Raw genomic sequence first — 230686 nt, forward strand, 5'->3', positions numbered from 1 at the left:
TTCAGGGGTTTGTGATGTCACTGCTTGACCTAAGATCGCCATATCATGAGCTGACGAAAAATGATCAGGCATGGTAATACCGGGAGGGTTGGCAAAATGAGTATCCTTCATTCCCAATGCTTGTGCTTCTTGATTCATACGAGCAACAAATGCAGGTACGCTACCTGAGATACGTTCTGCCAGTGTTACTGCTGCATCATTGGCAGACATCACAATCAATCCAGCAAGAAGTTGGTCGATTGAGATTTGCTCACCTTGCTTTAGGTACATTTGGGATTCATCCCATTGCACGATCTGAACCACAGGGGTTGCAGTAATAATCTCTTCTTTTTTGATATGACCCGCTTTGAGTTCTTTCAACGCAATATAAGCGACCATCATTTTGGTCATGGATGCTGGCGCACGCTGTACATGACTATTATATTCAGCAATGGTTTGACCTGATTGCGTATCTAATATTGTCCAAGCTTCAGCTTCAACAGATTGCGGATTAATATTAAGTAAAGCGGCGTTAACAAACGTGGAGCAAACCAAGCCCGTTATTGCGATAAAAGAAGCAAGAATTTTCAACAGATTTACCTTTAAGCCAATCCTATGGCGAGAGTGCATAAACTTTGCGAATGCTATGCCTTTTTTGCACTCTTCGCTAGTCAGAATCGTAGACAATTGCGACTAAAATCGCCTGACTTTGTAAAAAAATGCTAATCTAATTGGTAATTTCTCACTGTCTATTTTCGAATATATATTTATGTTGCATTATCAGATTGAATTTGACGATTACCGTCAGCACCTCATCCATGTCACATTGCGCTTTCTGGCGAACCCTACCCAAGTTTTGTCACTTCCTACATGGATTCCTGGTAGCTATTTGATCCGTGAATTTTCTAAACATATCGAATCTGTGAAAGCCTATGATGAAGCGGGTCGTCAGCTGCAAATTAATAAGTTTGAAAAAAATAAATGGCGTTTATATAACACAGACCATGAACTGATTACTGTTGAATATGATGTTTACGCCTATGATCTTTCGGTACGTGGCGCGTATGTCGATCAAACCCGTTTATATGTCAATCCTGCTTGTGTCTGTCTAGGGTTACAAGACCAAGAAGAGTCAGCAATCGAAGTTGAAGTATTTTTACCTGAAGAATTAAAGCATTTTCAAATTGCCACAGGTTTAGAGTCAAGAAGTTTGGTGAAAGGGCGCTACACCTTAAAAGCCAACAATTATGCACAATTGATTGATGCACCATTTGAATTGGCAGAACAAACTCGTTTTAGTTTTGAAGCGAGTGGGATTCCACATGAATTTGTGATTTCTGGTCAGCATACAATCAATGCAGAGCGTATGAAACAAGATCTTGAAAAAATCTGTAGTACAGAAATTTCAATGTTTGGTTCAGCACCTTTTGAAAACTATACCTTTATGACCATGGCAACCGGCAATAGTTATGGTGGTTTAGAGCATCCGAATAGTACCAGTCTGATTTCGCCACGTGATGATCTTCCTAAAGCAAATGAACCTGTAGAGCCCTCAGCGGATTATCAACGCTTCCTTGGGTTGTGTAGCCATGAATATTTTCACTCGTGGTTGGTTAAATTTATCCGTCCTGAAAATTTTGCAAATTATGACTTGGATCAGGAAGGCTATACCTCACTGCTATGGATTTTTGAAGGTTTCACCTCTTATTATGATGATTTGATTCTGTATCGCAGTGGTGTGATTTCTCAAGCATCTTATTTAAAGTTGCTAAAAGGGCAAATTGATCGTTATCTACAGAATCCAGGACGTTTTATTCAATCTGTTTCAGAGTCTAGTTTTGATGCTTGGATTAAATTTTATCGTCAGGATGAAAACTCAAATAATGCTGGAACCAGTTATTACAATAAGGGGTGTTTGGTGGCACTCAGTTTAGATTTAGGTCTACGTTTACGTGGTTCTAGTCTGGATGCATTAATGCGCCGTTTGTATGAAAATACCCAAAAGGGTATGCAAGTCAATGAGCGTACGATTGTTGAATTGTGTAATGAACTGACGGGTGATAATTGGATCGAACAGATTAATCATTTGATTAATACCACAGATGAATTACCACTGGATCAATTGTTCCCTGAATTTGGTTTGAGCTATGGCTTGCAAAATGAAAAAGCACTTCCATTTGGTTTGAAAGTTGCTGAAAAAGCTGAGGGTGTCATCATTCAGCAAGCGCGTCGTGATGGTGTTGGCGCAAAAGCGGGTTTATCTGCCAATGATGTGATCATTGCGATTGATGGTTTAAAAGCGTCTGAAAAACTTTTAAGCCAATATGCAAAACATCAAGGTCAATTTACACTTTATGCATTCCGCCGTGATGAGTTTTTACAATTTGAGTTGCAAGGTGGTGAAGTTGCTTTGACTACGGTTGAGTTGACTGTATTAGATCAAGCTAAGGCTGATAAATGGTTAAAGGCTTAATTAAGTTGTGTACCAAGAAAAACCGATGTTAAAAAAACATCGGTTTTTTTACGCCTAAAATTTAACTTGATATGATCAATCAATTACCACGATATGTTGAATATCCATAGGGGCTAATCAGCAGTGGAATATGATAATGTTCAAGGCTTCCATCAATCACAAATACCACAGGAACTTCTGGAAAAAAAGCACGTTGGTTGTTCTGTTTAAACCACTCGCCTGTTTGAAAAGTAACCTTATATACACCCTTATCTAATGCTTTATTTTCAGGGTACAATGATAAAATTCGCCCATTACTGTCTGTGCTTCCTTCATTAATTTTTACCCATTTATCTTTTTGTTGCGCTTCAAGAATGACTTTAACATTGCTTGAAGGTAAGCCATTTTCAAGATTTAATACATGTACGCTTAATGGGTTTTGGGCAAAACAAATCCCAGAAAATAGGGTTGCCGAAACAGCTAAAATTAATTTTTTCATCATGTTTTTTACTAAGACTAAAATCTCTATGTTAAGGTCAAGTTGAAGCATTGCCGTTAAAAAAATGTAAAATTATATTAATCATCAATATCCCAAATATATTTTGTGTAGGGTTCGGTTTTGGCGACCGAAATCTGCAACAACAGTAAAATGAGGCAAATAAGCTAAAGTATCATCCATTTTTATATTTATGATTCCCAGTTAAAAGAAATCAACATATTTGTCATTAAACTTTCTGACTGTATATTTTAAAATCATCCAACAATAAGTTTATTCTAAATTCATAATACAAAAGGATAATGTCAATGAAAAAGCGTTTCTTAAGGCTCATCACAATCGCATGTGGTTTAGGCGTAGCTCCACTTGGATTTGCTGCAAATTGTTCAAGTACAATCAGCAATAATGCTGTGGCAAACTTAACTGTTCCAGCAGGTGCAACATGTACGTTAAATAGTACATCCGTTGAAGGGAACGTGAATGTACTCAATGGTGGAAGTTTGATTTTAAACAACTCTTCAGTGAGTGGAAATGTGCAAGCCAATACAGCCAAAGTATTAAAGTTGGTTAATTCTTCTGTTGAGGGGGATGTGCTTGCAGGTCAGGTTTCATCAACATTGAGCTTAAATAAATCAATGATTACAGGAAATTTACAATGTTCCACACTGACGAAACTACAAAGCAGTATGAGTAGTGTTGAAGGTAAAACTACAGGGAAGTGTCGTTAAAAATCAAAAATATCTGTAAAAAAGCACTCAATATAGAGTGCTTTTTTGACGCTTAAATTTTTTGAACAATGACTTAAGCTTCGATGGCTTGTACAGCAATTTTTTTCGCTGGATCAACTTTACGGCGTACCACTGGAACAGGTTCACCATAATATTGACGATCTGCAAAATAGCTAGAACGAACCATTGGTGCAGCCCAGATATTTCTGAAACCAAGCTTGTGACCATGTGCAGTATAACGTTCAAATTCTTCTGGTGTGACAAAACGGTCGATTGGTGCATGTTCTTTAGAAGGCTGCAAGTATTGACCGATTGTCACATAATCAACACCGTGTGCATGTAGATCATCTAACAGGGCAATCACTTCTTCTTCGGTTTCACCAATACCTACCATCAAACCACATTTTGTTGGCACGTCAGGGCAGTACTCTTTAAACATTTTTAACAAGTTTAAAGAATGTTGATAGTCTGAGCCTGGACGCATCGCTTTGTAGAGACGAGGTACTGTTTCAATGTTATGGTTAAATACATCTGGTGGACATTCAGTCATGATACGCAGTGCAATATCCATACGACCACGGAAATCTGGAACCAATATTTCTAATAGTGTTTTTGGACTGAGTTGACGTGCTTCTTGAATACAATCAACGAAATGTTGCGCACCACCATCTAAAAGATCATCACGGTCTACAGAGGTAATCACTGCATACTTTAAACCGAGATTGGCGATGGTTTCTGCCATATGACGAGGTTCATCTGGATCAAGTGCATTTGGACGACCATGTGCAACATCGCAGAACGGGCAGCGACGGGTACAAATATCACCCATGATCATAAAAGTTGCAGTACCACCACCGAAACATTCTGGAAGGTTAGGACAAGCCGCCTCTTCACACACAGTATGTAGTTTTTGTGCACGTAAAGTGGTTTTGATTCGTTGAACTTCATCAGGCGCAGCCATTTTGACACGAATCCAATCCGGCTTTCGTGGTGCTTCAACCGTCGGAATAACTTTTACAGGTATACGAGCAACTTTTTCCGCGCCACGTAATTTGACACCCTGTTCTGGTTTACGGTTCTCTGACATATTCAACTTTTCCACTGTTTTCTACGGGGGAGATTATGCTCATTATAGCGGAAATGCAAAAAGATAGGGCAAAAACACTATTCATATACTAAATGTCGTTATCACAGAATATATGCATGCGAAATACAGAAAATTGTTTTGGTTTAGGTCATAATATCGCATAAGACAAGATATAGACTGAATTTACTATAAGGAGCTTTGAATGCCACGTAAGAAAGAAGTCGTTAGTGGGAAATTTGTGAAATACGATGCGGTCGTACTTGGCTCTGGTCCTGCTGGTGAAGGCGCGGCAATGAAGCTTGCTAAATCGGGTAAGCGTGTTGCAATTGTAGATATTCGTGAGCAACTTGGTGGGAACTGTACCCATGTCGGCACCATCCCAAGTAAGGCTTTACGTCAGACAGTTTCAAGTATTATCCGTTACCAACGTGATCCAATGTTTAAAAAAGTAGGGGATTGGAAACAATTCACTATGAAGCAAGTTTTACGTAATGCGCATAAAGTGATTCAACAGCAAGTTGATACACATTCACGTTTTTATGACCGTAACCACATCGATGTATTTCACGGTCGCGCATATATCCAAGATAAAAACACGGTGATTATTTTTAGCGAAGATGGTGTTAAAGAAACTTTAGTTTTCAAACAGCTTGTGGTTGCCACAGGTAGCCGTCCTTATCACCCACAAGGTTTAGACTTTAATCATCCGCGTGTATTTGATTCAGATAAAATTTTAGATTTAGATTATCCAATTCATAAAATTATTATTTATGGTGCGGGTGTAATTGGTTGTGAATATGCATCTATCTTTATTGGTTTAGACCATAAAGTTGACTTGATCAATACACAGCATCAGTTGCTCAGTTATCTTGATGATGAAATTGCTGATGCATTGTCTTATCACTTACGTGAACAAGGCGTGTTGATGCGTCACAATGAGCAAATTGATCATTTAGAAACATTTGATGATCATGTAGTATTGTATTTGCAAAGCGGTAAAAAAATTAAAGCTGATGCCATTCTTTGGTGTAATGGTCGCTCAGGAAATACAGATGGTTTAGGTCTTGAAAATGTAGGTATTACACCAAATAGCCGTGGTCAACTTGCGGTAAATGACCAATATCAAACCGAAGTTGAAAATATCTATGCGGCAGGCGATGTTGTAGGTTGGCCATCACTTGCTTCTGCAGCATATGACCAAGGTCGTTGCGCTGGTTCAAATATGAGTGGCGAAGAAAATGTTAAACCAGTGAAAGATATTCCAACGGGGATTTACACTATTCCTGAAATTTCATTCTTTGGTAAAACTGAAAGCCAGTTAACTGCTGAAAAAATTCCATATGAAGTTGGACAAGCATCATTCCGTCATTTGGCACGTGCGCAAATTACCGGGGATACAGTCGGCGAGCTTAAACTGTTATTCCATCGTGACACCTTAGAATTATTGGGTGTGCATTGTTTCGGCAATAATGCGGCCGAAATTATCCATATTGGACAAGCAGTGATGCAAAGTGGAAACAATACCATTAAGTATTTTGTTGAAACGACATTTAACTATCCAACAATGGCAGAAGCCTATCGTGTTGCAACATTGAATGGTATGAATCGTCTGTTCTAAACAAATATTCAGAATTAAAAACCCGTAAGTCATCTTGCGGGTTTTTTTATGCCATATTTAAAAGATTTGATGTGTGAACTGCATAGTCTTAAATGGTTCAAAGGTTTATCATAGCGGCAGTTAAACTTGTGGATGACGCTATGAAAATTGTTGCAGATGAAAATCTAGCATTTACTGAATATTTCTTTTCAGAATTCGGAACCATTCATCAAGCAGCAGGACGCAATTTGACTCATCATGATGTGAATGATGCAGATGCGTTATTGGTACGCTCTATAACAAAAGTCAATGAACAGTTGATCCAAGATACAGCACTAAAATTTGTCGGTAGTGCAACCATAGGTACAGATCATCTAGATATTCCAGCATTAGAAAAGCATCAAATTGCATGGTCAAATGCAGCAGGTTGCAATGCACAAGCCGTTGCAGAATATGTGATTACAGCTTTATTGCATCTCAATCAGGATTTTCTAGATTTAGGGAAAAAGTTTACTTTAGGCATTATTGGTCTAGGCAATGTGGGAACACGATTAGCATATATGGCTCAGTTGTTGGGCTGGAATGTAATTGGCTATGATCCCTTGGTACAACGAGAAAATGTTCAGCAAGTTGAATTTGACGCTTTATTAAAGAAAGCCGATGCGATCAGCATACATGTGCCTTTAACCCAAACAGGGCCGTTTGCAACACATCATTTAATCAATGCTAATGCATTGGCGCTAATGCAGCCAGAAACCATTTTAATTAATTCAGCGCGTGGTGCTGTTGTTGAAGAAGCAGCATTAATGGCAGATATCTTAAAAACACGTCGTAAAGTGGTGTTGGATGTTTTTGAACATGAGCCTGAGATTTCACAACGTCTACTGGATTTAATTACAATCGTGACGCCACATATTGCAGGTTACAGTCTGGAAGGTAAAGCACGTGGTACTCAGATGATTTATGACGCATTTTGTAAAACATTTGCCTATACCGCACATAAGAAATTTGAATCACAATTACCAGCATGCGAACAATATTTTTATGGCAATAACATTAAACAAACGTTAAAAAAATACTTAGCTGAAATTTACAATATTCAGCGAGATGATGAAAATTTAAGAGATTGCTTAAAGGACGGCAAGGTGGATCAAAAAGCCTTTGATTACCTTCGTAAAACTTATCCTTTGCGCCGTGAATGGGCTGCTCATGGAGGGCCAAAAGCATGAGCATAGATTTTAAACCAACATGTGATATTCAGGCGCTTAAAGCACGAGCAAAACTCTATAGACAAATTCGCCAATTTTTTATTGAGCGTGATGTTTTAGAGGTTGAAACTCCGATCTTGTCTCAAGCGGGTGTAACTGATGTCCATCTGGCTTCTGTACAGGCTCAGCGTCATGTACATGGCAAAAAACAAACGCATTATTTACAAACTTCACCAGAGTTTGCCATGAAGCGTTTATTGGCGAGTGGTAGTGGTGCGATTTATCAAATTTGTAAAGTTTTTCGAGATGATGAACATGGGCGTAAGCACAATAGTGAATTTACCATGTTGGAATGGTATCGTCCGCAATTCAGCTTGAAAGATTTGATGCTAGAAGTCACTGATTTATTAAATGTGGTTTTGGCTGAACGTTTTGGTGAAGTTCGACCAACCGTACTCAGTTATAAACATGCATTTATCGATCGTTTGGACTTGAATCCACTGCAAGCAACATTGCAACAATTAAAAGATGCAGCACAGCGTGTGGGGCTCAATCTTGATTTGGGTGATGATCGTTTAGCCTATATTGATTTGTTATTTTCTCATATGGTTGAGCCAAGTTTAGGTTTTGATACGCCGGTATTTTTAACTGATTTCCCACCAGAATTGGCCTCGTTGGCAAAGACCAAACTGGATGAGGACGGTGAGTTAGTTGCTGCACGTTTTGAGCTCTATATTGAAGGGTTAGAACTTGCCAATGCCTATGATGAGTTAATTGATGCTGAGGTTTTGCGTAGTCGTTTTCAAGCAGATAATGCAGAGCGTGAAAAGCTGGGCTTATATGTGATGCCAATCGATGAGTATTTGCTCGCTGCTTTACCGAATATGTCGGAATGTGCGGGTATTGCTTTGGGAGTTGATCGTTTGTTAATGGTGGTGATGAACCAAATCAAGTTGGAAAGGGTGATTACATTTCCTGCGGATGTGTCTTGATATAAAGTTGTTTTGGACTATTGGCTGCTGGTATTTATGAATGCTATGGTTAACGAATGCTTGGATATTATTTAATAGAAAAAACTATGTATAAAACGCCTCTCATTGCTGAGAGGCATTTTTTTAAACCGTATGATGATGATGACCTAACTCATGCTTTAAATGAGCAATCGCTTCAATACGTTTTTGAATTAACATTTCACCAATATCAGGACCTTGAATATCCGAGGGCAAATCCGATGCTTTAATCGTCCGTACGGTTTTCATTGCATCTAATAGGTAATGTGCTTGGGGGTATTCGCGATTTTCTAAGCCTAAACGGCCTTTAGCATCACATTCACAAGCTTGTGCAAAAGCTTCAACGCGTTCAGGGCGACGCAACACATCTAAACGCTGTAACAAACGCCATAAAGTGCCTGCTTTTAAGCTAAAAGCCTGATGGCATTTTAAGTGTTCTTTACATACTGCTAGAGCAAGCTGTTTCGTTTGAGTAGGCACTCGTAAACGATCACATACATCTGTGACAGGCTGAATCCCGCGTTCTTCATGCATGATATGACGAGGTAATTCATCTTTTGGGGTTAAAGCTTTACCTAAATCATGTACTAGTACAGCAAAACGCACATCTAAAGAGTAATTGGCTTTACATGCTTGCTGTAAAGACATCAGTGTATGAATACCACAATCAATCTCAGGATGATATTCAGGTCGTTGTGGAACGCCAAACAGGGCATCTATTTCAGGAAAGAGCACTTTTAATGCACCACATTCACGTAAGACTTCAAAGTAAACATCTGCATGCTGTTCCATTAAAGCACGAGAGGTTTCTTTCCATACGCGTTCAGGTGTCAGTGCTTCTAATTCGCCAGATTCAACCAGTTTGCGCATCAATGTAAGTGTTTCATCGGCAATACGAAAACCATATTGTGCATAACGAGCAGCAAAACGAGCCACACGTAGTACACGTAAAGGATCTTCTGCAAAAGCGTCTGAAACGTGGCGTAAGATTTTATGTGCTAAATCATCTTGACCATGATAAGGATCATACACTTGACCTGCCTCATCCATCGCCATAGCATTTATGGTTAAGTCACGACGAATTAAATCCTCTTCCAATGTGACATCTGGATCGGTATAAAACTCAAATCCATGATAACCATGTCCCGATTTACGTTCAGTACGGGCGAGGGCGTATTCTTCTTTTGTTTTAGGATGTAAAAACACAGGGAAATCTTTCCCAACGGGTTGATAACCTTGGGCAAGAAGTTGTTCTGGCGTAGCGCCAACAACAACATAATCCTTTTCGTGATAGGGGTGACCGAGTAAATGATCTCTAACGGCACCGCCTACTAAATAAACTTGCATGAAAAAACCTCTATTCTTACTGCCATCATGCAACAGAATAGAGGTTTTCTCAAGTACAGAACTTGAGTGATTGACTAAAGTTCTGAGCTATTGATGTTAAATTGACAATAAGGCTTAGCCTTCAGCTTGTTGAATCTCAGCAACGGTTAAAGCTGTCATATTAACCAAACGACGTGTTGTCGCCGTAGGTGTTAAAATATGAACAGGTTTAGCAGCACCAAGCAAGATAGGACCAATGGTCACATTGTTGCCTGAAGTTGATTTTAATAAGTTGAATGAAATATTTGCCGCATCAAGATTTGGCATAATCAACAAATTCGCTGAACCTTTGAAGCGTGAATTTGGAAATGCAAAATGACGAATATTTTCATCAAGTGCAGCATCTGCGTGCATTTCACCATCTACTTCTAATTCAGGTGCGATTTCAGTCAAGATTTCAAATACTTTACGCATTTTTTGTGCACTTGGATCATTTTGATCTGAACCAAAGCTAGAGTGCGAAAGTAATGCAACTTTTGGCGTCATCCCGAAACGACGAACTTCTTCAGCAGCTAAAATAGTCATTTCAGCAAGCTGTTCAGCAGTAGGATTGGTATTTACATAAGTGTCTGCCATAAAGATATTACGATCTTCAAGCATTAATGCATTAAGCGTAAAGAAGTTGTTACGACCTTCTTTTAAACCAATCACATTTCTAACAAAGTCTAAATGAATATCATAACTTGCATAAGTACCACATAGCATACCATCGGCAAGACCGTGACGAACCAACATAGCTGCGATCAGGGTAGAACGCCGACGTGTTTCACGTTGTGCATACTCAGGCGTTACACCTTTACGTTGCATCAAGTTGTAATAGTCATCTGCAAACTTATCGTAATCAGGATTCTTTTCTTGATCCACGATGGTAATATTTACGCCGTGCTCAAGACGCAAACCTAATTTTTTGATATTTGCTTCAATGACTGCAGTACGACCGACCAAAATAGGTTGTGCTAAACCTTCATCTACTGCGATTTGGATCGCACGTAATACACGAAGATCTTCACCTTCAGCATATGCAATACGTTTAGGCGCTGTTTTCGCTTGTGCAAAAATTGGTTTCATCATCAATGCTGAATTATAAACAAATTCAGATAGACGTTGACGATAAGCAGAGAAATCCGCAATTGGGCGACTTGCAACACCTGAATCCATTGCAGCTTGTGCAACAGCAGGGGCAATTTCAAGAATTAAGCGTTGATCAAGAGGACGCGGAATTAAGTAATCACGACCAAATGATGCAGATTTTTCCCCATATGATGCAGCATCAGCTTCAACATGTGCCATACGAGCAATCGCATGTACACAGGCAATTTTCATTTCTTCATTAATCGTCGTAGCACCAACATCTAAGGCGCCACGGAAGATATAAGGGAAGCAAAGTGCATTGTTTACTTGGTTCGGATAATCTGAACGACCAGTTGCCATAATCACGTCTGGGCGTACTTCATGTGCATGTTCAGGTAAAATCTCTGGATCTGGGTTTGCCAGCGCAAAGATGATTGGATCAACTGCCATCACTTTAACCATTTCTTTGGTTAAAATACCTGCCGCAGAAAGACCAAGGAACATATCTGCACCCGCAATGACATCTGCAAGTTGAGTTCCTTCAATATCTTGTACATAACGTTTTTTAGACTCATCCAAGCCTTCACGTTTAGTGGTCAATAAACCACGTGAGTCAGCAACCACGATATTTTCTTTTTTAGCGCCAATTGCACACAGCAAGTCTAAACAAGAAAGCGCTGCAGCACCTGCACCCGAAGCAACAATCTTGATTTCATCAATTTTTTTGCCATTTAATTGTAAAGCATTGAGAAGAGCTGAGCCTACAATAATTGAGGTACCGTGTTGGTCATCATGAAACACAGGGATCTTCATGCGTTCACGAAGTTTTTGCTCAATATAAAAACATTCTGGTGCTTTAATATCTTCGAGGTTAATACCACCAAAAGTAGGTTCTAAAGCTGCAACGATATCAACAATTTTATCTGGATCATTTTCAGCAATTTCAATATCAAAAACGTCTACACCAGCAAACTTTTTAAATAATACGCCTTTACCTTCCATTACAGGCTTAGATGCTAATGGACCAATATTACCTAGACCTAAAACGGCTGTACCATTACTGACCACTGCAACCAAGTTACCACGAGCAGTATAAAGGGCTGCTTTTGAAGGGTCTTTTTCAATTTCTAAACAAGGCGCTGCTACACCTGGCGAGTAAGCAAGCGCAAGGTCATGTTGATTGACAAGTTGCTTACTTGGTGTAACGCTAATTTTTCCTGGTGTTGGAAATTCGTGATAGTAAAGGGCTTGCTGTTTTAAAGATTGATCATCCATCTGAATCTCGATTATTACATGTTCCAGCGAGGCTGGTGGTTTGACTTAATTTAATCGAATATAACATTTGTTGAGCGATACCGACAGTCAAAAAATAGTTATTTCAAACAAAGTAATAGATATAAAGTCTAAAAAAATTAACAAATCTTTATAAGTTTATGCTGTTCCAAATATTTTGTGCTGTCTGCCGATGACAATGCTTTAGAAAAATAAAAGCCTTGTAAAATGTAACAACCATGTTTTTCTAAAAATAACGCTTGTTCTTTTGTTTCAACACCTTCAGCCACCAAGGTAATACCAATTGCATTGCCCATTGCAATAATCGCATTGACGATGGCTTCATCTTTTTCTTGTCCGATTTTTGAAATAAAAGCTCGATCTATTTTTAAAATATCAAAAGGGTAACTGGTTAGATATGCTAAAGATGAATAACCAGTCCCAAAATCATCCAAAGAAATAGAAATATGGCGATCTTTTAATTGTTGTAAGAGAAAATTGACTTCTTCAGATTTATCAAATAGAGATGATTCAGTGAGTTCCAATTCAAGCATATCCCCCGAAATGTTATATTTTTTGAGGGCGTAATCAATATCTTTAACCAACTGACCACGGTAGATTTGTTGAGCAACAATATTAATCGATACTCTAAAATGATCAAAACCGAGCGATTGCCATTGCTGTATTTGTTGACAAGTTTCATGTAATACAATTAAGCCAATATCTGAAATGAGGCTAGTTTCTTCAGCAAGTGGAATGAAAATATCTGGCAAGATATAACCCAAACTTGGATGTTGCCAGCGCACTAATGCTTCGAAACCATAAATACGGTGGGTTTTAACACAAATTTTAGGTTGATAATGTACGGTTAGTTCTTTGTGTTTAATCGCTTTTCTCAACTCATTTTCTAAATTAATACCTTGGTTGAGTAGAGGTGTTTTTTTATTAGAATAAAAATATACAGTATTTCCACCTAAACGCTTTGCTTCATGTAATGCTGATTCTGCGTGGCCAATGAGACTATCGAGTTGTAAACCATGCTCTGGATATAATGCAACGCCAATTGAGATCGTAATGGTTTGTTCTTGTTCTTTAACATCAAAAGGTTGTTTAAATGCATCTAAAATATGTTGGGTATGTTGATGAATATTAATGTTATTACTACTTAAATTATAGATCACAGCAAAATCATCATTATTTAAATAGGCAATGAGAGAGGCATTTGGGCAACATAATCTTAACCTGTGAGCGACTTGTTTTAATAACTCATCACCTTCTTTATGACTCATAAATTCATTAAATAATTTAAAACGGTCGATGTTGATGCGTAAAACCGCAAAGTTTTTAAATGAATCAGAATAGTGAATTAAATAATTATGCAGTTGTTGTTTAAAATAAAAGCGATTTGGCAAATCGGTGAGAATGTCATAATGTTCTAAATACGAGAGTCGTTGTTCTTGTTTTTTTCGATCAGTTAAGTCAGTAATAATGCCCACATAATTGGAAAATTTATTTTTTTCATCATAAATTGCGTTGATATGTACCCAAAGTGCGAGTTTTTTCCCAGAGGTAAAATCAATTTGCAATTCAGATTCAAATTCTCCCTTTTGAATTAAACTTTGGGTAATCACATTATACATTTGCTGAGTACGTGGGTTATTATTGATCGTAATATCAAATAGATGATTTCCAACGATATTGTGTTGTTTGTAATCTAAGAGTTTTTCAAAATAAGGGTTTACTTCTAAGTAGCATAAATTATTATCTAAAATGAAAACACCTTCAGCCACTTGGGCTAAAACATTTGCTGCGAGTTTTAACTTTTCTTGGTCAGTCTTTTCTTTTTGAATGTCACGTTGGATACCCACCATTCTGAGCGGTTTGTTATTGATATTCTTAGAAACCACTTTGCCAATGTCTTGAATCCAACACCAGTGATTATCTCGTTTAACTCGGTAGATTGCTTCAAAACGCTCAGTTTTACCTTTGAGATGGTGCTTGAGAGTTGTTTTATAATTAGCAATATCATCAGGATGAACATATTCATCTACACTATTGTGTTTTAGATTGAGTTGTTTAAATTCGGCACCGCTTTTTGAGTCAGAGATCTCAAAAGTTCGTTTTTCAATATTCCAGACCCAAGAGTGAATACCGGCAGTTTCATGTGCAAAAGCTAAATTGGCCTGATGATTTTCTAAACGATCGTTCATCTGTTTAAAATCAAAAGTCCGTTCTTTAACTTTTTGTTCTAATAAATGATTATGTAGTTGCAATTCACTTTTCATGACCTGTGTTTTTAAGATTTCATTTTTAAGTTGTATTTCAAGGTCTGTATATTTTCCAAGCTGTTCTTGCGATTGCTTAAATAAAAACTTATTTTTGAGTTCTAATATTTCTGCATTAATATAAATTTTATGTGAGGCATAAGTACTAAAGAATAGTAAAGAAAACCAAATAATGAAAATGGTACTATAGATTTCGTTGGTATTTTGAGGGAAAAGCAGGGGGATTGTCAGTATTGGGATTACAGAGGGAACAAATAAGGCAATAAAATAACTAAATTTTTGGTTTAGAAAATTCATTGCCAAAACATATGAAAAACTTAATAAAAAACTGGATAAAAGAAATGAAAAAAATGGGTCAACCCGATTTGGCATCATCATAAATTCTAAATTGATGATATAAACGCCAATCCCAAATAAACTTCCTAAAATTAAACACGAAAACTGAAAAAAAAGATCAATATTTTTAAATTTTTGAATTTTATTTTGCTGTAAGAGATAGGTGGAGAAAAAACAGGCTGATAATACAAATAAGACAGTGACAATAAACCAACTGCTTAATAGCTCTGAAGACGTATCAAATAAGTAAATATAAAGTAAAGCGTCACAGATGCACGTAAAAAATACCCAAATAAAAAATATCCGGATATCTTTGGTTATCTTTCTGATGTTCGAAGAATTCACATCATATGAAAGAAGCTCTTCCTGAACATCATTCATTAGCGCTTGCACCTCTGCTATTTTTAGAATGTGTAGGTTTAACGGAGCAACTATTTAAAATTTGCTAATTAATAGTTTCTTTGGGATTAAAATACTGTGAAATCATCCAATTTGCAATTATTTTACATGACATACATCACTTTTTAAAGCTTTGATAATTCAAAATTGACAAAGCAACGACAGGGGCAGTTTCAGTTCTTAAAATACGTTCACCAATGCACCAATTTTTAAATCCAGATTGGTTTGCCTGATCAATTTCAGCTTCATTTAAACCGCCTTCAGGGCCGATCAAAAGGGCAATATTTGGACTAATTCCTTTGAGTACATCAGTCTGCTCTTTTTCAGGTGCAAGGACAAATCTAGTCTCGGGCAATTCAGTTTTTATCCACTCATTTAGGCTGATAGGCGCTAAAATCTCTGGAACAATATTCATACCACACTGTTCACAAGCTGCAATCGCTATACCTTGCCAATGATCTAACTTCTTTTGATCTCGATCATATTTTAAGCGCATTTCACAGCGTTCTGACGTCAGTAATTGAATTTGAAATACACCCAATTCAACAGCTTTTTGAATCGCATAATCCATACGATCTCCCTTACTCATTACTTGTCCGAGAAGCGCTGTAAAAGCAGGGGTACGATTGTTTGGATTAAACGAAATGACTTTAACAGCGGCCGATTTTTTGGCGACCTCTGTTAAAGTCACTTCATATTCGCCACCTTGTCCATTGAACAAGGTGGCTATTTCACCGACTTGTGCACGCAATACTTTGACCCAATGATGAAATACTGTTTCAGTGAGTTCAACCGTAGTTTCGACAGCTAAATCAGTTTCAATATAAAAGCGGGGCATGCAGTTTTACTCACAAGTGGATGATGCAATTTTGATTTAAGCTAAACCGAGATCAAGTACCAATTGGCGGTTTGGCTCAGTATGATTCATGCTATAGAAATGCAAACTTGGTGCACCTCCGGCAATAAGGCGTTCACACAGTTTGATTACAACTTCATGGCCAAAGGCTTTGATACTTTCAGAATCATCACCATAGGTCGCCAGTTGCTTACGAATCCAGCGTGGAATTTCTGCACCTGTACCATCTGCAAAGCGGATTAAATTGTTTGCATTGGTAATTGGCATAATGCCAGGCGCAACAGGAATATCGATTCCTTGCTTTTGGATACGCTCTACAAAATAGAAATAGGCATCTGGATTAAAGAAAAATTGAGTGATGGCTGCATTTGCACCTGCTTTGACTTTTTCAGCAAAGTGCTTGATGTCTGCATCAAAGTTGTCAGCTTGTGGGTGCATTTCAGGATATGCTGCAACTTCAATTTTAAAATGATCACCTGAGTATTCACGAATAAAACGGACCAAATCAGTCGCATAAGGAAGCTCACCTAGGCCGACTTGACCAGAAGGTAAGTCACCTCGAAGCGCAACAATACGATCAATTCCTTGAGCCTTATAGATATCAAGTAATTCAGCAATACGTACTTTATCATCACCAATACATGAAAGGTGAGGGGCAACAGGTGTGCCTTTACCATTAAAGTCAGCAATTGCGGCTAGTGTACGCTCACGAGTAGAACCACCAGCCCCATAAGTAATCGAGAAAAACTCTGGATTTAAAAGCTGTAATTCTTGATGAACAAGCTTAAGTTTTTCCGCCCCTGCATCAGTTTTGGTCGGGAAAAACTCAAACGAAATTGGAACACGTTTGGTCATGGTTAAATCCTTTTTTATTCATACTTTTTTAATTTGTTTTAGCCTCTCCTAAGTCCTTTCTTAAAAAGAGAGGACTTAGCTTTTAATTCATTAATCAGTAAATGAATATTGCTTCTCCCTTAGGGAGAAAGCTAGGGAGAGGGGATTAAAACTTAGTACTTATAAGCCTCAGATTTAAATGGACCTTCAACTGCAACGCCCAAGTAATCTGCTTGAACTTGAGTCAATTGCGTCAATACACCACCAAAACCAGCAACCATTGCTGCAGCAACTTCTTCATCTAACTTCTTAGGAATCAGTTCAACACGGATCTGTGCTGCTTTTTGATCTTCTGGAAGATCAGCAAATTTTTCTGCGAATAAGTGCATTTGACCTAATACTTGGTTTGCAAAAGAACCATCCATCACTCGCGAAGGGTGACCAGTTGCATTACCAAGGTTAACTAAACGACCTTCTGAAAGAAGAATCAGATAATCATTTTCATTTTCTGTACGATACACTTGGTGTACTTGAGGCTTAACTTCAACCCACTTATAACCACGTAAATAGTTAGTATCGATTTCAGTATCAAAGTGTCCGATATTACATACAACTGAACCAGCTTTTAATGTATCTAACATTGCAGAATCACATACGTGATAGTTACCCGTAGTCGTCACGATCAAGTCAGTATTTTGAAGAAGGTCTAGATTAATATCTTCTTTTTTACCTGTTTGTACACCATTTTTATATGGAGAAACAACTTCATAACCGTCCATACATGCTTGCATTGCACAGATTGGATCAATTTCAGTTACACGGACAATCATACCTTCTTGGCGAAGTGATTGAGCAGAACCTTTACCGACATCACCATAACCAATCACAAGCGCACGGCGACCAGATAACAACATATCTGTACCACGTTTGATTGCGTCATTTAATGAATGACGGCAACCATATTTATTGTCATTTTTAGATTTCGTGATCGAATCATTCACGTTAATTGCAGGAACTTTTAAAGTACCATCACGAAACATTTCGTTTAAGCGTTGAACACCTGTTGTGGTTTCTTCTGTAATACCGTGGATTTTAGCAATAAGTTCAGGGTATTTTTCATGAACAACAGCAGTTAAATCACCACCATCATCAAGAATCATGTTGGCATCCCAAGGCGTGCCATTAACATTAATTTGTTGTTCAAGACACCACATGTATTCTTCTTCAGTTTCACCTTTCCAGGCGAATACTGGAACACCAGATGCTGCAATTGCTGCTGCTGCATGGTCTTGAGTTGAGAAGATGTTACATGAAGTCCAACGTACTTCCGCGCCTAATTCAACCAGTGTTTCAATTAAAACAGCAGTTTGAATGGTCATATGAATACAACCAAGAATTTTTGCACCAGCAAGTGGTTTTGCTGCTGAATAGCGTTTACGTAAGCCCATCAATGCTGGCATTTCTGCTTCAGCTAGTTTGATTTCTTTACGACCGTAGTCAGCTAGGGAAATATCTGCAACTTTATAATCTGTAAATGAAGCATTAACCGCGTTCATCACGATCTCCTTTATATTAAAAAAATATTGATCATTCAGTTCGCGGATGCCGTTGTTGACCAGCACGAAAGTCTGACCGAATCGTCGAGCCTAGCGATTTCACATTTATGTGCCTGTGAAAAAGTCGCAGCATCCCTCGACTGGCGACTATTGTACCTAGATTTTAATAGAGTTCAAATGTAGTTGGTTAATATTCAACTAAAAGATAGAATTGTTTTTAAATAGAGAATCTATGCAAAAATAAGATCCGTATTTATTGATCTATAAACAAAAATAAAATCAAGATGATGCTTTTTAATGGTTGCTAAGTCACTGAGGCATGTATCTGGGATTGCAGTATTTTTAACGATCAAAAGTACTTTGCTTTTTCTGTGACGTGGTTTCGGTTTTGAAAAGTAAATATTGGGACAGTGAGTTTATGGATATTTTAAAAGTAATTGATCAGCATAGTTTTGCATTGAGGCAAGCCATTGAGCAGGCTTCTCTTGAACAGCGGAAAAGTTTAGTGAAAGCTATTTTTGCTTTTTATGAAAAATTACCAAACTTTCAATCTTCTATTGAACAAAATTATCAAATAAAAATTGATAAAAAACAATTGTTTCATGATATTGATCAAGAAAATTTAATTGATTATCAAAAGAGAATTCGACAATCAAATGATTCTGTAGATGAATATGCCGATGATTATGAGGAATTAGAGGCCATTGAAGTGATTTCTTTGGATGCGTTTTTCTTGATGGTATCAAATCAAAACAAAAGCCAGTATTTAGTGGCTTTGTTTAATGCTATGATTGAAGTACTGGATTATTATGAGAATTTTTCAGAAAACTCAATCTATTGGAATGAAGTTTTAGAAAAAGAAATTCTTTTGCAAGAACAAATTATCAAACAGATTGCTACAAATATTATTTTTGATGAATCCATTTATTGTGTGCATTATCAAACAATAGAATTTCCTGATTTAGATTAACTGATTTGGATGAAATAGAATGAAAAAAATCGTATTGATCACATCGATTCTGACAGCGACATCTGCTTTTGCTAATGACTCTACGGGCTATGTGGGAACAGGGGGAATTGAGTACCTTAAAAATAAAAATATTGCAATGCAACGTGAAGACTTATTCATTAGTAAAAAATTAATTAAGGTTGATTATCAATTTAAAAACCTCAGTAATCAAGATATTACTGAAACTGTTTTATTCCCTTTACCACGCGTTGATAATACTTTTGAATCCGATTTTGCCCATACTGAGGAATTATTAAAAAGTTTTAAAATTCAGGTTAATGGAAAAGCGGTTCAACCGACAATGCATGTGCAGACATTTATACAAAGAGATGAAAAGTCTAAAGCAATTGATGTCACTGAGTTATTTAAGCAATGTGGCTTTTCACAAACTGAAATGTTAAATCCTTGGAATCGCAAAACTGATGAATATGGGATATTTGAAAAGAAACTAAAAGGCTGTTCAAACCCTAAAGTAAAAAGTATTTTGCCTAAAAATCCAGACGAAGTCATCAACTGGTCTTCACAAGTGGTTTATAGCTGGAAGCAAACTTTTAAAGCCAATTCAATTACACAGGTCAAACATCAATATAAACCTTTAGTGGGTGGTTCGGTTGCACTATATCCAGATGAATATAATCAACAATTTTGTATGGACAGTAATTTTAAGAAAGGCTTGAAAAAAGCACAGTCGGAACATTCGCCTTTTAATGCACTGAGTTATATTTTGACTACTGGGGCAAATTGGGCAAAACCGATCGAAAATTTTAAATTGATCATTGAACGTGATCCGGGAGAGTTGGTATCGTTTTGCTGGAAAGGTAAAGTCAATAAAATTAGTCCGACACAGTTCCAAATGGTTGAGAAAAACTTTGTACCTAAACAAGATTTAGATGTAATTTTTGTGCATTTAGGTAATTAAATTAGTGAATCAAATTTAAGCTCATTCTATAGTCAACATGTCAAAAAACTTAGACACAAGAATATAGTTTCTTTTAATAAATATTTTTAATTAAATCAATTGCATGGAAAAATAAATTATTTGATTATAAAAAAGTTTGCAATGCCACACCTTACATTCAAAGTTTAAATAGCTTTGCGTAGGCGATGCCTCACTTTTCAGAGATCAAAAGATGACAAAAATCTTTTGTTTAACAGGGCTCTTGCGCTGCAAACAAAGCAGTGCTTTATTTTTGCTCATATACCCCCGCCCAACGGCGACATCCATGTCGCCCCACGGTAGGATCACCATCTAGGATTCAAAAGTAAAAATGAATTGATAACCAACAGTTCTAAAAGTTCATACAAAAATATAAGCTTTATTTATGATCAATGACTTGATAGCAATCATTTATATGAATAATTAGGTGGTTTGACTAATGTGGGCTGAAATTTATCAATTATACAGAAGTGTCTTCAGCTGACTTGGCTTTTTCAGCCCAAAAATCAGCTTTTTCTTCATCAACATCAACCCCCATCCCGTGTTCGTAAATACAAACAAGATCACGCATGGCTTGAACTTCACCCAGTTTTGCTGCTTGCTCAACCAATTCGACTGATTTCACCAGATCCTTTTCAACCACATCCCCACGGCGATAGAAATTGGATAACTCTAAAATCGCAGCAGGATGTTGATGTTTGACCGCTTGCTCTAACCAGCGGTGGGCATGTTCAAAATAAGCCTTGGCTTCTTTAGGATCTTCTTCAAGGATATCTTTTGCATAATAAGCATAGCCTTCACCTAACCAATACATGGCTTCAACATGGCCTAATTGTGCTGCTTTAAGAGCCCATTCTTCTGCAAGTTGATTGTTATCTTCATCTTCACTTTGCATATATATTTCAGCAAGTTCAAATTGTGCTGCTGGATTACCCATTGCAGCACGATTGAGTAGTTCTGAAGGGATTGAAAGTGGTTTAGACATAAAAATACCAACACTAAGCAATAAATTTGATAAAAAAAGCCAATCTAGAGATTGGCTTATGAGTATAACTGATTTTTTGAAACAGTTTAAATGAGTAGGATCACGCTGGTGACAAAGCTCATTCCCGCACAAAAGCAGGCAACAAATTTCACTTTTAAACTGTAATAGGTTAATAAGGCACCCACAAATAATGCTGAAAATGTCAGAATGCCAATCCAAAAACTGAGCATACTACTAAGCGGCCCTGATATTACGCAAATGATCAGTGAAATAAGCAGTAAAGTCCAACCTAAAATAGAAGCGAGTCGTGTTTGTTGAGCTGTTAACTCCTGTCCATACATCTGTTTTTGATGCTTTGACATTGCACTGGCAAGTGCAATAAAAGCCAAGCTAGACAAAGACCAAACCAGTAAGAAGAAAATCACGCTGAAATCTCCTTATTTGATGGTGCATTTCTAGATTTTTTGACAGGAAGTCCTTTGTGCTTTTTAACTTTATAAAATGACAAGAAAAATAAAATGGCGAGTACCCATGTCATTAAATCAAAAGAGGCAATCATCCATTGGTCATTGGCAATGCTGTTCCAAAATGCTTGACCACCCGTGGTAAAGTTGACAATAGGCAGTAGTGCAAAAGCAACACTAGCAAAAGCTAGAAGCTCAAGCCAAGCCTGACGGTGTGGACGAATCGCTGCATAAATTAACGTAGCTAACCATGCGATAAAGAAAGCACGAATTTCCCAATTTAAACGTGTTTCTATCTCAAATGGGATGAAACGATTGGCATAGAAATAACTTGCACATGCGATAGGTAGTCCAATCACAGCAGCAATATTCATCACTTCAACAAAACGATAACCAAATGATTTATAGCCTTGCTTTTGTTGTTGAGGTGCACGTTTGACACACCATAAAATAAGTCCAGTTGCAATCATTAAGGTACCTATTACGCCAGAGAAGAACAATAACCAGCGGAAGGTTAAATCAAGACCTCGAGCTTCATGCAATACAGTCACAACATTGTAAATTCCCATCGGGATAGATGCATTCTTTGTTTGAACAGTTTCATTGATGTCTTTACCAGTTACACCATCGAATTTCAAAATTGGGTAAACACCACGTTCTACCACACTTTTTGCATATAAAGCACGAAGTTCAATGGTGGCATTGGATGTATTTGGCGCAAGGATTTGAATAGAGGCAATTGGATTTTCTTTCCATTGTGCCTGAGCTGCTATAATAAGTGGTGTTAAGCTCGTAAGTGGTGCAGGATATCCTGCTTCTTGTTCATGTTGTTTGCCTCTTTCTCCTCGTGAGCGTTGTTCAGTGATGCCTCGAGCTTGGGATGTATTTGCAGATACTGAGCGATTTTCAACATTTCTATTGCGAGAATTATTTTGCTGAACTGCGCCTCCGCGCATTTCTTGAAAAAACTCTTGTCGATCTTTATAAACTTGGTTGATTCCCCAAGGCATAAACATAAACATCAGCAATAACAAACCACTGAATGTAATCATAATGTGAAAGGGTAGGGCAAAAACAGCTGTGGCATTGTGTGCATCTAACCAAGATCGTTGCCCTTTACCGGAACGGAAAATAAAGAAGTCTTTAAAAATTTTTTTATGGGTGATAATGCCACTAATAATTGCCACAAACATCAGCATAGTAGCCAAACCGACGATCCAACGGGCCCAAATACGATCAAATCCATACAATTCAAAGTGAAAGCGATAGAGAAATCCACCACCGCGCGTATCTCGAGCCTCAATGACTTGTCCAGTTGCACTGTCTAGGGTGATTCTTTCTCCACCACGACGTGCTTGTAGATCTTCACCTTTTTTGCGGATATTTAACTCAGTTGTGGTTTGTCTGGAGTTGGGTAATTGAATTGACCAACTACCTGCATCAGGATAATTTTTTTGTAAATAATTTAAAGCAACCTGCGTTTGCTGTACTTGAGAATCACTTGGAACAGATTGATGAATTTCAGGTTTCATCCAAGCAGTTATTTCAGACTGAAAGAAACTCAATGTTCCTGTCAAAAAAATTGCATAAAGTAACCAACCAAGAATTAAGCTTGCCCATGTATGTAACCATGACATGGATTGGCGTGGACCTTCAACTTTTGCATCTACGCGCATCTTAATTCCCCATCATTTTATAAATGACAAATAAAATGATACTTGGAACAAGTATGCCTAAGCTGGCTTTTAATGTCTTATTGACCATAAAAACCCAAATGAATGCGGCACAGTGAATACAGAAAGCAAGAAGTGTGGCGCTCATTGCAGCGGCAGCACGATAATCGGCAAATGTTTTTGCAATCACTATAGCGGACATGGATGCAAGCAGGTAACCACCAAGAATTGCCAGAGCAAAACGGTAGGCAATCATGACGCGATATTGTATGAGAGAGTGTGCGGATTTAGCTCGAGTTGATACAGTCGGAGTTGAAACAGATGCGTTTAGGACATCGAGTTCAGTCTGGCTATTCATAGGCAATCAAATAAGAAAGGTTAAAAATTAAGTAAATAATAACAATTATCATTTACTTTTTAAATACAAAAAATTAAATTCCACCAAAATAAAGCACTGGATTTAATTTAATTTTTATGTTCAAACTTTTATACAAGTTAATTCTGAAGATATGTGTGAGAATTTTATAAGCTTTTTATGGCTATAAAAATTTTTTCGTGAGTATATTTTTGTGCATGTGCTTTCGAACATAAAGCATACAGCGTATTCCGATATTTATTTATATCTTGTAGTGATATCGTGGAAAACAATAATATGGAAATTTAATCATGTTTATTCATGCTGAAGACGCAAAACAATTGGCAGCCAATTCTAACTTAAATATAGAGCTATATAAATTTCGTTTAGCTCAAATGATTGAAGAAAATGCCAAGCAGGGCAATACTGCTGTTTTTACAGTTTTACCTAAACATCTAGCTTTAGAGGATATTCGGGGGCTTTCTTCTGAGTTAACTCAGTTGGGATACCATGTTCGCTTTGAAGTAGATGAGTTTTTTTATAGTTTTAATGTGTTTTGGAATTAACTCAGCAATACAGGCAACATGTTGGAGCATGGCCTATATTGAAGAATTTGATCGCATTAATTGTTTATGAATCTACCTTTTGGTATTCATTGATGACTTCGAGTGCAGCACGAAATGCTTCTTGTGTCGCTGGGGCGCCACAGTAAGGTAGGCTGTGTAATAATACTTCCTGAATTTCTTCAACTGTCGCGCCATTATTTAATGCGCCACGAATATGACCTTTAAGTTCGGTTGGGCTTTTCTGCGCAACTAAAAATGCAATGGTAATCAAAGAGCGGTATTTACGTGGTAAAACACCCTCACGTTGCCAAGTTGAACCCCATGCATGCTCATTGATCCAGTCTTGCAAAGGTCTTGTAAAAGGAACAGTGTTATCTTGAGCGCGTTTTACAAAACTTTCTCCCATCACTTCTGTACGGACTTTTAAGCCATTTTCATAATCTTGTTGAGACATTGCTTTTTTCCTCAGCTGTTATATTTTTAACACTATACCGAAATAACAAAATAACCCATTGGCAATATGTCTATGTTAAAAAACAGCGATGGTGAATCGCTGTTTATGGTCAACGTTTTATATCCCCTTATCTCTTAAATGGCATTTGCCAAATAGATTTAAGTTGAGTGAAGATGAGGATTTTCTAATACCAATACCTGCTCTAATTTTTCATCAAAAATATCTGTGAGCATACTGTCATAACGCAGGGCATTATATTGGGTTAATTTTGTGGCTAAATCATCGCTGATTAAGCCACGAGTGACTGCATCCTGTATGCGCTCTTCAAATGTTAGCCCCTGATATTCACCTTTAGATTCCGCTTTTTTAAAGCTGTTCCAATCGTCTTCAACGGTTGAGAGTAGATTGAAGGTGGCTTCCATTCGGCCAAAAGCATCATTCGGATCAACAGTATAATAAACCTGCGTTTTTAAATAATCTCGGAATGGGTTATCTTGCATGAGCAGTTCTGCTGCTTCACTCTTTTGACGATCACTCGGTTTCTTGATCGGTCGACCAAATGGGAAACAAACAAATTTAACCAGACTTGATGCAATTTGAATCGGAAAATTATCAAATAAGCCATAAAATGCTTCTTGGGCATTATAAAGCGTTTCATCTAATGCAAGTTTGGCATGTACCTGTTCTTGCGTGGATCTTTGACCATTTTCATAAAATTTGAGTATGGCTGTCGCAATAAACATTTTGGAGTGAATGTCAGCTAATCGCCCTGAGAGCATTTCTTTACGTTTAATATCACCAGCTAATAGTCCAAGACACATATCTGCGGTTAGGGCAAAATCAGTACTGAAGCGATTGATGATTTTATAATAAGGTTGAGTAAAAGCATCTGATGAGTCAGGTCGTTGATTACTTGCCCCAAACCATCCATAAGTGAATGCACGAGCTCCACGGTTTAAAGTGTAGCCTAAATGTTGATATAACATGGTGTTAAATGTGTTTAAGGCAGAAGCTTTATCTGCAGCCTGTAACAATTGTAATTCCTCAAATAAATAAGGATGGCAACGCATTGAACCTTGACCAAAGATCATCAACGAACGGCTTAAGATATTTGCTCCTTCAACCGTTATCGAGATCGGAATAGCTTGATACATATTGGCAAGAAAGTTACGCGGACCTTGTTGAATACCACGACCACCTGTGATGTCCATACCATGATTGACGATTTTTCGCATCGTTTCAGTGGCGTAGTATTTTGCCATTGCGGTCATAACAGCGGGTTTGCCACCTTGATTTAAACCGCAAGTGACTAAATAGCGGAAAGCTTCAAGCATATAGGTATGGCTGACGATGTCACTGCTAACTTCTTGGACCCCTTCAAATTTACCGACTGATAATTTAAATTGTTGACGAATTTTAGCGAATGCACCTACAGATAAATACGTCATTTCACCTGCGGCTGTAGACAATGCAGGAAGGGAAATACCGCGTCCAACAGCCAGACATTCCATCAGCATACGCCAGCCATTCCCAGCATTTTTTGCGCCCCCAATAATCCAGTCAATCGGAATAAAGACGTCCTTACCTTCAACTGTGCCATTCATAAATGGAGAACCACCCGGATGGTGCCTAGGTCCAACTTCTACGCCTGCATGAGAGGCGGGTATAAGTGCACATGTAATACCATACTCAGTTTTAGTTTTATCTCCCAATAAGCCATCTGGGTCATACAGTTTGAAGGCCAGACCGACTACGGTTGCAACGGGTGCTAAGGTAATCCAGCGTTTTGAGAAATTCATAATTAAGCCAAGCACTTGTTGACCTTCGAACTCCCCATAACAAACTACCCCAGTGTCAGGAATCGCTCCAGCATCAGAACCCGCTTCAGGACTGGTTAGTCCAAAACAAGGAATTTCTTCACCCTTGGCTAAGCCGGGCAAATAACGATTTTTTTGTTCATCTGTACCATAATTCAGTAAAAGCTCACCCGGCCCTAATGAGTTAGGCACCATACAGGTTACGGCAGTGGTTAATGAGCGTGAAGCGATTTTGCTCATAATACGACTTTGTGCAAAAGAGCTAAATTCACGACCACCATAAGTTTTAGGGATGATAAGTCCAAAAAAGCCATTGTCTTTAATAAATTGCCATGTCTCTGCGTTCAGGTCTTTATTTTGATGAATTTCCCATTCATCTAGCAACTGACAGAGTTGTTCAACCTCATGATCTAAAAAAGATTGCTCTTCATTACTAAGCGTCGGGTAGGGGTAATTGTTAAATTTTTCCCAATCTGGCGCCCCCATAAATAATTCTTTTTCCCACCAACTGGTACCCGCATCCAATGCTTCACGTTCAGTGCTACTCATGCTTGGCATTGCATTGGCTAATGTTTTATAAGCTGGTTTAGTCAAAACTTGCATTCGCAGTGGCTCAATCAGTAAAACTAAACTGATAAGAATAAGCGGGAGACCAAGGATGAGAGACCATGGGCTGATCACTGCACTCAGAATCGCAATGACAATCGTGGTGATACTACCGATTGTCCGATCAAGTGCAAAAAAGAAAACGGCCCAGAGTGAGATGATTTGAATAAGTATTGCGATGAGTAATAGCATTAACATATTACCTCTACAGTTTTAATATTAATTTGGGGATAGGAAATACATCATTGAAGCTTATTTTTTCATTAATGATGTGATGAAAAATTAAACATGTAATTTATTAATAACGATTTTTTGACTTAATATTCAAGGTAAAAGTATTGTTATTTTGTGAGTATAAGTTAACCAAAGCATATTTATTGTCATATCGTGACCAGAGTATTGGGGAATAAATAAATTTTCCATTCATTTGCTCATTCACTTTTTAGACAGACTTGAATGATTTAAAATTTAAACAGTATCTAGCTGATTTTTTTTTGTGCTGTTCGGCTTGTTTTATGTCGCTGAAGCGCGTCGATGTGTTTTCAATGGTTTTTAATTGGTTGCTCTATTTGTAAGAATCAGCAAGATAAAATTTTTAATGTTTAAAACAATAAAGAAGAAGATGGTATGGATTTTTGTTGCTCTTAGTCGGAATGGCTATTTTTACAAAAAAGTGATTAATTTTTGTGCAAATGTTGATGTTAATGCAATATTTGTGATGTACCATTTTTTTACGAAATGTCGTTATCACAGATCTTACGTTGACTGTAATATCAGGAAGGCTGATACTCTTGGGGTTAAATTTAAGCAAGTCGGTTCGTAAGAGCTGGGTCACAAGCTCGGTTCTCAAAACACAATCTAAAGCAAGGGGCTATATATGGCTGGTGGAAAGTCAACAATCATTTACACACTGACTGACGAGGCGCCATTGTTGGCGACTTATTCGCTACTGCCGATCATTGAGACCTTTACTAAGCCAGCTGGCGTAGAGATTGTCAAAACTGATATTTCTGTAGCTGCTCGTGTTCTTGCAGAATTCGCGGAATACTTAAGCGATGAACAGAAAGTATCTGACAACCTTGCACAGCTAGGGCGTCTTACTCAAGATCCAGACACTAACATTATCAAACTCCCAAATATCAGTGCATCTGTTGCTCAGTTGAGCGCATGTATTAAGGAACTTCAGTCAAAGGGTTATGCAATCCCTGACTATCCTGAAAATCCAACAACTGAAGAAGAAAAAGCAATTAAGGTACGTTATAGCAAATGCCTTGGTTCAGCGGTGAATCCAGTGTTACGTGAAGGTAACTCTGACCGTCGCGCACCTGCTGCAGTGAAAAACTATGCCAAGAAACATCCACATTCAATGAACGAATGGAAACAGTGGTCACAAACACATGTTTCTCATATGGATGAGGGTGATTTCTACCACGGTGAAAAGTCAATGACACTTGACCGTGCGCGTAACGTCAAAATGGAACTTATCACCAAAAATGGTGAGAGCATTGTGCTGAAGTCAAAAGTTGCATTACTTGATGGCGAAATCATCGACTCAATGTTTATGAGCAAAAAAGCGCTTTGCGATTTCTATGAAAAAGAACTTGATGATTGCCGTGAAGCGGGCATTTTATTTTCGTTGCATGTAAAAGCAACGATGATGAAAGTTTCACACCCGATTGTATTCGGTCACTGTGTAAAAATTTACTATAAAGAAGCATTTGAAAAGCATGCCAAGTTATTTGACGAGTTAGGTATTAACGTCAATAACGGTATGGCTGGTCTTTATGAGAAGATTGCAACTTTACCAACATCATTGCGTGAAGAGATCATCGAAGATCTTCATGCTTGTCAAGAACACCGTCCTGCACTTGCAATGGTCGATTCAGCGAAAGGTATTACCAACTTCCATTCACCAAATGATGTGATTGTAGATGCATCTATGCCAGCGATGATTCGTGGCGGTGGTAAGATGTGGGGAGCTGATGGTAAGCAGTATGATTGTAAAGCTGTTATGCCAGAGTCAACATTCGCACGTATTTACCAAGAAATGATCAATTTCTGTAAGTGGAATGGCAATTTTGACCCACGTACTATGGGTACTGTGCCAAACGTTGGTTTGATGGCGCAAAAAGCTGAAGAATACGGCTCACATGACAAAACTTTTGAGATCACTGAAGCAGGTGTTGCAAACATCACAGATCTTGAGACTGGTGAAGTGTTGATGTCACAAAACGTTGAGGAAGGCGATATCTGGCGTATGTGTCAGGTGAAAGACGCACCGATTCGTGACTGGGTAAAACTTGCAGTAACGCGTGCGCGTAACTCAGGTATGCCTGCAATCTTCTGGCTTGACCCATACCGCCCGCATGAAAATGAATTGATCAAGAAAGTACAAAAATACTTGAAAGATCATGATACAGCGGGTCTTGATATCCAAATCATGTCACAAGTACGTGCAATGCGTTATACGCTTGAACGTGTTGCTCGTGGTTTAGATACAATTTCAGTGACAGGTAACATTTTACGTGATTACTTAACTGACTTGTTCCCAATCATGGAACTGGGTACTTCTGCGAAAATGTTATCTATCGTTCCGTTAATGGCGGGCGGTGGGATGTACGAAACAGGTGCGGGTGGTTCAGCGCCTAAACACGTACAACAGCTTGTAGAAGAAAACCACTTGCGTTGGGATTCTCTTGGTGAATTCTTGGCATTAGCAGTTTCTTTAGAAGAGTTAGGTATTAAAGAAGACAATGCGCGTGCTAAGTTGTTGGCGAAGACATTGGATCAAGCGACAGGTCAATTGTTAGATAATGATAAGTCTCCATCTCGCCGTACGGGTGAGCTAGACAACCGTGGTAGCCATTTCTACCTTGCGAAATTCTGGGCTGAAGCACTTGCTGCTCAAAATGACGATGCTGAATTAAAAGCCAAGTTTGAACCACTTGCAAAAGCTTTAGCTGAGAACGAAGACAAAATTCTTGCTGAACTTGCTGCTGTTCAAGGTAAGCCAGCGGATATCGGTGGGTACTATGCAGTTGATACGGCTAAAGTTGAAGCTGTAATGCGTCCAAGTGCTACGCTTAACGCTACACTTGCTAATGTTTAAGTTTTAAATGCTATAAACCAGCGATCTTGTTGGTGAGAAAAGCCGATGCATAAGCATCGGCTTTTTTATTGAGGGAATAAATCTTTGTTTAAGTAATTTATGTGCAAGTTTTGTATGAATCAATTTAAATGATGAGGGGGAGATTGGTTTTAATTGGTCTTGAGTTTTTTTAAATTATAAAAATAAAAATGCCCAATGAATTTCATTAGGCATTTTTATAATATGCGACAATCGATTAATGGCTTCGAATAACTAAATCCTATCGACCATTACGTCCACGACCACGTGGGGTTTTGGTATTTGGACGAGTGGTACCATTGGTCTTACGACGTGGTTTTTCACCATCTTCCATTTGCCAGATACGTTTAGTACCTGACTTTTTTGTTGAACCATCTTTATTCTTGCGAACAATTGGTTTTCCACCTGTACCACCAGGTTTCTTCACATAAGATCGTGAACGATAAGGTTCGTCCGCAGGAATATTTTGGAAGTCAGGATAAAGCAATGGTTCAATTTCTTTGGTTTCACCAGGCTGTAAACCCATTTGTACCAAGTCAATTGCACCAATTTTGGTACGGATTAAACGTAAAGTAGGGAAACCGACAGCTGAAGTCATACGACGTACTTGGCGGTTACGGCCTTCGCAAATCGAAATTTCAATCCAAGATGTTGGAATGTTCGCACGAAAGCGTACAGGTGGATCACGATCCCACAACCATCCAGGCTGTTCTATTTTATTCGCTTGAGCAGGTAAAGTCATACCATCTTTTAGCTCAACACCTTTGCGCAACTGTTCAAGGGCTTCTTCAGTCACATCACCATCAACTTGCACCACATAAGTTTTAAATTTCTTATTGGCAGGATTGGTAATGTACTGATTTAAACCACCATGATCAGTTAAAAAAACTAAACCTTCAGAGTCCATATCGAGACGACCCGCCAAACGCAAAGTCGAGTCATCTACGAAGTCTGACATCGTCATATGTGCTTCGTCTTTACGAAACTGGGAGAGGACGTCATAAGGTTTATTAAGAATGACAATTTTCACTTTAGACCACTAATAAATATCAATAAAATTTTTGAGTTTGATAAAGTTACCCGTTTGAAGAGAGTTGGGTAAAGATAAAGACTACGATATGTGCGCTACTATATCAGATTACGCTTTGTATTCTTCAACTTTATTTATTTACCAAGCTTGAGTTGTAAATACATTTTTCTTAGATGGGCGATCTTAAGATACGAGGTTTTTAGAGTAGGGTGGGAGGTTTTATCTTTTTGCAATTTACCATTGCATAAAATTAAGCTAAACAACTGGAAAAAACAGCGTCTATTGAAGTAAAACCATATAATAAAAAAGCTGTACCACCTTTGGATAGTACAGCTTTTTTGAATAGTGTAGATCTCAAATTTTAATCAGTGATCACAAGCTATTTATGACTTAACCATGTTATTTAGTGGTCATGTTTTAGATATTCTGGCTCTTTCGGTAATTTAAAACTACACAAGAAACAGATCACTAACATGAAAATCACATAGAAGAAGAAGGTGCTTTCAATACCGGCTGCTTTGAACTGTAGTGCTACAGATGGTGCAGAACCGCCAAAGATTGCATTCCCCACAGCATAAGAGAAACCAACACCCAATGCACGAACATGTGGCGGGAACATTTCTGCCTTAACCAATCCACTGATAGAGGTATAGAAGCTGAGTAACATCATCAGGAAAATAAGTAGCAGTGCAACCATCAATGGTGAGTAACTGAAATGTGGCATCCAGATCACCATAACTGGATAGATGAAAATTGCCATAGTTCCACTGAACGCAAGCATTGCAGCACGACGACCAATGCGGTCAGAAATAGCACCAAACACCGGTTGTGCAAGCATAAAGATAAATAGTGAAGCTGTCATAATGAATCCGACAGTCTTACTATCCACACCCATATTGGTGAGGTAGGTCTTTGAATATACTGTAATCACATAAAAGGTGAGGGAACCCGCAGAGGTATAACCTACGACCAATAAGAAGGTTTTCCAGTGATTTTTAAACAGTTCACTTAAGCTTCCTGATTCTTCTTTATCACTGTCTTCGCTAGATAATGTTTCTTCCAAACGACTACGTGCAAGTAGGGAGATAATTGCAGCAATACCACCAATGACAAAAGGAATACGCCAGCCGCCATCAAGCAATTGCTGCTCTGATAGGAATGCCAGCATAATAACACCGAGCAAACTTGCTAATAACTGACCACCTGACAAGGTGACATATTGGAAAGAAGCAAAAAAGCCTCGTTGACCCTTTAAGCCAAGTTCACTCATATAGGTTGCGACAGCACCATATTCACCACCTACAGATAAACCCTGTAGCAGGCGAACAAGTAAAAGTAGGAAAGGTGCTGCCATCCCAACTTGTTCATAGGTTGGGAGTGCGGCAAATAAGAAAGAGCTTACTGCCATAAGACAGATTGAAATGACCATTGATTTTTTGCGGCCATGTTTATCAGCAATTCGTCCGAAAACCCAGCTACCAATTGGTCGCATAAAGAAGCTGGCTGCAAAGACACCCCATACATAAATGGCTTGAGTACCGGAGTCCATATCTGGTGCAGTTAATGCTTTAGTGAAATATGCCGCAAATACAGCATAAATATAAAAATCAAACCATTCTACTAAGTTTCCTGAAGCTGCGCCGACGATACCGCGTATACGGCCTCGTTTCTCTTCTTTACTGTAAGTTTGATCCATTATTTACATCCATGAGTTAGGTTGAATCGTAATTAATTCAAAATTCATTGCGATTTAAAAAAACAGGAATAATGTTAAAGATTTTAAGACTAAATAATAATTGCAAAGATGGTTAATTTGATTGGAGGCTATAGGATAGACAGAAGGAATCAAAAAATGAATTTCGATTTATTCTTTCATTAAAATTCATGTGAAAACATATAGTAAAAGTGAAATATTTTTGTAATTAATTTTAAGTTGATGATGTTGTTTTTAATAATTTTATTTTTAAATTAAAAGCAATGGCAAAAAATACCAGTAATCAAAATAAATTTACGGGTTTTTGTTTGTGTTCTATTGTGGTGCGTATTTTAATACAATGAAATATATGAATATATTGTGGTTTTAAGGTGGCCAGTTTGGTCATTAATCTATTGTCAAAATGTTATAAATTTTTAAATTAAATAACGAATATCAAATCAAAAAATTGAAAATAAAGCTTATAGTGAAAAGGTATATTAGCTCTCACTTTTAAAGATCCGATTGGGTGGTTTTGTAGTTATTTTGGCGGCTGATATGTTGGATAGAGTGGCTATCATTTAAAAAAATAAGAATTAACTACTTGTGTTTACAGTGTGAAACATGGAGAAGATCCGACTCTTGGAAAATTTCTTTGTGTGGAAAAACATAGCTAATACTTTTATTTTTCAATATTCGAGGTGATTGAGAATATTGATTTATATAAAAAATGATGAATTAAATGACATTAAATAATGGAACAATGTGCTTTATTCAGTAGAGAAATGTTGTTATTCCTCGTATAAATCTCAAAAAATGTACAAATTAGACTAGACTGATATGCGTTAAGAATGGTTAGAAATATTGTCGATTTGGCAATTATTTTGGATTTGCCAACTATAATAAAAGGGAGAACATCAACAATGGGTTATCAGAAGATCGTAGTGCCTGCTGATGGTAGCAAAATTACTGTAAATGCGGACTTGTCACTGAATGTTCCAAATCATCCAATCATTCCTTTTATAGAAGGGGATGGTATTGGTGTTGATATTACACCAGCCATGAAAGCTGTTGTGGATGCAGCAATTCAAAAAGCATATGGTGGCAAACGTTCGATCGAATGGATGGAAGTTTACTGTGGTGAAAAGGCAGATAAAATCTACGGAACATATATGCCTGAAGAAACTTTTGAGGCGCTGCGGGAATTTGTTGTTTCGATTAAGGGGCCATTAACCACACCTGTGGGTGGCGGTATTCGTTCATTGAATGTGGCTTTACGCCAAGAGCTCGACCTCTATGTTTGTGTACGCCCTGTACGTTGGTTTGAAGGAGTGCCGTCACCTGTTCAACACCCTGAACTGACCGATATGGTGATTTTTCGGGAAAATTCCGAAGATATTTATGCGGGTATCGAATGGAAAGCAGATTCTCCTGAAGCGAAAAAAGTCATTAAATTTTTAAAAGAAGAAATGGGTGTAACTAAGATTCGTTTTGAAGATAATTGTGGGATTGGTATTAAACCGGTATCAAAAGAAGGTACTCAGCGTTTGGTGCGTAAGGCGATTCAGTTTGCGATTGATAATGATAAGCCAAGTGTAACTTTAGTGCATAAAGGCAACATTATGAAATATACCGAAGGTGCGTTCAAAGAATGGGGTTACGAACTGGCAATTGATCGTTTCGGTGGAGAGCTGATTGATGGTGGCCCGTGGGTAAAAATTAAAAATCCAAGAACGGGTAAAGAGATCATTATTAAAGATGTGATTGCAGATGCATTCCTACAGCAAATATTAATGCGTCCTTCTGAATACTCTGTGATTGCGACACTTAATTTAAATGGTGACTATATTTCTGATGCATTGGCAGCTGAAGTAGGTGGTATTGGTATTGCACCGGGTGCAAATATTGGTGGCGCAATTTCTGTATATGAAGCAACTCACGGTACAGCACCAAAATATGCAGGCCAAGATAAAGTCAATCCAGGCTCTATTATTCTTTCTGCGGAAATGATGCTTCGTGATATGGGGTGGATTGAAGCTGCTGATTTGATTATTCAGGGCGTATCGGGAGCGATTGCTGCGAAAACTGTCACCTATGACTTTGAGCGATTGATGCCAGGTGCAACTTTGCTTCGCTGTTCTGAATTCGGTCAAGCGATTATTGAAAATATGGATAGTTAATTAAAAGATAAACGCACTAAAGTCAGTATAATCAAAGGTCTGTCAAGTGCAGACCTTTTTGTTGTATTCAAACTACTTAATTATTCATACCAGTGACTTTTATTAAGTCATTGAGTATAAATTAAGCTTATGTTTTTTAATAATTTTTATAAAATTTTAGTTATCTATTCATTTTTTAGATTTTTGAATCCTAGATGGTGATCCTACTGTGTGGCTACATGGATGTCGCCGTTGGGAGGGGGTACAGGACGTACCCCTCGCCCATGAGCAAAAACAAAGCACTGCTTTGTTTGCAGCGCAAGGTTTGGCATCGCCTACGCAAAGGTATTTAAACTTTGAATGTAAGGTGTGGCAGTACAAGCTTTTTATAATTAAATAATTTGTTTGTCCATGCGATTGATTTAATTGAAAATATTGATTAAGGGGAATTATGTTCTTGTGTCTAAGCTTTTTTGACAGGTCGATTATATATTTCTTAAACTTTAGGCTGTGAGTAATTGCACCAATAACTGATTACTGTAGACTGTTTTTAGCGGTTGTTTGAAAAAATATTAATTATATTTATAGGGGTGGTTAATTGAATATAGAAAGAGATCCACAAACTTTAGTTGCTCCACTTGATCAATTAAATTTTTTACACGAAGCCAAGCAATATATTGATAAAAATCTCACCAGTACTCAAGCCTATTATCTAATGACTAGCAAGCCGCCAGTTTGGTTGAAGGCTGCGTTTAAGCTGAGGGATTTTTTAAGCCAGCGTTTAGGTGGTGTGCAACCTATTCAAGGCTTTGGTGAATCAACTAAACCACTTCAAGTAGGTAGGAAAGCAGATTTTTTTGATGTGATTAAAGTCTCCGATCGTGAGCTTTTTTTACAGTCAACCGATAAACATTTGAGTGTATTGCTGGTTTTACAAATCGAGGAATATGATGAACTTAGAAATGAACTGAAGGTGTGTACCAGTGTAGTCACCTATAATCTTTTCGGGAAAATTTATATGCTGCCTGTGTCTTTAGTTCATGGTTTTATTGTTCAGCAATCACTTAAAAACCTTCAAATTAAATCTTGAAACTGAAGGATTTGAACTATGACAAAATGCTGTAAAACTTGGCAAAAAAAGTCATATTTATACCTTAATTGTAAATGAAAAATCCTGTGAATAAGAAAACTCCTGTGTAAATAGCAATTTAAATCAATTATTGATATTTTGTTGAAACTTAAATGGAGTGTTGGTTGTGAAAAAAGTATTGTTGGTTATCTTAGCTTTAGGGATTTCGCATCATGTATTTGCTAAAGACGTACACAAATGTGTGGTAAAAGGTTCGGTAACTTACCAATCTAGACCTTGTGCAGGAACTGCTACTGTAAATCCACAGCAACAACTTCAACAAAAATTAACCCAACGAACTGCAAACCAAACTTCGATACAGCAACAAAAATCTCAGTCTGAAATGCATCAGTATTCTCAACAGCAACATCTGCAACGTCATTCAGGAAATGGAACTTCTAATGAGATTTCAGATACAGTTGAAGGTAAAAAGAAAAGTTTGGCTATAGCGCAAGAAGCTTATAAACAAACAAAGAATCGTTAATTATTTTTTAAATTGGCTTAGACCATTTTGTTTTATGGGCATCTGGTTTTTATTAAAGTTACATTTATTAAAGAAGTTTGCGGGATAAGCTCCATATAACAATAGTTTGATTGATGAAGAGTATTGCTGAAAGTGATTTATAAAGCTTCTAGGTCACAGGGTGGTGTGATTTTTACTTAAGTTTTTCGCTTTAAATATATAGGAGATTGTTGTCCTATGGCTAAAGGTGAGTAATGTATTGGATGGGATTATTCTGTTATATTAATCAGCCTAATTAAATTTATTGAAAGCCTTGAATTTATGTCACAGACAAGTTCGAAAAAATTTTATATCTTTGCGACATTAGCATTGTTATTTCCAGTATTTTTAGTGGGAATGGCTTTTCTTGCGGCTAAAAGTGATGCTGAAACCAAACGAGAATATGATCAAATTCGCCAAGAACATGCTGAAAAGATTGAGTTGCAAAAACAACAGCAAAAATTAGGGCAACAAAACTTATCGCAGCCTGAAACTAAGAATGCAGTGTCTTGATAAGCGATCTTTAATGAAAAATCACAAAGACTAAAGCTAAAAAAACCGCCAGATTTGGCGGTTTTTTATTAAAAATTATTTATTCTTGTCTTTCAATTGAGGGATCGCAGATCCTGTACCGACAGCCAATAAACCAGTATTGGTATAAATACCAAGTTTTGCACGGGTATCAGTGATATCAAGATTACGCATAGTCAATTGGCCGATACGGTCAGCAGGACTAAACATTGAATCACCTTTTTCCATGGTTAAACGCTCAGCTTCATAAGTGAGGTTCTCTGATTCAGTGTTCATAATCGTGTAGTCATTACCACGACGAAGTTCTAAAGTCACGGTGCCTGAGATTGCTTTAGCAACCCAGCGTTGTGCTGTTTCACGTAGCATCAATGCTTGTGAATCGAACCAACGCCCTTGGTACAATAAACGACCTAGACGTAAACCATTGATGCGATATTGTTCAATAGTGTCTTCATTATGAATACCGGTTACAAGACGTTCATAAGCAATATGAAGAAGCGCCATTCCCGGAGCTTCATAGATACCGCGAGATTTTGCTTCAATAATACGGTTTTCGATTTGGTCAGACATCCCAAGACCATGACGACCACCAATACGGTTGGCTTCAAGAATGAATTCAACAGGGTCTTCAATACGCTTGCCATTTAATGCAACTGGGAAACCTTCTTCAAACGTTACAGAAACTTCTTCAGCTTCAACTTTTACATCTTCTTTCCAGAATGCAACGCCCATGATTGGTTCAACGATTTTGATGCCTGCATTGAGATATTCAAGATCTTTTGCTTCGTGAGTTGCACCCAACATATTTGAATCTGTTGAATAAGCTTTCTCTTTCGACATTTTGTAATCAAAACCATTGTCGATCAAGAACTGTGACATTTCAGCGCGACCGCCTAATTCATCAATAAATTGCTGATCTAACCAAGGTTTGTAAATTTTAAGTGCTGGGTTGGTTAATAAACCATAACGATAGAAACGTTCAATATCGTTCCCTTTATAAGTTGAACCATCGCCCCAAATATTAACATCATCTTCTTTCATAGCTGTAACAAGCATTGTACCTGTTACTGCACGACCTAATGGTGTTGTGTTGAAATAAGGAACACCCCCAGTGCTGATATGGAATGCACCACATTGAATTGCAGCAATACCTTCCAATGCAAGTTGTAAGCGGCAGTCAACCAATCGGGCTTTTACAGCACCATAGTTTTCAGCTTTACGCGGAATTGCATCGTAGTCATCTTCATCAGGTTGACCTAAGTTTGCTGTATAAGCATAAGGTTCTGCGCCTTTTTGTTTCATCCACAATAAAGCTGCTGAAGTATCTAGACCACCAGAAAAGGCGATACCCACTTTTTTGCCTACTGGTACATTCTGCAAGATCGTTGCATTATCAGTCATTGCTCGTCCTAACTATTTCGAAAGAGGCACCACATATATGGGTGGCCAAAGAGAATTTTATAAACGCAGTATTATAACACCCTTCAATACAAATTTTGGGCTGTTGTCAGTGGAAATCATTTTTTTTTAATTTGAAAAATAGATTAATATAGCAAAAACGATGGTTTTACATTGAGTAAAAAACTGAAATGGAATCAAATAACAAAGATAAAAAAGTGTGACGAATACAGAAAAATCAAACTTCATCAACATTGCATAAAATTGTAGCATTTGCCTTGATTTTTGATTTAATAAACATGCTGTATTATGTGTTTACAAATCAAGGCAGCTATTTTGTTGGTGCTATATTAGAGAAATTAGTGTTAATTCTTATTCACTTCTCATGCGCAAATGGAGTGAAATCTGGAAGCTTGTGCAATCGTTTAGGCTCAATTTTCTTCCCTCTTTTTATGCTCAAAATATTTCCTGTTGGTACTTTGTTGCCACGGTTATGCTGTTTTTCTCAGTGTTTAAATCGGAAAACGCGCACCAAATAAAATAACCCAATATAAATTATGAAAGCTAATGTTTAAAAGCAAAATATTGGTGTGGTTAAAGCTGATCATTCAATCCGATAAACTGCTTTTCAATCGGCGTAAATACATGCTCACTTCGTGCAATCAGATAGAATCCAATATCTCGATATTGTTCAGGTGTTTCTCGATAATATTGAATATTAAATTTTTTAATCAGTGATTTTGCAATCATTGATATTCCCATACCCAATTGAGTGAAATTGACTAAGGCCTCATGATCATAAATATGGGTTAACTCGCCTTTGGTTAAATTATAGTCTGTGTAAATGTGATCTAAAGTGGTTGCGTAACAGCATTCTTCAGAAGCAAGTAAAATATTTTGATGATTGAGACAATCTTCAAGGTTGTCATGGTTGATGACATTTTTCCCAATAATCACAAGCTGGTCATCTGCTTTTTGAATATACTGAATATTTTTCTGCTTGGGATGACCTAAAACATAGGCGATATCTAGATTTCCAAGTAATATTTCATCTTCAATATAACCTGTCGCACCTGTTTTCATGGTGATCGAAAGTTCAGGGTAAGTTTCATATAGCTGGCTAAAAGAAGGGTAGAAACGCATTCCGCCTAAACTGGTGTTGGTACCAAAGCGTAAATTTTTTTCCTGCTGATAGATTTTATTTTCAGTTTCCTCCCATGTGAAAATCATTTTTTTATATTGCTGGTATAAATTCATGCCAGATTCAGTGAGCTCAACACCTTTAGGTTTTCGGATGAATAGTTGACGTTTATAGTGATTTTCAATCTTTTTTATTTTTGCAGTCATATTTGATTGTAAATAATTGAGTTTATTTGCTGCTGCTGTAATGCTTTTTAGTTCAGCAACAGTCACAAATGATTTGATATCACCCATATCGATATTCATTTCAATTCCTCAAAAATGCATTGAATAAGCGCTGACACTAAAGTATCCACTTTGGCATCAAAAAAAATGATGTGTACATTAAAACACAGCATTATTCATGATGTCATTTATTTTCTATACTCTAAGCACTTTCCATCTGTTGAGTACAGCAAATGAATCTTCGAGTGATTGGTGCAATTGTATTATTGTGTCTCGTCTGGGGATCTTTGTGGGGATTGGTCAAACATAGTTTGCAAATATTTCCGCCATTCTTATTTATTTCTACGCGTTTAATCTTAGCTGCGCTTACCCTTATGTTGGTTCAAGTACTGTTAAGAAAATCTGTTTTACCCGCAAAAGGTGAATGGCAAAAACTGATAATCTCAAGTTTGATGATTTGTATTGGTTTTTATGCAACACAAACCTTTGCCATGCAATTTGTTGATTCAGGATTGTCTGCAGTTTTAGTGTTTACTATGCCTATTTTTATTGGTGTATTGGCGCATTATATTTTAAATGAGCGTTTAAATAGCCAAAAAATGATTGGGTTGGTTCTTGGCACATTGGGCTTGGTTGCGATTCTTTGGCCACAATTAAATCATATTCATTTGAATTTATCGTTAATTGGTCAAGCTTTCTTAATCTTGTCTGGCTTCTTTTGGGCTTTAACCACAGTGTATATCAAACAGAATTTTGCAACTTATGACAAAATCAAATTGACCTTTTGGCAGTTGTTGATGGGTGGAGTGGTGATTTTGATCGGTGCTTTAATTTTTGAACCTGTAGATGTTAAAGTTTGGATGAATCCACTGAATGATTCAATCCTGTTCTATATTGCTGTAATTGGTACTGGTTTTGCCTTTGCCTTGTGGAATTGGATTGTGAGTCAGGTAGATACCTTTGTTGCGTCTATTTCAATCATGTGTATTCCTATTCTAAGTTTATTTTTTGGTTATGTGCTTTGGCATGAGCCGATTACAATCAACATTATTATCGGCGCGGCATTGATCTGTTCAGGAATTATTTCAAGTTCTTTAAACCTTAAAATCAAGAAAAAACCTGAAACCTTATTGAGTTGTGAGCATCGTTAAATCAATAAATGCGTATTGATGAATTAATTTATAGTTGATTAAATTTATATAATTTTTTAATTAAAGTGAAAAGCAAAATCAGTGAAAATTTATTGGTTTTGCTTTTTTTCTTTCTGCTTTTTCTTTCTATTTTTACTTGATATTTGTTTGTTTAAGGCGATGCCTTAACGCTTATTTTAACTGATTGTTAAATTGGTCTGACTAATTTTGGTTTTGAGGTATTTCCAAACCCGATAATAAACTTAAATCAGTGTTACTAAAAAGTGCATTAAGAATAGCATGCGACTAAAGTTGTAGAAAATTAGTTTAATTTAAAAAAATATAATATAAAACAAATGAGTTATTCGATTTGAAACCCTGAAATCTGAAGGATTGATTTGTGAATTGACTGAAATACTTGCAATATTGGTCATACCAAAATAATTAATTGAGTGTCAACTATTGATCTTTAAATCAGCAAAAATTAATATTAAGTGGCAGTTAGTGCAAAATTTTTTAATTTAAAACTAAATTGGTCATACCAATTATTGAGAAATAAATGGATGATTCAATGACATTCCACGTTCTAGCAAGCATTTCAAGGAGATGACAATGCTTCAACATTGGCAACAGATTTATGATCCGATGGGCAATATCTGGGTATCTAGTGCTATTGCGCTTATACCAATTATATTTTTCTTTTTAGCCCTTGCTGTATTCCGCATGAAAGGAAGTGTTGCGGGGACAATTACGGTTGTATTGGCTTTACTGGTTTCATTATTTGCTTATCAAATGCCAACGATGATGGCATTGGCATCATTGGTTTATGGTTTCCTTTATGGTTTATGGCCAATTGCATGGATCATTATCGGTGCAGTATTTCTATATAAAATTTCAGTAAAAACAGGGCAATTTGATATTATTCGTTCTTCGATCTTGTCGATTACTGAAGATCAACGTTTGCAAATGCTGTTTGTGGGATTTGCTTTTGGTACGTTCTTGGAAGGTGCTGCTGGTTTTGGTGCACCTGTCGCAATTACCGCTGCATTGTTGGTGGGACTTGGTTTTAAACCACTTTACGCAGCAGGTCTATGTTTAATTGTAAATACAGCACCTGTGGCATTTGGCGCAATGGGTATTCCAATTATTGTTGCTGGTCAGGTTTCTGGTGTGGAAACGATGGAAATCAGTCAGATGGTTGGTCGTCAATTACCATTTATGGTGCCAATTGTGCTGTTCTGGATCATGGCGATTATGGACGGTTGGCGTGGTGTGAAAGAAACTTGGCCTGCTGTCATTGTTGGTGGTGGCTCCTTCGCACTTGCACAATATTTGACTTCAAACTTTGTGGGGCCAGAATTACCAGATATTACTGCCTCAATTGCTTCTTTGGTTTCATTAACAATTTTATTGAAATATTGGCAGCCAAAGCATATTTTCCGTTTTGCAAATGAAGATGCCAGCATGGATGAGAATCTTGCTGCACAAAAACAACAGAAATATAGCCTTGCTCAAATAGCTAAAGCGTGGTCTCCATTTGCAATTTTAACTGTGATGGTCACGATATGGAGTGTAAAACCGTTTAAGGATTTATTTACCAAAGATGGTGCGCTACATGATTTAGTGATTTCAATCCAAGTGCCTTATTTGCATCAAATGATTCAAAAGATGCCACCTGTTGTTTCTGAAATGAAAGATTATGATGCAATTTATAAGTTTGATTGGTTCTCAGCCACAGGTACCGCAATTTTTATTGCAGCGATCATTACCATTATTTTCTTAAAAATGAAGCCAAAAGAAGCTGTTGTAACTTTTGGTGAAACGATTAATGAGTTAAAAATTCCAATTTATTCAATTGGTATGGTCTTGGCTTTCGCCTTTATTGCAAATTATTCAGGTATGTCTGCCACGCTTGCTTTGGCACTTGCACATACGGGTCAGGCATTTACATTCTTCTCTCCATTCTTAGGATGGTTGGGGGTATTCCTCACAGGTTCTGATACCTCTGCAAATGCTTTATTTGGCGCATTACAAGCCACGACTGCACAGCAAATTGGAGTTCCAGAAGTATTATTGGTGGCTGCAAATACCAGTGGTGGTGTGACAGGAAAAATGATTTCGCCTCAATCGATTGCAATAGCATGTGCGGCAGTGGGGCTTGTAGGTAAAGAATCTGATTTGTTCCGTTTTACGGTTAAACACAGTATAACGTTTACTATAATGATCGGTATTATCGTTACACTACAAGCTTATGTGTTCCCTTGGATGATTCCATGAGAATGAAGCATCGTTGAACCAACACAAAACTGAGGAAAGCAGATGAAAGTCTCTGACAAAGTGGTACAAAGCCTTCGTATGTTAATTGAAGAAAAAAACATGCAAGTCGGAGAACGTCTACCTGCTGAACGAAAATTGTGTGAACAACTCGGTGTATCCCGTTCCTCTTTAAGAGAAGCGATTTCACAACTGACCAGTACGGGTATGCTGGTCAGTAAAGTTGGAGCAGGGACGTATTTACAACAATTCCCTGTGAACTGGTCAAAATTTCAGATTGTTGAACCTTTAAGTAATTTGATTGATGAAGACCCTGCATATCGTTTTGATGTGCAAGAGGCTCGAACAATACTTGAGGGTGGTTCAGCTTGGTATGCTGCGCAACGTGCAACGCCTAAAGATCTAGCTCAGATTCGCGAATATTATGATCAGATTTCATATTTTCAGTCGATTGGCGATGATGAGCAGGCTTCTCTAGCAGATGCTAAATTCCATTTAGCGATTGCTGAAGCATCACACAATTTAGTATTGATTCAGATGATGCGGGGCGTTTTTGATCTGTTGCAATTTAACGTGCTACTGGGTAGACGTAAAGTGTATTCAGAAACACATCGTTTTGATCAATTGCATGATCAACATTTTAAAGTGATGGATGCAATTGAACGTCATGATCCAGATGCAGCAAGAGATGCAGTATGTGGACATATAGAATTTGTAGTACAGCAAGTACGTATGATTGATGAGGAAGAAGCCCGTCGTCAGCGTGCGAGTCGATTAAACAGGATATGAGCATGATTATTTCTTCTGCAAATGACTATCGTGAAGCCGCGCGACGTCGTTTACCACCATTTCTTTTTCATTACATTGATGGTGGTGCATATGCGGAATATACACTGAAACGAAATGTAGAAGATTTATCAAAAATTGCGTTAAGGCAACGTGTTTTAAATGACATGTCTCAGCTAAGTCTAGAAACAAAATTGTTTGATGAAACTTTATCAATGCCTGTTGCTTTATCTCCTGTTGGATTAACAGGTATGTATGCACGTCGTGGTGAGGTTCAAGCTGCTATAGCGGCAGATAAAAAGGGCATTCCTTTTACATTATCTACAGTGTCAGTATGTCCGATTGAAGAAGTTGCACCAGCAATTAACCGCCCAATGTGGTTTCAGTTATATGTGCTGCGTGATCGTGGCTTTATGAAAAATGCTTTAGAGCGAGCGAAAGCTGCAGGTTGCTCAACCTTGGTGTTTACTGTTGATATGCCTGTACCAGGGGCGCGTTACCGTGATGCACATTCTGGCATGAGTGGTTCAAATGCAGCGATGCGTCGTTATATGCAGTCATGTTTTCATCCACATTGGGCTTGGAATGTCGGTTTACTGGGTCGTCCACATGATTTAGGAAATATTTCAAAATACTTAGGAAAGCCGACTGGACTTGAAGATTATATTGGTTGGTTGGGCAATAACTTTGACCCGTCTATTTCATGGAAAGACCTTGAGTGGATTCGTGAATTTTGGGATGGCCCAATGGTAATTAAAGGAATTCTTGACCCTGAAGATGCCAAAGATGCAGTTCGTTTCGGTGCCGATGGTATTGTTGTATCAAATCATGGTGGTCGTCAGTTAGATGGCGTCTTGTCATCTGCGCGCGCACTTCCGCCAATTGCAGATGCCGTCAAAGGCGATATTAAAATCCTTGCTGACTCTGGTATTCGTAATGGTTTGGACGTTGTACGTATGCTCGCATTGGGTGCAGATACCTGCATGCTGGGACGTGCCTTTGTTTATGCATTAGGGGCAGCGGGTGGTGCAGGCGTTTCAAATCTGCTTGAGTTAATTGATAAAGAAATGCGTGTCGCAATGACTTTGACGGGCGCCAAAACAATTGCAGACATAAGCGCCGATTGTTTAGTGAAGTTAGACAAAGGATTGGATGAATGATGTATTTTTGATAATTCATCAAGATAAATGACATTTTTAAATTTGATAGGTGCAAATGTCATCTGAAAAGCTTTCAGGTAGAACGACCTTATAACATGTTGTTTTTGCAAAGCATCAAATGAAAAGATGTGATTTAACAAGTTTTGTGGATAAGCGAGGTTTAAGCTACTTTTCATCAAAACAGTAGCTTGAACTGATCATTAATCCCTCAATACAAATAATATTGAAAAAAATGCTGTCGGAATGAATGCCTTATTGACTGAGATTAAATAAGGGTTCATCAATAGGATAGGGAAAATGCAATCTAATATTGATTCACAACAAACCATTCAGCAATTAATCAACATCGTCGGTCAGCAACACGTTTTAACTCATGATAATGATACCCGCCTTTATCGTCAGGGTCGTCGTTATGGCTCAGGGCAAGTCTTGGCTGTTGTGGTTCCTGGAACTTTGTTTGAACAATGGCAAGTGTTACAAGCTGCTGTAAATGCAGACTGTATTGTGATTATGCAAGCTGCAAATACTGGCCTCACGGGTGGTTCAACACCTTTTGGTGATGATTACGACCGACCAGTTATTTTAATGAGTACACGTCGTTTGACTGGTATTCAAGTGATTAATCAAGGTCAGCAAGTGATTTGCCTACCTGGTGCAACCTTAGATCGTCTTGAAAAAGAGTTGGCACACTATAATCGTGAGCCGCATTCAGTAATTGGTTCATCTTGTATTGGTGCATCGGTTTTAGGTGGAATATGTAATAACTCTGGTGGGGCATTGGTTCGTCGAGGGCCTGCTTATACGGAGTTAGCGCTTTATGCACGGATAAATGAGTCTGGTGAATTAGAGTTGGTCAATCATTTGGGTGTGAATCTGGGTAAAACACCTGAAGAAATTTTGACAAAACTTGAAAATAAAAAATATCAACTCAATGATATTATTAATAATTCTAGTTGTTGTGCTTCTGACCATCGTTATGCGCATGATGTTAAACAGGTCGATGAAAATACGCCTGCACGCTTTAATGCTGATCCATCACGTTTATTTGAAGCTTCAGGTTCTGCGGGTAAAGTCTGTGTCTTTGCAGTGCGTTTAGACACCTTTGAAAAAATTCCAAGTCAGGTATTTTATGTGGGAACCAACTCACATGCCGATTTGACTGAAATCCGCCGTTTCTTATTGAAAGATTTGCCGAGATTGCCGATTGCTGGTGAATATATTCATCGTGTTGCATATGATATTGGTGCTGAATTTGGCAAAGATACCTTTATGTTTATCGAAAAATTTGGTACGGCAAAAGTACCTGCTGCATTTGCGTTAAAAGATAAGGTAGACGGATATCTTGAAAAAATTGGTCTTCGCAGTTTGTCTGATAAAGTTTTGCAGATGGTGACGAAGTTGTTGCCAAATCATTTGCCAAAACGAATGAATACATTTCGTGATTTATATGAACATCATTTGATGATTCGTATCGAAAATCAGGATGTTGAACAAGTTGAACTCTTTTTAAATGAGTATTTCCAACATAAAACATCAGGCCATTTTTTCCGTTGTACAGATGAAGAAGGCCGAAAGGCATTTTTACACCGTTTCGCAGTGGCAGGTGCTGCCATTCGTTATCGTGATACACATCGTTCGGAAGTTGAGGACATTGTTGCGCTGGATATTGCTTTACGTCGTAACGATCGTGAATGGGTCGAAACTTTACCTAAAGAGATGGATGATTTGATTACCCATAAATTGTATTACGGGCATTTCCTCTGTCATGTGTTTCATCAAGATTATATTGTCAAAAAAGGTGTCGATCCTTTGGCGATGGAACATCAAATGTGGCATTTGCTAGATAGTCGTGGTGCAGAATATCCAGCGGAGCACAATGTCGGGCATTTATATATTGCAAAGCCTACTTTAAAAAATCATTATCAAAAACTTGATCCAACCAATAGTTTTAATGTTGGGATTGGGCAGACCAGTAAATTAAAGTACTGGAAATGATGATGTTGAGCCGTTTTAATTTAACTTGCTCATGCTGATTGATCAAATCAGCAGTCTTTAAAAAAAGTAATAAATGAAGAACTGATTTATTTGATTAACATAGCCATGCTAAAAAACATGGCTATTTTTTATTTCGGTTCGCCAAATTTGGAAGAAATAAACCCAAGAACAAAAGCACTAATCAAGAAGGTAATACCAGCATAGAGTGCGGATTGTGTCGTAAACCATACTGCAATGGTTAAGATTGCAACGATAGCTGTGCAAATCCAAATCGCCAAACCAGAAGTTTCTAAAGAGTGTTGTTGAGATTGAGCATGGTTGCTTTGTTCAACTGTCGATTGGTTTTCTGTGGTGGTTAAATTGAGAATAGGGGGATGCAGATTGACACCATAAAAGAAATAAGGATGATCATCAAAACGCGCAAGTTCAATACGTTGCATTTCGATAAAAGAGTGCTGCTGTGAATCATCTTGTGCTTTGTTTTCGATGTGTTGTAGCAATTGGGTTAAGAAATAAGCATCTTTTAAATCCAAAGGTAAACCACTGGTCCGCAATAAAATGTACTCAGGATAATGTTGTTCGATTAAAGATTTAAAATCATCAAAATGGTAGATATTTTCTGTACCAAAAATTTCTATAAATAAGGGTTTTCGAGCTGCTAAATTGAGAAGTGCTTGTTGTTGGTCAATGACTAAATAAGCATACTGACTCTCCCCAAAATCTTCTTGGCGTTCTTCAAGATCAACTTGATTGCGATCATCGTTGATATCAAGTTCATCTATATATCTAGTCCAGAAAATATTCTCTTGCTTAAACAGCATAAACCATAAAATTGGAATAAATGCATTTGCTTCAAGTTCAAAAGATGCGCTTTGAAAAAACTCAGCCCATTGATTTTGACTACCTCTTGGCATACGGCTAAAGGTAGAACTGGTTAAAAATACTGGGTGGCTCATAACGTTGATGCCTTTTCTTATTTACTTTTATTCAGCAGTTATATTGCAAAATAACGAAAATTGACACAGAAGATTGTTATAAAACTGTATAACACTTTTCTTTTATGAATCATATCAAGATGTGTTACTTCTCTCTATGCGTAAGACAGTTAGAATTGACACTATATACGATGAAAATATCAAAAATTGCCATCAAAAAAAAATTAAAACTCGATAAAGTAGTATGCAACAAGTTGCAAAGCCAAACTTAAAGGATTCATCATGTCAAATAGCTATGCAAATATCTTAAAACCACTCCATCTGGGATTTACGACCATTAAAAATCGTGTCGTGATGGGCTCAATGCACACGGGTTTAGAAGATCGTTTTTATAACTATCCAAAACTTGCTGCATATTTTGGAGAACGTGCCAAAGGTGGTGTTGGGCTAATTATTACAGGGGGGATTTCCCCAAACCGCCAAGGTTGGTTACTCCCCGCTGGTGGTACGATGAATACTTTAGGTGATATTGCACCACATCGTTTAGTCACACATGCGGTACATAAGCATGGTGCAAAAATTCTGATGCAAATTCTGCATGCAGGGCGTTATGGTTATCAGCCATTTGTTGTGTCTTCAAGCCCAATTAAATCGCCGATTTCGATGTTTAAACCACGTCAGATGAGTGACAAACTGATACTTGAAACCATTCAAGATTATGCTGAAACAGCTAGTCTGGCAAAAAAGGCCGGTTATGATGGCGTAGAGATTATGGGTTCAGAAGGCTATTTGCTGAATCAATTTTTAAGTCGTCATGTTAACCAACGTGAAGACCGTTGGGGTGGGCCAATTGAAAATCGTATGCGCTTAGCGGTAGAAATTGTAAAAGCGATTCGTGCTAAAGTTGGTGAAAAGTTTATTATTTGTTTCCGTTTGTCGATGCTCGATTTAGTTCATGATGGTAATACCATGGACGAGGTGATCACTGTTGCACAGGCATTGGAAAAAGCAGGTATTACTTTGCTCAATACAGGGATTGGTTGGCATGAGGCACGTGTACCCACCATTGTCACTTCTGTTCCACGCGCTGCATTTGTAGATTACACAGCAGAAGTGAAAAAGCATGTGGCTGTGCCTGTCATTGCTTCTAATCGAATTAATATGCCTGATACTGCTGAAGAAATTTTGGCAACAGGTAAAGCTGATATGGTGCAAATGGCGCGCCCATTATTGGCAGATGCTTTTTGGGTAAGTAAAACCGCAACCAATCGTGTTGATGAAATCAATACTTGTATTGCGTGTAATCAAGCCTGTTTAGATCATAGTTTTCAAAATAAGCGTGCAAGTTGCTTGGTGAACCCACGAGCAGCACATGAAACTGAACTGGTTTATCTCAAAACAAAAAAGCCGAAGAAAATTGCAGTTGTAGGTGGTGGTGTTGCAGGAATGTCTGCAGCCACTATAGCTGCAAGTCGTGGACATCAAGTAACTTTGTTTGAAGCCTCTACTGAGGTCGGTGGACAGTTTAACCTCGCTAAAGTTGTGCCCGGTAAAGAAGAGTTCCATGAAACCATACGTTATTTTAAAGTTCAGATCGAAAAAACTGGTGTAGATTTACGTTTAAATACCAAAGTGAATCGTGAGCAATTAGAGCGTGAAGGTTTTGACGATGTGGTGATCGCAACAGGTGTGATTCCACGTGGTTTAAATATTGAGGGCAGTAACGCACCGCAAGTGTTGTCTTATGCTCAAGTATTACGTGGCGCACCTGTCGGCAATAGAGTTGCTGTTGTCGGTGCAGGTGGTATTGGATTTGATGTATCTGAATATTTGTTAAAACCTGAGCATCAGCCGCAACCACAACCTTTGGCAGATTGGCAACGTGAGTGGGGCGTAGACCCAAATCCGAACTATATGACTGAAGGTGGCTTTGTTCCTGCTGAAGTAGAGCAACCGGTTCGTCAAATATATTTGATGCAACGTAAAACCACACCTCTTGGTATTGGTTTAGGTAAAACCTCTGGTTGGGTACACCGTGCACAATTGAAAAAACATGCAGTAAGAATGATGCGTGGTGTGCAATATAAGTCTGTAACCAATGAAGGATTATGGATTGAAAGCAATGGTCATGATCAATTGTTACGAGTCGATACGATTGTGGTGTGTGCAGGTCAGGAATCCGTTAAGGATTTAATGCCTCTAGAGGGGGAGTCAACTTTAGCAAATTACCATATTATCGGTGGTGCAAAATTGGCTGGTGAGCTTGATGCCAAGCGTGCGATTCGTGAAGGTGCTGAAATAGCAGCTAAACTTTAATCAAAATCATCTATTTTGATGAAACAATATGCATTTGAATGGTTTAAGTCTATTTTTTTCTTGTCAGAATTGGAAAAGCTTAGTATTCTTGCGCACATGGAAGCGTGGCAGAGCGGTTTAATGCACCGGTCTTGAAAACCGACGAGGGTGTGAGTCCTCCGTGAGTTCGAATCTCACCGCTTCCGCCAAATATTGATTTAAGCCCTTGTTATTGCAAGGGCTTTTTTTTATGTGTATTTTTTTCTCACACTGTAACCCACATAAAATTTTGGATTGGAAAAATCAAAATAAGAATTATTCAGACAGCTTTGGAAAATAGGTAAATTGAGTTTAATCTGAACTCTTGCAGAATAGATTCGTATATAAATATACTGTATGCCTAATTTTTAATCTTATTCTTATTGCTCGTAGTTGTGATGATCCTTTTTATCGATTTTATCTTGATCTTCAATTGATTTGTTTATGGGCGTCCTGTCAGATTTGCAAGGAGTGGGTATTATAGAAATATTCTTAGCTGTTCGTTTTACTACTTGGGCTGTAGATGTTTTCTTTGTATTTTTATTTAGCCGTAGTTTTGTTTCATTTTGGGTTGGAATATGTGTGTCAATCAGAGCACCAGCATTTTGCTCAGTACTTTCATTTTTGGGTCTAGTATCCCAACTTTTCGATTCGGATAAGATCATTTCATTTTGAAGAGACTTTGTGGGAAGGGGGGAGGGACCAGCCTCACTTGCCAATTTCGTTTCTTTATTGATGCTTTGGCAAGACTCTAAAGAAGCTTGATTTTCTATCTTAGATTGCATTTGATTTTGATAATTTTCGTTTGTATCAACTACATTATTTTCTAGCTCAATTTGAGTATTACCTTCAAATTTTGGTGGGTTTTGGACTGTTTTTTGGGCATAGTGCTGCCTATAAATTATAAGCTCAGCAAGATATTCTTTTTCGCGCTCAAGCGCAAAGTTTAACTGTGTTTGTAGCGAGATATTTTGCGAAATGAGAAGGTTTAAAATCTGTTTAAAATTTACTTCATTGTCTTTATTTGATTTTTTATCGACTAACTCAAAAATAGCTGGCATAGCTTTATTTAGATCTATTTTTCCATTGATTATATTAATTTTTTTATGTCTTTTTAAATAGTAAATTTGTGTTCTTGAAAGACCAGTTCGTTTGCTTAGCTGAAGTACTGTTAATTTTTCCATGTTTAATTTTGTTTAAAATAAGTTTCTGTGTTGAGTGATTATACTGATAAAGTGATTCAACTTTTAGCTTAAAGACGAATAAAATGTGCTCTGTGAGGTAATTTTTAATTTTATACTTAGTGAAAAAACATGCTATTTTTAATTTGTTCAACTATATCCCGCGTAGTTACTAGATTTCTTGTCGAGAATTGAATATGAAATTATCTGAGATAGAATATACACAACGGATTAAAGAGCTTAAATGTTTATTGGATTTTTATAAAATTCAGATTGAGCCTTTTAAAGGAAAGGCAGGGCCTCAGCATGATGAGTATCTTATGTCTGTTGCTTATCTTGATATTATTTTTCAGCTAGAAAAATTGCTTCTATACTTGGATTACAATGGGCAGTTAAAGGTTATCCTGTTTACAATGCCATTTTCATTAGATAGTTTTTTCACCCAACGATTCAGTAAATTGGTATTGCTGCCATGTTCTAATGCAACACTGGCAATAGAACATGGGGGTGATGGCATTTTTGAACAAGCTCTAGTTTGAATTTGTTGATATAAGTACGACGTTTTCTTCTTACGCCTTCAGTATAAATGATGGTTAAATTTTGGCTTATCAATTAAGCACTCATTAAAAAATAAGTGGGTACGAAAATAAGCGTCTGTAATTAATTTTAGTAGTGGAGCAGCGGACGTTTACCGCAGTAACAGCGAATTAAACAATGACTTAAAAATTGCCTATTCTAAGCGGATCAATCATTTGGATGGAAATTTTTTTGATGAAAAATCAAAGAATATTTATAACTCTATTCAAATATTTGTTTAAAATCACTTTAATTTTTAAGCTGAACTTGATAAAAAGATTTATTCATCAACATAATGAAATTCAGTGGTTATGGCTAAAAAGTATAATTTATATCCAATCAAGACCATCAAGGGTTGGCAAGGTGAAGATTGGGATGTTTATGAAGAACGAAAAACGCCAACTGGAGTTATGATTTATAAGGGGTGGCTATATGGTTCAACTGGTGGATTTTTAGCATATATTCTTACGGATGAAATTGTCCAATTTCTCAAACAACACAGAATTGATGAGGTTGTGAAGCAATTGGGTATTTCACGAGATAAGGTCATTTGTTTTAGACGCGAGCTAAATTTACAAAAAAAATACTTTAAACTAGATCATCAATGGATGCACCAGCATAAAGAAGAATTACTAAGCAATAGCTTTCAGATTCTCAACGAGAAATACGGTTTAACGAAGCCACAAGTCAATCTCTATACAAAATACCTAAAGCAGACTTTGGCAGTAGCTCCTATAGACTCAAAAAGACAAAGTTTAACCAGTCTAAAAAAAGAACTACGCTATCAATCACATAAACATGAAATTTCACAAATGACTGTTCCAGAAATTAGTGATTATCTTCAAATTTCATATGCGACTGCCTATTGGATGCATCAACAGGTTTGCGAAGAATTTCATTTATCGAATACAGCAGACAATCGTAAAATTCATCAAGCACAGTATCAGAAATGGTTACTGGATCATAAACAAGAGTTTTTTAGAACAGATATTAAACTTGAAGACATTGCACGAAATTTTAATTTAACCAAACTTCAACTGATTTATGCCCGTAAAAGACTTCAAGCTCTATTTCCAGAATTAGGGAAAAAGAAGGATGTGATGACATGGGTATTACAACATCGAGATGAATTATTTAGGTCAACACGGCACGAACTCGCCAAAAAATATGACATGACTAGAGATCAGATCAGTTATAGACGTTACTTGCTTAAACAACTGAAACAAAATGAGACATAAATTGTCGTACTCCACATGATCATAGACAGTTCTGTATAGACAGATTATTAAGTAATTGAGTAGAATGGATCACAATCTAAAATCCAATAATAAACTATGTCTAACAATATTTATGCTGCTTTGGAGCAATTAGGTCTTACTGCCAAAAAACGTGCGATACATGCACAGTTCAGTAATAAAAGCCTTAACGATCAAGTCTTTCTTCAGCGTATTAATGGCACGCATGCTCTCAATGAAGGAATTCACTTACAACTGATCTGCCTTTCAACCAATGCGCAATTGCCTTTAAAGACGTTCATTGGTTCTCAAGTCGCCATTGATATCGTCAACGATCAATCCGAACTCAATCGAATTTCAGGCATTGTAACCAAAGCAGATGTGGGTGCCTCTGATGGCTCCCTTACAGTTTATCGTTTAACCGTAGAAGACCCAACAGCACTGTGGAAATATCGTAGAAATTCGAGAGTTTTCATGGCGAAATCTATTGTGGATATTGTGCAATGCATTTTTTCTGAGTGGCAACAACGAAGTTCCTTGTTTGCATCCAGTCTGACATTGGATAAAAGTGGCTTAACCAAGGACTATGATGTCAGACCATTCATTATGCAGAATAATGAATTGGATGGCGAATTCATTCAAAGACTTCTTTCTGAGGAAGGCATTACAACTTTAATCGATGAAGCACAGCTTAAAGTTTCCAGTTCAAGTGAACAAATCCAGCCTCAAAAGCTACGTTTAATCGATGATAACTCCCAATATAAAAGTTTAGATCGTAAGAACATTCGCTTTCATCGCAGTTCCGCGACAGAACTCACAGACAGTATCACGGCGTTTATCGGACAACGCTCAATCCAACCTACTTCAGTGCATATCCAACGATGGCAAGCAGATGCATTGGAAACAGAAGAGGGTGCAGGCTCAGTTCAAAGTAAACACCAACATAGTAAAAATTATGACAATGCCAGTTTAGGTCTAGAACAGGCATGGCATTTTAGCCCAGCATGGATACAAGACCTGAATGGGGAAGATGGTGTAACCAAATCAGGTAACAGTCAGATTGAAAAGTTCAATGAAAACTTGGGCAACTACTACGACTCACAAGCCAAACAATTTACAGCAACCTCAACTGTACGAGATGCACATGTTGGTTACTTTTTTGAGCTAGATGAACATCCGACCATATCTCAACTCGAGTCTCAAAATAAGCAGTTCTTGATCATATCGAAGCGTTTTTATAATCAAAATAATTTACCCAAAGACTTAAGCTATCAAGTTGAAACTTTACTGAAACAAAATGATTGGCAAACCACCGATATCATCACAAACAACAGTGAAGAACGCCAAGCCAATGAGTTGGTACTACAACGACGTAATATTACCATTGTTCCAGAATATAACCCCTTAGTCCAAAGACCAATAGCCCATCCGATGCGTGCTAGAGTCGTTGGTTTAAGTGGAGAAGAAATTTATGTTGATGAATGTGGACGGATTAAAGTTCGCTTCCTGTTTACCCGTAGTGAAGACAACACTCATGATGGTGGTGCAGGCTCAAACGACAATGATACCGACTCGGCTTGGGTGGATGTGCTGACGCCATGGGCAGGCGAAGGCTATGGCGCAAGATTTTTACCAAGAGTTGGAGAGCTGGTCGCCATTGACTTCTTTGGGGGCGATCTTGATAGACCGTTCGTGATGGGGCGTATTCATGAGGGTCACCGCCATCCGACCAAGTTTGATGACAAAGGTAAACTGCCTGATACTAAAAAGTTGTCAGGAATCAAAAGCAAGGAATATCAAGGTAGTGGCTACAACCAGCTGAGATTTGATGATACAACTAACCAAATCAGCAGTCAGTTACAGAGTAGTCATGGCGCCAGCCAACTCAACTTGGGCAAACTGAGTCATCCCAAAGACAAAGCAGAAAGTGATGATCGTGGAGAGGGTTTTGAACTCAGAACTGACCAATGGGGAGCGATTAGGGCAGCAAAGGGGCTATTTGTTGGAACAGATGCACAACCAAATGCTGAAAGAGAACAGCTTGATATAGAAGATGCGATACAAAGACTAGAAAAGGCTTTAGCTGATGTTAAAGTATTACAAAAAGGTGCGACACAGGCAAAAGCTGACCCTAAAGATGGTTATACACGTTATCCGAGCTTAAAACAGCAACTCGATGATCAATTTAAAACCATGGCAAAGCCTAATATCCTGATTAGTACACCTACAGGTATAGCTGTGACTACACCAAAAAGTCATAGTTATCAAGCTGGTGAAAATATAACAATGATTGCAAATAAGCAAATCGACATCAGCAGTATGGGGCAATTGACAGCCAATACTCTTAGTGGAATGAGTTTATATGCTCAACAAGGAGGACTAAAAGCTTTTGCCAATCAAGGGGCAGTGCAAATTCAGGCACAGAATGATGTATTGCAAGTTGCTGCTTTAAAAGATGTATCTATTACAAGTAGCCAAGGTTCGATTAATATTGTAGCTGATAAGGAAATAACGCTAGGAAATAAAAGTGGTGGCTATATTAAGATCAGGAAAAATGGCTCAATTGAAATAGGTAGCCCTGCTGTTGTAGATATTAAATCTCAAATTTTCAATACATTAGGAGCAGTACATTTTAATGCAACTTTGCCTAATATGCCCATAATAGCAAACTCAAAAGATAAAAAAATTACCCATCTGTTTTGGTCTTATGGGGAAGATTGCAAGCCAATTTCCGATTCCTCTAGGCATTATGTAGACATGAATCTACATATTGAGACAATAAACTATACTGAGGGTGAAGAAGTGTCTGCTAAAATCAAACACGATAGTGTTAATGGAGAAACTCAAACTTTTTCCGTTTCAGGTAAAGTTAATCAGAATGGCGTTGCTATAATTAAAAATGTACTTAAAGATAAACAGTTAGCTTTTAACTAGAGGGTAAAAAATGACATGCACCATCACTGCTATTGCTCAAGATAAAACCGTACATTGTATTGCTAATCGACCAAGCTGGGCTGCCGTAAGCAGTTTTTATCAAGATTTGGCTAACACTATGAGTACAGATGAGCTATTTATTGAGCTTTTTGGTCCCGACTATAATCGAGGTGTTTTTAATAACTCTTGCGCTACTCGAGTTTCGGTTGCGTTACTACACGCTGGAGTAAAAGATGTTGGTCGTGAATATAACGTACAATATGGTGAATTCAAGAGTAAAGGAATTACTGTCTCTGCGGTGAATATGAGAAAGCTGCTCCAAAAAAAATGGAACTCTCCTGAGGTTCCCAGTTTTAAAACTGAGGCTACGACCACGCTCGCTGATCTACAACGTGAGATAGGAGGTAGAAAAGGCGTATTTTCCTTTGTTTCTAGCGATCAAAGGAGTTTCGGAGCATCTGGTCATATTACAATTTGGGATGGAACAGATGTCATACACGGTACAAGCAAATATCCTAATCAAGCTTATGCGGATGGAAACCTTGGTACTGTTTGCCTTTGGGAGTTAAAATGAAAAAATACTCTATGAACAAAATACTATTTTATTTAGTCATCGCTAGTGTTGCAAACATCGCTGTTGCAAAGGATTTTTCTACAGAAAATCATGGCATACAAAAAGCAGTGATGACTAAATTTGCAAATGACAATCGAGCTTTTGAGGAGTATGCAACATTAGGAAAGGCACAGTGTTATACCAAGTTGTTTAATTTAGAAGAAAAGTATGATCATACAAGTGAGTTATTTAGTAATGCCTCCATTACAATGTATAATGAACGAGTGCCGTTACTTCGGCTTATCAATGGTACTTCGATTCAGAATAGCCTTGTAAATTATATCAGAGCAAAACTAACAGAACTCACACACTCTGATAAAAAATCGACCACTCAATCGTACTACTACAAGTCAGCACAAAGTTGTGAAACAATGTTTGACACCAAAAACAAACAGTTACGCAAAACTTATTTAACACTGATAAACAACGATAAAAACTATATACAGCCTGATGATAATTATACTTTAGAGGATATACAGCAAATGGAAAATGATTATCTAAAAAACTATTTTATTCATGTAGATATAGATGGATGTCCTTTGGGCTTGGCTGCCAATTGTTAGTTGTTTCATATGAGGAAAATGAGCTGGCTATTATGAATAAAATATTATTGATGGTATTTACTAGTATGGTAACAGTTGCAAATGCAAGTGAATCAGAGTACGACAAAACCAATGAAGCAGCAATCATAGCTAAGTTCGAGATCGATATCCACGCGATTAAAGACTACTTAGTTTTAGGAAAGGCTCAAGGAATTCATATAGATGAGAGTTATCCAGACCCTGCGTTAGTAAGTAAACAGTGATATAAGGTATGTCGAAAGGTTTACGTTGGCTTTTATTAGCTTTCACGTTCTTGATTGTTTTTGATTATATCGTGATTAGTTACTGGCGAGATAATACAAACATAGATATATCAGCATCAACCCTCATGATTATGTTGATTGGTTTACCTTTATCTATTTTATTTGCTTTTTATATATTTTTTCTTCTTTTCAAGTTTATAAAAAATAAATTAACTAGTACAAAGACTCTCCCTTCTGTAGATGAAAGTAACACCCCAAATGATCAAGAAGATAATACATCTATCGACCTAGACGGAAATACACTTTTACCAGTACAATATTTACATATTTTAGAAACTGCATTAATGACACCTTTTGGAAATGATGTAAAACAGATAATTGTTGAACTCCAGAAAAAGAAACCCGCTGAACCTGATCCTATTTTAAAATATGAAAAAACTTATCCTTATTTAAGCCAGCGGATTTTATCTATGCCCGTACTTAACGATGAGGAAAAAAACTCTTTAAACAACAAGTTTCAGCTTTGTCTGTATTATCTCACGCCTACTTTATACTGATCGTGCAAAACGTATTGAGCAAATAACGATTCAATTGTTTGAAAAAATTGCTTTAGTTTTACAGAGTTTAGATATCAAACAGCTATATCTGCAACAAGAAGAGATCATTAAGTCTAAAAATCAAGCACGATTACATCCTGATTGGCTATCACAAATATGCAAGCAACCTCTGCAAGAATCTACTGAAATAGCATATCGTCCGCGACCAAATCTGCAAGTTTTGTACATTTTACCTAGTCATATATCTGATGTAGAAAAGGAAATACTGTCAGAACTACCAAAACAGTATTTAAAATGATTAGATATAAATGAGCAACATGATGTTCAATATCATATTAGTTATGTAAACAGCAGTGATGAAACTCAAATGGTTATTGATGAAATGTTGACTAAACATTTAAATTTAGATCATACAGAAAATCCTCAATTACTTTTAATCATGGGTGTTGATTCATGGATACATCAGTTACTTATTAATATTAAATTTGATAAAGAAAAGAAGTCTGTGCAACCATCAGAAGGTGGTTTTGCTATTTTATTTTCTGATCAAGAAATTACGACAGGTATTAATCCGATTGCCAGTGTTACCAAACCTTCGAAGTACAACTGTTATAAAAGTAATATAGTGCCCGATCAGAGAATAGCTGTGAAGTGGCTTAAACTCAGTTCGAGAAACTTTCAAAGCCAAGTCAATGAGATTCATGCACGTTTAGCAGTCCTCAACAGATTTACGGAATTAGGTCGACCACATACCCAAGTTATGCCTTAAATTTGAATTACTTGGAGAAGTACTAACTTTTAAATCTTTATGCAACAAAGCCGTTCAAATAAAACATCGCCAGTCGAACTTTTATTCATAAGAGAAACTACTTTTTCATCCATCACATTGAGCTAAGCAAGCTCGGCTTATTCTACAGGGTTTACAGTATTGAATATTATTAACATCGTTTAAATACAGTCAAAAGGGTTCAAAAAAACCATAAATATTTTTTAAAGGTACTTCAAATTTTACGCTAAACTTGATAAAAGAAGCACTATTGATCAACACAATAAATTTCAGTTGTTATGGCTAAACAATATAAACTTTACCCAATAAAAACCATCAAAGATTGGGAGGGTGAAGACTGGGATGTTTATGAGGAAAAACGCCTACTGAATGGATTAACATTATTTAGAGGTCGAATGCATGAACAAGTTTATGGACATAATGCAACTATCCTGACACAAGAATTGGCTGAATTTATTAAGCAAAATCATTCCATTAAATTGCCAGTTTTAGCTAAACAGCTTGGATTTTCTAAAGATGTGTTAATTCGTTTTAGAAAACGTCTTGATATACAAAAGAAAGTCCAGAAACCCGATTATGAATGGGTAATCGCTCATCAAGACGAAATACTGTACGCAACACATCATGTGTTATTCGAAAAATATCAGTTAGATACAGGTCGAGTGAGTCGCTATACTCGTTATTTAATTGAAAAAGTTGGAATTACACCAATCAGAAAACGAGACAAAAGAAAAGTGTTAGCCGAAATTGATGAAAAAATTTTAACCCACCAAGACCTTATTTTGTCATGCAACAAAATTGATGATTTGGTTGAGGCGATGGATATTTGTATTCCAGTTGCTGCAAGAATACATAAACAAATGTGTAAGAAACAAAACCTGTCTACAACAGCAGAAAGGTTAAAACAAAAAAGAGCTGAGAAAAAACAATGGTTATTGGAAAATCAGCACGCGCTTTTAAGTAATGAACTTCCTGTTAAAGATGTTGCGCAAAAATTTAATCTTACAAAACATCAACTCATGTCAGCAAGAGCACAATTAAAAAAGTTACTCAACATTTCCAAAAGACCATTAGCCATTGATTGGGTCAAAAGCCATCAATATGAATTAATGCATTTGAACAATGAAGAGTTACTACACAAATATCAACTGTCGCGAAAGCAAATTTATTTCAGACGTAGCTTGTTGAGAGACTTGCAACAAAATGAGGTGGAAACAGTTGTTTAAAATTATGGCAGTAGACAAACCTGTCTAGACAAATTGTCTGTTTTTTAGTAGAATTGATTACAATCTAAAACCAAATAATAAACCATGTCTAACAATATTTATACTGCCCTAGAGCAGCTTGGTCTTTCTGCTCAAAAACGTGCTTTGCATATTCAATTCAGCAATAATTCACTGAATAATCAAGTCCTCCTTCAGCGCATTGATGGAAAACATACGATCAATGAGGGTATAAATTTACAGCTGATCTGCCTGTCTACATCAGCAAATATACCTTTGAAAAACTTTATTGGTTCTCAAGTAGCCGTTGATATCGTCAACGATAAATCAGAACTCAATCGAATTTCTGGGATTGTGACAAAGGCTGATGCAGGCGCGAGTGATGGTTCTCTTACAATCTATCGCCTCACGGTAGAAGACCCAACCGCATTGTGGAAACATCGTAGAAACAGCCGTGTGTTTATGGCAAAGTCTGTCGTGCAAATTATGGATATTATCTTTCAGGAATGGAGAGAAAAAAGCCCTTTGTTTGCTTCAAGCCTGACACTGGATAAAAGTGGCTTAAGCAAAGACTATGATGTAAGGCCATTCATTATGCAACAGAATGAACGGGATATAGATTTTGTACAACGGCTTCTTTCCTCAGAAGGCGTTAACACTTTAATTGATGAGGCACAAAGTACAGTTTCTAATTTTAATGAACAAATCCAACCACAAAAACTACGTTTAATCGATGACAATAATCAATTTAAATCACTTGATCGACGTAGCATTCGTTTCCACCGTAGCAGCGCTACAGAGCTCACAGACAGCATAACAGCCTTTACTGGATTACGTTCCATTCAACCCACCGCAGTGCATATACAACGTTGGCAAGCTGATGCACTGGAAATAGAAGAAGGTGCGGGCTCAGTTTTAACTAAGCATCGACATTCAGACAATCAAGATTCAGCGAGTTTAGGGTTAGAACAAGCATGGCATTTTAGCCCAGCATGGATACAAGACTTAAACGGTGAAGATGGTGTAACCAAATCAGGCAACAGTCAGATTGAAAAGTTTAACCAAAATCTAAGCAATTATTACGATTCACAAGCCAAACAGTTTACAGCTACCTCGACTGTGCGTGATGCACATGTAGGTTATTTTTTTGAACTAGATGAACATCCGACAATATCTCAACTAGAGTCTCATGATAAGCAGTTTCTGATCATATCTAAACGTTTTTATAACCAAAACAATTTACCTAAAGACTTGACCAATCAAGTTGAAACTTTACTGAAACAAAGCCATTGGCAAGCAGCGACTATCACAGCAAACAACAATGATGAACGTCAAGCCAATGAATTAGTCCTACAACGACGTAATATTACGATTGTCCCTCAATATAATCCCTTAACCCAAAGATCAGCTGCTCACCCAATGCGCGCCAAAGTAGTTGGACCAAGTGGAGAGGAAATCCATGTGGATGAATGGGGACGAATCAAAGTTCGTTTTCTGTTTACTCGAAATGAAGATCATCGTCATGATGGTGGTGCAGGCTCTAACGACAATGATACAGACTCAGCTTGGGTGGATGTACTGACTCCATGGGCAGGCGAAGGCTATGGGGCGAGATTTTTACCCCGTATTGGAGAGATTGTCGTTATTGAGTTTTTTGATGGTGATATCGACAGACCATTTGTCCTGGGACGAATTCATGAAGGACATCGCCATCCCACTAAGTTTGATGATAAAGGCAAATTGCCTGATACAAAAAAATTGTCAGGAATTAAGAGCAAGGAATATAAAGGCGGTGGCTTTAACCAACTCAGATTTGATGATACTACAGACCAGATCAGCGCTCAGCTACAAAGTAGTCATGGAGCCAGCCAACTGAATCTTGGAAAGCTTAGTCATCCTAAACATCAAGCGGAAAGTGATGATCGTGGAGAAGGTTTTGAGTTAAGGACGGATGAGTGGGGGGCGATTCGAGCAGCCAAAGGGTTATTTGTCGGTACAGATGCACAAATGAATGCCGCTGATAAACAGCTTGATATAGAGGTTGCGATCCAACGGCTTGAACAAGCTTTGGAACAAGTCAAAATATTACAAAAAGGCGCTACACAAGCAAAGGCTGACCCAAAAGAGGGTTATACACGTTATCCGAGTTTACAACAGCAACTGGATGACCAACTTAAGACTATGGCAAAACCGAACATATTGATTAGTACACCTACGGGGATAGCTGTGACTACGCCGAAAAGTCATACTTACCAAGCAGGTGAAAGCATAACAATAGTTGCGAATAAGCAAATTGATTTGAGTAGCATGGGGCAATTCACAGCCAATAGTCTGAGTGGTATGAGCCTATATGCGCAGCAAGGCGGAATGAAGGTTCTAGCCAACCAAGGTGAGGTGCAGATACAGGCGCAAAATGATGCATTACAAGTAGCTGCCTTGAAAGATATTTCCATTACAAGTAGTCAAGGTTCAGTCACCATAGCGGTTCAAAATGAAATAACACTTGGTAATAAGAGTGGTGGGTATATCAAAATCAAGACCGATGGCTCGATTGAGATCGGTAGTCCTGCACTGGTAGAAGTGAAGTCTCAAATGTTTAATACATTGGGTGCAGCAACATTAAAATTACCTCTACCCAGCTTCGAAAGTGTGTTGAGTTACAATGAAAGTTTTAAATTGCTCGATCCATCAGGCACTGTGATTCATGGTTTGGCTTATAAAATTACCGGTATGGATACAGATGTTTTGGGAGAGACTTCCGATACAGGTCTTTCTGACAAAGTATTTTCTCTAACGGAACAACAAATTCAATTTGATCCAGTTTGGTATGAACTGGTAGATGACGAAACATCCGAATAAATATTTGATTTTGACTTGAGAAAAAATATATGGGTAATACAAGTATCACCAATCAAAAGCAGGATTCCTGCACAGAGGTTTCTCTGAGTTGTGATCATTTATGGTCGATGGCGCAACAATTTGCTTATGCTCGATTGTGTGACAAGAAAGGTAATAACATAGCTCTTACTGCTATGTATAGTTCGCGTGCAAGAAGAATTGCGGCGACCTATGCGCGCTTTTATTTAGAAACAGAGGTTGGCGGTAATCCTAAACTCAAAGGTCGTTACTACTGGATGGCATTGGGAGCTTTTGCCAGTAAAACAGTTGCCTGCTCATTAGAGGATTTAAGAGTTATAGGTATAAGTTCGATCAGTATGGTGCATACTGGGCTTGCTAAAGGAAACTTTTGGTTATTTATGGATGTGGCATGTTGGCATTGGTATTGGAGTAATTACCCACGGAGTTTTAATGTTTGTGCAACAAAACGGGATTCTGAACAATGCGTGCCGCAGGTCAAGGCAGTGTTGGACAAACTGCCTTGGGCGGATAAAGCATTATCAGCAGTTAAACGATTTAAATATAACGATAATATTAAAAAAGGTATGTTGAAAGTTCAAGAATTTGAACAGACAGTGAGCCGAACCGAACGCCCGACAATTCAATTTGATCATCTGATGGCAGTTGCCAATCATGAACAAGGCAACATATTGCAGCCATTGATTTATGATGATCCTGATTTTTCTAAATGGGTAGCCGCACAACGTTCGCGATATATAAAGTGGATGACACCAACTTTAAAAGTTGTATTTTCACATACATGTGACACCAATCAATCTCGGTTGGAGTCGATTGCTCCAGATGACACCATACTGGAAAACTTTAAGAGTAGGATGGATTGGATTGGTGATGCTGCTAAACAATTCCATGGTTTAATGCAAGGTACTAAACAAGACAGTGATAAAGTCTATATGGAGCAAGAGTTAAGAACCATCGCAGCTTGGGTCGACTATAAAGACAGTCGTGATGTACTGTGAACGAGTAAAAGAGAGAGCATAATGAAAACCATACGAAATGTGATAAAGCTATGTTTATTGTTATGTAGCCTAATGAGCATAGCATGTAGCCAGCAGCTCTCATCAGATGATAAAGGAAATAAAAAAAGCATGAATGATTTAACTTTATATTTTAACAAAGAAACGGGGGAACAGTTTGTTGCGCGTACGCAACCAGAATCATCGAATCCTTTACCAACATCTAGTACCACATTTTATAAATTACGTTGGCATAAGAACCCTATTAAGATTCAAATTGAGCATGGTGCAAATAGTATTGCCGTAGACTATGTGATTGGGGTGCTATCTGGAGTTGCTAATCCTAGTGAGTTAATTTCAGAATATGATATTTCGGCTGGTTTAAGTAATGATGATACGATGAGTCATGACCAAGCACGTTTGGTCATGTTGGCAATTTTTAAAGATTTAAAACAAGCGGGTTGGCAACGTTATATCAGCTTATCTGGTCCACGGTTGACTGGCAAAGATGCATTGAAGTATGCAAGTACACATACTTATGAACTTGATCCAGATTATGCATATAGCTTGGATGAATGGATGCAATTAGAAGATGGTTCACGTTGGATGTTACAAGCCAATGGGATTTATTTAACCATCCAAATGTATAGAGAACAAAGCAAAATGGACCCGCAACAACCAGGGGCATATTACGTAAGTTATAAATTTCAATCAGAAAAAGAATACTATGCACCACACTTTAAGGATGATGATTTAAAAAAATCGGCAATCAATGCTGCACGCTGGGTATCGTTATATCCTGGTATCAAAAAACAAATGAATCAAATACGTGAGCAACGCGAAGCTGAGCTTAAGGCGCAAGGAATCACGATTGATGAAAGCTATCAAGACCCAGCATTGGTGAGTAAAAAATAAGGTATTCGTTATGATCTGGGGTTTTGTTAAAGAAAAAGGAGGAATGCAAGTGCTAAGGTATTGGCTTCGACAATGTTTATTATTGGGTGTGCTTGTCTTGATCGCGTGTAGTAATCAGTACGCACCCTCCAATAACGGAAATAATAACCATATAAATCCTTTAACTTTGTACTTTAACAAAGAAACAGGAGCGCAATTTGCTGCTCGTATACAGGCAAATATAGATAATCCTTTACCAACCTCTACGACTACTTTTTATAATCAGCATTGGGATAAAAATCCGATTGATGTAGTGATTGAGCATGGACCAAACAGCATTACCTTACATCATGTGATTGGAGTACAAACATCAGTTGCAAATAGTAATGATTTAATTACAGGTTATAGTGTTTATGCTGGTTTAAGCAATGACAGTACGATGAGTCATGACCAAGCACGTTTAGCCATGTTGGCAATTTTTAAAGATTTAAAACAAGCAGGTTGGCAACGTTATATCAGTTTATCTGATCCAAGATTGAACGATAAAGATGCATTGGCTTATGCAAGTAAGGAATTTTATGAGCTTGATCCAAATTATGTATATAGCTTGGATGAATGGATGCAATTAAAAGATGGTTCACGTTGGATGTTGCAAGCCAATGGGATTTATTTGTCGATTACAGTTCGGCGTGATCAAACTAAGATGGATCAGCAACAACCAGGGGCGTATTACGTAAGTTATAAATTCCAATCAGAAAAAGAATATTATGCACCATACTTTAAGGATGATGATTTAAAGAAATCGGCAATCAATGCGGCGCGTTGGGTATCGTTATATCCTGGTATCAAAAAACAGATGAATCAAATACGAGCAAAAACCGAGGCTGAACTTAAGGCGCAAGGAATCACGATTGATGAAAGTTATCAAGACCCTGCATTGGTAAGTAAAAACTAAGGTGCATTATGTCAAAAAGTGTACGATGGATTATTTTTACAATTATTGTCTTGGTCATTTGTGATTGGGTGATCATCAGTTACTGGCGAGACAATAATGAAATCGAGGTATCCTCAACGATACTCATCAATAAGCTTATTGGTTTACCTTTGGCTATTGTATTTTGTGTTTTTGCGATTACTCGGTTGTTTGCATTTGCTAAACGAAAACCAGACGGCCCCGTTGTTTCAGAGATTACTGAAGAATCTCCTCCCAGCACTGAAGATGAAATAAAAATAAAGCATATCGGGCAAAAAATATCTGTTTTGGCAACAGCAGTCAGCACACCTTTTGGCGAAAATTTGACACAAATTATGATGCAACTCGATGATAAAAAATTGCCAGAGCCTGATCCATTGTTAAAATTTCAGATAAGTTATCCTTATTTGAGTCGACGTATTGAATCTCTTTCATCATTGAATGATCAAGAAAACTCAGCATTACATGCTCGACCACTATTTACAGATCGCGCAAAACGCGTAGAGCAGATGACCACGCATTTGTTTAAACAATTGGCTTTGGTTATACAAAGTATTCAGATTAAAAATTTGAATTCCAATCAAGAGGAACGTGATAAGGCGAAGAATCAGCAAGCCAGACTGCATCCAGAATGGGTCTCACAAACTAAAAAGACAGTGTCAGAAGAACTTCCTACTGTATATCGTCCTCACCCTAGCTTAAAAATAGTTTATATATTACCAAGTCATATCTCAGAAGTTGAAAGGGATATATTATTTGATCTTTTAAAACAACATTTAAATTTGATGGGTATTAATGAACAACATGATGTTGATTATTTTATGACTCATGTCGAAAGCAGTGAAGGCACTCAGCTCATTATCCATAATGCTGTAATGGAGCATTTGGATATTGATCATGTAAGTAGCCCACAACTCCTTTTAATCATGGGGGCAGACTCATGGATCGATCAACTTCATCTTGATGTTAAATTCAATCAACAACAAAAAGCGGTACAACCCTCAGAGGGTGGTTTTGCAGTGCTGTTCTCGGATCAGCAAGGCACCACGGATATAGAACCGATTGCTAATATTACGATACCGTTGATGTATAAACCGCATCAAAGTGCTGAGACTTTAAATCTCATTCAAGCGATTGAGCAACTTCAGCAAGCATATAATTTTCAAAAAAATGATAAAGTTTTGGGTGATGATGAAATCGTATTTACGGATCATGCTGTAACACATAGCAAATCTTTGGCTGACTTGATGTCCGTATCTGATCATTTTCAGATTGAAGATGATCAATTTGTCTCTATCAGCCCAATCCTCAACGATACTGCTGCAATGGTTTCAGGCCTATCATTAAGCCTTGCAATTATGAATTCGGCTGAAAACAAAAAAAATACTTTGTTGATCCATAATACAGAAAGTCAATTTGGATACTGTTGGATGGTTACATCTCCAAAACACTGTATTGATGGGTCTACCAGCCAAGGAGAGTCAACTTAAATGTCACAACCGATTATTTTAGAAGGTGATTTGACCACGACAGGGGGACGTATGATTGCTTCTCAAACGGCACGTAAATCAAATGGTAAAAATATCATTGTATTGGGAGATAAGTTTTTTTGCCCAGCGTGTAAAGCTATGGGGACTGTTATACAAGCAAGTGATCTTCAATTTTGTAGCAGTGTCGGCGTTGCTTATCATGGGTGCAAAGTGAAATGTGGTTGCCCTGGTAACCATATTGTGATGGCAACCCAATCAGTTGATCTTGTTGATAAAGGTTCAAGTGGAAAATTAACCAAATCAAATACCAATCATGTCATTGCGCAAAGTCGTGTTTCCGACAAGACCTATGAACATCAATTTGTATTGGTCGATGAGTTTACCCAGATTCCGCTTGCAGATCGATTTTATAAAATAATCATGGATGGTGTAACAATTACAGGGAAAACCGATAGCCAAGGGCAAACCCAATTAATGACAGCATCTGAAATGTTAGAGGTATTGATAGAGGTTTATCCTGAAAATTACGAGGAACAACCCAAATGATACCGATTATTGTAGGCACTGGTAGCAGTACACTGGTATTAAAGTCAGACTCAGGCACTAAAACTATAATCCCTATAAATAAGCCACGTGGTACAGTATTTTGGGGAGGTGCGGGTTTAGATGGACCATATTTAAAGCCAATGACTCAAGCATTTATAGATGCAGGAATCCACTATATATGGTCGGGGTTGAGTAATACTGCAACGAAAAATCTGCCGGGTACTATAGGCACACTAATAGATGCTGCACGTACAGGTGTAATGATCAAAAATGATGATGGTACTGACAACTGGCGTGTTTATCCACCAGCTTCAACCCAATCTGCCAAACAGTTTAATTTAATTGGCTATTCTTACGGTTCAATGCTTGCAGCACAAACTGCCAAGTCTTATGCAAACCTTGGCTATGTGGTTGACCATTTGGTGTTAATCGGCTCTCCTATAGATGCTGACTTTTTAGCCATGTTAAGAAAGCATAAAAATATCAAAAAACTGACCATTATTGATTTAACCCAATATGGCGATCCTATTTATGCTGGGATGAGTTTTTATGAACTTGCTGAAAACTCGTTTAAACTTGGAGTTCAAATGAATAACGGTAAGGCGGAAGGGCATTTTTATTACGCGCATGTGATTCCAGATTCTCCACGGCGCTGGGCTGAACTCGCTAAAAGGATCAAAAATGAAGGTTTGGAGTAGTCAATTAGTGAAGAAGAATTTTTTTCTCATCCTTTATCTTGGTTCTTGGTCTTTACTAGCAATCATATGGTTGATTTTTTTAATCAAAGTGCTCAACTCAACCATTACATTTGCTGATGTAACAGTCGGTAGGGCGGTTGTATGGGTAGCAGCTGCATTTATATTAAGCTTTATCCCTGTATTGCATATTCTGCTATTTTTATATTGGTATTTAAAAAAATGGCGAACTAAAAATAATTTAATTTATGTTTTGACTTGTCTTTTGATGATCATCATTTCATTTTTATGGTCTCAAAACTATATCAGTCGTAGTGTTGAAAAAGATAAAAAATCACAGAAAATAGCTGTTGAAATAAAGATAAATGTCAAATATGAATTGGGGCTTGTAAATTATTTTGTTTAAGCTAATTTTTAAGTTAGATGATTATTAATAAAATTGATGCTTCTGCCTTAGATGGCAGAAGTATTCTTTTTTGCTGTCTAGTTAAAGTGTGTACTACAGAGCTCAGCCCAATCAGCCATTAGACTTTTACGCTTTTCCAAATAAGCTCCGCGTAAATAAGCAGCTTCTACTTCATCAGGTAGCTTATGTACGAGTACATGCTCACAAACTTCACGTGGGTAGTTGGTTTTGTCAGCTGACCAGTCGCGGAAAGTAGAACGGAAGCCGTGTGTAGTGATTACTCGATTTTGTTTAGGGTCTATATAGCCTAAGCCATTTTCTTCTAACTTTTGGACATGCATTCTTTTGATTAATGTCGTTAAAGACATATCAGATAGCATTTCACCACCACGAGGTGCAGGGAAAATATAGCCTTGTGATTTTGTATTAGTCTGAATAGATTTCAATAACTCAGTTGCTGGTTCTGAAAGTGGAACACGATGTTCTTTGTCTGCTTTCATCCGCTCTTTTGGAATAGTCCAAACTTTAGATCCAAAATCAATTTCTTGCCATTTGGCTCCAAAAATTTCACCAGATCGACATGCCGTTAAAATTGCAAATTCTAAAGCTTTGGGTGAAATGCCATCTTTCTGACGAAGGTGCTGAACAAATTCTGCTACCTGATCATAAGGTAAAGAAGGGTGAGGGCGTGATATCTGTTTTAAATTACCTAGAATAGGTTCTAAGTTACCTTTCCATTCAGCGGGGTTATCACCTTCAAAATATTCCATGGCTTTGGCATAATCAAAAATGGTTTCAATACGACCACGAATACGTTTAGCTGTTTCGTTCTTCTCAGCCCAGATCGGTTCTAATGCCTTGGCAATATCAACTTTACTAATAGAACTAATTACACGGTCACCTAAAATTGGATAAATATAAGTTTCTAATGTAGTTGACCATTGAGCAATATGTTTTTGGTTTTTTAACTCACGTGATTTATTAGCAATCACAATCTGAGCAAATTCACGAAAAGTACGATCTCGAAGTTTTTGAATACGTAAAGCTTGAAGCTGATCTTGCTTTTGCTGAATAGGATCAATTCCTTTTCGGATTTGAGCTTTCATTTCTTGAGCTTTAGTTCTTGCTTCAGCGAGTGACACTTCTGGATAAGAACCTAAACCAATATCACGGCGATGGACTCGTTGTTTACCATTTTCATCAAAGCGCTGCCCAACAACAACACGTAAAACCCAAGCGCGAGAATCATTCACAATACGTAGATGCAAGCCATCTACACCGCCGACAGCATGCCTACCATTTTCTTTGATTTTTGCTACACTGAGTGCAGAGAGTTCTTTGGCTTTCTTAGGCATAGGGTTATTCCTGTCCCACATAATAACCCACATAGAATATTGGAAATGGTCGGATTAGGCAAGACGTAGTTGGAATGGTTTTATTTTAAATTGTTGAAAAATAAATTTATATTGGATTGGTTTGGACTGCATAAAACAAGTGTTATACGGACACCACTTCCGCCAAATATTTTAAAAGGCCCTTGTTTTTACAAGGGCTTTTTTTTATGTGTATTTTTTTCTCACACTGTAACTCACATAAAATTTTAGATTAGATGACATTAATTGGGTGTATTTAGGGCATTGTAGGAATAGTCACTCATTTAGTTTAAATTTCTACAAGCTCATAAAATGACGTTCATCAAATAAAAAATCCCAATTAGTGACTCAGGGGCTGTGGATTGATCCTAAACGAAAAAATGGACATATAGTCGCTTTAAAGCTAATGCAATATTAACTTTGGAGATGTAAAAATGGCTAAATGCTTTAGTCGTGAAGTTAAACACTAAGCAATAGATTATGCGCTTTCGAATTTATATGTGTCTGTAGTTGCAATCGGCCAGAAATCAGGGGGAAGCTATTTAACATTAGACAATTTGAAAACTTATTTAAATTACAATAGGTCGGTGTTTGGTGAAAATCTCTGCTGATGCAAAAACAGCTGTTTGTGCATCCACATCAAGTTTTAAATCATTCACTAGTACAGGCTTTACTAAATAGTATGTGATTGATAGTGGAAGCAATTTTTCTATTTCTAATTTTCTTATTAATAACATAAATTATCTGTGTGCTTTATAAAATGAATTTTAAGGTAATTCTTGTTGGCCAATTCTATTTTGTTTCATGCTATGGAATCGCTTTGAAGAACTTTGATAAAGGATTAAATAATCCGTCTCAGCCATACAATGAAATTGATTCTAAAATATTAAGTGAAAATATAAATAAACCAATTCCAAACAGTCATGATGATTAATTTAATGCATTGATATCACAACCGAATGGGCATATTTTATCCCAAGCAACAATAGATAAAATAAAAATGGTACTCAAGCAAATGCCTAATCAGGAGGTTGCACACTATTTGTCGAAAGCATTTCCTTTAAACAATTTTAGTTCTATTCAAAATAAAAAACAGTTTTCAGAAAGGCTATTAGAAGTACTCACGAGTGAAGCTAGTGTTTCTAAAGAAGATATATAAGGTAAACTCATTTTATCTAGAAATCAAAATAATAACTCACAGTCTGTGCACATGTCGGAAGTTTATAAGAATCAACTAATCATTGCTTACTTCGATACATTAGGGAAACTATCGAAAATTGATCAGGTTTTGTGAAATGAGTGAATAAGTATAATTATTTACGCTTCAGCCTGTAAATCCTCAAAGTGATCAAAACTGGGTGAGTTATGTTCTATTTGATGGTTAGAAAACGGGTGATTATGCGATTCAGTAGTATCAGGTTGATGATATGTTAACTCCTATTGCTCAAGCCTATTATTCGATTGGACAAGTGTTGGATTAATTTAAAATCCAAAAAGAGCACTCTTTATTTTATTTAAAATATTGAATTTATATATATTTTTATTTAGAAATTATATTCTTAATTTTTATTATTGAAATTGATTAGAATTATACACGGCGTCCTATTTACAAAACGTAATAATTTAAACATAATTAAATGTGAAACTCATCACAATCACTATTGACATGAATAATTTTAAATTTAATAAACTTACTTTGAGTATTTTTTTTACGATTTTAGCAACAACAATACAAGCTGCAGAACCACAGCCGCGTCCAGAGTTAGAATTAGATGCTGTTCAGCGCCAGAAACAACGTGATGAAGCATTACAAAAGCAATTACAGCCCGAAGCTATAGTGCAAACGGGATTAGAAAAACAACTTCAAACCCAAACACAACTGCACTATCTAAAATCAAACAGTGAAGATGTATGTTTTGAAATTAAAAAATTTGTGTTGATGGGAGAGGATGCGCATCAATTTACTTTTGCTATGCGCTCTGTCACGCAAGGTGAACATAATCTCATTGGCCGATGTATTGGGGTACAAGGCTTAAACCAAGCCTTAGATCTGATTCAAAACAGTATTATTAGTCATGGTTATGTCACCACCCGCATGCTGCTCCCTCAACAAAATATTGCTTCGGGCGAGATTAAACTACAAGTGATTGCTGGGAAAGTAGATCAAATTCAATTTGTTCAAGGAACGTCAAAGCGTGCTCATAAATTTAATGCCTTGCCTGTTCGCTCTGGGGATATTTTAAATATTCGGGATATTGAACAAGGCTTAGAAAACTTTAAACGTGTGCCGACTGTTGAGGCAGACTTTAAAATCAAGCCCTCAGAACAACGTAATCAACCTGGCTATAGTGATTTAGAACTGGCATGGCAACAAACAAAACCCTACCGGATTCATTTAGGTGTTGATGATGCAGGCTCAGATTCAACTGGGAAGTATCAAGGTACAGCAACCTTATCTTTAGACCATCTGTTTACTGCAAATGACCTGTTTTATGGTAGTTATAACCATGATTTGGGCGGAGGAGATCAAGGTAAACGAGGTACAGATGGCTATTACTTAAGTTATAGCATTCCACTCAAATATTGGTTACTTAGCACCAGTTATAGTCAGTCTGATTATAACCAAACGGTTGCAGGTGATAGCCAAAGCTATAACTATAGCGGCAAAAGCAAACTGATCGGGGCTGATTTATCTCGGGTACTTTATCGTGATGCCAAACGAAAAACTACAGCCAGTGTAGGAGGCTGGTATCGGGAATCACAAAACTTTATCAATGATGTAGAAATTGAAGTACAACGTCGAAAAACCGGCGGCTGGAAAGCCAGTTTGGATCATATAGAATATCTAGCCAATGCGACATTAACAGGCAATTTAACCTATAAAAGAGGCACAGGTGCATTTAATGCAATGCATGCACCTGAAGAAGAGTTTGGCGAAGCCTATACCCATGTCGGTATTTTACAAGCGAATGCCGGTCTGCAAGTGCCATTTAAAGTCGGCAATCAATCGCTACAGTATCTTGCTGAATGGCGAACACAGTACAGTAAAAAACCATTGACCCCTCAAGATCGATTCTCGATTGGGAATCGCTATACGGTAAGAGGGTTTGATGGTGAACAGACCTTATTGGCAGATAATGGATTTTTAGTCCGTAATGAAATCAGTGGCTCGATGTTTAAGCTTCCGATGCAATGGTACACCGGAATTGACTATGGTGAAGTGGGGGGTAAAACCGCACATGAGCCAAATCCATTGCTGGGAACAAGTTTAATGGGTGCTGCCTTTGGATTACGTGGGCAAGTCTTAAAATCGGTCAATTATGACGTTTTTGTTGGGACGCCGTTAAAAAAACCAGACCACTTTAAAACAGACAATGTGACGACAGGATTTAGCCTGAACTGGATGTATTAATCCATTACATTCAATGTCCATATGCAACATTCAATCTTGAAAAAATATTAAAACATTTAGGTAAAACATTATGAATAAGAATCGTTATCGCGTTATTTTTAGCCAAGCACGTGGCATGTTTATTGCGGTTGCTGAGATTGTAAAAAGCCGTACCAAAACAGCGGGGCAATCACATGCTGTTGGTGAAATCGAAATAGTGGATGTCACGGGAGCATCTTCAATCACTTATAAAAAACTCAATCCTGTTAATTTTGCTGTGGTGAGCCTATTGGGTGCAGCAATTTACACCTTGCCGATGGCGACGATTGCTGAAAGTCAAATTGTGGCAGATCGATCAGCACCAAACTCACAACAAGCCACCATTCTCAACAGCAGCAATGGCTTGACCCAAGTCAATATTCAAACCCCAAGTGCCGGTGGTGTCTCTCGCAATACCTATACCCAGTTTGATGTGGGGCAGGAAGGTGCGATTCTAAATAACGCACGAAATAATACCCAAACCCAATTGGGTGGCTGGGTACAAGGTAATCCATGGCTCGCCAAAGGTGAAGCCAAGGTCATCCTGAATGAAGTGAACAGCAGTAATCCGAGTCAATTAAAGGGCTATTTGGAGGTTGCGGGTAAACAAGCGCAAGTGGTGATTGCCAACCCATCTGGTTTGGTCTGTGATGGCTGTGGGGTGATTAACGCAGATCGTTTTACCTTAACCACGGGTCAAGCAGTAATGCATCAAGGTTATCTTGATTCATTCCGAGTACGTGAAGGGCAAGTTACGATTGAAGGGAAAGGCTTAAATGGAAGCTTAACCCCTTATACCGATATTTATGCACGTGCTTTAAATGTCAATGCGGGTCTATATGCCAATGAGCTAAAAACCGTGTTGGGTCAAAACGACATCAATGTTCAAGATCCAAACTCAGCAAAAATTAGTGCAACAACAAGTACCCCATCTTCACCTACACCGAGCTTTGCCCTTGATGTTGGAAAATTAGGTGGGATGTATGCTGGAAAAATCTATTTGGTCGGTACTGAAAAAGGTTTAGGGGTACGTAATGCAGGGTCACTCAATGCTACGACAGGTCAAATGCATTTAAATGCCAATGGTGACTTAACCAATACAGGCAATATGATTGCCAATAAAGATCAAATTCTAATTCAGGCAAGCAATGTAAAAAACAGCGGTAATATCAGTAGTACACAACAACAAATACAGATTCAAGCCGACAATATTCAAAACACTGGGCTGATTGCGACTCGTGATGAAATTAAACTCAATGCTCAAGGCAAGATTGATAATAATGAGGGAGTGATCAACGCGGGACGAATTGATTTTACTGCGCAAAACTTAGCCAATAACAAAGGTAAAATCGAGCAAACAGGTCAGCAACAACTCAACATTGCTGCAAAAAACTTAGACAATACTCAGGGCTTAATTGGTCAGGCAACCGTCGATCCTAGTGGGACAGGGCAAACACCAGGTGGAACCATATCGCCAAGTGTGACTGATCCTGAGCAACAGTCTTCAGCGCAAGACTCAAGTACGGTTGAAGTTGCACCTACAGATTTAACACCCAAGGTTTTCCAAGCAGGAAATATTCAGATTGCTCAAGATATTGCCAATGTAGAAGGTGCAATTGTCAACAATGCTGAAATCAATCTTAGAGTTGAAGGCAGTATTAAAAACAATGGTGGTGAAATTCAACTGCCTGAATTGCAATTTAATGGGCAATACTTTGACAACCAACAAGGTAAACTCACTGCGAATGTGGTGAATATCACTGCACAACAGGTGGATAATCAAAAAGGTGTCATTAGTGCCAATCAAAGCTTTGATTTAACTGCACAGCAACTCAATAACAATCAAGGCCGTTTACAAAGCGCCAAGACATTCAATTTAAATTCAGCTGAGATTGATAATCGCCAAGGTCAAATACTTGCTGCGGATGCATTAACTCTAAATTCTGCGAACACCAATAATACCCGAGGCATCATCGGTTCAGTCAATGCGGATGCCAAGCTGTCTATTCAAACTTTAGACAATCGTAAAGGGGAGATTTCAGCACAGAATGTACACCTGACGGGTCAGAGTTTAAACAATCAACAGGGTACAATTCAATCCAAAACAGCAGATCTAAACATCAATATTGATCAAATTGATAATGGTACGACGCAAGCTTCAGCAGGGAATCTGATTGCTGGGCAAAATCTAAAATTGAATGCCCAGCAATTACAAAGTACTGGGCAAATCTATGCAGGCAATACGGCTGATTTAACAGTGAATCAGTTACAACAGCATGGTCAATTGGCAGCACAGAACAAAATCAAGGTTCAAGCAAATGCCATTGTCAGTGATAAAAATGCAGTATGGATCGCAGGTCTTGATCAAGACGGGAAACTAAGCAATACAGATGCCACACTGAATATTGATGCGCAACAGGTTCAGCTGGCAGGGAAAATTTTGGCAGGTGCTGAGTTGCAAATTAAAGCAGCTCAAACAGCAGACTTAAGTCAAAGTGAAAGCCAAGCCAAAAATATAAACATTGCTACAACCCAACTGAATACCAACAATGCAAAAATTATTGCAGATGAGCAACTGGATTTAACTGCAACACAAAGCATTCAGAATGAAAAAGGGCAATACAGTGCGGGGCAAGTTAATCTCAATACAGTACAACTCAATAACAACCAAGGTTTAATTCAACACACAGGTAAAAATGACTTTATTCTGGATGTCGCAAATCAGATTGATAACAATGCTGGACAGATCATCAGTAATGCTACAGGTACAGAAATCAAGACCAATGCATTGAACTCTGTTGCAGGTGAGATTTTACATGCGGGTGATCAACAGCTAAAAATCACAGCACAAAATCTGCAAGGGCAACAAGGCAAAATCCAAAGTAACAGCCATCTACAACTCGATCTAGGCATTACCAATTTAGATCAAGCGCTTACATCTGCACAAAATATTGATTTGAATGCAACTGAACTGAGCCATCAACAAGGGAAATTGCTTCAAAGTGATGCCAATGGGCAGTTGAAAGTGAATGTTGCACAAACATTGAATAATACCTCAGGTGTGATTAGTGCTGCTGGTAGCGCTCAGCTGAATGTTACTCAACTGAATAACAGTGCAGCTAAGCTTCTTGTAGATAAACAACTTGGGATAAAAGCTGATGATATCAACAATACACAAGGTACTGTATATACAGACGATTCGCTTAGTATCATTGCAAAACATGGCATTAATAATCAGCAAGGTATCTTAGCAGCCAAACAAGCGGTATACGTAAAGGCACAATCATTAAATAATACAGAGGGTACAGTTCAATCCGAACAGTCAAATCTTGATCTCAGTACCAGTGGAGCGCTGGATAATCAACGTGGAAAACTGCTGTCTAATCAAGATATCAGTATTCAAAGTCTAAGTTTAAACAATGCATCTGGAACAATTTTTTCTAATCAAGGCTTAAACTTAGATGTAGACGGGGAAATTGAAAATCAGTCTGGTACAATTGCTGCCAATAACAATATCTCAGTTAATGCTCAATCATTAGATAATACTTCAGGGCAAATACGCTCTGAAAAACAACATTTAAATATTATTACTCAGCAAAATTTAAACAATGATTCAGGCATTATTGTGGCAGCAAAAAATGTTGCGATCACTGCACAGGATCTATCTTCTCAAAATGGACAAATTCAAGCAGGTCAACATGCTGATTTAACCGTTCAATCTTTGGATAATACTGCTGGTACACTCTATGCAGATGGTCAATTAAAATTAAATGCTTTAGCGCATATTAACAATCAAGATGGTGTGATCGCGGCTAACCAAGGATTTAATTTAAATGCAGCTTCATTATCAAATAATGCTGGTAAATTAATTGCACAGCATTCTGCAATGCAGCTCGATATTGCCAACGAATTAAGCAATATCAAAGGCGAGATTTCAGCCGCGCAAGACTTAACAATGAATAGTGGTCATTGGAATAATGTTGAAGGTAAAGCTGTAGCGGGTCAAAAATTACACCTAAATACCGCTACATTAGACAATCATCTTGGTGTGATTTATGCACAAGACCAGTCTAAGATTGTAGCCACTGGTCAAGTGAATAATACTTCAGGGGTTATTGCGTCTAAACAGATTGATTTAACCTCACAGTCATTGCTTAATGATTTGGGTAAAATCAGAGCAGAACAAGGTTCGTTAAATTTATCTGTAAACAATGAGCTGAGTAATCTGTCAGGTGAAATATTTGCACAACAAGAAGCAAATTTAAAAGCACAGCAAATCAATAATCAAAAAGGTAAAATACAGAGTGTTTTAAAAACCAAGATTGAAACAAACACTTTAGATAATCAATCTGGAACAATTTATAGCCAAGATCAACTACAACTGTTGGCACAGTCAGCAATTCAAAATCAGCAAGGTATAATCGCTGCACAAAAAGATCTACAGATAAACAGTACAGATTTAAATAATGAGCAAGGTATTATTCAATCAGAACAGGGACGCGCAGATTTAACTGTACAAGGTGCATTGAATAATCATCAGGGCGAATTATTTGCAAGTAAAGGATTAAATGTTGTTGCTCAAGGGATTGATAATCGCTTAGGGCAAATCTCATCGTTAGAAAAATTGAATTTAGACAGTCAATTACAAACATTGAATAATGAATCAGGTAAAATTTTAGCAGATCAAATTTTGCTAAAAACTGGCTTGCTTAATAATAATTCAGGTTTGATCCAATCTAATTCTGAATTAAGCATCGATACCAATCAGCATGATTTGATGAATCAAAATTCTGGTGCTCGTGGTGGAATACTCAGCCAAGGAAAACTTAATTTAACCCATGTCCAACAGTTATTAAATGATAACGGCATTCTTGCTTCAGCAGATGATGTAGAAATCAGCGCACAGCAATTATCCAATCAAAAAGGACAAATCAATAGTCAAGGCAATCTAACAATTGCTCAACAACAGTCAGGTGGGGTGCTGAATAACCAAGGTCAAATTCAAGCATTAAAAAATATTCAAATTTATACCGACCAATTGAACAACAGTGGTCAAGGCAGTCATATTGTTGCTGCTGAGGATTTATCAATCCAAGCGCAAGTGATCGACAATCGACAAAATTTAGATGATACGATTTTGGGTGGTTTAGATGCTCAAAATATCCAATTAAATGCACGTGAGTTAAATAACCAATCTGGTGGAATTAGAGCAAGCAAAGATGCATCACTTTTGATTCAGCAGAACTTTGATAATCAACAAGGCAGTGTGACCAGCCTAGGGACATTATTGATTGGCGATTCTCAAAAAACCTTAAATATTAAGAATACTCAAGGGGAACTCATCGCGCAAAATCGGTTAGCAATCAGTGCGAACAATTTAATCAATCAAGGTAAAATCATTAGCCTTGGTGATGCTGAATTGAATTTAAAGCAAAGTTATACACATCAGCAAGGTGATGAGCTGAGTGCCAATGGTTTACTCAAGATCGATAGCGAACACGATTTCATCAATCAATCTGTCCTAAGTACAGGTAAAGGCCTTACTGTAAATGCTCAGAATATTTTAAATCAAACTGGGGCGAGTATTAGCAGTATTGAAACGCATTTAATCGCCAACGATGTGCTACATAATCAAGGTTTAATTAATGGTGAGTTAACCCACTTAAAAGCAAACTTAGTCTGGAATGATGGTGCTAAAATTTATGGTGATCATATTGCTATACAAGCACAGACCTTAAATAACAAATCGAACGGCTCTTGCGTCGGGACAGAGCAGTGCTCTGCTAGTCCTTCCTCAGGCGCAGTTATTGCTTCACGTGGAGATATTGATTTAGGGATTGATATTTTAAATAACCAAGCAGGAGGTTTGATCAATAGTGACTCAAAAGACAATGCTTGGATATTGAGTATGGGGCAATTAAATGTTGGGGGCTCACTGGATGGTAATTATCAAGCACAAGGTCAAGCCCAACTGATTAATAATCGTAGTGCAACCATTGAGTCTCAAGGCAATATGCGACTCACTGCAAAAGAAATTCAAAATTTAAATGATAATTTTTCAGTACATCAAGTATTAGAGTCTTCCAAATTTGTACATAGTTATGAGGATAATCGACATCCTGGGGTTGATGTTGCAGATTTGCTTGTTGAGCTGGAGAGAGACGGTGGTTTTTACTGGCTTGTGTTAAGTGATGGGCGACGTTTACGTACCTATAATATTTTTGAATATGATAAAGAAACCTATGTTCCCGAAGTATTAACCAGTACCCCTGGGCAAATATTGAGTGGGGGCAATATGTTGCTTCAATCTGATCATATCGTAAATGATCAGAGCCAAATACTTGCAGCAGGCGTATTAAAGGTAGAAGGAACTGATATTGATAACAAAGCCTATTTAGCAAATAAACTCATTCAATTTAAAAATCCAAAAAAATGGTTTTATGATTCTGGTCGAAAGAGTTCAATGGCCTATACGCCTGCTGATGAGACAGAGCCATATCAGTTAAGTGGCCTTTATGGTGGCAATAAAGTTATTGCTGTTCCAACGACAGAGATTAAAGACAAGACCAATGACACTGTTCAAGTGGATGTAACAGGTTCCAAACAAGCGCAAGCACTTGAATATGAAAAACAACAGGCTCAACAAAAGCAAGTTGCAGTGGATGCTGGACAACAGGTCAACGTTAAACAATCAGAAAATGCACAAAATCAGCAGATTGGTGAGCTTGATCCGAATGGTTCACAACAGCAAGTCCAACCAACTGAAAATCAAAAAGTTGATTCAGCTCAACAGCTAAATGCTTTAGACAAGCAGGTGTCTGGGGTAGACAAAGCATCTGACTATGAAGTGCGTAGTGTAGAACAAAAGACAATTATCTTGCCAAGTAATGCGTTGTATAGCACAACCAAAGATAGCCAAGCGCAGTATTTGGTAGAAACTGATCCAGCATTTAGCCAATATAAAAAATGGCTATCATCCGATTACATGCTGAGTGCACTTGGTTTAGATCCAGCAAATCAACAAAAACGACTAGGCGATGGTTTTTATGAGCAACGTTTGGTGCAAGATCAAATTGCACAGTTGACAGGGCATCGTTTTTTATCTGGTTATGGTAGTGATGAAGAGCAATATAAAGCTTTAATGAACAACGGCTTAACCTTTGCTAAAAGTTATAATTTACGTCCTGGAATTGCTTTAACTGCTGCCCAGATTGCACAGCTCACCAGTGATATTGTGTGGTTAGAAGAAAAAACCATCACATTGGCAGATGGGACAAGTAGTAAAGTATTGGTTCCACAAGTTTATGTTCGAGCAAGACCTGGTGATTTAAAAGGTGATGGTACTTTGATCAGTGCTGATCAAGTGCAACTGAATATGAACGGTGATGTGCTTAATCAAGCGACGATCGCTGGACGTGAAGCACTCATCATCAATGCAAATAATGTCAACCAATTGGCTGGACGAATGGAAGCCAATCGTGTTGGGATTAAAACGCAAAATGATTTAAACAATATTGGCAGTCAGATTGTTGCAAAAGAAGCAGCATCTTTTGATATTGGCGGAAATTTAAATGTAAATAGTACATTGACCAGTAATAATAAACAAAAAGGCCGGAGTAATTATGGTTTTACCGCTATAGATCGCAAAGCAGGGATCTATGTGGGTAATAACCAGACTAGCTTAGTGGAAGGTAGTGATAATTTAAAGAAGACTTTAAATATCAAAGTGGCTGGTAATACCACATTGAAAGGCGCAGAAATTTTAAATAGCAATGGTTCAACCATTCTACAAACGCAAGGGGATGTAAATTTAGCGACATTACAAACAGAGCGGATTAACAATAGTTATAAAAATAATAAAAATTATGACTTTAGTACAACGCAACAAGATATAGGTAATCAAATCGTTGCAAAAGGCGACTTAACCCTGACTGGGAAAAATATTGATATTACAGCTTCTCAGGTCAGTAGTGTGCTAGGTCGGACGACTTTAAGTGCTGATGAACAACTCAATATTCAAGAAGGGCGTGCTCGTAGTACAGTTGAACATGCAGATGAAGTGAAGAAAAAGAGCTTTTTAAGTAGTAAAACAACCCAAACTTACCGAAAAGATAAGTCAGATGAGGGCATAGCCAGTACTGTTGATGGTAAGCAAGTCATTTTAGATGCTAAAAATATCAAGATACAAGGCAGTGAAATAATTTCAGATGAATTAACGCAAATTCAGGCCAAAGAAAATGTCAGTATTGTAGGTGCTGAAAATAGCTATTTAAATTATGACGATAAAAAAGTTAAGAAATCTGGATTGATGTCGAGTGGTGGTATTGGTTTTAGTATTGGTTCAAAAAAAGAGCGCACAGAACAGGAGCAAACTAAGTATACCAACACTGGTTCAATAGTCGGAAGCTTAAATGGCAATACCAATATCATTGCAGGAAAAACATATCAACAAACAGGAAGTACGGTTTCATCACAACAGAGTGATGTGAATATATTGGCACAACAAGTCAATATCGAGGCTGCTAAAGAACAAAGTACCAGTGATTATAAACATGAAATGGAACAAAAAGGCTTAACGCTTGCTGTGAATGTTCCAATTGTCACTGCCGTACAATCAGTAATGGATTCTACAAAACATGTTGGTCAAAGCAAAAATGATCGTGTGAATGCCATGGCAGCAGCCAACGCAGGATTTGATGCATACAAAGCTGGGCAGTCTTTAGGAAAGTTACAAGGTGCATTATCGGATGCAAGTCAGCTCAATGGGGGCGTAGAAGTTGGAGTTAGTCTGACCTACGGCGAACAGAAAAATACAGAATTTAGTCGAACACAAAGCACGACTGCTAGTCAAAGCCAAGTTTATGCGGGTGGAAAAACCAACATTGTTGCCACAGGTGCAGGAGACAAATCCAATATTAATATCATTGGTTCAGATGTTGTTGGTATGAAAGGAACAAATCTGGCAGCAGATCATGATGTCAATATTAAAGCTGCTGAACAAAAGGCTACTGAAGAATCGGGTAACAAGAGCGCAGGTTGGAATGCTGGTGTAACTGTAAGTAATCAAACAGGCTTTGGGATCACTGCTGGAGGAAATTTAGGCAAAGGTAAAGGCAGTGGAACAGATACGAGCTATGTTAATAGTCACGTGGGTTCTAAAGATAGTTCAACCACGATCAGTAGTGGAAATGCAACCAATATTATCGGTGGTCAGGTACAAGGTAAAGGTGTACAGATTGATGCCAATGAACTGAACATAGAAAGTTTGCAGGACAAAGCCTCGTATAAAAGCAAACAACAAAATATTTCAGGGCAAGTGAGTGTAGGCTTTAGTGGCGGTAGTGTTTCTGGAAGTTTTAGTAAATCTAACGTTGATGCCAATTACGCCTCAGTGAATGAACAGTCTGGAGTATTTGCTGGTGATGATGGTTACCAAATCAAGGTAAATAAAAACACAGATTTAAAAGGTGCAATCATCACATCTACACAGGCTGCCGAAAAATTAAAGAACAATAGTCTAGATACAAGCACGCTGACTCATTCAGATATTCGTAATGTGAGTGAATATGATGCCAAAGGTATCAGTTTAGGTGCAGGTTTTAATGCAGGAAAAAGTGATGAAAAAGGTGGTAAAGCGCCTGATACTGTACTTTCTACACCAAACAAAATTGATCCACATACTTCAAGTATCACAGGTGTAAGTAAATCTATCGGCTTTGGTTTAGACAGTGATAAAGACAGTAGTGTGACCAAAAGCGGTATCAATACATCAAATATCACCATTCGAGATGAACAAGGTCAGCAAGCTTTAACGGGTAAAACCGCTGAGCAGATCAAGTCAGAAATCTTGACCAATGTGACGACAGATACAGCACGAGAAAACAGTGGTGTGCTGAAAAATAACTTTGACGAAGATAAGGTTCAAAGTGAAATCAATTTGCAGATGGATGTGACAAAGAGATTTGGGGAAAATGCACCAAAAGCTGTTGCTGACTATGCCCAACAACAGGCCTTTAAACAAAGACTACTCGGGAACGAAGCAGAAGCAAAAAAATGGGATGAAGGTGGTGTTTATCGAGTTGCGATGCATACAGCCATTGGCGCTTTAAGTACGGGTACACTAGAAGGTGCTTTAACAACGACTGGCATTGCAGCAGCAGCACCGACACTAAATCAAATTCAAGAAAATATGGTCAAAACCTTGACTGACAAGGGAATGAAAACTGATAGTGCAGAGGCAGTTGTTAACGGTGTAAGCAGTTTGGCACTACTTGGTGCAGGAACTGCGGCTGGATTAAACACATCAAGTGTAGGCACAGCAGTAAATGTCGATTCAAATAATCGTCAGTTGCATCGAGAAGAAGTTGATCTCATTCAAAAGCTAGCAAAAGAATATGCAAAAGAAAAAGGAATAAGTGAAGAAGATGCGAATACAATCTTAACGCGAGGTGCTTTATATAATATCGATGAAGGATGGAAGAATAGTATTGATCGGAGTATATCTGAATCAGAAATATCAAAATATCAAGAAGGTTATCAATATTTACGTGCACAAACAGCCAATACCACAGTCAGTGATTTGAATAGTGATTTATCAATAACTATCGACGATAAAGGAGCACAAAAAGAAGGTCAATTACCAACTATTAAAGTTCAAGCAACTAAGGATACATATGCAGGTCATTTAACTGATTCTGAAATAGAAAAGGCTAAAACTTACATTGATACTGAGGGTAAAGGTTTTACTGCAACTCCAGAGGATTTTAAGAAAGAGGATATATTCCTAACCAATACATTAGCTGGAAGCACAGATACAAAATCTCCATACAACAATTATAATGATAAAAAAGAATTCATCCAAAAATATGGTGCTATACAAGACAATGAAGTTAGTACTGTTGAAAGTTTAGGCTCTACAGTTAATAAAACAACTGGTGCGATTATTGGTATTGGAAGCGGAATTAAAACAGGGATAACTGATACACTCAATACGGCTTGGGATGTGGCAAATGGTACAGTTAACTTCCTAGAGCATCCTATTGATAATACGAAGAATGCGATAGATAAGGCTGTAGAAATTTCACAGAATTTACCTGAAATCGCTCAAAAAATTAAAACAGAGTTAGACCTTTCACTTGAAAAACAACAAGCGACAAAAGATCTGTATCAAATGCAAAAAGATACAGGAAAAGAGGCTAAGTCTGATTTTCAGATCACTGGTGAAATTTTAGGAGGGGCTGGAATAGGTGCAGTTGGTAAAAAAGCAACAACTGAAACAGCTAAAGCCCTAGAAGAAGCCATTAAAAATGCTGATGATCACGTAACACCAAAACCAGCCACAGTAGCTGGGACACCTGATGTCAATGGTGGAGCAACTACCATGACCGGAAATCCAGAAACGAATGGTGGTCTAGGGAAAACTGAAGTTGCAGGTGCAACTGTGGCTGTTGGTACAGGTGAAAACAAAGAGGTAATCTCTGTTGACTTTGAAAAGTCTAAAATAAAAGGAAATCCTGAAAGTGTAGTAGTGAATAACTTAAAGCCAAATGCTAAATATGAGTTGTCAAATGGAACTAACTTTGAGACTAATGCTCATGGATATGTGGAGGAAATTAGTTTTACTCCAGATTTTAAAAATCCTGGTAAACGTGATATTCGTCAAACAAATTTAGGTAAATTAGGTGACGAGGGGGATGTAGGTGGGCATATCCAAGCATGTGTTTATGGCGGCACTTGCGATGCTTATAATTTATTTCCACAAAATTCAAATTTTAATAATTCAGCTTATAAGGTATATTTTGAAAATATCGTGAGAAAGGCCGAGAAAGATGGTAAATCTATTGGTAAAGCAACGGTTATGTTTACAAGAAATGATCCTAGTTCATTAAGACCAGACAAAGTCTTTGTAGAGTTTACTATAGATGGTAAAAAGCTAGATCCTGTAATGTTTGAGAATAAGGCTGGTGGAGGTATAAAATGAACAAACAGATTGAAATTTTAAATGATATTGTTAAATATATAAATATCAATAGTATCGTGAATTATGATTCATTCATTTTTGAATATAAGTTCAATCCTGAAGAGGGATGGGCAAATTTTCACTTAGATTATTGCAAAGATAATCAGAGTTATTTAGCTAGTATACAGGACTTTGGTTTTTCAACTTTAGAAAATTTATGTAAGAAACTTCATGATGAAATGCAATCACATACAGGTGGTGATTGGAGAAAGTTTATATTAACTGTAGATGAGAAAGGTAAAGCTAAAACGCAGTTTATTTATGAAATACAGTCATGTATGGATGAATTTAATGATTAATTTAAAAAACCTCTAAAATTTTAGAGGTTTTTTAAGAGTAAATTTACGAAAAATCAATTAGAACAGTTACGTTTAGGCGAACCTAAAATTGAGGGTTATACATGGCATCATAATGCACAGTCGTCACCCAATAGTATGCAATTGGTGCCAAATGAATTTCATTCAAATAAAGCTGTTCCCCATTCAGGTCAAAATTCATTAAAAGATGGTAAATAGTGGTGTAACTTATGGATATTCGTAGAGATAATGGTAAAAACTCATTAGATGAGATTAAAAGGGTCCAAAATGAATTAGGTTATTTTTTTCCTAACAATTATATTGATCTTATACGAAATCATGATGCTTTGAGATTTGAGAAAAATATTTTTGATTTTAAAAATATTTATAATAAAGAAGATGAACGGGATTTGAACTTTTTAAGTTTTAAATCTGATCATTTGGATGGTGATATTTTAAGTAATCAGGATAATGTAAATGACCTTGAAAATTATGGTATAAAAGATCTAGTTGTTTTTGGAATATGTGCAAATGGTGATTATATTTGTTTTGATTATCGAGAGGATTCTCAAACTTCAAATCCTAAAATCGTATTAGTTTATCATGATGACTTTGTTGATTTTGACGATGGAACAAGTTCTATGGTTGTTAATGATGTAGCTAATAATTTTGATGAGTTCTTAAAATTGTTACATGAGTAGTAGATATTAATAAAAGGGGGCTGGTGTTTTTAGTAGCCCCTCCACTTTAGTTGGTGGAGAAAAAATAAATATAAAAATAAAGATGTAATCAGCTTGATCGCAATACGTATAGTCAAACGACATTAGAAGCCAATAAAGTGAGTTTGACGAGTAAGGGTGATAACAACTTTGGCTGGCGCTAAAGCCACAGCAAATCGTATTGATGCGGATGTCGGTGGCAAGCTCAGTATCATCAGTCAACAAGACCAAGTTGAACAAAAGATAGAACAAAGTGGTGCAGGAGCACGTCTCCAAGCTTCATTGGGTACAGCATGGCAAGCGTCTGGAAATCTATCCAACAGTAGCGCAAACGGTTCATCCAATAGCGTGAATCAGCAAGCAGGCCTTTTCGCGGGTGATGGTGGTTACCATGTCAAAGCAGATCAAGTTGATCTCAAAGGTGGTGCAATTGTTTCTACCGCGAAGAAAGAAAATAATGATTTGACTGCAAATCGTTTGACGTTTAGCGATATCAACAATAAGAGCAGTTATGATGCGACTTCGGTGAGTTTATCTGGTGGAACAGGCTTTGGAGAAGAAACCAAAACAGATAATCAGGGAAATAAATATACCAATAATGTCAATTGGCGAGATAGCACGACCTTTAGCCCAAGCTTACCACAGCATGAATCTGACAAAGACAGTAGTGTCACTCGTGCAACCCTAAGCGAAGGTAATATTACGATTGGAGGTCAAGCAACAATGACCACAGCGTTAGGGATCCATAGTGATGCCAGTACAGCACATCGAAGTGTAGACACATTACCAAATCTACAAGAGATTATCGACAAGCAAAAAACCGTAGCAGATGCGACTTCAACCATTGTGGCAGCAACAAGAACCTATAGTCAAAATCAGCAAAAACAAGCGGAAGCAGAAAAACAAACTGCCAAGCAAGATGTACTAGAACAACTCAATCAAAATAGCGATGCGCTTAATTACTATCAAAGTCTTGACCCTGCAAAACAAGAGGAATATTTACGCCAATATTCACCTGACTACGATAAAGCAAGTCAATTAAATCAAGACTGGGGTATGGGTGGAGATAAGAGTCGAGCAGTCAATGCAGTAACTATGGCAGTTACAGGTGCATTGGGTGGTCAAACAGATTTACAAGTTGCAGCCAATGCCCTTGCACCTTATGCAGCAAATATTATTGGAAAAGAGTTAGGTCATGGAGAGGACAAAAACAAAGCAGCTCAGTTGGCTGCCCATGCGATATTGGGAGCAGCACTTGCCTATGTAAATGGCGGTAATCCAGCAGCAGGAGGCAGTGCAGCGGTTGCAAGTGAAGCAGCAGCGGATTATCTCACCAATCAATACAAAGACAAAAAAGAATATCAAGATGTCAATGGAGAGTTCCAACCGAACCTTTTACCAGAAGATGTGAAGACTCAAATTCGAGATCTGACAGCAGCGATAGGAGCTGTGGTTGGTGGAACAGTTGGAGATTCAGCGTTTAATGCGCAGCTTGCTGGCGTAGTTGGGCAGAATGCGGTGGAGAATAATGATTTTTCTTTACCTTATGGAAATACTAACTGGGCACAAGGTGTTGGGCCACTTATTAGTGATGCAAAAAATAGAGGGTTAAGTGACGAAGAAATACAAGAATTATTACAGGCCTATAAACAACCTGATGCAAAACAAGGGAGAGAATATGTTGAAGGGTTAACTAGAGGTTCTGTAGAAATAGCTGTAACGACGATGGCACCTGAGTTAGCGATTCAAAAATTAACACCGATTGTGGTTACTGTATCTAAAAGCAGTTGGTTTAAAGGAGTTCTTGATAGTTTTAAAGGGTTGTTTGGTAAAGGAGATGATTCTGGTAATTTAATGGATAGTGTCACTGCAGCAGGTGATACAATAAGACATAATTCAGTAAGCACAGCTGTGGGTGATGATGCAGCAACTATTAATAATTTTAATAATGCGATTGATACAGGTAAAGGTCATAATGTCATTGTTCATGGTAGCGGTCCGAAAGAAATTAATGGTCAGAAAGTTTTTTATGATGAGTTAGGGGGGATACCAATAATTAATAATAAGCCTACTAATATGGAGCAAGTTGCTGAAGCTGTACGTACTAATCCAAATTATATTGAAGGAACACCAATATGCTTAGGTTCATGTTGGAGTGGTTCAAGTGGAACAGCTCAGGAGTTGGCAAATTCATTAAAAGCTCCAGTTTTCGCTCCTTCTAGACCTACAGCATGGGATGTTGATGCAAAAAAATGGGTTCTTGATACTGATAAATTAGATATGGTTAAACATCCAGAGATTAAACCCGAATGGAAAATGTTTTATCCAAAATAGGAAGATGACTATATGCAATTAAAAACTTTGTTCTTATTTAAGGAAAAATACTATCAAGATAGACCTTTAGATAAACCAAGTATTGAGGATAATAAGTATGTTCTTTCTGAAGTTGAAGCTGATAAAATTGTAAAGTATTTAGAGTCAGGATTGACTTTATTGGAATTTGTAAGCCCAATAGATGATCCTTATGATGGAGAATTTACTCCATTTGTCATTAAGACTGATGGAGTATATGTATGGGATGCAGTAATTATAAGTTGGGTAAAAAAGTATAAGGTGCGGTTGCCTGAAAGTTTTATTACACATATGCAAAAAAGAAATTATCAACTTATAGATCATAGTTTGATTCCAAAAGGTTTGAGTGATTTTTTGAAGCAGTCTGAAAAAATATTTTGTTAATATGAAATAGACGTACAAGACATACGAATATGGAACAAGTTGTTGAAGCTGTACGTGCTGTCCCAAATTATACTGAACGAACATCAAAATGCTATGGTTTATGATGGAGTGGTTCGAGCGGAAAAGTGCTTGGCCAAAAGGAACAAAATAATGAGTAACTTAAATGTAGATTGGAAACCTGAGTTTGGGTTTATATATACTTGGTTTGCAATGGATAAAAATGGAAAAATTGCGGTTTTAGTTAACAATTCATTTGGTGATTTACCAAAAAAACTACTAGAAATAGATAATATCGAAAATTATTTAGATTATTTATCAGAGTTTATGTGGGAGGAGTCTGATAGATATCCTAATTATCCACCAAACAAATTAGGGAGCTTTGTTGTAGATTATTTCTCTAAATGGAGGAATAAGGAAATATCTAAAGAATTATTGGAAAAGGATTTGTTAGCTGATTTAAAAGAAAATAGAAATTATAGTGAAGTTAATCTTTCAGCTAATAAAGGTTTTTTTGTATATCATGCGATTGAAGGAAATAAAGAAGGAGATGACTATCCAATTGGGTATAATGGTGAAACAATTATGGGTGATTATTTTAGATATTTAATGCCAACAATATATGGTTCTATAGAAGATTTTCCTGAAGAGCTAAGGAAGTATATTGTTGTATCTGAAAATTTAGATTTCACAATTGATAGAATTTTAATAAATAATCAAATAAATACTTATTTTACTCGCTTAGCAGCTTAAAAATCCTATGATTATAAAATAAATAACTAAGAATTTTAAAAGAAAGTGATGAAAAAATATGTCAAATTTATTTCGATTCTGGGGGTAAGAATATTTCCTGATGGTGGAGTAATTATTACACCGCCAAATTATAAGGATAAATAAAATGTTTAAAGTAGATGACCATATAATTCTTGATGTACAAAACCAAGTGGATTATAGAGATATAAAATACGGTAGAGATGATTTAGGTGATCTCTCAAAAAAAATTGTATGGACGGAGCCATTGGATTCATTTATGGAAGTTTGCAAGAAGACTATTGATGAGTTTATATATGATTTTAAACTTGATGAGGCTTTGTTGCGCAAACATTTCAGAGACTGTTTTCCCCCTAACCTATCAAATTCAAGGCACAACTCGGGTGTGAGGTCGGCCTAATTCTCTCAAAGGGGACAAGGTTATGAATCTATAGCAAAGTATGCTCAAGATAAGGGCTTAAGTAATGCAGAGACTCAAAAGTTAATTTATGAATATGGTCAGCCTGAAAATAAGCAAGCAAAAGAATATATAGAAGGTTGAACATTCGAAGCACCAAAATTGGCTGCGTCTATATTAGTGCCAGAGTTAGCTGTACAAAAATTAGAACCAATAATTGTTATAGCATCTAAAAGTAAGTGGTATACGGGAGCAGTTGATACTTTTAAAGGATGGTTTGGAAAAGCGGATGATGTTGTACCTGAGCTTTCTAATATTAATACGACTCCTATTGCTAAAGAAGGGCTTTTGGATAATTTAGCTTCTCAAATGCAGAAACCAATTGTAAACGATAAAAAATTACAAAATATTGCAAATGACTTATACAGAGAAAATGCAAAAATTGGGAATGGCAGCACCGGTGCGGCAGTAAGGTATGAGAATGAAACAGGTGAGGCTGTAGGAAGTAAATTACATACACAAAAAGCTAATGACTATTCAGAAGGGTTAAAAGAATGGATTATTAAAAATCCAGATGCATCAACAAATGATAAAATGGCTGCAGAACAAATGTTACGTGATCTACAAAATGCTCTAAACGGAAAGTAAAATGGAAATAATTGATGATTATATTGTAAAATTAATTGATGAGTTACCAATGTTAAAAAAAACATATGAGGATGAATTGAATTATTGGTATCCAAAAAAACCACCTTTAACATTATTGATGAGTGATTTTGGAAGAGAAATTGTGAATTTGGAATTGAGTGATGATGTTTTAAAAAAATTAATGGTCATGATAGAAAATGGTTTAAATTCAAAAGACGATCTATTAAGTAATGCAATTGCTACTGGTCTATTGGAGACATTATATTTCAATTTTGTAGGTGAATCTAAGTCGAAATTTTTGAAATTTTTAGAAAAAAATAGTAAGCATCATATTAATATACTTGAAAATTTTTATTAAAATTGAGGTTGAGAGCCTTGAATGGAAATTCAGGGCTTTTTCAATTTATCCCTTTCAACGTACCGAATTATTCAGTCGAAAACATCCGAAGAACAGGATGCAATATTCAACACGAACAAAATTATACAGTAGCCTTATTCCGCATTAATTAAATATGACTAAACAACAGTATATATAACTTGACTATTTAGTAGTGTAGTAGTGGTTGGTTCTGAAATCAGCGCCTATAATTTATTTTGTGTAGTTCCCTTTTAAATGAGAGATTATCGACAAGCAAAAACTGTAGCATAGACGTTGCCCTATCTCAACAGTTCGTAAGCATCCTTCCCAAGCGGCAGTTAACGCTTTTTATGAGAGCTTATCCAATATTATTATCGTTCACCCTGAAGATACTCTGGAGACAGTTAAAGCTCTCATTACAGCAACAGTTGAAGATTGTAGGCTTCGGGCTCAAGAGATTGATAAGCTGTTAAATAGCATTAAGTTGCTCCTAGAGCTTATGGTTTCGTTTAGGCCCTATATTAAACGTATTTCTCTTGAGGAGGAGTTTACCAACGTAGAGCAGCAGCTAGATCAGCGCAATCGTGTTGATGTGGCTCTGAAAGCGGAAAGGGATAAAATTGTAGATGACCTAAAAATGATTATTAATAACTTTTTTTATGAAGATCTTATTAATTCTATTTATAGGAAAATAGACCCACATCCTTCTTTTAAAAAAGTAGAGTTCAAAGCAGACTTTGATTCCGATAAGCCTGGCCTAAATATCGTGGTTAGTGATAGGGCTGGAGGGTGGTGCAATTGTTTCTACCGCGAAGAAAGAAAATAATGATTTGACTGCAAATCGTTTGACATTTAGCGATATCAACAATAACAGTAGTTATGATGCGACTTCGGTGAGTTTATCTGGTGGAACACGCTTTGGAGAAGAAACCAAAACAGATAATCAGGGAAATAAATATACCAATAACGTCAATTGGCGAGATAGCACGACTTTTAGCCCAAGCTTACCACAGCATGAATCTGACAAAGACAGTAGTGTCACTCGTTCAACCTTAAGCGAAGGTAATATCACGATTGGTGGTCAAGCAACAACGACTACAGCGTTAGGGATCCATAGTGATGCCAGTACAGCACATCGAAGTGTAGACACATTACCAAATCTACAAGAGATTATCGACAAGCAAAAAACCGTAGCAGATGCGACTTCAACTATTGTGGCAGCAACAAGAACCTATAGTCAAAATCAGCAAAAACAAGCGGAACAAGAGAAGAAAAACACTGAACAGACAGCGATAGCAGAACTACAAGCCAAAGGTGGAGAAGATTGGAATAAGTATCAAAACTCAAACAATGAAGCTGAAAAACAAGAACTTCTGAAAAATAATTCGCCTAGTTATAAACAAGTTTCAGAAACAGCCCAAGATTGGGGTATGGGTGGAGATAAGAGTCGAGCAGTCAATGCGGTAGCTATGGCAGTTACAGGTGCATTGGGAGGCCAAACAGATTTACAAGTTGCAGCCAATGCTCTTGCACCTTATGCAGCAAATATTATTGGAAAAGAGTTAGGTCATGGAGAGGACAAAAACAAAGCAGCTCAGTTGGCTGCCCATGCGATATTGGGAGCAGCACTTGCCTATGTAAATGGAGGTAACCCAGCAGCAGGAGGCAGTGCGGCAGTTGCAAGTGAAGCAGCAGCAGATTATCTCACCAATCAATACAAAGACAAAAAAGAATATCAAGATGTCAATGGAGTGTTCCAACCGAACCTTTTACCAGAAGATGTGAAGACTCAAATTCGAGATTTGACGGCAGCGATAGGTGCAGTGGTTGGAGGCACAGTTGGAGATTCAGCGTTTAATGCACAGATAGCGGGTGTGGTCGGGCAGAATGCTGTGGAGAATAATTTATATGCAATTTTGACTCCTGATGGTAAAAAATATGATGGTAAGAAAAACACTGAATATTTAGAGGCTTTAAGAAGTTGTAGTCATGCGCAATGTGTAAATATGGTTTTAACCAATAATGCAAAAGATGCAATGAAAACTGCACCTGAAATATTAATACTCAATGGGTCAAATTACAAAGAGGGAGAAATCATTGGTGCTGGGTTACAATACCTCGTTGTGAAAGAAAATGGAGTTTTAAAGGCAAAATTATTACCACTCAATTACCAAGTGATTAATTCAATTAAAGACCTTGACTCCTCACGGGCCTTAGCGCAAGGAGGAGCATTAACAGCCCCATTGGCAAATTTAGTAAAAGGACTTCATGATTCAACTACAGGTCAATCAATACTGACAAATGAACAGCTAAGTATGGTCGATAGGGCTTTTGCAGCAATGGATGCGGCAGGAAGCTTTGGTATGATTACAGGGGCATTTTTACCTAAAGGAGTGAAAACTACAGGTAGCTCAAAAACAATTCAGGAAAATAATATCTATCGTGATGGAGATTTAAATAATGTTTTAAATGGAAATCCTAATGCAGCAGCCGACATAGCCATAAGTCAGAAGAAGAGTATTGATAGTAGTAGTGGGGTAAATAATCCACATTATGATAGTAAACACGGTGCTTATACCTCACTAGAGAAACAATACGAAAGGGCAATGAATGGTACTAATCCTCAAACTGGAACTAGAGGAGCACCAGCTGATGCTTCGAAGTTTTTTAATTCTACAGACATGAAAACAGCAATTGATCAAGCTGAAGCATTGTATATGCAGAACCCTGCAAAATATACTCAACCTAATGGTTCAATTAGTGTAAATATTACATTTAAACGCCCAATAGGAGAGGGATATATAGGTAATACTAGAGCAAATATTAGGTCAAATCAGCCTATTGGTGAATATCGATGGAGTAATACCGCAACAGTAAATATTGATAAAAATACAGGAAAAGCTTTTACTGCATTCCCAAATGTAAAATTGGGAGTTACAAAACCTGATCCTTTAAAACTTCGTTAAAAGTGATATTAGAATGATTGATGTAAGCCCAAAACATATAGAAAGATTAATAGATGGTAGTTGGAATCCAGATACTTTGGAGTATTATCAGCAAGAAGATGAATTTTATAGTTTAGATTTTTCAAATGAAAATGATGTATTTTACGCTATAAAAAAATGGTTATCTGTAAAGTGGCCTTCTACTCAGGCTATGCTTCAGTATAAAGAAGATTTAAGATATTGCATTACTTTAAAAAAATGGGTAACTGGAAATGCTTTTCTAAATAATATTGAAGGCAATACAAGCTTTTTAGAGAATCCTAATATAAAAAGTACATATTGGGCTAGTTGGGATAGTTGGGATAATGAAGAAAAAAATTATTTTAATTTTTTATTAATGTTATGGAGTGAATGGTTTAATGATTCATTTATGCCTGCTGAACTTCAGATATATAGAGAAAGAGTTGATAGAAAATTTATTGAATTTCCTCATATGCCGGAACTATGGGGAAAGGCTATTTACAAAGAGTAAAGAGGGTTAGTTAAGTAAAAAAGATAAAATATTAGGGATTGTAAGGGAGTATTGGTTATGGTAAATCAAATGTAAAAGCTCAGCAGGATAATCAATCAACTTATTCACAACAGAACCAGATCAGCGCGGGTGGTAATGTCAATCTCACCAGTACAGCAGGTGATATTCATTTACAGAATACTCAAGTCAAAGCGAAAGAAACAATAAGCTTAGATTCGGCTCAAAATATTCTTTTAGAATCAGGACAAAGCAAAGAAAAGGCGCAGGGGAAAAATAGTAATGCTGGCTTAAGTGTCGGTGTCGGTGCATCGGTAGGGGCACAAACAGGTGCGTATATCTATGCTGAGGCAGGCTATGGTAAAGGCAGTAATCAGCTTGATCGTAATACGCATAGTCAAACAACATTAGAAGCCAATAAAGTGAGTTTGACGAGTAAGGGTGATACAACTTTGGCTGGCGCTAAAGCCACAGCAAATCGTATTGATGCGGATGTCGGTGGCAAGCTCAGTATCATCAGTCAACAAGACCAAGTTGAACAAAAGATAGAACAAAGTGGTGCAGGAGCACGTCTCCAAGCTTCATTGGGTACAGCATGGCAAGCGTCTGGAAATCTATCCAACAGTAGCGCAAACGGTTCATCCAATAGCGTGAATCAGCAAGCAGGCCTATTCGCGGGTGATGGTGGTTACCATGTCAAAGCAGATCAAGTTGATCTCAAAGGTGGTGCAATTGTTTCTACCGCGAAGAAAGAAAATAATGATTTGACTGCAAATCGTTTGACGTTTAGCGATATCAAAAATAACAGTAGTTATGATGCGACTTCGGTGAGTTTATCTGGTGGAACACGCTTTGGAGAAGAAACCAAAACAGATAATCAGGGAAATAAATATACCAATAACGTCAATTGGCGAGATAGCACGACCTTTAGCCCAAGCTTACCACAGCATGAATCTGACAAAGACAGTAGTGTCACTCGTGCAACCTTAAGCGAAGGTAATATCACGATTGGAGGTCAAGCAACAACGACTACAGCGTTAGGGATCCATAGTGATGCCAATACAGCACATCGAAGTGTAGACACATTACCAAATCTACAAGAGATTATCGACAAGCAAAAAAACTGTAGCAGATGCGACTTCAACCATTGTGGCAGCAGCACGGACTTATGCGCAAGATCAGATTAAAAATGCAACGGCAGATAAAGAAACGATTGAAAATTCAATCAAAGGGGATTTAAGCGCTGAGGATTTAGCGATTGTAGAAAAAATGAGCCCAGTTGAGCAGGATAGATATTTTTCTCAATATTCAAGTTATTTGGTTGCATCATCTAATGAGAAAGATGTAACTGCAAAATGGGGTATGGGAGGAGATAATAGTCGTGTATTAAATGCAGTTACGTTGGCGATTGTAGGAGCATTAGGTGGACAAACGGATGTTCAAGTTGCAAGCAATGCTTTGGCACCATATGCATCACAGTTAATTGGTCAAACCTTTGGTCATGGTGAAGACAAGAATACCACAGCGCAAATGGTCAGCCATGCGATTTTGGGTGCAACACTTGCCTATGTGAATGGTGGTAATCCAACGGCAGGAGGCAGTGCGGCAGTCGCGAGTGAAGCAGCAGCAACGTATTTTGCGAATAAATATAATGATGGTAAAACAGCAATTAACCCGAACACAGGTAAGTTTGATCCAAACTTATTACCAGAAGGTGTTAAAACTAGCATCCGCGATTTGACAGCTGCAATCGGAGTCGCTGTTGGCGGAACTGTAGGAGATTCAGCATTTAATGCGCAGATAGCAGGTGTGGTTGGGCAAAATGCTGTTGAAAATAATGAGTTTTCAATAATTAGTCAGGGTATTGAAAAGAAATTAGCTGAAAATAAAAAGAAAGATGAAGCTCAGCCTAAATTTAGCTGTCCAAAAGGTCAGAGTTGCATTATTCCAATACCTGAAAAAACTATGGGTGAGAAGGCGATTGGAATTATAAACGATTTGACAGTTCGTCAATTAGCAGCAGCTTTAGGTGCTGAATATGATCCACTTACAAAGGAATATTTTTCACCTAGAGAAATAAAAGAATCTAAAGCAGCAATGTTAGGTTTAGGTTTCTCTAGAACATTATCAGGCCCAATAAAATTGACTGAAGAAGTCATTATTGCTTTAGAATCAAAAATAGGTAAAGTTGCAACGCAGAAACTTCTAGCATTACCAGCTCCTAAATCTAGTAAATTAGTGAATAAGCAACACATGGATTCACATGAAATTCAACAGGCTCAGAGTATTATTGATTTGAAAGGTGGTGTTTTTGAAGGTACTCCTACAGCTAGATATCCTGCCATTGATGGTTGGCTCGATGGTATACCTGTTCAACTTAAAACAGTTACTGGAAATGGTTTAACTGCTATACAGCGAAATATATTAAAAGCAGATACTGCTTTGAAAAAAGAAGGATATCATCAAGCAGAAATGTATATTGATGCTGTCCAAACAGGGATTACCCGAAAACAGTTAAATGATTTTATAAAACCAGGAACACCTATCAGTAATATCTTAAATGAAGGTGCTGTAAAATCAGTTTCAATTAACACAAAAGATGGTTGGTTAATTATTAATAGATCTACTTTTAATAAGTAAAAAAGGGTGTTTTATGATTTCGTACTCGATTCCATGTAAAAATAATCTTTCATCTAATTTTTTGTTTAATTTTATTAAAAATGAATTGGAACAAAACAATATTTCAGATGTTAAGTTAATTTTTGATGAAGATCAGAAAAAAATATATATAGATACTTTAAAGGCGAGAGTTTGGGTTGATATTTATAATATTGAAACAACTTTAAGTGACTTAAAGGATACAGTATTAGGTGAGTCAATAATTTTAAGTTGCTTTCCTGATAAAAATGAAGATGATGTACTATATTGTTATATGTATGATGTTAGTTCAAAAAGTAGAGATCCCGAAACAATAAAAATTATGAATAAATTAGCTTATGTATTATCTAAAAGTGAAAATAGTTTCATATTTGATGATAATGGAATTTTAGTAGCTAATAAAGGAATATATCTTCCTGATGAAATTATAAAATTTACTAAATAGTCCTATTGCAAAGGGGTCAACGGCTTTGTTGTATAGGTACGTAAGCTATTGATTTTAATAAATTTAAATTTGGATTAAAATTTAATCAAATTTTTTAAAATCATATAGTTATGAGACCTTTATGCAAAGAAACCGTCACATTTTAATAAAAACGGATGCAATCGTGAAGGAAACACAAAGATTATTAGTAAGCCAAGGGAATGCAATGCACCAACTTGTGGTCATAACTCTTGTGTGATGGTATTTGATACTTTAGGAAAAAAAGGTGGATGTTAATGAATTGATAAAACAGATACCTCCATCTGATAGTGGAATTTTCTATAAAGATGTATTTAGACTACTCACAAGTAATGGAGTTGAGAATTTAGCATTATCAGGTAGGACAATTTCAGACATTGAAAGATAAATAAATAAGGGAACTCCAATTATAGTTAGAATTTCTAATGGAAAAATTGGTGAAGACTCATTTTCTCATTTTGTGGTAGTTGATGGTATTACTGAAAAAGCTGGCCAGAAAGTAGTTGTAATTCGAGATCCACATAATGTTTCATACTATACCCCCATTGCAAGTTTTAAAAAAATATTTCACAGGTGAAACTGTTATTCCAAGGAATTATAAATAAATGTTAAGTGTTAAGGTACAGTTCGAAAATAATTTGTATACAAAGATGCTATTGGAAACTAGAGATAATCCTTGCTTGTGCAAAATTTATGAAAATTTTGAAATAATCTTTTTTGAATCTATTCCAGAAATGACAGGGATAGTAAATGAATGGCATATTAAAGATATTGATGAGCGAGTTCCAGCAGGTGTTGGCGGAAAATATATACATTATAAACATGGTTTAATAACGATTAGTCATCAAATTGGTGATATCTATATTATTGAATCTCTTAAAATGTTTGTAAGAGGAGAAGGATGGATTAATATCATTGAAAATAGAGAATATGCTGAGCTTATTGAAGAAGAAGAGCCTGATTGGTTAAAAAATTTATAAGTAATAATGGGACTGTAAATTAAATGTAGTAGAGCTCTTAAATTATTTTGTGTAAGTTAATTTTTAGGTTTTTTTGATTATTAATAAATGGATTGATGATTCTGCCTCAAAGGTAGGCGCATTAATTTTATGCTATTTATTTTTTATGCAGCACAAAACTTAGCCAAGTCAGACATCAGAGCTTTACATTTTTCAAGATAAGTCCGACGTAAATAAGTGACTTCAACCATTGTGGCGGCGACAAGAACCTATAGTCAAAATCAGCAAAAACAAGCGGAACAAGAGAAGAAAAACACTGAACAGACAGCGATAGCAGAACTACAAGCCAAAGGTGGAGAAGATTGGAATAAGTATCAAAACTCAAACAATGAAGCTGAAAAACAAGAACTTCTGAAAAATAATTCGCCTAGTTATAAACAAGCTTCAGAAACAGCCCAAGATTGGGGTATGGGTGGAGATAAGAGTCGAGCAGTCAATGCGGTAGCTATGGCAGTTACAGGTGCATTGGGAGGCCAAACAGATTTACAAGTTGCAGCCAATGCTCTTGCACCTTATGCAGCAAATATTATTGGAAAAGAGTTAGGTCATGGAGAGGACAAAAACAAAGCAGCTCAGTTGGCTGCCCATGCGATATTGGGAGCAGCACTTGCCTATGTAAATGGCGGTAACCCAGCTGCAGGGGGCAGTGCGGCAGTTGCAAGTGAAGCAGCAGCGGATTATCTCACTAATCAATACAAAGACAAAAAAGAATATCAAGATGTCAATGGAGAGTTCCAAGCAAATCTTTTATCAGAAGATGTGAAGACTCAAATTCGAGATCTGACAGCAGCAATAGGAGCAGTGGTTGGAGGAACAGTTGGAGATTCAGCATTTAATGCACAGCTTGCTGGCGTAGTTGGGCAGAATGCGGTGGAGAATAACTTTTTATCTCCTGAAGAATATAAACGTAAAGTTGAGCTCATTAATAAAGCACAAGGTGGAGCAAATGGGCTGAATTTTAAAGCGCTCGCAATTTTAAATAATGGTTCACTGAATGAAAAAGAAGCAAGAGAATTCTTGGCTTTAGTTGCAATGGATAAATATTCAGATCAGTTGTTAAAACAATATCAAAAAGATCCGAACTCTTTAACTCCACAACAAAAATATGATTTAGTATATTTGATTAATCAAGCATCAAATGGAGATCCAGTCAAGGCACAACAAATCTACGATAGTGGAAGGTATGGAACAATAGATCCGTACACAGGTGATGACTTGAATAAAGCAATCACAAAAGCAAAACAATCTTTAAGTTATGCAAACTCTACGGATAAGCAATTAGCTGAAGCAGCAGAGCCAGCATTATTTGGATTGTCTGGTAAATTAGGTACAGTTATTCGATATGTTGGAGCTTTAGCTGGTTCTTATAATGTTGGGCAAGGCACAGAAAAAATTGTTAATGGTAAGTATAGCGAGGGTGCAGTCCAAGTTATAGGTGGTGTATTGACAATTGTTCCTGCTGTAAGTAAACAAGGTATAAACACCTATAATCATAAATTAAGTGAAGAAAAAGCTACTAAATTATTATTGGATACTATTAATAATTTTCCTTCAAAAACTCAGGCGGGTAAAAGTGCTGCTATGATTGGTGCGTTTGATCCAGTAACTGGAAAAGTAGCTATAGGCAGTAGTAATGCTAAAATTTCAGCTGATGTACTGGATCCAAGAACAGTTAAACATATTGAAACACAACTAGGTGTTAAAATTGGAGAGTTTACAAGTTTTTGTAAAAATGTAGCAGGTGCATGTGCTGAAGTCTCAGCAGCAGATAAATTAGTAAGACAAGGTGTAAATCCAGCGAATATTCAGTTTACAATTGCAGTTAGGCCAAAAGTTGTTTTTCAGGAAAGAGTAGTTACACCTGAAGCTATTGTGAAAACTTGTGATAATTGTAATGTTACATGGCCAAAAGGAACAAAATAATGAATGATTTAAATTTGAGTTGGACACCAAGCTTTGGTCAAATTTATACGTGGATTGCAATGGATAAATTTGGGCATTTAGCTTTTATGGTAAATAATAATTGGGGGAATATCCCAAAAGTCATTTTGCAAAAAGAGAATCCAGAAAATGAATTGGATATGATTAATGAATATATTTGGGAAGAATCATCTGAGTTCTTTAATTATCCTAAAAATAAAATGGGTAAAACGAAACTTGATATGTATTCTCATTTAGCGTATGCAGATTTTTTGGATAGAACAGCTGTCGAAAATTGGGTTGATGATCGTTCAAACTATAATGGGGAGTTAAGAGAATATAGTTTACCTGCTATAAAAGGATTATTCGTTTTTTATGCTGTAGAAGGATCTAAACCTAATGAAGATTTTCCCGTTGGATGTAATATAAAAACAGAAATGGGCGATTATTATAGTTTTTTAGTTCCTACTATTTATGGAAAAATAGATGACTTTCCTGAAAGGTTGAAAAAAATTATTGCTGTATCTGATTCTTTAGACTTTAGAATTGATAAAATTATAAAGAATGATCAGATAAATGTACATTTTACTCGTTTAGCAGCTTAAAAGGCGTATGATTAAAAAATAAATAACCAATAATTTTAAAAGGAAATGATGAAAAATATGTCAAACTTATTTCGGTTCTGAAAAAATAAGAGTGATTGTTGCATTACATAGTCGTAGGGATAAATAAAATGTTTAAAGGTAATCATGAGTACAATCTATATTGGAAGACATACATGTAAAGATCATCTTTTTGATGTACTAGAATGTGAAATGAGTTCGACATATTGGGATGCCATTGGTGTGTTACTAGAGGAGGTTTTCTTATTAAACTATCCTGAATTATATGATGGAATAGCAAGAATTGAAGAAGGTTTTAAATGTTGCAATGGGATTGGTGGAAGAGCATGCCACTGATGGACCTGTGATTTCTAAACAGGTAAGAACAAGTGGTTTGGAATCAAGTATTGAAAAATCCAGAGAGTGGCACAATGTTTAAAGATATGAATTTTAACCCAGTTACTGGAAAATCAGATTATAGGTTTCCTGCAAGTCACGGTTTTCAGAAAATGGAAGTAATACATAAATTACCAGATGGTCAGAGTATTACTATTCATTATCAATATAATCAGCATACAAATAAAGCGTACGATATGAAGATAACAACCCCTAAACCTAAACCATCTTGGAGTAAATAAAATGAGATTTGTTGAGAAAAACTCTGGATTGAAAGGTATGGTAGGCTCTATATATTTAGTCAATGGAAAATACCATTACTTGTCAATGATCGAAAATTATATTGGGTTGAGGATTTTTTTGAAAATGAAATAGATATAACTAGTAATGATTCATGTGAGTTATTTGAGTTTAAAGCTGCCTTGTATAATGATATGCGCCAAATGCACCCTGTTCTGTATAATATATTAAAAGAGGATTAGGATTTGTATATAGATATAGTTGAAGGTGTTCCAGAGGCTTGGCAAATTTTTCTTGATGAATTAAAAAAATTTGATAAGTAAAGAGGTATTTAAATAGTTAATAAGTCAGTTATAGATAATCGATTGGTAGTAAAACGTTCAAAGTGATAGATTCCAAAAAATATATTCTAACTAGATAGTGTAGCAATAAGATTTTCAGCGCTAACTAGTTCAGGTCTTGGTATTGGCCCTGTCGCAAGGAGGCTGTTCCCAGTATCCTAGACACGAGACAGCCTCATTTTGAAGCTGCCTCAAATGCTTATGGGCTTAACCAGGTATTTATTTATGAGAAATATATGTGTTCCAATTTCAATTGAAGCAATAAAAAGATTAGATTTCGATGGAAATTTAAAAGAAGATTTAGTTGAATTAAATCTTTGTCAAGAAGAGTATGAGAATTTAAAAAAAATTGGCTATTTTTCTCAACTGAATAATCAGTTAGGGATCATGATAGATGATTATGAGGATGAAAAAATTATATATGAATCATTAGTTTTAGCATTAGATATTACGAATGATTTTTCAAAAAAATACTCTGATAATGAAAAATTATGGAGAAAGATTAAGAAATTAATTTCTATTGCATTAGAAAAAAGAACTGCAGTTTTTTTCTTTTTTTAAAACAACGGCTTTTTGTACAATGATCGTAAGATTAACCTTTCTTAATTTTAAGTGATAATGTGAGTGATATCTGCCTGATTTGTAGGAGAGACACGAATGTGGGAAATGATTAAAAATGATTCAATAGCTAAGAGTAAATTTTGATTTGCTCAACTGTATTAATTGCGTTCAGAAAAAATAGATGATTATACATGGCATCACAATTCACAAGCTGCTCCAAATAACTTCCAGTTGTTGCCTGAAAAGATTCATAATGCAATTAATCATATCGGTGAAGGTGCTTTGAGCGGTGGAAAATAATATGGATGACTTGAGTATTCAGTATGATTTTGGGCATACTGATTTAAAACTAATTAATCACTTTGAACTTAAGATGAAAATTAGTTTACCTAATAGTTTTGTGAAGTTATTATCCAAACATAATGGTGTTAAATTTTTAAATAATTCTTTCAATTATACGGATCTAGATGGAAACTTTGAGGAATCCAGTGTCAGTTTTTGTTGTTTCGGCAATGTTTCTTCAACAAATATAGAGGATTTTCAGGATTTTGATATTTATGGATATGAAAATATTGTAACTTTTGGACTAAACGGGGGGGGGGATTATATAGCCTTTGACTATCGCCAAAATCCAACCACTGATAATCCATCAATAGTTATCATGTATCATGATGAATATATTAAAGATGCAAAAGGCGATGCTAAAATGCGTGTTATAAAAATAGCAGATAGTTTTGATGATTTTTTAAATTTGTTACATGAGTAGTAGATATTAATAAAAAGGGCTGGTATTTTTTAGCAGCCCTCATATTTGGCTAGATAAAGGGATCAAATTATAAAAATTAATATAAATATATTTGAAAAATAAAAATGAATAATAAAAATTATGTTTATGCAAAATGATACTAGCTCATTAAGACCTAATAGCTTAAGATTAACATTTAAAGTTTATGGGGGTGAGTTTGAGCAAGTCTTTAAAATGGAGCAGGTGGTGGAAAATAATGCAAATGCAATTTGAAATATTGAATGAGATATGTAAGACTTTTTATGAAAATTTGATCAAATTTGATCAAATTATATATATATAAATTCAACCCCGAGGAAAATTGGGTTGGAACTCAACTAACTACATTTTTAAATGAGGAAAAAGTTTCTTCAGGTTTATCAGATGAAATAAAAGATAGCATTAGCAATCTTTGTCAAAAACTTCATGATGAAATGGAATCACATACAGGCGGTGATTGGAGAAAGTTTATATTAACTATAGATGAGCAAGGTAAAGCGAAAACGCAGTTTATTTATGAAATACAATCATGTATGGATGAATTTAATGATTAATGTTAAAAACCTCTAAAATTTTAATTGCACCCTGAAAGTTGGACACTTATATTCTAATTTGGAGGGTATTTTTTTAAGAGTAAATTTTCGGAAATTAAGTGGATAGATTTAGAATTTGGTAAATATTAAAATCCAGAGTTATAAATTGCACCATTTCATAGTCGAGGTTTAGCAATTTTTGATGATGTTGTGATATTTAAAACTAAGCTAGATTAGATAAAAAGTTATACAGGACAAATGATTCAAGAATCAAAAGATATGTGGAATGTAATTAAAGATGATCCCTGATTATACTTGGTATCATAATAGACAGTCAGCGCCGAATAATATGCAATTAGTTCCAAACTCTATTCATTCGAATAAGGCTGTTCCTCATTCGGGGCAAAATTCTTTATCAAGTGGTAATTATTAAGATAGGTAAATAAGATGCGAGTTTATGATGATAACGGACAAGTATCCTTAGATATAATACATGAAGTTGAGAGTAGTTTAGGATATAACTTTCCGATGAGTTATATTAATTTAATAAAAGATCATGATGCTTTAGCCCCAGTTGAAAATGTTTTTTATTTTTAAAATATTTATAAAAAGAAGATGAGCGAGATTTAAATTTTTTAAGTTTTAAAACTGATCGGTTGGATTGGTTTTTATTTTAAGTTGTTAAAAAATAATTTTATGTTAGACAGTATGAAGCGCTTCCGCCAAATATTTAAAAAGCCCTTTTGATACAAGGGCTTATTTTAATTTATTCAGAAATTTGTCTAAAAGAGATGAGGTAATTGTGTGATTCATCGAGATCGTTTTAATCTGGCGATTTCTAAATCTATTTCATAATTTGTATTTTGAATACGTTCATTTTTTAGTATCTAATCTCCAATACTACAACCAGAATATACAATACGACAAGGCTGTAAATTTTCACTTAAACAAAACACTAATGCACCTTTTTTAGCACCATCCTCTGAAAAATCAAGTAAAATTTTTGATTTTTGACCATCATTAATTGGATCAGCTATAGCAACACAGCGATTAGAATAAGTTTTAGATACTTCACATTTTTGTCCGCCATCCTGTTGACACGCTTTTAATGCTTTTGCTTGTGCCTCATCTTTAGATTTAAAATTTCTTGTAAAACCAATTGGACGCCCTTTTAAGCCTTTACTTTTATCCTCTGCAATCGCACCCCATAATGTTTCAATCTGAGGATACAACGTTGGATTTTGATTTGTATATCCACCACTTCCTCCGCCTGAAATAGGTGCGCAACCTTGAACACCTTGTCCACCTATAGGATAATAGCCTGAAGGACAATTCCCTTCAGCATGTGCATTCTCAATAGTTAAATAAATGATAAGAATAAAGAAAATGGATAAATAAAAAAACTGATTATTTGTCAATATCATTCTTTAAGCCCTTTTAAAATCAGAAATTAATGATAAAAATACTATGAATTTTTTTGTATGAGTTTTATATTTTAAAATAATACTAGGTTCTCTTGTGTTTTTAAATGTCAGTGTATTCTCGGTAGAAAGTATAGTACCTAAAATTTTTAGTTCCGTCTTTTAATGCAATAATTTAGCGAATTGATGTGGCATTAAAATGAACATTGGCTTTCTTTTTTATAGAAAAAACAAATCGTTCGGAAAACCCCCATTTTGAGTTGATTGAATGAGTAGAACACCAAAGTACTTATACTGTGATCATATGCTGCAGATTGTTTTATAAAAGCTCATATAGTTTTGGCTGACTAAAATATCATTTTCATGTCACTTTAAAGTTTGGCAAATTATTTTATTGTAAAAGTGAACAAACTTAATCTGAGAGAAACTCATGAAAAATGTACTTAGTCGAAGTGTAAAAGCTTTAATCTGTATGGGTGCTTTAATGACCACAGTTCAAACATGGGCACATGAGGATGAAGACAAAGTATTGACTAGAACAGTCGATGAACAGCCAATAGACAAAAAACAAAAGAAATGTGAAAAAAATTGTAAAACAAACAATGATCCTAAAACTCAAACAAATAACTCAACGCAACATCAGCATGGAAACGCTTCAGAAATGTCACAAATGGATCATTCAAAAATGACCAATATGCCTTCTTCGATGAGGGATATGAATCATTCAAATATGGAGATGCCAAACAAAACAAATAAGTAATTCTTTGAGAAAAATCATGAGTCTTTTTGACTCAACACATTTCATTGTGATCTCCAAAAGCTCATCAAAAGATGAGCTTTTTAAAACATAAAATTTGTGTATGAACTATGCTTATTTTAAAAATGTCATCGCTTAGACACGATATTTGAGTATATTAGAAGAAATTTTCACAAAATAAATGTGTATGCCTGTTCAAGAAACGACTTCTCCACGTATTCCCAAATATATTGCCATTCGAGATGCTATTGCCCATGAGATTGAGTCTGGGCAATGGAGTGCCAATACCAAACTCGCTTCAGAGCGTGTGTTGATGGAACAATTTGCTACTACACGTGTCGCAGTTCGAGAAGCATTATTGGCTTTGGAAATGGATGGTCTGATTTATCGTTTAGATCGCCGTGGTTGGTTTGTTCGTGCGCCACGAATTATTTACCGGCCGCAATCGACTAAAAGTTTTAACCAATATGTGACTGAGCAAGGGGGTGTACCAAGTACGGAATTGATTTCTGCGGAATTGCTGCAAGCGACCTCTTGGGATGCAGCACATTTAAAAATTTCGGTGGGTGATGATATTTATTCGATGTGGCGACGTCGTAGTATCAATGGTCGTCCTGCGGTAGTTGAACATTTACGTATTAATGCAAGTTTATTTCCTCAATTCTTAGAACAACAATTAGAAGGTTCTATTACGACTCTGATGGCAGAGCATTATCAACGGCAATTGACCCGAGCGCATATTAATCTTTATCCAACGGTATTGTCAGAACAACAAGCCAAAGCTTTGCATGTCAATGTTGGTAGTATGGGGTTATATATTTGCCGTACCAACTGCGATCAAAATGGAGTGATTACCGATGTTGACCAAGAATATTGGTTACATGATGTACTCGATTTACATTTTGAAGCGTCATAATATAGAATTAAAATAATTAATCTGGTTTAAACCAGATTAATTAAATTGTCATAAACTTTTGTTGAAATACAGGCTATCAAGAAGCAGCATTCGTTAGGAATGTCATAATGAGCCCGTATCTGAAACAGCAGCAAAAAAAGCTCCTCGCCATGGGCACAAGTATTCTCTTTGCTTGTGTCAGCACAGCATGCACCACGTCTTCAACCTCGAATGATGTTGAGCAAATCACAGTCTATACCGCGGTTGAAGCGGATCAATTAAAGCGTTATCAATGGGAACTACGCAAAGTACATCCTGAATTAAAAGTAAAATGGGTGCGTGATTCGACAGGTGTGATCACCGCAAAATTATTAGCAGAACAAAAGAATCCACAAGCCGATGTAGTGATGGGACTTGCTTTGACCAGTTTATTGGTCATGGAAAAAAAAGACTTATTGCAACCGTATCGTCCGAAGCATATTGAACAACTTAAAACTGATTTTTATAGCCAAAACGACATTCCAACATGGACAGGCATGACTGCTTGGGAGTCAGCTGTTTGTGTCAATACTGTTGAATTGGAAAAGAAAAAACTTCCGATTCCGCAAACATGGCAAGACCTGACTAAACCAATTTATAAAGGGTTAATCGTGATGCCAAATCCGGCATCGAGTGGCACAGGCTATTTGGATGTGACTGCATGGATACAAATTTTTGGTGAAAAACAAGCTTGGCAATATATGCAGGCACTCGATAAAAACATTTCTCAGTATGTGCATTCAGGCTCGAAGCCTTGCAAGATGGCGGCTCAAGGTGAAACGGTCATCGGAATTTCGTTTGGTTATCCGGGCTTTAAGCTGAAATCACGTGGTGCACCTTTAGAAATTGTCTATCCGAAAGAGGGGCTAGGTTGGGAAATGGAAGCCTCAGCCATTGTCAAAGGTACGAAAAAACTCAGCAGTGCAGAGAAGTTTATTGATTGGAGTGTTAGCCAAGCTGCCAATGAAGCTTATGCACAAAACTTTTCAATGGTGGCACATCAAAATGTTCATAGCAAAAACCAAGACTTCCCAAAAAATCTCGCGCAGCAATTGGTGAAGAATGATTTTTATTGGGCAGCTGAACAGCGTGAATCAATTCTAAAACAATGGTCAGCAAAATTTGAAAAGTAATTGAATCATATACACACAAAAAGCTATTCAGAATCAGTTATTCAAAATTAACGATTAAAAACTAGGTGCAGTATGCAAATTCCATCGCATTTACAAAATAGTAGGACAGAGCAAGACATGCCAAACTCGGCAGGGCATCTGCTCTCAACTTTAAGAACGTTTAAAATGGCAGAATCAAAAACAGTGCTTGAAGTGATGGATATTCAAAAATCTTTTGGTTCAAGCCGTGTCTTGGAACACATTAACCTTGACTTGAAAGCAGGTGAATTTGTTAGTTTTTTAGGTCCATCAGGTTGTGGTAAAACAACATTGCTACGCATCATTGCTGGGCTTGAACAGCCTGATTATGGCAAAGTGATTAAACAACAAATTGATATTACCCATTTTAATACTGCAAAACGTAAATGTGGCATTGTTTTCCAAAACTATGCACTCTTTCCAAACTTAACTGTGGCGGAAAATATTGCATTTGGTTTGCATAAAAAACACTGGTCAGCGCAAGAGATTCAATTTCGTATCAATGAATTATTAAACTTAATTGAATTGCCCAATATCTCAGAAAAATATCCCAATCAATTGTCAGGTGGTCAGCAACAGCGTGTGGCTTTAGCCCGTGCAATTGCGCCCAATCCTGATGTTTTATTGTTGGATGAACCTTTGTCCGCTTTGGATGCTTTGGTACGTTTAAACCTCCGCCAAAAAATTCGTACCATTCAATGTCAATTAAATTTGCCTGCGATCATGGTTACGCATGATCAGGAAGAGGCGTTAAGTATTTCTGACCGTGTGGCGGTGATGAATAAAGGTGTGATTGAACAACTCGATACGCCACATAATATTTATTACAAACCGCAAACTCGTTTTGTAGCACAGTTTATTGGTTCGATGAATTTTATACAGACAGTAGCGGTCAATACGCATCATTTAAAAATGAATGAGCAATCTTTTATTGAATTTCCACATTTAAGCTTTGCCCAAGATGAACATTATGAAATCGCTTTTCGACCTGAAAATGTCAAATTAGTTGCTGGAAATGAATCTTCTACTGAATATTTAAATTTAGCTGTACATATTGTCAATACTGAGTTTTTAGGTGCTAAACGTCGTCTATTTTGCGTGATGCAAAACCAAGATCAGGCAGATGACAATATGTTGCAAGTTGATGTGGATCATCAACATATGGCGGTGGTGCAAGATGGAATGTATCTGCAAGTGCCGATTCGTGACTTACATGTGTTTGATTCACGAGGGCATGCGAGATGTTAAATCAGTCTGCCGCAGATGCTTTATTAAGTAGTCAAACAGCACATCATTTTCGTTATTCATTGCGTTCAAGTGCAGTGTTGTTTGTCGCAGCAATTCTATTCACCTTGAGTTTGATTGCACCCTTAATCGTATTGATGCAAAGCGCATTTTTAAATGAACAGCATCAATTTGTTGGGTTGGATAACTTTACAGCTTATTTTTCCAATCCGGCCTTAATCTCATCGATTTTTAATTCGATGTGGATCGCCATTACAGCCATGTTGATTACGGTGAGCTTGGCAAGTGTTTATGCTTTTGCATTGATCAATTGCAATATTCGAGGCAAAGCTTTCTTTAAAACCGTGGCATTTTTACCGATTCTTGCGCCTTCACTTCTGCCTTCATTGGCTTTGGTATATTTATTTGGTCAGCAAGGTGTTTTTAAGGGCATGCTGGGAGAGGTGGAAATTTATGGTCCACTAGGCATTTTGATCAGTTATTGCTTTTGGCTATTTCCTGCCATGGTCATGTTGATGATGGGTGCATTTCGCCATATTGATCAACATTTGATTGAGGCTTCTCATGCTTTAGGAAAAAATACACTACAAACCCATTGGGCTGTGACTTTTCCTGCGATTCGCTATGGTTTAGTCAGTGCCTGTCTAGTGGCATTTACTTATGTCATTACCGATTTCGGGATTCCCAAAGTGATTGGAGGGTCATTCAATATGATGGCTTTGGATGTATATAAGCAGATCATTGGTCAACAAAATATGAACATGGGTGCCGTCATTTCGATTCTGTTACTCTGTCCTGCGGTGTTGGCATTCATTTTTGATCGATACCAAAGTCGCCATCAGGAACGCTATCAAAATTTCCAAATTCAGCCTTATCGTTTGCGTGCCAATCCTCGAATTGAAAAAGCATTAACTGTATTTTGTGGGGTGATTTCAGGCGGTATTCTACTGATTATTGTGACTGCGATTCTCGCATCATTCATTCGCTATTGGCCCTATGATTTGTCAATGACCTTAAATCATTATCGTTTTGACTATGTTGATGGTGGTGGTTGGTCAAGTTATTTTAACTCAATAAAATTGGCATTGTTTAGTACAGTTTTCGGTACGATGATAATTTTCATCATTGCCTTATTTAGTACCCGTTTTAAAGCACATCCTTTGCTAAAAAACTATGTAAAAGCCTTGGTGTTATTGCCTTTGGCTGTGCCGGGCTTGGTGTTGGGTATTGCTTATATCTTGTTCTTTAACGCACCGCAAAATCCTGTATCTTTCGTTTACGGTACGATGACGCTGTTGGTGATTTCAACCATTATTCATTATTACACCGTGCCACATTTGACCTTAACGCATGCGATTCAACAGATCCCGAATCAACTTGATCATGCTGCACAAAGTTTAGGATCTTCACATTGGACAATGTTCCGCAAAGTATATTTGCCTTTAACCTTTCCTGCGCTGTGTGATGTGTTGGTGTATTTATTTGTCAATGCTATGACAACTGTTTCAGCTGCGATTTTCCTTTATTCACCTGATACCAATTTGGCATCGGTGGCGGTGCTGAATATGGATGATGCAGGTGATACCGTGGCAGCTGTGGCGATGAGTATTTTGATTTTACTCACCTCATGTGCAGTCAAGTTGCTGCATTGGTTATTCACTCGGAAAATGATGGTATCGACACAACGTTGGCGTGAGCAAACACATTCATAACAAATTGATCTTTCAGTCAATCTTTTTAATTAACTAAATCATTTGAATTGAACGCTTTCTTTTAGGCGCTGGGGATTTTGCGTCCTAAAAAAGGTAGATAAGGTGGAAAAGACAATGAATACAGCACAATTTGACTTAATTATTGTCGGTGCAGGCATTTTAGGATTATCGGCTGCAATCCAAGCGGCAGAGCAAGGTTTAAAGGTGCAAGTCTTTGAAAAATATGCACAACCTATAGGTGCGACTCGCCGTAACTTTGGCATGGTTGGGACTTCGACTCTAAGCCGTCCTGATGCGAAATGGCGTGAATATGCTTTGGCGACCCGTGAATTTTATCAACGGATTCAGGCACAAACCGATATTTCGTTTCAACAGCGAAACGGCTTGTATCTCGCCAATACTGAACTTGAATGGCAAGTATTAAACGAGTTTGCTCAAGCTGCAGCTGATTATCAGATTCCTGTAAGTCTATTGTCTAAGCAGCAACTGTTTGATCAATATGCTTATTTAAACCCAGAAACTGCGCTACGTGGCGGTATGGTGTTTCATGAAGATTATTCAGTTGAGCCACATTTGGTGGGATTGCGTTTGTTGCAATATGCCGAAAAACTTGGTGTACACATTCATTGCAATGCTTCTGTGGTACTGACGAACTTTGATCAAGGCATGGCGCATATTCGCTTGGCATCAGGTCAAACATTTACCGCAAATAAAGTCATGATTTGTCATGGTGAAGAGACACAATCGTTGTATCCCGAGCTCTTACAACAAAAAGGTTTATTACGTTGTACTTTACAAATGGCATTAACCAAACCGCTAAAAGTCAATCTTAAAGCTTCGATTTATTCAGGATTGTCGATCTCTCGTTATCCCGCTTTTGAGATTTGCCCTAGTCATCAAGATTTACGCAATGAATCACAAATCGGTTTAGTTGAAAAATACGGTATTCACATCCTGATTAAACAAAATGAATTCGGACAAATTATTTTGGGCGATAGCCATGAATATTATCCGATTGAAGAGATACCACAATTTAATCAACGTGAAGAAATTAACCAATTCATTTTGCAATATTGCAAAGAAAATATTGGCTTAGAACTACCTGAAATTGAATCTCGTTGGAATGGTTACTATCTGACTCATCCTACGGAATTGGCATGTGTGATAGAAGCTGAAACCAATATTTTCCTTGTCAGTGCCATTGCAGGCAAAGGCATGACCACAGGCGCAGGATTTATGAAAGAAATGTTAGAAAATTATATTTTGTAATCTGGTTTAAACCAGATTTGTTTATACTGTATGAAATTGAACAAGGTTAGGCGAAATGAACGCACAAATTGAACTTGCAAACACAATTGAAAACGATGTTGAAAATAAATACTTACTGTTGACACCGGGACCATTGTCTACCTCGAAAAGTGTGCGTCGTGTGATGCAACGTGATTGGTGTACTTGGGACAAAGAATATAACGCATTGGTTCAGGAGATCCGCAGTCGTTTGGTGGCGTTGGCAACTGCAAAACCTGAACAATATAGTGCTGTGTTGATGCAAGGCAGTGGGAGTTTCTCTGTAGAAGCAGTGTTAGGTTCGGCGATTCCAAAGGATGGTAAAATTTTAATTATCAATAACGGGGCATATGGTGCACGCATGGTGCAAATGGCTCGATGTTTAAAAATTGACGTGGTGGAATTACGCTACCCTGAAATGCAAATCCCTCAACTGGCTGATATCGAAAAAGCACTTGAAGATGACAATATCACTCATGTGTCATGTGTGCATTGCGAAACCACCACAGGTTTATTAAATCCAATTCAAGCGATTGGACGCATTGTCAAAGCCAAAAATAAAGTGTGGATTGTCGATGCGATGAGTTCTTTTGGTGGTGTACCAATGGACATTGCAGAGCTTGAAATTGATTTCTTGATTTCAAGTGCCAATAAATGCATCCAAGGTGTACCAGGTTTTGGTTTTATTTTGGCAAAACGTGAGCAATTACAAGCGTGCAAAGGTTTGGCTTGTTCAGTCAGTTTAGACCTATATGACCAATGGAACACCATGGAACAGCATAATGGTAAATGGCGTTTTACTTCACCCACTCATGTGGTGCGTGCTTTTTATCAAGCACTTTTAGAATTAGAACAAGAAGGTGGAGTAACCGCTCGTTATCAGCGTTATTTCCATAATCAACAACGTTTAGCTGCAGGTATGCAAGCGCTTGGTTTTGAAATGGTCTTAGATCAAGACGCACCACAATCTCCAATTATCACTACATTTTTATATCCAAATGAAGTCGATTTTAGCTTTCAAGCCTTGTATGAAAATCTGAAACAAGCAGGGTTTGTGATCTATCCCGGCAAAGTCACCGATTTAAATTGCTTCCGTATCGGCAATATCGGAGAGATTTATTTAGATGATATTGAACGACTTTTAACAGCGATTGAGCACTATCGAATTTGATTGGAATTCACAACTTCATTTTTTGCACCATTTATGGCTCAGGAAGGAGGTTTGGATGGGGGGAGATTATAAATCCTCTCCCTAGCTATCTCCTTTGAAAGGAGCGGGCGCTTCCATTTGAAATTAAATATTACGCAAAACTCAACTTACGCAAGATAGCTATTTTTAACTTTGAGAAATGAATAGGACAAACTTATGAACACTTCAACTTCAGCATTACAAGCCGTGGTTTTTGATTGGGCAGGTACAACAGTAGATTTTGGTTCACGTGCACCAATTTTAGCATTTATGGCCTTATTTTCAGATAATAAAGTTGAAATTTCAATTGAAGAAGCACGTGCGCCAATGGGTTTGGAAAAACGCGATCACATTGCGGCAGTTTTGAAAATGCCACGTGTTGCAGATGCGTGGAAACAGGCACATGGTGCTGAAGTGACTGTGGCGGATATTGACCGTTTATATCAGGACTTTATTCCATACCAATTGAAAAGCATCCCAAGCTGCTCAAAATTGATTCCGGGGGCATTAGAGGCATTTGCTGATATTCGTGCCCGTGGTGCAAAAATTGGCAGTAATACTGGTTATGCTTCGATGATGATTGGTCAATTGATGCAAGATGCAGCTGATCAAGGCTATGTGCCTGACTGTACTATCACAGCCAGTGATGTGAAACATGGTCGTCCATATCCTGAAATGTTGTGGAAAAACTTAATCGAACTTGATGTGTTAGATGTTAAAAATGTGGTGAAAGTGGATGACACAGTGGTCGGCATCGAAGAAGGTTTAAACGCTGGTTGTTGGACTGTGGGTTTGGCCGTTAGTGGGAATGAAGTGGGGCTAAGCTTCGAAGAATGGTCTGCACTTTCAGCGTCTGAACAACTAAGTTTAAAAGAAAAAGCATACGCAAAAATGAATGCTTCAGGTACACATTATGTGATTGATAGTATTGCTGACTTACCTGCGGTATTGGATGCGATTGAACAGCGTTTAGCAAATGGTGAAAAGCCTTAACAGATGATGAATACCAGTCTTTATGACTGGTATTTTTTTAGTGCTGAAGTATCAATTCTTTTTTTAATTTCCTCATGCTGCATGAAAATGATGAGTCCATGAGAAATTGTTTAATTAACTTGAGTGTTTGCTTGGTTGTTTGTGGTAGACCAAGCTATGAGTTAAATCGATTTTATAAGGAAGTGAGTACGGTTTTCCAAAATTATGCTTATAAAACTTATGTTGCCTAATAGCTTCCATTCAATGTTTTGCAATTTAAGTTACTCCCCCTTTCATGAGGGACGAAGGGAGGTTTTATATAGTTACATCAATCAACTTCGCATCCAGTTATCGACTGCAATTCGTCAAAGCTTAAACTGTCTACGTTTTCAATGACTTTCACACCTTTCTCAGCCACATCAATCACACAAAAATCAGTATAAAGACGATCAACACATTTCAAAGCTGTTACAGGATAAGATAATTTAGTCTTAATGTTATTTATCTAAAATTGATTCGAAAGCTTTTAAGCGTTTGTGAATGGAAAGTAACTCTATAATTGTTTTCCAAGAGTTAATCAAATATTGAAAAGATTGACGTACTTGATCAAAAACGTTGGTAATTTGGGTAATGAGTCCTAATGTCATTTTTCCAGCTGCAATGGATGGAAATAAAACGAATAAGCTAAACAAAATATCTAATTGAATATACCAGATGCTTGCAAGGTTAAAATAGGTGTAATGAAAGTACAATCGGAAATAGTTTTGCCGAACACTTCCAAATAGTGCTTTTAATGTTTTAGGTTGTGCCCGTTGCTCATGATCCTCTCCATAAACCAATTCTTTGCGATAAGCAGCTTCAACCCTTTGATTATTAAATTGTAGACCGGGTAATTTAATCCCGACCAGCATAAGTAAAACTGTACCGAATATTGCCCATATGATTGCTGCCCAGACTAAAGAATGATCAATATTTCCAACCAGTGGTAATTCTGTTACTTGTTTAGAAAGTTCAAATAAAATAGGCAGGAAAGCAATTAATACCATGATCGCCTTAATAAAATTTACACCAAGGTCTTCTAAAATTGTTGCAAAACGCATGGTATCTTCTTGAACACGTTGGGAAGCACCTTCTACATGACGTAGTTCTTGCCAGTGCTTGGTATAATATTCATTCATAGCTGTGCGCCAACGAAATACATAATGGCTGGTAAAAAAAGAATTGATTACAGCTAAAGTAACTGCAACTAGAGCAATCAATAAGAAAGTAATTGTTCCCATATAGAGTTCTTTAATATCACCTCCACCATTTTCTAACATGTTTTGAATAAGGTTATAGAATGGTTGATACCAAGCATTGATTACGACGCTTACTTGAACGCCAAACCAGATATTAAATAGAATAAATGATGACCCCCATACGGACCATATTTGCCAACGGTTATCTGATTTTAAATGCCAAAAACCTGCAAAAATAGATGTTGAGATGAAGAACCATAAATAAAACCATATAAAAGAGAGTGACCAGAAGCGACTAACGCCTATGGGAAGTTCTAAATTTGCATAACCTTTGGGTAAACCTAAAAACTCACCCCAATGGCTTCCACCAGAGTTCCACAAAAATAAATTAATAATCAACCAAGTAATTAAAGATAAAAAAAACCACTTTGGATTGGGAAAAAACGACCTAAACATGTAAAAAATGCCCTGTGACTTAAAGGAACGCAGTTAATGAGATTATTTAAATGTTATGTTATAATATAACAATAAGTGGTATTCAAGTGCATTTCTAATGTTGAGTTTTCATTTCATCTGAAATTTAAAAAATAAAAGCTGAATGTGAACTTATCGTTCTGTACTAAATGACTTTTTGGGATAGTTACAATCGAAATTGGCCAACAAAATTAGCAGTTATCATTTAACCAATGTACTTTAAATCATAAGAGAAATCTGAGTTTTACCTTGTATCGTTTGAGGTGTATTTTCAGTAAAATTTTGATTTATAGAAAAATTTTTAAAAATAATGAATTTAAAACGGACAAGTTAAATCAATATTCAAGTAATGGAATTGTTTTTTGTAAAAGTATTTAAGCAGGTTGCAAGGGAATGCAGTGGTAATTTTTGAAAAATGTAAGGTTTTTATAGTTAAGTAATTAAATGCCATACTAATAAACAATGATGACTATTCACATCTATCTGTTTAGGTGGTATTTAGCCAACTGGACGATTTTCTTGGCTTTACACAACATCTCTAAAGTGATATCTCAGTTTTTTCAGTAAAATGAACTGATGAGTTACTTTTCGTTCTATTCATATCCTAAGCAACGAAGTCATCAATGCCCCGTAATATAATTCAGGAATATTTTAAATATTATCAATGGGCTTCTTTAAATTTAAGCCATCTACAAAACTTTTCCTTCTAGCTGACGAGCTTAGTGATCTAATTAGAACAATAGGCGACTTACAATATTTAAACAGTCAAGTAAATAAACGTGATAGATCATAAAAATCTTTCAACTATTGAGCAAGCTGAAAACTGGAAAATAATTTAATGTACTTTTAGAAAGGCAGAAAAGAAGAAACTCAGTGACAGTCAAAACTAAAAGATATTAGGACACTGCGTGATTTAGCCAAACAAATCCAGTCACCTCATTTATGCAATCAACTAAAATAAATGGGTCTGCAGAATTTTAAATATATCCATGATTAAGGAGGGTTAATAGCATTCAGTAAATAAGGATTGTAGATGGCAACTTTATTTAAACAGGAATACTATGCAAAAAACAAAAAATGCAAGGTTATAGAGGATTTATAACGTGAATGATGCTTATTTCTTAATAAAAGAAATCAAGATAGCAGGGAAATATATGAAACAGACTTTACTCACCGCTAGTATTGTGGCTTTGGCCACATTGGCTATGCCAGTTTTTGCTTCTGGTTTAAACAGCGTCAGCAGCGACTATGTGGCTTCTGATTATGCAAAAACCAAATATCCTGTTGTATTTAACCATGGGATGTTTGGTTTTACTCGACTCGGTCCGACAGCTTTTGGGATGGATTATTTTTATCAGGTGCTTCCTGATTTGGCACGTAATGGTGCGACGGTTTATGCAACCCAGGTTTCTCCACTAGAATCCACCGAAGTTCGTGGCGAGCAGTTGCTACAACAAGTAGATGAAGTTTTGGCACTCTCGGGAAAGTCAAAAGTTAATCTGATTGGTCATAGTCATGGTGGACCGACCATTCGTTATATTGAAGCGATTGCACCTGAAAAAGTTGCTTCACTCACTGCTGTTGCTGGAACGTTTAAAGGGTCCAAAGTGGGAGATGACATGTTGGATAATCCTGCTGAGAAATTTTTATTTACCGTCTTAGGACAGTATATCGTTGCTCCAGTGGAATTACTCCTACAAGGTAATCCTGATTTGCCGATTAGTCTAGATCGCTCATTAAAATCATTAAGTGAAAAGGGTTCTGCAGAATTCAATGCAAGATTCCCAACTGCAGCAATCCCATCTGATTGTGGTAACGGTCAGAAGATTACCAGTAATGGGGTATATCATTACTCGTGGACAGGTAAAGCTCAAGCAACCAATCTACTTGATGTCATTGACGTTGCCATTTCCACCATGGCACCAAGATCTTATAAAAATAATGACAATGATGGCTTGGTTAACCGTTGCAATGCACATTTTGGACAAGTGATTAGAGACGACTATAATCAAACGCACCTAGACGAAATCAATCAGATTTTGGGCTTAAAAGCATGGTTTGGACCAGATCCTGTGTCACTTTATCGTCAACAGGTCAATCGTCTTAAACTTGAAGGGCTATAAGCAAATATTTAAAGAAATAGACCTAATATTTTCAAAATTAATATCAAGCGCATCATAAGGGAGTCTGAATATTCAGGCTTCTAATGTTTTGTTTAGAGTATAGTGATTGGCTTTCAGTTTAATCTTTACTAAAGATTTAGATTCTTTCATTTATGAATAGAAAGCTGATAAAGATTTATTAGAGATCCTTGCAAAAGGGGCGAAGATGACATCCATGTCGATCACTACACTTGCCTTTAAGATCAGCTTTATGCTGATATCCTTATACAGATCACAATGAGATTATACTGGTATCGACTTTATAAAAAATCTACTTTTCCAGTTTTTACATCATAAATACCACCTGCAATGCCAATTTCACCTTCTTCGACCATCTTTTTCAGTACTGGGCTATTTCTTAAGATATAGGCAATATTATTTTGTACATTTGCAATAGTCACCGCTTGAATGAAATTACTGGTGAGTTGGTAATCAGTCATTTCTTTATGTACGTTTTCAGCTGCCTGCATAATCGGTTTCAGGAAATATTGTACATGTGGGGTTTCGCTCAGTTGAGTGATATCCTTTTTTTGTTCATACATCTGACAAGCAGCAGTCACAGCACCACAGTCTGTATGTCCCAATACTAAAATTAATTTTGAGCCCTTACTCTTACAGGCAAACTCTAAAGAACCTAATACTTTTTCACCCGCAATATTTCCAGCGATTCGTAAACTAAATAGGTCACCAATTCCGACATCAAAAATCCGTTCAGTTGGCGCACGTGAATCCATACAACCTAAAACAGTTGCAAATGGATGCTGTCCAGATTGTGCAGTGACCTGAATTTGACGAGCAATATTATGATAAATACGTTCATGGTTAACGAATCTTTGATTACCTTCTTTGAGTAGCTCAAATACTTGCGAAGGCGTAAGTTGTCGTTGAATTTCCTGAGTACTGACATCAATATCCAGTTCTTCTTCTTTAATTTCAGGATAATGTATTTTAAATCCAATAAGTTTTACATCAATCCCATTTTCTGTAGCAGTTTCATCTCTAAAGTCTTTAATCACTTGATATACATCAGGATCGATGTAGTAGGTATTTGATGCATCGATCACTACGGTATCACCACTGACTATTTTCTCTAGAGCAGAAACCAAAGCCGAACGATTTAAAAAACTAATATTGGGTGCTAGTTCAATACGGGTAATATTTCCATGCAAATGTGCTTCATGGATGATACGAACTCCACGGAATAAATTATTTTTTAATACAATAATAAAGCTAATCAACAACCCCAACAAAATACCGATCAGCAGATCAGTCGCAATAATTGCAATAACCGTTACAATGAAAGGTAGAAATTGTTTCCATCCTTGACCATAGATCCGTTTAAAAAGTGAAGGACTTGCTAATTTCACGCCAGTTAAAATTAAAATGGCGGCAAGGGAAGATAATGGAACAACATTGATTAATGGTGTTAGAAATAAAACTGCAATAATCAATAAAATACCGTGAAAAATTGCAGAGAATTTAGTCTTTGCGCCACTTGCTGCATTGACTGAACTTCGAACAATCACTGAAGTAATCGGCATACCTCCAATTAAACCAGACATGGTATTTCCGATACCCTGAGCAACCAACTCTTTGTTCGGCGGAGAGGCCCGCTTTTGCGGATCCATTTTGTCCGCTGCTTCAAGATTTAATAGCGTTTCAAGCGAGGCGACGATTGCGAGTGTAATGGCGCCTGTATAAATAATAGGATTATTCCATTGAGTGAAGTCAGGGAAACTGATAATTGATTCAACACCTGAAAAGATATTGGGAAGATTGACTAAATGTTCAGTGCTGACTGCGAGGCTGGAATTGGTATTGATAAAAAAATAATTTAATAACCCAGCAAAAATAACCGCAATAAGCGCAGAGGGGATCACCATTTTTTTTAAAGGTGTTTTATCCCACAATAAAATAATGAATACACTAGAAATACCAATGATTGCCGCACCATAATCAAGGTGTTGTAGTAGGCCTATCCCTTCGTTCCAACGTTGTTGAAGAATTTCAGTTTTGATCCCAAAGAGCAGAGGAAGCTGATTGATGATCAATATTAACCCGATGGCAACAAGAAGCCCCATAATCACATTGGTTGGGATAAAATTTGAATATGTTCCTAAGCGAAATAATCCAAAAAATAATTGGAGGAGACCTGCTAAAACCAAACAAAATAAGAAAGCTTGATAATTGCCTTCAAGCTTATCCAATTGCGTTAAAACAATAGCAGTAAGTCCAGCAGCAGGACCTGAGACACTGATATGAGAACCACTCAAATAACCTATAACGATTCCACCAATAACACCTGCAATAATGCCAGAAATTAATGGTGCACCTGAGGCACTGGCTATACCTAAACAGAGCGGTAGAGCGACTAAAAAAACAACTAAACCTGAGAGCAAATCATTTGTATAAAACTTTCTTTTGGGCACTAATTCCTGTTGCATAAATATTCTCGGCAAATTTATAAGTTTGATATGCATCTGGATACAGTCTATTTCATGCTGTACACCAAACTTGCCTAAGTTAGATGAGAATGTGTCCTTAGACTTTGATAAAGACCAAATGACAACAGATTACGAAAGAAACTCTATATCAGCTTTACAAATGATAAATTTTTCTGAATATTAAAGAAATTCTTAAACATTAATTCGAAAAATTAGCTAAATTATAAATATTTTAATACGTTAATTTTAATTTGATTTTTAGAGTTATAGGCTAAAAAGTGCTGATTCAGTCTATATAAATTATTGCTTGAGTAATAGAGAATGGTGATGTATTTGTTTTAAATAGGTAAGTTTTACTTGGGGACATGATATGTTTTTCCAAAAAATTATTCAGATGTAAAACTTATATTTTTTTTATATTGGGTTTTGTAGAGTTTATGAAATATTTTAGAAAATATGTTTTTTCACGTGAATTTGGTTATTTATTTGAGTGGATAAGAATGAGTATTGCTGTGTTTTAACTACACAATGCTTGTGGATATTTATTTTATCTACTCATCTGTTGGCGCTGTAACATGTGAAAAAACATGGTATATTTTGTTTTTGTCTAAGATAGTTTTTAAATTAAAGCTATCTTTTTACTACAACTCGCTTAGCAGGATGCTGGAGCATATACAATTTCATTAAAAAATACTTTTTACCTTTATGACTATTTTTAATATTATTCACAATATTGATTTTGAACACTTTTGAGCTATAAATGTCAAAAAATATAAATTGATCGATTACTAGACGGATAATTATTTAAAGGACTAAATTGAAAACGACAGTCGTTTTTTAAAGCTAATCAAGCATGTTAACAAGTCAGATATTTATAATTTATAAGTATTTTTAATAGCTTAGTGTTTATTGATGTGATTCTGAAATTGTATATAAAAACAATGTGGATACTTGATCAATAAACATTTGTAATGGAGTGATTTATGGTCGTTTTATCCTATTTAAAAAACCAAAATAAATATTTCAATGCCATAAAAAACCAGCAAATAACGATTGCGGCTAAAGCAAATATTGCTATTTGTATCGCTTTTTGCCTATTTTGGACCATATATTTCAGCTTTGCAAAGATGTGGTTCATTGTTTGTATTGATATTTTTTTTACAACAATGTCTATCTTCAGTTTATTTTTGATTTTTATACATCGGATTTCAGCGGGTATATTGCTTTCACAAGTCGTCCTCTTTATTTTTCCTGTAGTTTTTTGCTTAATATTTGATGTGGCCACACTAGACCATCCTAGAGTTTCACATTTATTTCTTCCAGCAGGAGCAATATTGGGATATTTGAATTATCGAAGAGATCCCAATGCTTTACAGTTGATTTTAATTATCTTATCGATAGCTGCTTTTATCTTTTTTGGTGGAAGTGCTTTTACTTTGGATGCGGCAATACCTTTATCTGAAAGTATTCGGGCTTATGGTGGTTGGATTGCAATATCTGTTGCCACGCTTATGATGTGTATATCAATTTTTGTCATGCAATTGGAATTGCAGATAGAAAGTAAGCTGGTACATGATCTACGCTTGGCACTTTCAAAACAACAGTTTGAGCTCTTTTATCAACCTCAAGTAAATTCTTCTGAAAAAATTATAGGTGCTGAAATTTTGCTACGTTGGCATCACCCGACGCTTGGATATATCCCAGCAAACGATTTTATTCCTGTCGCAGAAACTTTGGAGTTAATGCCTAAAAATGGAGATTGGATACTGATTCAGGCAACTAAAGTATTACAACAATGGAGTAAAAATGAATCTACAAAAGATCTTACACTTTCAGTCAATATAAGTGCTGATCATTTTATGCAAGAGAATTTTGAGCAAATCGTGACCTCTATGGTGGAGAGAAATGCAGTGCTTCCATCCCAACTCATATTAGAAATAACTGAAAGGGTTGCGTTAAATAATATTGAAAGTGTTATAGAAAAAATGGGCTTTCTGGATAAAAATGGCATTCAGCTTGCTTTAGATGATTTTGGCACAGGTTATTCATCATTAAGCTATTTGCAGAAAATGCCCATTAGCCAGATCAAAATTGATCAGAGTTTTGTACAAGCGGCTTTAGATGATGAACGTTGTAATAAATTGGTCTATGGAATTGTTAAAATTGGCCTTGATTTAAACTTGCGTGTTTTAGCTGAGGGGATTGAGACCTATGAGCAATTTAATCGCTTTCAAGAAAATGGCTGTACTGAATTTCAAGGCTACCTATGGGGATGTCCTATGCCTTTAACGGATTTTATGCATAAAATAGCTGAGGAAAAGCATTAATGTTTCCGAGAAAAATCATAAGAATAAGAAATAGGCTGTTTTAGATCTATCCTTGATTCAATGGTTGTATTGTGAAAGCCTTTAAGAATTAAATGGGTTTAAATTAAATATTTTCTAAGTTAGCTAAGTTTTGTGATAAGTCTTTAGAGGTGGATCATTCTAGTTTTATTGAAAGTTAAAACTGAATTTTAAATTGTTCAGAAGTCTCAACCTGTTTAAAAATTAAAACAATAAGTTAAATGATTTATTTACTCTAAAGACTGATTCAATTCTAGAATTTCCAAGAAATAGGCTTACAGCTAAAATTTCCCATACCAATTGGGTGGTCACAGATATACAAGTATAAGTTTTAAAAAAACAACATAGGTGATCTGTTTTTAAAATCATAAAATAATTTAAAAACAGTGCCTTACTCAACTAGCTTACAATTTTAAAAACAAGCGTGTCGTAAAATGCTAAGTCAGTGTCGTGTTATGTAAAGTGAGCTGCATCTGCTGTGTTGTAGTTTTAATCATGATTTTTAAATATTGATAAAAATACGGCATGGATAGGGAAATGGCATGAATAAAGCAATACGGTTTTATGAAACAGGAACACCAGATGTTTTGCAATATGAAGACATTGATGTTGGTGAACCAGCAGCAGGGCAAGTGCGTCTGCGTCATGTGGCAGTTGGATTAAATTATGCTGACACTTATTTTCGCGATGGTACATATAAAATTCCACTGCCAAACAGTATGGGCGTAGAAGCGTCTGGTGTAGTCGAAGCTGTGGGTGAGGGGGTAGATCATATTCAAGTGGGTGATCGAGTCACTTATACCGGCTTTTTAAATACTTTAGGTGCTTATAGCACTGCACGTTTAATCTCGGCTGATGTATTAATCAAACTACCTGAAGAAATCTCTTGTGAAACAGCCGCAGCAATGACCATGCGTGGTTTAACCTCGGCTTATTTAATGCGTCGTATTTATGACTTTAAAAAAGGGGACAGCATTTTATTACATGCCGCCGCTGGTGGTGTGGGCTTGATTGTTTCTCAATGGGCAAAGTTACTCGGATTGATAGTGATTGGTACAACCTCTTCAGAAGAAAAAGCACAAATCGCCCGTACATATGGCTGTGACCATGTCATTAATTATAGTTATGAAAATGTTGCAGAACGAGTACGAGAATTAACCGATGGGGTGGGGGTAAATGTGGTCTTTGATAGTGTCGGTAAAGACACGTTTATGACATCGCTTGATTCGTTAAAACGCCGTGGCTTATTGGTTTGTGTAGGGACTGCTTCAGGTGCAATTCCAGAATTTAATCCGGTCTTATTGGCAATGAAAGGCTCTTTATATATGACCCGCCCAGCACTAGCAGATTTCATTGTCGATCCTTTAGAAAAACAAGAACTTGCCAATGAGTTATTTGATCATGTCCGACATGGACGCATCAAAATTGAAATCAATCAACGCTATGAACTCAAGGATGCAGTTCAAGCTCACCGTGATCTAGAAGCACGTAAAACCACGGGATCATCAATTTTTGTCATTTGAAGGGATGTCTTATGCAAGTTGAACAATTAAGTTGCAATATCGGTGCAGAATTGTTAGGTGTAAATCTGGCTGATGCGATTGGCGATGATGGGTTATTTACTGAAATTCATCAGAATTTGTTAAAGCATCGGGTTTTATTTTTAAGAGACCAAGACCTAAGCCGAGCAGAACATGTGGCATTTGCTGAGCGTTTTGGACAACTAGAAAGTCATCCTGCTGTCGGAAGCCATCCAGAGCATCCTGGACTGGTACAAATTTATAAAAGCCCAGAGAGTCCAATTGATCGTTATGAAAATGCTTGGCATAGCGATGCAAGCTGGCGCAAAGTTCCGCCAATGGGGTGTGTGCTACGTTGTATTGAATGTCCGACAGTGGGTGGCGATACCATGTGGACCAATATGGTGATGGCCTATGAAAATTTACCTATAGAAATCAAAACAAAAATTGCAAATTTACGTGCCTATCACAGTATTGAAGCCAGTTTTGGCGCAATGATGCCGATTGAAAAACGTTTGGCATTAAAAGAACAGTTTCCTGATGCAGAACATCCTGTGGTACGTACTCATCCAGAAACGGGTGAGAAGATTCTTTATGTCAACGCGTTTACCACTCATTTTAGTAACTACCATACCAAAGAACACGTTCGTTTTGGACAAGATGCCAATCCTGGTGCAACCGATTTACTGCGTTATTTAATTACCCAAGCCTATATTCCAGAGTACCAAGTTCGTTGGAGTTGGAAACCGAATAGTATCGCAATTTGGGACAATCGCAGTACCCAACATTATGCCGTAATGGACTATCCACCATGCCATCGAAAAATGGAACGGGCAGGCATTATTGGCGATGCAACTTACTAAGCGTAGCAGTAGCAGTTAAAGATTTTATCCAAACCCTAATTCTAAAATACATATGGAGATGTTTATGCAATTCTTTGATGACTCATTACACCCTGAAAACATGGACAAAGTGGTGATTACGGTAGCGCCTTATGGGCCTGAATGGATGCCTGAGGATTTTCCTGAAGATATCCCCGTGACCATGCAAGAACAAATTCAAAAAGCGGTAGAGTGTTATGAAGCAGGTGCCTCAGTCCTCCATTTGCATGTTCGAGAACTAGATGGGAAAGGTTCGAAACGTCTGTCTAAGTTCAATGAACTCATTGCCGGTGTGCGTGAAGCGGTGCCTGATATGATTATTCAAGTGGGTGGATCAATTTCTTTTGCTCCAGAAAGTGAAGGTGAGGCTGCAATTTGGTTAAGCGATGATACGCGTCATATGCTGGCTGAATTAATGCCAAAACCAGACCAAGTAACCGTGGCAATCAACACCACTCAAATGAATATTATGGAGTTGCTCTATCCTGAATATTTAGAAGGCACTTCTTTGTCTCATCCAGCAATTCAGGCTGCTTATGCTGAAATGACTGTACCAGCAGGCCCAGCATGGGTAGCAGAGCATTTAAAGCGTTTAACTCAAAATGGCATTCAACCGCATTTCCAGTTAACTGGGATGCATGGTTTAGAAACGCTGGAACGTATGGTGCGTAAAGGGCTGTATAAAGGTCCGTTGAATTTAACATGGATTGGAATTGGGGGCGGTTTTGATGGGCCAAATCCTTTTAACTTCTTTAACTTTATTCATCGCGTACCTGATGGCTGTACTTTAACTTCAGAGTCTTTACTTAAAAATGTTTTGCCGTTTAACACCATGTCAATGGCAATGGGCTTACATGCACGTGTCGGAAATGAAGACACCATTATCGATCATCAAGGGCAACGTTTTTCTTCAGTACAGCAAATTCAACAGACTGTGCGTATTGCCCATGAATTAGGTCGTGAAGTCGCATCAGGTAAAGAAGCACGTGAAATTTATCGTATTGGCGTGCAATACGACACGATTGAAGAAACCTTGTTGGAAAATGGTATGTCGCCCAATCGTAAAGCTGGTCAAAAGGGTGTTCCACAGCGTAAATAATGTTTTGAGTCTAAAGGATTTTTGATTCAAACAGTGAGAACAAGAGGATTACGTTACGGTGAAGTCGCGTAGTCATCAAAAAAATCAATGATAAATTATAAAACACAAGGAGAACGTATGGATGCGCATCAATATTCAAGTCCTACGGGCGGTGTAGATACTTCGGTTGGCATACCACGTAAATATGCATGGTTGGTTTTTGCACTCACATTTGGTTTGTTGATTTCTGACTATATGTCACGGCAAGTCTTAAATGCAGTCTTTCCATTGGTCAAAAGTGAATGGGCTTTAACAGACAGCCAACTCGGATTATTAAGTGGGATTGTGGCGTTGATGGTGGGTTTATTAACTTTACCTTTATCGATCTTGGCAGATCGTTTTGGCAAAGTAAAAAGCTTAACTTTGATGGCCGTATTATGGAGTATGGCAACCTTAGGCTGTGCAATTGCTCAAAGTTATCAACATATGTTTATTGCCCGATTTATGGTGGGTGTTGGCGAAGCTGCCTATGGTAGTGTCGGGATAGCTGTTGTTGTAGCAGTTTTTCCCCGTGATATGCGTGCAACTTTAGCAAGTGCTTTTATGGCAGGTGGTGTATTTGGTTCATTCTTAGGCATGGCTTTAGGTGGTGTCATGGCTGAGCATTTTGGTTGGCGTTGGGCATTTGGTGGAATGGCTGTTTTTGGGCTGATTCTGGCATTTTTATACCCTATTGTGGTTAAAGAAAACAAGATAGGAAGCATTCAGCGAAAAATTAAGATCCAACAGAAACAGGATAAGTCGATAAGTCCTTTGAGATCGATTTATTCAAGTCGGTCTGTGATCGCCACTTATATTGGCAGTGGCTTGCAATTGTTTGTGGGTGGCACGGTCATCGTTTGGCTTCCCAGTTATCTCAATCGATATTACGGATTGGGGACAGATAAAGCTGGGTTGGTCGCAGCAATGGTTGTACTCAGTAGTGCAGTTGGTACGATTTTATGTGGAATGTTATGTGATCGTTTAGGACGAGATCGACCAGACCGAAAAGTCAGTTTGGCGATTGCATTTTGTTTGATCGGTTGTGTGTTGCTATTCATCGCTTTTGCCATGTCTGTCGGAAATGCTCAATTGATCATGATTTGTATTGGGATGTTTATCGCTTTGGGTACCAATGGACCATCCAGCGCAATGGTTGCCAACCTGACACATCATTCTGTACATAGCACAGCATTTGCAACTTTAACTCTAGCAAATAATTTTCTCGGCTTAGCTTTAGGACCTTTAGTGATTGGGAAGCTATCTGATCTAATCGGTTTACATCACGCTTTTCAATTGATGCCACTGATGAGCATTGTGGCTGCTGCCGTATTCTTCTATGCAAAACGCCATTATGCCAATGATATTAAAAACTTTAATGTACAAACAGCACGACAAGGTCAAACAGTACAAGCACAGTCATGCAATATGGGTAATCAATAATGACGCGTAAAATGAATATTGAAGTTTTTTTTGATTTTATCTGTCCATGGTGTGTGATTGGAAAACGTCATTTACAGACTGCGATTCAAAAATTAAAACAAAGTGATCCAGATGTTGTGGTCAATATCCAATGGCGTGGTGTACAGCTTTTACCCCATATTCCGTTGTTGGGGGTTCCTTTTGGTGCCTTTTATTTACAAAGATTAGGCAGTTCAACAGCGGTTCGAATGCGCCAAACTCAAGTTCGTCAAGCCGCGAAAGCGGTCAATGTCGATATTGATTTTGATCAGATTCGGCGTATGCCAAACACAGCTATGGCGCATCATTTTTTTGCAAACATTTCAAAAGTATATCATTCAGATCAAAGTGAGCGATTTTTAGATGCGCTATTCACAGCCTATTTTCATCATTCGGAAAATATAGGTGAGTTAGCAACATTGCAGAAAATAGCCATGTATTGTGGTTTTGCGGATGAGGTAGTTGAAAGTATTTTAGCCAAGCCATTTGTTCCTTTTATCTCAGCAGATACAGGGGGTAAAGGGGTGCCGTATTTTGTTTTTGATGGAAGTTTTGCAATGGCTGGGGCACAACCTGCAAGTGCACTTTATCAAGCAATGTTGGATACGCTTCAAGCACAAGGACAAATGGTATGACCTTGTGTTTTCAAGTTCCTCAAGAAAAAATTCCAACTGTAGGCAATTGATCCTTTTTGATGATTGGTGACCAATCCCTGATTTTATTTAATATTGCTGAACAATTTTATGCGATTGAAGATAGTTGCCCACATCAAGGTGCTTCTCTCCTCAATGGAAAATTGGAAGGCAAAGTGATTCAGTGTTGTGCACATGGTTTACGTTTTGACGTGGCAAATGGTTATTTACTCAATTCAACACAGCTGAAAGTACAAATATACCCAGTAGAGGTGATTGGAGAAAATGTCTTTATTGGTTTAGATTTGGGAGCCGCGTTTGATGAGTAAATTAGCTCCTATTGTTTGGCGACAACGTCTAAGTGAACTCATGCCAGGATTTATTGTCAGTACTGTTGTTGCCGCAGCGGCCTGTTTTTTATCTGAGCATTATGGTGCGCCAGTGATGTTATTCGCTTTGTTGCTCGGGATGGGTGTGAACTTTCTTGCAACAGAAGGAAAGTGTAAAGCGGGTATCGAATTTACTGCGCGAGAAGTACTGCGTTTTGGGATCGCTTTACTCGGAATGCGAATTACCCTTGAGCAAATGACTGCGCTAGGTTGGCAACCCCTTGTTTTGGTGATTTCATTAGTTGTTATTACCATTCTAGCTTCAGTCATTACAGCCAAAGTGCTTGGATTTAATAAGTTTTTCGGTATGCTGACAGGAGGAGCGACGGCCATTTGTGGGGCTTCCGCAGCATTGGCCTTATCTGCTGCTTTACCAAGTCATCCTCAAAAAGAAAAAGCAACCTTATTCACGGTGATTGGGGTGTCCGCACTATCAACTTTGGCAATGATCGTTTATCCGATGATTGCGCGATGGTTAGAATTAACCCCTCAACATGCTGGAATTTTTTTAGGTGCAACTATCCATGATGTGGCCCAAGTGGTAGGGGCAGGCTATAGCATGTCTACAGAAACAGGTGATACTGCAACAGTGGTGAAATTGATGCGCGTTGCCATGCTTTTACCCGTCATCATTTGTGCAGCCATGATTACTCGTAGGCAAGGTTCGCCGTCTACTGGGAAAAGACCGCCATTGTTGCCATGGTTTGCAGTGGGATTTTTGATTCTCGCATGTATTAATAGTACTGGAGGGGTGCCAACACTCGTTCAAGGTGGAATAAATGAATTATCTCGTTGGTGTTTGATTATTTCGATCAGTGCTTTAGGGATGAAAACACAATTAAAAGAGTTAGCAACAGTCGGTATAAAACCGATACTGCTGATGATTGGAGAAAGTATTTTTCTGGTATTGTTGGTATTAAGCCTGATGCATTGGTTGTTTTAATTGGTCATTCATTGAATAAAAGTTTTGCAAGGCGCAATAAAAAAATTTGCTAGGTGCAAAACTTTTGTTTTGATTCGTTTTTAAGTTATTGTTTTGAAATCAATACCAAACGTCAGTAGCTCATTGGTTTAATTTTTATCATATTCGCATCGATGATCTCGGTTTTATTGTGGGTACGCCAAGCATTCGGTGTTATGCCAAATTGACCAATAAACCATCGGGTAAAAGAGCTTGGCATAGAGTAACCAAGAATATCTGAAACTTGTGCCAATGAGTAATTGATATTTCTTAAATAGCGAAAGACCAAATTTTTGCGTACATCATTCATTAATTCACTAAAATTTGTTTGTGCGGCTTCTAGACGACGTTGCAACGTTCTAACATTGACCTCATGCGTTTGAGCAACTTGATCAATTGTAGCTCGTCCCATCGGTAAAAGCAGATAGATACTTTTACGGATATCAAAAATAAGTGATGACTCATTATCTTTTTGTAAGATGTCGAGATCTAAATAGCGCTGTGCATGGTCTGCCATTGCTGTATTTGCTTGTGGATTGATTTTATCAAGTTCAGATGATGAGCAGACAATACCATTAAACTCACTACCAAACTCAAATGAACTCCCAAAGATACGTTGATGGACAGATAAGTCATGTGGTGCATCATGCGTAAAATGAATGCTTAATGGTTGCCATTTTTGAGCTGACAATGTAGCACAGAATCGCTGAATAATCCCCAAAGCTAACTCAATTGCTTGGCGACTATATTTTACTGAAGCGGAAATAACTTCCACGCGAATAATCACTGTTTTTCCAACTTCTTCAATATATATTTCAAGCGCGTTATTGATGATATTTCTGTATTTTACAATTGTTTTTAAGGCATCACCTAAGGTTTGCTGATAACTTAACAATAGGCTAAGTTTGCCAAAATCAGCAATTTGTCGTTGTTCTGCCATATGTAGACCAAATACTTCGCAGCCACTGATTTGAGCAGAATGTTCTAACAATGTAATGACTTTATCGACCGAAATACGTTGTTTTGAATCATTTAATTGAGCAGAATAAATTCCAGCATCAGATAATAAATGGTATGGATTGAGGTCTAACTGTCGACTAACATCTAGATAATTTTTGAGTACCGCTGTATGTGCAAGAGGAATCAATTTCCAATCTCCTTATTTTTTTATTAACCATCCTGGTCAATACATTATTGTTTACAAACTTTGCTAATAAGCACTATAAAAATTTCTAGCATTTTTGCAATCTCGACAATTTTATCAAAATATCTTAAAAAAAGTATCTCAATTGAGTACACATTCAGGTGATAGAAATAAATTATCAAATTTGCTTAGAAACATGAGTGTTTTAAAAGGACTGAACTTTCTTGAGTAATCAGTAGCTTTATAAGCTAAGTTGGCTGTGCAAAGTCATTCGAATAGTACATCAACTCTATAAATCTGATTCATTAAAATTTCCCTGTAGTTCACTTTTTATGGTTTCACTGGAATCTTTCTGAAACACGACACCATTATTCAAGCAGGTCTTCTTTAAAGCAATCTCAAGTACGTTATAAACAACATTTAGAATTTATTAACAAATATTAAAATTTTAAAATATAAAAATAAAATCAATACCTTATATTTTTGATTGCTTATGTTTGAAGGATTTTTTGATAGGTAATTTGTCATCAAATGAAAAGAAGTTGTCATCAAATGTGCATCAGCAAAATCAACTAAATCGTATTGTGAATAAGCAATTTATAGAATTCACATTCATTCATTCACTCATAATTTAAGGTAGATCAATGGAAAAAATACAAACAAAGGCAACTGTTTTAATTGTCCCAGGTTTACGTGACCATGTCGCTGAACATTGGCAAACCTTATTGGAAGAAAGGCTGGTCAAGGTACGATCTGTCCCTCCGCTGGAAACAGACAAAATCAACTGCATAAAAAGAGTTAAAGCGATCCAAGCACAACTAGAAGAAATCGATGGACCTGTGATTTTAGTTGCACATAGTGCAGGGGTATTAATGATCGTTCATTGGGCAGCTAAATATCAATACAAGATTCAAGGAGCTTTGTTGGTGACACCACCTGATTTATCAGCCAAATGGCCTGAAAATTATCCAAATTCTGCAATGCTAAAAAAACTAGGATGGGATCCTTTACCCAACAAAATTTTGCCATTTCCAAGCATTGTGGTTGCAAGTACCAATGACCATTTAGCCAGTTACAGTGCAGTTACGACAATGGCAAAAACATGGGGCAGCCGATTGGTGAATTTAGGCGAAGTGGGGCATCTTAATCCAGCTGCTGGCTATGGCTATTGGGCACAAGCTGAACAATTTATTCAACAATTAGACCGAGTGGATGAGTCTATATGTATCGCTTAGTTTTAGATATTTATAGTGGAATGGTTTTAGAGATTGCTTGTTTAGTATACACGCCGTTTTAAGACAGTATTGCTCATAACTTAGTAGTATTCGTAACAGATTAAACAATTAAAAAAAATGCATATTTCAAAACAGTCAACATGGCTACTTATGAAATTAAATCAAATTAAATCATGTCGATATGGAGATCGAATGATGAAAAATTATTTATATAATAAACACACTGTTATTTTTACTCAAAAATTTGGTGTCTTTTTAATATTGTGCTTAAGCCTTTCAAAAGTATCTGCGACAAGTGTTGAGATTAATGATGATTGGAAATTTGAAACCAATACGATGTTCAGCTTAGGTGCAAATTGGAGTATTCAAGATGCTTCAAATCAGTTGGTGTATAAGCCTGATGCAAATCATATCGGTAAGAATGGTTTAAGCATAGATGTGAATGGCGACGATGGACATTTGAATTTCAGTAAAAACGATAATATTTCTCAAATTGCAAAAGGGCTGACCGAGTTTCGTTTAAAAGGAAAACAACAAGGTGCAGTACTCAGTGCTAAATATTGGTATGACCATGCTTATGAAACTGGTCGTGGAGATTTAAAAGCCTTTGATGATTCTAGATGGCCTAGATTAGCCAAATTTAAGGGTATTGATCTTTGGGATACCTATATCTGGAAAAACTTTACTTTACAAAATGGTCAAAATGCCAATCTAAAATTAGGTAAACATAGCTTAAATTGGGGGAAATCGCTGTTTTTCCAAAATGGTTTAAATTCAGTCAGTGCCTTGGATTATGCTGCAATCAATCGGCCGGGAGGGGAAGCAAAAGAACGAATAATTCCTGTCGAAATGTTTTCATTCGAGGCTGGAATAACGCCAAACCTTAAATTAGGTGGTTTTTATCAGTTTAAGTTTAGACCTTCTATTGTGGACGGTTGCGGGACATTTTTTGCAATTTCGGACTTTGTTCCAGAAAATTGTGGGCCAATTATTTTGACCGTTACACCAGGAGATAAATTGTCTGAAAGTGCTTTAGATGCAAAGACCTATATTCCACGTTCAGAAAGTCGGTATGCTGGAAATAGCGGACAATATGGATTCTCTTTAAAGCAAAGCTTATTGGGTTGGAACAATGCTGAACTTGGCTTATATTTCGCAAATTATCACAGTCGTAATGCTAATTTTGACGGTACAGCAGTGACAGCCTCCGGACCTGCACATTTTAATACAGCCAGATTTTTTTCAGTTTATCCAGAAAATATCCAAATGTATGCATTAAGTCTTGCGGGAAAATTGGGTACTACGTCTGTTTTTAGCGAATTAACACATAAAGCAAATCAACCTTTGCAATTAAATGGTACAGATATTGTCTATGCACAAGTTCTAGATAAAGATACTCCGCTCACTCCACCTGGGGTTGCAGCTGAATTTGGACAATATCTTGAAGGTTATGTACGAACACCAGTAACGCAATTTTCAGTAGGTGCAAGTGATCATCTGAATAATATATTGGGTGCAACTACGCTGAATTGGGCGGTAGAAATTGCAGTCAATCATATTGCAAATATCGGTAATCATCGCTTTGGGCGAGTAGGGGCTTTTGGGCGGAGTGAGCTTTCATCTGGTGCCTATAATCCTGAAACTGAGGAATACAAATGTACGCTTTATGGCACAGCACACCTTGCAAATGATGTAGTTGATCGTATGAATGAGCGCTTTTGTAATAAAGATGGTTTCTTTACTGAATGGTCTTACGGCTATCGTTTACGTGGAGTGTTAAGCTATCAAGATATTTTACCAGCAGTTGTCATTACACCTAGTTTTATCTTTCGCCATGACATAACAGGATCTAGCCAAAATTTTCAAGAAGGTCAAATGAGTATCGCAGCTACTATTTCAGTAAGCTATCAGCAAAAATATACTGCTGAACTTGCATATACCAATTTTTTTGGTTCGAATGATTTTAGTACAATCGATGACCGAGATTTTGCTTCATTGATATTTAAAGCTAATTTTTGAAGTTGGGAATTTAAAAATTGGATGCTATGTTTATTGGATCGTTGGTGTCAAAAAAAGCTCATCTTTTAATCATAAATATTTAACTTATTTATAGATCAAACGGCTATATAGCTTTGGGAAAAACTGATTTTTCTATTGTTGAAGGTATTAAATTATTCAAACTTATTGATATGGAAGCTGTTAGATTCTCTAAGGATATTGATTGTGATATGCTTTTTAATCATTATAAGAATGTGCATATCCCTCTCAATATTTAATCATATTTGCCAAGGCGAGGTGATCAGAATAAATGCTCAATAACTTTATAATTAGTAAGCTCACCGAAAATAAAAAATATAGATTTAATAATTAACGTCATATTAATTCACTTCCAATCAAAACTAAAATTAAGCAATACAGAAGATAGAATAAGGATAAAAATTATTATCAATAGTATTTGTTAAATTGGCCTAAAATTAACCTGTTGTTTGGTGGTGAATTACATGAAATATGCATTAAATTATAATAATATGAACACTATTACAAGCTGTATTTTAAAAATAATATAAATTTAAATATTTGTTTTTAAATTATATTTTTAATAAACTATGTATTTAATTATAATATAAAGAAGTGTGAAAGTTTGCAAAACAAGGTAGGTGGTGTTAAAAAATGTGCATTATCTGAATAGCTTAAAGTGTTCTAGCAGATATATTGAAGAATAGAAATATGAATGTTGGATATAAATAAATAATGAAAATTTATGAAATGGTGTTTCATAAAGGTATAGATGAAAGCACTCATTTTTTTTATAGTGAAAATACCTATGCTTCACGTCAGCATTTTATTGAATTAATACGTTTAGATATTGATGCTGAACTGAGTAATTTTAAATTGGCATGTCTAAGTGATGATCAATATGATTTAAAAGCATTATTTGAAGAAGTTCATAAAGAAAGCCATTTCCATGTAGATAGAATGGAAGCTGAATTTCTTCGTGATGCAATCGCTACAATTGACCAATGCATTTGTTTAAGAGTTAAAGAACGAGATGTTCTTCAGCCAAGTGGAAATACTTATCATCTTTAGTCACCCTCTAAATTTTATAGACATTCGTATAAATTTTTGATTTTCGATCGACATGTTAAAGTGTCATATCGGATCCCATTCTTCACCCCAGAACGAATGGGATTTTTTTTGATGAATAGATAAAATAACGTTTAAGTCTTAATATTTATTGATAAAATCGTAGTTTAACGAGGTCTCTATGACTAATTTGTAGTCTCTTAATAACGATGGTTCTATCCATACAAAACAAATACGAGCAACGATTGGAAAAGGTTAATATTAGTTGCTTTTCTTTGGATAATATCAGGGTTACTCTGTCCTCATATTTTTAATACATAAAATCAGATGAAAGAATATTTATTTTTTGTAAATGTAAGTGTTGAAAATAAAAGATATTCTAAAATTTTTTAGGTGTAAAACTTAAAAGAAAGATGGGAGTAATAAAGTATCCTAAAAAAGAATATTTAATATTATAGAAAATAAAGAGATGTTTAAGCTTGTAGTTATTGTGCTAAATTAGATTTAATGTATAGATTTTTACTTATTAATATTTTAAGTATATAATTTAATTATGTTTTTTGAAATGAGACCCACATATAATCCGACATGCATAAGCGGAATTTGAGCTCTGAGATCGGCATATTAATCTTTATGTTATTTGAACAATAATTAAATTAATTTTAACTTTATTAATCTATCAAATGAAATGTATTTATTTATGTTTTAAATGTAATAATAATTTAATTCCAATGTCTAAACATAATCTAAAGTAAAAACAATTTGATAGTGTGGTTTTGTGCTGTTAATTAGGGTCATTATTGAACACTTATTCGTCACATGTGATTATGTAAATGCTTTCACACTTCTTGTGTAAAAGTTAATAAATAATGCATATCACTGGACATAATATGAATATTTTAACAAAACTAACGCTAACTGTATTGTTAGGTACAGGATATATCGCGACTGCACAAGCTGCTGTTACTGGTCAAGTTGATGTCAAGCTGAATGTTTCAACAGGTTGTTCTGTTGAAGGTTCTGAAGTTGCTGGAGCTATGAACCAATTTGGTAGTTTGGATTTTGGTAAAACTTCTGGTACTTGGACCAACGTTCTAACTGCTCAGGTTGCTTCAGCAGGTACAGGTAGTCACCTCGCTGTAAAATGTGACAGTACAGATCCTGTTGCGTTTACTGTTGCAATTGATGGTGGTCAGCGTGCTGATCGTAGTCTTAAACATACCACTGCTGCAGACGTGGTTAGCTATAACGTCTATCGTGATGCAGCACGTACCAATCTCTACGCAATCAATACACCTCAAGCTTTCACAGCTGCGAGTGGTGAATCTCAAGAAGTCCCAATCTTTGGTGCAATTGCTGCAAACAGTGGAACTGCAAAAGCACAGGGTGACTATAAAGACACTTTGTTGGTAACAGTTAATTTCTAATCAGTATACGTAACAGTAAACAGGTTTGTTGTTGAACAAGCCTGTTTTAAGGAGGAACGTATGCACCTGTTACTTAAACAAAGCGTTGGATTGCTACTTTGTAGCCTTTTTTCGTCACTCTGTAGTGCTGGGCAGTTAGCCGCTAAGTTAAATATCCAACTTGAATTAGAGCCATCCTGCAAGATTAACAATCAGTCTGTAAATAACGAAACAACTGGCTTGAATTTTGGTCAGTTAGATTTCGGGGAAACTACTGCTGCATTTAATCGTGTGATTGAGACGAGTTTAAGTAATGCTTCTGCATCGGGTTTGACCATTCAATGTCCTGGCAATTCTCCGATAAAAGTTACTTTTGGTGCAGGACAGAATGACAGCAAGGTTCCAGCCCCTTTTAGTGCAAATTATTTCCGTGCTATCAGTAATGGTACCGATTTCCTTGCCTACAACATCTTATATGGCACTGCTCGGGAAGCATTAAAACCGAATCAAACCATCACTTTGACCAACAATGGTCAGCCACAGACGCTTAATATCATAGGTCAAACTGTTAATAATGGTCGGTCAGTCTCGCTTGGACAATATACCGACACTATTCCAATTACCATTGAATTTTAAAGAACAAAATCATGAAAAAAATAGGTTTAAGTGTTCTGCTTATGTTGGCTGGGCCGTGCGTATTTGCTGGAACAACAGCGAATTTTAAAGTGCAGGCAACCATTGAAAATGGCTGCAAACTCAGCAATGTTGAGCAGCGACTTGATTTTGGTCGTCATCCTGTTGTGGGACAGGGAAAGTTAACTGGGTCAGTCGTCAATACTGCACAAAGCTGGAATATCCAGTGCACTGCACGGTTACCAGTAAAGGTCATGTTGAATGGTGGAGATCACTTCTCAAATAATTCTCGACGGATGAAACATGCGCAACAGAATGAATTTGTGTCCTATCAGCTTTATCAGAACAGTAATTTGCAGAATGAATATACCAGTGGGAATAGTTACTCACTGACGTCAACCACTACATCGAATACTCTACTGGGTTTTTCAGTTTATGGTGTTGCAGATTTGAATAATAACAATCAACCACGATCAGCAGGCCTTTATAAAGATACGGTCGCAATTACGATTACATGGTGATTCTATGAGCTTAAATAAAATGAACATATGGTCGGGCAGGACTTTCTTTGCAGCCGCAATATTGATGATGACCTCACCTGTATTCGCACAGGCTACTTTTTTAATCTGGCCAATTTACCCTAAAATTGAAGAAAACGAAAAAGCCACTGCGGTCTGGCTACAAAATACTGGTAACTCTGATGCCATGGTACAGATTCGGGTATTTAAATGGGATCAGAATCATCAGCAAGATGCTTTTGAGGAGCAAACTGAGATTATCCCAAGTCCGCCGGTGGCAAAGATCAAAGCCGGTGAAAAGCATATGTTGCGTTTAACTCGGGCAACCTCAGTACCAGATACAAAAGAACTTGCCTATCGAATTATTGTTGATGAACTGCCGATCAAGCTCAATCCAGAAAACGATAAAGAAGCCTCGACAGTCAGTTTTCAGATGCGTTATTCAATTCCCTTGTTTAGCTATGGCAAAGGACTTGGCAGTGGCTTGACTGAGCTTTCACAAAAAACCAATGCGAAAAATCCTTTGGCTAAACCGATATTAAGCTGGTGGGTCAAAAATAATGAACAGGGGAAACCTGAACTTTATATTCAAAATACCGGTTCAAAATTTTCACGACTTTCAGGAATTAAATTGACTCCAACTTCAGAACAAATGGCTTTTGGCAAAACTGTCTTTGGTTATGTGTTGGCAAACAGCACCATGAAGTTTGATCTGGACAGCAAGATACTCAACAGCCTAAGTGGTCAAACAAGCTTGTATGGAATCGACAGTTCAGGGGTACAACAGGAGTTGATTGAGATTAAAAAACAAGGAGGGAGATAAATGGGTTATTTATCTGGTTTAAATTCACCTTCTTTTTTATGCAAAAGCCTGACCTTTATATTGATCTCGAATATCCCAATGTTGAGCTGCAATGTGTATGCAAATGGCTTACCTCCACCACCGAGAGATGTTTCAGAAGTGAATAGCTTATTTAAGCTCTATCTGGACTTGGTGATCAATCAATATTCGACGCGACAAGTGATCCCCGTCATTGTCAAAGGAGATCATTATTTTATCCAGCAATCAAAACTGGATGAATTACAGATTAAGCTACCTGCAGATGCCCTACAGCAACAGACCGAAAAAAACCTGACTGATCTGGATGTATTTACTCTAGGCTTTTCGGGCAAGGCCTTGGATTGGGTCAGCCTCAATCAGATTCCCGAATTGAAGTATGAATATAATTCAGCACAACAGTATTTTAGTCTAGATCTTCCAGCCAGCTGGATGCCGGTGCAAATACGTGGATTAGACTCCTGGTATCAACCTGAAACAGCACAGTCGGGTATTGGTTTATTAAATAACTATGACTTTTATACCTACCGCCCAGAGAATGGTGGCTATAGCAGTACGCTATTTACAGAACAACGCTTTTTCTCACCTTATGGGGTACTGAGAAACTCTGGGGTCTATAGCAAAACAGATTTTAATTCTGTTGGAAAAGACTCAAATCAAAATAATGATGGCTACCGTCGCTATGACACCACTTGGCAATATGATGACCCAGTCAGGGTATTTTCATTTTTAGCGGGTGATGTAATTACCGGAAGTAAAAACGCATGGGGAAGTTCAGTGCGTTTAGGTGGATTACAACTCCAGCGTAATTTTGGTACTCGCCCAGATTTGATTACTTATCCTTTACCGCAGTTTAAAGGACAAGCGACCTTACCAAGCACCGTAGATTTATTGATCAATGGACAGAAAGCCAATTCAACCGATGTACAGTCAGGCCCCTTTATTCTTAATAATGTTCCGTTTATCAATGGTAAAGGCGAGGCGGTGATTGTCACCACGGACAGCGTGGGTCGTCAGGTGGCCACCTCAGTGCCATTTTATATTTCGAATACTTTGCTTAAACCTGGATTATTGGATTATTCGGTGTCGATGGGGCAAATCCGTGAAGATTATGGAATCAAAAACTTTTCATACGGCAAGTTTGCTGGTTCAGCGGATGCACGTTATGGGATCAATGATTGGCTCACCGCTGAAGGGCGGGTTGAACTTTCAGATTCAATTCAGTTGGCTGGACTGGGTTCAGTACTCAAGCTGAATCAGTTTGGTGTGTTAAGTGGTTCGGCAACTCAAAGCTGGGCAGACCGTGAATTTAATCGGATCAATAGTCAAAACATGAAGGGAAATCAATATACTTTAGGCTATAGCTATAACCAGCAACGCTTTGGATTTAGTCTCAATCATACCCAACGCGATCAGGATTATTATGATCTTTCACGTTTGCAATATAGCAATTTAATTTCAGCCAATAGTCATAAAAGTTCGGTTGCCAATACTTATTTTGCGACGGATAAGTCAGGTACTTTTGGGGTGGCCTATATCCAGACTAAGAATCGAGATATCAAAAATAAACTAATGAACCTGTCTTGGGCACCGGTATTACCCTCCTATCTGCGTGGTGCGACAGTGTCGTTAAGTGCCAATCGGGATTTTATAGAAAAAGACTGGAGTGCTGCATTTCAGTTGTCGGTTCCTTTTTCCAAAAGCAGATCCACAGCCAGTTTAGGCTATAGTCAGCAATCTAACGGCGATTATGGTTATATCAACTATAACCGTAGTGCACCGTTGGACGGAGGGGTTGGTGTAGATTTAACTCGACGCTTTAATGAAAAAAGTGATGATTTTAATCAAGCACGAATAAGCTACCGTAACCAATATTTTAATACCGATATCGGCATGTCGGGTAGCAATGACTATAACTACTGGTTTGGACTTTCTGGTTCAGTAGTGTTGATGTCAGGCAATGTCTTTGCTGCCAATCGATTGGGTGAGTCTTTTGCCTTGATTGATACTAACAAAGTTGCAGATGTTCCTGTGCATTATGAAAACAGCCTTGTGGGGCGAAGTAATGCCAAGGGTTATGTTTTTGTACCGTCAGTGACCCCGTATTACGCAGCCAAATACAGCATCAACCCGATAGATTTACCTTCTAACTTTAATGCAACTCAAGTTGAAAATCGGATTGCGGCAAAACGCGGTTCAGGTGTAGTGATTGGTTTCCCAATTAAACAATCTTATGCGGCAAATGTGTCTTTGGTACAGAGTAATGGGCAAGCGGTTCCAGTGGGTGCGGTGGTACATCGTACAGATCAAGAATCGAGTTATGTAGGGATGGATGGAATTGCTTATCTTGAAGATCTGGCGGCAGAAAATACAATTCGAGTGCAACTGCCAGATCAGCACCTATGTGAAGCAAATTTTTCGTTAGATTTAAAAAAAGCGCAACAACAGATCGCAGTGATTAAATCGGTTGTTTGTCATGAGGTGGTTAAACCATGATTACTTTGAAAAAAATAATACCCACAGGCCTTTTATTCTCTGGGTTGATATTGATTACTGCTCAGAGTTATGCAGATTGTGAAGTTAGCACCAGTGGCAATACTTCGATTGGGAAGATTCCTTCAATTACATTAGCCGAAACGGGGATACAATCTACAAAGTTTAATTCAGGGATGAGTTGTCAGGCATTTTTGACTGTATTAACAACGAATTATTTATATTATCGAATAGATCAAATGCCAGTCAACTATATAAATAATGCGACAGGTGAGCGCATTACAGTAAATTATTTAGATACGAATAACAATGTAATTAAAGTCGGATCTGAAAGAGATTTAGGTGGATTTTCACTTGTGAACTTATTTAGTGGACCCGGTGGTTCCTTACAATTTATTGCAAATGTTAATCCAGGCCAAGCCGTATCACCTGGGATATATCAAGCTGAACAGCCATTCAAACTAAAATGGTGGTATTCAGTAGCAGGTTTTGGGATTGGAGCATTTTCTACCAAATTTGAAAGCCCTGGTTTTAGTCGAGGATATTTAGGATTTGGTCCTGATACTTGGGGAGGTTCTTGGGGGAGTGGTAGAGATTCTGCTTTTGACTTAAGCCTTGAGGTTCTACCTGATTGTCGCATATCAACTAGAGATGTTAATTTTGGAACGGCTGCTTTTGCGACAGCCTTTGAGCCTGTTCAAACTTCAATGGGAGTACGCTGTTCTGTAAAAACGCCTTATAATGTGGGATTAAACAATGGGTTATATCCACAAAGTGGTAATCAACGTGCGATGAAGGCGGTCAATAGCAATAACTTTCTACGTTATGAAATATATAAAAATTCAACTACTGATCGTTGGGGCAGCAACGGAGCTGAGAAATGGTCAAGCAGTAATGCAACCACAAATGCTGGTATTTATGATGCAAAAACTCAACAGGGTTATACCTTCACAACAAAAATCCTTGAAAATAATCCTGACAATTTACCGGCTGATAAATACAGTGATACTGTGACTGTACAGGTTGAATTCTAGTAATACTGATAATGACATCATGATAAAAAATTATGATGTCATAAAAATAAACATATAAATAAATTATAAGACTTAATGTAAATCATAAATTTATCTTTAATATAAATTACCGTTCATCGTTTTTCTTAATTGAAAGTATTATTTTAAATTTTTTGTTTGTAAACATTTTGTTTTTTGAAGTGAGAATATAGAGTGTTTTATAAATTTAAAATTTAAAATGTAAAAGAAAAAATTCAAATTAAGATATTATTTTTTTATACGCTTGTATTTTTATTTATTTTTATGGGTGTGTTATTTGAAACGTTTGTAGTGTTTAAAACATAAATATAATTTTCAACAGGTGTTTTTTTTGTGAATTAAATATTATAATATTTTTTTTAAATGAAAAGGTTATCTGTTGTGCGTGTCTATGCATATTGTAGAGTTGACAATATATCTATAAATAAAAATATTTGTGTTGATTTTATTTCAAATGCGGGTTATGAAATACCAGTTAAGAGAATCATTGTGGAAGAAGTAGAAGTTGGTATATCATTAAAGCACAGAAATAAATTTATTAATTTAGTTAATTATTCTATGGAAAGTGGAGATATATTATTAGTCAATGGAATTGATTCATTAGGTGGGAATTTTAATGAAGTTTTTTCAAGTGCTAATTTAATATTTAAAAAAAAAATTAAATTAATTTGTTTAGAGTTTTCAAAGAACGAAATCTCAGGAGACCTTAAGAAATTTTTTATACACTTTTTGAAGCTATGTGCTGATTTTGAAGGAAAAGCTAATATTTCAAAAAAAAGTGTCCTCAATAAAGCAAAAAAGCGTGTTGGTCGTCCTGAAATTTTAAGCGATAAACAAAAAAAAGAAGCTTTGGAGAATTTTAAAAAAGGTCACAGCATTTATTCAATCGCTAAGCATTATTCAGTTACTCGAACTGTAATTCAACGCTTAATACTAAAATCCTCTGATGTCATTAATAGTGACGACCAATAGATGAGGAATAAAAAACTTGATAAGAATCATATAAGCAGGTTTGCAATTGCTCAAAAAAAAACTGATGTTAAGAAAACAATTATTGTGCAATTGGTTTATGTGTTACGACAAGCAAATCATGAAAAAGCAAAAAATTTGATCAGTCAGTATAGTATTGAAATTAAGTCGCTAAATGGTTTGGTCAACTATAGAGTTCAAGGAATTAAGCATGGAGGAAAAACCATTATATTTTTATATGGATCAAGTCTATATGTTGTGGATTTAACAAAATCATTATTTAAATAGATTTTATAATTTTTTAATGCAGGTATGGGTTTTTGCTATTAACTTTATAAGTTTAATAGTAAGTTAAATGATTGAGTTAAATCAAAAATATACATCTATTTATATTTTTAAGTTATGTTTTTAATTTTTTTAATGTTGGTTATTTGAAAGTATGGCGATGATAATTAATATATTATGCAAATAAAAATTTTTATAAAAAATAGAATTTTATAGTATTATTTTATGCTAATTTACTCATGTAAATAATATGATTGATTTAAATAGTATAAATAACAAGTATTTAATTTTGTTTTTTAATTAATGTTTTGATCTAAGAGACTATTTTTTTTGAATTATGTGATCTTAAAAAACATTCAATTAAAATTATTTATAAAGAGAGAATTTATATGTGATTTTATTAAGAGAAATTATAAATTTATTTTAAGGAAGCCGATATCGAAGAATTTGGGAAATATCAAAAAAATGTTAGATACTTCCCAAATCGCAATAGTAAATCGATAAATAAATAAACTGTGTTAATTTAAAAATCTTAATTTAAAGTGGGCATTGAAAATTGTTTATTTTCACGGATGTTCGCAGAAGGCCAGCGTTGAGTAATCGTTTTTCTGCGTGTATAAAAACGGACACCATCTGGACCATATGCATATAAATCACCAAATAGTGAGCGCTTCCACCCCCCAAAACTATGATAAGCGACAGGTACAGGCAAAGGAACATTGATGCCAACCATCCCCACTTTAATATGATCAGAGAAATAACGTGCTGCTTCTCCATCACGAGTATAGATACATGTACCATTACCATATTCGTGATTATCAATCAGATCCATAGCTTCTTGCATAGTCTCTACCCGCATGATTTGTAAGACTGGACCAAAAATTTCCTGCTGATAACTATGCATGTTTGGTGTAACTTGATCAATTAAGGTCGGTCCCACAAAGAAGCCATTTTTATAGTCACCAACGGTTGCTTGTCTACCATCCACGACAATTTTTGCACCTTGTTGCTCAGCACTGTCGATAAAACCAACCACTTTAGCTTTATGGTCTGCTGTGATTACAGGCCCAAAATCATTATTTTTATTGGAAAAATGTCCAAATTTTAATTTACTGATTTCATTTTGAAGTTTTGCAATCACGGTATCCGCAATCTCATCACCGACTGCAACAGCAACAGAAAGTGCCATACAACGTTCACCTGATGAACCAAAAGCTGCACCAAGTAGAGAATTAACCACATTATCTACATCAGCATCTGGCATGATAATCGCGTGATTTTTTGCACCACCTAAAGCTTGACAACGTTTACCCGCAGCTGTTGCCGTTTTATAAATATATTCAGCGATTGGAGTTGAGCCGACAAAGCTTATGGCTTGGATACGTGGATCGTTTAAAAGTGTATCTACAGCAACTTTATCCCCATTGACCAAATTGAAGACACCATCGGGAAGACCTGCTTCTTTTAATAATTGTGCGATATATAATGTTGAGGATGGATCACGCTCGGATGGTTTTAAAATAAAGCAGTTACCACAGACAATTGCCATTGGGAACATCCAAAGCGGCACCATCACTGGGAAGTTAAAAGGGGTAATCCCTGCAACGACACCTAAAGGCTGAAATTCACTCCAAGAGTCAATATTGGGGCCTACATTTTTTGAAAATTCACCTTTTAAAAACTCAGGGGCACCACAAGCATATTCAACATTTTCTATACCGCGCTGTAATTCTCCTGCAGCATCATGACAAATTTTTCCGTGCTCTAAACCAATTAGCTCACAGATTTTATCTGCATTCTTTTCAAGTAACTCTTTAAACTTAAACATGACTCGCGCACGTTTGATGACGGGTGTGTCGCGCCATGCAGGAAATGCATTTTCTGCTGCTACTATTGCTTCAAGTACCGTTTTTTGGCTAGCAATGGCAACTTCGGAATTTGATTCACCTGTTGCTGGGTTAAATACTTTTTGAGTGCGGCTTGCTTCAGTTGAGAGTTGTCCATTAATGAAATGCCCGATGGTATTCATTGATATCTCCTTGTTTATTTTCGTTGAAAAATTAAGACCATAATTGTTGATAAAGTTTTACGATTTCTTCTTTCGTCGGTAGACGAGGGTTATTACTGGGTGAGCCTGAAGCAAGTGCCTGTTCTGCCATAGTATTTACAACTTCATCAAAATATCTTTTATCTGCTCCAAAAGCTTCCAAGGTTGGCACTTGCAGTGATGAATTAATGTCTTTTAATGCTTCAATTAACTTAGCATTGGCAGATTCAACAGAATCAGTTTGCTGCGCTGCGCCAATGGCTTTTGCGCAATCAGCATATTTTTCAGGTTCGGCCGGAATTGAATATTCGATGATCATGGGCAATAACATGGCATTCGATAAACCATGTGGGACATGGAAAAATGCGCCAATAGGTCGGCTCATGCCATGAACTAAAGCGACCGAAGCATTATTAAAAGCCACACCTGCCAATGTTGCACCAAGCATTAAAGCTTCTCTGGCACCTTTGTCACTTGGATCTAGATAGACTTTTTTTAGATTGGGTCCAATTAAGCGCATTGCTTCCAATGCTTGGGTATCACTATATAAATTGGCTTTTTTACTGGTATAGGCTTCAATCGCATGTGTTAAGGCATCAATCCCGGTATCCGCTGTGGTACGAGCAGGCAAGCTTAAAGTAAGTTCATAATCCACAATTGCAGCGATCGGCATAAAACCAGCACCAACACAAAGCATTTTTTCATTGCTTTCATCATCGGTAATGATGGTGAATTTGGTTGCTTCGGAACCTGTCCCTGCAGTTGTTGGAACTGCAATAATCGGTAAGCCTTGTTCATTGACTTGCCGAGGAAATTTGTAATCTCTGATTTTTCCACCATAGCGACCTAAGATACCAATCGCTTTTGCGCTGTCAATTGGACTCCCACCACCAATGGCAATAATTGAATCATATTGTTTTGTTTGAATAAATTTGACTCCAGCCTCAATAGAACTTGATGTTGGTTCTGGAATAGTTTGATCAAAATAGTCTGCTTCAATATGCTCATTTTTGAGAATATTTTGAATATCAGCGATATAGCCCAATTTCACCATCATTTGATCGGTAATGATCAATGGTTTATGGCAGCCTAAGCTTTTTAAAATTTCAGGGATTTTTTTTCTAGCATTTTTTCCAACTTCAATAAATCGGGGCAATAAAATTGTATGTGACATAAGCGAACTCCATTTTAGTTTCATTCCATTTACATGCATTTTTCATTTGAAAATGATGAGTTGCATGCTGTAGATTAGTTTTATAATACTTGTATATTGATATGTATCGTATCAATATAAATTAATATGTAAATAGGAGTTTTATGATTTTTACTAAAATAAAAATATTTATATATAAATAACAATATCTTGAGTAATTTTTTAAAGTGGAAAATATTTTTATCTAGCTTCATCATTAAAAATTGGATATACATGTATATCGATACAATATGTATCATAATAATTAAATAAATGGAGTTTAAGATGTTAGGACTATTTGGAATAGTAGTTTCTTTGATTTTGCTGATGTATTTAGCTTATAGAGGCTTTAGTGTCATTATTTTGGCGCCTGTACTTGCACTGTTTGCAGTCATTTGGAGTGGAATGACACATGAATTATTAGGATTTTATTCGCAAGTATTTATGAGTGGTTTAGGTGGTTATATTATCAAATATTTTCCACTTTTCCTTTTAGGTGCAGTCTTCGGAAAGCTCATGGACGATAGTGGTTCGGCCCGTACGATTGCAATTTTTTTTGTTGAACGTTTAGGGCATCACCGCGCGATGTTATCGATCGTTATTTCCTGTGCGATATTAACCTATGGTGGTGTTTCACTTTTTGTAGTGGGTTTTGCAGTATTTCCCATTGCTTCGGCATTATTTAAAGAATTGGGTATTCCTAAACGATTCATTCCAGCTGCAATTATGCTTGGTGCATTAACCTTTACCATGACTGCTTTACCTGGAACTCCCGCGATTCAAAACGCAATCCCAATGCCGTATTTTAAAACGGATCTATATGCGGCTCCTGTTCTTGGCATCATTGCATCAATTTTTATGTTAATTACGGGGATGTGGTGGCTAAATAGAAGAGTCAAGCATTCAATAAAACAAGGTGAAGGGTATGGTAATCACATCGAAAATCATAAAGAAATTTTAACCCATTCAGATCCGAGTTTGCTGATTGCAATGATCCCGATTGTATTGGTTATTTTATCTAATTTAATGTTATCTAAAGTAATTTTTCCAAATATGGATACTTCATATTTGGCAACTGCTCAATTTGGTAATACAAGTTTGAATTCAGTGATTGGCCTTTGGTCTATTATTACGGCATTGGTCATCGCATGTATTGCCATTATTGGTCTAAATTGGAAGCGAATTAACGATATTCGAGACAGCATTCAAAATGGTGTTTCTTCTTCTTTTTTACCGATTTTTAATACTGCCTCAGAAGTTGGATATGGGTCAGTTATTGCTTCCTTAGCTGGTTTTGTCATTTTAAAAGATTTTTTAGTCAGTTTAGCACCCAGTAATCCGCTGGTTTCAGAAGCAATTTTGGTCAATGTACTGGCTGGCATCACCGGCTCTGCTTCTGGTGGCTTGAGTATCGCATTAAATACGATGGGCGAAACCTATATGAACCTAGCGCAAGATTTTGGTATTTCACCAGAATTAATGCACAGAGTCGCTTCTATGGCTTCAGGTTCTTTAGACTCACTTCCACATAACGGTGCGGTGATTACTATTATTGCACTTTGCGGTCTTACACATAAACAGTCCTATTATGACATGTTTGTTGTCGCAGTTATTTTCCCCCTGATGGCACTGATCGGAGTGATAACGCTTGGAACATATTTTGGATCATTTTAACGACTGAATTGTTGAGACTAGATGCTTGTGCATGTTGAGTAGTTCTTATGCCTCAGTAAACTTTATAAATTATGCAACTTATACTCTTCCATAGAAATGAATATGTTGGATTTAAAAGCTTGTAATACACTCTTTACAGTTAAAGTTTACATAGGGGATGCCAAACCTTGCGCTGCAAACCAAGCTATGCTTTTTTTGCTCATATTAGTTGAGAGGTACGTCCTGTACCTCCACATGTACACGCGTTTAGGAGCGAATTCTAAGTCGCAACATTATAAACGATTACGTGTAATTCATTAAATTATCAGCAAGCCATTGAATAGACAGGCTAAAATAGGGATCGGTATTCAATGCTCAATTTTTTGACTAATACAACAAGTGTAATCACGAGCTCTCATCTTTTAATGGATAGAGTTTTTGATATAAGTATTTAAATCTGTGGCTGCATCTCTTAATGCATCTTGATAACTGATTAAGTCATCTAAAGATTTTCGAATGCTTGGTGCATGGGTATATAAGCAAGCAATGATTTCACCGTTGGGGTGGAGTATAGGAACTGAGCAAGCCACCATACCTGCTATAAACTCTTCATTGTCTGTACCTAAATTTGTTACGCCAATGCGCTGAATTTCAGATTCAAGCAAATTAGGATCTGTAATGGTGTTTTTTGTGTACTGTGTAATTGGGATATTTTTTAAAATATTTTTCCTTTTCTCTGCGGATAAATGGCTTAGAAAAAGCTTACCACTTGATGTACACCAAACAGGTACTGTTGAACCGACAGGTAAATATACCTGTAATGGCCAGTTCGTCTGTATACGGTCCACGTATAGCATATGATTATCTTGTAGTATGGCAATACCACAGGTTTCGCCAATCTTATTTGACAGCTTTTCTAAAATAGAAAATCGCTCAATTCTAAACTTTTCATTTTCCCAAACATTGAATAATAAGTGTTTGACTCTTCCACCCACCAACAAGCCACCGTGTAAATCTACTTTGACATAACCCTCTTTTTCTAATAATTGAATGAGTCGATGAATACTGGGTTTTGGAATATCAAGTGCTAAAGAGAGATCAAGTGGAGAAGGGGGATGTTTTGCTTCACCAATTGCTTCTAAAATCTCAAGTACTCGTGTGATCGATGAACCTTTATTTCGTTTTGTATCTTGCGTCATAAAATTTTCCAAAAGAACATGCTTCATTCATAGCAACTTGAGTTTATGAATATTATCACTTGAAAGTTGTAGATATGAAATTTTTATCAATGCTTTATCGTTGTAGATTTGGACTTCTCAATGTAAGAAATTCTACGTCAATCATTCGAGCTTTTGTGAAAAAAAGTTTTTAGATACTTTAACCAAATTCTGGTTATGGAACGCTGAGAATATTAGAATCATTAAAGGCCTATTCGGTTCAATAAGCCTTTTAAAATATTAGCGTGACTTGTTCCAGCTTAAAATTTTAAATAATCCAAACATCACCATAATCCAGATAGGAATCAAGATGACAGACTCCTTAAAGTTTTGTTTCCACATGATATATAGAATCGTACTAATAAAAACTAAAACAATATAATTACTAATAGGTGAAAAAATTGAAGGGAATTTTACGGTTTTGCCTTCCAATTTCATGGCTTGCTTAAATTTTAAATGAGTAAAGCTAATAATTGCCCAGTTTAAAACCAAAGCAGCAACAGCCAAATACATCAGGTGACTTAATGCTTCTTCAGGCACAAAATAGTTCAGTAACACACAGCCAAAAATTAGAATAGAAGAAAATACCACAGCAGATATTGGAACACCTTGTTTGCTCACTTTTGCAAACATCTTCGGTGCATTGCCTTGTACTGCAAGCCCATACAGCATACGGCTATTGGCATACATACCACTGTTATATACTGAAAGTGCCGCAGTCAAAATAATAAAATTGAGTAAATGTGCTGCCCAGCCTAAGCCCAGTTGGCTGAAAATCATTACAAAGGGACTTTTATCTAAACCACCCAGATCAAGTTGATTCCATGGGATTAATGACATAATAATGGCAAGAGAAGCAATATAAAAAACTAAAATGCGGAAAATCACGCGATTGACTGCTTGTGGTATGCTTTTTTCAGGATTTTCTGCTTCAGCAGCGGTCATCCCAATCAATTCAATGCCGCCAAATGCAAACATTAAAAAGGCCAGCATATAAAACAGCCCTGAAAAACCATGTGGGAAAAATCCACCATGTTGCCATAGGTTTGCCACAGTTGCAGTTGAATCAGCACCAGCTGTGAGCAAAAGATATAAACCAAATACAATCATCGAAATCACAGCAACAACTTTGATAATGGCTAACCAAAATTCTGATTCACCATAAAATTTAACATTGCCCAGATTAAAACCAGTCACGATGACAAAGAAAAATAAAGCAGAGACCCAAGCGGGGATATGCGGCCACCAATAATGCACATATTTAGCTACCGCTGTAAGCTCAGTCATGGCGACTAAAATATACATGACCCAGTAATTCCAGCCAGATAAAAAGCCAGGAAATTTTCCCCAATATTTTTGTGAAAAATAACTGAATGAACCTGCAACAGGTTCTTCTACAATCATTTCACCCATTTGGCGCATGATTAAAAAGGCAATCAAACCGACGATGGCATAGCCTAAAATAATCGAAGGGCCAGCAGATTGGATGACTTGTGCAGAACCTAGAAATAATCCTGTACCCACAGCGCCACCCATAGCGATCAATTGGATATGACGATTTTTAAGTCCACGTTTTAATTGGGAAGATGAGCGATTCAAAATATGCTGTGCTGAATAAAAGAAGCTATTGTAATTGATTGGTTATAGATAACCTAGTTTGAAAACGATATTGCAGCTGGAATTTTAAAAGATATTGAACTTTGGAATATTAGAGCGATTTTATCAATCAATAAAGCTCATGTTGATTACAACATGTCACTATTGAAAGAGGCTTCTCCCAACGGGAGAAGGGAGTTCCTATACAAATAGGATTCGCTCCTGATGATCATTTTTTGATGTATGGAAAAGATCTAGTATATTTTTATTTTTTTCAATTTAAAGAAATTTTCTTGCTATCTCACTTATGTTATCTTCCTTTTAAAATGAGAAAGTAGATATTCAATTTAGGTTCGAGATTTTCAAGATATTGAGCAAAAGTTTTTCCTTCATTTTATTTAAATAATAAATGACGTATCAAAAAGACCTCAGTTTAGGTTCTTCCGCATTTTTATAAAAATAATTAGACCTACTGTTAAAAATCACCCTTTTATCAAAAAATATCTTTTTAATTTATATGGATAGAGAAACTGCGCTTATTTTAAATACCGACTTGAAATGTCATTGATCAGTGCAAAAAAGAACCTTTTAAAAAGATCAAAAAAAAACGCTTGAAAATTAATCTAAGTGGATTATTATATTTAATCTAAGTGGATTAAAAAACAATCCATTTAAATGATCAATTAAAATTAAAATGAAGTCGCCATCGTTCTAGGATCGAAGTACATGGTGTAAAGGAAAAGTAAGTTATGGAAAAAATGAATAAATTAAAAGTAGGGATACTGCTGACGACGGTTATGGGTTCAATCACTTTAAGTGCTTGTAACGACAATGATGATGAGAAATATCTAACCCAACCGCCTAAAGCAGAACTGACAGATTGTATGTGGCAAAATGCGGTTTCAAGTAAGGATGGAACCGGTGGTGCCAATCCTATGAATTATGCGCTTCCAGACTCCAATGTAAATTATTGGTCGAGTGAATTTACAGTGCCAGAAGGTGCAAAAGTTTTTATCGATGGTGATTATCCTTATGCCCGTCACACTTCTCTGGTTAGCTATACAGCTAAAGGAGAACGCGTTAACTCTTTGGTAGATGTCAATATTAAACCCAATCACGGTGTGACCAATCCCTTTATTGTGGGGAATAACCGCTTAAATAAAGAAAGAGGATTTAAAGCTGAGTTGGTCTTGGGGGATCTACCTGCATTGCCTCAAGAAAATACTTTATATGCACCTAAAACAGACAGTAATGAAGTGGCGTTAATCTATCGTGTTTATGTGCCGAATAAAGGCTTTAATGAGAAAGGAGGGGTTAATTTTCCTCGCTTTAAAGTGCAGTTAGCCAATGGTGAAATCAAAACAGGTGCAGAAGTTTGCACGGTCCTTAAAGTGAAAGAAAAAGCTTTGGATAATGTGCAAACGCCTTTGAACTTAATTTTAAGTTTGTATAATAAACAGCCTTACACGGGTTTCCCTGCGCAATTGACCCCAACATGGTATACCGCCTATAACGGGCCTGCGAATATTAGTTGTATTTATAAATATAACTTAGCTCAGTGTGAAGGATTTAAAACTGAACGTAAGCTGAATCAATGGGCTACACCAGATAATGAATATACCTTTTCTGTGATTAGCCGTAAGCTCGGTAAGGTGGTTGTGGTGAAAGGTAAACTGCCACAAATCGCAGCAACTTCTGGTAACGAAACCACTTTAGGGAAAGGTGATATTCGATATTGGTCAATTTGTAGCAATGAGCTGATCTCGACAGCAACTAACTTTTGTATCTATGATGAGCAAATAAAGCATACAGACAAAAATGGCTTTTATACTCTCGTTGTATCTCTACCAGAAGATCGACCAAAGAATGCAACAGAAGAATGTGGAATTGCGTACTTGCCTTTAAGTCCACGTGGTGATGGGTATACTGGTCCAGATGCGGTGGAAAAAGGGCATAACGATGTTGGTTTCCTGATCATGAGAAATTTATTACCGTATTCAAACTTTAGTCAAGCAATCCAGAACACCAAAGTTTGGGGAGATGAAAAGACAGTCATGGGTGATTATTTACCAGACTTGAACTACAGCTCTAAAGAGGAATTTGAAGCCAAAGGTTGTTCATAGTTCATCTGTCAAAAATAAGCCAGTCGATTGGACTGGTTTATTTTTTATCATTTTTGATATAAAAAGACCTCTCTTTTTATTTTTCTCTATGGAATGTGATGAGTAATCAAACCAAAGAAAAGCTTATCGAGGCTGCGATTGTTCTCTTTTCACAGAACAATATTGAAACTTTGTCTGTACAGAAAATTAATGAAACTGCAAAAGTAGCAAATAAATCAGCTTTATATTACCACTTCAAATCTAAATGGGGATTGGTAGAAGCTGCGCTTGATCATGTCATGACACCTTATGTTACAGACAGCCTCGCGCTCTTAAATGCGATTCAACCTGAACATGTACAAGTTTCTGATGTTGTAGATGCCTTGATGAAACCGATGGTGAAGATTCTTTTACAGGAAAATGGGATTCATTATATAAAATTCTTTTCTAAGACGATTAGCGCAGGAGACGAAGGGCGGATCATTGTTGTAAAGACATTGGTACCTATTTCAGATAAAGCAGTCTCTTTATTACAACTGGCTTTACCAGATTCTGAACCTGACGCGATTGCATTAAAAGTACTTTTTACCTTCAATACGATACTCAATGTGGTCAGTGATATTGGTCTTGAACACTTTTGGCCGACCAAGGTAAAAGATCACAAACTGTTGGGTAAATACTTAAAAGACTATATTGAAGGTGGCATTCGATTCAAGGTAAATCAAAGTTATGATTGATCAATAAAATCACCAATTGAAAGCTGGGATGAATCAAATTGTAGAAGGAAGAGGATTTTATAGCGGGATATAAGACAGGGTTTAATGCCAGATGAAAATAATGCACAAATCATAAAACCCAAAAATATGGATGTTTTTAAAAGGAAAGACAATGAAAATTAAATTTTTGACGGTCTCATTGATGTTTATTTTACCATTTTCTGTTTTTGCAGCAAATGCAGCGGTAGAAAAAGCAGTCATTGAGTCAAATAATACCTATAAGAATAAATATAATTTAGATGATATGACTGAGTTTAATTATGCGCAAAAAGGCTTTATTGCCAAGCCGACGGGTCAAATTAAAAGTGAGAAAGGCAATGTTATCTGGGATTTTGATGCGTTTAATTTTTTAAACGATCAAGCTCCAAATACTGTTAATCCGAGTCTATGGCGACAAGCAAAGTTAAACAACAATGTCGGTCTTTTTAAAGTTACAGATCGAGTTTGGCAAATTCGTGGTTTCGATTTGGCAAATATGACTATTATACAGGGTGATACTGGCTGGATTATTGTTGATACATTAACTTCTAAAGAAACAGCTGAAGCTGCACTCAAATTTGCTAGACAGCATTTAGGTGAGCAAAAAATTTCAGCCATTATCTTTACCCATAGCCATATCGATCATTTTGGTGGGGCATTAGGTGTTATTTCTACCGAAGAAATTAACGCAAGAAAAACGCCAATTATAGCGCCACAAGGCTTTATGGAAGAAGCGACCAGTGAAAATGTGATGGCAGGTTCAGCCATGCTACGTCGTGCCAGTTACATGTATGGAACTTTTCTACCGAAGAATGCACAAGGGCTGGTAGATACAGGTTTAGGTAAGGCAGTTGCTGTTGGGAAAATGGGAATCCTTGAGCCTACACAACTGATTACTCAGGCGGAACAGAAAATGACCGTTGATGGTCTAGATTTTGTGTTTTATAACGTGCCGGGTTCAGAAGCGCCCGCAGAGTTAACCTTCTCTATCCCATCACTCAAACTTTATAATGGCGCGGAAATTCTTTCGCATACCATGCATAATCTTTATACCCTTCGAGGTGCTAAAGTACGAGATGCCTTAAAATGGGTGGGTTATTTAGATCAGGCAATGCAACATGCCAAAACATCGGATGTGTTGATTGCACAGCATCATTGGCCAGTATGGGGCAATGACAATATTCAAGATTTTATTAAAACGCAGCGAGATGTATATAAGTTTACCCATGACCAGACGGTGAGATATATGAACTCTGGTTTAAATGGCGCTGAAATTGCTGAGAAAATTCAGCTTCCAGCGGCACTTGATCAAAAACTATATGCTCATGGCTATTATGGAACCCTAAAGCATAATGTAAAAGCGGTATACCAATATTATATGGGATGGTTCGATGCCCATCCTTCCAATTTAGATCCATTGCCACCTAAAGCTGTTGCAAAAAAATATATTGAATTAGCAGGTGGGGAGAGCAAAGCGTTGAAAAATGCGCAAGATGCCTATGATCAAGCTGATTATAGATGGGCTGCTGAGATTTTAAAGCATATTGTGTTGAATAACCCTCAAAACCAACAAGCGAAAAACTTATTGGCAAATACTTATCGTCAATTGGGCTATGCTGCTGAGGCTTCAACTTGGCGTAATTTCTTTTTAGTCGGTGCCCAAGAGCTACAAAATAATCTACCTTTGCAAAATACATCTGATCCAAGTGACTTATTGATTCACACGCCAACAGAAAGATTTCTTGAAGCCATGGCAACCAATTTAGATGTAGAAAATTTAAAAAGTGAAAACCAGTGTCTCAATCTGGTTTTATCGGATACCAAAGAGAATTTTTCATTGTGGGTTGAAAACTCAGTCATGCAATTCAAGCGTTATGATCACAGTAGCGCTTTGGCATCGGATTGCCCAACATTAACCTTAACCAAACCCTTATATCTAAAAATGATTACAGGACAAATAGAAGGGGTAAAAGTCCTCCTTTCTAAAGACAGTAAAGTCAAAGGCAATCCACTGAAAATTGGAAAATTCTTTGCAATGTTTAAACGGCCAGATTCAATTTTCCCAATTGTGACTCGACCAAATGGCTAAAGTTACAAGGCTAGGCTCAAATAAATAGAGCCATAAGCTTAAATCAGTAGATCTAAATATAGATGGGCGAACTTATCAACTTAGTTGTCCCACTCTTATCGCAGGCAATAAAAGAAATCATTTCTTGTAACGGTATTCAAAATTAAAAGTAAACTATAAGGATTTTAACCCTGTTGCTACTTTGTTAAATATTTTTTGAATTTTATAGCGTATTTTCTAGGGAGGAATTTTAATTGGCAACTTGTTTAAAAAAATGTTTATTTTTATATTAATTTACTCATAAATAATAACTTTAAGCGATATTTTAACTAAAAGGTAGATAAAATATTGTGAAATATTTTTTATTAAAAATAAGATTTTATTAAAGATGACTTGATTGTGTCATTTTTTGAATATATTGAGTAAATATATAGGTCATGTTGATCGTATCAATATTCGATAGTTTAAGAGCTTAATCTTGATTTTATCAACCTTATATTTTTCTATAGTCAGCATAATTAAGAAACTTATTTTGTAATACCTACGGGTTGATTTTCCTTTTTGAGAGCCTATATTTACATAATGCACTTGTTACGCTGTTGTAGGTGTTGGTGAGTTCGATTAGCTTGCACTTTGTAAATATCTACAAATAGCTTAAAGCGCAGCCAAATAAGTATGACTGCGCTAGGTTTATTTATATAGCTTTCCACTGATCACGGACTTCTTCTGAGTTTTTATTCAGGATAACTTGATCACCCTTAACATCACTAATCCAAGACGTTGGAATTAAATGATGTTGACCATTCGGATCATCATCACGAGTTAATTTTAGCTGACTATCGCCTTCGAGATGATCAACTGTACCAACTTGTGTGCCACAAGATGCAATAACATTCGCGTGCTTTTTAATATCTTGAATATTGAAAGTAGTCATTTCAGCCTCTTCTTTATTAAAAATAAAACGATTTAGAGTATTTAGATTACCGTGTATTTTGGATTTATTCTTTAATTTATAATAATAGTTACAGAACAGTCTTTTAAAATAACTTAACTCACGTTATTCAATAACAACGTCACAAAATGAAATGATATTTTATCTGCTTAATGTGAGTTGTTTGGCAATTTCCTGTTTTTTTACAAAACTTAAATTTAATATATTAATTTTAAACGATAGATTAAATTTTAAAGCTTATGAAAAACTAAATTAAAATGAATCTTCAAATCCAAATAAATAAGTCCATGAAACAGGTATTAGCAGATTTTAATTCGGCAACTTTCGAATATAAAAATCAGCAGCGTATATCTGTATTTCGCCAATTAACCCTTTTATCTGAGAATTTACCCTTTCCCGCACAAGGGCAAACCTATGCACGTTGGCAGTGTTTTGCTGAAATAGCGGGAATTGATCTAAGTTTGGCAAAACTATTTGAATCACATTGTGATGCACTTAGTATCTTGTACGAATTAGGCGATTCGACAAACATACGTTCTTCAGAGATATGGGCTGTATGGGCTGCTGAAGGCGGTCCAGCGCCTCTACAGGTGGCAAATAACCATTGTACTGGAACTAAGTTATGGTGTTCTGGGGCTGCCTTTGTACAACGAGCATTAATGAGTTATAAGAATCAACAAGGTCAATCTCAGTTGTGCATGGTTCAATTAGATCAGCCTAATATTTCTATAGATTTTAGTCAGTGGCAAGCAGTGGGTATGCAACATACCCAAACAGCGAAAGTTCATTTTCACAACTGCTTAATTCGGCTTATCGGGCAACCTGATCAATATTTACAACGTCCAGGTTTCTGGCATGGTGCAGCAGGCATAGCAGCGTGTTGGTATGGAGCTGCTGCACGTTTGATGCATTTTTTACAACAGAGTTGTCAAGATAGTCCAAATTCATTTAAGTCTATGTATATGGGTGAGCTGGCTCAGCAGTTGGCAGTCACAAAAGCATTTTTTCAATATACAGCCAAACTTATAGACACACAGCCTCATGAGAATCATGAACGTGTGATTCGAATTTTGCGTGCGCAAACTGAGCAATGCTGTCAAGCTGTCATGGATTTGGCTGGTAAAGCTTTAGGGGCAAGACCATATTGTGAAGAGGGTGTTTTTGCTCAATTAATGGCTGATCTACCTGTATTTATTCGGCAAAGCCATGCCGCATTTGATGATGTGCAAATTGCTGAACGATGTTTACAGGAGCATATGTCATGGGAACTTTAAGACATCCTCTCGTTGAAGATCGGATGATTCAGGGTGAGGGCACTCAAAAGAGTCAATGGTTACAGGCATTTGAAAAACAGCCGTTGCCACCACTCGATCTTGAGCAATTTCGTTCCAAAAGGGTGGTGATAATATCACCGCATCCTGATGATGAGATACTGGGTTGTGCTGGCTTAATGCAACAGCTTATGCAATTAGATTGCAACATTGTTGTATTGGCAGTTACAAATGGTACCCAGAGCCATCCACAATCGAAAAAATACACACCCGAACAGTTAAATCAATTGCGTCCACTAGAAAGTTTGGCTGCCCTAGAGTGTTTAGCGATTGCTAAACATACCCAACGTATCGGATTGAATTTGACTGATGGACAAGTTCATTTTCAAATCAATCAACTTTGGTCTGGATTAGATCAGACCATTCACCCAGAAGATTTTTTAATTTGCACCTATAAATACGATGGTCATCCAGATCATGAAGCAGTAGGTAAGACCGTTCAGTCATTCGCAAAAGTACACCAATTGCCCTGTTTGCAAGTTCTGATCTGGGCTTGGCATTGGGCAATTCCTCAGGATCCCCGAATCCCATGGCATCAAGCCTACGCTTATTGCTTGACTGATGAGCAAATTAGCCAAAAACGTCAAGCCATTTTACAGTTCAATTCTCAAACCCAAGCAGATGAGAGTACGGGACAGAATGCTGTTCTATCGCCAGCAATCATTGAGCGTCTGCTCATGCCTTATGAGGTCTATCTCTGTGAATGACTATATCGATGTATTTGAAGAATTGTATTCAAAAAGTGAGGATCCATGGGGGTATGATCACCGTTGGTATGAATCTAGAAAAAAGCAAATTTGTCTGGCGTTATTGACGCGACCACACTACATAAATCTTTTAGAAATAGGTTGTTCTAATGGCCATCTAAGCGAACATTTGGCACAGCGCGCTGATCGAGTCTTATCAATAGATGCTTCCGAAAATGCTATTCAATTGGCTTCCAAACGTTTGCACGGCTATAAACATGTTAAGGTAGAACAGAGAAGAATACCCAACGCTTATCCTTCTGGACATTTTGATCTCATTGTAATGAGTGAGGTCGCATATTATTTGACCTCACAAGAATTACATCAATTAATTGATCATTTAACGCATAGTTTAACGCCACATGGAGAAATTCTGTGCTGCCATTGGCGCCATGAGATAGAAGGTTTTGAGCTAGATGCGCAACGGGTTCATGAAAGCTTGAGGAATCAATTGCCATTTCATCATTATTTAACGCTGAGTGATCCCGATTTTATCATCGATCTTTGGACAGTTGGCGCTTCTTCACTGGCACAACAGGAGGGAAGTATTTGAAAATAGGTATCGTTATTCCGGCCCATAATGAAGAACAGTACTTATCGGCATGCTTGCAAGCTGTTCAAAAAGCAATTGAACAAATTAAGCACCATCAAGTTGAAGTTTTAGTGGTATTAGATCAGTGTAATGATCAATCCTTAAATATCGTAAAAAACAATCATATACGTTGGCTTACATGTAGCTATCAATGCGTAGGGCAAGCACGTGATTTAGGAATTCGGCATTTAATCGCGCAGGGTGCGACTTGGATTGCATGCACAGATGCGGACAGTTGTGTAGATTTAGATTGGTTATATGCTCAAATACAGCATCAACCCACTGATGTCATTTGTGGCGTGGTGCAGCTTGATGATTTTAGCCATTTGTCCCTAAATGCTCAGCAAAACTATTTGATCCATTACAAAGATCGTATGAACCATCAGCATATTCATGGAGCTAATTTAAGCTTTAGTGCGCAAGTATATCTACAAGTGGGTGGTTTTGAAGCGATTTGCTGCCATGAAGATGTTGGATTGGTACAAAAATTTATTCAACACGGATATCAAATTACTTGGACTAATCAAGTACGCGTGAGTACAAGTAGCCGTTTGGATGCACGTGCGCCAGAGGGCTTATCTTATTTTCTCAGTCGGTTGGAAAATGCTGAGCTATAAATAATCATGGATGAACCTATCTTTCTTAACAGCCATCATAAAGATATAAAACGTAGAGCGTTCAACTCAATATAAGATTTAAAATAGTTTATGCTTTGGCAACTGGAGATAGGTTAATTCAACCCCATGTTTGCGAATTACTATAAAGTTAATTAAATCTAAAAATAAAAAAACGATATATATTAGTTATATAGATTTAAGTGGGAACTGCATTGTCTATGTTACAAATTTCTAGAGAAAACTCAAAAATAAACAATGACAGCATTTAAAATCTGAGTATAATTTCGCCAAATACCCCTTGTTCATTTGTCAGTTTTACATGGCAAAAGACAAGGGGTTTTTCTATGGATTGTGGTTTTGTAAGGAAATGCCTAAATTTTTTGTGAGTGGCATCGTAAATGTTCATTTTTAAAACAGCTGTATGGGATCGTACGAACCCCATCCATAGTCAAATTTTAGCAACTCAGCTTAGTTTTTTTAGCTTGGGTTTTGCGACAGCAGCATGGGCGCCATTAATTCCATTTGCCCAGCAACGCTTGTATCTGAATCATGCAGATTTTGGTTTACTTCTGCTTTGCGCAGGTATTGGCTCATTTTTATCTATGCCTGCCACGGGTGCTTTAATCCAAAAGTTGGGGTGTAAGTCAATTATTGGTTTTACGCTATTGGCTATGCTATGTATTTTGCCCTTTCTGAGTATATGCAATACTGCTTTATCTATGGCCATTTTATTGTTTGTGTTTGGTACGATGGTAGGAAGCTTGGGCGTTGCTATTAATATGCAAGCAGTCATTGTTGAGAAAAATAGCCTAAGCAATAGAATGTCCAGTTTTCACGGCATGTGTAGTTTAGGGGGCTTAATGGGTGTGGCATTGGTCAGCATCTTATTGGCTTTAGGTATTACACCATTACTTGCCGCACTGAGTATCAGTTGTATATTGTTAAGCATTGCATTTTTTGCCATACCGCTATGTTTGACTCGAATAGAGAACATAGAGCAAGGCACAGTAGTAGAAAATAAGCCAGAAAAATTAAAGTTAAAAGAATTGATGCATCCCACTTTACTTCTGATCGGTTTGGTATGTTTTATCAGTTTTTTATCTGAAGGGGCAGCAATGGACTGGAGTGGGATATATCTGGTAAAGCAATACCACTTAGATCCTACTTACGCTGGTTTTGCCTATACTTTTTTTGCAATCGCTATGACAGTAGGGCGGTTTTCAGGCAGTGTTTTGTTACGATGGTTTGGTGCCAAGCAGGTAGTATTGTATGGCACCATTTTGGCTGCTTTGGGCTTAATGATTATCGTATTTGCTCCTCACTGGTCGGTAGTATTGTTAGGATATTGCTGTTTAGGTTTGGGGAGTTCTAACATTGTACCAGTGATGTTTTCTCGGGTAGGAGAGCAAAATTTAATTCCCAAAGCAGCTGCATTATCATTGGTTTCAACAATTGCTTATAGTGGGGCTTTACTTGGCCCTGCACTGGTAGGCTTTTTAAGTGAAGTGATTGGATTAGGCTCGGTATTTATTATCATTGCACTGCTGTTGGCAATGATTGGCATCGTCAACAGATACACCCAGATACAAGCAAAATAGAATCACACGGGGTTACAGCAATTTGCTGTAACCCTTGCTGGGCAGATTAAAATTCAAAGCAACACATTCAAGTGAATAGGAGCAAACTAGACCTTAAATGTTGAAGCCCGAGATGAAATCCCTGCCTTGTGCATATAAATTGGTTCATCTATGGGTTGCTGTAAGTCATGTAAAAATGCATTACGCCAGTCATTGATATCAAACTGCTCGATGCCCAGCATCAGTTGTTGATAACGTTCAATACGTTCTTCTTTCGACATAAACAAAGCAGTTTCAAGGGATTTAACCATCTGCTTTTCATTATTTGGATCGACCAGCACCGCTTCGGTCATTTGCTCTGCTGCACCTGCATATTTAGAGAGAATCAACACCCCAGGGTTATCAGGATCCTGTGCTGCAATATATTCTTTGGCAACTAAATTCATCCCATCTTTTAACGAACTAACCCAGCAAATGTCGGCATACTGATAAATCTGCATTAATTCATCATGCTCTACCACGTCCTGAGTGCAGTTAATGGGCGTCCAGTCAGCAGTAGCGTAGTCTTGATTGATTTGCTTAATTTTGTCCATGAAAGATAGATAAAAATCTTGATATGTCGTAATGTCCATGCGAGATGGGCCCGCAACCTGTAAATCCACAATATGCTGATGATACTCAGGATGCTGTTGTAAAAAGCATTCAAAAGCTCCAAAACGCTCAAGTAAACCTTTTGAGTAATCAATACGGTCAACACCGATAATAGTTTTATACAAAGGATTATCTTCAAAATCGAATATCGATTTCATGGTTTGATTCTGACGTTGTGCTGCCTGTTGTATCACTTCAGGATTAATACCAATAGGGTAGCATTTAATGCGGGTTTGTTGATCAGGTTGAATCAAAAGATCATCTTGTACGCGGCTAAATTTCAAACTATTTTGGCAAAGCTGCATACATTTTTGTTGGTCTAATTGAGTCTGTAAGCCTAATACATCATATTGAGTTAAATCTTGCAGTAAGGTGCGAGCCTCCGGTAATTTTTCCCATATTGAAGCACTGGCAAATGGGATATGTAAGAAAAAACCGATACGATTACGCATTCCAAGTTTTCGACAATAATGCGCTATACTGAAAAAATGATAGTCATGTACCCAAATTAAATCATCAGGTTGAGCAATCTCATACAGCTTTTCGGCAAAAAATTGGTTAACTTGTTGATATGAAGCATATTCTTCGGATTTAAACTCAATTAAATCAGCACGCTCATGCATAGCAGGCCATAAGGTGTTATTGGCAAAGCCACAGTAATATTGCTGGTATTGACTCTGCTGTAGTGGGCAGGTAATAAATTCAATATTATCTTGCTGTATATGTTCAAACTTTACCGACTTATGATTGTCAATTTGTTGACCATTCCACCCCAGCCATATTCCACCAATATCATGTAGTGCATCTTGCACAGCCACTGCTAGACCACCTGCTGAGTTATTCGAGGGATCGGGTAAGCTGACACGATTTGATAAAACAATTAATCTAGACATGAGTATTCTCCAAGCGTTTTACCGAAGATTTAATCTTTTCTTGTTGGATATGTTGAGCAAATAATTCGAGAAAATCGGTCACAGCCATTGTATTTTCTAATCTAAATCTAGCTTGGGTATCGCCTGCACCAACCTTGATACTGATACCACCAACCTGATTAATGACTTCAAAACCTGCTTCATCAGTAAAATCATCGCCAATAAATAATGCAATACTATTTTCTAGTTTACATTGTTGGATTATTCTGTGAATTGCATTTCCTTTATTGGCCTGTGTAGGAATTAATTCAAATACGTACTTACCCTGAATAATTTTAAAATTTAAATTTTTCGCTTGCACTTGTTCTAAAAAATGCAACGCTTGGTTTTTATATTGAGGGTGTTCTCTATAATGTAGCGCAATAGAATAAGGTTTATGTTCTATTCGAATATGGGGTTGAGATAAGCAAAGTTGATTAATCTCATGTTTAATTTCAATTAAATCTTCTGGATTATAATGAGTATGGGGCATAGAAATATGCGTATCGATATTTTTTAATTGCATTTCCAGACCATGGGTTCCTGCAATATTTAAGGCTAGATTTGGGAAAAAGGTTTTTGCTTGATCTAAAGGTCTACCCGTAACAATACTGATAATTATAGAATTGTTGACAAGTTTTTGAATAATATTAAAATTTCTTTGATTCAAAGTTGTTTGGTTTGGATCTGAAGTGAAATCAGCCAGTGTGCCATCAATATCTAAAAATAAACTGTAGTTCGGATGCGTTAGATCATTTTTCTCATGATGTATATTTTGGATGAGTGCTTTGGGTGAAATAATCCTCGCTTTTTTTAATGCTAAAGAATCATTCATTCTTTTACCTTTAAATAATTTAATTAATTTATTATTACTTTAATTATTACTTTTAAGGTGATTATTTATGTTATATAGACAAAAAACATACAGAGATTACAAATATATATTTTGTTAAATTATTTCAAAATATTAAAGATATCGTTATTTATAAGTAAAATATGAATAGAATTAATGAGTTTGTCTTTATGTTAGTAAATATTTATTTTAATTTAAGTTGTAATTATTTATTTGTACATTCGATTACTTTAAGCTGAAATTTTCAATGATTTAGATTTTTTATCTCATTTAAATTGGTTTGTCTCATTTAAATAGTTTAAAGATGATGCCAGATTATTTTATGCTTTTGATGCTTATACGGCTAGATTAGCATTTATCAATCTGGTTATTATCCGGAAATAACCAGTTTTTTTAAGGTGAATGAATATTATACTTCTTTTGTAAGTCATTTTTTAAAACGATAGAACAATTTTAAATTCCTCCCTGATCCTAGTCCCCCCAAAGAGAGATGGAACTTTCAGTACCTATATGATTCACTCAACATGATGAGTTATGAAGCAACTCTATGGAGAGATTGAATAAACGCCTCAGGAAGTCAAAAACTGTCTAAGCTGGCTTTGATATTCTGTCGGATATGCTCAATCTAAAATCAATCGTCTGTATATCTTCATGATGTTAAAGTGATTAGAGAACTGAGCTTGGCTTCAATTGTGAATTGGGAAGGGCTCATTTATAATTAAATTCTTATGTGTAGAAAATAGAGAAGTATGTCATCACAATCTCAAGTCGCTTCTACTCAGGTGACAAAAAGGCAAACCAAGCCAGCAGAAGTCCGAATTGATGAGCTGATGAATGCTGCACAAACGCTTTTTTTAGAAAAAGGGGTGGAAGCAACCACGATTAGCGAAATTATCGCCAGCGTGGGTGTGGCTAAAGGCACGTTCTATCATTATTTTGAATCAAAACAGCATATTGTTGAAGCATTAAAAAAACGTTATATCGATTTTTTTATTGAGGCTCTAGATACAGCAGTTGCAAAATGTGATGCAGAAGATTGGGTCAGTCAATTTAAAGTTTGGGTCGCTGCAAATATTCACACCTATCTCAACAGTTATCCTATACATGATATTGTTTTTGGCGCACATCATCATGAGCGTCAAAATAAAGAAAAAAATATGATAGTTGAACAATTACTGCATATCTTAAAGGGTGGTCAGAAAGCAGGCATTTGGCATTTAGAACAGCCAAAATTAACCGCTTTGTTGATTTATTCGGGGGTGCATGGGGTAACGGATGAAGCAATTGCCAATCAACTGCAAGATAGTACAGATTTCTCGCGACAAATTGCGATGCAATATTTAAAAATGCTAGGTCATGATGAGTGATCTTTCTATATTTATTTCAGCTTATATTTTAGATAAAAAATGATTATGTGATCTAAGAGCAAGTCATTTAGTTATATCTCGTTGGTGATCTTCAAAAAGATAGTTGAGTCATGTCTACCAAAATGAGGTGTTTATTTTTCGGTGCTTTTCAATTGACTGACGGTCGGTCAGTATATAGTATAATGATTCTCATTTATCTGTCTTAGGTGATGTATGAACGCATCTCGCCAACCGATTTATCTCATTTTAGCGCTCTATATCAGCACATTTCTTTGTTTGGTGGATTTAAGTAGTGTCAATCTGGCACTTGGAAGCATTCAAAAAGAATTTGATAGCGATATGGCTGATCTACAGTGGGTAATTGATAGTTATGCTTTAAGCCTATCGAGTTTGATGTTAGCAGTGGGGGCATTAAGCCAGCGTTTAGGGCGTAAAAAATTATGGCTGTTGGGTGTCATCATTTTTATAGTGGGTTCAATGATTTGTGCAATGGCAAGCAATTTTAGTTTGTTGATCATTGGCCGTATGATTCAAGGGGTGGCTGGCGCAGTTTTAATCCCTCTGGCTTTGGCGATTTTGGTACATCATTTTCATCAACCACAAGACAAAGCACGTGAAATTGGTCGCTGGAGTTCTTTTAGTGCTTTTTCATTGATTGTTGGCCCGCTAATCGGTGGTTTGATGGTGCATCATTTTGGTTGGCAAAGCATATTCTGGCTTAACCTTCCAGTTGGGGTTGTGACGATTTACTTGGGATATAAGGGAATTGACCCAGACCAGAAATCTCAATCTCTACCGTTTGATTATCTTGGTTTGTTATATAGCGCTGTTGCCATTGTCACATTAACCTATAGTATTATTGCCCTACAACACGACTATTTAAAGCATTGGTTGATGCTGAGTATTGTTTTGTTTGGTGTGGCGAGTATGGCATTTGCATGGCAGCAAAAACATACAGTTCATCCCTTGATCCCCAATCATTTATTTAAGAACAAACATTTTTTAGCTTATAACGCAATTTCATTTATCTTGGGTTTTGCAGGATATAGTTCGTTATTTATATTTGCTTTATTTTATCAAAATCAGATCGAGTTGAGTGCAGCACAGACTGGCTGGTTGATTGCACCACAGTTTTTAACTCAAGCATTTGTTTCAATAGCCTTTGCCAAATTACATCAACGATTTACAGTGGCAAGCTTATTGATACTGGGCTTGGCAATTGCAGGCGTTGCGTTGTTGGCCATGATGAGTTTTCAACTCGATTCATCTTTGCTGCTATTTGTCTTATGTGGTGGACTGATGGGAATCGGGATGGGACTGATCGTGCCAGGTTCAAGTACATTGATTATGGGAAGTGTGCAAGTTCAAGATGCAAATTTTGCGGCAGCAATCTTAAATACCCTACGCCAACTTGGAATGACACTCGGAATTGCAGTATTGGGTACGACGATGACTTTTATGACGGCTTTTTCTCAACAGCAAGGCAATAGCCTAGAATCTGCTGAACTGATGGCTTTTCATGTTACTGTTATGTTGATGGGGGGACTATTTCTATTGTCTATTTTGGTTATGCTGTATAGCCAAAAACAAGCGAAATAGTTGATATAGTTAACCTGTCAAAAAACTCATACACAAGAATATAATTTCTCCTAATTAATATTCTTTAATTCAATCATTTGCTTTATGAAAGATCTATTGTTTACACCAATGAGCTAAAACTTTGCAACCTAGGTTGGGCAGTGTAAGTACCTTTTCTTCATTGAATACTAGATGGTGTAGCTAACGCATGGCGACATGGATGTCGCTGTTGGGCGGGGGTATATGAGCAAAAATAAAGCACTGCTTTGTTTGCAGCGCAAGAGCCCTGTTAAACGGAAGATTTTTGTCATCTTTTCATCTCTGAAAAGTGAGGCATCGCCTTCGCTAATTAAATTTAAACTTCTCACTGTAATATAGGGCTGTGCAAGCACCTTTGCGTCATTGAATTCTACATGGTGTAGATATCGTGGGCGTATAGGACGTACCCCTTGCTCAACATAAGCAAGAACAAAGCATGACTTTTTTGTAGCGTAAGGATGAGACAGTACAAGAGTGAGACATTAGGCTTCTTTCATTAGTCCTTTTAAAACCGTAAATCAAGATAAAAGCCCCTCATCCTAGCCTTCTCTCGAAGGGAGAAGGGACTTTCAATACCAATACGATTCACGCCATATAATCATATTTTTGTTTATGAAAGATATATTGTTTATGCCAATCAAATTTAAACTTTTCACTGTAATAGGTGGCTGTACAAGCTTCTACCATCAGATCAATTCACTGTTCTGCAACAGAACTAATGAAGTTGCTCTAAATTGATTAATGCATTGCCAAAATATTCAAATGCATCAAGCGCACCTTGAATAACTTCATCTTTCTGGCTTGGGCTAAGTCGAGCTTGATCTAGAGCTTGAACAAATCGTTTCCAAACCTTAGCTCGCCCTTCAGGATAAGCAGACAAATTGCGAGCGCCTTTTTCCGCACTGAGCCCTAAATGTTGCTGAGCTTGTTTAAATAAAAATGCAGCTCCCAATGTTGATCCTTCTGAAACGTAAATCCAACCTAGGGCAGCAGGGAAAGTCACATTTAAGCTTTCTAAAGTTTGACCTTGAGGCTGAATACCTAAATCTTGCAGATCGAGTAACGCCTGAGCAGAGCGACCACGAATATCAATATCAGTTATATATGAAGCTACTTGATCTTGTTGAAATAAATGTTCGATTTCTAATTGAAAATAATACTGAGACAATGTGAATAAAGCATATTTTTCTAAACTTGAAAATACATCTGCTTGTGCCATCAGCTTATGCATTCTTTCATGCTCATCTGCAGTTTGTAATTTTAGACGCATTGACAAACTAAGTTGTTGCTGAGCGTTTGGTTCATTGATCAGTGCTTGATTCATTCCATTCTCTGATTTAAAAGGCGGTATATAAGAGATGACGAATGGAAGGAGAAAAACATGCAAAAGACCTTACAAAAAAAGTTCCTTCAGAGAGCATTTACAAATCATGGAATGTAAACGATAATTATTATTGTTTAGGGTTTTTAAATTTAATTTTATGGTTCCAATTCTCCCCACACCCTCACGGCAGCAGATATTGCAAGACATGTATTTGGATCATCATGATTGGTTGAGACACTGGTTGAACTCGCGAGTCCGCTATCCCTTTACTGCAGCGGATTTGGTTCAAGATACTTTTGTAAAATTGCTACAAACTCAACAGCTTTTTTCTATTCAAGAACCGCGTGCATATTTGGTGAATGTTGCTAAACACTTACTTATTGATAAACATCGTCGTTATATTTTAGAGCAGACTTATTTAGAAACCCTAAAACAGCATGCTGATGATCAGGATATTTTATTATCTTCAAATCAAATTGAAGAAGCAGTACTCATCTTAGATTTTCTCACTGTTGCTTTGCAGGGTACGACAGCCCTGACTCGAAAAGCTTTTATTATGTATTACTTTGAAGGTTATAGTCAGAGTGAAATTGCGACTGAGATTGGTAAATCTTTACGCACGACACAGCTATATTTAGCTGACTGTTTACAGTTATGTTATGAGGCGAAAAACAATCTGCTTGAGCTAGAGCAAGATGAACGCTAAACAACTACAAAAAGAGATGGCTTTATGGATTGTTCGGTTAAATACCGATGATTTACATGAACGTCAACAAGCTCAAATCGAGTTTGAAGCGTGGAGAAACAAGTACCCTGAACATCATGATCAACTCGATCAAATGCTTAGTTTCTCACAAACGATGCAGCAATTTTCAACAACACATGGCATATCTAGCCAAAATGTTCGAAATTCAATGAAACTCAGCCAGCAAAGTAAAAAACATATTTTACAAATGCTGAGTAAAACCTTGCTGTTCTTTGTAGGGGTAGGCGGTGTAATCTATTTAGCCAGTGATTCAACGATGCTGTCGTACCATACTGCTGATTTTAAAACTGAAGTTGGCCAAATACATTCAATCACCTTGCAAGATGGTTCCAAAGTGACTTTAGGTGCAAAATCTGCAATTAAACTAGATTTTAGTTCTGAAAAACGACAAATCAATTTAGTTCAAGGGGACATGTATATTGATGTTGCCAAAGACCCTCAACGACCGTTAATCATTCATACACCTCAAGCAGATTTTAAAGCGCTCGGTACTCGATTTATCGTTTATCAATACTCAAACAGCAGCGTGGTAAATATGCTGCATTCTAAAGTTGAAACTCGTTCCTTGGGCAAAGATCATCAATCAAAAGTAGTCAAGCAGGGTGAAAAAATTACCGCTAATCCACTTGGTTTGAGTCCAATATCTAAACTTGATATTGCATCGACAGAGTTTGCTTGGGATAAGCATCAGATATTGGCAGATCAACTTCCTTTGCCTGATTTACTCACAAACTTAAGTCGTTATCATCATCAATATTTAATTTTTAATCACTCTACTTTAAAAGATTATAAAGTCAGTGGTGTGATTAATGCGCAACAGGATTTAGATCAAACCCTGCGTTTATTGGTTAGTCATTATCCAATTAAAATTACTAAACTTGGTAATTATGTGATTTATATTACTTCAAAATAACAAAAATGTTATTTTAGCCTAATTTAATAGAGTTTTTTTAAAATAATTTATTTATGTTTGGTTATGTTTTTAGATCATTAAATTCTGTTTTAAAATACAATATTGATTATAACTTTATTGATTTAATTTATAAGTTATTGAATAAAAACAATTAAAATAATTTATTTATTTTTTCAATGTATGTGCATGATAAAGAGTTAACTTGGGAGATATTGTGGTGAGAATATATTGTTGTGGGGGTGGTGGTTTTTTTTAAATTGGTTGAAATTTAAAATAAAAATAAATTTTGAATAGCTGGATTTTAAAACAAGTTTATGCTTAAAATAAACAGATTTTAAAATAAATAGGCAATTTAAATAAATGGAAGCAGGGGTGTATATATTTAAATGTGTTTGTTTATGTGGGGTTTATTTTTTTGTAATTTGGATAAAGTAATATTGTTTTAAACTTCATGAGGTTAATTCTATGAAGAGACTTATTCTCCCCATATTGAGTGTTTGGACTTTAAGTTTGGGAAGTAATAGTGTGTTTGCTGTCAACGGGAAAATTACGGTAAATGGTGCTGTGACTGACGGAACGTGTACGATCCAACCTCAACTTGGTGTGGGATCTGGCATTAAGGATATTATTATTCCGTTGAAGGCTATCACTAAATCAAGCTTTACACCTACAAATACAAGTCAAGGCTCCACAAATTTTTTTCTGTTCTTGGTAAATGGTACGGGCGCGTACTGTGATGTGGCACATAATAAATCCTTTAAGGGTATCCATCTCACTCCAATTTCTGCAACTGACTTGGATGCAATGGATAAGACTTTATTGGTCAATAAAGCTACAGGTGCAAGCGGTGCTTCTGTTAAAAATCCTGTTTTTATTCAAATGTTCGCGGATCATAGAAATGTTGTGGATTTTACTGCACCGTGGGGAGTTCAGGCAAAAAGTATGATTTATGGCGATAAGGAAGATTTCTCTTTCGTAAGTTATCAAGTTGAGTATGTTTCTAAAACTGGAATTGTCGATGCTCAAAATGTCACAGCGACTGTAAATTATAACATTCACTATAATTAATTTTTGTCTGATGATTTCAACAGGGAACAATATGTTTGTTGTTGATTAAGCCAGTTAAAAATAATTATAACTTCGTAAGGTTAATTCAATGAAGAAACTTACTCTACCCCCGTTGGCTATTTGGGCTTTACTTTTGGTAAGTGGTCATGTGTTTGCTGTAGATGGAAAAATTACAGTGAATGGTGTCGTGGTTGACCAAACCTGTACATTACAAGCTTACAATGTAATGGCAAGTGGTAAGAAAGATCTAACAATGCACTTACAAGATGTACCTAAATCTGGGTTTGCTCCCAGTACCCCACAGCAAGCTGGTGCATATTTTTTTGCAAAGTTAACAAATTCTGCGGGTGGTAAATGTGATGCAGCAACAACTAAAGCTTTTAAAGGTATCCATCTCAGTGCAATTTCAGCAACAGACTTAGATGAAACGGATAAGACCTTATTGGTCAATCAAGCTATAGGCGCCTCTGCTACAAATCCTATATTTATTCGACTAACCACTTGGCAGGGAGCAGCTGTCGACCTTTCTGCACCTTGGGGAACTCAGGCGTACTCTCCAGCAACCACGCCTATTCCGCAGCAAGATACAATTATAAATTATCTTGTTACGTATGTTTCAAAGACTGGGATTGTCGATGCTCAAAGTGTCACAGCGACTGTAAATTATAACATTCATTATAATTAATTTTTGTCTGATGGTTTCAACAGGGAACAGTATGTTTGTTGTTGATAAAGCAGTTAAAAATAATACAACTTCGTAAGGTGAATTCAATGAAGAAATTTACTCTACCTACATTGGCTATGTGGGCTTTACTTTTGGCAAGTAGTCATGTGTTTGCTGTAGATGGAAAAATTACAGTGAATGGTGCTGTGACTGATGGAACATTTACTTTACGACCTACTAAAATTCATCCAGGAACTGGCATGAAGAATATAATTATTCCGATGGCCGCTGTGCCTAAATCAAGCTTTACTGCTACAAATACGTTACAAGGGCGCACAAATATTTTTCTGGACTTAGTAAATGGTGCGGGTGATTACTGTGATGAGGCACAAAATATAGCCTTTAAAGGTATTCATCTCAGTCCAATTTCAGCAACTGACTTAGATGAATCGGATAAGACTTTGTTGATCAATAAAGCTACAGGTGCTTCTGTTAAAAACCCTGTTTTTATTCAATTAAGTGTTTCGGGTGGCAATGTACCTGTGAATCTTTCTCAGCCCTGGAATACTCAGGGAAGAAACGCTGTTTATGGCCATAGTCAGGCCGTCCACGTAAGTTATCAAGTCAACTATATTTCCAAAACAGGGATTGTCGATGCTCAGAATGTCACAGCGAGAGTAAATTATACATTGCACTATAATTAATTTTTGTCTGATGGTTTCAATTGGGAACAATATGTTTGTTGTTGATTAAGCCAATTAAAAAATAATTAAAACTTCGTAAGGTGAATTCAATGAAGAAACTTACTCTACCTACATTGGCTATTTGGGCTTTACTTTTGGCAAGTAGTCATGTGTTTGCTGTAGATGGAAAAAATTACAGTGAATGGTGCTGTGACTGATGGAACATGTACTTTACGACCTACTAAAATTCATCCAGGAACTGGCATGAAGAATATAATGATTCCGATGGCCGCTGTGCCTAATTCAAGCTTTACCCCTACAAATACGATACAAGGGACCACAAACATTTTTCTGGACTTAGTAAATGGCTTGGGTGATTACTGTGATGTGGCACAAAATATAGCCTTTAAAGGTATTCATCTCAGTCCAATTTCAGCAACTGACTTAGATGAATCGGATAAGACTTTGTTGATCAATAAAGCCACAGGTGCTTCTGTTAAACACCCTGTTTTTATTCAAATAAGTACTCCAGGTGGCTGGCATATTGTTGATCTTTCTGCGCCTTGGGATACCCAAGCAAGAAGTATTGTTTATGGGACTAGTAATGTCGCCCGAGTAGGTTTTCGAGTAAGCTATTTTTCCAAAACAGGGATTGTCGATGCTCAGGATGTCACAGCGAGAGTAAATTATACATTGCACTATAATTAATTTTTGTCTGATGGTTTCAACAGGGAATAGTTTGTTTGTTGCAGATTGAGAAAATTAAATAAAACTGCAGTTCATTGCGGTTTTTTTCTGTCTGCTTCGTCATATAACTTAGAACGCATGAAAACACAGATTATTTTAACTGAATGAAGTTAATGATTATCATTTAACCTTGGGTGAGTAAAGAATGTCTCAATCTTTATATCAGACAGCAATAAAGCCTGTTGCTTTGGCTGTTGCAATCGCACTTTCTATGGGTGCAATGAGTATGCAAACGCATGCAAATAACACTTTACCAGTAACTTTTTATCAAGTGCAAAGCGGTTCACTTACCCAAGCTTTAAATAGTTTGGCACAGCAAGCCAACGTATCTTTATTATTAGATCCAGAAAAAACTAATCGTTATCGGGTGAAGACGATTCAGGGTAAATATAGCTTAGACCAGTTTTTTGCGTTATTGGTGCAAAATACGCCATTTCAGATTCAAAAAACCTCAGCAGGTTATCTGTTAGTTGAAAAGCCCGTTACTGTACAAATCCCAGTAGTTAATACAGCGAATACAACAACAGGAAAAACAACAAGTTCAAATGCCCGTACTGATGAAAACCAAATTTATCAGATGACACCGATTGTGGTAGAAGCCATAAAAAAAGACACTATACAATTTGGCCAAAGCGTACTGAATCAAAAGGCGATTGATCGTTATCAGGCAAATAATGTTGCACAATTACTGGATCATATGCCCAGTGTTGGTTCAGCCGGATCTCCACGCCCGGGGGGGCAAACGATTAATATTTTAGGGATGGGTGGTGTAGCAGATGTTCCCATTACCTTAGACGATTCTGTTAAAACGTTTGACAAATATCGACAGGGTTCAGTCTTTATTGAGCCAGAAATTTTAAAGAAAATCACGGTGGATAAAGGACCGCATAATGTTGAAGTAGGAAATGGCGGTTTTGGCGGTAAGGTCACACTTGAAACCAAAGATGCCACTGATCTACTGGACGCTGATAAAAATATTGGTGCATTTTTAAAATATTCACGTTTTTCCAATAACAGCCAAAATACTTATACTGGTGCAGTATATGGTAAAGCAGAGAATGGATTGGTCGATGGTCTGTTTTACTATACCAATCGCGATAGTGGAAATGTAAAGCGCCCAGATGGCAGTCAGTTTTTATATTCTGGGCAAGAGCAAGAAACCTATTTAGCCAAACTGAATTTTTATCCAGCAGATGGTCATAAAATTTCTTTAAATGCGATGCAAAGTGGGCATGAGGGCTGGGAACCTTTTGCTGCTATGCGTGATCAGGATGCAGTACCAACTGAAGCAGATATTGCCAAATATGGCTATGAAGAGGCTTGGAAGCGCCGTTTGGTGGACCGTGATCAAGAAGATACCAGTTACTCAGCAAGTTATGAGTTCAACCCTGACGCTAATCCATATCTAAATTTAAAAGCGGTCGCATCCTATTCAAAGACTTATCAGCATGATCAACGCTTGCCAAGTGTAAACGGTTCAGCGGCACTGTTAGGCAACGAAAGTTGGGTGACTTATACCAATACTGCATTGAAAATAAATAATATCAGCGACATTCCAACAAATTTGGGGACGCATAAATTAAAAGTTGGCGCGCAATATCAGAAAATGGAACAAAATTCGCTGATATATGACAAGAACAATGCCAAAAAGCCAGATTATAATTTTGGTTATTACGAACCGAACTATATGCCTGCTGGCGATCAACAAATGCTCAGTGCATTTGTTGAAGATCAATATCAGATTAATAATTTCGTCATTACACCATCGCTACGCTATGATCATATCGAAAATAACGGCAAGCCAAATCGTGCATCACGATTTAATGATCCAACTGCTGGACATGATTATTCTAGTAAAACTTATACTGGCTGGTCTCCACGTTTAGCGATGTCTTGGAAACAGGCGGACTATATGACTTGGTTTGCAAATGTGAGTAAAACTTGGCGTGCGCCTCGTGTTGATGAACAATATTATGTGCAATCCGCAGCGACCACTGTTCCCTCGACTAGTCGTTATCTACTGCCTGAAAAAATGTTGGCGATTCGTGTCGGAAATGAGATGAATTTTGATGATGTGTTTAGCAATGAAGATCATCTGCAAGTTCGTTTAACTTATCATCATAATCGGGGTAGTGATGAGATATTTCGTAATCGTTCAACATTCTGTCGAGCACAAGCAGAAAACAATGCCAACAATGGCTCGGGTAGCGTAGCGGATTGTAAAGGCAACTATGATCATGGTTTTTATCGTAATGTGACTGATTACACCATCAAAGCCTATGAAGCCGAAGCCTTTTATAACCAGCCAACTTGGTTCGCAGGTTTAACTTATTCCTATATTCGCGGGCAACGTGATAATTCCCCGGTAAATCCATGGTTTGATCAAAAAACATGGATGACCAATATTCCACCGAAAAAAGCCACGGCGACTTTAGGGGTAAATGTGCCTGAACATTACTTAACTATGGGCTGGAGAGGGATATTTGTAGCTGCGCAAGACCGAAGCCTTTCTGACAATGATAAGTCAATTGCGGCATCTTCATTTTCATTACCTAAAACCAAAGGCTATTCACTACATAGTGTTTATGCAGACTGGCAGCCAATCGGTGCAAAAGGGCCTACGCTGAATTTCTCGATTGATAATTTATTTAATCGTGATTACAAAATGTATTTGGGTGAATATATGACAGGTACAGGTCGAGATTATAAGGTAAGTATTTCTCAGAAATTCTAATGTACCTGCACCAATCATACGAAATGTAAGAATGACATGGCGAAAAGTAAATTTAATTTAACCATTAAATTCACTTTTCGCTTTTTTTAATTAACTCATCAGCATAAATTTAAATCTCTAAAATCATATAATTTTTAGCACGAGGCGTTCGATTGCAACATCTATCAAATTTAACAGTTGCAGTGTTAAAACGATATATGGCTTGGTTTTCAGTTGGATTGTTAACAGGTAAGCATTAAGTCTTTAAGCTGCCAGTCTTGGTTATTGAAATAAAATACTGATCAAAACCAGCGTGAGTAATAGGATATAACCACGTTCATGCAGCTGATTAGACAATTTCCCTATCCACTTTATCGAAAGTTTCATGCCTAAAAAGCCCCCTATAATCAACGCAATTAAAGCAGGGTAATAAAAATAACCAATAAAATGCGTGCCTAAATGTTGGGGTTGAATGAATTGTCCAATGATCAAGGTGAAGCAACCTGCAAGCGCAACTGGCATACTCAAAGGATTGGCAAGGGCAACCGATGAAGACATATCCAAACCACAACGACGGAACAGGGGAACAGTCATAACACTGCCTCCGACACCCAAAGCAGCAGCTATCCCACCGATGAATATTCCGCCTAAGCCTTGCTCTGTTTTGGTGAGTAATCTTACTGTTTGAGCATTTGAGTGGGGCTGTCTGAATTGACGAATCAGACAATCAAAAATTGTAAAACACAAATAGAGTGCAAAAGCCCATTTTAACAGATGTGATGAAGTATTCAGGGCGATCAAAGTACCTAAAATTGCACCAGCAGCAATCCAATAAGCAATGGGGAATAAGTACTGCGTGTGTATTTTTCGCTGTTTATATTGCTGATAGCTTGCCAATCCTGAGTTGATCACCATCAATAACAATGAGGTGGCAACAGCACTTTTAAAAGCTAAATCATAGGCGGTAGAATGAATTGGATATTGCATACGGATTGTCGAATAAACCAAGGGAACCACCACAAAGCCCCCAGCAAAACCAAATAATATGGTGAGTATGCCACTGACAAATCCTGCAACCAATAAAATAAGATAGAGTTCCATAAGCATAGATCTTTGAAAATAAATACCAGTTTAAGGATTTCCCAATCACTAAAATTTGTTATATTCCGCATTTAATTACTCAAATCAGACAGAGATATGAAACAAATCTCGATTCATAGCGTTGAGCATTTAAAACATAAAATGATTGCGATAGAAACGCAGTATGCTGATTATTATGTGTTGAAGATGCACAGCCATAAACGAGCACAATTACTCTATGCAGCTCAGGGCATGATGCATGTTGAAACACCACAAGGAAACTGGATCATTCCACCAGAAAGGGCAGTTTGGATTCCACCACAAGTTCCGCATCAACTGACTTTGTTTAATGTTAAAACCTGTAGTTTGTATATCCTTCCTGAATACGTCCCTAGGCAGATTGAATGCTGTGAAGTTCTGTCAATTTCGCCTTTGCTTAGACAATTACTTTTAAAAGCACCAGAGTTAAATGAACCGCTTTCAAGACATGATGAGCTGATTCAAGAATTGATTTTAACCGAGCTGGAAATTTCTGAAACAATTGAACTGCATTTACCTTTACCAGAAGATAAAGCCATGTTAGAAATTTGCCAAAAGTTCTTAAAGCAGCCAAATATTCATTTATCACCTGAAGAAATTGCGATACAACTTTATATCAGCGAACGGCATTTTAGTCGGCTGTTTAAAAGTGAAGTCGGGATGTCTTTTTCAAAATGGCGACAACATGCTTGTGTACTGTTAAGTCTTGAAAAATTGCTCCAAAATCAGCCGATCCAGAAAATTGCTTATGATTTTGGCTTTAAAAATCCTGCTGCATTCACCACCATGTTTCACCGAGTTCTAGGTTTAAGCCCGACTCAATATATGGGGCATCTGCAAAATAAAACATCTAGATAAACTGTATTTTTGATTTTTGACTGAACGTTATAAAAATAAGCCTAACTTATCAGTGACCTGATTGATACAGTCGAATCATTAGAAAAAACACGTTTTATTTAAAGCATGTTGCTTTTCAAACATATATCAGTAAAAGGAAAGCGTAAAAAATAGTGATAAATATAAATGAAAATGATTATAATTATGCTTCAAGTTTTTAGGTCATTGTTTAATGCAGTTTAATAAATCCTCCCTCGCATTTTCAGTTTTTGCCATCATGCTATCCACCGCTCATGCTGAGTCAGAATCAGAGATAACGCAAAATGCTGTAAGCAATAAATTGCCAACGATTACCGTACAAGCAGACAGTGATAAAAAAGCCTATGCAGCAAAAACAGCAAGCGCGGTATTGCGATCTAAAGCACCTTTATTTGAAACAGCTCAGTCGATTAGTGCGATCACCAATCAGCAAATTGAACAAAAGCAAGCAAAAACAGTAGCAGAAGCTTTAGAAGGTGTGGCAGGCGTGACCTCTGGTCAATATGGACGAAGAGGCTGGGATGACTTTATTATTCGTGGACAAATATCCAGTTCACAAACTTATATTGATGGGTTGCGTATCCAAGCATCGGATAATGTTTTACGAGCGGAAGATATTTCAGGCTTGGAGTCTATTGAAGTGGTCAAAGGGCCAACCTCAGTTGGTTTTGGTTTGGCGCTGCCAGGGGGCTTAGTCAATTTAACCACCAAACGACCACAAGCAGAAACCGCTTACAAAGGCACATTAAGTTATGGAAGCTATGCTTTAAAAGAAGGTACATTTGACCTAAATTATGCCCCTGACAATCGTGCAAAAGGCGCTTTTCGTATTATAGGACGGGTCTCTGATCAAGATGACCCGACTGACCATGTTTATTTTAAAAATCAATATATTGCTCCATCTTACAATTTTGATCTAGGCGATAAAGATGATTTATCTGTCATTGCCAGTTATCAACACCGTGAATACATCCGTCAACAGGGTATTCCTTATAGCAAAGGCGATTATAAAAAATACCCTTCAAGTCTATTCTTTGGTGAACCTGATCATGGTTATGATATCGATGTTTATCGTCTTGGTGCAAATTATGCGCACTACTTTGACAATAATTGGGTATTTAAACAAAACTTTGCGGTTACCAAAACTGATACCCAAGGCAATCCGATATTGGCATCAGGTACAAACACACTGCCAATCATTAAACGCGCTGTAAATAATCAAGATAAGCAAGATACCAACTATACCTTGGACAGCAACCTGCAACGTAATTTTGATTTTGGAAAGATCAATTACGATGTGATGGTGGGTATCGATATGATGCGAGAGCGCAGTGATTACTATCGTAGAAACGATACCATCAATTCTTTTAATGCTGACCATCCAGCCTATGGAATTACCAGTACCAAATTGGGGACGCCAACACAACAATTGACCTATAGCCAATTTACGGGTCTCTATCTACGCAATACAATTAAAGTAGATGACCACTGGATTATCGGATTGTCTGGTCGACATGATTGGACTCAGGTTGAAATTGACGATGTATTAAAAAATAGCAACAGCAAAAACTCTGACAATGCTTTTACGGGCAGTGCATCTGTAATGTATCGTATCAATGATATGTTTGCACCATATATCAGTTATTCGACCTCATTTATGCCTGTAACAGATGCTGGAGAAAATGGTCAATTGCTGAATCCTGAAGAGGGTAAACAGACCGAAGTCGGGGTTAAGTTACAAGCACTGGATCAGCGTCTACAAGGTTATATTGCCTATTATGATCTAACCCGTAAAAATGTAACTGAAACAGATATCTCTCAAAAATTTTCAATCCAAACAGGTGAGCAAGTTACCAAAGGTTTTGAAGCAGAAATCGCAGCGGCATTAACCGATCAATGGAATGCCACAGCAACCTATAGCTATATCCCAACAGCAAAAGTCACTGAAAGTGTAATTGCCAGTGATATTGGCAAACGGACCAATCATGTAGCTAAAAATGCCAGTTCGTTATCCACCCAGTATTATTTTAGCCCAGATAAATTAGGTTGGAACATCGGTGCTGGAATTCGTTATCAAGGTTCTAGAACAGCACAGCGCAATACGGATTTTGTCTATTTACCAAGTTATACCTTATTTGATGTAAATGCGGGTTACGAAGCCAAGAATTGGGGCGCAGGTTTAACAATTAAAAACTTATTTGATCGAGAGTATCTGGCAGGGACCACACCCAATGCACAATTGGTCAATTGGGGAGATCCTATGATGGTTCGTCTGAATGTAAAATTTAAATATTAACAGTAGCTTAGTTTAGATGTTGTTTTCACTATTTGAATTTAATGCTCAGACCTAAGTTTTATGGGTATTTGAAACAATACCCATATTTTTTAATATAAAAATGCTTAGAATGAGACCTACTTAGATTTATTAAAATATTAGCGAATTGAGTGAAAACCTTAAGGGCATGGAATCTATAGTTAATCTTTCAAAACTTAGGCACAAGAATAGAATTTCTATTAATTAATATTTTTAATTAAATCAATTATATGAAGGGAATAAATTGTTTGATTATAAAAAAGCTTGCAATGCCACACCTTACATTTAACGTTTAAATACCTTTGCGCAGGCGATGCCTCACTTTTCAGAGATGAAACGATGAAAAAAATCTTCCGTTAGGCGAGGGGTACGTCCTCTACCCCCGCCAAACAGCGACATTCATGTCGCCATACGATAGAACAACTATCTAGGATTGAAAAGCATAAACAAAAACATAAGCTTTATTGATAATTAATGACTTGATGAAAATCTCTTGTATGAGGAATTAGGTGGTTTGACCATAGAACCATACTATAGCGAATTTTTACTATTGTAATAAAAACCATTGCTCCTATAGAGAAGTGATAAAAAAGCTTAAATTAAGATGCAATGAATGATGTCGATTATGCAGAGATCTGCTTGAAAAGCATTTTATGATTACAGCAATTCGATTTAAAACATTCTATAATTCAGGCCTATTTATTTTGCTGTATTTATCTAAATTTTTTTATGTCTCAGCTTTCCCAATACTTTGCTCAAAACCAATTTTGTTGTTTGGTGGAATATTTGCCTTTGATGCAAGAGGTATTGCCTGTAGCAACACAACTGGCGGGCTTTCCTGTATGTATGACTTTGTCAGATCGAGTACGTTCAGATGACGATATTGCGCCTTTAATCGCTGCACAATCTTATCCGCAACAGATTGAAAAAGTATTACATTATGCAGGTAAAGGTCGAGATATACATGATTTCAATCTTTTTTTAGTGCAAGCCAAACAACACGGACAGCAAAATTTATTGTTACTGACTGGCGATAAGTTAAAACGACATCATGATGGACAAGGTAGCCACGCTCGAACACGCTATTTAGAATCGGTGAATGCGGTCATCGCTGCCAAACAACAGGGCGGCTTTCATATTGGCGTTGCTTTGAATCCGTTTAAATATAGCCAAGCAGAGAAACAAGCGCAGTATTTAAAATTACATAAAAAACTACAAGCAGGCGCTGATTATATTATTACCCAGTTGGGCTTTGACCTCGTGGCACTTAAACAAGCACATGAGTTTTTAATTGAAGAAAACTATACACAAAAAATTCTTGCTTGTGTGATGCCACTGACTTTAGCACGAGCGAAATTTATGCTTAAACATAATGTCGCAGGTATTGTGATTACACCACATATGCTTGAAGTATTGGCTCAAGAACATGATTCTGATCAAACTGAAAATACTTATTTACGTTGTGCTTTACAAATTTTGATTTGTCAGCATATTGGTTATGCTGGTGTGCATCTTTCTGCGTGCCATAAAGCCGATGAGCAAGCGATTTTAACTAGTTATATTGAACAGTATCGACATCTTGATCTTAAACAATGTGAACAATTATGGACTCAATTATGGCAGCTTAAAACGGGCAATGAATTACGCCCAGCTGCTGTAGAAAAGTCTAAGCTGAGTAATTTGCATCAGAAAGTGAAATATCAATTTTTAGATACTATTCACAGTACCATGTTTAATTCTAGTTTGATCAAAGGGCTGGGTGCTTATATTTTTAGTGCGGGTTTTTGGAATAAAGCCCTTGCAGCAAAATTACTATTACAAGCGGAATATTTGAGTAAGCACTTTATTGTCGGGTGTGAGAGCTGTGGACAGTGTCGGCTGGCTGAAACCTTATATATTTGCCCTGAAACTTGCCCTAAAGGTTTAGCAAATGGGCCATGCGGTGGCACACATTTAGACCGTTGTGAGTTTGGGGATCGAGAGTGTATACACTCTGTCAAAGCTCGATTGGCTGAAGAGGTCGATCAAATTCAGATATTAAAAAAACAGCTGATTCCAACAGTACCGATAGAAGTACGTGGAACCAGCTCTTGGAAAAACTGGTATGTGAAGCAGTGATAAAGGGACGAGTCTGAATAAATTAATTTTCCTCGTCCATCACGTTGGTATAAAACTTTTCACCTAATTTGATTCGGTCACGACCGTTTTTCATACGCCAGCGATTGGTATCTCGCAGTGAATAAACACAGCCACAGTATTCTTGTTGGTAAAATTCTTCACGTTTGCTGATTTCGATCATACGATGTGCACCGCCACTTTTACGCCAGTTATAATCCCAATATTCAATGTGTGGATAATGTGCGGCAGCTCGGATTCCACAGCCGTTAATTTGTTGCATATCTTTCCAACGCGATATGCCCAATGAACTGCTGATTAAACTAAATCCATGTTCGTGTGCGTAGAGTGCGGTTCTCTCAAAACGCATATCGAAACACATGGTACAGCGGATGCCTTTTTCAGGCTCATTTTCCATACCTTTGGCACGTTCAAACCAATTATCTGTATCGTAGTCACAGTCAATAAATGGAATATTATGCTTCTCAGCAAATCGAATATTTTCTTCCTTACGAATTAAATATTCTTTGACTGGATGAATATTCGGATTATAGAAAAAAATTGAAAAGTCGATGCCTGATTCAATTAAGCTTTCCATGACTTCACCTGAGCACGGCGCGCAACATGAATGCAGTAACAATTTGTCGTGGCCTTGTGGGAGTGTGAGCTTTTGGCGTTCCAGAGTCATGTTAAACAATATAAAAAATGAATAATCTTCTATTGTAAAAGTTTTAACGTCTTGTGGTGCTTGAATTCACTGAAATGTTTTCAGTCTAAGCTGAAAGTTTTTAAGGATGATATTTTAAAAAGCCAGATTTAGTTCATTCACAAAGAAACTTATATAGCTGTATAGATGAAGTATGCAACTGTACAATTTATTCATTCCAAAAATCGAGCGATTTAATTGTATGGATGAGTAAAAGTATCCTCATGTTTTACGTATCATTTAAAAATGAATAAAAATAACAAATTTTAAATTTAAGTGAAAATAATTAAACATAAATGCCATCAATCCGTTATGCTATAGCCAGATCACCTTTAACATATTAATTTGGTAATGATGGAATGTTAGAACTTCGACATCTAAAAACACTGACTGCTTTACGTGAACATGGTTCATTGGTTGCAGCAGCAGGAGATTTGTGTTTAACACCTTCTGCCTTATCACACCAGCTTCGAGAGTTAGATCAATGGTTTGGTGTCGAAGTGGTGAATCGTCGCTCACGTCCTGTGAGTTTTTCTAATGTTGGTCAACGCTTACTGAAACTTGCTGATGATATCTTACCACAAGTGCAAATTGCCCAGTCTGATATTACCCGTATTGTGCATGGGCAAACGGGACGAATCGTTTTCTCTTCTGAATGCCACAGTTGTTTTGATTGGCTTATGCCGTTGCTGAATCAGTATCGTCAGCAATACCCAGATGTAGATTTGGATTTTGCCTCAGGATTTGAAGCCAATCCGCATGAGTTATTACAAACCGGTGAATTTGATTTGTTAATTACAGCAGATCCAATTGCGCTAAAAGGGGTAGAGTATTTTCCAATTTTTGAATATGAATCGAGATTGGTGCTCTCAATCACGCATCCTTTAGCACGAATGAAACAAATTACGGTACAAGAGTTGGCTGAAGAAACCTTGGTGACCTATCCAGTGGATAAGCATCGACTGGATATCATGTCGAGATTATTTATTCCTGCCAATATTCAGCCAAAACATATTCGAACTACAGATTTAACTCAAATGTTGATTCAACTTGTGGCAAGTGGTCATGGTATCGCAGCACTGCCTGATTGGGTGGTCAATGAATATGAGCAGAAGGGCTGGGTGGTTTCTCGCCGTTTAGATTGTGTCGCGCCTGAAGGTTTACGTAGAACTTTATATGCAGGTTATCGTGTAGAAGAAAAAGAAAAAGATTATTTTGATGGTTTTCTTAAGCAACTGGATAAATTCTCGAAAAAAAGAGCAACGTATTATTAAAATATATTATTAATTAATGATTCATCCTGTAGCACCTGCTTGCTGAATACGATGAATCATTTTAACACGCGCTTACTCAGGCTGGTTTTGGCCTAAATGAGCGCGTGTTTTTTATCGGGTGTTTTCGCTATATCCCTGAATTAACTTCTTAAGCAGAATATGAGCAAAACAAAGCTTGGCTTTGTTTGCAGCGTAAGGTTTGCCATGCCCTAAGTCAACCTATCGACGAACCTAAATATTTTTGCGCCGTGTTGTTTCTATGACACGTTTTTTTAAAAAGGATTTTATTAGAGATGGCTTTCAATTAGAGACCGTTTTAATTTAGAACGGGTTTTTATTTAGCACATCGCCATTTTTTAGATCATTAATAACTCATTTTTGCTTTCTATGCCCTGAAATGCACTCTTATTGCACAAATTTGGTATTACTAAAGCCTAAAATCGTAATACCAAATTGGCACATCCTTTGCATCAAATAAAATTATAAAAAGTGATCTAGGGTTCCGATACTTGTCTAAAAGAGTATGTCTGGACCGAGAGTTCGCGGTTCGAAAGAACTACACGGAGGGATAAAAGCCCGGGAGGAAGTCAATAAACTATCCGAACAGGAGTGGCTATGCATACGACAAATTATCATGATCAACAGGTCATTTGGTCTGAAAAATTACCCGGTGGACATCACTGGTCAGGTCGCATTCCCAAAGGAAGCGTACTTCAATTTAAAGCTTTATCTGCCGATGCCAATGTCTCTTTATTTTGTGTGAATGCCCATGATCGACTTGAGCGTTTTAATATGCCAGATAGTTTAAAAGGGCAACATACTGCTTTTTTAACTCAAGGTCATGTGTTGTATTCCGATTTGGGACGGGTTATGGCCTCAATTATGTATGATGATCATGGCTGGAATGACGCTTTGTGTGGTCCAAGTCGTCCAGAACAAATCCAAGCTACTTTTGGAATAAAGACATTCCAAGATGCCCGAAATCAAATGATTCAAAATGGTTTAGATGGTTTGCTGGTTGAAATGAGTAAATATTCACTTGGGCAAATTGATCTCAGCGCAACAGTGAATTTATTTTCAAAAGTGACCCCAGATGATGTGGGTGCTTTGTCTTATATCCGCTCAGACAATACTGGGCAATTCATTGAGCTGCGTTTTGAAATGGATTGCTTTGTATTCTTATCGGCTGCACCGCATGGCTTAGATCATTCAGCGCAATATTCCCCTGCTGATATAGAAATGAGACTTTTTACTGCATTGCCCTTAACGGAAAACGATATTTGTCGAGACTCATGTCCGCAAAATCAACGTGCATTTGACAATAACCAGCGTTATTACGCGCTGAGTTCATCTAATAACACACGCATTTAAGGACAATCATCATGAGCATTTTAACGTCAATCGAAAAACCTATTTTAGATCAAGCCTTGTTAAATGAAGTTTGTCCTGCGGGTGAAGCATGGATGGGCGAAGTAAAAAAAGGCCAATATTTCCGTATTGTTGATTTAGAAGGCAATCAAGCCGTCGATACCTTATTTATGTCAGCAGAAAACCCAGCAGAACGTTATAGCGCAACAGATACTTTGGCCATTAATCAGCATGTTTACCTTGAAAAAGGGACAACCTTATACAGTAATTTAGGCCGCCCAATTGCAGTGATTGTCGATGATAACTGCGGTCGTCATGACACCTTAGGCGGTGCTTGTTCATGTGAAAGTAATACGGTTCGCTATGCACATGACACCTATCCGATGCACAGTTGCCGTAATAATTTTATGTATGCATTAGCCAAACATCCCATTGCACAAAAACATCAGTTAAACGTTCGGCACATCGGCCCCAATATTAATTTCTTTATGAATGTGCCTGTCAGCTCGGACGGACATTTAACCTTTGCTGATGGTATCTCTGCCGCTGGTAAATATGTAGAAATTCAAGCTGAGATGGATTTAATCGTACTGATTTCAAATTGCCCACAATTAAATAATCCGTGTAATGGCTATAACCCAACGAAAATTCAATTGCGGATACATAATGGTATGGGAGCATAATTATGTTTAAAAAAGTTCTCATTGCCAATCGTGGTGCAATTGCATGTCGCGTGATTCGTACGCTAAAAAAACTTGGGATTGGTTCAGTTGCGGTTTATTCAGAAGCTGATCAAGATTCTTTACATGTGACTTTAGCCGACGAAGCATTTTGCATTGGTGCTGCACCAGCACAACAAAGTTATCTAAACATTGCAAAAATTCTTGAAATTGCCAAGCAAACAGGTGCTGAAGCAATCCATCCAGGTTATGGATTTTTATCTGAAAATGCGGAGTTTTGTGATCTCTGTGAAAATCAGGGTATTGCTTTTATTGGACCAACCTCTAGTCAAATGCTGGATTTTGGTCTAAAACATACTGCCCGTGAGCTGGCGATTAAAAGCCAAGTGCCGTTGTTGCCGGGGAGTTCTTTGCTTTCTGGTGAGCAAGAAGCAGTCACGGAAGCTGCACGTATTGGCTATCCTGTGATGTTAAAAAGTACTGCGGGTGGTGGTGGTATTGGTATGCGTTTAGTTTGGAACGAATCTGAACTCAAAGACGCTTATCAAACCGTTTCGTATTTGGCTCAAGCCAACTTTAAAGATGCAGGGTTATATTTAGAAAAATTTGTGCAGCATGCTCGACATATTGAAGTACAAATTTTTGGTGATGGAAAAGGGCAGGTGTTGGCTTTAGGGGAACGCGATTGTTCTGTACAACGTCGTAATCAAAAAGTCATAGAAGAAACACCCGCACCGCATATAACCGATGAGCAACGTGACTATATTCAAACTGTCGCAATTCAACTTATGCAATCTGTGAATTATCGTTCAGCAGGTACAGTTGAGTTTGTGATGGATACTGAAACTGAGCAATTCTATTTCTTGGAGGTGAATACCCGTCTGCAAGTTGAGCATGGTGTGACAGAACAAGTCTATGCCGTGGATCTGGTTGAATGGATGGTGACTTTGGCCAGTGGAGATTGGACAGCACCCATTGAAAAATTAGTGTCAAAAGGACATTCAATTCAAGTTCGTTTATATGCGGAAGATCCGATTAAACAATTTCAACCCAGCGCAGGCTTACTCACCTATGTGCAATTTGATCAAAATGCACGGGTCGAAACATGGGTCGAAACTGGTTCAAATGTGTCTTCATTTTATGATCCCATGCTTGCCAAAATCATCGTGACAGCATCTGATCGAGGTTCAGCAATTCAAGCCATGCAATCAAGTCTGGCAGATACACAGATTGCAGGCATCGAAACCAATTTGGAATATCTACAAAATATTATTGCGGGTGAGGTGTTTAATTCAGGGACACAAACCACACGCTTCTTAAATACATTTGTATGGAAAACCCAAAAAATTGAGGTTTTACAATCGGGCATTCAAACCGCAATTCAGGATATTACAGGTCGTTTAGGTTACTGGGATGTGGGTGTTCCACCATCAGGAGCGATTGATCCTTTGAGTTTAAATGTCGCCAACCAACTTTTAGGTAATCCTTATAATACTTCTGGATTGGAATGTACGCTGCAAGGCCCGAGTTTAAAGTTTCATTGTGATAGTCAAATTGTGATTACCGGCGGCGATATGCCATCTAAGCTGGATGGCGTACTGGTTCCAATGTGGCAAACCGTGAATGTTAAAAAAGGTCAGGTGTTAAAGTGTGGAACAATGAGTACGGGATGTCGAAGCTATATTGGGATCAAAGGTGGCTTTCATGTTCCCGAATATTTAGGATCAAAAGCAACCTTTACTCTGGGGCAGTTTGGTGGGCATGCAGGGCGTAATTTATTAATTGGAGATATGCTTGCGATTACTGAATATTCATCTGATCAAAGCAAAAGTTTAGCCACAGATCAAATCCCTAAATTTGCGCGTCATTGGGAAATTGCGGTGATGTATGGTCCGCATGGCGCACCAGATTTCTTTACCAAAAACGATATAGATAACTTCTTTAGTAACCAGTTTGAGATTCACTATAATTCCAGTCGTACAGGCATTCGCTTGATTGGCCCAAAACCAGAGTGGGCACGTGAAGATGGCGGTGAAGCAGGTCTACATCCTTCAAATATTCATGACAATGCTTACGCAATTGGTGCGATTGATTTTACAGGCGACATGCCGATCATCTTAGGGCCTGATGGTCCAAGCTTAGGTGGCTTTGTTTGTCCAGCTGTGGTGATTCATTCAGAACTTTGGAAAATTGGTCAGCTTAAAGCAGGGGATAAAGTTAAATTTATTCCTGTGAGTTATGCCCAAGCAAAAGCCTTGGATCAAACATATCATCAAAGTATTATCGCTTCTGACACAGATGCAGTGAATTTTAATCCTGTATTCCACGCAGAAAATGACACATTAGAAAATGCTGTTTTAGCCACACGCGTAGGACAAGCACATTTACCCAGTGTGACTTACCGACCTGCGGGAAATAGCTATGTATTAGTTGAATATGGTGATCTGGTTTTAGACTTAAATCTACGTTTCCGTATTCATGCTTTAATGCAATGGGTAAAAGACCAGAATATCCACGGAATTATTGATCTCACACCGGGGATTCGTTCATTACAGATTCATTTTGATTCAATTCAAATTGATCAACTTGAGCTCTTGGAAAAACTTCAACACGCGGAAGCGGAACTGCTAGATATACACAATATGCAAGTCCCTTCACGGACGGTGTATTTACCACTGGCATGGGAAGATTCACAAACCCAATTGGCGACTGAGCGCTATACGCAAATCGTCCGTCCTGATGCACCGTGGTGCCCTGATAATATCGAGTTTATTCGTCGTATCAATGGCCTAGCATCCAAGCAAGCGGTAAAAGATGTGGTTTATAGTGCCAATTATCTGGTCATGGGATTGGGTGATGTGTATTTAGGCGCACCCGTTGCCACACCACTTGATCCGCGACAGCGTTTGGTCACAACAAAATATAACCCTGCACGGACTTGGACACCGGAAAATGCTGTTGGTATCGGTGGGGCATATATGTGTGTTTATGGTATGGAAGGTCCCGGGGGCTATCAATTTGTGGGCCGTACTACACAAATGTGGAGCCGTTATCGTAAAAATGCCAATTTTGAAGCTGGCAAGCCGTGGTTATTACGCTTCTTTGATCAGGTTAAATTCTATGAGGTTTCAGAAGCAGAATTGCTACAGATGCGCGAAGATTTTAAAGCAGGGCGGTTGCAACTACGTATTGAAGACGGGGTGCTTAATCTAAAAGAATACAATGATTTCCTTGCTGCAAATCAGGACAGTATTCATGCTTTTAAACAGAGGCAACAAGCCAATTTTGAAGCAGAGCGCCTTCGTTGGCATGCTGCAGGTTTACAAGAGTATGTCTCTGAAAGTTTAGATACTGTAGAGGATGGTGAAGCAGTCAGTATCCCAGAAGGTGGTTGTGCTGTTGAATCACATATGCCAGGTTCAATTTGGAAAATCGAATGTGCTTCTGGAGATATTGTTGAAGAAGGTGCAACCCTTGCAGTGATTGAAGCGATGAAAATTGAAATTCCGATTGTTGCACCTGAACGGATGAAGGTGGAAGCCATCTCTATTGAAAAAGGTCAGACCGTCAAGACCGGACAGGTATTGTTTACTTTGGCACCTGTAGCCTGATAAAAGTCAGCAAAGGAGCATCAATGATGATGCTCCTTTTTTTGTAAGTATGGTTTGTTTTACTTTATAAGCAGAACTCTATGGATTGTAATAATTTACAAATACTTAGCCAACTAAAATAAAATTAGTAAAAACTTTGGATTTTAAGCACATATAACCCTACGCGCTATGCTTGTGCATTTACACTGTTTTTGCCCACAAATCGTCCATAAATACACGTTAAAACCAGCAAAAACTTGGTTAAAAACTGGCACATTTTCTGCATTGTTATATTGGTAATACAAAAACCTAATTTGGTAATACTGAGATGGAGTTGTGCTATGAATCAGGTCAAAACAACAGTCAAAAAAACACATTCGATTAAAACATTTTTTGTTGATTTATTCACTGTACGAGCAGGTGTGTATATCAAACAAAACACTCCTGTAAATAAGATAAAAGGATAACTGTGTGGCTAAACAAAAGTTGGCTCGGATCAGCATTACTGTACCAGAAGCAACGTTGAATGCACTCGATCAGAAAATTGTCGATCAGCACTATGAAAGCCGATCTCAAGCCATTGTCGACATGATCAATAAACATCTGATTGCGGAACAGGCACAGGCCAATGAGGTTATGGTGGGTACTCTGACCCTACTTTATGATGCAGGACAAATGCCACTTCGAAACCAACTGATTGATTTGCAACAAAAGTTTTTAACTCAAGTGATTAGCTCACTGCATATCCAGCTAGATCAACAAAAAATATTACAAGTCATGCTGATGCAGGGCGCAAGTTCTGAGCTTCGACATATTAGCCAACAATTTACAGCACTCAAGGGTGTGATCAAAGGGCATCTAGAGCTGATGGATGCTGTAATGCCGCCAATTCTGCAAAATGATTAAATCGGGAGTAGGGTGATGCAAGACTTATGGACAATTCAAGACTGGCGAGAGGCATATACCAGCCAGAAAATCAAGATTGAGGGGTTAATCGATTATGTTAAAACCATTCATAATGATGATCATGCTTGGATTGAAATCGCATCTGAAACGCAAATTCAAACCCAAATTGAAGCCTTAAAACTGCAAGATAGAGATGATTTACCTTTATACGGTGTGCCATTTGCCGTCAAAGATAATATCGATGTCGCAGGGTTCTATACCACCGCTGCTTGTAAAGACGTTGAATATTTAGCAACACTAGATGCTGTGGTGATTACCAAGTTAAAAAAAGCTGGTGCTGTGGTTATTGGAAAAACTAACCTTGACCAGTTTGCAACGGGATTAGTCGGGGTACGTTCACCTTATGGCGCGGTCAAAAATAGTTTTAATCCAGAATATATCAGCGGTGGTTCCAGCTCTGGTTCATCCGTTGCAGTTGCAAATGGTATGGTGCCCTTTAGCTTAGGGACCGATACAGCAGGTTCGGGTCGTGTGCCAGCAGGGCATAACAATATTGTTGGTCTTAAACCGACCAAAGGCTGGTTTTCAACCACAGGCTTGATGCCTGCATGTAGAACGATTGATGTCATTTCTATCTTTGCATTGACTAGTGATGATGCTTGGACGGTTGCCAGTGTTATGCAAGGCTATGATGAAACAGATGAATATTCACGTATTCATCCCGCCAATGTTCCCTCTCAGTTTTCTAAAGGCAAAATTGCCATACCTGCACAGCTTGAGTTTTATGGTGACACAGAAACTGAAAAAGCTTTTGCAACCGCAGTAGAACGAGTCAAATTACTTGGTTATAAAGTTGAAAGTATTGATTTCACAGATTTTAATGAACTTGCCAAAGCCCTCTATAACGAGGCTTGGGTAGCGGAACGGACTGTTGCTGTGGAAAAAGTTGTAACACGTGACCAAGCGCATCCGGTCATTGCTGAAATCATAGCTCAAGCAGATAAATTTACAGCCACGGATGCACTTCAAGCTGAATATAAACGTGCTGTGCTGGCACGAAAAATTAATCTGGCTTTACAAGCCTATGATGCATTAATGGTACCGACTTCACCCACGATTTATCGTATTGTCGATGTTGAAGTAGATCCAATCGTAAAGAACTCACATATGGGAGCTTATACCAACTTTGTCAATTTTGCCGATTTAGCAGCCATAGCATTACCCAATACAATTCGCTCAGATGGGTTGCCGAGCGGAGTAACATTTATTGCACCTGCTTGGCATGATCAAGCTTTGGCAAATTTTGCTCAAAAATGGCAAACACTAACAGCCCTTACATTAGGCAAATCTCAGCAGCACTATCAAAAAATGCTTGAGATTGCTTCAAAAAATTCAGTCAAGTTGGCGGTTGTGGGAGCGCATTTAACAGCGATGCCACTTAATTTTCAGCTCACTACACGCCAAGGGACTTTATTAAAGAAAACCTATACCGCTAAAAATTACAAATTATTTGCTTTAAAAAATACCAGTCCACCAAAACCTGGTCTGCAATGTGATGCAACAGGAACGTCTATTGAAGTTGAAGTTTGGGAAATTCCATTGGCAAACTTTGGCGCAATCGTTGCTGAGGTTCCAGCACCGTTGGGAATCGGCAATTTACAACTTGAAGATGGCAGTTGGGTAAAAGGTTTTATTTGCGAAGCTTATGCAATTAAAGACGCTATAGATATCAGCCATTTAGGTGGTTGGCGTGCATATATACAGTCGCTGAATCAAACCAATACACAATTTAAAAGCGAGAAAATCGGGGGAGTTTCTGTATGATCTATAAATCTTTTTTATCCGTATCATTATTATCAGCAATGCTGTTATCTGGTTGTGACAACACGGCAAAAATTCCTCAAGCAAAAGAGGGTGCGCAAGCTTCAGCAGATGCTAAACCTATTACCATTGGCTATAGTGATTGGCCCGGATTTGTGGCATGGCAAGTTGCAATTGAAAAAGGTTGGCTAAAAGAAGCAGGTCTCAATGTTGATTTTAAATGGTTTGATTATTCAGCATCACTCTCAGCATTTTCTGCCAATCAATTAGATGCAGTATTTGTTACCAATGGTGATAACTTGGTGACGGCCTCGGGTGGTACTCAAGGCATGATGATCATGGCGACTGACTACTCTGCGGGCAATGATGTGATTATTGCCAAAGAGGGGATCAATCGTATTGAAGATTTAATAGGTAAATCTGTCGGCGTTGAAAAAGGTCTAGTCGATCATTTGCTTCTAGCAACGGCAATGTCAGATCAAAAGATTCCCATCAATGAAATAAAATTGGTTAATTCAGCTACCAATCAATTACCACAAGTATTCTCGAGCCCAGATGTTTCAGCTATTGCGGTATGGCAACCTGTTGCCAGTCAAGCATTGAAAACTGTTGCAGGGTCAAAAATCATTTATACCTCCAAGGATAAACCGGGGTTAATTTATGACACCTTAACTGTGAATATGAGTCATTTAACTGCCCATAAAGATGAATGGAAAAAGATCCTTCAAGTGTGGGACAAGACAGTGAAATATATTAATGATCCTGCAACACATGCAGATGCTGTAAAAATTATGGCAATCCGTTCAGGGGTAGATCCAAAACAATACGAAACGATGGTGAATGGCACCCATTTACTTGATCTAGACGCCAATCAAAAAGTCTTTAGCAAAGGCAATGGTTTTGATTCGATCTATGGCTCGTCCTATCACGTCAATAAATTTAACGTGGAAAATGGCATCTATAAAACTGAACAAAATGTCGATGGTCTGATTTATCCGACATTGTTGCAAGAGTTGAAATAGCGGTTTTAAAAGAATTAGATCGTTGGAAAAAATAGCCTAAGCATGTCTTGGGCTATTTTATTTTAGGTGCAAAAGCTTTATATAGAGCCTAGACGCAATTTTTGAACAGATTTGAATGCAGGAAAACTAACCAAATCAGTGAAATTTTTATGGTGGTAGATCTGTTTTAAAGATTAACAAATTAAATTTAAATTGATTACAAAGGCGTCACTTTAATCACATTAAAAGAGGATTTTCTATTCACTAGAGCTCTTGCCAAAATAAACTTAGAGATGATATTTAAATGTGGTTAAGCTTTATGAATCATGAAAATTTTACTATTACATAAAAATTAAGTGTATGAGGATCAAATTTGCAATGCCGCGCTTTACATTTAAAGTTTAAATCGCTTTGTGTAGGCGATGTATCACTTTTCATAGGGGATTCTAAACCCCGCGTTGCAATCAAAGCAGTACTTTGTTTTTGCTCATGTTGAGTGAGGGGCACGTTCTGTATCCCCACCCAATAAGGCGACATCCATGTCGCATCACGATAGAAACACCATCTATGTTTCATCAAAATTTAAAAGTTTACACGTATCGAGTGCTTATTTTTGACTAACACAAGAAGTCTATGATATTTCAGTGCTCGTTGAAAAAAGATGAATAATTAAAATCCCAATAATCATAAAAGCCAAACCGATGATTGCAGCTAAATCTAAGTGTTGTTTATAGTAAAAGAAGCCGACCAAGGACACCAAAATAATGCCTGCGCCAGACCAAAGCGCATAAGTAATACCGACAGGAATCGTTTTCATGGTCAGTGATAAAAAATAAATGGCAACCGCATATCCAATCACGGTAATAATCGATGCAAATAACTGGCTAAAACCATCTGAAGCCTTCATTGCAGAAGTCGCGATGACTTCTGCAACAATGGCAATCATTAAATATAAAAAAGACATTGATTGAGAATATCCCTTATAACGCTATTTTTGCATGATGAAAAAGATGATTTTCTTCATGATCAAACCAATTTTGACTTTCAGTTGAAGTGCCCGTAAGCGTTGTAAAGCAAAAATCTTTTTGAAATACATCAAGTGTAAAAAATAAACGACAATGTTCACCATTGATCAGTTGCTGTTGGACAAGAGTGTTGTGATCGAGTTGTTGGAAATTTTCAAGATCAATCATAGTTCCAACTTTGTTGCTGATGGTGCTAAGATCGATGATCTGCTTATCAAAACTGATCGAAACCTCATAGTCCTGAATTGCTTCTAGACTAATCTGTTGTTGAGAAATAGCATCTTTTAAAGCATTAGTGGAGTGAAAAGCCTGTTGTATATCTGGATGTCGAGACTTGGCAAAGGCAATAAAATGATCACAAAGGATGAAGCCACCATCTGCAGGATAACTGATACTTAAATCGATATTTTCAACTTTAAATAAACGTAGGCCAAGATATAGCCCACGGGTAGCTTGTTGCCGCCAATCTTCAACATAAGCATGGCTTGGTGAAAACTCTAATATGGCATTGCCAATTGAATACAATTTTGCTGGTTCGGGCCATTGCACATGATTTTGATAATTACTGCTGACATTCCATGAAAGTAATTGATTTTGAGCATCCCAAATTGTATCGCCAACCCAGCCCTGTCGTTCTAAAACGGGCGTTGAAATGGGGTCTTTTAAGCGTAAATCAATGGTAAAGGTTTTAGATTGAAACCAATAGACCAGCGTATTTTCATCAGTTAAACCATTGGAAAAAGTAATACTCTTACGGCGAAAAGCACCCAATAAATACCGAGGTAATACGCAGGCTGAATCATCACTCGGTTTAAGTTGTGCACAGAGTTCTAATAAGTTCATAGTGACTCCTCGTTTTGACTTAAACCAAATGAATAAAGCGGGCGGGGATTTTCAAGTTGAATTTCACCCCGGGCTACTTTTTCTTTTAGATACTGGAAAGTTTGTGCGGTTTGATTAAAAAGGTGCTCACCGCCTTTTAAAGGGGAATATTTCGCAGGCTGATCTTTAAGCAAAGGTTGAATCAGATAGTCATAATCACAAGAGAAGAAGAAGGGAAATGAAAAACGTTCTTCGGAAACTTTTTTAACACGATGTTTGGTTGCCAAATATCGCCCATTAGACAGAATTTCCATCATATCGCCAATATTCATAACCAATGTATTTTCAAGCAGTGGAATATCGATCCATTGCCCTGTTTTATCGAGGACTTGTAATCCAGGTGCTGTGGGTAAGAGCAAAGTAAAACACTCATAATCGGTATGTGCACCAATACCATCTTTATCCTGAATTTCAGGATGATAAGGATAATGAATAAGGCGAAGTTGACTGGGTGCTTTGGAATTATGTGCATCAAAATAATGCTCATCTAAGCCAAGTGCTAGCGCAAAACTTTGGAAAATTGTGTGCCCAATATTTTTAATATGTTGATAATAATCTGAAACATGCTGTTTAAAAATGGGGTCATCTGGCCACTGGGTTGGACCAATCAAAGGGCGGCGATCTGCGGGGCTTTGATGATCATAATTGACATCATAGGCCTCTTTAAGATCATAACTCGTTTCTACAAAACGTTCTTCACCGATCGGTACATAACCACTGTGATTTTCAGATAAGCCAATATAATTCCTCATCTTAATTGCAGTATCTTGGGCGAAGTATTGCTGTGCGGTTTGATAAAGATTGTTGAATAACGCAGGTTTAAATTGTTCTCCCTTTAGATATAAGAAACCCACATCTTTACATGCCTGATCTAAAGCGTGTGCCACGACTAGACGATCTTCGAGGTCAGGACTGGATAATAGGGAAATGTCCACAATTGGTAAAACATATGTGTTTGACATGAATATCACCAAGGTTGGCCGTCCAACAATGAACTAAGCGATTTGGGTCGTCCCAAAGGCTATAAGAAATCTGTTTGTTTATTTATCCGTGCTGACTTGGGTCATCCTCGGTATTTTGGGTAAGTCTTGAAGTGATGGATCAAGCTCATCTTCCTGAGCGTGTACCAACTGATCAACACGTGCCCTTAATTGTTGAAAAGCAGGAGTTGCCATGAGAGCTAATGAACGTGGGCGAGGTAAATCCACTTCAATAATTTCTTTAATTTCACCGGGATTGGCTTTTAGCGCAATAATACGATCAGCCAATAAAATGGCTTCATCCATATCATGGGTAACAAAAATAATGGTGATATCAATGTTTTGCCATAAATCCATTAAATGTTTTTGCATCTTTTGACGGGTATGAGGGTCGAGCGCGCCGAAAGGTTCATCCATCAGTAAAATTTTAGGTTCATTGACTAAAGCTCGAGCAATCGCAACACGCTGTTTCATTCCACCAGAAAGTTGATGTGGATATTGATTTTCATATTTGTCCAAGCCAATAATATTGATCCATTCTCGTGCATGGGCTTCCGCAGTCATTTGACTGGCACCTTTCATCCGTGGTCCGAACATGACATTTTCTTTAACCGTTTTCCATGGAAACAGGGTATACCCTTGGAACACCATGCCCCGTTCAGGGCTAGGTCCTGTGATGCGTTGGCCATCGACTAAGATTTCACCACTATGATAAGGATCTAAACCTGCAATTACGCGACTTAACGTTGATTTACCACAACCTGATGGGCCAATCACACAAATAAATTCACGCTTATGGATTTTAAGATCCAGTTGATTTAAAACAGTTCGTTCGTTTTTACCATGTTTAAATACTTGGCTCAGTTGTTTGGCTTCTAAGATGACAGGGCGTGCATAAATTTTTTGAAAATATTCATGTGAATTAAAAGTTGAGTCATTCATTATTTGGCCCCTGCTTTCCATGCGAACATACGCTCGCCTAATTTCATTAATAACACATCACAAACCAGTCCAATCACCCCGATAATCAAAATCGCAGCATAGACATTGTCAAAGTTTTGATAGCGTGCTTGTTGGGTAATAAACCATGTAATACCAGAAGTAGTACCAATTAATTCAGAGACAATTAAATAGGTCCAAGCCCAACCTAGTAGCACGCGTAAATCACGATAAATATCTGGAAAAGCAGCAGGAATAACCACATTGAATAGGCTTTTGAGCTTATTGGTTCCTAGGGTATAGCCGGCTTCAATTAAGCCTTTATCGACCATACGTGTTGTATTGGCAATTATTAGAATTTGTTGAAAAAGCGTACCAATCACAATAATTGCAATTTTAGGTGCATCATTGATTCCCAAAATGGCAACAGCAAGCGCGCCAAAAGCAGGGGCTGGTAAGTAACGGAAAAATTCAACAAAAGGTTCTGTGAGCAGTGATATTTTTTGTGAGAAACCACAGAGAATACCCAATGGAATACCAAAAATTGAAGAAATTAAAAAAGCTGAAAATACGATTTTAATACTGTGCCATAAGCTTTGATGAAACCATGGGGTATCTGGTTGTTCTGGCGGTGTGGTAAATGCAGTGACCAAGGCCTTAGCCACTTCATGTGGTGCAGGTAAGTAAATGGGATTGACTAAAATACCTTGTGGTGGTGCAGAATCATGAGCAACCGCATTTTGTGCCTCACTATAGAACACACTTTTTTCGATACGGCTACCGACTTGTAAATATGAGACACTGCCTGAATCTGTGATTTGGACTTGAGGATGCCAAATAAAAGGTAAATAACTGACAGCGCACCAGAGCAATATAGGGATCAGAAAAGAACACAAACTCAGTAATAGCTTATTCTTTTGACCAATTTCCTTTACAACATAACCCATATTTACCGTCCTCATTTTAGCTTGAGTATTACGATTGTTGAAAAACGTAATATTTGTTAAGCAAAATAAGTGCCATGAATAAATATAATGAGGCGAGGCTAATTAGAATTTATCAATAACGCTCGAATCGTCGGTGATAAATGATCTGTAGGAGCTCATCGCGCTAAAGCATGCTGAAAATACCCAAACAGGAAGAGAACTACAAGGAAATAAAAAATATGAAAGGAATAAAAGTAAAGTAATCGTGCAAGATTAGGTGCTGATTTAATAAAATTCTGAATGCTTAGCTCTGCCATTCAAACCTATTGATCTGATGATTAATTGAAATTAAATCGTCGTTGTATCGAGGGGAATACAACGACATTTTAATTATTAAATACATATCAAATCATAAACTTCAGTTGAATATTTAAGCATATTCAATTTTATCAGGTGAGCATCTGTTTAAAGGGGAAGAGGTTCTAAACCTTTTACAATATCACTAAATTCAGAGCCATTTAGCCAAAATGATTTCTTTAAAAATAATGTAGTCATTATACTTTCAGCGATATCACTATTGGTATTTTCACAAAATAAACCATATTGGCTGCCTAACACATTATTGTCTTCAATCAAACGAATATAGTAAGCATGTTGTTCGTCTGCATAACCAAGAATTGCATCACGTTGAGTCGCCATTTTTATGTCTCCACATAGAAAATCAATCAATTAAGTGCTTAAGTGAGATCAGAGAACTTATTCAAAATTATCAATAAATTAACAAGATATCTGTATTCTAAATTATTGATTTATGATAAGTATATTGATTATCTTTGTCGTCCTTGTTCAAATAGATGTATCAAAACTGATCGATAGAGTTATTGTTATTCAAAAAAAACTTGCCGTCAACTTGAATTTGTAACTTTTTCAAGCTATATTGATTTTACAGGCTTTTATGAAGCATATAGGATAAATAATGTCTAAGAAAGTAGAATTTGAACACGGAGGTGCTAGAGCAAATGCTGGGCGTAAGGCACAGTTTAGTGAGCCAACCAAAGTCATCCGTGTACCAGAGTCACAAGTCGATTTTATCAAAAACTGGTTACTGAAAAATTTCAAAAATGGTCAGCTCAGTGATTTAACAGCGAGCATGAAGATCCAGACCATACAGCCTAAGAATGATAAGGTCTATCAGATTCCACTTGCGACTGAAAGGGTCGCTGCTGGTGTGCCATTTTCAGTTCAAGATAGTATAGAACAATCTTTAGATATGAATGAATATTTAATTAGAAATGAGAGTTCTACATTTATTGTTAAAGCAAATTCGCTTTCAATGCAAGATGTGGGGATTGATATCGAAGACCCTTTGATTGTAGATCGTAGCATTTCTGCAAAATCTGGTGATATTGTCATCGCCCGTATTGATAATGATTTTACGGTGAAACGCTTGATGATTGATAAACAATTTGATCCACCGAAAGTCTGGTTAAAAGCTGAGAATCCAGAGTTTAAAAATATTTATATTGAAGAAGGGCAAGAATTCGAAATATGGGGAGTTGTGACTTATAACTTAAAGCGGATGCGTTGATTGATAAAGAAGATATTTGAGGATAACGCTTTAAGTCTGTCGTGTTTTTAAGCAACATTTTTGTTGCTTTTTTTATGATCAATTTAAGAATGCTAAGGACACATCAAAATTTGAGCGTGTAGTTTTCTAGTTGTGAAATCAGATTATTTTGAATATAAACTCGCTTTATTACAAAAGCTCATTGTGTGTTTTATCAATAATAGACCTATAGCTACTGAGCAAGTAGCCAATAACATAACAATCCTCATATTCACATTCGCCATCAAAAACCCTTCAAAACTAAATATAAATATTATTCGGCATATTTTTTGCTGTCATCAAAGTGATTAATTTATCAAATGGTCAAAAATGAGCTATCAAATTTTCCCGTGTGTAGCGCAACCAGATGCTGAAACTGTAGTTCTATCTTCTGGTTTAGGTGGGCATGCATCTTTTTGGCAACCACAAATTAAAACTTTAACTCAATATTTTCAGGTGCTTGTTTATGACCAAGAAGGTTGTCATGCAGACTCTGAAGCATTACCCACAGCATATTCAATAAAGAATATGGCAAAGCAAGTATTAGACATACTTCAACAACAACAAATCAAACAATGCCATTTTATTGGGCATGCCTTAGGTGCGGTAATTGGAGCTGAATTGGCTGTTTTGATCTACAACACCGAAATTTCACTGTCGAGTCTAACCTTTATTAATGCTTGGGATGCTCTTGATCCACATACAGATAAATGTTTCAAAACCCGTATTGCCTTGTTAGAAAATGCTGGTGCTGAAGCTTATATACGTGCACAAGCTCTATTTCTATATCCACCTGCTTATATTTCAAAGCATATTCAACAAATTCAAGAGATCGAAAGCAAGGGATTTAAAGATTTCCCACCGATTAATAACGTGTTGCTACGCTTAAATGCATTGATGAATTTTAAAATTTTACCGCAACATATCGCTGCTTTGGCGAACACTGATGTGTATTACATTGCCAACAAAGATGATTTTTTGGTGCCTTATCAAAAGAGTATAGACCTTAAAGCAATATTGGGGCATGGCGAATTAACACTATTGGAAACCGGTGCGCATGCTTCATCTGTAACAGAAAGTAATACAGTCAATCAGATTTTAATTCAAAATTTAGTAGAAGAAACCCTATGAACCAGAGCCTCAACATAGGTTTAAACCAATTGTTTTCAGATGCCAGAACGCACAATACTTGGTTGGATAAGGCAGTCAGCACTGAATAGATTCAGCAAATTTATGATTTAGTGAGAATGGGACCTACCTCTGCCAATTGTTGCCCTGCTCGATTTATATTTTTAATGACATCTGAGTCGAAAGAACAACTAAAGCCTGCGCTATCCTCGGGAAATATAGAGAAAACCATGACAGCGCCTTTGACAGTGTTGGTAGCAACGGATCAGAAATTTTATAATCAATTTGCTAAACTTTTTCCGCATACAGACGCTAAATCTTGGTTTACCTCAAATCCCAAACTTGCCAATGAAACAGCTTTAAGAAATAGCTCGATGCAAGCTGCGTATTTGATTATGGCATGTCGAAGTTTAGTTTTGGACACAGGGCCAATGTCTGGATTTGATGATATGCAAGTGAATGAGACTTTCTTTAAAGAGACTGATTATTCGATTAATATGATTGTCAACATAGGATATGGGGATCATACAAAAATATATACAAGATTACCAAGATTAGATTTTGATGATGCTTGTAAAATATTATAAAGATTTATTTTAATAACTATTTTATTAGATTACTAATTTTATTGAACCAGTGTTGTATTTCGTCAGAATTTTATCTTATTGAACCGCATACCATCTGCGGTTTTTTATTTATAGAGTCGGTTAATTTTAAAATTATAAATGATCTAAAATGACGCATTTATGCACTATTTTAGTTTATTTTTTTATGGCTTAAAAATTCATAAATTTTACCAAAAGGTAAAATAAAAAATAAATATAAAAAAATTAATAATGAAAACAACTAATTAAATTTAGTGGCATGTTGTATGCATTATTTATAATTACAAGATGGTTTTTGTTTTTGGTTTTATATCAAATATTTTTAGAATATTTTTTGTACAGTGAGGTTTAGCTATGAAAATTGGTGTATTTTGTCCGATTGGAAATAATGGCTGGTTGCTTTCAGAAAATGCACCGCAATATAAGCCAACATTTGAATTGAATAAACAGATTGTACAACGTGCAGAACATTATGGTTTTGATTTTGCATTGTCGATGATTAAACTGCGTGGTTTTGGGGGTAAAACTGAATTCTGGGATTATAACTTAGAAAGCTTTACATTAATGGCGGGTTTAGCGGCAGTGACCAGTAAAATAAAAATTTTTGCTACGGCAGCGACTTTGGTGATGCCACCAGCCATTGTGGCACGTATGGCATCAACGATTGACTCGATTTCAAATGGACGTTTTGGGCTAAATGTTGTGACTGGATGGCAACCACCAGAATATACCCAAATGGGGTTGTGGCCAGGGGATGATTATTTCTCTAAACGTTATGATTACTTATCTGAATATGTCGAAATTTTACGTGAGCTTTGGGCAACGGGAACATCTGATTTCAAAGGTGATTTCTTCCAAATGGATGATTGCCAAGTAAAGCCAATACCACAATCCGCCATGAAAATTATTTGTGCTGGTCAATCTGATGCGGGCTTAGCATTCTCTGCAAAATATGCAGATTATAATTTTGTTTTTGGAAAAGGTTTCAATACACCAACGGCCTATGCTGAAATCAATGAACGTCTAAAAGTACATACTGATCAGACAGGAAGAGATGTTCAAACCTATGTTTTGTTTATGGTGATTGCAGCTGAAACAGATCAAGAAGCTATGGCGAAATGGGAGAACTATAACCAAGGTGCAGACCTGGCAGCAATTAACTGGTTAATGAATCAAGGCGGTAAAGATCAAACATCAGGTACAGATACCAATATTCGTCAAATGGCATCTAGTGTTTCACCCGTCAATATTAATATGGGCACAATCGTCGGTTCTTATGAAAATGTTGCCATGATGCTGGATGAAATTTCTACCATTAAAGGCACTGAAGGAATTCTTTTAACATTTGATGATTTTATCCAAGGGGTTGAGGATTTTGGACAGCGCGTCCAACCGTTGATGGCTTGTCGTGAGGAGGTTGTTGCAAGTTATCAACAGCTAGCTCAATCCGTTTTGGAGAAAAGCGCATGAGTATAGTTGAAAACTCGAAAGTGATAGAAAATCTGGTTTGTACAGATTTCACGACTCATGCAGGAACAGGCAAAATTTTAAAAGCGGAGCCAGAATCGATTCAGCTCGCACCTGAACAAACGGCGCTTATCGTCATTGATATGCAAAATGCCTATACCTCAATTGGTGGCTATTTGGATTTGGCTGGTTTTGATGTTTCCACTACTCAACCTGTGGTTGCCAATATTAAAAAAAGCATTGATGCAGCACATATAGCCGGTATCCAAGTGATCTATTTTCAAAATGGATGGGATGAACAATATGTAGAAGCCGGTGGCATAGGTTCTCCTAACTTTCATAAATCCAATGCTTTAAAAACCATGCGTAAAAATCCTGATTTACAAGGCAAATTATTGGCAAAAGGTGGTTGGGATTTTGCATTAATTGATGAACTAAAGCCTCAACCTCAAGACATTGTGATCGAGAAATCACGCTATAGCGGTTTTTTTAATACAGCATTGGACAGTAGTTTACGTACTCGTGGCATCCGAAATTTAGTTTTCGTTGGGATTGCCACCAATGTTTGTGTGGAATCAACCCTTAGAGATGGTTTTTTCTTGGAATATTTTGGTATAGCGCTAAAAGATGCATGTTATCAAGCTGGCCCTCAATCAGCACAAGAGGCAGCCTTATATAATATTAAAACCTTTTTTGGATGGGTATCTGATACGGAATCATTTGTACAGACATTCAAAACCCAACAAGAGCAGCCAAATTCAGTCACTTTTAGTAAATCAGCTTAATGCTTTTAACCAGATCAAGTGTCTTTTCTAGAGTTTAAGTCTATGGCGAAGATGCTTTAAGGAAAAAATAAAGGAATTTAAAATGTCCAAACAAGTTGTGATCCCAGTAGGTACAGCTAAACCCCTTGCACCTTATGTGCCTGCAACCAAAGCAGACAATATTGTCTATGTTTCTGGGACTTTAGCATTTGATGAAAATAATGAGGTGGTCTGTGTCGGTGATGCCGCAGGCCAAACCCGACATATTTTAGAAACCATTAAAAACGTCATCGAAACTGCAGGTGGCACGATGGATGATGTGACGTTTAACTCAATATTCGTCAAACATTGGGCAGATTATGCCGCAATAAATGTGGTCTATGCTGAATATTTTCCCAATGACAAACCCGCTCGTTATTGTGTACAGGTCGGACTGGTTAAACCTGAAGCCCTTGTTGAAATTGCATCAATAGCACATGTGGGATAATGCATGTCTAAATTTGTCTATGTGTTTTAGTCATTTTTTTAAAAATGAATTTTAACCTCGATGAACATTTGCGCATTGGGGTGGGAGAGTTATGATGCAAATGGTCAAACAGGAAAGTACAGTTAGTGGTGAAATTATTGAATTTACCAATCCTTGTGAAACTAAAGTCCATTTAGAAATTGATCAAGCTATCTTTAGACAAGGTATGTCTAATTTGGGTGCAGCAGTCAATGTGATCACTACTAAAGGTGATGCAGGACAGGCAGGTTTTACCGCATCTGCAGTGTGTAGTGTAACTGATTCACCTCCAACCTTATTGGTATGCCTTAATCGCGCCGCATCGGTATATCGCGTTTTTTCTGAAAATAAAGTTTTGTGTGTCAATACATTAGGTTCAAATCAAGCCGCATTGTCTAATTTATTTGGTGGCAAAACACCCATGCAACACAGATTTGCACAAGGTGAATGGAGTGAACTCGTGACAGGTTCTCCGGTGTTAGATAACGCCCTAATTTCATTTGATTGTGAAGTGGTATCAAGTCAGGTGGTCGGTAGTCATGATGTATTGTTTTGTCGGGTCAAAGCAATTCGTCACAACCCAAGTTTAAATGCGCTTCTATATTTCAAACGCAGTTATTGTGAACCTCAAAATGTATGTTGATCTCTAAATATGGGGAATTAGAAAATGGCGACAAAAGAACCATGGTTTACATCATTTAAACCATACACAGGTAATTTAGATCAAAACCCTGTGCAAATTGATGAATATTTACCTGTTGGAAAAAGTATCGTTTTGGGCTTGCAACATGCATTTGCAATGTTTGGTGCAACGGTTCTCGCACCTTTGCTGATGGGCTTTGATCCCAATTTGACTATATTTATCACGGGTATCGGCACGATTTTATTTTTCCTGATGACGGGTGGAAGAATGCCGAGTTACCTCGGATCTAGTTTTGCATTTATTGGCGCTGTCGCTGCTGCAACGGGCTATGCAGGTGTGGGGTCAAATCCAAATATTGCCTTGGCTTTAGGGGGGACCATCGCTTGTGGTTTGGTGTATGCAGGAATTGGTTTAATTGTCATGAAGACGGGAACTGGTTGGATTGAAAAGTTGATGCCACCGATTGTTACGGGTGCAATCGTGATGATTATTGGTCTAAACTTAGCACCTGTCACCATTAAAAGTGTTTCTGCAAACCCATTTGATACTTGGATGGCAATTCTGACAATCCTTTGTATCAGTGCGATTGCTGTATTTACCCGAGGCATGATGCGTCGCTTATTGCTCTTACTGGGGTTGGTGTGTGCATATGTTCTATATTTTATCCTTGCCAATTTAATGGGCTTTGGCAAAGCGATCGATTTTGCAGTCATTAGCAATGCGGCGTGGTTTGGTCTCCCGCATTTTGTTGCACCCTCGTTTAATGCAAACGCCATGTTGTTAATTGCGCCAGTAGCAATAATTCTGGTCGCTGAAAACTTAGGTCACTTTAAAGCTGTATCTGCAATGACGGGTCGTGATTTATCACCTTATATGGGCCGTGCATTTTTTGCAGATGGGGTATGTACCAGCTTGTCAGCTTCTGTTGGGGGAACAGGTATGACCACATATGCTGAAAATATTGGGGTTATGGCCGTCACTAAAATTTATTCAACCACAGTTTTCGTAATCGCTGGGATCTTTGCAATTTTGTTGGGCTTATCACCTAAATTCGGTGCTGTGATTAGTACTATTCCTGTTGCTCTTTTAGGTGGTGCCTCAATTGTGGTGTTTGGTTTAATCACAGTGGCTGGTGCAAAGATTTGGATTGATAATAAAATTGATTTCACTAAAAACAGTAGCTTAATTATTGCTGCGGTCAGCTTGATCATGGGCGCAGGTAATTTTAGTGTACATATTGGTTCATTTGATCTTGGTGGAATTGGTACAGCAACTTTGGCTGCAATTTTATTGAATCTAGTTTTAAATCGTAGAGAAAAACAGCCCGATGAGATCAAGCTAGAATCAAGTGATGCTGCAAAGTCCTTATCGCAGTCCTCTTAAGCTAAAGGCGCAGATTGAGATTTTAAGTGATTGAACAGTAGATTTTATAGTGAACGGTGTGGCATTTAGTAGGTTAGGGACAATGAGATGATATACGGCATGTCCTTGAGCAAAGTTTGTACCTGAGTGAAAGTATGGAATCAAGATTTTGCAAAGATTAATCACATGCACAAAAATTTGCGACGCTTGCAGTGAGTTTGTAAAAAGCGTTACAGCATAGGTGATTTTTCCTTGTTTGACTATAAGCAAGAGAATTGAATATAGGGTATGAATTCAAGCCTTAGTATTGCAATTTTAAAGCGATTATCGGGGAAATTCGTATCCATATTGGTGGCTGAAATTTTTACAGATATTTGGTTTTTTAGGGTGCTGCCCTGTGCGACAAATTTTGTCGCACAGGGCATTTCTCTATCTAGTATTTAATTCTCCAATAAATATAATAGAACCTGTAAGCACGATGAGATTTAAAATATGAAAGACTGGATTAAGATACGCGAAATTTTAAAAAATATTCAAAATCGGCAAAATAAAAAACAGACTATTTACTTAGTCGGTATGGTTGATTTAAATGAATTGGATATTTCATGGTTGATTGATGAAGACTACATTGAAATTGATGATGCTATTTCTTACTTAGATAATAGAGATATTGTTTTTATTAAGAATTTAACTTTTAAAGGAAAGAAATTACTTTATCAGTTAAGTATTTAAATCTACTTTTTATAATAGATAATGAGGGTGTTTTATAATAATAATGAAGAATTAAAATAAATAATAATTTAATTTTTATTTTAATAAAAATAAACAAAAATGAAAACTTATTATAATAATTTAATAAATATAAATAATAGTATGAAATATGATAATTAATAATTTAAATCCAAATCAATATTCAATTATTGGTTTGGATTTTTTATATTATGCAACCCAAAAAATAATTTTTTAGTCTTCATTCACGAATTAAGACTTGTTTATTTGCTGAACTCTCGCTAAAACTATGGATGTTTTATACATAGGCAATAAAAAGGATTTTATGATGAAACGCCCAAAGTATATTGATAAGACTGAATGGGAAGCGCGTTGCCAGTTGGCAGCACTCTATCGTTTAATTGCACATTATAGAATGACTGATTTGATAGATACCCATATCAGTTTACGTGTCCCGCATGAGCCTGATCATTTTCTGATTAACCGCTATGGTGTAACATTTGATCAGATGAAAGCTTCAGATTTGGTGAAAATTGATCATGAAGGGAATATTGTGGCAGATTATGATCAAGGCAAAATGGTCAATGTTGCAGGCTTCGTCATTCATTCTGCCTTACATCATGCTAAAGATGATATTCACTGTGTCATTCATACCCATACGGCGGATGGCATAGCTGTTTCTGCACAAGAAAAAGGTTTATTGCCTTTGTCACAACATGCGCTGAAATTTTATAACAATATTGCTTATCATGAATATGAGGGTATCGCTTTTTCTACAGCTGAAAGAGAACGTTTGGTTCAGGATTTGGGAAATTATCGTTGCATGATTTTACGCAATCATGGTTTGTTAGCCACTGGAAACAGTATTGCAAGAGCATTTCATGAAATTTATTTTTTAGAGCGAGCTTGTCAGGTTCAGATTAAAGCCATGAGCAGCTCAAAACTTCATTATCCGAGTAAGCAAATATGCGAATATACGGTGAAGCAATTTGAAAGTGATGCTGCTGAACCGATTGTTCAGGCTGCTTGGAATGCTGCTTTATCATTGATTAAAGATCAGAAAAAAGATTTTTGTGCTTAAACACGGCTTCTAACTTGTTCAATAAGCTCGACATAAAAAACCTCCATCTATACATGCGGAGGTTTTTTATTGCATATGAATTAGCTGTTTAAATCAAACCAAATAAATTGGCTATCTTCATGTGCAGTGAGTGTCGAATCTTCGTCAAATAAATAACCATCACCTGCTTTAACGACTTGACCCGCAATATCAATCTCACCATCGATTACATGTACATAGTTAAATTTTTGGGTTGCTTTAACTTCAAGGGTATGACCTTTTTCCAGATATGCCGCTTTAATTTCAGCATCTTGACGAATATGCATCGGCGCATTGTTATTTGGGCCAACAATCAATTGCCATTCATTGGGTGATTTTTTAGGATCACGTTCAATTTGTTGATAATTCGGTTCGGCATCTTGAACATTTGGAATTACCCAAATTTGTAGCATATGAACCGCTTCATCACCTTGGTTGATTTCACTGTGTTGTACACCTGTACCCGCACTCATCAATTGCCATTCACCCGCATGGATATGACGTTCATTTCCCATGCTGTCTTTGTGTGAGATAGTACCTTTAAGCACACAAGTCAAAATTTCCATGTTGTCATGTGGGTGAGTACCAAAACCTTTATGTGCTGCAATGGTATCGTCATTGATTACACGTAAAGAACCAACACCCATATATTTAGGGTCATACCAACTACCAAAAGAGAAACTATGTTTGGTATCTAACCACCCCATTTTTACATGACCACGGTTTTCACTGTGATGTAAAAAAGTATTCATCTCAAATCTCCAATTCTTTATTTTTTAACATGAATGAATTTTAATATTTAAGTAATTGGGATGAAATAGCAAATAAGCAACATATTGTTTTATTTTTGGAACGATAAATTTTTATCTTTGCAATAAAAAACCAGTGTATGCACACTGGTTTTTTATTTTATCAAGTATAAGATTATTCTAAGAATTTAACCGTTACACCTGATTTAACTTTTTTACCTAAGTCATTGGCATCCCAGTTGGTCAAACGAATACAACCATGTGAAGCTGTTTTCGAAATTGCAGATGGATTTGGTGTACCATGAATACCAAATGATTTTTTGCTCAATCCAATCCAGATATTCCCTACAGGAGCATTTGGACCAGGTGGTAATGATAATGGTTTTAAGTTTTTACCTTGTACAAAGTTACTAGGTGAATAGCTATACCATGGGTTTCGTGCAACTCCAGTAACTTTATAAGTTCCTTTTGGAGATGGTGTATCAGAACTACCAATTGTTGCAGGGAAAGAGCCAACCATTTGGTTTTGTGCATTAAACAAATATAATTGCTTCGCACCTTTATGCGCGACAATCAAATGAATATTTTCAGGTAATTCATTGCGAATATTCGTCACAACGATTTTTTCACCAACTTTATTAAATGTCGCTTTAGGATTCAGTTTCTTTAAAAACTCTTCGTCCATGTGAAATTTTTCACCTAGCATTTCTGTTACACGAGTGTAATACAGGCCTGGCATTTTTGCTTGTAATGCATAATCATGCGGAATCGATTTTGCATAAGGACCTTTTAGGTCTTCAGCTGTTATCGTATATTCCACAAAAGCAGGCTTATTGCCTTGTTGAGAAACTAAAGCATCCCAAGTTTCTTGAGTCAATTCACCAGTAGGTTTAATACCATTCATTTGTTGGAATGAAGCGATTGCTTTAAGCGTATTCATACCGCTTGAACCATCAATGGCACCAGGTGAAGCATGGGCATTATTTAACATGACATGGGCACGGGCATAGACAGGGAATTGACCCTTACCAATATTTTCGTACCATTGTGCATTGTTTATTCCATCTAAAGTCCATGACGCTTTAGGTGCATTAGGATTGCTTGCCGTTTTTGCAGTCGTAGTCTGTGGTGAAGATGGAGAGATAGCGGTACCTGAGTTTTTATCCTCAGTTTTTTCTAAATTTTGTAGCGTATTTGCAGCTTTGTCTAAGTCTTGTTGCTCTTGCTGACTTATCTGTGTTTCTACACTTGAAGCAGAATCATCAATAGCAAGTGGATCAATAGGATCTTCAACAGGAGCAGCAACTTTTTTAGGCGTTAGAGGTTGCTCAGCTGGAGATGCAGCAAAAGCTGTACCTGTTAATAAACAGCTTAAACTCAAAGCAAGAATTGAGCGAACGAACATGTAGATCAACCTTAAGAATTATTCATAATTTATAACTAAAAATCTGTGTAAGTATTGCAGAAATTATAAGGTGTTGCAGTATTTGTTTTGTGTTAATCATTTTTTTCTATAGACATTTTCCTAGTCTGCAAGTTTTGTTTTATTTTCGTATACCCGTGGGAATTTAAATCTAAGTAATCAAATCGGGTCAGTTGACAATTCGTCTACGTTTGCGACTACGTGTATTTTTTAGGCGATACTAGGAGCGGAGTATGAAATTTAGTCATTCTAAGTGATAAGTAACATTGTTTCGCAAGGTAACGACGTAGCGTCAAAAAACACGCTAGCCCTCTGCTGCGCCTTGCGCTGCAAACAAAGCAGTGCTTTGTTCTTGCTTAGGGTAGTGGCTAAATTTATCTCAGCCTTCGTTATGAAACTCGAAAATAGTCTCGCTATTCTCTTCATGCTTTACGACGTATACGTCTCATGCTCAATTTTAATCTACAACGCAAGCCATTTATGAAATATCAACAGACCCTAAACTTTGTTGAGAAAAATTTTCTAGAAATGGTTATGGAGCAAACCTTTTTGCTATGATGGGGCGAATTTAATTTTTGATTGGGAAAGTAAATGACGACCTTAAAAAATGATCGTTTTCTACGTGCCTTATTGCGTGAACCTGTAGATACGACTCCAGTTTGGATGATGCGTCAGGCTGGGCGTTATTTACCAGAATATCGTGAAACACGTGCGAAAGCAGGTGATTTTCTTTCTCTTTGTAAAAATACAGAATTTGCTTGTGAAGTGACTTTACAACCTTTGCGCCGTTATGAGCTTGATGCTGCAATTCTATTTTCAGACATTTTGACTGTTCCCGATGCTTTAGGTTTAGGACTTTATTTTGAAACTGGAGAAGGTCCTAAATTCCATAAAACAGTTCGTACAGAACAAGATGTGGCTAATTTACCGAAATTCAATGCCAAATCTGATCTGGCTTATGTAATGAACGCTGTTTCAACCATTCGTTCAGCTTTGGCTGGTCAAGTGCCTTTGATTGGTTTTTCAGGTAGTCCATGGACCTTGGCAACATACATGGTGGAAGGCGGTTCAAGCAAAGACTTCCGTTTTACGAAACACATGATGTATGCACAACCTGAAGTTTTACATGCTTTATTAGATCGTTTAGCCGATGCTGTAATTGACTATTTAAATGCCCAAATTGAGGCGGGTGCTCAAGCCGTACAAATTTTCGATAGTTGGGGTGGTGCATTGGCGCACCGTGAATATCTAGAATTTTCGCTCAAATATATGCAGAAAATTGTTGCTGGGTTAAAACGAGAGCATGAAGGACGTAAAGTGCCTGTGATCTTATTTACCAAAGGTGGTGGTCAATGGTTAGAGCCAATGATTGCAACTGGTGCAGATGGATTTGGCTTAGATTGGACTACGCCAATAAACGTGGCTCGTCAAACAGTTAATGGACGTGCAGCATTACAAGGGAACTTAGATCCAGCAACCTTGTATGGTTCAGCTGATTCTATTGAAAAAGCAACCAAAGCTATGCTTGATGATGCTTATGCTAATGGAGAGAAAACAGGTTATATTGCCAACTTAGGTCATGGAATTACGCAGTGGGTTGATCCTGAAAAACCCAAAGCATTTATTGATACTGTACACCAATACAGTGCCAAATATTTAGGTTAACTTATTGTTGTAAATGTATTTATGATCTATTTTAAATCATTATTTGAATTTCTACTTAAGGCAGCATCGGCTGCCTTATTTGGTATTTTATTGTTGATTGCATTTATTACTACGGCGAATATGGGCAGCCATGAATTTTATGGTTTATTCCGTTATGACTATTTATTATTATATGCGCTGATCATTCAAGCCTGTTTATTGTTTTTAAAACTTGAATCTTGGGCAGAAGCCAAAGTCATTGCTTTATTTCATATTATGGCTATGGGTATGGAAATTTTTTTAACCCACCCACAGATTGCTTCTTGGCAATATCCACAACCTGCCGTTTTTAAACTTTTGACTGTGCCTTTATTTGCAGGATTCATGTATTCTGCAGTTGGCAGTTTTTTTGCCCGTTCTTTACGTTTGTATCAGGTTTCTTTTTTAAATTTGCCCAATTTTGCCAATATGTTGTGTCTAGCAGTTTTGTCTTATCTCAATTTTATGAGCAAATTTTTTATTCCAGATTTTCGAAATGCACTATTTATTTGGAGTGTGGTAATTTTTTGGAAAACAAAAGTTCGTTTTAAGTTACAGCAACATGAATTTCAGCTTCCGATGTTACCAGTACTGGTCGTTTTGGCATTTTTAATTTGGGTTGCTGAAAATATTAGCACTTTTAATAAAATTTGGTTGTACCCAAGTCAAGTAGATGCATGGCATATGGTGGGATGGGGGAAGCTAGGCTCTTGGTATTTACTCTTACTTTTAAGTCTAGTTTTGGTCCTTAAAATTCTTGGAGTACGTAATAAAGAAGGTGAATGGTCACTAAAAAAGTACAATAAATAATTTCGTAATTGTCACATTTAGATTTGCATATCTGAATTTATGTGATAAATCTAAATAGGTGTAATCAAACTTACACATAATGGAAAATAACAATTTACATATGTTGAATTAAAACAATGCATATGAAAATTCTGGAGAATTATATGTTAAAAAAAATCGCTTTAGCTGCTGTATTGGCTGCGGGTTCAAGTGTTGCTATGGCTGATCCAGATGTGGGTTGTGGTGTCGGCTCGCAAGTTTGGGCTGGTCAGTCTGGAAAAGTACCTAAGATTTTAGCGGCAACCACTAATGGTCTTTTCACTAACCAATTATTAGGTATTACATTTGGTACTTTAGGATGTAATGGTAATGGCAAAGTAACTGCTCAAGTCGTGACATTTACCAATGAAAACTCAGAATCTCTTGCACGTGATATGGCTGTAGGACAAGGTGAAAGCCTAAATGTACTTGCTTCATTATTAAATGTTAAAGATGCAGATAAAGCACGTTTCAATGCTGTGGCGAAGTCAAACTTTGCCAGTATCTATTCAGCAGAAAATCAAAATTCTCTACAAGTATTAGCATCACTTCAGCAAGTGATGGCAAAAGACGAAGTGTTAAAAGCATACGTTTAATGCGCCAAAACCCTGCCTTGTTGCAGGGTTTTTTTTTTTAAATTTTATCGAATACCCATTATTGAGAAATGAATTTTGCATGAGTAAATCTTAAGTTAACTCCTGTATTGAACCGACATTTTTTAATTGCACAGTTTTATAATATATCTATATAAATTGATGATTGAATGAAATATTTAGTATTTAGCTTAAGCTTACTCAGTTCATTTTTTACAACTCATTTGCATGCAGAATCATCTTTAGAGAAATCGCATGTATTAGAAAATGCATTAAAACTGGCACAACAAAAACGACTAGCCAGCAATATCACATGGAAACGTTTACTTTATGCAGAAGATGCCTCTGTCAAAAATGTAAATCAAAGTGAAGTTAGTTATTCGGGTTATTTTTTTGCTCAAGATGGCCGTCAGAATATTCAAAATGAAATGAATGCGGATATCACTGCACTGTTTCAACTCGCCGATGTCAATCAATCTATTCGTTGTAAATTTCCTGCGCGTAGCCAATGGCTGATGCAACAATTGAATATTTCACAACAACAATTACCAGTTGTATCTTGTCCTGAATTTGATCAATGGTATGCACAGATCAAACCTTATCAAGTGACGTTGATTTATGCGACTGATTTTATGGGTAATCCAAGCTCAATGTTTGGGCATACTTTACTACGTCTTGATCCTAAAGATCAAAAGCAGCTCAATTTAGTCTCTTATGCAGTGAATTACGCAGCCACAGTAAACAGTGATGATAATTGGTCTTATGCATGGAAAGGGGTGGTTGGCAAATATCCTGGTGAATACTCTTTAATGCCTTATTATCGCAAAGTGAAAGAGTATGGTGATTTTGAAAGCCGTGATCTTTGGGAGTATGAACTGAATTTAGATCCTGAAGAGACTGCATTTTTGGTAAAACACATTTGGGAAATGCAAAAAGTCAGTTTTCCTTATTATTTTGTCAGTGATAATTGTGCCTATCGTTTATTGGGATTGATTGATTTAGTCCGCCCAAGCTCGAATTTACGCAAGCAATTTACGTATGCAGCGATCCCGATTGAAACCATTAAAGCCGTAGAGCAACAGGGATTAGTACGAGAAGCGGTATATCGTCCAGCGTTAGAAACACAATTAAATTCGCAGGCCAAACAACATGGTCATGCTTTGGCAAAAAAAGCCCATGCAATTACGGTGTTAGAACCGCAGCAGATGCAAGAGGCTTTAATTAATTACGATGATCAAGATCGCGCAAAAATATTAGAAATGGCCTATGACGATTTATATTTACAATTTGTTGCTCGTCAGGTCGATGCAAGTTTTACCCAACCGCGCTTTAGACAACTCTTAGGCTTACGTAGTCAAATTCCTATAGAGAAACAACGTTTAGCACCTGTACGTCCGAAAGTTGATCCAGTCAATGGACATGATTCGCGTAAGTGGTCCATGGAAGCGGGTGAGGTTCAAGGTGAAAAATATGTACAAATTGGTCATCGTCAGGCCTATCACGAACTAAAAGATCCGCAGGGCGGCTTCCGTACAGGCACACAATTGATGTTTCTAGATGGTGCCGCGCAATGGCGTGATGATCGACTGAAATTGGAACATCTTGATTTATTAACGGTAAACTCTTATAACCCCATCACCCCATTTAAAATGCCAATCACCTGGGGTTTTACTTTGGGCTGGCAGCAGGAAGCCATTCAAAATGGACAATTCAGCGATCAGCAACAACATGGGGTGGTCAGTGCAAAAGCCCAATCTGGTTATACTCTTGCAGATGATGATCGTAAGCATCTTTGTTATGCAGAGCTGCAAACACAGCTTCAAGCAGGTACTTCATTGGATAAAGGCTGGCGTGTTGGTCTAGGACCAACACTGGGCTGTCAAAATGTATGGTCAGATCGTTTAAACAGTATTGTTCAAGTTGAATTACCTTATTGGCAAGATTCAAGTAAGTGGAATTTACGGATCCAGAGCACACTGCAATATTCACTCAATCGTCAAAATTCATTAAACGTCAATTGGGAATACCAACAACAAAACCAACTCGATTGGCAAAAAATTGGTTTAGGCTTTGTACATTATTTTTAAAGAGGGATCTGACAAATCGGATTTTGAGAATGACATACTGCGATAAGTATTAATCAATCGCAAGCCAAGGTTCTTTATACAAGTAGATTATTGATTCTCAAACTTAGAATTTGTTGCCAATTGTTTAGAAAAGGACTTTTGGTTTTAATGAATGAACCACCTTGATACAATTGTTTCACTGTATCAAGATAATCCGCATCGACAGCTTCTTCCAACTCTTTAAAATCTGCGTGAATTTCTGCCTGTATCTGATAGGTCCTTGCACAAATTAATTCGCCCACCTTATTTTTTAAATATGAAATCTCAGATTTAAGTGTATTTAAGCTGATTTGTTCATCACTATAGAGATAAATATGTAGTAGCTTTAGGGTCAAGCCCATAGGATTCAGAATCAAAATACATATGATTTCAAACTGCCGAGGTGTTAAAAGAATTGATTGATCATTGATTATTATTTTCTGTGGCACTGAAAATGCATGGATGGTTAAATGATTGAAGGGTTGTGCATATAATTTTTGTGCAATGATCTCAGCGCATTGTGTAACGGCCAATTGTCCAAAAATATTTGCTTGATTTAAGCTGTGAAATAAAACTACTTCACCACATGCTTCCCCTGATGTTAAATCAAGAATAGGTGCACTATAAATATACTGATCTGGCTTTGTTTTTAAATCTTGATCTTGCTGGAATCCTGCGAATTGATCTGTATTGGCTGAACACCAGAGTTGATTTTTTTTGCATATCCTTGATCTGTACCACGACAGATGCTAGGTGGGCCGTGTTGAGTAAATCATGCTGACATTGAATCAGTGCGGATTGTAAAGCTTGCTGGAAAATTGAGTTTGGTTGAGTGGAGTTTAATTTTTCTTTTTTGATTCTTGTTTTTTTAGCATGTGGTTTTGAATGCATCACATAATCCATTTATGCATATATACTAAATAATATCTTAAGTTAAACAAACAAATAACAAAGTAAAAAAATATATTAATTTCATTACTTTTCTTTTAATTATTCATTTTTCATAAATTTTTCGATTTCCTATTATAAGCTATTCAACTTTTCTCCTACCTTTGTTTGATAGATTTATCTAAAAGCAGTTTTATACGACTAAGAAGGCGTTATGTTCATAGGATTGAACAAAAAATATTGACGTCATCCAAGGAAAGGCACTTTTTTTGCTTATACAAAAAAAGGCAAATTTAAAGGTACGATGATGGACGCTCGAAATGAACAATCAACTATCGTAAAAACAGAAGATTCCAAAGAATATTTTGCTCAACGAGAATTAAAAAAGGGCGCAGTTGGCTGGCTACTATTGGTCGGTTTAGGGGTTGCCTATGTGATTTCAGGTGACTTTGCTGGATGGAACTTTGGTATTGCACAAGGTGGTTGGGGCGGTATGTTTGTCGCTGTCATTTTTGCTGCGATTATGTATCTATGTTTATGCCTTTCAATGTCAGAAATGTCGACTATGCTTCCTACAGCAGGCGGTGGATACAGTTTTGCGCGTATGGCTTTTGGACCATTTGGAGGTTATTTAACAGGAACAGCGATTCTGATCGAATACGCCATCGCTCCGGCAGCAATCGCGACCTTTATTGGTGCATATTGCGAATCATTATTTGGAGTGGGCGGATGGCTAATTTATTTAATCTGTTATTTGGTCTTTATGGGAATTCACTTAAAAGGGGCAGGTGAAGCACTTAAAATCATGTTTGTGATCACAGCTATTGCTGTTGTTGCAGTTGTGGTTTTCCTTGTCGCGATGGTTCCTCACTTTAACAGCGCCAATTTATTTGATATTGCACCAGATTTAGCTAAAGCAGGCGCGAGTAGTTTTTTACCACAAGGTTATATAGGAATCTGGGCAGCAGTTCCGTACGCAATTTGGTTCTTCCTTGCAGTGGAAGGCGTTCCTTTGGCCGCGGAAGAGGCAAAAGATCCAGCACAATCTTTACCTCGCGGTTTGATGGGTGCAATGTTGATTTTGGCTGCTTTCGCCATTTTAATTTTAATACTGAGTGCGGGTGCCGCAGGTGCAAGTGTACTCAAAGATTCAGGTGCCCCTTTGGTGGATGCCTTGGTTAAAGTATATGGGCATGGCATGTTAGCAAACTTTGTAAATTTTGTTGGTTTGGCAGGCTTAATCGCAAGTTTCTTCTCGATTATCTATGCATATTCGCGTCAAATTTTTGCCCTCTCTCGTGCGGGTTATTTGCCAACATCATTGTCGCTGACCAACAAAAATAAATCGCCGTATTTAGCCGTGATTATTCCAGGGATTATTGGCTTCATATTATCATTGACTAAACAGGGTGACTTACTGATTTTGATTGCGGTATTTGGTGCGACGATTTCTTATGTTTTAATGATGATGGCACATATCAAATTACGTATTTCACAGCCTGATGTATATCGTCCATATCGAACACCAGGTGGTATTTTCACCTCAAGTATTGCGTTGATCTTATCAATTGTCGCGGTGGTTGCAGGTTTTCTTGTCGATCCTAAAGTCTGGTTTATTGCTTTGGGTATTTATGTGGTCTTCATTGTCTATTTTCTTGTTTATAGTCGTCATCATCTGATTTCAGGTACACCTGAAGCAGAATTTGCCAGCATTAAGGCAGCAGAACAGGAATTATAATTATGAGTTATCGTTATAGCGTTGCTCAGCAACAATATATTTTCCAAGATTTAAAAACCCTAATGGCAAAGGCAACGCCATTACGTTCTGGAGATGAATTGGCTGGTGTTGCTGCCAGTAATGCAACAGAACGTGTGGCAGCGCAGATGGACTTGGCAGAAGTCCCTTTAAAAAATTTTTTAAATGAAACGGTTATTGACTATGACAAAGATGATATTACGCGTTTAATTATTGATGAACATTGTGATGATTTATTTGCACCGATTTCACACTTTACTGTGGGTGATTTTCGAAATTGGTTGCTGAGTGAAGATGCAACTTCCGAAAAATTGACCAATTTAGCTAAGGGTTTAACCCCTGAAATGGTTGCTGCTGTGAGTAAAATTATGCGTAATCAAGATTTAATTCTGGTTGCGAGTAAATGCGAAGTGGTCACCCAATTTCGTAATACAATTGGTTTAAAAGGTCATTTATCTACTCGTTTGCAACCGAATCATCCAACGGATGATATATTGGGTATTTCAGCCAGCTTATTGGATGGTCTGATGTATGGCAATGGTGATGCTGTCATTGGGATTAATCCTGCCACAGACAATCTCCATAATTTGTCAGAGTTGTTAAAGTTACTTGACCATATTATTCAAGAATATGAAATTCCGACGCAATCTTGCGTGTTAACCCATATCAGTTCAGGGATTCAACTTGCAGAACGTAATATTCCAATTGATTTGATGTTCCAATCTATTGCGGGTACGCAACTGGCTAATGAAGGTTTTGGAGTTACTTTAGATTTACTTCAGGAAGGTTATGAGGCCACTTTAGCACTCAATCGAGGCACAATTGGTCAAAATGTGATGTACTTTGAGACTGGACAAGGCAGTGCTTTATCCAGTAACGCACATCATGGTGTTGACCAGCAAACTATCGAAGCGCGAGCCTATGCAGTCGCACGTAAATACAATCCATTATTGGTTAATACTGTGGTCGGGTTTATTGGACCAGAGTATTTGTATGATGGTAAGCAGATTATTCGTGCTGGATTAGAAGATCACTTCTGTGGCAAATTACTGGGTGTACCTATGGGTTGTGATATTTGTTATACCAACCATGCTGATGCAGATCAAAATGACATGGACGTACTACTCACCTTGTTTGGCGCTGCGGGAATTAACTTTATCATGGGAATTCCAGGTTCGGATGATGTGATGTTGAATTATCAAACCACATCTTTTCATGATGCATTATATTTACGTCAGTTAATGGGATTAAAACCTGCCCCTGAGTTTTCGGCTTGGTTAGATCAGCAAGGAATTTTGCACCAAGAACAACGGCAAATTCATTGGCCTAGTAGCATGCCAAAAAACTTTGCTAAATTATTATCATAAAAAGGAGAGTAAATCATGAAGCTCTCAAAACTTGAAACTTTTCCAAATGGTTTTCACGAAGATCCTTGGCATAAGTTAAAACAATATACTGATGCCCGAATTGCGATGGGAAGAGTAGGATGTAGCATTCCAACCCAAGAATTGCTTAAGTTTCAACTCTCTCACGCACAGGCCAAAGATGCTGTTTTTCACCAATTAGATACTGAAAACATGCAAGCTCGGCTTAGAGATTTAAAATTTGAAAGTCTCATTGTGGAAAGTAAAGCAACTGACAAAGAAGTATATTTAAAACGTCCCGATTTGGGACGTGAGTTATCGGAACAGGCTCAAACTCAGCTCAAGACTTATGTGCAGCAGCACCCACAGCAATGTGATGTATGTATCGTGGTTGGTGATGGCTTATCTGCGCGAGCAATAGAGGAGAATGCGATTGCTTATATCAATTCTTTACGTGAACATATTGATACTGAGGGTTGGAAACTTGCCCCTATTGTGATTGCGACAGGTAGCCGTGTGGCATTAGGTGATGAAGTGGCACAAAGTTTTAATGCGCCGTTGCTAATTATGTTAATTGGTGAACGGCCTGGTTTAAGTTCACCTGATAGTATGGGTATCTATTATACGTGGAAAGCGAGAAAAGGTTGTTTGGATTCCAGCCGAAACTGTATTTCCAATGTAAGACCTGCGGGGCTGAGTATTCAAATTGCCACACAGCGTTTAATGGCATTGATGCGTAATTCATTCAAATTACAACTTTCGGGTGTAGATTTAAAAGATGACCATGTGGTTCCATTACAAAGCGATGAGCATCTAAAAAAATTATTATTTTAATTGTTAAATTCTTTATACCTTCAGGAAAGCAATGTTTTAGTTTTATAAGGCATGGCTTTCTTAATGCACAAATTTATTCAAGAGTGAGCTTCTTGGACATGGCCAAATTTAGAAAAATAAACTGAATAATGGCAAGCATCTCACTTAAATGTTGCATAACTAATCCACGTTATAACTCAGTATTTTTATTAAATATGCTTGATGTGGCATTTTAGCAAAGTCTATTTTTGAACAGAAAAAGGCATTTGGACGATCAACTTTTTACACAATTTAGATCATGCTGTTGATGGTATCGCAAGCATATATCGACATATTTCGAGAGACTTATTCGATCGAAATATCAGAAAAAAAGAGATGCAATGACATGTAAATGAGTCGAAATGACCTATGGAATTATACCCAGTTAAGTAAAATTCTAATAAGCGCACCAGCTAAATTAAAAAAATGATAATCAGCCAGAGGCAGGATCAACCATGGGCATTTTAAAAAAATTTATTAAATCGAGTGTATATCATGAGCCATTACCTATTCGCCGTGATGTCAGATTTAACTTACCTGCGGAGCGAATCGCAGATTGGCATACCGCCGCAGGTCCAATTTTTACCGCATTGCTAAATACGTTTTCTATCGTCTTGCCGATTGGAGAGCGTTTCTTTATTGATGCGGTAAGGGCACATCGTGATTTAGTCCAAGACCCTGAATTACAAAAAGCAGTGACTGCATTTATTGGTCAAGAAGCGATGCATGGACGTGAGCATGAAGAATATAACCAAGCCTTATTTGCACGCTCACCGATTGCACCAAAATTTGAAGCATTGGTTTTAGAGATTTTTGGTCTGCTTAAACAGCATTTACCTGCATATTTTTGGCTCAGTGGAACAATTGCATTAGAACATTTTACCGCTTTATTGGCAGATTCTGTATTACGCACACCTGAGTTATTTGAAGGCGCTGAAGAACATTATGCCAATATTTGGCGTTGGCATGCTTTTGAAGAAACCGAACATAAAGCTGTAGCTTTTGATGTATGGAATACTGCAATGGGGCATGGTCCTTATGCCTATGCTGTTCGTAGTTTTGGATTGGTGGTCGCAACGATTGTGTTCTGGGGCTTAGTGATTCCTGTATTTTTGACCATTGTTAAAGGAGAAGGGAAGTTAAGCGATTTATCCAGCTGGAAAAAGACCTATCATTATACCTTTGGCGGTATAGGCGTATTAAGAAAGCAATTGGGAAATTATATCGATTATTTCCGTCCAAACTTCCATCCGTGGGACCATGAGAATCATCAATACATGCAACAAATGGAGCAATTGATTTATCAATTGGCTGAAAAAAAATAATCAAATATCATATTTAAAGGATTGGCTGTGTGTTTGTGATATATCGCACAGCACATGATTTTGAACAGCTTATCGAGCAGTTCATTTCATTATGGTGATTTGCTCGATAAGCTTTAAATCTGTATGAATTAAAAAAACTTGAGAAAAATGATTCAGCTCAATCATTGATACAAACTATTTAAATAATTTGCCTGCTTGAGAAAGGATCTTTTTGCCTTTTTGAGTGACTTCTAATGTGACATCTGGTGTTTCACTTGTACCTAAAACATTACGATAAACTACATATTGATATGTACCACTGTTAAAAATGTAGTGATGATCGCCGCCTGAACCATCCATTTCAACACGACCTTGATTTAAAATCAGATCAGGTTTTGTCGCTTGCGACTGTTTTGTTCCCCAAGATGCATAACGGTATTTACCATTGGGCCTGGCATCTATACGCACTTGAAATTTGGCTGTTTTAAACTGTAATTCAGGTGTTTTAAAATTTTTAAGTGATTAATGTAATTGATTTTTTTGTTGTGAAATCAGCTGTGCTTTATATTTTTGTTCAGCATCACTACTGTAGTTAATGGCTTTAATTTTATGACCATCTAACCATAGTGTGCCACCATTGAGCATCACACCACGCCAACCCATACTTTCCCATTGTGATGGTTTTGAGTTGGCGATCTCTTGAATAAGTTGAGTATCAAACACTTGGTTAAAGCGTTGTTTCATCTGGGTTGCATTGGCAATACTTGGGATGGGTTCTTCACGATGTAAGGGATAGGTAATGTTATTTGAAATCGCGGTGATATTTTTATTTTTAAATAATTTAATGACACTTTGCACATCTTTTAATTCGTTGGCATTTAGATTGTCGGCAAAGGCGCTAGTGGCAGTTAACGCTGAAATAAAGATCAGTAAATTTTTCATTTAAAATATGGCATAAGGCTAAGATAATTTAAATCATATAGTTTTAAGTGGACAATAAGCGAATGTTTTACAAATATAAGTTATAGGAAAGCAAAAAATATAAAAAAGCTTATATTTGAACGCACTGATCATCAAAAAAAGTCACCAGTTTTACTGACTCAAACTTCAACCACAACAAAATATTTTTTAACTACCTCAATAACTTCAAATGTACCGATAAATGAAGGCGGGATAATTCCTGCTTCACCAGCTTTAATTTCTACAAATGATGAGGTGTTTTTATCGTGCAAACGAACAATACCTTCAATTAGCTGAAAAAATTCCTGTTTATTGTCTGCAAATTGAATATCCCATGCACCAACCTCGCATTGCCAAATACCACAATTCATATTGGGATGTTCATACAAACTTTGCGTGAGTCGTTTGGGATTTCCTTTAACCAACCGTTCTGCACGAGGATAGTCGATACTGGTTTCACTGTGCGTTAAACCATGACCTGCCAACCAAATTAAAGACATTGTAAAACCCTATCGTAAAATAAAGCCTCAATAAAATGAGGCTTTGATATTTATATTGCTTACTGAATGATCCGTCTTAATGTGCTTCAGGCACGGCAGATAAAAATTCACGACGTGCTTCTTTATCTGTTTTAAAATCACCAACAAATGACACAGTACGTGTGGTCGATTCTTGTTTACTGACACCACGCATCATCATACACATGTGCGCTGAATCAATGACCACAGCAACACCACGTGCTTGGGTAACTTCAGCCACGGCATCTGCGATTTGTTTGGTCAACTGTTCTTGAATTTGTAAACGGCGAGCAAACATTTCTGTGATACGGGCAAATTTAGACAGTCCTAAAACATTGCCAGAAGGGAGATAGGCAATATGTACACGACCATGAAAAGGCAATAAATGATGCTCACATAAAGAATAAAATTCAATATTCTTTACCAAGACCATTTCATCATTATCAGAAGGGAAGACCGCATTATTGGTCACTTCTTCTAGCGTTTTGCTATAGCCAGACGTCAAGTACGAAAAAGCTTTAGCCGCACGCATAGGCGTATCTTTCAGACCAGGACGGTCTAAGTCCTCGCCAACGGCAGTTAAAATATTCGCGTAGGATTGCTGCATAGACATAAAACGTGTTCACTTATACGGTTTGAACAAGGACGGCATTGTATCAGAAAAATGAATAATATTTTCTAATTACAAGATAAACCGACACTTATGAGAGTTTTGATCATTTAAAACGAATGATCATGGATTTCCATTTAATTTTGGATTTCTTTCAGCACGTTTCAGTAAAACTAAAACTGCGCCTGTGCCACCTTGTTTTTCAGGAGCACTGACAAAAGCTAAAACATCACGATGTTGACGAAGCCAGCCGTTCACATAAGTTTTGAGTATGGCTTCTGGGCCTTTGCCATGGACAATTTTAATGACATTTTGGTTTTCATCTTTTGCCATTTGTATGATTTGCAATACAGCAGAGCGCGCTTCTTCAACAGTACAACCATGTAAATCAACAGCTTCAAACCAGCGTAGATTACCAGCTTTTAAGTCTTCAAAAACTTTATGTTGTAGTGTTGCGATGCGATAGCTTAAAGCCGCCTGACTTGCAACAGGATTTAAAATCGCTTGAGTATCTGACAATTCTGCATCATTAATTTCAAATGCACCTTCAGCCGCCGCGCGTTTGGCAAGGGTTTTTGCATCAGGTTTTTTGCGCAAATCACTACGCTCGATTTTGGCAATATTGCCGTTATCAAGTTTGGTTACACCGCCAAGTGCGGTTTTAAACAAATCAGCATCATCTAACTCCTCAGGTACTGTTACTTGGGCATTCTTACTTTCAGGTTGCACTGCAACTTTTGAAGAGTGAGGAGGAGTGATTTGTTTTTTGAATTGTTTTAATAAATCAAGCTGTGATTTAGAGAATGTGGAATCAGATTTACTCATAATTGCAAAAAACAGTAAATGGACGGTATTAGGCGCTCAGTATAGTCTGAATCTTGTCAAATTTGAACTGAATTGAATTCACACAGTTATATCTGCTTTGATCATGACCTGAATGTTGGGAGTTGAAAAATTTATAGGGGGAGTGGGAGAAATATGAAAACAGGGTGAGCGAACTCACCCTTTGACTTTTAATTACACTGTTTCAGGCAGACCAAACAAAGCATTAAATGCATGATCAGGGCGTGGTTGCTTCATAAAGCTTTCACCCACAAGGAACGAATGAATATCGTGTTCTTGCATCATGCGTACATCATCTGGTGTTGCAATACCACTTTCAGTAATCAGTAAACGTGAAGGTGGTAGTAACTTCTTCAAGCGCAATGAGGTATTTAAATCGACATCAAAGGTCTTTAAATTACGGTTATTTACACCCAGTAAACAATGCTCTGAAAGTTGCAATGCACGTTCTAGTTCTGCTTCATCATGAACTTCGACCAAAACATCAAGGTTCTGCTCAAATGCGGTCTTTGACATTTCTTCAAGTTGTTGATCTGACAAACAAGCCACAATCAATAAAATACAGTCGGCATGTAAAGCACGCGCTTCGATAACGCCGTAAGGATTAATCAGAAAATCTTTACGTAGCGCAGGTAATTCACAGTGACTACGTGCGATCTGAATATTTTCATCAGCACCTTGAAAGAAATCTAAATCTGTTAAAACAGATAAGCAGGCTGCACCAGCTTGCTGGTATTGTTGAGCAATTTCAGCAGGGTTAAAATTTTCACGAATTATTCCTTTTGATGGTGAGGCTTTCTTAATTTCAGCAATCACACCTGGGCGTTTACTGTATAAAGATTTCGCAAAACCTCGCACAGGTGTTGCAGCTTGGGCAAGCACTTCTACATCGTTTAAACTACGTTGCTTTAAACGTTGAGCAAATTCTTCGTATTTACGATCAACAATTTTACCCAACATTGTATTGGCAATATCCACCATGATAACGTCCTCTAATCCTTAAGCTTCATACTCTTTGAGTGTTTTGGTAAATTCAGACAAAATGCCCATTTTTTCTAAAGCTTGCCCACCATAGATAATATCATGCGCTAAAGCGACACCTTGTTTATAACTCTTGGTCAGACCTGAAACATAGATTCCAGCACCTGCATTTAATGCCAGCATACTGGCTGCTTTTTCACCTTTTGCTGATTTCTTCTTACCGAGCGCATCTTTGATTAATGCTAGGCTCTCAGCAGCACTATCAACAGAAAGACCAGTTAAGGTCTGAGACTCAATATCTACATCTTCAGGTTGAATCATCCATTCCGTGATTTCACCATTTTTTAGTTCGGCAACATAGGTTGATGAAGCTAAACTGATTTCATCTAATCCATCTTTTGAATGAACCACCATGACATGTTCAGCACCCAATTGTTTTAGAACTTCCGCTAAAGGACGGCACAATTCTGTAGAAAATACACCAATCACATAGCGTCGTACCCCAGCCGGATTCGTAAGCGGGCCAAGGAGATTAAAAATACTGCGGAATCCCAATTCTTTACGTGGACCAGCAGCATATTTCATTGCTTTGTGATGATTTGGGGCAAATAAGAAACCAACCCCCATTTCACGGATGCATCGTTCTGTCTGGTGCATATTTAAATCAAGGTTAATCCCGGCCTGTTCTAAAAGATCAGACGAGCCTGATTTAGAGGAAACACCACGATTTCCATGTTTTGCAATAGTTGCACCTGCTGCCGCAATAACAAATGAAGAGGCAGTAGAGACGTTAAATAGGTTCTGTCCATCACCACCCGTACCAACAATATCAATTAAATGCGGGATATCACCCACATCAATTTTAATTGCAAACTCACGCATTACACGTGCTGCAGCGGTGATTTCGTCAATACTTTCACCTTTTAAACGAAGTCCCATCATAAATGCACCAATTTGGGCATCTGTGGCTTCACCACGCATGATGGTCCGCATCACTTCTTCCATTTGAGGTTGAGTGAGTTCGATATTTTTAGTGATGTTATTTAAAGCTTGTTGAATATTCATTATCTTGTACTACACACATTAAGCATAAATTTCTAAAAAGTTTTTAAAGATCTGATGACCATGTTGACTCAGAATGGATTCTGGATGGAACTGCACGCCTTCAATTGGCAATGTCTTATGTTTGACACCCATAATTTCTTCAATAGAGCCATCTGCTTCATTGGTCCAGCAAGTGACTTCAAGACATTCAGGCACACTGGCTTGATCAATCACAAGTGAATGATAACGTGTTGCTGAAAATGGAGAAGGTAAGTTGCTGAAGATCCCTTGGTCACTATGGTACATGTCAGATAAACGACCATGCATCACTGTTTTGGCACGCACAATTTCGCCGCCAAAAGCCTGACCAATCGCTTGGTGACCTAGGCATACACCGAGTGTTGGAATTTTTCCTGCAAAATGCTGAATTGCAGGGATAGAAATTCCTGCTTCAGATGGTGAGCAAGGACCGGGACCAATCACTAAGTACTTTGGTTGCCATCGTTCGATATCCTCTAAGGTCACGGCATCATTGCGAACAACTTTAACGTCTTGGTTTAACTCGCCAAAATATTGGACAATGTTATACGTAAAGCTATCGTAATTATCGATCATTAGAAGCATATCAAACTTAACCTTTTGAAATATATCGCTTAATGGGTAGGGTGGGTGTGAAGTTACTCACAATGTTACTCACTTTGCTAAGTGTCTATTTAAACAACAGCTTTTACAAAAAAGCCGCTATTTAAGCGGCTACTTTAGCAGATTTTTTGCATTTTGTGGCTACAGCTTCATTAACATAGCTATTTAGCCAAAAACTAAGCACACCATCCTTTTGTGGCGGGGTTAGAACTCCATTATTTATTCGATCCCAAAGGGTGGGTTCTGAATACCCCATTCGTTGCGCAAACTCCTTTACACTTACTCTACGCTCATCCTTAATTGATAAAGATCGCTTTAATTCCTGCATCTCATTGAATATAGCTTGAAGCAGGTCATTGTCTCTTTCTGTTTTCATCACAACCACCACGCCATTTGCCAAAGTTGAAAGTAAAGTTTTAGGAGGGTCATGCTGCAAACTCCTTTAATTCCAGTCGTTGCATAGCTTTGTAGATAGACTGATTAAAATTAATCACTGCCATCTCAATCCCTGTAATATCCAGATCCTTTGCAAATATACGGATTACAACAATCTGCAAATGCTCAGGAAGCAAAGGGCAGTAGCTCACAAAGTCGCACCATTCACGACGAGTACAAGCCAATTGCAATGTGATTTGAGGTAAATATTCACTAGGCACTTCCCGCAACAACAAAGTGTTTAAATGAACAGAAGGACTAGGGCATTTAACTTCGATCTGACCATCTTTACCCACTAACCCATCAGGAGAAGCCCCGCAATTTCCAATACTTTGGTGATCAATCAAACCTGTGCTTATTACAAAATTACCCGTTTTATTTTCATAGGCTGCAATCGCGTAAGGTTCTTGATCAATTCCCCATTGCATAGCTTTGGTGATTGTGGTTTCCTCCTGAACGCCAGTAAGGCGCTCAGTTAGAATAGTTAAACCTAATGCATTTAACGCTTTGCCAGTTTTA

Annotated in this window: 186 protein-coding genes, 1 tRNA gene, 6 pseudogenes and 1 riboswitch (2 of these 194 only partly in view); of the genes and pseudogenes, 138 read left to right on the top strand and 55 right to left on the bottom strand. The window is 37.2% G+C overall.

The features are described 5' to 3' along the window. Window positions 1-570, bottom strand: the 5' portion of a protein-coding gene (locus AC4CVF_RS03095; RefSeq protein WP_490788860.1) for a D-alanyl-D-alanine carboxypeptidase PBP6B. It extends 699 nt beyond the left edge of the window; 570 of the gene's 1269 nt are visible here — the first part of the coding sequence; the start codon lies at window positions 568-570; its stop codon lies off the left edge, out of view. A gap of 178 nt (window positions 571-748) precedes the next feature. Here AC4CVF_RS03095 and AC4CVF_RS03100 point away from each other — a divergent pair, with 178 nt between their 5' ends. Further along, on the top strand, window positions 749-2452 hold the full coding sequence (locus tag AC4CVF_RS03100; RefSeq protein WP_490788861.1) for a M61 family metallopeptidase: 1704 nt from the start codon (window positions 749-751) through the stop codon (window positions 2450-2452). A gap of 79 nt (window positions 2453-2531) precedes the next feature. Here AC4CVF_RS03100 and uraH read toward each other — a convergent pair whose 3' ends face one another. Then, the gene (gene uraH, locus AC4CVF_RS03105) at window positions 2532-2933 is read right to left on the bottom strand and encodes a hydroxyisourate hydrolase (protein WP_419327183.1); all 402 of its coding nucleotides are present in this window, start codon (window positions 2931-2933) and stop codon (window positions 2532-2534) included. A gap of 302 nt (window positions 2934-3235) precedes the next feature. Here uraH and AC4CVF_RS03110 point away from each other — a divergent pair, with 302 nt between their 5' ends. After that, complete coding sequence (locus AC4CVF_RS03110; protein ID WP_419359465.1) at window positions 3236-3655, top strand: hypothetical protein; 420 nt, start codon at window positions 3236-3238, stop codon at window positions 3653-3655. A gap of 73 nt (window positions 3656-3728) precedes the next feature. Here the strand turns inward: AC4CVF_RS03110 and lipA are convergent, their stop codons facing one another. Further along, the gene (gene lipA / locus AC4CVF_RS03115) at window positions 3729-4742 is read right to left on the bottom strand and encodes a lipoyl synthase (protein WP_004717052.1); all 1014 of its coding nucleotides are present in this window, start codon (window positions 4740-4742) and stop codon (window positions 3729-3731) included. A gap of 202 nt (window positions 4743-4944) precedes the next feature. Between lipA and sthA the strand changes: the two genes are divergently transcribed. The 3 genes from sthA to epmA all read left to right on the top strand — a co-directional run bounded on the left by sthA (window position 4945) and on the right by epmA (window position 8539). Beyond that, the gene (gene sthA / locus AC4CVF_RS03120; protein ID WP_004717049.1) at window positions 4945-6360 is read left to right on the top strand and encodes a Si-specific NAD(P)(+) transhydrogenase; all 1416 of its coding nucleotides are present in this window, start codon (window positions 4945-4947) and stop codon (window positions 6358-6360) included. Window positions 6361-6500: 140 nt separating this feature from the next. Next, window positions 6501-7568 carry a 4-phosphoerythronate dehydrogenase gene (locus tag AC4CVF_RS03125; RefSeq protein WP_336951712.1) on the top strand — a complete coding sequence of 356 codons (1068 nt, stop codon included), beginning with the start codon at window positions 6501-6503 and terminating at the stop codon, window positions 7566-7568. Next, a complete protein-coding gene (epmA, locus tag AC4CVF_RS03130) occupies window positions 7565-8539 on the top strand; it encodes an EF-P lysine aminoacylase EpmA (protein WP_490774321.1) in 975 nt (324 codons plus the stop codon). The genes AC4CVF_RS03125 and epmA overlap by 4 nt, the downstream gene beginning before the upstream one ends. Before the next feature lie 123 nt (window positions 8540-8662). Here the strand turns inward: epmA and AC4CVF_RS03135 are convergent, their stop codons facing one another. From AC4CVF_RS03135 to ahcY, 6 genes are all read right to left on the bottom strand, one after another. Continuing rightward, complete coding sequence (locus AC4CVF_RS03135) at window positions 8663-9904, bottom strand: multifunctional CCA addition/repair protein (protein WP_419327185.1); 1242 nt, start codon at window positions 9902-9904, stop codon at window positions 8663-8665. A 114-nt stretch (window positions 9905-10018) separates the two neighbouring features. After that, window positions 10019-12289, bottom strand: a complete 2271-nt coding sequence (locus AC4CVF_RS03140; protein ID WP_336951706.1) for an NADP-dependent malic enzyme — start codon at window positions 12287-12289, stop codon at window positions 10019-10021. Window positions 12290-12426: 137 nt separating this feature from the next. After that, a complete protein-coding gene (locus AC4CVF_RS03145) occupies window positions 12427-15288 on the bottom strand; it encodes a sensor domain-containing protein (RefSeq protein WP_336951704.1) in 2862 nt (953 codons plus the stop codon). Window positions 15289-15424: 136 nt separating this feature from the next. Beyond that, window positions 15425-16144: a 16S rRNA (uracil(1498)-N(3))-methyltransferase gene (locus AC4CVF_RS03150; RefSeq protein WP_419820190.1), complete on the bottom strand. Its 720-nt coding sequence runs from the start codon at window positions 16142-16144 to the stop codon at window positions 15425-15427. A 36-nt stretch (window positions 16145-16180) separates the two neighbouring features. Next, on the bottom strand, window positions 16181-17017 hold the full coding sequence (gene metF, locus AC4CVF_RS03155) for a methylenetetrahydrofolate reductase [NAD(P)H] (RefSeq protein WP_336951701.1): 837 nt from the start codon (window positions 17015-17017) through the stop codon (window positions 16181-16183). A 152-nt stretch (window positions 17018-17169) separates the two neighbouring features. After that, window positions 17170-18552: an adenosylhomocysteinase gene (gene ahcY / locus AC4CVF_RS03160; RefSeq protein WP_004717024.1), complete on the bottom strand. Its 1383-nt coding sequence runs from the start codon at window positions 18550-18552 to the stop codon at window positions 17170-17172. 418 nt (window positions 18553-18970) lie between these two features. On the opposite strand from ahcY, the gene AC4CVF_RS03165 reads away from it, so the two are divergent. Continuing rightward, on the top strand, window positions 18971-19522 hold the full coding sequence (locus tag AC4CVF_RS03165) for a hypothetical protein (RefSeq protein ID WP_419327189.1): 552 nt from the start codon (window positions 18971-18973) through the stop codon (window positions 19520-19522). Between the two features lie 19 nt (window positions 19523-19541). After that, a complete protein-coding gene (locus tag AC4CVF_RS03170) occupies window positions 19542-20480 on the top strand; it encodes a DUF4424 family protein (protein ID WP_336951697.1) in 939 nt (312 codons plus the stop codon). Window positions 20481-20958: 478 nt separating this feature from the next. On the opposite strand, the gene AC4CVF_RS03175 is transcribed toward AC4CVF_RS03170, so the two are convergent. The 4 genes from AC4CVF_RS03175 to AC4CVF_RS03190 all read right to left on the bottom strand — a co-directional run bounded on the left by AC4CVF_RS03175 (window position 20959) and on the right by AC4CVF_RS03190 (window position 23978). Then, entirely contained in the window at window positions 20959-21483 is a 525-nt protein-coding gene (locus tag AC4CVF_RS03175; RefSeq protein ID WP_336951696.1) for a tetratricopeptide repeat protein, read from the bottom strand. Window positions 21484-21569: 86 nt separating this feature from the next. After that, on the bottom strand, window positions 21570-21908 hold the full coding sequence (locus AC4CVF_RS03180) for a DUF3325 domain-containing protein (RefSeq protein WP_336951695.1): 339 nt from the start codon (window positions 21906-21908) through the stop codon (window positions 21570-21572). Then, a complete protein-coding gene (locus AC4CVF_RS03185; protein WP_490788862.1) occupies window positions 21905-23623 on the bottom strand; it encodes a PepSY-associated TM helix domain-containing protein in 1719 nt (572 codons plus the stop codon). The genes AC4CVF_RS03180 and AC4CVF_RS03185 overlap by 4 nt, the downstream gene beginning before the upstream one ends. 1 nt (window position 23624) lies before the next feature. Then, the gene (locus AC4CVF_RS03190; RefSeq protein WP_336951692.1) at window positions 23625-23978 is read right to left on the bottom strand and encodes a hypothetical protein; all 354 of its coding nucleotides are present in this window, start codon (window positions 23976-23978) and stop codon (window positions 23625-23627) included. A 308-nt stretch (window positions 23979-24286) separates the two neighbouring features. On the opposite strand from AC4CVF_RS03190, the gene AC4CVF_RS03195 reads away from it, so the two are divergent. Further along, on the top strand, window positions 24287-24541 hold the full coding sequence (locus tag AC4CVF_RS03195) for a hypothetical protein (protein WP_336951690.1): 255 nt from the start codon (window positions 24287-24289) through the stop codon (window positions 24539-24541). A 64-nt stretch (window positions 24542-24605) separates the two neighbouring features. On the opposite strand, the gene AC4CVF_RS03200 is transcribed toward AC4CVF_RS03195, so the two are convergent. Together AC4CVF_RS03200 and AC4CVF_RS03205 are read right to left on the bottom strand one after the other, a co-directional pair. Continuing rightward, window positions 24606-24995, bottom strand: a complete 390-nt coding sequence (locus AC4CVF_RS03200; protein ID WP_336951688.1) for a carboxymuconolactone decarboxylase family protein — start codon at window positions 24993-24995, stop codon at window positions 24606-24608. A 158-nt stretch (window positions 24996-25153) separates the two neighbouring features. Continuing rightward, window positions 25154-27610 carry an acyl-CoA dehydrogenase gene (locus AC4CVF_RS03205; RefSeq protein WP_490788863.1) on the bottom strand — a complete coding sequence of 819 codons (2457 nt, stop codon included), beginning with the start codon at window positions 27608-27610 and terminating at the stop codon, window positions 25154-25156. Between the two features lie 685 nt (window positions 27611-28295). Between AC4CVF_RS03205 and AC4CVF_RS03210 the strand changes: the two genes are divergently transcribed. Further along, complete coding sequence (locus tag AC4CVF_RS03210; protein ID WP_490788864.1) at window positions 28296-30527, top strand: NADP-dependent isocitrate dehydrogenase; 2232 nt, start codon at window positions 28296-28298, stop codon at window positions 30525-30527. A gap of 259 nt (window positions 30528-30786) precedes the next feature. On the opposite strand, the gene AC4CVF_RS03215 is transcribed toward AC4CVF_RS03210, so the two are convergent. Both AC4CVF_RS03215 and AC4CVF_RS03220 read right to left on the bottom strand, forming a co-directional pair. Continuing rightward, window positions 30787-31575 carry a pseudouridine synthase gene (locus AC4CVF_RS03215; protein WP_336951683.1) on the bottom strand — a complete coding sequence of 263 codons (789 nt, stop codon included), beginning with the start codon at window positions 31573-31575 and terminating at the stop codon, window positions 30787-30789. A gap of 403 nt (window positions 31576-31978) precedes the next feature. Beyond that, window positions 31979-33271 carry an MFS transporter gene (locus AC4CVF_RS03220; protein WP_336951681.1) on the bottom strand — a complete coding sequence of 431 codons (1293 nt, stop codon included), beginning with the start codon at window positions 33269-33271 and terminating at the stop codon, window positions 31979-31981. A gap of 920 nt (window positions 33272-34191) precedes the next feature. On the opposite strand from AC4CVF_RS03220, the gene icd reads away from it, so the two are divergent. The 4 genes from icd (at window position 34192) to AC4CVF_RS03240 (ending at window position 37571) form a co-directional block, all read left to right on the top strand. Further along, the gene (icd, locus tag AC4CVF_RS03225; protein WP_333667652.1) at window positions 34192-35448 is read left to right on the top strand and encodes an NADP-dependent isocitrate dehydrogenase; all 1257 of its coding nucleotides are present in this window, start codon (window positions 34192-34194) and stop codon (window positions 35446-35448) included. A gap of 577 nt (window positions 35449-36025) precedes the next feature. After that, window positions 36026-36517, top strand: a complete 492-nt coding sequence (locus AC4CVF_RS03230) for a DUF2867 domain-containing protein (RefSeq protein ID WP_336951680.1) — start codon at window positions 36026-36028, stop codon at window positions 36515-36517. A gap of 166 nt (window positions 36518-36683) precedes the next feature. Then, entirely contained in the window at window positions 36684-37040 is a 357-nt protein-coding gene (locus AC4CVF_RS03235) for a DUF4124 domain-containing protein (protein WP_490788865.1), read from the top strand. A 300-nt stretch (window positions 37041-37340) separates the two neighbouring features. Then, the gene (locus AC4CVF_RS03240) at window positions 37341-37571 is read left to right on the top strand and encodes a hypothetical protein (RefSeq protein WP_490788866.1); all 231 of its coding nucleotides are present in this window, start codon (window positions 37341-37343) and stop codon (window positions 37569-37571) included. Between the two features lie 75 nt (window positions 37572-37646). Here AC4CVF_RS03240 and argG read toward each other — a convergent pair whose 3' ends face one another. Together argG and AC4CVF_RS03250 are read right to left on the bottom strand one after the other, a co-directional pair. Next, window positions 37647-38990 (bottom strand): argininosuccinate synthase, encoded by a 1344-nt coding sequence (argG, locus tag AC4CVF_RS03245; RefSeq protein ID WP_004724905.1) that lies wholly within the window; start codon window positions 38988-38990, stop codon window positions 37647-37649. Window positions 38991-39581: 591 nt separating this feature from the next. Continuing rightward, on the bottom strand, window positions 39582-40433 hold the full coding sequence (locus AC4CVF_RS03250) for a LysR family transcriptional regulator (RefSeq protein WP_336951678.1): 852 nt from the start codon (window positions 40431-40433) through the stop codon (window positions 39582-39584). 152 nt (window positions 40434-40585) lie between these two features. On the opposite strand from AC4CVF_RS03250, the gene AC4CVF_RS03255 reads away from it, so the two are divergent. From AC4CVF_RS03255 to dld, 5 genes are all read left to right on the top strand, one after another. Further along, window positions 40586-41503, top strand: coding sequence for a DMT family transporter (locus tag AC4CVF_RS03255; RefSeq protein ID WP_336951677.1), 918 nt, complete (start codon window positions 40586-40588; stop codon window positions 41501-41503). Window positions 41504-42088: 585 nt separating this feature from the next. Beyond that, the gene (gene lldP / locus AC4CVF_RS03260) at window positions 42089-43759 is read left to right on the top strand and encodes an L-lactate permease (protein ID WP_336951676.1); all 1671 of its coding nucleotides are present in this window, start codon (window positions 42089-42091) and stop codon (window positions 43757-43759) included. A 42-nt stretch (window positions 43760-43801) separates the two neighbouring features. Next, window positions 43802-44545: a transcriptional regulator LldR gene (lldR, locus tag AC4CVF_RS03265; protein WP_336951674.1), complete on the top strand. Its 744-nt coding sequence runs from the start codon at window positions 43802-43804 to the stop codon at window positions 44543-44545. A 2-nt stretch (window positions 44546-44547) separates the two neighbouring features. Beyond that, complete coding sequence (gene lldD, locus AC4CVF_RS03270) at window positions 44548-45702, top strand: FMN-dependent L-lactate dehydrogenase LldD (protein WP_336951672.1); 1155 nt, start codon at window positions 44548-44550, stop codon at window positions 45700-45702. Window positions 45703-45999: 297 nt separating this feature from the next. Beyond that, complete coding sequence (gene dld / locus AC4CVF_RS03275) at window positions 46000-47697, top strand: D-lactate dehydrogenase (RefSeq protein WP_336951670.1); 1698 nt, start codon at window positions 46000-46002, stop codon at window positions 47695-47697. Window positions 47698-47825: 128 nt separating this feature from the next. On the opposite strand, the gene AC4CVF_RS03280 is transcribed toward dld, so the two are convergent. Then, complete coding sequence (locus AC4CVF_RS03280; protein ID WP_490788867.1) at window positions 47826-48653, bottom strand: hypothetical protein; 828 nt, start codon at window positions 48651-48653, stop codon at window positions 47826-47828. A 261-nt stretch (window positions 48654-48914) separates the two neighbouring features. Between AC4CVF_RS03280 and AC4CVF_RS03285 the strand changes: the two genes are divergently transcribed. Together AC4CVF_RS03285 and AC4CVF_RS03290 are read left to right on the top strand one after the other, a co-directional pair. Continuing rightward, entirely contained in the window at window positions 48915-50948 is a 2034-nt protein-coding gene (locus AC4CVF_RS03285; protein ID WP_336951667.1) for an oxidoreductase, read from the top strand. A gap of 98 nt (window positions 50949-51046) precedes the next feature. After that, window positions 51047-51136 (top strand) — tRNA-Ser (locus tag AC4CVF_RS03290). A gap of 210 nt (window positions 51137-51346) precedes the next feature. On the opposite strand, the gene AC4CVF_RS03295 is transcribed toward AC4CVF_RS03290, so the two are convergent. Continuing rightward, complete coding sequence (locus AC4CVF_RS03295; protein WP_490788868.1) at window positions 51347-52150, bottom strand: hypothetical protein; 804 nt, start codon at window positions 52148-52150, stop codon at window positions 51347-51349. A gap of 194 nt (window positions 52151-52344) precedes the next feature. Here AC4CVF_RS03295 and AC4CVF_RS03300 point away from each other — a divergent pair, with 194 nt between their 5' ends. The 17 genes and pseudogenes from AC4CVF_RS03300 (at window position 52345) to AC4CVF_RS03380 (ending at window position 69753) form a co-directional block, all read left to right on the top strand. Further along, window positions 52345-52686, top strand: a complete 342-nt coding sequence (locus AC4CVF_RS03300) for a hypothetical protein (protein WP_336951663.1) — start codon at window positions 52345-52347, stop codon at window positions 52684-52686. A gap of 348 nt (window positions 52687-53034) precedes the next feature. Then, window positions 53035-53961: a hypothetical protein gene (locus AC4CVF_RS03305; RefSeq protein ID WP_490788869.1), complete on the top strand. Its 927-nt coding sequence runs from the start codon at window positions 53035-53037 to the stop codon at window positions 53959-53961. Window positions 53962-54057: 96 nt separating this feature from the next. Next, window positions 54058-56892, top strand: a complete 2835-nt coding sequence (locus AC4CVF_RS03310; RefSeq protein WP_490788870.1) for a type VI secretion system Vgr family protein — start codon at window positions 54058-54060, stop codon at window positions 56890-56892. A gap of 10 nt (window positions 56893-56902) precedes the next feature. Next, a complete protein-coding gene (locus tag AC4CVF_RS03315) occupies window positions 56903-57466 on the top strand; it encodes a T6SS effector amidase Tae4 family protein (protein ID WP_336951658.1) in 564 nt (187 codons plus the stop codon). Further along, window positions 57463-58068 (top strand): hypothetical protein, encoded by a 606-nt coding sequence (locus tag AC4CVF_RS03320; RefSeq protein ID WP_490788871.1) that lies wholly within the window; start codon window positions 57463-57465, stop codon window positions 58066-58068. Before AC4CVF_RS03315 ends, AC4CVF_RS03320 begins: the two co-directional genes overlap by 4 nt. A gap of 32 nt (window positions 58069-58100) precedes the next feature. Then, the gene (locus tag AC4CVF_RS03325) at window positions 58101-58310 is read left to right on the top strand and encodes a hypothetical protein (protein WP_490788872.1); all 210 of its coding nucleotides are present in this window, start codon (window positions 58101-58103) and stop codon (window positions 58308-58310) included. An 8-nt stretch (window positions 58311-58318) separates the two neighbouring features. Continuing rightward, window positions 58319-58867, top strand: coding sequence for a hypothetical protein (locus AC4CVF_RS03330; protein WP_490788873.1), 549 nt, complete (start codon window positions 58319-58321; stop codon window positions 58865-58867). A gap of 655 nt (window positions 58868-59522) precedes the next feature. After that, window positions 59523-59636: pseudogene (locus tag AC4CVF_RS03335) on the top strand (IS5/IS1182 family transposase); the annotation flags it as partial. 296 nt (window positions 59637-59932) lie between these two features. Further along, the gene (locus tag AC4CVF_RS03340) at window positions 59933-60880 is read left to right on the top strand and encodes a hypothetical protein (protein WP_490788874.1); all 948 of its coding nucleotides are present in this window, start codon (window positions 59933-59935) and stop codon (window positions 60878-60880) included. A gap of 84 nt (window positions 60881-60964) precedes the next feature. Further along, window positions 60965-63736 carry a type VI secretion system Vgr family protein gene (locus AC4CVF_RS03345; protein ID WP_336951650.1) on the top strand — a complete coding sequence of 924 codons (2772 nt, stop codon included), beginning with the start codon at window positions 60965-60967 and terminating at the stop codon, window positions 63734-63736. Window positions 63737-63765: 29 nt separating this feature from the next. Further along, a complete protein-coding gene (locus AC4CVF_RS03350) occupies window positions 63766-64752 on the top strand; it encodes a DUF2515 family protein (protein ID WP_336951648.1) in 987 nt (328 codons plus the stop codon). Between the two features lie 129 nt (window positions 64753-64881). Next, entirely contained in the window at window positions 64882-65664 is a 783-nt protein-coding gene (locus AC4CVF_RS03355; RefSeq protein WP_336951646.1) for a hypothetical protein, read from the top strand. Window positions 65665-65674: 10 nt separating this feature from the next. After that, entirely contained in the window at window positions 65675-66598 is a 924-nt protein-coding gene (locus AC4CVF_RS03360; RefSeq protein WP_336951644.1) for a hypothetical protein, read from the top strand. Between the two features lie 8 nt (window positions 66599-66606). Then, entirely contained in the window at window positions 66607-68106 is a 1500-nt protein-coding gene (locus tag AC4CVF_RS03365; RefSeq protein ID WP_490788875.1) for a hypothetical protein, read from the top strand. After that, on the top strand, window positions 68107-68652 hold the full coding sequence (locus AC4CVF_RS03370; protein ID WP_336951640.1) for a PAAR domain-containing protein: 546 nt from the start codon (window positions 68107-68109) through the stop codon (window positions 68650-68652). After that, a complete protein-coding gene (locus tag AC4CVF_RS03375) occupies window positions 68649-69350 on the top strand; it encodes a thioesterase domain-containing protein (RefSeq protein ID WP_336951638.1) in 702 nt (233 codons plus the stop codon). The genes AC4CVF_RS03370 and AC4CVF_RS03375 overlap by 4 nt, the downstream gene beginning before the upstream one ends. Next, entirely contained in the window at window positions 69334-69753 is a 420-nt protein-coding gene (locus AC4CVF_RS03380) for a hypothetical protein (protein ID WP_336951636.1), read from the top strand. Before AC4CVF_RS03375 ends, AC4CVF_RS03380 begins: the two co-directional genes overlap by 17 nt. A 77-nt stretch (window positions 69754-69830) precedes the next feature. Here AC4CVF_RS03380 and AC4CVF_RS03385 read toward each other — a convergent pair whose 3' ends face one another. After that, a complete protein-coding gene (locus AC4CVF_RS03385; RefSeq protein ID WP_490788876.1) occupies window positions 69831-71108 on the bottom strand; it encodes a tyrosine-type recombinase/integrase in 1278 nt (425 codons plus the stop codon). Window positions 71109-72792: 1684 nt separating this feature from the next. Between AC4CVF_RS03385 and AC4CVF_RS03390 the strand changes: the two genes are divergently transcribed. From AC4CVF_RS03390 to AC4CVF_RS03515, 26 genes and pseudogenes are all read left to right on the top strand, one after another. Then, entirely contained in the window at window positions 72793-74538 is a 1746-nt protein-coding gene (locus AC4CVF_RS03390) for a ShlB/FhaC/HecB family hemolysin secretion/activation protein (RefSeq protein ID WP_490788877.1), read from the top strand. A gap of 70 nt (window positions 74539-74608) precedes the next feature. Beyond that, window positions 74609-86536 carry a two-partner secretion domain-containing protein gene (locus tag AC4CVF_RS03395; protein ID WP_490788878.1) on the top strand — a complete coding sequence of 3976 codons (11928 nt, stop codon included), beginning with the start codon at window positions 74609-74611 and terminating at the stop codon, window positions 86534-86536. Then, entirely contained in the window at window positions 86533-86874 is a 342-nt protein-coding gene (locus AC4CVF_RS03400; protein ID WP_490788879.1) for a hypothetical protein, read from the top strand. The genes AC4CVF_RS03395 and AC4CVF_RS03400 overlap by 4 nt, the downstream gene beginning before the upstream one ends. 45 nt (window positions 86875-86919) lie before the next feature. Further along, a pseudogene (locus AC4CVF_RS03405) lies at window positions 86920-87090 on the top strand (HNH endonuclease); the annotation flags it as partial. A gap of 11 nt (window positions 87091-87101) precedes the next feature. Then, entirely contained in the window at window positions 87102-87572 is a 471-nt protein-coding gene (locus AC4CVF_RS03410) for an SMI1/KNR4 family protein (RefSeq protein ID WP_490788880.1), read from the top strand. A gap of 156 nt (window positions 87573-87728) precedes the next feature. Beyond that, a complete protein-coding gene (locus AC4CVF_RS03415) occupies window positions 87729-89924 on the top strand; it encodes a DUF8616 domain-containing protein (RefSeq protein ID WP_490788881.1) in 2196 nt (731 codons plus the stop codon). A gap of 12 nt (window positions 89925-89936) precedes the next feature. Beyond that, window positions 89937-90326 (top strand): hypothetical protein, encoded by a 390-nt coding sequence (locus AC4CVF_RS03420; protein ID WP_490788882.1) that lies wholly within the window; start codon window positions 89937-89939, stop codon window positions 90324-90326. Between the two features lie 150 nt (window positions 90327-90476). Next, window positions 90477-91076, top strand: a complete 600-nt coding sequence (locus AC4CVF_RS03425; RefSeq protein WP_483770800.1) for a hypothetical protein — start codon at window positions 90477-90479, stop codon at window positions 91074-91076. A gap of 145 nt (window positions 91077-91221) precedes the next feature. Further along, a complete protein-coding gene (locus AC4CVF_RS03430) occupies window positions 91222-91494 on the top strand; it encodes a hypothetical protein (RefSeq protein WP_483770801.1) in 273 nt (90 codons plus the stop codon). A 159-nt stretch (window positions 91495-91653) separates the two neighbouring features. Continuing rightward, window positions 91654-92139, top strand: a complete 486-nt coding sequence (locus AC4CVF_RS03435; RefSeq protein WP_490788883.1) for a hypothetical protein — start codon at window positions 91654-91656, stop codon at window positions 92137-92139. Between the two features lies 1 nt (window position 92140). Then, window positions 92141-92497, top strand: coding sequence for a DUF7674 family protein (locus AC4CVF_RS03440; RefSeq protein WP_490788884.1), 357 nt, complete (start codon window positions 92141-92143; stop codon window positions 92495-92497). 776 nt (window positions 92498-93273) lie between these two features. Beyond that, a pseudogene (locus tag AC4CVF_RS03445) lies at window positions 93274-95463 on the top strand (VENN motif pre-toxin domain-containing protein); the annotation flags it as partial. Window positions 95464-95476: 13 nt separating this feature from the next. Then, window positions 95477-95974, top strand: a complete 498-nt coding sequence (locus AC4CVF_RS03450) for a hypothetical protein (RefSeq protein WP_490788885.1) — start codon at window positions 95477-95479, stop codon at window positions 95972-95974. Between the two features lie 53 nt (window positions 95975-96027). Further along, window positions 96028-97819: pseudogene (locus tag AC4CVF_RS03455) on the top strand (hemagglutinin repeat-containing protein); the annotation flags it as partial. A gap of 805 nt (window positions 97820-98624) precedes the next feature. After that, window positions 98625-99074, top strand: coding sequence for a hypothetical protein (locus AC4CVF_RS03460; RefSeq protein ID WP_490774310.1), 450 nt, complete (start codon window positions 98625-98627; stop codon window positions 99072-99074). 406 nt (window positions 99075-99480) lie between these two features. After that, the gene (locus tag AC4CVF_RS03465; protein WP_490789908.1) at window positions 99481-99669 is read left to right on the top strand and encodes a C39 family peptidase; all 189 of its coding nucleotides are present in this window, start codon (window positions 99481-99483) and stop codon (window positions 99667-99669) included. A gap of 28 nt (window positions 99670-99697) precedes the next feature. Next, entirely contained in the window at window positions 99698-100072 is a 375-nt protein-coding gene (locus AC4CVF_RS03470) for a hypothetical protein (RefSeq protein WP_490788886.1), read from the top strand. A 216-nt stretch (window positions 100073-100288) separates the two neighbouring features. Then, entirely contained in the window at window positions 100289-102034 is a 1746-nt protein-coding gene (locus AC4CVF_RS03475) for a VENN motif pre-toxin domain-containing protein (protein ID WP_490788887.1), read from the top strand. Beyond that, window positions 102034-102636 carry a hypothetical protein gene (locus tag AC4CVF_RS03480; RefSeq protein ID WP_419261685.1) on the top strand — a complete coding sequence of 201 codons (603 nt, stop codon included), beginning with the start codon at window positions 102034-102036 and terminating at the stop codon, window positions 102634-102636. The genes AC4CVF_RS03475 and AC4CVF_RS03480 overlap by 1 nt, the downstream gene beginning before the upstream one ends. Before the next feature lie 301 nt (window positions 102637-102937). Beyond that, complete coding sequence (locus AC4CVF_RS03485) at window positions 102938-103072, top strand: hypothetical protein (RefSeq protein ID WP_490788888.1); 135 nt, start codon at window positions 102938-102940, stop codon at window positions 103070-103072. Continuing rightward, a complete protein-coding gene (locus AC4CVF_RS03490) occupies window positions 103041-103271 on the top strand; it encodes a hypothetical protein (protein WP_490788889.1) in 231 nt (76 codons plus the stop codon). Before AC4CVF_RS03485 ends, AC4CVF_RS03490 begins: the two co-directional genes overlap by 32 nt. Before the next feature lie 564 nt (window positions 103272-103835). Beyond that, window positions 103836-104171 (top strand): hypothetical protein, encoded by a 336-nt coding sequence (locus AC4CVF_RS03495; protein WP_490788890.1) that lies wholly within the window; start codon window positions 103836-103838, stop codon window positions 104169-104171. Window positions 104172-104333: 162 nt separating this feature from the next. Further along, window positions 104334-104471 carry an HNH endonuclease gene (locus AC4CVF_RS03500; RefSeq protein WP_490788891.1) on the top strand — a complete coding sequence of 46 codons (138 nt, stop codon included), beginning with the start codon at window positions 104334-104336 and terminating at the stop codon, window positions 104469-104471. A gap of 1 nt (window position 104472) precedes the next feature. Further along, window positions 104473-104937: an SMI1/KNR4 family protein gene (locus AC4CVF_RS03505; protein ID WP_490788892.1), complete on the top strand. Its 465-nt coding sequence runs from the start codon at window positions 104473-104475 to the stop codon at window positions 104935-104937. Window positions 104938-105236: 299 nt separating this feature from the next. Continuing rightward, window positions 105237-105509: a hypothetical protein gene (locus tag AC4CVF_RS03510; RefSeq protein WP_419820199.1), complete on the top strand. Its 273-nt coding sequence runs from the start codon at window positions 105237-105239 to the stop codon at window positions 105507-105509. 277 nt (window positions 105510-105786) lie between these two features. Continuing rightward, window positions 105787-105921 carry an HNH endonuclease gene (locus AC4CVF_RS03515; protein WP_419820200.1) on the top strand — a complete coding sequence of 45 codons (135 nt, stop codon included), beginning with the start codon at window positions 105787-105789 and terminating at the stop codon, window positions 105919-105921. A 454-nt stretch (window positions 105922-106375) separates the two neighbouring features. On the opposite strand, the gene AC4CVF_RS03520 is transcribed toward AC4CVF_RS03515, so the two are convergent. Continuing rightward, window positions 106376-106912, bottom strand: a complete 537-nt coding sequence (locus AC4CVF_RS03520) for a DUF4189 domain-containing protein (protein ID WP_336951620.1) — start codon at window positions 106910-106912, stop codon at window positions 106376-106378. A 427-nt stretch (window positions 106913-107339) separates the two neighbouring features. On the opposite strand from AC4CVF_RS03520, the gene AC4CVF_RS03525 reads away from it, so the two are divergent. From AC4CVF_RS03525 to phnX, 8 genes are all read left to right on the top strand, one after another. After that, window positions 107340-107669: a hypothetical protein gene (locus tag AC4CVF_RS03525; RefSeq protein WP_419820201.1), complete on the top strand. Its 330-nt coding sequence runs from the start codon at window positions 107340-107342 to the stop codon at window positions 107667-107669. A gap of 178 nt (window positions 107670-107847) precedes the next feature. Continuing rightward, window positions 107848-108582, top strand: coding sequence for a UTRA domain-containing protein (locus tag AC4CVF_RS03530; RefSeq protein ID WP_410549091.1), 735 nt, complete (start codon window positions 107848-107850; stop codon window positions 108580-108582). Window positions 108583-108731: 149 nt separating this feature from the next. Further along, on the top strand, window positions 108732-109733 hold the full coding sequence (locus AC4CVF_RS03535; RefSeq protein ID WP_419328621.1) for a putative 2-aminoethylphosphonate ABC transporter substrate-binding protein: 1002 nt from the start codon (window positions 108732-108734) through the stop codon (window positions 109731-109733). Between the two features lie 72 nt (window positions 109734-109805). Continuing rightward, the gene (locus tag AC4CVF_RS03540; RefSeq protein ID WP_490788893.1) at window positions 109806-110999 is read left to right on the top strand and encodes an ABC transporter ATP-binding protein; all 1194 of its coding nucleotides are present in this window, start codon (window positions 109806-109808) and stop codon (window positions 110997-110999) included. Next, the gene (locus AC4CVF_RS03545; protein WP_490788894.1) at window positions 110993-112708 is read left to right on the top strand and encodes a putative 2-aminoethylphosphonate ABC transporter permease subunit; all 1716 of its coding nucleotides are present in this window, start codon (window positions 110993-110995) and stop codon (window positions 112706-112708) included. The genes AC4CVF_RS03540 and AC4CVF_RS03545 overlap by 7 nt, the downstream gene beginning before the upstream one ends. 114 nt (window positions 112709-112822) lie before the next feature. Then, window positions 112823-113977 (top strand): TIGR03364 family FAD-dependent oxidoreductase, encoded by a 1155-nt coding sequence (locus AC4CVF_RS03550; RefSeq protein ID WP_336951611.1) that lies wholly within the window; start codon window positions 112823-112825, stop codon window positions 113975-113977. Window positions 113978-114032: 55 nt separating this feature from the next. Continuing rightward, on the top strand, window positions 114033-115166 hold the full coding sequence (gene phnW / locus AC4CVF_RS03555; RefSeq protein ID WP_419328583.1) for a 2-aminoethylphosphonate--pyruvate transaminase: 1134 nt from the start codon (window positions 114033-114035) through the stop codon (window positions 115164-115166). 195 nt (window positions 115167-115361) lie between these two features. Further along, window positions 115362-116177 (top strand): phosphonoacetaldehyde hydrolase, encoded by an 816-nt coding sequence (phnX, locus tag AC4CVF_RS03560; RefSeq protein WP_336951607.1) that lies wholly within the window; start codon window positions 115362-115364, stop codon window positions 116175-116177. Window positions 116178-116653: 476 nt separating this feature from the next. On the opposite strand, the gene sbmA is transcribed toward phnX, so the two are convergent. After that, entirely contained in the window at window positions 116654-117850 is a 1197-nt protein-coding gene (sbmA, locus tag AC4CVF_RS03565; RefSeq protein ID WP_490788895.1) for a peptide antibiotic transporter SbmA, read from the bottom strand. Window positions 117851-119022: 1172 nt separating this feature from the next. On the opposite strand from sbmA, the gene AC4CVF_RS03570 reads away from it, so the two are divergent. Then, window positions 119023-119991 carry an esterase/lipase family protein gene (locus AC4CVF_RS03570; protein ID WP_490774300.1) on the top strand — a complete coding sequence of 323 codons (969 nt, stop codon included), beginning with the start codon at window positions 119023-119025 and terminating at the stop codon, window positions 119989-119991. Between the two features lie 299 nt (window positions 119992-120290). On the opposite strand, the gene AC4CVF_RS03575 is transcribed toward AC4CVF_RS03570, so the two are convergent. Next, a complete protein-coding gene (locus tag AC4CVF_RS03575; RefSeq protein ID WP_336951602.1) occupies window positions 120291-122474 on the bottom strand; it encodes a solute carrier family 23 protein in 2184 nt (727 codons plus the stop codon). 983 nt (window positions 122475-123457) lie between these two features. Here AC4CVF_RS03575 and AC4CVF_RS03580 point away from each other — a divergent pair. The 8 genes from AC4CVF_RS03580 (at window position 123458) to AC4CVF_RS03615 (ending at window position 131762) form a co-directional block, all read left to right on the top strand. Continuing rightward, window positions 123458-124801: a putative bifunctional diguanylate cyclase/phosphodiesterase gene (locus AC4CVF_RS03580; RefSeq protein ID WP_490788896.1), complete on the top strand. Its 1344-nt coding sequence runs from the start codon at window positions 123458-123460 to the stop codon at window positions 124799-124801. A gap of 560 nt (window positions 124802-125361) precedes the next feature. Then, complete coding sequence (locus tag AC4CVF_RS03585; RefSeq protein WP_490788897.1) at window positions 125362-126342, top strand: quinone oxidoreductase family protein; 981 nt, start codon at window positions 125362-125364, stop codon at window positions 126340-126342. A gap of 11 nt (window positions 126343-126353) precedes the next feature. After that, the gene (locus AC4CVF_RS03590; protein ID WP_336951596.1) at window positions 126354-127202 is read left to right on the top strand and encodes a TauD/TfdA dioxygenase family protein; all 849 of its coding nucleotides are present in this window, start codon (window positions 126354-126356) and stop codon (window positions 127200-127202) included. Between the two features lie 64 nt (window positions 127203-127266). Next, complete coding sequence (locus tag AC4CVF_RS03595; protein ID WP_490788898.1) at window positions 127267-128319, top strand: beta-keto acid cleavage family enzyme; 1053 nt, start codon at window positions 127267-127269, stop codon at window positions 128317-128319. 117 nt (window positions 128320-128436) lie between these two features. Next, the gene (locus AC4CVF_RS03600) at window positions 128437-129780 is read left to right on the top strand and encodes an MFS transporter (RefSeq protein ID WP_490788899.1); all 1344 of its coding nucleotides are present in this window, start codon (window positions 128437-128439) and stop codon (window positions 129778-129780) included. Next, window positions 129780-130433, top strand: a complete 654-nt coding sequence (locus AC4CVF_RS03605) for a DsbA family oxidoreductase (protein ID WP_490788900.1) — start codon at window positions 129780-129782, stop codon at window positions 130431-130433. The genes AC4CVF_RS03600 and AC4CVF_RS03605 overlap by 1 nt, the downstream gene beginning before the upstream one ends. Before the next feature lie 59 nt (window positions 130434-130492). After that, window positions 130493-130759, top strand: a complete 267-nt coding sequence (locus AC4CVF_RS03610; protein WP_490788901.1) for a Rieske (2Fe-2S) protein — start codon at window positions 130493-130495, stop codon at window positions 130757-130759. Beyond that, on the top strand, window positions 130752-131762 hold the full coding sequence (locus AC4CVF_RS03615; RefSeq protein WP_490788902.1) for a YeiH family protein: 1011 nt from the start codon (window positions 130752-130754) through the stop codon (window positions 131760-131762). The genes AC4CVF_RS03610 and AC4CVF_RS03615 overlap by 8 nt, the downstream gene beginning before the upstream one ends. 112 nt (window positions 131763-131874) lie before the next feature. Here the strand turns inward: AC4CVF_RS03615 and AC4CVF_RS03620 are convergent, their stop codons facing one another. Beyond that, window positions 131875-132927 (bottom strand): AraC family transcriptional regulator, encoded by a 1053-nt coding sequence (locus AC4CVF_RS03620; protein WP_336951584.1) that lies wholly within the window; start codon window positions 132925-132927, stop codon window positions 131875-131877. A gap of 641 nt (window positions 132928-133568) precedes the next feature. On the opposite strand from AC4CVF_RS03620, the gene AC4CVF_RS03625 reads away from it, so the two are divergent. The 11 genes from AC4CVF_RS03625 to AC4CVF_RS03675 all read left to right on the top strand — a co-directional run bounded on the left by AC4CVF_RS03625 (window position 133569) and on the right by AC4CVF_RS03675 (window position 145440). Then, complete coding sequence (locus tag AC4CVF_RS03625; protein ID WP_490774294.1) at window positions 133569-134159, top strand: RBBP9/YdeN family alpha/beta hydrolase; 591 nt, start codon at window positions 133569-133571, stop codon at window positions 134157-134159. A gap of 192 nt (window positions 134160-134351) precedes the next feature. Further along, complete coding sequence (locus AC4CVF_RS03630; protein WP_490788903.1) at window positions 134352-136178, top strand: DUF1302 domain-containing protein; 1827 nt, start codon at window positions 134352-134354, stop codon at window positions 136176-136178. Window positions 136179-136910: 732 nt separating this feature from the next. Next, the gene (locus tag AC4CVF_RS03635; RefSeq protein ID WP_336951578.1) at window positions 136911-137246 is read left to right on the top strand and encodes a hypothetical protein; all 336 of its coding nucleotides are present in this window, start codon (window positions 136911-136913) and stop codon (window positions 137244-137246) included. Between the two features lie 887 nt (window positions 137247-138133). Beyond that, on the top strand, window positions 138134-138670 hold the full coding sequence (locus tag AC4CVF_RS03640) for a Csu type fimbrial protein (RefSeq protein WP_336951576.1): 537 nt from the start codon (window positions 138134-138136) through the stop codon (window positions 138668-138670). Between the two features lie 60 nt (window positions 138671-138730). Beyond that, window positions 138731-139285: a spore coat protein U domain-containing protein gene (locus AC4CVF_RS03645; RefSeq protein ID WP_336951574.1), complete on the top strand. Its 555-nt coding sequence runs from the start codon at window positions 138731-138733 to the stop codon at window positions 139283-139285. An 11-nt stretch (window positions 139286-139296) separates the two neighbouring features. Further along, on the top strand, window positions 139297-139803 hold the full coding sequence (locus AC4CVF_RS03650) for a Csu type fimbrial protein (RefSeq protein WP_483770815.1): 507 nt from the start codon (window positions 139297-139299) through the stop codon (window positions 139801-139803). A gap of 19 nt (window positions 139804-139822) precedes the next feature. Then, the gene (locus tag AC4CVF_RS03655; RefSeq protein ID WP_490789909.1) at window positions 139823-140623 is read left to right on the top strand and encodes a fimbrial biogenesis chaperone; all 801 of its coding nucleotides are present in this window, start codon (window positions 139823-139825) and stop codon (window positions 140621-140623) included. Then, a complete protein-coding gene (locus AC4CVF_RS03660) occupies window positions 140624-143134 on the top strand; it encodes a fimbria/pilus outer membrane usher protein (protein ID WP_490788904.1) in 2511 nt (836 codons plus the stop codon). Then, on the top strand, window positions 143131-144165 hold the full coding sequence (locus tag AC4CVF_RS03665) for a Csu type fimbrial protein (RefSeq protein ID WP_336951568.1): 1035 nt from the start codon (window positions 143131-143133) through the stop codon (window positions 144163-144165). The genes AC4CVF_RS03660 and AC4CVF_RS03665 overlap by 4 nt, the downstream gene beginning before the upstream one ends. Before the next feature lie 399 nt (window positions 144166-144564). Beyond that, a complete protein-coding gene (locus AC4CVF_RS03670) occupies window positions 144565-145155 on the top strand; it encodes a recombinase family protein (RefSeq protein WP_336951566.1) in 591 nt (196 codons plus the stop codon). After that, complete coding sequence (locus AC4CVF_RS03675) at window positions 145156-145440, top strand: hypothetical protein (RefSeq protein WP_490788905.1); 285 nt, start codon at window positions 145156-145158, stop codon at window positions 145438-145440. A 529-nt stretch (window positions 145441-145969) separates the two neighbouring features. Here AC4CVF_RS03675 and AC4CVF_RS03680 read toward each other — a convergent pair. Together AC4CVF_RS03680 and AC4CVF_RS03685 are read right to left on the bottom strand one after the other, a co-directional pair. Beyond that, complete coding sequence (locus tag AC4CVF_RS03680) at window positions 145970-147466, bottom strand: CoA-acylating methylmalonate-semialdehyde dehydrogenase (RefSeq protein WP_419820212.1); 1497 nt, start codon at window positions 147464-147466, stop codon at window positions 145970-145972. A 31-nt stretch (window positions 147467-147497) separates the two neighbouring features. Further along, a complete protein-coding gene (locus tag AC4CVF_RS03685) occupies window positions 147498-148658 on the bottom strand; it encodes an iron-containing alcohol dehydrogenase (protein ID WP_336951561.1) in 1161 nt (386 codons plus the stop codon). Window positions 148659-148961: 303 nt separating this feature from the next. On the opposite strand from AC4CVF_RS03685, the gene AC4CVF_RS03690 reads away from it, so the two are divergent. Continuing rightward, window positions 148962-150350 carry a GntP family permease gene (locus tag AC4CVF_RS03690; RefSeq protein WP_336951558.1) on the top strand — a complete coding sequence of 463 codons (1389 nt, stop codon included), beginning with the start codon at window positions 148962-148964 and terminating at the stop codon, window positions 150348-150350. Between the two features lie 401 nt (window positions 150351-150751). On the opposite strand, the gene AC4CVF_RS03695 is transcribed toward AC4CVF_RS03690, so the two are convergent. Together AC4CVF_RS03695 and AC4CVF_RS03700 are read right to left on the bottom strand one after the other, a co-directional pair. After that, complete coding sequence (locus tag AC4CVF_RS03695) at window positions 150752-151528, bottom strand: IclR family transcriptional regulator (RefSeq protein ID WP_336951556.1); 777 nt, start codon at window positions 151526-151528, stop codon at window positions 150752-150754. A 258-nt stretch (window positions 151529-151786) separates the two neighbouring features. Continuing rightward, window positions 151787-153145 carry an amino acid permease gene (locus AC4CVF_RS03700; protein WP_490788906.1) on the bottom strand — a complete coding sequence of 453 codons (1359 nt, stop codon included), beginning with the start codon at window positions 153143-153145 and terminating at the stop codon, window positions 151787-151789. A 746-nt stretch (window positions 153146-153891) separates the two neighbouring features. Between AC4CVF_RS03700 and AC4CVF_RS03705 the strand changes: the two genes are divergently transcribed. The 3 genes from AC4CVF_RS03705 (at window position 153892) to AC4CVF_RS03715 (ending at window position 158088) form a co-directional block, all read left to right on the top strand. Continuing rightward, window positions 153892-155265 (top strand): hypothetical protein, encoded by a 1374-nt coding sequence (locus AC4CVF_RS03705; RefSeq protein WP_490788907.1) that lies wholly within the window; start codon window positions 153892-153894, stop codon window positions 155263-155265. Between the two features lie 98 nt (window positions 155266-155363). Next, complete coding sequence (locus tag AC4CVF_RS03710; protein WP_336951507.1) at window positions 155364-155981, top strand: TetR/AcrR family transcriptional regulator; 618 nt, start codon at window positions 155364-155366, stop codon at window positions 155979-155981. A gap of 151 nt (window positions 155982-156132) precedes the next feature. Next, on the top strand, window positions 156133-158088 hold the full coding sequence (locus AC4CVF_RS03715) for an alkyl/aryl-sulfatase (protein WP_419328603.1): 1956 nt from the start codon (window positions 156133-156135) through the stop codon (window positions 158086-158088). Between the two features lie 673 nt (window positions 158089-158761). Here the strand turns inward: AC4CVF_RS03715 and AC4CVF_RS03720 are convergent. Continuing rightward, window positions 158762-159001, bottom strand: coding sequence for a DUF2171 domain-containing protein (locus tag AC4CVF_RS03720; RefSeq protein ID WP_336951503.1), 240 nt, complete (start codon window positions 158999-159001; stop codon window positions 158762-158764). 275 nt (window positions 159002-159276) lie between these two features. On the opposite strand from AC4CVF_RS03720, the gene AC4CVF_RS03725 reads away from it, so the two are divergent. The 5 genes from AC4CVF_RS03725 (at window position 159277) to AC4CVF_RS03745 (ending at window position 163903) form a co-directional block, all read left to right on the top strand. Further along, window positions 159277-160293 carry an acyl-CoA dehydrogenase family protein gene (locus tag AC4CVF_RS03725; protein WP_490788908.1) on the top strand — a complete coding sequence of 339 codons (1017 nt, stop codon included), beginning with the start codon at window positions 159277-159279 and terminating at the stop codon, window positions 160291-160293. After that, window positions 160281-161057 carry a PIG-L deacetylase family protein gene (locus AC4CVF_RS03730; RefSeq protein ID WP_490788909.1) on the top strand — a complete coding sequence of 259 codons (777 nt, stop codon included), beginning with the start codon at window positions 160281-160283 and terminating at the stop codon, window positions 161055-161057. The genes AC4CVF_RS03725 and AC4CVF_RS03730 overlap by 13 nt, the downstream gene beginning before the upstream one ends. Beyond that, a complete protein-coding gene (locus tag AC4CVF_RS03735) occupies window positions 161035-161649 on the top strand; it encodes a class I SAM-dependent methyltransferase (RefSeq protein ID WP_490788910.1) in 615 nt (204 codons plus the stop codon). Before AC4CVF_RS03730 ends, AC4CVF_RS03735 begins: the two co-directional genes overlap by 23 nt. Continuing rightward, window positions 161646-162305 (top strand): glycosyltransferase family 2 protein, encoded by a 660-nt coding sequence (locus tag AC4CVF_RS03740; RefSeq protein ID WP_336951495.1) that lies wholly within the window; start codon window positions 161646-161648, stop codon window positions 162303-162305. The genes AC4CVF_RS03735 and AC4CVF_RS03740 overlap by 4 nt, the downstream gene beginning before the upstream one ends. Before the next feature lie 398 nt (window positions 162306-162703). Beyond that, window positions 162704-163903 carry an MFS transporter gene (locus AC4CVF_RS03745; protein ID WP_490788911.1) on the top strand — a complete coding sequence of 400 codons (1200 nt, stop codon included), beginning with the start codon at window positions 162704-162706 and terminating at the stop codon, window positions 163901-163903. 86 nt (window positions 163904-163989) lie between these two features. Here AC4CVF_RS03745 and AC4CVF_RS03750 read toward each other — a convergent pair whose 3' ends face one another. Beyond that, complete coding sequence (locus AC4CVF_RS03750) at window positions 163990-165426, bottom strand: alpha,alpha-trehalose-phosphate synthase (UDP-forming) (protein WP_419820229.1); 1437 nt, start codon at window positions 165424-165426, stop codon at window positions 163990-163992. Continuing rightward, window positions 165419-166279 (bottom strand): trehalose-phosphatase, encoded by an 861-nt coding sequence (gene otsB / locus AC4CVF_RS03755; RefSeq protein WP_490788912.1) that lies wholly within the window; start codon window positions 166277-166279, stop codon window positions 165419-165421. Before otsB ends, AC4CVF_RS03750 begins: the two co-directional genes overlap by 8 nt. Before the next feature lie 767 nt (window positions 166280-167046). On the opposite strand from otsB, the gene AC4CVF_RS03760 reads away from it, so the two are divergent. Then, window positions 167047-167664: a TetR/AcrR family transcriptional regulator gene (locus AC4CVF_RS03760; protein ID WP_336951487.1), complete on the top strand. Its 618-nt coding sequence runs from the start codon at window positions 167047-167049 to the stop codon at window positions 167662-167664. A gap of 213 nt (window positions 167665-167877) precedes the next feature. Beyond that, entirely contained in the window at window positions 167878-169263 is a 1386-nt protein-coding gene (locus AC4CVF_RS03765) for an MFS transporter (protein WP_336951485.1), read from the top strand. 733 nt (window positions 169264-169996) lie between these two features. On the opposite strand, the gene AC4CVF_RS03770 is transcribed toward AC4CVF_RS03765, so the two are convergent. Continuing rightward, window positions 169997-170605: a biliverdin-producing heme oxygenase gene (locus AC4CVF_RS03770; RefSeq protein WP_336954068.1), complete on the bottom strand. Its 609-nt coding sequence runs from the start codon at window positions 170603-170605 to the stop codon at window positions 169997-169999. A 157-nt stretch (window positions 170606-170762) separates the two neighbouring features. Here AC4CVF_RS03770 and AC4CVF_RS03775 point away from each other — a divergent pair, with 157 nt between their 5' ends. From AC4CVF_RS03775 to AC4CVF_RS03805, 7 genes and pseudogenes are all read left to right on the top strand, one after another. After that, entirely contained in the window at window positions 170763-171311 is a 549-nt protein-coding gene (locus AC4CVF_RS03775; RefSeq protein WP_490788913.1) for a sigma-70 family RNA polymerase sigma factor, read from the top strand. Then, window positions 171301-172284 carry a FecR family protein gene (locus tag AC4CVF_RS03780; protein ID WP_490788914.1) on the top strand — a complete coding sequence of 328 codons (984 nt, stop codon included), beginning with the start codon at window positions 171301-171303 and terminating at the stop codon, window positions 172282-172284. The genes AC4CVF_RS03775 and AC4CVF_RS03780 overlap by 11 nt, the downstream gene beginning before the upstream one ends. 465 nt (window positions 172285-172749) lie before the next feature. Continuing rightward, window positions 172750-173352, top strand: a complete 603-nt coding sequence (locus tag AC4CVF_RS03785) for a fimbrial protein (RefSeq protein ID WP_419360538.1) — start codon at window positions 172750-172752, stop codon at window positions 173350-173352. 88 nt (window positions 173353-173440) lie between these two features. Beyond that, a complete protein-coding gene (locus tag AC4CVF_RS03790; protein ID WP_336954063.1) occupies window positions 173441-174037 on the top strand; it encodes a fimbrial protein in 597 nt (198 codons plus the stop codon). 86 nt (window positions 174038-174123) lie between these two features. Beyond that, complete coding sequence (locus AC4CVF_RS03795; protein WP_490788915.1) at window positions 174124-174720, top strand: fimbrial protein; 597 nt, start codon at window positions 174124-174126, stop codon at window positions 174718-174720. An 89-nt stretch (window positions 174721-174809) separates the two neighbouring features. Next, a pseudogene (locus AC4CVF_RS03800) lies at window positions 174810-175407 on the top strand (fimbrial protein). Window positions 175408-175591: 184 nt separating this feature from the next. Next, window positions 175592-178180 (top strand): TonB-dependent hemoglobin/transferrin/lactoferrin family receptor, encoded by a 2589-nt coding sequence (locus AC4CVF_RS03805; protein ID WP_336954061.1) that lies wholly within the window; start codon window positions 175592-175594, stop codon window positions 178178-178180. Window positions 178181-178441: 261 nt separating this feature from the next. Here the strand turns inward: AC4CVF_RS03805 and AC4CVF_RS03810 are convergent, their stop codons facing one another. Continuing rightward, on the bottom strand, window positions 178442-179260 hold the full coding sequence (locus AC4CVF_RS03810; RefSeq protein WP_419327823.1) for a sulfite exporter TauE/SafE family protein: 819 nt from the start codon (window positions 179258-179260) through the stop codon (window positions 178442-178444). A 96-nt stretch (window positions 179261-179356) separates the two neighbouring features. Between AC4CVF_RS03810 and AC4CVF_RS03815 the strand changes: the two genes are divergently transcribed. The 3 genes from AC4CVF_RS03815 (at window position 179357) to AC4CVF_RS03825 (ending at window position 184586) form a co-directional block, all read left to right on the top strand. Beyond that, a complete protein-coding gene (locus AC4CVF_RS03815; protein ID WP_419327824.1) occupies window positions 179357-180136 on the top strand; it encodes an AraC family transcriptional regulator in 780 nt (259 codons plus the stop codon). A 211-nt stretch (window positions 180137-180347) separates the two neighbouring features. Further along, entirely contained in the window at window positions 180348-182450 is a 2103-nt protein-coding gene (locus tag AC4CVF_RS03820; protein WP_490788916.1) for a TonB-dependent siderophore receptor, read from the top strand. Between the two features lie 747 nt (window positions 182451-183197). Further along, window positions 183198-184586 (top strand): methylenetetrahydrofolate reductase C-terminal domain-containing protein, encoded by a 1389-nt coding sequence (locus tag AC4CVF_RS03825; RefSeq protein ID WP_490788917.1) that lies wholly within the window; start codon window positions 183198-183200, stop codon window positions 184584-184586. A gap of 22 nt (window positions 184587-184608) precedes the next feature. On the opposite strand, the gene AC4CVF_RS03830 is transcribed toward AC4CVF_RS03825, so the two are convergent. Next, complete coding sequence (locus AC4CVF_RS03830; protein ID WP_483770834.1) at window positions 184609-185271, bottom strand: epoxyqueuosine reductase QueH; 663 nt, start codon at window positions 185269-185271, stop codon at window positions 184609-184611. Window positions 185272-185648: 377 nt separating this feature from the next. Here AC4CVF_RS03830 and AC4CVF_RS03835 point away from each other — a divergent pair, with 377 nt between their 5' ends. From AC4CVF_RS03835 to AC4CVF_RS03870, 8 genes are all read left to right on the top strand, one after another. Continuing rightward, complete coding sequence (locus AC4CVF_RS03835) at window positions 185649-186563, top strand: LysR family transcriptional regulator (protein WP_336954055.1); 915 nt, start codon at window positions 185649-185651, stop codon at window positions 186561-186563. 483 nt (window positions 186564-187046) lie between these two features. Continuing rightward, window positions 187047-187148, top strand: a riboswitch (guanidine-I (ykkC/yxkD leader). A gap of 30 nt (window positions 187149-187178) precedes the next feature. After that, window positions 187179-187934 carry an urea amidolyase associated protein UAAP1 gene (locus tag AC4CVF_RS03840; RefSeq protein ID WP_336954054.1) on the top strand — a complete coding sequence of 252 codons (756 nt, stop codon included), beginning with the start codon at window positions 187179-187181 and terminating at the stop codon, window positions 187932-187934. Window positions 187935-187945: 11 nt separating this feature from the next. Beyond that, a complete protein-coding gene (locus AC4CVF_RS03845; protein ID WP_490788918.1) occupies window positions 187946-188614 on the top strand; it encodes an urea amidolyase associated protein UAAP2 in 669 nt (222 codons plus the stop codon). A gap of 2 nt (window positions 188615-188616) precedes the next feature. Then, complete coding sequence (uca, locus tag AC4CVF_RS03850) at window positions 188617-192222, top strand: urea carboxylase (RefSeq protein ID WP_419820237.1); 3606 nt, start codon at window positions 188617-188619, stop codon at window positions 192220-192222. A 320-nt stretch (window positions 192223-192542) separates the two neighbouring features. Continuing rightward, entirely contained in the window at window positions 192543-192668 is a 126-nt protein-coding gene (locus AC4CVF_RS03855) for a hypothetical protein (protein ID WP_490788919.1), read from the top strand. A 4-nt stretch (window positions 192669-192672) separates the two neighbouring features. Further along, window positions 192673-193107 (top strand): CopG family ribbon-helix-helix protein, encoded by a 435-nt coding sequence (locus tag AC4CVF_RS03860; protein ID WP_336954051.1) that lies wholly within the window; start codon window positions 192673-192675, stop codon window positions 193105-193107. Window positions 193108-193119: 12 nt separating this feature from the next. Beyond that, a complete protein-coding gene (gene atzF / locus AC4CVF_RS03865) occupies window positions 193120-194931 on the top strand; it encodes an allophanate hydrolase (RefSeq protein ID WP_490788920.1) in 1812 nt (603 codons plus the stop codon). Then, window positions 194928-195950 (top strand): ABC transporter substrate-binding protein, encoded by a 1023-nt coding sequence (locus AC4CVF_RS03870; RefSeq protein ID WP_490788921.1) that lies wholly within the window; start codon window positions 194928-194930, stop codon window positions 195948-195950. The genes atzF and AC4CVF_RS03870 overlap by 4 nt, the downstream gene beginning before the upstream one ends. Before the next feature lie 610 nt (window positions 195951-196560). On the opposite strand, the gene AC4CVF_RS03875 is transcribed toward AC4CVF_RS03870, so the two are convergent. From AC4CVF_RS03875 to AC4CVF_RS03900, 6 genes are all read right to left on the bottom strand, one after another. Continuing rightward, window positions 196561-196893: a DMT family transporter gene (locus AC4CVF_RS03875; protein WP_336954048.1), complete on the bottom strand. Its 333-nt coding sequence runs from the start codon at window positions 196891-196893 to the stop codon at window positions 196561-196563. A 16-nt stretch (window positions 196894-196909) separates the two neighbouring features. Beyond that, a complete protein-coding gene (locus AC4CVF_RS03880) occupies window positions 196910-197797 on the bottom strand; it encodes a hypothetical protein (RefSeq protein WP_336954047.1) in 888 nt (295 codons plus the stop codon). Then, the gene (locus tag AC4CVF_RS03885) at window positions 197794-198798 is read right to left on the bottom strand and encodes an isopenicillin N synthase family dioxygenase (RefSeq protein WP_490774270.1); all 1005 of its coding nucleotides are present in this window, start codon (window positions 198796-198798) and stop codon (window positions 197794-197796) included. The genes AC4CVF_RS03880 and AC4CVF_RS03885 overlap by 4 nt, the downstream gene beginning before the upstream one ends. Window positions 198799-198876: 78 nt before the next feature. Further along, window positions 198877-199758 carry an ABC transporter ATP-binding protein gene (locus AC4CVF_RS03890; protein WP_419327833.1) on the bottom strand — a complete coding sequence of 294 codons (882 nt, stop codon included), beginning with the start codon at window positions 199756-199758 and terminating at the stop codon, window positions 198877-198879. After that, a complete protein-coding gene (locus AC4CVF_RS03895) occupies window positions 199758-200702 on the bottom strand; it encodes an ABC transporter permease (RefSeq protein ID WP_336954044.1) in 945 nt (314 codons plus the stop codon). Before AC4CVF_RS03895 ends, AC4CVF_RS03890 begins: the two co-directional genes overlap by 1 nt. A 444-nt stretch (window positions 200703-201146) precedes the next feature. Continuing rightward, window positions 201147-201380, bottom strand: coding sequence for a hypothetical protein (locus AC4CVF_RS03900; protein WP_004724652.1), 234 nt, complete (start codon window positions 201378-201380; stop codon window positions 201147-201149). Window positions 201381-201657: 277 nt separating this feature from the next. On the opposite strand from AC4CVF_RS03900, the gene AC4CVF_RS03905 reads away from it, so the two are divergent. From AC4CVF_RS03905 to AC4CVF_RS03950, 10 genes and pseudogenes are all read left to right on the top strand, one after another. After that, entirely contained in the window at window positions 201658-202269 is a 612-nt protein-coding gene (locus AC4CVF_RS03905; RefSeq protein ID WP_336954043.1) for a LexA family protein, read from the top strand. Window positions 202270-202617: 348 nt separating this feature from the next. Continuing rightward, window positions 202618-203418, top strand: a complete 801-nt coding sequence (gene rutD, locus AC4CVF_RS03910; protein ID WP_336954042.1) for a pyrimidine utilization protein D — start codon at window positions 202618-202620, stop codon at window positions 203416-203418. Beyond that, window positions 203415-204002 (top strand): annotated as a pseudogene (locus tag AC4CVF_RS03915) (malonic semialdehyde reductase). The gene rutD and the pseudogene AC4CVF_RS03915 overlap by 4 nt, the downstream one beginning before the upstream one ends. Before the next feature lie 372 nt (window positions 204003-204374). Next, on the top strand, window positions 204375-205490 hold the full coding sequence (rutA, locus tag AC4CVF_RS03920) for a pyrimidine utilization protein A (RefSeq protein WP_336954041.1): 1116 nt from the start codon (window positions 204375-204377) through the stop codon (window positions 205488-205490). Then, complete coding sequence (gene rutB, locus AC4CVF_RS03925; RefSeq protein WP_336954039.1) at window positions 205487-206272, top strand: pyrimidine utilization protein B; 786 nt, start codon at window positions 205487-205489, stop codon at window positions 206270-206272. Before rutA ends, rutB begins: the two co-directional genes overlap by 4 nt. Before the next feature lie 82 nt (window positions 206273-206354). Beyond that, window positions 206355-206738: a pyrimidine utilization protein C gene (rutC, locus tag AC4CVF_RS03930; protein ID WP_336954038.1), complete on the top strand. Its 384-nt coding sequence runs from the start codon at window positions 206355-206357 to the stop codon at window positions 206736-206738. Between the two features lie 91 nt (window positions 206739-206829). After that, a complete protein-coding gene (gene rutF / locus AC4CVF_RS03935) occupies window positions 206830-207399 on the top strand; it encodes an NADH-dependent FMN reductase RutF (protein ID WP_419327835.1) in 570 nt (189 codons plus the stop codon). A gap of 24 nt (window positions 207400-207423) precedes the next feature. Then, a complete protein-coding gene (gene rutG / locus AC4CVF_RS03940; RefSeq protein WP_419360512.1) occupies window positions 207424-208782 on the top strand; it encodes a pyrimidine utilization transport protein G in 1359 nt (452 codons plus the stop codon). 471 nt (window positions 208783-209253) lie between these two features. Then, window positions 209254-209493, top strand: coding sequence for a hypothetical protein (locus AC4CVF_RS03945; RefSeq protein WP_336954034.1), 240 nt, complete (start codon window positions 209254-209256; stop codon window positions 209491-209493). A gap of 325 nt (window positions 209494-209818) precedes the next feature. Then, window positions 209819-210571: a class II aldolase/adducin family protein gene (locus AC4CVF_RS03950; RefSeq protein ID WP_336954033.1), complete on the top strand. Its 753-nt coding sequence runs from the start codon at window positions 209819-209821 to the stop codon at window positions 210569-210571. A gap of 80 nt (window positions 210572-210651) precedes the next feature. Here the strand turns inward: AC4CVF_RS03950 and AC4CVF_RS03955 are convergent, their stop codons facing one another. Together AC4CVF_RS03955 and AC4CVF_RS03960 are read right to left on the bottom strand one after the other, a co-directional pair. Continuing rightward, window positions 210652-211341, bottom strand: coding sequence for a pirin family protein (locus tag AC4CVF_RS03955; RefSeq protein WP_336954032.1), 690 nt, complete (start codon window positions 211339-211341; stop codon window positions 210652-210654). A gap of 172 nt (window positions 211342-211513) precedes the next feature. Then, a complete protein-coding gene (locus AC4CVF_RS03960) occupies window positions 211514-212743 on the bottom strand; it encodes a L,D-transpeptidase family protein (RefSeq protein WP_490788922.1) in 1230 nt (409 codons plus the stop codon). Between the two features lie 609 nt (window positions 212744-213352). Here AC4CVF_RS03960 and hemE point away from each other — a divergent pair. From hemE to AC4CVF_RS03980, 4 genes are all read left to right on the top strand, one after another. Beyond that, the gene (gene hemE, locus AC4CVF_RS03965) at window positions 213353-214426 is read left to right on the top strand and encodes a uroporphyrinogen decarboxylase (protein ID WP_336954030.1); all 1074 of its coding nucleotides are present in this window, start codon (window positions 213353-213355) and stop codon (window positions 214424-214426) included. 21 nt (window positions 214427-214447) lie between these two features. Further along, window positions 214448-215254: a DUF817 domain-containing protein gene (locus AC4CVF_RS03970; protein ID WP_419327836.1), complete on the top strand. Its 807-nt coding sequence runs from the start codon at window positions 214448-214450 to the stop codon at window positions 215252-215254. Between the two features lie 143 nt (window positions 215255-215397). Beyond that, complete coding sequence (locus tag AC4CVF_RS03975; RefSeq protein WP_336954027.1) at window positions 215398-215868, top strand: DUF3015 family protein; 471 nt, start codon at window positions 215398-215400, stop codon at window positions 215866-215868. A 167-nt stretch (window positions 215869-216035) separates the two neighbouring features. Then, a complete protein-coding gene (locus AC4CVF_RS03980) occupies window positions 216036-217952 on the top strand; it encodes an Lnb N-terminal periplasmic domain-containing protein (RefSeq protein WP_419327837.1) in 1917 nt (638 codons plus the stop codon). Window positions 217953-218026: 74 nt separating this feature from the next. Here the strand turns inward: AC4CVF_RS03980 and AC4CVF_RS03985 are convergent, their stop codons facing one another. After that, on the bottom strand, window positions 218027-218332 hold the full coding sequence (locus tag AC4CVF_RS03985) for a hypothetical protein (RefSeq protein WP_336954024.1): 306 nt from the start codon (window positions 218330-218332) through the stop codon (window positions 218027-218029). 833 nt (window positions 218333-219165) lie between these two features. On the opposite strand from AC4CVF_RS03985, the gene eat reads away from it, so the two are divergent. From eat to AC4CVF_RS04005, 4 genes are all read left to right on the top strand, one after another. Then, entirely contained in the window at window positions 219166-220596 is a 1431-nt protein-coding gene (gene eat / locus AC4CVF_RS03990; RefSeq protein WP_336954022.1) for an ethanolamine permease, read from the top strand. 2 nt (window positions 220597-220598) lie between these two features. After that, window positions 220599-221981, top strand: coding sequence for an ethanolamine ammonia-lyase subunit EutB (locus AC4CVF_RS03995; RefSeq protein WP_490788923.1), 1383 nt, complete (start codon window positions 220599-220601; stop codon window positions 221979-221981). Between the two features lie 15 nt (window positions 221982-221996). Beyond that, complete coding sequence (eutC, locus tag AC4CVF_RS04000) at window positions 221997-222812, top strand: ethanolamine ammonia-lyase subunit EutC (RefSeq protein WP_336954019.1); 816 nt, start codon at window positions 221997-221999, stop codon at window positions 222810-222812. A gap of 473 nt (window positions 222813-223285) precedes the next feature. Next, on the top strand, window positions 223286-224155 hold the full coding sequence (locus tag AC4CVF_RS04005; protein ID WP_490788924.1) for a metal-dependent hydrolase: 870 nt from the start codon (window positions 223286-223288) through the stop codon (window positions 224153-224155). 174 nt (window positions 224156-224329) lie between these two features. Here AC4CVF_RS04005 and AC4CVF_RS04010 read toward each other — a convergent pair whose 3' ends face one another. From AC4CVF_RS04010 to AC4CVF_RS04055, 10 genes are all read right to left on the bottom strand, one after another. Further along, window positions 224330-224602, bottom strand: a complete 273-nt coding sequence (locus tag AC4CVF_RS04010) for a hypothetical protein (RefSeq protein ID WP_490788925.1) — start codon at window positions 224600-224602, stop codon at window positions 224330-224332. Between the two features lie 54 nt (window positions 224603-224656). Next, on the bottom strand, window positions 224657-225076 hold the full coding sequence (locus AC4CVF_RS04015; protein WP_490788926.1) for a hypothetical protein: 420 nt from the start codon (window positions 225074-225076) through the stop codon (window positions 224657-224659). 158 nt (window positions 225077-225234) lie between these two features. Further along, window positions 225235-225594, bottom strand: a complete 360-nt coding sequence (locus AC4CVF_RS04020; protein WP_336954016.1) for a cupin domain-containing protein — start codon at window positions 225592-225594, stop codon at window positions 225235-225237. A 76-nt stretch (window positions 225595-225670) separates the two neighbouring features. Next, window positions 225671-226219 carry a GTP cyclohydrolase I FolE gene (folE, locus tag AC4CVF_RS04025; protein WP_171064926.1) on the bottom strand — a complete coding sequence of 183 codons (549 nt, stop codon included), beginning with the start codon at window positions 226217-226219 and terminating at the stop codon, window positions 225671-225673. 126 nt (window positions 226220-226345) lie between these two features. Beyond that, window positions 226346-227047 (bottom strand): Smr/MutS family protein, encoded by a 702-nt coding sequence (locus AC4CVF_RS04030; RefSeq protein ID WP_419327842.1) that lies wholly within the window; start codon window positions 227045-227047, stop codon window positions 226346-226348. Window positions 227048-227239: 192 nt separating this feature from the next. After that, window positions 227240-228046 carry an indole-3-glycerol phosphate synthase TrpC gene (gene trpC / locus AC4CVF_RS04035; protein ID WP_336954013.1) on the bottom strand — a complete coding sequence of 269 codons (807 nt, stop codon included), beginning with the start codon at window positions 228044-228046 and terminating at the stop codon, window positions 227240-227242. An 18-nt stretch (window positions 228047-228064) separates the two neighbouring features. Beyond that, the gene (trpD, locus tag AC4CVF_RS04040; protein ID WP_004724601.1) at window positions 228065-229111 is read right to left on the bottom strand and encodes an anthranilate phosphoribosyltransferase; all 1047 of its coding nucleotides are present in this window, start codon (window positions 229109-229111) and stop codon (window positions 228065-228067) included. An 18-nt stretch (window positions 229112-229129) separates the two neighbouring features. Further along, window positions 229130-229714 carry an anthranilate synthase component II gene (locus AC4CVF_RS04045; RefSeq protein ID WP_004724599.1) on the bottom strand — a complete coding sequence of 195 codons (585 nt, stop codon included), beginning with the start codon at window positions 229712-229714 and terminating at the stop codon, window positions 229130-229132. Window positions 229715-229835: 121 nt separating this feature from the next. Beyond that, window positions 229836-230108, bottom strand: a complete 273-nt coding sequence (locus AC4CVF_RS04050; RefSeq protein WP_335955451.1) for a helix-turn-helix transcriptional regulator — start codon at window positions 230106-230108, stop codon at window positions 229836-229838. A gap of 49 nt (window positions 230109-230157) precedes the next feature. Further along, a protein-coding gene (locus tag AC4CVF_RS04055) for a lambda exonuclease family protein (RefSeq protein ID WP_490788927.1) crosses the window boundary here: on the bottom strand, window positions 230158-230686 show its 3' portion. Its footprint extends 89 nt past the window's final position; the window shows 529 of its 618 coding nt (coding positions 90-618); its start codon lies off the right edge, out of view; its stop codon occupies window positions 230158-230160.

The organism is Acinetobacter sp. LipI_19, from assembly GCF_058242925.1.

Excerpts from the sequence above, each read along its gene's own strand:
- AC4CVF_RS03100 (WP_490788861.1), top strand. The coding sequence starts at position 749 with ATGTTGCATTATCAGATTGAATTTGACGATTACCGTCAGCACCTCATC.
- uraH (WP_419327183.1), bottom strand. The coding sequence starts at position 2,933 with ATGATGAAAAAATTAATTTTAGCTGTTTCGGCAACCCTATTTTCTGGG.
- AC4CVF_RS03110 (WP_419359465.1), top strand. The coding sequence starts at position 3,236 with ATGAAAAAGCGTTTCTTAAGGCTCATCACAATCGCATGTGGTTTAGGC.
- lipA (WP_004717052.1), bottom strand. The coding sequence starts at position 4,742 with ATGTCAGAGAACCGTAAACCAGAACAGGGTGTCAAATTACGTGGCGCG.
- sthA (WP_004717049.1), top strand. The coding sequence starts at position 4,945 with ATGCCACGTAAGAAAGAAGTCGTTAGTGGGAAATTTGTGAAATACGAT.
- AC4CVF_RS03125 (WP_336951712.1), top strand. The coding sequence starts at position 6,501 with ATGAAAATTGTTGCAGATGAAAATCTAGCATTTACTGAATATTTCTTT.
- epmA (WP_490774321.1), top strand. The coding sequence starts at position 7,565 with ATGAGCATAGATTTTAAACCAACATGTGATATTCAGGCGCTTAAAGCA.
- AC4CVF_RS03135 (WP_419327185.1), bottom strand. The coding sequence starts at position 9,904 with ATGCAAGTTTATTTAGTAGGCGGTGCCGTTAGAGATCATTTACTCGGT.
- AC4CVF_RS03140 (WP_336951706.1), bottom strand. The coding sequence starts at position 12,289 with ATGGATGATCAATCTTTAAAACAGCAAGCCCTTTACTATCACGAATTT.
- AC4CVF_RS03145 (WP_336951704.1), bottom strand. The coding sequence starts at position 15,288 with ATGAATGATGTTCAGGAAGAGCTTCTTTCATATGATGTGAATTCTTCG.
- AC4CVF_RS03150 (WP_419820190.1), bottom strand. The coding sequence starts at position 16,144 with ATGCCCCGCTTTTATATTGAAACTGATTTAGCTGTCGAAACTACGGTT.
- metF (WP_336951701.1), bottom strand. The coding sequence starts at position 17,017 with ATGACCAAACGTGTTCCAATTTCGTTTGAGTTTTTCCCGACCAAAACT.
- ahcY (WP_004717024.1), bottom strand. The coding sequence starts at position 18,552 with ATGAACGCGGTTAATGCTTCATTTACAGATTATAAAGTTGCAGATATT.
- AC4CVF_RS03165 (WP_419327189.1), top strand. The coding sequence starts at position 18,971 with ATGGATATTTTAAAAGTAATTGATCAGCATAGTTTTGCATTGAGGCAA.
- AC4CVF_RS03170 (WP_336951697.1), top strand. The coding sequence starts at position 19,542 with ATGAAAAAAATCGTATTGATCACATCGATTCTGACAGCGACATCTGCT.
- AC4CVF_RS03175 (WP_336951696.1), bottom strand. The coding sequence starts at position 21,483 with ATGTCTAAACCACTTTCAATCCCTTCAGAACTACTCAATCGTGCTGCA.
- AC4CVF_RS03185 (WP_490788862.1), bottom strand. The coding sequence starts at position 23,623 with ATGCGCGTAGATGCAAAAGTTGAAGGTCCACGCCAATCCATGTCATGG.
- AC4CVF_RS03190 (WP_336951692.1), bottom strand. The coding sequence starts at position 23,978 with ATGAATAGCCAGACTGAACTCGATGTCCTAAACGCATCTGTTTCAACT.
- AC4CVF_RS03195 (WP_336951690.1), top strand. The coding sequence starts at position 24,287 with ATGTTTATTCATGCTGAAGACGCAAAACAATTGGCAGCCAATTCTAAC.
- AC4CVF_RS03200 (WP_336951688.1), bottom strand. The coding sequence starts at position 24,995 with ATGTCTCAACAAGATTATGAAAATGGCTTAAAAGTCCGTACAGAAGTG.
- AC4CVF_RS03205 (WP_490788863.1), bottom strand. The coding sequence starts at position 27,610 with ATGCTATTACTCATCGCAATACTTATTCAAATCATCTCACTCTGGGCC.
- AC4CVF_RS03210 (WP_490788864.1), top strand. The coding sequence starts at position 28,296 with ATGGCTGGTGGAAAGTCAACAATCATTTACACACTGACTGACGAGGCG.
- AC4CVF_RS03220 (WP_336951681.1), bottom strand. The coding sequence starts at position 33,271 with ATGGATCAAACTTACAGTAAAGAAGAGAAACGAGGCCGTATACGCGGT.
- icd (WP_333667652.1), top strand. The coding sequence starts at position 34,192 with ATGGGTTATCAGAAGATCGTAGTGCCTGCTGATGGTAGCAAAATTACT.
- AC4CVF_RS03240 (WP_490788866.1), top strand. The coding sequence starts at position 37,341 with ATGTCACAGACAAGTTCGAAAAAATTTTATATCTTTGCGACATTAGCA.
- argG (WP_004724905.1), bottom strand. The coding sequence starts at position 38,990 with ATGACTGATAATGCAACGATCTTGCAGAATGTACCAGTAGGCAAAAAA.
- AC4CVF_RS03250 (WP_336951678.1), bottom strand. The coding sequence starts at position 40,433 with ATGAATATCGATATGGGTGATATCAAATCATTTGTGACTGTTGCTGAA.
- AC4CVF_RS03255 (WP_336951677.1), top strand. The coding sequence starts at position 40,586 with ATGAATCTTCGAGTGATTGGTGCAATTGTATTATTGTGTCTCGTCTGG.
- lldP (WP_336951676.1), top strand. The coding sequence starts at position 42,089 with ATGACAATGCTTCAACATTGGCAACAGATTTATGATCCGATGGGCAAT.
- lldR (WP_336951674.1), top strand. The coding sequence starts at position 43,802 with ATGAAAGTCTCTGACAAAGTGGTACAAAGCCTTCGTATGTTAATTGAA.
- lldD (WP_336951672.1), top strand. The coding sequence starts at position 44,548 with ATGATTATTTCTTCTGCAAATGACTATCGTGAAGCCGCGCGACGTCGT.
- dld (WP_336951670.1), top strand. The coding sequence starts at position 46,000 with ATGCAATCTAATATTGATTCACAACAAACCATTCAGCAATTAATCAAC.
- AC4CVF_RS03280 (WP_490788867.1), bottom strand. The coding sequence starts at position 48,653 with ATGAGCCACCCAGTATTTTTAACCAGTTCTACCTTTAGCCGTATGCCA.
- AC4CVF_RS03285 (WP_336951667.1), top strand. The coding sequence starts at position 48,915 with ATGTCAAATAGCTATGCAAATATCTTAAAACCACTCCATCTGGGATTT.
- AC4CVF_RS03295 (WP_490788868.1), bottom strand. The coding sequence starts at position 52,150 with ATGGAAAAATTAACAGTACTTCAGCTAAGCAAACGAACTGGTCTTTCA.
- AC4CVF_RS03300 (WP_336951663.1), top strand. The coding sequence starts at position 52,345 with ATGAAATTATCTGAGATAGAATATACACAACGGATTAAAGAGCTTAAA.
- AC4CVF_RS03305 (WP_490788869.1), top strand. The coding sequence starts at position 53,035 with ATGGCTAAAAAGTATAATTTATATCCAATCAAGACCATCAAGGGTTGG.
- AC4CVF_RS03310 (WP_490788870.1), top strand. The coding sequence starts at position 54,058 with ATGTCTAACAATATTTATGCTGCTTTGGAGCAATTAGGTCTTACTGCC.
- AC4CVF_RS03315 (WP_336951658.1), top strand. The coding sequence starts at position 56,903 with ATGACATGCACCATCACTGCTATTGCTCAAGATAAAACCGTACATTGT.
- AC4CVF_RS03320 (WP_490788871.1), top strand. The coding sequence starts at position 57,463 with ATGAAAAAATACTCTATGAACAAAATACTATTTTATTTAGTCATCGCT.
- AC4CVF_RS03325 (WP_490788872.1), top strand. The coding sequence starts at position 58,101 with ATGAATAAAATATTATTGATGGTATTTACTAGTATGGTAACAGTTGCA.
- AC4CVF_RS03330 (WP_490788873.1), top strand. The coding sequence starts at position 58,319 with ATGTCGAAAGGTTTACGTTGGCTTTTATTAGCTTTCACGTTCTTGATT.
- AC4CVF_RS03340 (WP_490788874.1), top strand. The coding sequence starts at position 59,933 with ATGGCTAAACAATATAAACTTTACCCAATAAAAACCATCAAAGATTGG.
- AC4CVF_RS03345 (WP_336951650.1), top strand. The coding sequence starts at position 60,965 with ATGTCTAACAATATTTATACTGCCCTAGAGCAGCTTGGTCTTTCTGCT.
- AC4CVF_RS03350 (WP_336951648.1), top strand. The coding sequence starts at position 63,766 with ATGGGTAATACAAGTATCACCAATCAAAAGCAGGATTCCTGCACAGAG.
- AC4CVF_RS03355 (WP_336951646.1), top strand. The coding sequence starts at position 64,882 with ATGAATGATTTAACTTTATATTTTAACAAAGAAACGGGGGAACAGTTT.
- AC4CVF_RS03360 (WP_336951644.1), top strand. The coding sequence starts at position 65,675 with ATGATCTGGGGTTTTGTTAAAGAAAAAGGAGGAATGCAAGTGCTAAGG.
- AC4CVF_RS03365 (WP_490788875.1), top strand. The coding sequence starts at position 66,607 with ATGTCAAAAAGTGTACGATGGATTATTTTTACAATTATTGTCTTGGTC.
- AC4CVF_RS03370 (WP_336951640.1), top strand. The coding sequence starts at position 68,107 with ATGTCACAACCGATTATTTTAGAAGGTGATTTGACCACGACAGGGGGA.
- AC4CVF_RS03375 (WP_336951638.1), top strand. The coding sequence starts at position 68,649 with ATGATACCGATTATTGTAGGCACTGGTAGCAGTACACTGGTATTAAAG.
- AC4CVF_RS03380 (WP_336951636.1), top strand. The coding sequence starts at position 69,334 with ATGAAGGTTTGGAGTAGTCAATTAGTGAAGAAGAATTTTTTTCTCATC.
- AC4CVF_RS03385 (WP_490788876.1), bottom strand. The coding sequence starts at position 71,108 with ATGCCTAAGAAAGCCAAAGAACTCTCTGCACTCAGTGTAGCAAAAATC.
- AC4CVF_RS03390 (WP_490788877.1), top strand. The coding sequence starts at position 72,793 with ATGAATAATTTTAAATTTAATAAACTTACTTTGAGTATTTTTTTTACG.
- AC4CVF_RS03395 (WP_490788878.1), top strand. The coding sequence starts at position 74,609 with ATGAATAAGAATCGTTATCGCGTTATTTTTAGCCAAGCACGTGGCATG.
- AC4CVF_RS03400 (WP_490788879.1), top strand. The coding sequence starts at position 86,533 with ATGAACAAACAGATTGAAATTTTAAATGATATTGTTAAATATATAAAT.
- AC4CVF_RS03410 (WP_490788880.1), top strand. The coding sequence starts at position 87,102 with ATGGATATTCGTAGAGATAATGGTAAAAACTCATTAGATGAGATTAAA.
- AC4CVF_RS03420 (WP_490788882.1), top strand. The coding sequence starts at position 89,937 with ATGCAATTAAAAACTTTGTTCTTATTTAAGGAAAAATACTATCAAGAT.
- AC4CVF_RS03425 (WP_483770800.1), top strand. The coding sequence starts at position 90,477 with ATGAGTAACTTAAATGTAGATTGGAAACCTGAGTTTGGGTTTATATAT.
- AC4CVF_RS03430 (WP_483770801.1), top strand. The coding sequence starts at position 91,222 with ATGTTTAAAGTAGATGACCATATAATTCTTGATGTACAAAACCAAGTG.
- AC4CVF_RS03440 (WP_490788884.1), top strand. The coding sequence starts at position 92,141 with ATGGAAATAATTGATGATTATATTGTAAAATTAATTGATGAGTTACCA.
- AC4CVF_RS03450 (WP_490788885.1), top strand. The coding sequence starts at position 95,477 with ATGATTGATGTAAGCCCAAAACATATAGAAAGATTAATAGATGGTAGT.
- AC4CVF_RS03460 (WP_490774310.1), top strand. The coding sequence starts at position 98,625 with ATGATTTCGTACTCGATTCCATGTAAAAATAATCTTTCATCTAATTTT.
- AC4CVF_RS03470 (WP_490788886.1), top strand. The coding sequence starts at position 99,698 with ATGTTAAGTGTTAAGGTACAGTTCGAAAATAATTTGTATACAAAGATG.
- AC4CVF_RS03480 (WP_419261685.1), top strand. The coding sequence starts at position 102,034 with ATGAATGATTTAAATTTGAGTTGGACACCAAGCTTTGGTCAAATTTAT.
- AC4CVF_RS03495 (WP_490788890.1), top strand. The coding sequence starts at position 103,836 with ATGAGAAATATATGTGTTCCAATTTCAATTGAAGCAATAAAAAGATTA.
- AC4CVF_RS03505 (WP_490788892.1), top strand. The coding sequence starts at position 104,473 with ATGGATGACTTGAGTATTCAGTATGATTTTGGGCATACTGATTTAAAA.
- AC4CVF_RS03515 (WP_419820200.1), top strand. The coding sequence starts at position 105,787 with ATGATCCCTGATTATACTTGGTATCATAATAGACAGTCAGCGCCGAAT.
- AC4CVF_RS03520 (WP_336951620.1), bottom strand. The coding sequence starts at position 106,912 with ATGATATTGACAAATAATCAGTTTTTTTATTTATCCATTTTCTTTATT.
- AC4CVF_RS03525 (WP_419820201.1), top strand. The coding sequence starts at position 107,340 with ATGAAAAATGTACTTAGTCGAAGTGTAAAAGCTTTAATCTGTATGGGT.
- AC4CVF_RS03530 (WP_410549091.1), top strand. The coding sequence starts at position 107,848 with ATGTGTATGCCTGTTCAAGAAACGACTTCTCCACGTATTCCCAAATAT.
- AC4CVF_RS03535 (WP_419328621.1), top strand. The coding sequence starts at position 108,732 with ATGGGCACAAGTATTCTCTTTGCTTGTGTCAGCACAGCATGCACCACG.
- AC4CVF_RS03540 (WP_490788893.1), top strand. The coding sequence starts at position 109,806 with ATGCAAATTCCATCGCATTTACAAAATAGTAGGACAGAGCAAGACATG.
- AC4CVF_RS03545 (WP_490788894.1), top strand. The coding sequence starts at position 110,993 with ATGTTAAATCAGTCTGCCGCAGATGCTTTATTAAGTAGTCAAACAGCA.
- AC4CVF_RS03550 (WP_336951611.1), top strand. The coding sequence starts at position 112,823 with ATGAATACAGCACAATTTGACTTAATTATTGTCGGTGCAGGCATTTTA.
- phnW (WP_419328583.1), top strand. The coding sequence starts at position 114,033 with ATGAACGCACAAATTGAACTTGCAAACACAATTGAAAACGATGTTGAA.
- phnX (WP_336951607.1), top strand. The coding sequence starts at position 115,362 with ATGAACACTTCAACTTCAGCATTACAAGCCGTGGTTTTTGATTGGGCA.
- sbmA (WP_490788895.1), bottom strand. The coding sequence starts at position 117,850 with ATGTTTAGGTCGTTTTTTCCCAATCCAAAGTGGTTTTTTTTATCTTTA.
- AC4CVF_RS03570 (WP_490774300.1), top strand. The coding sequence starts at position 119,023 with ATGAAACAGACTTTACTCACCGCTAGTATTGTGGCTTTGGCCACATTG.
- AC4CVF_RS03575 (WP_336951602.1), bottom strand. The coding sequence starts at position 122,474 with ATGCAACAGGAATTAGTGCCCAAAAGAAAGTTTTATACAAATGATTTG.
- AC4CVF_RS03580 (WP_490788896.1), top strand. The coding sequence starts at position 123,458 with ATGGTCGTTTTATCCTATTTAAAAAACCAAAATAAATATTTCAATGCC.
- AC4CVF_RS03585 (WP_490788897.1), top strand. The coding sequence starts at position 125,362 with ATGAATAAAGCAATACGGTTTTATGAAACAGGAACACCAGATGTTTTG.
- AC4CVF_RS03590 (WP_336951596.1), top strand. The coding sequence starts at position 126,354 with ATGCAAGTTGAACAATTAAGTTGCAATATCGGTGCAGAATTGTTAGGT.
- AC4CVF_RS03595 (WP_490788898.1), top strand. The coding sequence starts at position 127,267 with ATGCAATTCTTTGATGACTCATTACACCCTGAAAACATGGACAAAGTG.
- AC4CVF_RS03600 (WP_490788899.1), top strand. The coding sequence starts at position 128,437 with ATGGATGCGCATCAATATTCAAGTCCTACGGGCGGTGTAGATACTTCG.
- AC4CVF_RS03605 (WP_490788900.1), top strand. The coding sequence starts at position 129,780 with ATGACGCGTAAAATGAATATTGAAGTTTTTTTTGATTTTATCTGTCCA.
- AC4CVF_RS03610 (WP_490788901.1), top strand. The coding sequence starts at position 130,493 with ATGATTGGTGACCAATCCCTGATTTTATTTAATATTGCTGAACAATTT.
- AC4CVF_RS03615 (WP_490788902.1), top strand. The coding sequence starts at position 130,752 with ATGAGTAAATTAGCTCCTATTGTTTGGCGACAACGTCTAAGTGAACTC.
- AC4CVF_RS03625 (WP_490774294.1), top strand. The coding sequence starts at position 133,569 with ATGGAAAAAATACAAACAAAGGCAACTGTTTTAATTGTCCCAGGTTTA.
- AC4CVF_RS03630 (WP_490788903.1), top strand. The coding sequence starts at position 134,352 with ATGATGAAAAATTATTTATATAATAAACACACTGTTATTTTTACTCAA.
- AC4CVF_RS03635 (WP_336951578.1), top strand. The coding sequence starts at position 136,911 with ATGAAAATTTATGAAATGGTGTTTCATAAAGGTATAGATGAAAGCACT.
- AC4CVF_RS03640 (WP_336951576.1), top strand. The coding sequence starts at position 138,134 with ATGAATATTTTAACAAAACTAACGCTAACTGTATTGTTAGGTACAGGA.
- AC4CVF_RS03645 (WP_336951574.1), top strand. The coding sequence starts at position 138,731 with ATGCACCTGTTACTTAAACAAAGCGTTGGATTGCTACTTTGTAGCCTT.
- AC4CVF_RS03650 (WP_483770815.1), top strand. The coding sequence starts at position 139,297 with ATGAAAAAAATAGGTTTAAGTGTTCTGCTTATGTTGGCTGGGCCGTGC.
- AC4CVF_RS03655 (WP_490789909.1), top strand. The coding sequence starts at position 139,823 with ATGAACATATGGTCGGGCAGGACTTTCTTTGCAGCCGCAATATTGATG.
- AC4CVF_RS03660 (WP_490788904.1), top strand. The coding sequence starts at position 140,624 with ATGGGTTATTTATCTGGTTTAAATTCACCTTCTTTTTTATGCAAAAGC.
- AC4CVF_RS03665 (WP_336951568.1), top strand. The coding sequence starts at position 143,131 with ATGATTACTTTGAAAAAAATAATACCCACAGGCCTTTTATTCTCTGGG.
- AC4CVF_RS03675 (WP_490788905.1), top strand. The coding sequence starts at position 145,156 with ATGAGGAATAAAAAACTTGATAAGAATCATATAAGCAGGTTTGCAATT.
- AC4CVF_RS03680 (WP_419820212.1), bottom strand. The coding sequence starts at position 147,466 with ATGAATACCATCGGGCATTTCATTAATGGACAACTCTCAACTGAAGCA.
- AC4CVF_RS03685 (WP_336951561.1), bottom strand. The coding sequence starts at position 148,658 with ATGTCACATACAATTTTATTGCCCCGATTTATTGAAGTTGGAAAAAAT.
- AC4CVF_RS03690 (WP_336951558.1), top strand. The coding sequence starts at position 148,962 with ATGTTAGGACTATTTGGAATAGTAGTTTCTTTGATTTTGCTGATGTAT.
- AC4CVF_RS03695 (WP_336951556.1), bottom strand. The coding sequence starts at position 151,528 with ATGACGCAAGATACAAAACGAAATAAAGGTTCATCGATCACACGAGTA.
- AC4CVF_RS03705 (WP_490788907.1), top strand. The coding sequence starts at position 153,892 with ATGGAAAAAATGAATAAATTAAAAGTAGGGATACTGCTGACGACGGTT.
- AC4CVF_RS03710 (WP_336951507.1), top strand. The coding sequence starts at position 155,364 with ATGAGTAATCAAACCAAAGAAAAGCTTATCGAGGCTGCGATTGTTCTC.
- AC4CVF_RS03715 (WP_419328603.1), top strand. The coding sequence starts at position 156,133 with ATGAAAATTAAATTTTTGACGGTCTCATTGATGTTTATTTTACCATTT.
- AC4CVF_RS03720 (WP_336951503.1), bottom strand. The coding sequence starts at position 159,001 with ATGACTACTTTCAATATTCAAGATATTAAAAAGCACGCGAATGTTATT.
- AC4CVF_RS03725 (WP_490788908.1), top strand. The coding sequence starts at position 159,277 with ATGAATCTTCAAATCCAAATAAATAAGTCCATGAAACAGGTATTAGCA.
- AC4CVF_RS03730 (WP_490788909.1), top strand. The coding sequence starts at position 160,281 with ATGGGAACTTTAAGACATCCTCTCGTTGAAGATCGGATGATTCAGGGT.
- AC4CVF_RS03735 (WP_490788910.1), top strand. The coding sequence starts at position 161,035 with ATGAGGTCTATCTCTGTGAATGACTATATCGATGTATTTGAAGAATTG.
- AC4CVF_RS03745 (WP_490788911.1), top strand. The coding sequence starts at position 162,704 with ATGTTCATTTTTAAAACAGCTGTATGGGATCGTACGAACCCCATCCAT.
- AC4CVF_RS03750 (WP_419820229.1), bottom strand. The coding sequence starts at position 165,426 with ATGTCTAGATTAATTGTTTTATCAAATCGTGTCAGCTTACCCGATCCC.
- otsB (WP_490788912.1), bottom strand. The coding sequence starts at position 166,279 with ATGAATGATTCTTTAGCATTAAAAAAAGCGAGGATTATTTCACCCAAA.
- AC4CVF_RS03760 (WP_336951487.1), top strand. The coding sequence starts at position 167,047 with ATGTCATCACAATCTCAAGTCGCTTCTACTCAGGTGACAAAAAGGCAA.
- AC4CVF_RS03765 (WP_336951485.1), top strand. The coding sequence starts at position 167,878 with ATGAACGCATCTCGCCAACCGATTTATCTCATTTTAGCGCTCTATATC.
- AC4CVF_RS03770 (WP_336954068.1), bottom strand. The coding sequence starts at position 170,605 with ATGAATCAAGCACTGATCAATGAACCAAACGCTCAGCAACAACTTAGT.
- AC4CVF_RS03775 (WP_490788913.1), top strand. The coding sequence starts at position 170,763 with ATGGTTCCAATTCTCCCCACACCCTCACGGCAGCAGATATTGCAAGAC.
- AC4CVF_RS03780 (WP_490788914.1), top strand. The coding sequence starts at position 171,301 with ATGAACGCTAAACAACTACAAAAAGAGATGGCTTTATGGATTGTTCGG.
- AC4CVF_RS03785 (WP_419360538.1), top strand. The coding sequence starts at position 172,750 with ATGAAGAGACTTATTCTCCCCATATTGAGTGTTTGGACTTTAAGTTTG.
- AC4CVF_RS03790 (WP_336954063.1), top strand. The coding sequence starts at position 173,441 with ATGAAGAAACTTACTCTACCCCCGTTGGCTATTTGGGCTTTACTTTTG.
- AC4CVF_RS03795 (WP_490788915.1), top strand. The coding sequence starts at position 174,124 with ATGAAGAAATTTACTCTACCTACATTGGCTATGTGGGCTTTACTTTTG.
- AC4CVF_RS03805 (WP_336954061.1), top strand. The coding sequence starts at position 175,592 with ATGTCTCAATCTTTATATCAGACAGCAATAAAGCCTGTTGCTTTGGCT.
- AC4CVF_RS03810 (WP_419327823.1), bottom strand. The coding sequence starts at position 179,260 with ATGGAACTCTATCTTATTTTATTGGTTGCAGGATTTGTCAGTGGCATA.
- AC4CVF_RS03815 (WP_419327824.1), top strand. The coding sequence starts at position 179,357 with ATGAAACAAATCTCGATTCATAGCGTTGAGCATTTAAAACATAAAATG.
- AC4CVF_RS03820 (WP_490788916.1), top strand. The coding sequence starts at position 180,348 with ATGCAGTTTAATAAATCCTCCCTCGCATTTTCAGTTTTTGCCATCATG.
- AC4CVF_RS03825 (WP_490788917.1), top strand. The coding sequence starts at position 183,198 with ATGTCTCAGCTTTCCCAATACTTTGCTCAAAACCAATTTTGTTGTTTG.
- AC4CVF_RS03830 (WP_483770834.1), bottom strand. The coding sequence starts at position 185,271 with ATGACTCTGGAACGCCAAAAGCTCACACTCCCACAAGGCCACGACAAA.
- AC4CVF_RS03835 (WP_336954055.1), top strand. The coding sequence starts at position 185,649 with ATGTTAGAACTTCGACATCTAAAAACACTGACTGCTTTACGTGAACAT.
- AC4CVF_RS03840 (WP_336954054.1), top strand. The coding sequence starts at position 187,179 with ATGCATACGACAAATTATCATGATCAACAGGTCATTTGGTCTGAAAAA.
- AC4CVF_RS03845 (WP_490788918.1), top strand. The coding sequence starts at position 187,946 with ATGAGCATTTTAACGTCAATCGAAAAACCTATTTTAGATCAAGCCTTG.
- uca (WP_419820237.1), top strand. The coding sequence starts at position 188,617 with ATGTTTAAAAAAGTTCTCATTGCCAATCGTGGTGCAATTGCATGTCGC.
- AC4CVF_RS03855 (WP_490788919.1), top strand. The coding sequence starts at position 192,543 with ATGAATCAGGTCAAAACAACAGTCAAAAAAACACATTCGATTAAAACA.
- AC4CVF_RS03870 (WP_490788921.1), top strand. The coding sequence starts at position 194,928 with ATGATCTATAAATCTTTTTTATCCGTATCATTATTATCAGCAATGCTG.
- AC4CVF_RS03875 (WP_336954048.1), bottom strand. The coding sequence starts at position 196,893 with ATGTCTTTTTTATATTTAATGATTGCCATTGTTGCAGAAGTCATCGCG.
- AC4CVF_RS03880 (WP_336954047.1), bottom strand. The coding sequence starts at position 197,797 with ATGAACTTATTAGAACTCTGTGCACAACTTAAACCGAGTGATGATTCA.
- AC4CVF_RS03885 (WP_490774270.1), bottom strand. The coding sequence starts at position 198,798 with ATGTCAAACACATATGTTTTACCAATTGTGGACATTTCCCTATTATCC.
- AC4CVF_RS03890 (WP_419327833.1), bottom strand. The coding sequence starts at position 199,758 with ATGAATGACTCAACTTTTAATTCACATGAATATTTTCAAAAAATTTAT.
- AC4CVF_RS03895 (WP_336954044.1), bottom strand. The coding sequence starts at position 200,702 with ATGGGTTATGTTGTAAAGGAAATTGGTCAAAAGAATAAGCTATTACTG.
- AC4CVF_RS03900 (WP_004724652.1), bottom strand. The coding sequence starts at position 201,380 with ATGGCGACTCAACGTGATGCAATTCTTGGTTATGCAGACGAACAACAT.
- AC4CVF_RS03905 (WP_336954043.1), top strand. The coding sequence starts at position 201,658 with ATGTCTAAGAAAGTAGAATTTGAACACGGAGGTGCTAGAGCAAATGCT.
- rutD (WP_336954042.1), top strand. The coding sequence starts at position 202,618 with ATGAGCTATCAAATTTTCCCGTGTGTAGCGCAACCAGATGCTGAAACT.
- rutA (WP_336954041.1), top strand. The coding sequence starts at position 204,375 with ATGAAAATTGGTGTATTTTGTCCGATTGGAAATAATGGCTGGTTGCTT.
- rutB (WP_336954039.1), top strand. The coding sequence starts at position 205,487 with ATGAGTATAGTTGAAAACTCGAAAGTGATAGAAAATCTGGTTTGTACA.
- rutC (WP_336954038.1), top strand. The coding sequence starts at position 206,355 with ATGTCCAAACAAGTTGTGATCCCAGTAGGTACAGCTAAACCCCTTGCA.
- rutF (WP_419327835.1), top strand. The coding sequence starts at position 206,830 with ATGATGCAAATGGTCAAACAGGAAAGTACAGTTAGTGGTGAAATTATT.
- rutG (WP_419360512.1), top strand. The coding sequence starts at position 207,424 with ATGGCGACAAAAGAACCATGGTTTACATCATTTAAACCATACACAGGT.
- AC4CVF_RS03945 (WP_336954034.1), top strand. The coding sequence starts at position 209,254 with ATGAAAGACTGGATTAAGATACGCGAAATTTTAAAAAATATTCAAAAT.
- AC4CVF_RS03950 (WP_336954033.1), top strand. The coding sequence starts at position 209,819 with ATGAAACGCCCAAAGTATATTGATAAGACTGAATGGGAAGCGCGTTGC.
- AC4CVF_RS03955 (WP_336954032.1), bottom strand. The coding sequence starts at position 211,341 with ATGAATACTTTTTTACATCACAGTGAAAACCGTGGTCATGTAAAAATG.
- AC4CVF_RS03960 (WP_490788922.1), bottom strand. The coding sequence starts at position 212,743 with ATGTTCGTTCGCTCAATTCTTGCTTTGAGTTTAAGCTGTTTATTAACA.
- hemE (WP_336954030.1), top strand. The coding sequence starts at position 213,353 with ATGACGACCTTAAAAAATGATCGTTTTCTACGTGCCTTATTGCGTGAA.
- AC4CVF_RS03970 (WP_419327836.1), top strand. The coding sequence starts at position 214,448 with ATGATCTATTTTAAATCATTATTTGAATTTCTACTTAAGGCAGCATCG.
- AC4CVF_RS03975 (WP_336954027.1), top strand. The coding sequence starts at position 215,398 with ATGTTAAAAAAAATCGCTTTAGCTGCTGTATTGGCTGCGGGTTCAAGT.
- AC4CVF_RS03980 (WP_419327837.1), top strand. The coding sequence starts at position 216,036 with ATGAAATATTTAGTATTTAGCTTAAGCTTACTCAGTTCATTTTTTACA.
- AC4CVF_RS03985 (WP_336954024.1), bottom strand. The coding sequence starts at position 218,332 with ATGGGCTTGACCCTAAAGCTACTACATATTTATCTCTATAGTGATGAA.
- eat (WP_336954022.1), top strand. The coding sequence starts at position 219,166 with ATGGACGCTCGAAATGAACAATCAACTATCGTAAAAACAGAAGATTCC.
- AC4CVF_RS03995 (WP_490788923.1), top strand. The coding sequence starts at position 220,599 with ATGAGTTATCGTTATAGCGTTGCTCAGCAACAATATATTTTCCAAGAT.
- eutC (WP_336954019.1), top strand. The coding sequence starts at position 221,997 with ATGAAGCTCTCAAAACTTGAAACTTTTCCAAATGGTTTTCACGAAGAT.
- AC4CVF_RS04005 (WP_490788924.1), top strand. The coding sequence starts at position 223,286 with ATGGGCATTTTAAAAAAATTTATTAAATCGAGTGTATATCATGAGCCA.
- AC4CVF_RS04015 (WP_490788926.1), bottom strand. The coding sequence starts at position 225,076 with ATGAAAAATTTACTGATCTTTATTTCAGCGTTAACTGCCACTAGCGCC.
- AC4CVF_RS04020 (WP_336954016.1), bottom strand. The coding sequence starts at position 225,594 with ATGTCTTTAATTTGGTTGGCAGGTCATGGTTTAACGCACAGTGAAACC.
- folE (WP_171064926.1), bottom strand. The coding sequence starts at position 226,219 with ATGCAGCAATCCTACGCGAATATTTTAACTGCCGTTGGCGAGGACTTA.
- AC4CVF_RS04030 (WP_419327842.1), bottom strand. The coding sequence starts at position 227,047 with ATGAGTAAATCTGATTCCACATTCTCTAAATCACAGCTTGATTTATTA.
- trpC (WP_336954013.1), bottom strand. The coding sequence starts at position 228,046 with ATGGTGGATATTGCCAATACAATGTTGGGTAAAATTGTTGATCGTAAA.
- trpD (WP_004724601.1), bottom strand. The coding sequence starts at position 229,111 with ATGAATATTCAACAAGCTTTAAATAACATCACTAAAAATATCGAACTC.
- AC4CVF_RS04045 (WP_004724599.1), bottom strand. The coding sequence starts at position 229,714 with ATGCTTCTAATGATCGATAATTACGATAGCTTTACGTATAACATTGTC.
- AC4CVF_RS04050 (WP_335955451.1), bottom strand. The coding sequence starts at position 230,108 with ATGAAAACAGAAAGAGACAATGACCTGCTTCAAGCTATATTCAATGAG.